The organism is Achromobacter sp. ISS7, assembly GCF_056523125.1.
Genome location: NZ_JAWRZD010000001.1, coordinates 2,032,981 through 2,254,747, shown reverse-complemented (window position 1 = coordinate 2,254,747; position 221,767 = coordinate 2,032,981). Strand labels below are relative to the sequence as shown.

Here is a 221,767-nt window from a genome sequence, read left to right as displayed (position 1 = left end):
CGCAACGACGCGGTGGCGCTGGCCGCCTCCATGCGCGAAACGCTGGGCCAGGACGTGCTGTTCCCCGAGGGCCGCAAGCCGCCGTCGCGTGGCACGCGTCCGCCGCCCAAGCCGCGCAATGAGGGCGCCGCCGCGCCGGGTACGCCCGCCGCCGGTACGCCCGCCGCCGGTACGCCCGCCGCCGGTACGCCCTCAGCCGGTACGCCCTCTGCCGGCATTCCCGCGCCGGGTGCGCCTGCCGCTGGCACGCCGGCCGCCGCCAACAGCGGCGCCGGCGCCGCGCCCGCGGCCCGGCCGGCGCAATCCGGCGGCGCCACGACGCCGGCGCAGCCCGCCCAATCCACCCCGCCCGCCGGGGGCCGCGCGCCAGATCCGTTCGGCAATCTGATCAACAAACCCTGATCGGCCCGCCGGACCCGGCAGGCCGGGTCCACGCGCCTTCGTCACTACGCATCCGCTGGGAGCCCTCAATGGCCAAGAAAGAAAGCGTTCAGAAAAGACTGCAGAAAGTACGCCCGCCGCGTGTCCAACTGACCTATGACGTCGAGAAGGGCGACGCGATCGAACAGAAGGAACTGCCCTTCGTCGTCGGGGTGGTGGGCGATTTCAGCGCGCAGTCGGAAGCCGAGCTGCCGCGCCTGAAGGACCGCAAGTTCGTCAATATCGACGTCGACAACTTCGACGACGTGATGCGCGGCCTCGAGCCGCGCGCCGCCTACCGCGTGAAGAACCGCCTGACCGACGAGGGCGGCACCTTCGGCGTCGACCTGAAGTTCCGCTCGGTCGAGGATTTCCGTCCCGAGGCGGTGGTGCAGCAGATCGAGCCGCTCAAGGAGCTGCTGGACATCCGCACCAAGCTGGCCGACCTGCGCAACAAACTGGCCGGCAATGACAAGCTGGAAGACCTGCTGGGCGAAGTGCTCAGCAGCACGGAAAAACTGCAGCAACTGACCAGCGAAGCCGGCAAGGACGGCAAGGGAGGCCGCAATGAGTAATTCCGCCGCCGCGCACAGCGCATCCGCCCCGGCCGCCGCCGACTCGGGCCTGCTCGACCAGATCGTCGAGCAGAGCCGGGTGGCCAAGTCCAGCGCCGAACACGATCGCGCCAAGGACCTGATCGGCGAACTGGCGCGCGAAGTCATGAAGGGCACCGTGGTGGTGTCGGACAACCTGTCCGCCATGCTCGACGCCCGCGTGGCCGAACTGGACCGCCTGATCTCGGCCCAGCTCAGCGAAGTCATGCACGGCGCCGAGTTCCAGAAGCTCGAGAGCACCTGGCGCGGCCTGCATTACCTGTGCCAGGAGAGCAATACCGGGCCGATGCTCAAGATCAAGGTGCTCAACGTCACCAAGCGCGACCTGGTGCGCGACTTCCAGACCGCCATCGACTTCGACCAGAGCCTGATGTTCAAGAAGGTCTACGAAGAGGAATTCGGCACCTTCGGCGGCTCGCCCTTCGGCGCGCTGCTGGGCAACTTCGAGGTCACGCGCCAGCCCGAGGACATGTACTTCATCGAGCAGATGTCGCACGTGGCCGCGGCCTCGCACGCGCCGTTCATCGCCTCGGCCTCGCCCGAGCTGCTGGGCCTGGACAGCTTCGCCGACCTGGGCCGCCCGCGCGACCTGGCCAAGGTGTTCGACACGGTCGAATACACCAAGTGGCGCAGCTTCCGCGATTCCGAGGACTCGCGCTACGTCGGCCTGACGATGCCGCGCTTCCTGGGCCGCCTGCCGTACGACCCGAAAGAGGGCACCTCGGTGGAAGGCTTCAACTTCGTCGAGGACGTCGACGGCACCGACCATTCCAAGTACCTGTGGTGCAACGCCGCCTGGGCCTTCGGCGCGCGCCTGACGGCCGCGTTTGCCGACTTCGGCTGGTGCGCGGCGATCCGCGGCGTCGAGGGCGGCGGCCTGGTCGAGAACCTGCCGACCCACACCTTCAAGACCGACGACGGCGAGATCGCGCTCAAGTGCCCGACCGAAATCGCCATCACCGACCGGCGCGAGAAGGAACTGAGCGACCTGGGCCTGATCCCGCTGGTGCACTGCAAGAACTCCGACTACGCCGCGTTCTTCGGCGCGCAGTCGGTGCAGAAGGCCAAGAAATACAACACCGACAGCGCCAACGCCAACGCGGTGCTGTCGGCGCAGTTGCAATACATCTTCTCCGTGTCGCTGGTGGCCCATTACCTGAAGGCCATGATGCGGGACAAGATCGGCAGTTTTGCGTCCGCGCAATCCGTCGAGAGCTTCCTGAACCGCTGGGTCTCGCAGTACGTGCTGCTGGACGACAACGCGAGCCAGGAGCAGAAAGCGCAATTTCCCCTGCGGGAAGCATCGGTGCAAGTCGCCGAAGTGCCGGGTCGTCCTGGCGTGTTCCGGGCCGTGGCGTTCTTGCGGCCGCATTTCCAACTCGACGAGCTGTCGATTTCCCTGCGCCTGGTTGCGGAACTGCCCGCCCAGGCCCAGAAATCGTGATGACCGTCTGATCCAAAGCTTTTAACTGGAGAGTAATTTAATGAAGGACATCTACGTCAAATTCGGCAATCCTGCGCTCAAGGGCGAGTCCCAGGACAAGGATCACCCGGACTGGATCGAAGTGGGCTCGTGGCGCCACGAGATCATCCAGCCGCGATCGGCCACCGCCTCGACCTCGGGCGGCCACACCGCCGAGCGCACCGAGCACGGCGAAATGGTCTTCACCAAGGACCTGGACGTGGTCAGCCCGCTGCTCTACCAGCACGCTTCCGGCGGCACCACCTTTGACGAAGTGACCATCGATTTCCTGCGCGCCGACGGCGAGGGCAACCGCGTCAAGTACCTGGAAATCAAGCTCAAGTACGTGATCATCTCGCGCGTGGCGCCGGAAGTGGTCAGCGAAGGCTTGCCGCATGAGTCCTTCTCGCTGAAGTACGCCGCCGTCCAGTGGAAGTACACCCAGCAGAAGGTCGGCGGCAACCAGGGCGGCAATGCCCAGGGCGCCTGGAGCCTGACCAAGAACGACAAGACCTACTCGGTCTGACCCCGACCGCGCGGCAAGGCGAAGGCCGCGGCTCGCTCCCGGGCCGCGGTTTTCCTGAATGAGGTCCGTGATGAAGGGATTCGAACCCAGCCTGTTCGACAAGCTGTTCGATGGCGATGGCCCGGCGCCGCACGCGCTGCGGCGGCTGTCCGTCGAGGAAATCAAGGAAACCGTCGCGCGCGACATCGAGGCCCTGCTCAATACCCGCATGGTCTTCACCGAGGCGTCGCTCAAGCGCTATCCGAACTGCCAGCGGTCGATCCTGACCTATGGCCTGTCGGATTTCTCCGGGCTCAGCCTGGCCAGCCACTACGACCGGGAGTTCATCTGCCGGTCGCTGGAGCAGGCCATCGCCCGCCACGAGCCGCGCTTGACGCACGTGCGGGTGGTGCTGCAGGTCGACAGCCGCGCCACGTCGGTGCTGTATTTCGCGATCACCGCGATGCTGGACGTGGGGCCGGCGCATGAGCCGGTGACGTTCGACGCGACTTTGCAGCCGTCGACGCTGCAGTATTCGGTCAGCAAGGGCTGGGCCAAGGCCGCGGCGGCCGCCTGACAACATCAACGCACGCGGGCGCCGGCGGCCAGCCGCCGGCGAGGAAGGGAAAGATGGAAGAACTGCTGCCGTATTACGAACGCGAGCTGGGGTTCCTGCGCGGCTCCTCGCGGGATTTCGCCCAGCGCTATCCGAAGATCGCGGCGCGCCTGGGACTGTCGGGGGAAACCTGCGAAGACCCGCACGTCGAGCGGATGATCGAATCGTTCGCCCTGCTGGGGGCGCGCATCAACAAGAAGCTGGACGACGACTATCCGGAATTCACGGAAGCGCTGTTCGAAGTGATGTATCCGCATTACCTGCGGCCGTTTCCGTCGTGTTCGATCGCCCAGTTCGACATGGGTGGCGTGGCGGCGCAGCTGACCGCGCCCGTGCGCCTGGCGCGCGGCACCGAATTGAAGTCGCATGCCGTGCGCGGGGTGGCCTGCCGCTTTCGCACCGCCTACGACGTGACGCTGGCGCCCGTGGCCATCCGCCAGGCCGCGTTCGCTTCGACCGCCAATGCGCCGTCGTCCACGCAGCTGCCGCCGGGCGTGACCGGCCGCCTGTCGCTGACGCTGGCGTGCCTGGCCGAGACGCAGAGCTTCGCCACGCTGGCCGTTGATCGCCTGCGGGTCTATCTGCACGGCGAACCGTCGTTCGTGGCGGCGCTGCGCGATTGCCTGTTCCTGCGCACCGCGGCGGCCTACATCGAGACCCAGCCCGGCCGCTGGAACCGGCTGCCCGACGTGCCGCTGGCGCAGGTGGGGCTGGCCGAGGACGACGCGCTGATCGACTTTCCGGCCAGTTCGCATCCGGCCTACCGGCTGCTGGCCGAGTACTTCGTCTTTTCCGAGAAATTCAATTTCGTCGACATCGACCTGGCGGCGCTGCGGCGCGCGGTGGGTCCGGTGCGCGAATTCACGCTGCACCTGCCGGTCAAGGGGCTGCGCGCCGACTCGAATACCGCGCGCCTGCTGGAATCGGCCTCGGCCGACAACTTCCGGCTGGGCTGCACGCCGGTGATCAACCTGTTCGAGCAACGCGCCGATCCCATCCGCGTCACGCATGCGGCCGCCTCCTACCCGGTGGTGGCCGACGCGCGCCGCGCCTACGGCTACGAGGTCTATTCGATCGACCGCGTGCGGCTGGTGCGGCAGAACGCGCAGGGCGATTCGGTGGTGGAGTTCCGGCCGTTCTATTCGCTGCATCACGGCGAGACGCCCGAGGGCGCCAGCCATTACTGGACCGCGCGGCGCGACCCGATGGTGGCCGAGCGCAGCCCGGGCTACGAGATGGAGATGTCCATCGTCGACATCGACTTCAATCCGGCGCTGCCGCAGACCGAAACGCTGAGCCTGGAGCTGACCTGCACCAACCGCGACCTGCCGTCGCACCTGGCGGTGGGCCAGCCGGGCGGCGACCTGTTCCTGGAAGGCGGCTCGGTCGCGCGCGAGATCCGCATGCTGCGCCGCCCGACCCACACGCACCGCTTCCAGCAGGGCCGCGCGGCGCACTGGCGCCTGATCTCGCACCTGGCACTGAACCACCTGTCGCTGGTGCACAGTGGCCTGCCGGCGCTGAAGGAAACGCTGCGCCTGTACGATCTGTCGCACGCGGCGGTGGCGGCGCGCCAGATCGAGGGGCTGGCGGGGCTGGACTACAAGCCCGCCACCCACTGGATGCCGGGCGAGCCGTTCGCGACCTTCGTGCGCGGCATCGAGATCCGGCTGACGATCAATGAAGACAATTTCGTGGGCACCAGCCTGCATGCCTTCGTGGCGGTGCTCAACCGCTTCTTCGGCCTCTACGTGCACGCCAACAGCTTCGTGCAGTTGGTGGTGCTGTCGCGCCGCGGCGCGGAAGAAATCCTACGGTGTCCTCCATGCAACGGCGACGCGATCCTAGCGTAATCGAATCGCTGCTGGCCGAGCCGCAGCGCTTCAAGTTCTTCCAGGCCGTGCGGGTGCTGGAGCTGTGGTTCGCGCGCCAGGAAGGCACGCGCGCCAAGAACGCCGTGCCGGCGCACCTGCGCTTCGTCAATTCGTCGTCGCTGGGCTTTCCCGCCAGCGAGATCGCGGGGCTGACGGCCTTCGACAAGAACGGCCAGGCCCTGCACGACGCCGACGCGCGCCTGGCGGCGCTGGCGGCCGGCACGCTGGGACGGGTGGAGATCGAACCGGCGTTCTTCGGCCTGCTGGGCGGGCAGGGCGCCTTGCCGCTGCATTACTCCGAGATCCTGAGCCACCGCGAAAGCGCCACGCGCGACCGCGGCGCCCGCGCCTTCTTCGACATTTTCTCGAACCGGGCCGCCGCGTTGTTCTACGCCGCCTGGAAGAAGTACCGCATGCCGCTGCGGCACGAGACCGAGCAGGATCACCACTACCTGCCGCTGCTGCTGGCGCTGGGCGGGGTGGGCCATCCGGCGCTGCGCGACCGCCTGCATGCCGGCGAAGGCCGCGTGTTCGACGAGTCGCTGGCGCACTACGCGGCGGCGGCGCGGCAGCGGCCGGTGTCGGCCGCCTACCTGCAACGGGTGCTGGCCGATTACTTCCAGGTGGCCCTGCGGGTCGAGCAGTTCGTCGGCCGCTGGTACCACGTGCCGCCCGAGAACCGCACCCAGCTGGGCCGGCCCGGCGCGGTGCTGGGCGTGTCCGCCATGGCCGGCGATCGCATCTGGCAGCGCGACCTGCGCATCCGGCTGTGGATCGGTCCGTTGTCCAAGACGGCGTTCGCCGATTTCCTGCCCGGCGGCGCGCGCGCCCAGGCGCTGGAAAAGCTGCTGACGATGTTCGGCGGGCTGAGCTTCGAATACGAGGTGCGCCTGGTGATGGCCAAAGAGGACGTCGCCGGCAGCGCGCTGGGCGGCGATGCCGACGGCGGCGGCGCGCGCCTGGGCTGGAATTCCTTTCTTTGCACCGAACCGTCGGCGTCGGACCGCGACGACGCCAGCTACGAACTGCACACCATCCACTAAGAACAAGACAACCCAGAACATGGCCACTCCCCTGAAAACCCTGATCGGGAAACTGAACCAGACCTGCCGCCAGGCCGCCGAGCGCGCCGCCAGCCTGTGCATGGCGCAAGGCCACTACGAGGTGGACCTGGAACACCTGTTCCTGGCGCTGCTGGAAAAGCCCGCCAGCGACTTCAGCATCGTGGCGCGCCGCAGCGGCATCGAGGCCTCGGTGCTGGAAGCCGACCTGAACGCCGAGATCCGCGGCTTCAAGAACGGCAATACCCGCACGCCGGTGTTCTCGCCGCACCTGCCGCGCCTGTTCGAACACGCCTGGCTGATCGCGTCGCTGGATACGCAGACCACCCGCATCCGCTCCGGCCACCTGCTGCTGGCGCTGCTGACCGAGCCCGACCTGGCCGCGCTGGCGCGGCGCGGCTCGCGCCTGTTCGAGTCGTTCCGGCTGGAAGAGCTGAAGCACGATTTCGTGGCGCTGACGGCCGGTTCGGAAGAAGCGGGCCAGTCGGTGGCGCTGGGTGATAGCGCGGCGCAGGACGAGGCCGCGTCGCCCGCGGCGGCGCTGTCCAAGACGCCGGCGCTGGACCAGTACACCACCAACCTGACCGAACGCGCCCGCGAGGGCAAGATCGATCCGGTGATCGGCCGCGACGCCGAGATCCGGCAGATGATCGACATCCTGACGCGGCGGCGCCAGAACAATCCCATCCTGACCGGCGAGGCCGGCGTCGGCAAGACGGCGGTGGTCGAGGGCCTGGCGCTGCGCATCGTGGCCGGCGACGTGCCGCCGGCGCTGGCCGGCGTGGCGCTGCGCACGCTCGACATGGGCCTGCTGCAGGCCGGCGCCAGCGTCAAGGGCGAATTCGAGAACCGCCTGAAAAGCGTGATCGACGAGGTCAAGCAAAGCCCCACGCCCATCATCCTGTTCATCGACGAAGCCCACACCATGATCGGCGCGGGCGGGCAGGCTGGCCAGAACGATGCCGCCAACCTGCTCAAGCCGGCGCTGGCGCGCGGCGAACTGCGTACCATCGCCGCCACCACCTGGAGCGAGTACAAGAAATACTTCGAGAAGGACGCCGCGCTGGCGCGGCGCTTCCAGGTGGTCAAGGTCGAGGAACCCAGCGAGACGCTGGCCGCCAGCATGCTGCGCGGCATGGCGCCGCTGATGGAACAGCATTTCGGCGTGCGCATCCTGGACGAGGCCATCGTCGCGGCGGCCCGCCTGTCGCACCGCTACATCAGCGGTCGCCAACTGCCCGACAAGGCCGTTGGCGTGCTGGATACCGCCTGCGCCCGGGTGGCGCTGGGCCGTAGCGCCACGCCCGCCCTGATCGATGACGCCCGCCACCGGCTGGCGCGCCAGGAAACCGAACGCGCGGCCCTGCGCCGCGAGGCCGCCACCGGCGCCACGCAATCGGCCCGCCTGCGCGAGCTGGACGAGGAAATGGACGCCACCCGCCAGCAACTGTCCGCTGCCGAAGCGCGGCTGGCCGGGGAAAGCGAATTGGTGCGGCAGATCCACGCGCTGCGCGAGGAACTGGAAGCCGCGGGCCAGGAACCCGAGGCCGAAACCAGCGGCAAGCGCCGCGCCGGCAAGGTCGCCGAGCCGACGCCCGCCCAGGCGCAACTGGCCGAATTGCAGCAACAGCTGCGCGCCCTGCAGGGCGAAGCGCCGCTGGTGCCGGCCTATGTGGACGCGCAGGTCATCGCCGAGATCGTCTCGGCCTGGACCGGCATCCCGCTGGGCCGCATGGTCAATGACGAGATCCGCACCGTGCTGGAACTGCAGCCGCTGCTGGCCGAACGCGTGATCGGCCAGGACCACGCGCTGCACGCCATCGCCCAGCGCGTGCGCACCGCGCGCGCCGGGCTGGAGGACCCCAACAAGCCCAAGGGCGTGTTCCTGTTCGTCGGCCCCTCGGGCGTGGGCAAGACCGAGACCGCGCTGGCGGTGGCCGACATCCTGTACGGCGGCGAGCGCAAGCTGGTCACGATCAACATGAGCGAATACCAGGAGGCCCACAGCGTGTCGGGCCTGAAGGGTTCGCCGCCGGGCTACGTCGGCTACGGCGAAGGCGGCGTGCTGACCGAGGCCGTGCGCCGCCAGCCCTACAGCGTGGTGCTGCTGGACGAGATCGAGAAGGCCCACCCCGATGTGCTGGAGCTGTTTTTCCAGGTGTTCGACAAGGGCGTGATGGACGACGCCGAAGGGCGCGAGATCGACTTCCGCAATACGCTCATCATCCTGACCTCCAACGTCGGCTCGTCGGCCATCATGCAGGCCTGCCTGAACAAGAGCGCCGACGAAAGGCCGGATCCGGACGCCATGCAGGAATTGCTGGCGCCGCAGTTGTACAAGGCATTCAAGCCCGCCTTCCTGGGCCGCATGAAGACCATCGCCTACTACCCGGTGGATGACGACGCCCTGGCGCGCATCATCGGCCTGAAGCTGGCCCGCATCGCCGAGCGCGTGCAGGCCAACCACCGCGCGCTGTTCGATTGGGACGAGGCGCTGGTCGAGGCCGTGCTGGCGCGCTGCACCGAGGTCGACACCGGGGCGCGCAACGTCGACCACATCCTGAACGGCACGCTGCTGCCGCAGATTGCCGAGCAGGTGCTGGGCCGCATGGCGCAGGGCGAAGCGATCGCGCGCATCCGCGTCACGGCCGGCAAGAACGGCGACTTCCGCTACCGCCTGACCTGAGCCCGGAGCCGTGACCATGCCCCAGGATTCTTCCGGACTGTCCCGCCTGTCGACCGCCGGCATCGCGCAGGCCAACCGCCTGCTGGACCTGCGCACGCCGCTGGGCGAGAACCGCCTGGTGGCCGAGACCTTGTCGGCCACCGAACAGCTCAGCGGCGGCGCTTGCCGGCTGGAGATCACCGCGCTGTCGGATGACGCGCACATCCCGCTGAAGGCCCTGATGGGCCAACCCGTGACCCTGCGCCTGCAGACCGCGCTGGACCGCGAGCAGCCGCGCCTGTGGCACGGCCACGCCACGGCGGTGCGTTTCCTGGGCGCCAATGGCGGCCTGGCGCGCTACGGTCTGACCGTCGAGCCGTGGCTGGCATTCCTGCGGGCGCGGCGCGACAGCTTCGCCTACCAGGACAAGACGGTGATCGACATCGTCGACAGCATCTTCGGCGACTACAAGGGCCAGGGCACGCTGGCGCCGCAATGGCGCTGGGAAGTGAAGGACCGCGCCGCCTACGCCAAGCGCAGCCTGACCATCCAGTACCGCGAAACCGATTACGACTTCATTGAACGCCTGCTGGCCGAAGAGGGCCTGTTCTACTGGGTCGAGCATGCCGACGACGGCCACACCCTGGTCATCGCCGACCACAACGACGCCTTCAAGGCCGGCCCGCAGGCCAGCGTGCGCTTCGCGCGCGCCGACGTGACCGAGACCGAAGACAGCATCCAGCAATGGAGCGCGCGCAAGCGCTGGCAGACCAACGGCGTGCGCATGGCGAGCTGGGACTACCGCAGCGCCCAGGCGCGGCCGGTGTCGGCGCAGGCCGACGGCGGCAAGCTGGCCAATGCGCTCGACCTGATCAGCGACGACTATCCGGGCCAGTATGCGTATGAAGACAGCGCCCAGGGCGAGCGGCTGGCGCACAACGCGTTGGCCGCCATCCGCGTGCGCCAGGACAGCGTCGAGGGCGCGGGCACGGTACGCACCCTGGCCCCGGCACAGCGCTTCGAACTGAGCGGCCATTTCCAGCAGGGCGGTCCGTCCGCCTACGTGGTGATCGCGATCCGCCACCAGGCGCGCAACAATTTCGACGCCGACCTCGGCCGCGCCATCAGCGAGGCGCTGGACTACGGCGCCGAGAGCCAGGCGGATGCCGACTTCTATCGCAACACGTTCACCTGCATCGGCAGCGATACCGAATTCCGCCCCGCGACGCAGGACGGCCATGGCGTGCGCCTGCACCCCCGTCCCACGGTGTTCGGCGCCCAGACCGCGCTGGTGGTGGGCGCCGAGGAGCCCGTGCATACCGACCGCGACCACCGCATCAAGGTGCAGTTCCACTGGCAGCGCGGCAAGGCCTCCAGCAGCCGGCTGGCGCATCCGTCCGGCGAGGAGAACGCGCCGGCCAAGGACGAGCTGGGCGCCTGGGTCCGCGTGGCCGAGCCGGTGGCCGGCGGCGACTGGGGCGGCCATTTCGTGCCGCGCGTCGGGCAGGAAGTGCTGGTGGAATTCCTGCACGGCGACATCGACCGCCCGGTGGTGGTCGGCGCGCTGTACAACGGCGAAGGCGCCGAGGACGCTTCCCACAACCAGGTGCAGGCCGGCGGCGCCAACGCCACCGGCAATGCCCCGGCCTGGTTCGCGGGCGGCAGCGAGGGCCATGCCCACAATGCGGTGATGTCCGGTTTCAAGACCCAGGCGCTGGCGACCAGCGGCGCCGGCACGGGCGGCTACAACCAGCTGGTGCAGGACGACACGCCGGGCCAGTCGCGCCTGACCGCCTCGACCACGCAGGCCGATTCCCGCCTGAACCTGGGCCACGTCAAGCAGCAGCGCGACAACGAACGCCTGGAAGACCTCGGCCACGGCGCCGAGCTGTCGACCAAGGAGGCCGTGGCGCTGCGCGGCGGGCAGGGCCTGCTGATCAGCGCGGACCTGCGCGAGAACGCCGAGGGCGCACTGCTGGACAGCGCCGAAGCGGCCAAGCAGATCGACGCCGCCCTGGAATCCGCCAAGGAGTTGGGCGACATCGCCGTCAAGCAGAAGGCCATCCTCGATGGCGACCCGCAGGCGCTGCCGGTGCACGAGGCGCTCGAGCACGTGCGCGACGTGGTCGAGGCCACCCAGGATGATCCGGCCGCGCAGGGCGGCGCGGCCAAGGTCGCGGCCTATCGCGAACCGCACATCCAAATCAGCGCGCCCAGCGGCATCGGCCAGTACACGCCGGGCAACGCCTTCCTGGTGGCCGGCGGCACGCTGGCGCAGGTCGCGCCGGACGTGAACTGGGTCAGCAGCGCCAACCTGGCGGTGGGGGTGGCGGCCGGCGTGGTGTTGTTCACGCTGGGCCAGGAGGCCGGCGGCGGCCGCCCTGTGCAGGACCGTGGCCTGCGGCTGCACGCGGCGGGCGGCAAGCTGCGCCTGCACAGCCGGGACGCCAAGATGACCCTGACCGCCGAGAAGGCGGTGACCTTCGCCTCGGCCAGCGCGGCCGTGACGGTGCAGGCCAAGCAACGCGTGCTGGCCACCGCCGGCGGCGCCTATGTGCGGCTGGAGGGCGGGGGCATCCAGCTGCACGCGCCGGGCAAGGTCGAACTGAAGGCGAGCGCGCATAACTGGGTCGGGCCGCAGCTGGCACCGTTGCCGGACATGATGCCTGCGGGTGATTTCAAGGGATGTCAGTTGAAGATGCAAAGCGCGGCGGCCTCGGGTGCGGCGGTAGTGGAGCTCTAGACCGTGGACAGAGACGCGTACATGGATACATTTGCATCCGGCATCGCACTGGCGGAGGCTTTGCAGCGGCTGGCCATGTCCGCGGGCGAAGGGCGCTGCCACCTGCTGATCGATCCTCTGCTGCGTGATCCCGCGGAAGACGATGATTGGCACGGCCTGGGTGATGCCTTGGCGACGCGCACCACTCCCGTCCGGCTGGCGCATCCTGATATTGATCCACGCGTCTGGCCGCGCCTGATCACGCTGGATCTGACGCGGCCACGCGACGCCGATATCAGTCGGACGGCGGCGGAGATGGCGATTCGCGACTGGCATCCTGCGTCGCTGGTCCAAGGCAGGGGGCGCCGTATCGGTGGTTGGATATTTGGTGTGACTGACGTCGCCGCGATGGCACGCCATCTGGGGCAAAGCCTGTTGCAGGAGAGCCCCGGAGGCAGCCGCCGTTTGTTCCGGTTGCACGATCCGGCGGTCATTGACCTGGTCTGGCGCATGGCCTCGCACAGACAGAAGGCCGATCTGCTCGGCCCTGCGAGCTTGTGGGTCAACGTCGACCGGTGGGCGCGCTTGGCCCGCTATACAAGCGAAGCGCCGCGCAGCGGTACGAGCCTTCAACTCGACGCTGAACAGTGGCGCCTGGTTGCGCTCCTGGGCGCGGTGAATCGTGCCTGGCGGGTCGTGGCGGAGCGGCCAGACACGGTGTCCGCGGAAGCGTTGGGCCTGGTAGTGGCTTGTGTGCGCCGCGGGGCCGAGGCCGGTCTGCGCGATGTGCGGGATTGGGAAGCGATTGCCGTGCGCGCGTTGACGGTGCATCCGGAGTTCGATCTTCATCCCGACGTAGCGGCGTTGCTGATGGAACGGCCGGACGATGTGGGTTTCGCCCGGCTCGTGATGGATTTCACCGAGGCGGACTGGGGACGAATCGCGCGCGAGACACGGTTGCGACGCGCCTCGCCTATTCAAGCTTAGGACAAGGGAATGAGCAAAGGTTGCGATGTATGCCGGGCGGGCGGTCTGCCCATCTTGCCCACGCGCTACGCGGTGGTTCCTGCCAGCTTCCAGCAGGCCGAGTTGGGGACGTTCAGCGGCGAGCGCGTGGTTGATGTGAAGCTGGACGCCGCGCGCTACAAGTATGCGGTACGCACGTTGCGGCACGGATTCCTCTATCTTTTCTACGAAAAGGGATCCCAGGGCGCGAATTATTGGGAGGTCTACTCGGTGACCGCCGACGGGATGCTGTGGCGCTGTGATGACACCGACAGCGCCCGTCTGGAACCGTCGATGAAATGCGCGAACCAGGGGCACAACCCGCTGCGCATGCACTACATCGTCATCGAAAAGCCCGAGCAATGCGGCAAGGTGTGGCTTGCATATAGCGAGCATAAATGGAGCCGGCAGACGCTGACGCGGTATGCCAATGCGGAACATCGAAAATCGCGCATGCAGGCGATCGAACCCGCTGTCTGGGCGCAAGGGCATTGCGAGGCCAAGAACCATCAGTCGATTCTGGCGGTCGAATCGAACTTCAAGCGCATTCTGGAGTACGGTGATCATCAGTTCAGTACGCTGACCGGAGAGCCGCCGGCGTTGCCCTATGCGGGTTTTGACCGCGTACGCAGCCTGAGCCAGATCGATGGTTCCTATGATGAAGCGACGCTCGTCGAACAGTTCACCAAGACGCCCTGGTACCCACGAAATAGACCGGTGGGCGATCGCAAGGATCTGGTGCTGCAACAGTTGTTGGCGCAGATGCTGGACAAATGCGGCGATCCCTCCATGGGCGTGAGTTATTGGCCGATGGCGCTGGCGCTATGGGACGCGATCGGCATTACCGATGAACTGAACGGTTACTGCAACGATGCGCTGGGCAAGATCGCCTTGTACGGGGACGAGCGCGCCTTGCAGGTGACCGCGGCTAGCAATATCGCCGGCGCCAAAGCGGCGCTGGAGAACAAGGCGGACGAAGCCGCGACCCGTACCGCCGAGGCGGTACAGATGGGGCAGCGTGGCGGTTACCGGCACTATGAGGTCATGCGGCGCAACCAGGTACTTAACGACAATGTGCCTAGCACGGAGGGCAAGCAGGCGCTGGCTGCGTTGGAGAATGACCATTCCAACCGGGTTGTGTCGGATGCGGAATATCGTAGCCAGCGTGGCGCGCTACTGGACAAGTATGTGCCTGCCGCCCGTCGGGCACAGGCCGAACGTGATTTCAATGCCTTCGACGCTGAGGTTGCTCAAGCAGATCAAACGCGAACTCAGAACCTGGAGAACTATCGCAAGGACCGGGTCAAGCAGGCATGGGAGCGCTACAACGATAACGTCGACTGGGACAAGCTCAGACTATTCAAGAAGAACTATGACAGTTTCCAGGATGCGGCGACCACGTTGGCCAACCTGCGTACTGGCGAATTGATCAAATGGCTCGAGTGGGATCTGCTGTTCGACACGCTCGAGGACTATAGTGAAGAGGTCGAGGACGATGGTCACGAATTCATCGAGGTGGTCGGGGATCTGACCGAAGGGGTCAGCGGCAGTCAGACAGGCCGCGATTATCTCAAGACGCTGGTGGAAACGCGACGCGATGCCGGCGACCGAAAATCTCTTTTCTGGCGGGCGATCGCCGCCAATCAGAAGGAACTCAAGCCCGCCGTGAGCAACGCGGTCGAGGAGGCAGCCAAGTCCAAGGATACGCCTCTGCCAACCGGCATGGCCGTCATCGAACGCGTCCTCAGCAATCTGAAGACCTTCTCGGGTTATTACAAGCGGGCTGTGTCGCTGGTCGGCGAAACCAAGGTGGAGAAGCTGGGGCCCTTGCCCAGGGCGATGAAGAATGCGGGCATCGACAAGCTCATGATGACGGCCGGCGAGACTGCGTTCCGCTGGTTGGGCATGAATCGCCTGGGCGACTTCGTGGGTGAGAAGATCATCCAGAATATTTTTCTCATGTCGACGGGCATCTCCGACGCCGATGCGCTGGCGCTGGTGCGTGAGCAAGCCCGCCTGGACGGTGTGGCGCGTGATGTCGCGCTGCGGCGTTTGCGCACGGCGCGCACGTTCCTCGAAGCCAACGAGGCTATCGCGAACGAGCCGAGTCACAAGGTTCTGCGCGACATGTGGGGCAAGATGCGGCCTGCGACCGGACGCAACGGTGCCGCGACCATGCGCATCACGGTGGTCGTGGGGCTGATCGAACTATGGAACTTCAGGAAGCTGATTTCCGCAACGGACAAGACAACCAAGACTTATGCCCAACTGGTCGCATCGGGCGCCACGCTCAGCGCTGCGATTATCGATATTGCCGTAGTGCCGTATCAACTGGCGGGCAAGAAGGCATTTGGTTTCCAGAAATGGAAATTGATGGGTGGAGCGCTCGGTTCGATCGCATCTTTCATTGGTGCTTCGCTTGATTTGAGTGAAGCGGCGGACCGGCGGGAGAAAAAACAGTATGCGCTGGTGGCGCTGCTGTTTGTGAAGGCGGGGCTGGGCTTCGTCGCCACAGGGGCGGCGGTGATCTCCGCCATCGCCACATCGGCCCCGCTGCTGAAGATCGTGGGACGGCGCCTGGGATTGCGGGTGATGGTGGTGGCGGTGGATGGCTTCGCGTCGCGCGTCGCCATCGCGTCGGTGGCGCGCGTGTTGGGGTTACTGGTTGGCTGGGAAATCGCCGTGGTGCTGATCGCGGTGCAATTGCTGGTATGGTATTTCACGCCGGACGCTCTTGAGGAATGGTGCGAGACCAGCGCCTTCGGCCGTCGGACCTTCGGCAAGCCCCAGGATGATCCCAAGAAGCAGGAAGAAGAATTCCTCGCCGCCTTGGCGGACGTGATGTAAGGATAGCGATGACGACTGAACGGAGTGACAAAGTCAGCAAGCTGGGCGGTGAGATCGCGGGGTTGAGCCGCGTCAGGCGCTCGCGCGATTTCGTGATGGAGCAGCTAGGCGGCGGCGTGGGGGCGTCGGCGGTGTCTGCGGGTCTGGCGGGGATGGGCGGCGCGGCCATAGCGATCGCCACCCTCGACAGCACGGAGAAGGCGGACTTTGTCGAATTCACACTCAATGGGGAACCGGTGCGAGGCTGGTTTTGGCGGTTTCCCTTTGACGAGGGCGATGATATCGAACTGGTGGCCGAGCGCGACGGACAGGGCTGGATCGCCTATGGCGCCCGGCGTCCGGCCGACGCGCTGGTGGCGGTGTATCCGCACTGCTTCGAGGGGCGTCGGGCACACTACGCTTCCACGTTTCGCTTCTGGGGCATCGTGGTAGGGGCGGTTTTTCTGTTCATGATGTGCCTGGATGCGATCTTCGCGATGTTCAAGGGCACGTTCAGCCTGGCAGGACAGTTGTCCGCGTATGCGGTCTACCTGGCCTACGGGCTGCCCGCGTTGTTGCTGGTTTTTGGGTTCCTGGCTTGGCGCGGCGGCCGCAAGACAGAAGGGTTTGCGCGGATGGCGGAGACCATTTTTGCCGGCTTTGGCTGGCAGGATGCCAGCGGCATCAATTTGCGCAAGGCCTCCAAGGCATTGCGTCGGGAAGGGGACGGGCGTGATTACGGCACGCTCTATTTTCGTTATAGGTGAGGTGGGTGCGTCGATGTTGTCGATGACGGGCTCGTATCGCAGGTTGCTGCAATTTCCGCCCGGTTGAACTCGATTGGACATGCCATTCTCAAGTTTGATGCCTCGGCACGTGAATACCAGAAATGGAGACGGGGTTCGAGTCGGGGGTCTATGTTGACAACTACTAGGAAAAAGAAAGAGAAAAGGGATCTGGAAGTACTGCCGGAGCGCACCGGCACTTGGGGCTGGCTGTTGTCAGGACGGTCCGGAGCACAGCCGGCCGCCGACGGCATGGTGACCGAGTTGACGCCCGCCTGCCTGCGTCTGACGGGGCCTTTCGAGGCGTCTCGCGGCTACGTGGCTTGCGTCTCGTTGGCGGCGGCGGTTGGGTTGACATTGCTGTTTCTCACCGCGCTGGTCGATCTCCATAGGGGGCGGACCACCCTGGATACGGGCCTTGCCGTCATGATGGCGGGCTATCTCGTTGGTGGGTTGATCGGCTGGGTCTGCGCTTATCGATCATTTTTTTCACCCATCCAGGAGACCACTCTCGTCAGTCGTACACTGCGGCGCTTGTATGCGTGGGAAAAGCGGACCGGCTGGACGTCGGTTGACTTCGATAGTGCGCAGGCCTACGTGGGCAACTATCACGTGGTCACTACGACCGGAGCGGGGGCGGCTTATCCCTTGCGCGTCGTCGAGATCGCGCCTGATACGCGTCGCATTCTGAAGAGCGTGGCGCTCACTGCTCCATTCGACCGTCCGGAAGCCGGGGCCCAACTCTGGGAGTTCATCCGGTCGTACATGGATGCGGAACCCGCGGCCTTGCCGCCGGTCGCGTTGGTGCCGGACCATCGTGTCAACGCCTACGCGTGGATGGACCGAGAGCTCTTCCCCTACGCGATCGATCGTCACCACAGATTGGTGCGGCCGTTCGCGTTCTGGTTCTTCAGCGGTGCCTATTACCTGCCGAATTGGATGGAACTCTGGATCCGCCGCTTCGGACGGCGTCCCGCGTTGCCCGCGGAGCTGGCGGCGGTGGCGAGCTGGCAAGGCGACCATCCGTATCGGATCGTCCCGCCGACGCAGGAAGAACTGCTGGCGCGCGCCGGAAATCTGCCGTCCGTGAAGAGGCGATGGCGACTGGCGAGTATTTTCGGCTTGGCGCTGTGGGTTGCCTTGCCGCTGTCTTTCCTGGGCGTTGTCGTGTCGAACTGGTAACGGATAGGTGCGGACTTGGAGGTAAGAGGAAACCGGCGGCATGCATCTGACGAGCAAAGCGGGATCGATGAGGTATTCGGGAAAAGCCGTCCCTGAAGAAAGCGGGGCATGGGGATGGTTGCTGCCCGTTGGCGGTGCACCCAGGAAGGAGACGCCGGCCGCACATGGCACGGTCGTGGAAATCTCGCCGGCCTGCCTGCGTCTGCAAACCCCGTCGGATGCCTTGCGTGGATTCGCGGCGGTGGGCGCCTACGCGCTGGGCGTATGGATGGCCTTTGGCGCGGTGTTCTTCATGGTCAAGTTCGACGCTTCCACGCGTGGATACGATTCGGTCGATTTCATTCTGGTTTCGGCGCTGAGCATTGCGCTTGCCCTGGTCGGCCTGATCTCGGGATTCAAACTGACTTTCTCCAAGGTATTTGACTCGGCCATCTTCAGCCGGCGCTTGCGCCGTATCTACTATTGGGAAAAAAAGGGGGGGGTGGAAATCGGTCGACTACGATCGCGCGACTCCGTTTGTGCCCAAGCTGAGGATGACGACCACGACCGGCTCCAATGTCCTCTATCCGTTGCAGGTGGTGGAGTTCCTGCCCCGCACGCGGCGCGTGAACACCGGCGTGTCGCCCACGGTTCCGTTCGCGCAGCCGCAGTCGGCCGCCCAGCTCTGGGAGTTCATCCGATGCTATATGGACGAGGATCCCGCGGCGCTGCCGCCAGTGGCGTTGCTGCCGGATCATCGGGCCAATGCCTATGCCTGGATGGATCGTGAGTTGTTCGCCCAGTCCGTGGACCGGCAACATCACCTGAAAGGTACATTCGGGGCTTTGTCATTCTGGTTCTTCGCGTGCGTCTACTACGCGCCGAACTGGCTGGAATATTGGATTCGGCGGCGTGGCAATCGGCCGGCGTTGCCGCTGGAGCTGGCCGATACCTTGGCGTGGGAAGGCGAGAATCCCTATCGCCTCATCCCTCCCACGCAGGTCGAGCAATTGGCGATCGAGGGCCGGCTGCCATACATGAGGAATCGTTGGCGTGTGGTGGGTGTGTTCGGCCTGCTGATCTGGGTGGTGATGCCCGTGTCGTGCATGGTGGCGCTCGCGCTGTTTACGTAGGCGATTGAACTGGGGATGAGTGGGATGGGGAGAAGTGGCGGCGGGGCGGGTATCACCATGGTCCCGGAAAAAAGCGGCGCATGGGGCTGGCTGTTGCCCGTGGGAAAAGAACGTGGAACGTTGACGCCTTCTGGCCATGATCATGTCGTCGAGATATCCCCCGCGTGCCTGCGGCTCGTATTGCCCAGGGATTCCATGCGTGGGTATGGGGCGGCGGTAGCCTATCTGTTCGGATTGCTGATGAGTTTCACCGCGATCAATTTCATCGTGAAATTCGATCCCGCGGGCCGAGGCTACGGTCAGGATTTCTTCATATTTGCAACGCTGTACCTTGTTCTTGCCTTGGTCAGCCTGATCACCGCATTGAAGCTGACGTTCGCGCTGGTGCCGGATACGGTGATCATCAGCCGCCGCCTGCGCCGCCTGTACGCCTGGGAAAAGAAGGCAGGCTGGATCTCGGTCGACTATGACCAGGCCGTTCCCTATGTTGCCAACCGCATGGTTGTCACCCCGACCGGCGCCGGCGCGCTGTATCCCTTGCGTGTGGCGCAGCTATGGCCGGGGAGCCGTCGTGTCAAGACCGGTGTGACGCCGACCAGTCCGTTCGCCAGCCCGCAGTTGGCGGGGGAAGTCTGGGAATTCATTCGGTGCTACATGGACGAGGAACCGGCACAGGTACCGCCGGTGGCGCTGATTCCTGATCATTGCGCCAATGCGTATGCGTGGATGGACCGTGAATTGTTCTCGGACTCGGTCGATCGGCGGCACCGCCTGAAGGGAGGATTGCAGTCGGTGGCGTTCTGGTTCTTCGGCAGCATGTATTACGTGCCCAATTGGCTGGAATACTGGATCCGTCGCCACGGCCGCCGTCCGGCGCTGCCGGCGGAACTGGCCGAGTCGATGAAGTGGGAGGGCGAGAATCCTTATCCCATTATCCCGCCCACGCCTGAAGAGCGCTTGGCGATTGAAGGCAAGCTGCCGCATATGCTGAGCCGGTGGCGCCTGGTAAGCGTTTTTGGGCTATTGACCTGGGTGGTGTTGCCGATCGGGTTTGTGTCGGTATTCGCGTTTTTCCTGTAGTGGGCGAGTTGACGCCCGCCCGCTTGCGTCCGACGCGAGCGCATTCCCGGTTCGGCGTCCTGGGTCGCCTTGCCGCTGTTTTTTCCTTGGCCCCCTGGGAGGGTCTTGATGGATTTCACCGGACTGACGTCCCGGTTTCCCAACGACCGTCCGCTGACGGAATTCGACCGCGAACACCGGCTGCTGCAAAAAAAGCGGCTGGATGTTCCGCTGCTGGCGCAGCTGTGCGTGGTGAAGATGAATTCCAACAGCCTGCTGTCGGTGGATCGCTGGTATGCCTGGCGCGGCTTCGTGGCGCTGCTGGGGGCGATCGGCGTGGCCTTCGGCATCGGCGGCATCCTGATGCAGGCCTGGATCCTGGTGGTGGGCGAGCTGCCCAACGAGAACGGCCTGTGGGAAGCCATCTTCATCGGCATGGCCATGTTCGCGGCGCTGGGCGCCGCCGGCGCCTGGGTCGCCTGCAAGGAGATGTTCCGCTGGACCTACTATCCCATCGCGCTGGATCGCAAGCGCCGCCTGGTGCATGTGTTCCGGCTGGACGGCACCGTGCTGACCGCACCGTGGGACAAGATCTATTTCACGCTGGGGCGGGGTAGGGGCAGCTTCGGCTGGCTCAACTGGGATATCCGCGGACTGATCCTCGATAGCGATGGGGTCACGGTCAAGGAGACCTTCGCGTTCTGCATCGCCACCAGCCGCATCGAAAACGCCTATTCGCATTGGGAATTCCTGCGCCGCTACATGGAAGAAGGTCCGCAGGCGGTGCTGGACGCGGTGCTGTATTGCATGCCGGTCGATGGCAAGCGCGAGAGCTTTGCCTTCAGCAAGGAACGCGTCTTCGCCAACGACGCGCAGAGCGGCGGCCTGGCCTATCTGATCATGGCGCCCTTCAACCTCCTGCACGCGCTGATGCGCTGGGCCGTCATGCGCACCAGCAAGATCCCGGCGTTTTCGCCCGAGATCGAGGCGACGCTGCGGCCCGAGCCGGGGGATCCGTATGTCCGCGACGCGTCGATGAATCCCGAAGACTTGCGATAATTAAACCCGGGTAATATTGACGAATATATTTAATCCGGGTAAAAATACGTCTTGCGAATGATCGCAACCAAGGACGCAAGCATGAGTACATTCGATCTGAACACCGGCGCCACGGCGCCGCTGGCCGATGAGGCCGACCTGGACGACCTGCCCGTGGACGGCGCGCTGCCGCCGGAGCTGGATGGGGTCCTGGTCCGCAACGGCCCCAACCCCCTTCGTGGCCGCTTCGAGGGCAACGACGTGCTGTCGTGGTGGCCGCAGCCGGCGATGCTGCACGCCATCGCCTTTCGCGACGGCCGGGCGACCGGCTACCGCAACCGCTGGGCGCGCACCCGGATCTGGGCGCGCGAATACGACCCGGGCGGGGAGGCTGGCCTGCCGGACAGCAACCCCAACGTCAACGTGCTGCGCCACGCGGGCGAAGTGCTGGCGCTGGCCGAGGGCGGGGCGCCGGTGGCGATGACGCCGGCGCTGGAATTCCTGGGCGCCAGCCGCCGCCATCCGGGGCTTGCAGGCGGCATGACGGCGCACCCCAAGGCGGACCCCGAGACCGGGGAACTGATGAGCTTTCGCGCCCATTGGGAACGGCCGTGGCTGCGCTATGGCGTGACGGGCGCCGACGGCCAGCCGCTGCTGGACCAACTGATCGACGTGCCGGGGCCGTCGATGATGCACGACATGGCGATCACGGCGCGCTACAGCATCCTGCTGGACCTGAACGTCGCGTACGACTTCTCGATGCTGTCGCGCGGCTACCGCATGCCGCTGCGCTGGCATGACGAGCGCCAGTCGCGGCTGGGCGTGATCCCGCGCCACGGCGGCGCGGTGCGCTGGTTCGAGGTGGCGCCGTGCTTCATCCAGCACGTGGTCAATGCGTACGACGCCGATGCATCGACGCTGGTGCTGGACGTGGTGCGCTACCCGGAATACCTGCGGCTGTCGCGCGATGGCGCGGGTTTCGAGGACAGCCCGCTGGGCACGCTGTGGCGCTACCAGATCGACCTGGACGCAGGCCGCGTCACCGAGCGCGCGCTGGACGATACCGGCATCGAGCTGCCGCGCATCAACGAGGCCAGGACCGGCCGCGCCTATCGCTACTGTTATGCGGTGGAGCAGCCCAACAACCGCGAGATGCGTGGCGTGGTGCGCTACGACCTGAAGACGGGCGCGCGCCAGCGTTACGCGGTGCCGCCGGGCGACCAGAACAGCGAGCCCGTGTTCGTGCCCCGGGCGGGGGCGCGCGACGAGGACGACGGCTGGGTGCTGGCGTGCGTGTATCGCCAGGCCAGCGATACCAGCGACGTGGTGGTGCTGGACGCGCGTGACTTGGCGGCCGGGCCGCTGGCGACGGTGCGCCTGCCGCTGCGGATTCCGGCGGGTTTTCACGGCGCCTGGCTGCCGCGCGAGGAGGGCGGCGGCTGAGCGGTGCCGGCCGTTTGCCGCGATACCGTCCGCGATACCGCCGGCGCGCCCGGCGGCGTTTGCCTCAGCGGCTCTTGGCGCGCGTGCTCTTCCTGGCGGGCGCGCGCGCCGCTTCCTTGGCCGGCGGCGTCGCCGCGGCCGTCAACTGCTCCATCCAAGCCAGCGTTTCGGTGTAGGTCACGAACTGCTGCAGATAGCCCGGCGACAGCTCGCGCATCAGCGACAGGGCGCGGTGCACCAGCTGGTTGGAGTTGAGCGGGCCGGCGTTCTTGTGCACCTGTTCCTGCGACTGGCGCACCTGCCGGTCGGCGCTCAGGCCGGACCAGATCTCGCGCAGCCCGTCCAGCGCCGGCAGGTCCGGGTAGGCGTCGCGGCGCGCCTGCGCGGCGATGGCGTCGGGGTCTTCGCCAGGGGCGCCCGGGTAGGCGAGGTAGGCGGCCAGCTCGGCCAGCGGCCCGCGCGTGGCGGCCGCGGGCGTCGCGGCCGGCGCGGGGCAATCGGCGGGCGTGGCCGCATCGTCGCGCCCTTCGGTGGGGGCGATGGCGTCCGTCGCGGCGGCCGCGGCGATACGCGCCGCATACGCCTCCAGCAGCTGCGCCAGGCGGTCGTCCAGCCGTGCGCGCGCCGTGCCGTCATGGGTGGCCGCGCGCCGGGCCAGCGCCTCGATGAAATGGAAACCGACCGGATCGAACCGGTCGTCGCCGCGCTCGCGCCAGGCGCGCAGCGTGGCGAGCGTGTCGTCCGCGGGCAGGTCGGTGTCGGCCGTGGCGTCCGCCTCGGCCGTCAGCGCGTGGCCAAGACCGCCATCACTGGCCACGCGGCGCCTCCGTGCCGTTGGACGGCTTGGGGATCGGCGTGATCTCGACCCGGCGGTTCCTGGCGCGGCCTTCCTCGTCGGCGTTCGAGGCCACCGGCTGTTCGGCGCCGAATGCGGCGGCGAATACCGAGGCCGACGGCACGCCCTCGTCGATCAGGGCGCGGGTCACGGTCAGCGCGCGCTGCGCCGACAGGTCCCAGTTGTCGGCAAAGCGCCGGTTGCCTTCGCGCACCTGCTGGTCGTCGGTGAAGCCGCTGACCATCAGGATCTCGTCATTGGCCTTCAGGTAGGTCGACAGCGGCTCGATCAGGCTCTTGAGCACCTCGCGGCCTTCCGGCTGCAACTGGTCGGAGTTGAGCGCGAACAGCACGCTGCCACTGATGCCGATGCGGCCGTTGATGAGCGTCACGCGGCCGGCCGCCAGCGGCGCGGCCAGCGCCTGTTCCAGGGTCTGGCGACGCTGGGTTTCCTCCTGGCGCTGCTTGACCTCGCGTTCGAGCTGGGTCGACAGCTCCAGCTGCACGGCCACCACGCTCACCAGGATCAGCACGAAGGCGCCCAGCAGCACCGACATCAGGTCGCCGAAGACGGCCCAGGTCGGCACCGCGGGTTCCACGCCGCCGTCGATGTCCTCGCCCGCGCTCATGCGGCTTGTGCTCCGGCGGTGGCGGCGCGCTGGCTGGCCAGGTCGCGCAGGTTCTCGACGATCTGCTTCTGCGACATGGTGCTCAGGTCGACCACTTCACGCGCTTGCGCCACGTAGTAGGCCAGTTGCTCGTCGCCGCGCGCGATCGACTTGTCGAGCGCGCTCTCGATGCGCTGCAGATGCGCCACCAGCTTGTCGTTGGACTCGCCGAACAGGCGCACCGCGGCGCCGAAGGCTTCGCCCAGGCTGGCCACTTCGGCGGCGCCGCTGGTCACCTGCGCGGCCACGTCGTCCAGGCGGGCGGTTTCGGATTCGACCTGCTCGGTGAATTGCGTGCCGACGCGGTCCAGCAGGTCCGCCGACGACGACACCAGCGCGTCGACCGCGCTGCGCTGCTCGGCGGAGGCGTGGTTGACGGCGTCCAGCAGCGTCGCCAGCGTGTCCAGCAGGCGATTGCGTTCTTCCAGCATGGCGTTGTCGTAGGCCAGGCTGTCCGACAGCTTCTGGCGCAGCTCGCCGATGACCTCGGCGGCCGCGCGCGGCGCCTCGGAGGCGGCCTGCACCAGCTGGCTGATCTCGGCGATGGTGCCGCTGGCGTGGGCCTCGGTCTGGGTGGCGATGTCCTGCGCGGTCTGGGCCAGGGTGGCGCAGATCTCCTGCTGCAGGCTGGCGCTGCGGGCGCCGGCCTGTTCCCATTCCTGGCGCAGGGCCTCGGCCATCGCGCCCAGCTCGCCGGTCCAGGCGGCCAGGCGTTCCTGGTCGCGCGCGGCCAGCGCGGCCTGCAGGTCGGCCTGCGATTGGCCCAGCGTCTGCAGCAGCGACGCCGAATGCTGCTCGAAGGCGGCCGCGGCGCTGGTCAGGGCCTGCTGGTTGTCGCCAGCCAGTTTCTCGTTGGCCAGTTCCTGGCGCACCTGCGCTTCGGTCCAGGCCTGCGTCACGCCGCCGGCCGCCGATTCCAGGCGGGTCGAGACGTTTTCCAGCAGAGCGGCCTGGGCCTGGGTCTGGGTGGTGATGTCGTGCGCGGTGCGGGCCAGCAGCTGGCCCAGTTCCTGGTGGCGGGCGGCGGTCTGCTCGCCGGCCGCGCGCCATTCCTGGCCCAGTTCGGTGGCCAGCGCGCCCAGCGAGGCATGCCAGGCGGCCAGGCGATGCTCGTCGCGCGCGGCCAGGGCGGCCTGCAGGTCGGCATGCGACTGGTCCAGCGTGCGCAGCAGCGCGGCCGAGTGCTGTTCGAAGGCGGCCGCGGCGGCGGTCAGGGCCTGCTGGTTGTCGGCGGCCAGCTTCTCGCTGGTCAGTTCCTGGCGCACTTGCGCCTCGGTCCAGGCCTGCGTCACGCCGCCGGCGGCCGATTCGATGCGGGCGGCGACGGTGTCGAGCAGGGCGGCTTGCGCTTCGCCACGGCTGGCCAGGTCTTGCGCGGTGCGCGCCAGCGTCTGGCTGATGTCCTGCTGGCGGGCGGCGGCCTGCGCGCCGGCCTGTTCCCATTCCTGGCCGAGCTTGTCGGCGACCGCGCCGAGCGTGCCGGCCCAGGCGGCCAGGCGCTGTTCGTCGCGCGCGGCCAGGGCGGCTTGCAGCTCGTTGTGCGACTGGTCCAGCGTGCGCAGCAGGGCGGCCGAGTGTTGTTCGAAGGTCGCGGCGGCGGCGGCCAGGGCCGCGCGGTTGTCGTCGGCCAGCTTGTCGCTGACCTGCGACTGGCGCGCCAGGGCGTCGTGCCATTGGGCCGAGACGTTGCCGGCCGCGGTTTCCAGGCGGGTCGAGACGTTCTCGAGCAGGCCGGCCTGGGTCTGCGCATGTTCGGTCAGGTCCTGCGCGCTGCGGGCCAGGGCCTGGTTGATTTCCAGCTGGCGTTCGGCCGCTTGCGCGCCGGCCTGTTGCCATTCCTGGCGCAGGGTCGCGGACAGGGCGCCCAGCGTTTCGGTCCAGGCGGCCAGGCGTTGCTGGTCGCGCGAGGCCAGGTCGGATTGCAGCGTCGCGTGCGAGGCGTTCAGCGTGCGCAGCAACGACGCCGAATGCTGCTCGAAGCTGGCGGCGGCGGCCGTCAGGGCCTGCAGGTTGTCGCCGGCCAGTTTTTCGCTGGCGCGTTCCTGGCGGCTCAGGGCCACGTTCCAGGCTTCGGACATGCTGCCCGAGGACGCTTCCAGGCGCTGGGACACGCTGTCCAGCAGGGTGGCCGAGCGCTGTTCGAAGGTCTGCGCGAAGCGGTCGAGCGAATCACGCAGGTCCTGCGCCAGGGTTTCGCTGGCGCGCTGCTGGCCGGCCAGGGCCTGGTTCCAGATGCCGGCGACATTGCTGGTGGCCGCCTGCAGGCCGGCGGTCATGCCGTCCAGCTGGCGTTGCACCGCCTGGGTGACGGTGTCGTGCAGCGTGGCGGTCTCGCGCGACAGGCCGGCCATGGTGGCTTCGACCGCGGGTTGCAGCGCGGCGCCGGCCGAGCGGGCGCTTTCCGCCACGCTTTCCTTCATCGACTGTTCCATCACGGAGGCCAGGCGCGCGTAGGCGGCCTCGGCCTTGCCCTGGAAGGCGTCCTGGCTGGCGAGCTGGCGCTCGTTCAGCGTGTGGTTCTGCTGCTCCAGGTTGCGCATCATCGCGTCCAGGCGGTCGACCAGCGCGGGCATGGCCTCGGCCTGCCGTTGCAGCACTTCGGCCTGGCGTTGCAGCAGTTTGAAGCTCTCTTCGCGCTGGTGGCCCTGGGTGTACAGGCGTAGCGTGGTGGCCGCCTTGGCGTCGAGCCATTGCGCGGCCTGGATCCGGTCGCGGCGGCACAGGGCCGCCAGCAGGCCCAGCATGGCCGAGGTGGCGACACCGGCGATCGAGGTGCCGAAGGCGAAGCCCAGGCCCTTGACGGGCGCGGCCAGCGAGGCGCGGATCGCGGCCAGGTCGGTGGCGCTCTCGAGCGCGGCGCCGGTGCCGCGCAGCGTCACCACCATGCCCAGGAAGGTGCCGAGCATGCCCAGCAGCACCAGCAGGCCGACCAGATAGGGCGCCAGCGCCGGGCCGGGCAGGCCGACGCGTTCGCCCTCGATGCGCAGCCGCACCGGGTTGCGCAGCGCGGCGGGCAGTTGTTCGAGCCAGCCGGCCAGGCTGGCGGGCGCTTCCGACAGGTTGCCGACCGCGCGTCTGAGGGACGCGGTGGCCTGCTGGTAGCGCAGCAATTCGAGCGCGCCCGCGACGTAGCAGGCGCCGATCAGCAGCGTGACGGCCAGCGCCAGGGAATTGGTGCCCGCGTAGCCCGCGCCGATCCAGCCGGCCACGGCCAGGCCGCTGAGGAAAACAACGATATTGATCAGATACTTGGACATAGTGTCCCGGTTAGCTGGTGCGAAGGGTGGCAAGCAGCCCTTCCACCGGTTGTAAACGAACATCCAGTTCGGCCAGCAGCACGCTGCGCATGTCTTTGCGGAACGTCTCCAGCCAGGCGCCTGGCGTGGGCGCGGGTAAAGCGGGTTGCGGCGCCGCGCCGGCCGGCACGGCGGCGTCGGCCTGCGGGGCGTCAGCCAGGGCTTGCGCCTCGGCCGCCGCTTCCAGCGCGGCCTGTTCGGCCCGCCGCAGCCGGTCGAAATGCACCTGCAGCAGCTTCGGAATGGCGCCCAGCAGCGTCCGCTCGCGCGGCAGCAGGGCGCGGTCCATGATGGCGTCCACCACCGCCAGGCGCGTCATTTCCGGCGTCCTGGCCGCGACCATGCCGCGCAGGCGGCTGCGCAGATTGCCGATGCTGGTCTCCATCGTGTGTTGCAACGACAGATAGCGCTGACGGAAATTCGAGTAGTCGGCGTCGTCGGCCTGCAGCGCCGCCACTTTGGCGGACACCTGCCCCGGCATCAGCCGCTTGGCGGCCGTGGCCGCGGTATCGCTGGCGATGGCATCGGCCAGCGTGGTCCGGACGCGCTCGCACTCGCGCTCCTCGGCGCTGCTGAACGCGCGCGCGCCGGGCGCGATCGCCGGCGGGCGGTTGTTCAGGGCGGCGGACAGGGCAATCGCGTCGGTCCAGCCGAGCCATTGGCTCAGATGATCCGACAACGGTTGCCGGGATTCCGGCACGTCGACATCCGTCAGGCGAGTCAGCAAGCGAATGAGCGTCGGGCCGCTTAAACCTGTGCGCTGTGGGGCTTGCAACATACCACCAGAGTCAAAAAGGGGGGAGTTTACACGCTGGCGGGGCCCCGCTGGGGCCGGAAATGGCAGGGCGCGGTTATGGCTGCAACAATTTGTCAGGACGCCGCGCCGGCGCGGCTTGCCGGGGAGCGGGGGGCGTCGTCGCCCGGGCGTCGGATCCGACCGATATTCGTCGGAAAAGCCCACGCCCGCCGGGGGTGTCCGGCGGGCGTGGCGGGCAGCGGAAAGATCAGGCGCTGGCGCGCGGCCGGCGCACCGCCCGCACGCGGCCGCTGGTGGCGCCGCCGCAATACAGCACGTCGCCGCCATCCGACTCCAGGCCGGACACGTAGACGCCGGGCGGCATGGCCAATCGCTCCAGCACTTCGCCGTTGGCCGGGTCCAGCCGCCGCAACTCGCTGGCGTCGTCTTCCCAGGTGCCATGCCACAGGCTGCCATCGACCCAGGTGACGCCGGTCACGTAGCGGTCCGACTCGATGGTGCGCAGGATGGCGCCGGTGGCGGGGTCGACCTGGTGGATCTTGCGGTCCTTGTAGCGGGCGATCCAGAGCATGCCTTCTGCCCAGGTCATGCCTGAATTGCCGCCGCCCTCGGGCGCCGGCACGGTGGCCAGCACGCGGCCCGAGGCCGGGTCGATCTTCTGGATGATGCCGTCGGCCAGCTGGTAGAGGTGCTTGCCGTCGAAGGCGGTGCCGGCGCGGGCGGTGACGTCGATGGAGCGCACCACGGCGCCGCTGGCCGGGTCCAGCGCATGCAGCTTGTCGCCGACGGCGATCCAGACGTGGCTGCCGTCGTAAGAGACGCCGTGCACGTCGGTGACGCCGGGGAAGGGGCCGTATTCACGGAGGATTTCTGCGGGCTTGGCTTTCATGTCGGTGTCCTTGTTCAGTGGGATGACGTCTCCATGCTAGGCATTCGGCAGCGGAACCGGGAGTAACAATGTCGTCGCGAAACCAGGCAGCGGCGGCGTGATCCAGCGCCGCGCCCGGCCCCGCCCCAGCGGCTGCGCGCGGCCCGCCGCCGCCAGCGCGTCCAGGGCGCGCTGCACCTGGCGCTGGCTGGCGCCGGTGGCCAGCGCCAGGGCCGAACTGGACCAGGCTTCGCCGTCGGCCAGCAGCGCCAGCACGGCGGCGTGGCGGCCCTGCATGGGGGGCGTCAGCACGGCGACGGCGCCCGCCGCCGGTGTCAGCGCGAAGCCCTGCCGCGTCGCCCGGATGCCGGCCAGGGTACCCAGCGCCGCCCGCAAGCGGCCGATTTCCACCCGCAGCCGCGCGCGATGCGACTCGTCGGGATGGCGGGTGCGGAAAGCCTGGGCGATCAACGCATCGCGCGGTACATCGTCCGGCCACGCCTGGCCCAGCGCCTGCGCCAGGGTGAACAGGATCGGGCGGCTCGCCAGCGCCAGAGTGCCGTCCGCGCCCTGCACGGCGTAGCGGCAGGCGTCGATCACCAGCGTGTCGGACGCCTGCAGCGCCTCCACGTCGTCCAGGCGCAGCGCGCGCGTCTGGCCGGCCTGGTGCAGGTGCGCCGCCGGCGCCTCGAGCGTTTGCCACGCCTGGCGCACTTCGGCCTGCAAAGCGGGGATGCCGGCCGCCTGCGCGGCCTGCGCGGCACGGGCCAGCGCGGCGCGCGCCGCCGTGGCCTGCACGCGCCGCAGCGCGATGCCGGCCAGGGCCAGCTCGTGCACCGCGCGCAAGGCCGGCGGGAAGGGGGTGGGGTCCAGTTCCGACAGCACCTGCTCGGCCTGCTCCAGGCGTCCCATCAGGACCAGGCGGCGGCCGGCCAGGTAACCGGCATAGGCCGCGTTGCGCCGATCGCCATGGTGTTCGAGCGTGGCGCGGGCGGCCTCGAGCGCCGCCGTCGGCCAGCCCAGGTCGCGCGAGGCCAGCGCGATCTCGGCTTCGGCCACCACGCAGCGGGCGCGCGCCACCGGATCCTTGGCGCCGAACGCGCGGGCGGCGCGGCGCACCAGCGGCCGGGCGCGTTCGAAGTCGCCCAGTTGCGCCAGCGCGATGCCGCGCAACGCCAGCGCCGGCGCGTCGTCGCGCAGCGCCACCCGGCCCAGCGCGGCCAGGGGATCGCCGCTGGCCAGCGCCCGGGCCGCGGCCTGGATCAGCGCGTCCACCAAGATCCCCTCATCGCTGCTCCCTTCCTATGCGGATGTCGCCAATCTACCACCGCCGGCGGCGCGTGGGACGCGTGGCGGGCAGACGCGTCTCACGCGGCAAGCCACAGGCGCCGGGACCGGGACCGCCTGGGTAAAATCCAGGGCGTTTCAACCGGGAGGGTGCCCACATGGGTGATGATTTTTCCGCCGACGAAATCCAGTCGCTGCGACAGCACGGCATCGCCTTGTTCGCCGATCGTGTCCTCATCGCGGTCCAGCCGCCGATGAGCGAGACGCGCATCGACGAGATCGAAGCGCTCTGCGCCGGTCCCTTGCCGCCGGCGTTGCGTGAATTGTGGCGCCTGACCGCTGGCGGTGAACTGGCCTACGACCTGCATGCGCAGATGGACGGCAACGAAGAGGCCCTCAGCTGGTCCGAGCTGTTCTACGACGGCAGCGACCAATACCGCGACCTGGCGGGCTGGATCGAACACGAGCAGGAGTGCGCCGAAGAGGCCGCCGAGGAAAGCGGCGAGGCCTGGGACGGCAAGCTGCGTTATCTGCCGATCGGCGGTTTCGAGTACTGCGACCGCATTTATGTGTACCTGGGGCCGGGCGGGCAGACGGGCGGCATCGTGGCCTGGAAGCAGGGGCTGCCGGGCTGGACGCACGCGTTGCAGCAGGATGGCATCGCCACCATCGCGGACGATCTGCGCGGCGCGTTTGCCGAGCTGTGCCTGGAGGAAGATCCCGAGGATCCCGATAGCACCGGCATCCGCGTGCTGGAGTATCTGGACGAGCGCGTGGCGGATCACGGCATGCCGCAGGCGTTGGCGGACAAGCTGGCGGCGTTCTACCGGCGCGCGTTGGTGGACTGGCGCGGGCCGTTGGCGGCCGGGACGCTGGCACAGTCGCCGCGGTTGGCCAATCTGGCCTTGCAGCATGCGCTGGCCAATGATGACGGCGCGCTGGTCGCGCAATTGGCGGCGCAGGGCATGGGTTTCGGCCAGCCGTTGCGGGGCAGCGCGACGGCGCTGGAGGTGGCGTTGATGCAGCACGCCTACGCGGCGGCGCAGGCGCTGTTGCGGGCCGGCGCGCCGGTCAGCGCGGACGCCTTGCATCGGTTCGATCGCCAGCCGCCCGCCGAATTGGTGGCGCAGCTGCTGGCGCGCGGCGCGCGCGCCGACGGCCTGGGCGTAGCGCGTTGCGTGGCATGTGGCGCGCCGGATGTCGCGCGCCAGGTCGTAGCCGCCGGTGGCGAGGGCGTTGCGGCCGCGTATGCCGAGGCGCGCGACGCCATGCTGGCGCGCTACGAGGAAGACCTGCGCCGCGTGCGCGCCGGCAAGCTGGGCCACTATCTGGGCGCGGACGGCTTGGCCGAGCGGGTCGCGAACCTGCGCGCGTTCGTGCTTTGAGTCGGTCGAGCGGCGGCGTGCGCTATCGCGCGGTGTCGCGCCACGTTGCTTCGGACGAGCCCAACGCGCTCGCCGGATAATCCCACGACTGCGGCGTGCCTTCGATCCACATCGGCGGCCTGACGCGCCGGGCAGGGCCCCACGAGGTCTCCTCGGTCGCCGCGGACCAATCCGCTTGCGTTTCCGGGGCCAGCGCCGGCCCGCCTTCCAGCATGCCGCGATGCGTGACCAGCAACTGCGCGCTGCGCGCCAATGACGCGCGCGTGGTGTTGCCCGCGCCCGTTGCCAACCGTTCGGTCAGGCCGCGGATGGCCGCCGCCGCCATCAGATAGCCGGTGGCGTGGTCGAGCGCCTGGCACGGCAGCGGCACCGGGCGGTCGGCGCCCTTGGCGCGCATGCCGGCCTCGGCGATGCCGGTGCTCATCTGCACCAGGCTGTCGAAGCCGCGCCGTCCCTGCCACGGGCCGCTCCAGCCATACGCATCGAGCGACACGTCCACCAGCGTCGGGTTGAGCTGGCGGCGGCGGTCGGCGTCCAGGCCCAGGCGCGCCAGGGCGTCGGCGCGATAGCCGTGGATCAGCACGTCGGCCTCGCCGAGCAGGCGTTCCAGGGTGGCCAGGCCCTTGGCGGACTTCAGGTCCAGCCGCGCGCAGCGCTTGCCCAGCACGACTTCGGGCACGGTACCGGGTTCTTCCCAGCCGGGCGGATCGATGCGCAGCACGTCGGTGCCGTAGCCGGCCAGGAAGCGGGTGGCGACAGGGCCGGCCAGGATGCGCGTCAGGTCCAGCACGCGCAGGCCCTGCAGCGGGCGCTGGCGTGAGACATGCCAGTCCGGCCGGGCGGCGCCGGGGCCGGCGGTCCGGTGCAGCAGCGGTTCCGTGGCGACGCCGCGGCCTTGCGGGTGCTGTTGCCAGGCGTCGATGCCGCGCATGGCCGCGGCGCAGCCGTTGTGCGCGACTACGGCGGCTTCCAGTTCGTCGGCGCGCCAGCGCGAGACCGCCAGCGCCACCGCGTCGCGGTCGGCGGCCACGCCCAGCACCGCCAGGGCGGCGTCGCGATGGTGGGGGGCGTTGGTGTGCAGCCGGATCCAGCCGTCCGCGGCGCGATAGTCGCCCGCCACGGCGTCCCAGAGCGGCGGGGCATTCCAGCCAACGGGACGCAGGGTGGTGCCGAACCAGAGCGAGGCCAGGCGGCGGTCGACCGTGACCTGGCCGATGGCGCCGGTGTCCATGGCGCCCGTGCCGGCCGCGACAAACTCCGCCATGGCCAGCCCCGCCGCGCCGATGGCGGCGGTGGCGAATTCGGTGACGGCGAAGGCCGAGGGCAGGGCGCCTTCGCCACTGATGGCGACGCGGGTCAAGTGGGCGGGGTCGCCGCCCGCCGCGAGCCAGAACTGGCGCAGGTAGTCGGCGATGGCGGGCGAGGGCGGGAGAGTGGTGGCGGACATGAGGGCTTCCTGGTCGTCTGGGGATGCCGCCAGGATTATTCTTCCCGAATTAATTGTCAATATTGATTAGAATAATCAACTTATTAACCTGAAAACGCCGCGTGCCATGCCCGACTACCTGACCTCCGCCGCCGCGGCCGCCCGCCTGGGCGTGTCGCGCCAGACCCTGTACGCCTATGTCAGCCGCGGCTTGTTGCACGCCGAGGCCGGCGCCACGCCGCGCGAAAGCCGCTATCTGGCCGAGGACGTCGAGCGCCTGGCCGCGCAGCGCACACGCGGACGCAAGCCGAAGGAGGTGGCCAAGGCCACGCTGAACTGGGGGCTGCCGGTGCTGGAGTCCGCCATCACGCTGATCGATGACGGGCAGTTGTTCTATCGAGGCGAAAGCGCGGTGGCGCTGGCCGCGTCGCGCTCGGTGGAGGCGGTGGCGGCGCACCTGTGGCAATGCGACGAGGCGATGGCGTTCGACGCGCCCGCGCCGGTCCTGCCGCGGGACCTGGCGGCGCTGTTCGCGCGGCATCGCGGCCAGCGGGCCGAGGCCGCGCTGCTGCCGCTGTTCACGGCGGCCAGCGACGACGACGCCACCGCGCTGTGGCAACGCTCGCCGCAGCGCCAGGCGCAGGGCTGCGGCGCGTTGGTGCGCACGCTGGCGGCCTGCCTGCTGCAGACCGCGCCGGACGCCGCGCCGATCCACGTGCAGTGCGCCCGCGCCTGGGGCGTGGACGCGGCGGGCGCCGACCTGATCCGGATGGCGCTGGTGCTGTGCGCCGACCACGAACTGAATGCCTCCAGCTTCACCGCGCGCTGCATCGCGTCCACCGGCGCCAGCCTGCGCGCCGGCATTGTCGGCGGCCTGGCCGCGCTGACGGGCGGACGGCACGGCGGCACCACGGCGCGGGGCGAAGCGATGTGGGACGAGCTGGAGCGCGGCGACGGCGGCGCGGACGGCGGCCAGCGGCTGGCGCGCGGCCTGCGCGAACGGCTGGCGCGGGGCGAGGACCTGCCAGGTTTCGGTCACCACCTCTACCCCGCCGGGGATCCGCGCGCCAGCGCCTTGCTGGCGCGGATACTGCCGCAGCGTCCCGACTGGCAGGCGCTGATCGAACAGGCCTTCGAGCTGATCGGGCAGCGGCCGTCGGTGGATTTCGCGCTGGTGGCGGTGCGGCGCCACCTGGGGCTGCCGTTGGGCGCGGCCTTCGGCCTGTTCGCGCTGGGCCGCTCCATCGGCTGGCTGGCGCACGGGCTGGAGCAGCGCGGCAGTCCGGATGTCATCCGGCCGCGCGCGGCCTATACCGGCGTGCATCCCGACGCGGCTTGACCGTGGCGTCAGGCCTGGGACAAGGTCACCTGGCCGAACGTCATCCAGACGTGGGCGGTGTCCGAGGCCTGCGCGCGGTACGAGCCGCTGGCCTCGCCCAGGCGCATGGCGATGGCGGTGAATTCCCAGGCCTGGGCATCGTCGCACGGCACCTTGCGGTGCGTATAGGCTTCCAGGCCGTGGGCCTTGCCGAAGGCCAGCGCCAGTTGCGCGTGCTCGGCCAGTTCGGCCGGCACCGAGGGGTGATCCCAGCCCCACAGGAAGCTGCCGTCCTCGCTGTTGGAGGTGCCGACGATCTGCACTGGCGCGTGCGCGGTGATGCCGCCGGGCAGCTGGAACACGATCAGGCCGCTGTCCATGTCGACGGACCATTGCTCGGCCTCGTCCAGGTGCCAGGTGGCGCAGTGGGCCGAGGTGGCGGCGCGCATGCCTTCCAGGCTCTGGGCGATGTAGGCGGAAACGTCGAAGGGCTGCGTGGTGTCGGACATGCGCGGCTTTGCGGGTGATGGAAAACCGATAGGGTACCCGCAAAAGGTCCGCCCGCCGCCGGTTGGCACTGATGGCGGGCGGGACAATCGGCGCTTGCCGGCGCTACCCGGCGCTGGGCGCGGCGAAGCGCTGCGCCAGCTGGTCGCAATGCCGCGCCAGCAGGGCGGCATCCACGCCCACCGCCGTGAACAGGCTGCCCGCCGCCATGTAGCGCCGCGCCAGGGTCTCGTCCACCGTCAGCACGCCGGGCGCCTTGCCCGCCTTGCGGATGCGGGCGATGGCGGCTTCGACGGCGGCGACGACGCGCGGGTGGCCCGGCTCGCCCGGATACCCGAGACTGGCGGCCAGGTCGGCCGGGCCGATGAAGATGCCGTCCACGCCGTCGACCGCGGCCATGGCGTCCAGCTGCTCCAGCGCTTCGCCGGTCTCGGCCTGGATCAGCAGGCACAGTTCGTTTTCGCAGTGCCGCATGTAGTCGGCGACGCGGCCGTAGCGGGTGGCGCGCACCGTGCCGCCGACGCCGCGCACGCCGCGCGGCGCGTAACGCGTGCCGGCCACGGCCTGGCGGGCCTCGTCGGCGTTCTGCACGTACGGCAGCAGCAGGGTCTGCGCGCCGATGTCGAGGTAGCGCTTGATCTGCAGGTTGTCGTTCCAGGTCGGGCGCACCACCGCGTGGGTGGGATAGGGCGCGACCGCCTGCAGCTGCGCCATGACGGTGGGCAGCAGCGCGGGCGTATGCTCGGTGTCCAGCAGCAGCCAGTCGAAGCCGGAGCCGGCCACCAGCTCGGCGCTGTTGGGATTGGCCAGCGTGACCCACAGGCCGGTCTGGTGGCGCTGTTCGCGCAGCGCGCGCTTGAAGGGATTGGCGGGAAGTTGCATCGTCGGCCTCTTCAGGAAAAGTGCACCGAGATGCTGCCCAGCGGGCCGTAGTCGGCATGGATGGTGTCGCCCTTGGCCACCGCCACGGTGCGGGTGAAGGAGCCGGCCAGCACGATGTGGCCGGCCTCCAGCCCGGTGTCGTGCGCCGCCAGCTTGTTGGCCAGCCAGACGATGCCCATGGCCGGATGGCCGAGCACCGCGGCCGACACGCCCGATTCCTCGATCACGCCGTTCTTGAGCAGCAGCGCCGCGACCCAGCGCAGGTCGACTTCCAGCGGCTTGACCGGGCGGCCGCCCAGGATGATGCCGGCGCAGGCGGCGTTGTCGGCGATGTTGTCGACGATGCGGCGCGGGTATTTGCTGCGGCCGTCGATCAGTTCCAGCGCCGGCACCACGTAGTCGGTGGCGTCGAGCACGTCGAACAGGGTCACGTCCGGACCGCGCAGCGGCTTGCCGAGCACGAAGGCCAGTTCGACCTCGACGCGCGGCACGATCAGTTTTTCGGTGGCGATGGTGTCGCCGTCCTGGAAGAACATGGTGTCGAGCAGGTGGCCGTAGTCGGGCTCGTTGATGCCGACGGTGCTCTGCATGGCCTTGGAGGTCAGGCCGATCTTGTGGCCGCGCAGGCGCGCGCCGGCGGCCAGCTTGCTGGCGATGATGTGCTGCTGGATGGCGTAGGCGTCGGCGATCTCGATGCCGGGAAAGGCCTGGTCCAGCTGCGTGGTGGGCACGCCGGTGCGTTCGGCCTCGATCAGCAGGGCGGCGGCCTGTTGGCGTTGTGCGTCGTTCAACATGGGGTGTCCTCAGGAGCGCGCGGCCGCTTCGTCGGCCACGGGGTTGGAGAGCGTGCCGATGCCGGAGACTTCCACCTCGACCACGTCGCCGGGCTTGAGAAAACGCGGCGGATCGAAGCGCACGCCGGCGCCGATGGGGGTGCCGGTCGAGATGACGTCGCCCGGCTTGAGCGTGGTCCAGATCGAGATGTAGCGGATCAGTTCGGCGAACGGGAACATCAGGTTGGCGGTGCTGTCGTGCTGGCGCACCTCGCCGTTGACGCGGGTGGTGACCGTCAGCGGCGCCCGCGGATCGAAGGCGTCGGCGCTGACCAGCCATGGCCCCATGGAACCGCTGGCGTCCCAGTTCTTGCCCTGGGTGACGTTGAACTTGCCGTGGCGCAGCCAGTCGCGCACGGTGCCTTCGTTCAGGCAGGTCAGGCCGGCGATGTGCGACCAGGCGTCCTCGGCGGCGATGCGGCGGCCGGCCTTGCCGATGACGATGGCGATCTCGCCTTCGTAGTCGAGCTGTTCGGACTCGGGCGGGCGCAGCAGCGGCTGGCCGTGGCCGACGAACGATTCGGGAAAGCGCGGGAACACGCTGGGGTATTGCGGCGGCGCGCTGCCGTCCTTGTATTCCTCGTTGCGGTGGCCGTAGTTGACGCCCACGCAGATGATCTTGCCGGGGTTGGCGATGGGCGGCAGCAGCGTCAGCGCCGCCAGCGGCAGCGTGGCGTCCAGGCGCTCGGCGGCCGCCGCCAGGCGCGGCAGGGCGCCCGCGGCCACCGCCGCCTGCAGGTCGGCGTGGCCTTGGCCGCCCAGGTCGACCACGGCGGCGCCGCGCAGCAGGCCGAAGCCGGCGCGACCCTGATGTTCAAAGGACAGGAATTTCATGCGTCGAATCCAAAGAGGCGGGCCGGGTTGTCGACCAGGATTTTCTTGAGCGTGGCGTCGTCGCCGGCGTAGCGGACCAGCTGGTCTACCAGGCGGCCTTCGTCGGGCGGCTGCTTGACCGACACCGGGTGCGGCCAGTCGCTGCCCCACACCACGCGATCGGGGTTGGCGGCGATCAGCGCCTGCGCCAGCGGCACCACGTCGTCCCAGGGCGGGCCGCTGCGCGACAGTTTTTCGGTCAGCGACAGCATCACCCAGAAGTTGCCGCGCGCCAGCAGTTCCAGCAGCGCGCGGCGGGTGGGATCGGCGCCGCCGGCGGTGGGATCGGCGCGGCCCATGTGGTCGATCAGCACCGGGATGTCCAGGCGCTCGAACTGCGCCACCTGGGCCATCATGCCGTCGGGCTCGGGCTGGAACTTGGCGTACCAGCCGAGCTCGCGGATGCGGGCGATGGCGCGTTCGAACACGGCCGGTTCCATGCTGATGCCCAGGCCCTGCCGCGTGAAGCGCGCGCCGCGCACGCCGGCGTCGTGCAGCCGGGCGATGTAGGCGTCGTCGCGCTCGGCCAGCACCAGCGCGTTGGCGCAGCCGCGATAGCCGGGGCCGGCCGCGGCCAGGCCATCCAGCACCACCTGGTGGTCGGCGCCGTAGGTGGTGGCCTGGACGATCACGCCGCGCGTGATGCCCAGCAGGCGGTGCAGGCCCAGCGCGGTCTCGATGGTGGCGCTGGGCATTTCGTAGGCGGCGCCGGGGCGCACCGGGTAGCGCTCGGCGGGGCCGAACACGTGGAACTGGCTGTCGCAGGCGCCCGGCGGCAGGCGCCGCGCCGGCGCGGTGGGATGCGGGTTGAAGGGCAGGTATTGCGGCATGTCGGTCCTTCAGTCCAGCACGGCGACGAAGTCGCATTCGATCAGCTTGTCGCCGTCCAGGTCGGCCTGCATGGTGTGGCGCGCGGGCCGGTCGGCGGGGTCGGGGAAGGCGCGCAGCCAGACGGCGTTGAGCGCGGCGCGTTGGCCGCGGTCGCGCATCCACACGGTCATCTTGACGACGTGCGCAAGCGAGCCGCCGCCGGCCTCGACGATGCGGCGCACGTGGTCGAACATCAGTTCGCACTGCCGTTCCAGCGTGTCGCCATAGGCGCCGCTGGCGGGGTCGGTGCCCTGGATGCTGCCCGAATACAGCATGTTGCCGACGCGGCAGGCGGCGGGGATGGGGTTCTTGTGGCTGAAGCCTTCGGCGTAGATGCTCTGTCGTGTGCTTTGTGGTGTCATGGCGGACCTTAGTTGGCGGTGATGCCCGCGCGCTCGATGATGGGCGTCCAGCGCGCATCCTCGGCGGCCAGGTAGCGGGTGAAATCGGCGGGCGAGCTGGCCTGGGCGTCGGCGCCCAGTTCCTGGAAACGCTGGATGATCTCGGGCTGGCTCAGGATCTTTTCCAGCGCCTGGCTCAGGCGCGCCAGTACCTCGGGCGGCGTGCCCTTGGGCGCCAGCAGGCCGGTGAAGGTGGCGGCCTCCATGCCCGGCACGCCGGCCTCGGCGAAGGTGGGGATGTCCGGCAGCGACGGCACGCGCTTGGCGGTGGTCACGGCCAGGCCGCGGGTGCGGCCTTCCTTGATGTAGGGCAGCGACACCGAGATCTGGTCGAAGTTGAAGTCCACCTGGCCGCCCAGCAGGTCGGTGGTGGCGGGCGCGTTGCCCTTGTATTGCGCGGTGGTCCAGCGCGCGCCGGTCAGCGATTGCAGCAGTTCGCTCACCAGGTGGTTGGTGGTGCCGGCGCCGGGCGAGGCCATGTTGAGCTTGCCGGGTTCCTTCCTGGCCAGCGCCAGCAGTTCGCCCAAATCCTTCACGGGCAGGCCGGGCCGCACCTGCAGTACCAGCGGCGTGTAGGACACCGAACTGATGGGCTCGAAATCCTGGTCCCATTTGTAGGCCTGGCGCTTGAAGATCAGCGGGCTGAACAGCAGCGGGCCGTTGGCGGCCATGAACAGCGTGTAGCCGTCGGGCGCCGAGCGCGCCACCTGCTCGCCGGCGATCATGCCGCCGGCGCCAGGCTTGTTCTCGACAATGAAGGGCTGGCCGAAGGCGGCCTGCAGGCCGGGGCTGATCAGGCGCGCGGCCACGTCGACATTGCCGCCGGGCGGGTAGGGCACCACGATCTTCACGGGTTTGTCGGGCCAGGCGTGGGCCAGCGTGGTCGCGGCCATCAGCGCCAGGGCGGCGCCAGCCTTTGCAAGCGGGGTCATGGTTGTCTCCAGTGTGTGAGTGTGTTGTTGTTTTGGGAGACTCTAGAAACTTGGCCGCGCGGCGACAACGCCAAAAATCCGAAAAAGTCCGGATGTTGGACTTATTGCGGCAATCGCGGTTTGCCCCGATTCACCGGCCAGCCGAAAACCCGGGAAAATGCCGTGAAAGCCCGGGTCGGCGCCCATGCCGCGCCGTCCCGCCAGGTTCAACATATGGACGTCTTGTGATGCGTATCGCCGCCCCGGAACTCAGCCCCGAACAAACCTACAAGCTCATGAGCGGCATCGTGGTGCCGCGCCCGATCGCCTGGATCACCACCCTGGGGCCGGGCGGCAAGGTCAACCTGGCGCCGTTCAGCTGCTTCACCTTCGTCTCGAACACGCCGCCGATGCTGGGCATCAACATCGGCCGCAAGGCCGGCCGGCGCAAGGACACCGCCAACAACATCCTGGAGCATGGCCATTTCGTGGTGAACATCGGCAACGCCGGCCTGCTCGACGCCATCCATGACAGCGCCGAAGAACATCCGCCGCAGGTCAGCGAGGCCGAGCTGCTGCACCTGGAGGTGCTGGCGGGCGAGCACATCGCCACGCCGCGGCTGGCGGCGGCGCCGGTCAGCCTGGAGTGCACGCTGCACAGCGTGATTCCATTCGGCGACACGGGCGCCGAGTTCTTCGTGGGCGAGGTCAAGCTGTTCCACATCCGCGACGGGCTGGCGCGCGATGGCAAGATCGATACCACCCAGCTCGATCCGGTGTGCCGCATCGGCGGGCCGAACTACGCGCTGTTGGGGCCCCTGGTGACCAAGCGGGCGCTGCGCCAGACGCCCAAGTCCGTCATGGGCAAGGATGCGGCATGACGCCGCCAGACGCCAACGCCGAGGAGGCGCTGCCGGGCGCGCAGACGGTGCGCCGGGCCATGGCCATCCTGCGGCTGGTGGCCTGTGGCCAGGAACGGGGCGTGCGCCTGATCGACCTGGAGCGCATGTCGGGGTTGAACCGGCCAACCGTGCATCGCCTGCTCAAGACGCTGATCCAGGAAGGCGCGGTGGAGCAGGACGCGGCCACGCGCCGCTACCTGATCGGCCCGGAAATCAGCCTGCTGGGCCTGGCGCGCACGCGCCGCTTTCCGTTGCTGACGATCGCCGATCCCTATCTGGCGGAACTGGCCGACCAGGTCGGCGATACGGTGTTCCTGAGCGTGCGGCATGGGCACGATTCGATCTGCATCGGCCGCAAGACCGGCCATCATCCGATCCAGGTGCTGTCGATCGAAGTCGGCGTGCGGCGGCCGCTGGGGCTGGGCGTGTCGGGCGTGGCGTTGCTGTCATGCCTGCCGGAGGCCGAGAGCGGCGCCATCGTGCAGGCCAACGCCGCGCGCCTGGCGGTGGCGGGAGAGCGCGCCGAAGACATCCTGGCGCGGGTCGATCAGGCGCGCGCCAGCGGCATCGCCCACGCGCCCGCCGGCTTGATGCCCGGCACCAGCGCGGTGGCCGTGCCGATCCGCGCCGAAAGCGGCGAGCCGCTGGGCGCGGTGACCGTCACCGCGATGGCCGAGCGCCTGGCCGGCGGCCGGCTGGCGCAGGTGGTCGAACGCATGCGCGACCGTGCCCAGGCGATCGCGCGGCGCCATGCCGAAGTGAGCGAGCGGCGGCGTTGAGCGACGCGGGGCCCGGGGTGTCCACGGCCTTCGGGCAAGCCGCGGCGGCGGTCAGCCCGGGGGACGCGCCAGCACGTAGACGCGGGTGTCGCGGCCGTAGTGCGTTTCGACGGCGCGGAAGGCGAAGCCCAGTTTCTCCAGCACGCGCTGCGAGCCCAGATTGTCGGGCCAGGTGACGGCCAGCAGCTCCGCGCGGCCGAGCGCGCGCCAGGCGTAGTCGCATAGTTGGCGTGCCGCCTGCGTGGCGTAGCCGCGGCCCCAGGCCGATCGTTGCAGGCGGTAGGCCAGCTGTAGCGCGCCGGTGTCCTCCAGCCGCGTCAGGCTGATCCAGCCGACCGCGACGCCGTCGGGGCCGGCCACCGCCCAATGGCCGATGTCATCGGGAGGCGTGCGCAACCAGTCCAGCAGTTCCTGGCGGCGCGCCTGCGTGGCGGGTTTGACGCCGGTGCTGTGGCGCATGACCTCGGGATCGGATTCCAGGGCCAGGATCATGGGTACGTCGTCCGCGCGCAGGCGGCGCAGGGTGACGCTCGGGGTGGCCGGCGGGGTGTGCATCGCGGCGGCGCTCAGTACGTCAGCGGGGCGCCGGTCACGACCTCGTACAGGAACCGGTCCAGCCGTTCGGTCTGGCCGTCGGGCCGGTCGAAGAAGGGCGCTTTTTCCAGGGTCGGCAGCGTCGTTTCCAGGTAGGCGTGGATCAACGGGAAGCGCGGGCCGTGCTCGGCCTCGCCGGCCTGCATCTTGATGGCCAGCAAGGCGTTGATCTCGTCGCGCAGCGCGGGGTCGGTGACCATGGCATCGGCCAGGTCGGCAAAGCGCATCGGCGGAATGCCGCGGCCGCTGTCGATCCATTGCGCGGCCAGCACGGGACGCAGCACGTACAGGTATTTCTTGAGCCGCACCGTGTCGCCCTGCAGCGACTCGCGGAAGTTGCGGCCGGCCATGGCGACGTAGTGCCAACGGCCCTTGATTTGCGAGAAATATTCGCTGCGGAAGTGCCGCAGCCAGGCGCTGGTGGCGTCGTCCTGGCGATACAGCACGGGCGAATCCAGCCATTCGAACAGGGTGGGGTTCGAGCCGCGCAGCAGTTGCAGCGCCTTGCGCAATTCCCAGCCGGACACGTCCAGCTCGTCGTCGATGGGCAGCTCGATCACGTCGCGCTGCGGCGCCACGCGCAGGTACCAGTCCAGCTTGTGCACATACAGGAAGCGCACGTCGTAGTCGCTGTCGGGCGAGGCGAAGCCCCAGCCGCGGCTGCCGGATTCGCAGGCGAGCAGGACGCGGACATCGTGACGCTGTTCGATGTGTTCCAGGGTCGCCATGACGCGTTCGCGGATGGCCGGATCGATGGGGTGGGCGTGCAGGATCGAGGTCATGCTTGGGATGCTAGCACTTCGCCAGGCGGCTGCGCGAGAGGAACGAAGGCGTGGCGCTCTGCCGTTGCCGGCTGGTTTGCCCGTTTTAATTAGGTACCTTATCATATGCCTCCATATCAATTGTCGGACACGCCATGCCACCCGCCATTCCCGCCATGCTGGAACCCAAGCACCATGCGCTGCTGGACGAGGCCGCCCGTCGCGGGCTGGCCTCGTCCGACGGCATTCAGCTGTGCTTCCAGGTGCTGGCCCTGGCCGGCGCCATCGACCGCGACTGCGCCGCGCGTCTGGCGCCGCGGCAGTTGTCCGAAGGCAAGTTCGTGCTGCTGTTCCTGCTGCACGGGCAGGCCGGCGGGCTGTCGCCACACGAACTGGCGGCGCGCGCGGGCGTGACCCGCGCCACGGTGACGGGCCTGCTCGACGGGCTGGAGCGCGACGGGTTCGCGCGGCGCCAGCCGGGCCAGGATGATCGGCGCCGCATCACGGTGACGCTCACGCCCAAGGGCAGGACGGCGGCGGCGCGGCTGTTCAAGGAACATGCGCAGTGGATCGGCTCGCTGTTCGACGCCCTGTCGCAGGCCGAGCGGCGCCAGCTCGGCGACCTGCTGGCGAAGGTGTGGCGCGGCACCGACAGCGGACGCGCCGCGCTGGCCGGAGACGCGCCATGACCGCCGCCCGCCGCGGCGTCAAGGACATCGGCGCGGACCGCCTGGCGCAACTGAACGCGGGCGCGCCGGCCACGCACCTGACCGAGTGCCTGGCGGTGGACTTTGCCTTGCTGATGCAGGCGCTGGCGCCCGAGGTCGGCGCCGATGGCATCGCCGCCATGCGGGCCGCGGCGGCGCTGGGCATCTCCAAACGCATGGCGCTGGCGGCGCGCATCCTGCATGACGGGCTGGGTCCGGCCGGCTTCACGCGGATGGCGGCGCAGGCGTCGGACACCGCGCGGGGCTGGGCCTGCTTCATGATCGGGGCGGCGCCGGACCTGTCGCTGGCGCAGCGCCTGGCGCGCATCCGGCCGCTGGCCGACGATGCGCATTTCGGGGTGCGCGAATGGGCCTGGCTGGCCGTGCGGCCGGCGCTGGCGGCCGACCTGGACGCGGCCATCACGCAGCTGCAAGCGTGGACGACGCTGCCGTCCGAGCGCCTGCGGCGCTTTGCCAGCGAGGCGTTGCGGCCGCGCGGCGTCTGGTGCGCGCACATCGCCGCGCTGAAGGCGGACCCGGGGCGGGCGTTGCCGCTGCTGGAGCCGCTGCGCGCCGATGCGGCGGTCTATGTGCAGGATTCGGTGGCGAACTGGCTGAACGACGCCAGCAAGGACCAGCCGGAATGGGTCAGGCGGGTGTGCGCGCGCTGGCTGACGCACAGCCCGGTCGCGGCGACGCAGCGCATCTGCCAGCGGGCGCTGCGCACCATCGGGGCGTAACGCGCCGCTACCGGTTGCGATCACGAGCCGGCCGCGCGCCGCTCATCCCCGCGCTTCGGCCGCCAGCGCGGCTTGCACGGCGGGGCGGGATTCGATGCGGCGCTGGAATGCCACCAGGGCAGGCCAGCGCGCCAGGTCCACGCCAAGTTGCGGCGCCCAAAGCAGCACCGCGTACAGGTAGATATCGGCCAAGCCATAGCGGTCCTGCACCAGGGCCTGCCGCTCGCGCAGCGCGGTGGCGACATAATCCAGGCGTTTTTCCAGCCGCGTCTGCCACCACGCGCGCGCCGCCTCGGGCAGGTCGCGGTTGAACAGCGGGCCGAAGCCGCTGTGGATTTCCGCCGAGATGAAGTTCAGCCATTCGTGCAATTGGCTGCGGGCCCAGCTGCCGGCCGGCGGGGCCAGCCCGGCTTCGGGCCGCAGGTCGGCCAGGTATTGGCTGATGGCGGGGCCTTCGGTCAGCACCTGGCCGCCGTCGATTTCCAGGGCGGCCACGTAGCCCTTGGGATTGATGGCGAGGAAGTCGCGGCCGTCCTCGGTGCGCTTGGCGCGGTTGTCGACGCGGATCAGGTCGAAGGGCAGGTCGAGTTCGCGCAGCACGATGTGGGGCGACAGCGAGCAGGTGCCGGGGGCGTAATAGAGTTTCATGCGGAACGTCCAGGGGGTGTCCTGATTGGGGATGGGACGCCCAGGATCGCCCGATCCTGAATATTCGTAAAATTACTTCTTCAGAAATTAGAAATAAGTATTTGTAATGGCTAATTCGCGCCCGTGGCGTCAGCCATCCGTCGCCGGCACGGCGATGGACCATTGGCGGGGTCCGAAGTGGGTGTCGAAACGGGACAGGAACGATTGGCCCAGCAAGCCGTCGACGCCAGGACCGAACGCGGATTCGGCCCCGGCCTGGACCACGACCGGAACCTGGTTGGCCGCGACCTGACGGATCTGGATGCGTTTGGCCATGCCGGTGTGCACGTCGGTGTGGCCGTTGGCCGTCTGGACCGCGATCTTGCGTCCCCCGAGATAGTCGATGCCCGCACGCTCGGCGAAGGCGCGGGTGATGGCAACCACGCTGGCGCCGGTGTCGACGATGAACGTTCCCTTCTTGCCATTGACTTCGACCGAGGCCAGGATGACCTGGTCGGGTTTGCGGGGGAACGTATCCTTGCCCGAGGCATAGGAGGCAGGGCAGTCCCGCTGGCGCTCGTACTCGGCGACGAGCCGCTTGCCTTGCGGGTTTTGGGTGCGCGAGGGATCCAGCGACATCCACATGCGCACCGTACTTGCCGCTTCGCAATGGCGTCCGAGTTTGGCCTGCGCCTGGGCGGTCTCGGTGAACACGCCGGAGGCCAGCCGCCGTGGATTGGGCGACAGGGCAATGACTTCCAGGTAATCTGCCAGCGCCTGCTCGTATTGCCGGGTCTGGCTGTATGCCTGTGCCCGCGTATAACGCATGCGCGTGTCGGCGGGATGGTCCGCGATCAGGCGGTTGGAAATGGCGATGGCCTGGGGATAGTCCCGGATCATGAGCAGATCGCCCACGGCGGACAGCAGGAAGCCGTCGGCATTGCCGCATTCGTCGGCGAACGTGATCAACGCCTGGGCTGCCTCCTTGCGGTACCCCATGGCCTTGAGCTGCGGCGCCAGGGCGCCCATGGCCTGGCTGTTGCAGGGCGTGGTGGCCAGCTGCTGCAGGGCCCGCTGGATCTCGGCCTTGGCCAGGTCGCCGCGCGCGATGCCTTGCATGCCCAGCCGTTCGAGCGGGGCGCGTAGCGGGTCCGGCGCATTCGTGGATGGCGCCGTCGGGGCGACGGGGGCGGAGGAATCACAACCCGTTGCGATCACGGCCGAGGCGATGAGGGCGAAGCGCACCGCTTGGCGCAAGGCAGACCGGTCGAGCGGCATTTCCAGTGTTCCATTGAGGGTCGGGCAAGAGCGGAAGTTTAGGGAAACGCCATCACGTTTTGATGACTTCGCGCGGATGCAGGCCAAAAGACAGACCCGTGGCGACGCTGCGGTCGGCGCGGCGGCCACCACGGCCGATCCAGGAGGCGGGCGAGTGTCGGTAGAATTTCCGGTTTCGAGACGATCCGTTATCTTTTCCCTGCCATGATGAACCTGATCCATTGGCGCTTGCTACTGGCGGTGGTGGACGCCGGCAACATCACCCATGCCGCGAAACAGGTGGGCATGACGCAATCGGGCGCCAGCCAGGCCATCGCGCAGCTGGAGCACCACCTGGGCGCGCCGCTGTTCACCCGCGAACGGCGCCAGAGCGTGCCCACCGCGCTGGGGCTGCGGGTGGCGCACGAGGCGCGCGCCATGCTGGCCGCGCACGGCCGCATCCAGGCGCTGGGGCGCGAGGCGTCCGGCGCGCCGGGCGGGGTGTTGCGGCTGGCCAGTTTCCCGATGGTGTTCTCGACCATCCTGCCGCCGGTGTTGCGGCGCTTTCGCCAATTGCATCCCGCCATCGAGGTGGTGCCGCTGGAAGCCAGCGACAGCGAGATCGAGGACCTGCTGGCGGCCGGCACCGTGGATGTAGGGGTGGTGCTCAATCCGCCCGCGCGGCGCGGCGCGTGTCCGCTGGGCGAGGACGACTGGGTCGCGGTGCTGCCGGCCTCGCATCCGCTGGCGCGCGGCGCGTCGGTGGCGCTGGCGCAACTGGCGGCGCAGCCGTTCGTGCTGGCCACGGGCGGTTGCAGCGTGCACGCGGTCAGCGTCGCGGCGGACGCCGGCCTGGCGCTGGCCGACGTGCGCGCCACGGTCATGGAATGGTCCAGCGCCTATGCGCTGGTGCGCGACAACGTCGGCGTGGCGCTGGTGCCCGAACTGACGCTGCCCGAGAACCGCCGTGGCCTGCGGGTGCTGCCCCTGGCGACGCCGGTGCGGCGGCGTTTCGCGCTGGCGGCGTCGCCGCAGGCCGCCGGCTCGCCGGCGGCGCGGGCCCTGTTCGAGATGTTGCGGCAGGATGACAGCCGGGCCTGAGCCCGGGCGCCGGCCTGCGCGCGCCGTCATCGCGGCGACATCGGGCCGGCCTACGATCGGCGTTTTTGGCAGAGGCGACATGATCATCCGCAACGCAGAAGTCGGCGATAGCGCCGATATCGTCGAATTGCTGGCCCAGCTGGGCTATCCGGGCACCCAGGGCTTCGTGCCCGAGAAGATCGAGCGCCTGCTGGGGCACCGCGACGCCGAGCTGCTGGTGGCCGAGGACGGCGGCCAGTTGCTGGGGTTCATCGGCCTGCATTTCATGGTGCAGTTGGCGCTGCCGGGCGATTTTTGCCGCATCACCTATTTCTGCGTCAGTGACGCGGCCCGCGGCAGCGGGGTGGGGCGGGCGCTGGAAGAGGCCGCGGCGGCCCTGGCGCTGGGCCGTGGCTGCGACCGCATCGAGGTGCATTGCCACGAGCGCCGCGCCGATGCGCACCGCTTCTACTACCGCCAGGGCTATGAAGAGTCGCCCAAGTACCTGATGAAATCCTGCCGGCTCTGAGCGTTCGCGGCCGGCCGTGGCGCCTGCGCCCCGCTGTCGTGTAGTCTTGCCCGTTCCAACGACAAGTCCAAAGGACGGGCATGGAAGAGACAACGCAAGAGACCCCCCGGGACTGGGCGGCGCTGGTCGATGAACTGAATCGGCTGCTGCGGCTCAAGACCACGGTCATCGGCATGAAGCTGTTCGAGGACGAGGCGGCGCTGGCCGGGGTGAAGGGACTGCGGCGTCCCAAGGCCACTCATACCACCGACCAGATCGTCGGCATGGCGGCGCGGCTGGGGTGGACGGTGGGCATCACCGGCGATGACCTGGTCGGATCGCAGTGCCGCGCCGTGATCGGGCTGGGGCCGCAGGACGAGGCCTGGCGCAGCGGCAAGGAATACGTCGGCGTGTGGCATGCCACCGAGGCCGACGCGCGCGCCCGGCAGGAAGCCCTGTCCTGTGTGCCGGCGGGCAAGTACCGCGCCCTGGCGGTGTCGCCGCTGGCCTCGGGCCGGCTCGACCCGCCCGACATCTGCCTGGTGTACGCCACGCCGGGGCAGATGATCATCCTCATCAACGGCTTGCAATGGAAGCACTACCGGCGCTTCGACTGGAGCGTGGTGGGCGAGACCGCCTGTGCCGACTCCTGGGGCCGGGCGCTGGCCACCGGCGAACCCAGCCTGTCCTTGCCCTGTTATGCCGAGCGCCGCTACGGCGGCGTGCCGGACGAGGAAATGCTGATGGCGTTGCCGCCGCGCTACCTGCCCATGGCGATCGAAGGGATGAAGGCGCTGTCGGCCAACGGCCTGCGCTATCCGATCCCGCCGTATGGCATCCAGAACGACGTGCGCGCCGGCATGGGCGTGAGCTACGCGCAGCCGCCGCGGACCTGAGCGGAGGCGGGCGGGGGCGCAGGATAGGCGCCGATGGCGGGGGCGCCAGCCGGACACGGCGCGCGCCAGGTCAGGCGCCGGCCAGCGCCGCCGCCAGCGTGCGCGCGGCCGGTCCCAGCGGCTGGTCGATGCGGTGCGCCAGGTAGATCTCGGTGGCGACCTGGCTGCCGCGTCCCAGGCTGCCGGTGGGCAGGCGCAGCAGGCGGCCCTCGGCCAGATCGCGCTCGACCAGCCAGAGCGGCAGCCGGCCCCAGCCGACGCCGGCCAGGATCAGCGCGTGCTTGGTGTCCTGTCCGCTGACGCGGCAGGTCTGCGGCGACAGCACCGCGAAGTCGCGGCCGGCGCTGAGCGTGGACGGGTCGATCTGCACCACCTGCAGGTGGTCGGCCAGGTCGGGCGCCGTCAGCGGCGCGCCGTCGGCCACGCGCGCGGCCAGCGGATGGGTGGCGCCGACCACCGCCACCATTTGCACCGACGACAGCGCCTGCACGGCGATGCGCGGATGGCGGAAATGCTCGCCGGCGATGATGCCCAGCTGGTGGCTGCCGTCCAGCAGCCCGGCGATCGGCCCGCCCAGTGGCAGCACCGCGACGCGGGTGGCCACCGACGGATAGGCCGCCCGCAGGCGGTTCAGCGCGGCGCCGACCTGGGCCAGCGGGTACAGCGTGTCCACCACCAGCGACAGCTCCAGTTCGACCCCTTCGCCCAGGCCCTGGGCGCGGGCCCGCATGGCGTCGACCCGCAGCAGGATGTCGCGGGCGTTGGCCAGCAGCGCCTGGCCTTCCGGGGTCATGACGGGGCGGTGGCCGCCGCGGTCGAACAACCGCAGGCCCAGCTGGGTTTCCATGTTGGCGATGGCGTGGCTGACGGCCGACTGCACCCGCGACAGCTGCTTGGCGGCGGCGCGGAAACTGCCGGTGTCGGCCACGGCGGCGAACACGCGTAGCTGGTCCAGTGTGAGGGCGTCTATCATCGTGCGTCCTGATCTATTTTCGAGATCGGTTCCATCAAAAGATTATCACTTATCAGAATCGGTTCCGGCCGGCATGCTGGCGGCATTGCAAGCGAGGAGAGGCAAGGATGGACAAGGTGGAGGGCACGGCTCGCGCCGGCCAGCCGGCGGCGACGCGCTGGGCGGCGGTGCTGGCGATCGTGGGCGCCGGGGTGGTGGCGTCGTTGCAGGTGGGCAAGGTGATCATCGCGGCGCCGCTGCTGCGGCGCGACCTGGGGCTGGACCTGGCGTCGATCGGCACGCTGACGGCGGTGTTCTCGATTCTGGGCGTGCTGGGCGGCATCGCGGCGGGCGGCGTGATCGCGCGTTTCGGCGCGCGCCGCATGCTGCTGTGCGGCCTGGCGACGGTGGCCGCGGGCACGGCGGCGGGCGCGCTGGCGCCGGGCTATGGCGTGCTGCTGGCCTCGCGCGTGGTCGAGGGCCTGGGGTTCCTGCTGATCACGGTGGCCGGGCCGGCGGCCTTGCAGCGCCTGGTGCTGCCGTCCAGCCGCGACCTGGCCTTCGCGCTATGGAGCTGCTACATGCCGGCGGGCATGGCGATCGCCATGCTGGCCTCGCAGGCCTTTGGCGACTGGCACGCCTACTGGTGGTGCGCCGGCGCGGCCGCCGTGATCGCGCTGGGCTGCATCGCCGCGCTGGCGCCGCCCACGCCCGCGGGCGCCGGCCTGTCCTGGCACGGTCTGCGGCAGGACACGACCGACACGCTGGGCGCGGCCGGGCCGATGCTGCTGGCGGCCTCGTTCACGCTCTACAGCCTGATGTTCTTCGCGCTGTTCACCTTCCTGCCGGTGCTGCTGATGGACAAGCTCGGGCTGCCGCTGGCCACCGCCGGGCTGTACAGCGCCGTGGCCAGCGCCGCCAACATCATCGGCAACCTGGGCGCGGGCGTGCTGCTGTCGCGCGGCTGGCGCCGCTCGACGCTGATCGCCTGCGCCAGCGCGGCGATGGGCGTGGTGGCGCTGCTGATCTTCCGCTCGGTGTTCCCGGCGATGCCGACCTTCCTGCTGTGCGTGCTGTTCTCGGCGGTGGGCGGGCTGATCCCGGCGACCCTGCTGGGCACCGCGCCGCTGGTGGCGCCGCGGCCGGCGCTGACGGCGGCCACGGTCGGGCTGGTGATGATGGGCAGCAACCTGGGGCAGGTGATCGGGCCGGTGACGGTGGGCGGGGTGATCGACCGCTACGGCTGGGCGCAGGCCTCGCTGATCGTGGCGGCCGCGGCGCTGGGCGGCGTGGCCATCGCCTGGCGCCTGCGGCGTCTGAACGGCGCTCGCCTGTAGGCGCTGCCGCCCCCGCATGGATTGTCATGCGGGCGGCCTATCATGGAGGCTCGCATCCCGTGGAGTCCCTATGCCTACGCCTGCCCCGCGCCTGGTCATTTTCGATTGTGACGGCGTCCTGATCGACAGCGAAATCATCGCCGCGCGCGCCCAGTCGCGCGCGCTGGCCGAACACGGCATCGCCATCACGCCGCAAGAAGCCGCCCGACGGTTCGCCGGCATCCCCGACGCCGACATGTGGCAGACCCTGCAGGAAGAGAACGCGCGGCCGCTGCCGCCGGATTTTCCGCGCCAGTACGCCGACCGCCTGCAGGATACCTTCCGCCAGGAATTGCGCGCGTTGCCCGGCGTGCACGAGACCCTGGCGGCGCTGCGCCAGCGCGGCATCGAATATTGCGTGGCCTCCAGCAGCACGCCGCCCAAGCTGGAGGCGGCGCTCAAGCTGGTGGGGCTGTGGGACGCGTTCGCGCCGCATGTGTTCAGCACGGCGCAGGTGGCGCACGGCAAGCCGGCGCCGGATGTGTTCCTGTTTGCCGCGCGGCAGATGCGCACGGCCATCCTGGAATGCGTGGTGGTCGAGGACAGCGTGCCGGGCGTGCGCGCCGCCCGCGCCGCGCGCATGCGCGCGGTGGGCTACATCGGCGCCTCGCACAACGGGCCGGACCAGCGCAAGCGCCTGCTGGACGAAGGCGCCTTCGAGGTCATCAGCGACCTGCAGCGCCTGTCGGAGATCATCTAGGACGCGTCATGCGCGGGGGCCGCCGCCGCGGCGATGCCCGCATCAACGGCTCTTGGCGATCACGCCGGTCATGTATTCGTTCAGGTCGCGGAAATCCTTGACCGTCCAGGCGTGCGGCGGCACTTTCACGCCGTTCTCGCGCAGCGTCTTGGGAATCAGGTCGCCGTTGGGACGGAGGATAACCGACGACACGATGACGCCCGGGTAATCGACCAGCCGCTTCCTGAACGCGGCGGTGGTGAGGTCCGGGGTGGGCGGATTGCTTTTCCTGGCCAGTGGCCCGGTGCCCTTGATGTCGGCGCCGTGGCACATGGCGCAGCGCTGCTGGAAGAGGTTCTTGCCGTTGATGTTCTCGGCACAGGCAAGCGGTGTTTGCAGCAGCGCGGAAAATCCCAGCGCGGCGATGAAGGCTGTTCTTGTTTTCATGTACTCGTGTTGTCTCGATCGGCGTCCAGGCCGGGAGCCCGGGCGGCGCCTGGGCATGCCCGTTTGCCGCCATGGCGGCCAAGCCGATGCGGATCCTGGGCGGCGCGAAAAAATTTCGCCTCGCATTCTAGAGCGTGTCAGCGTCAGCCCGCTGAACCCGGGTCGTCGAACCCGGGTCGCCGATCCCGCTTGACCGATCTTCGGCCGCCGCGCGTCGGCCGGTTGGCGGCCGAGATGCGCTTAAGCGGGCAGCGGCTCGGGCTTGACCCGCACCGCGCTCAGCACGCCGATCATCAGCAGGGCGATGCCGGCCAGCGTCAGCGGCTGCGGCATGCTGCCGCGCAGGATGAAGGCGTAGGCCAGCGCGGCCAGCGTTTCGAACACGATCAGTTGCCCGACCAGCGCCGTCGGCAGGCGCTGGCTGGCTTCGTTCCAGCACAGCGTGCCGAGCCACGAGGAGAACAGGCCGATGATGATCATCAGGCCCAGGAACACGTCGGGGCGCGGCCCCAGCGGCATGGCGAAGTCGCTGCCGGTGGCGGCCATGCCGGCCCACAGCAGGCCGTAGCCGGCCAGCGCCAGCGGCAGGGTCGCCACGCCTTGCGCGGTGGCCCAGGTGCGCGGGCTGCGGCCCGGATGGTTGCGCAGCCAGTCGGCGTTGCGCAGCGGATACCAGGTCCAGCAGGCGACCGCCGCCAGCGCCAGCACCGCGCCGATGGCGTAGCGCGACAGGTCGGCGTCGGCCTCCTGGCGCAGCGCCTGCAGTTCCACCTGGTTGACGCAGGCGATGCCCAGCGCGATCAGCACCAGCGAGGGCGCCAGCCGTTTCCACGGCAGGCGGCCGTCGCGGCGCGCGTTGCGCAGGTTGGCGCAGATGCCGATCACCACCGGCAGCGTGCCGATGATCATGGTCGGCACCGGGCCGCCGGCGCGCTGGATGGCGCTGGCCAGGCACAGGTAGTACAGCAGGTTGCCGATGGCCGCCAGCTTGAGCGCCTCGATCCAGTCGGCGCGACTGAGCTGGCGCAGCGCCTTGCGGTCGAACCAGGCCAGCGGCATGGCGATCAGGCCGAACGCCAGGTAGCGCGCCACCGATTGCAGGGCGGCGGGGTATTCGGGCAGCAGCAAGGGGCCGACGAATACCAGCCCCCACATCAAGCCGGCCGCCAGGGCGTAAGAGGTTCCTGCCCACATAGCTGTGTTCCCATCGCGAATTCAACAGACGGGCCAGTCTAGCGACGGCCGTGGCGGCCGGTCTTGTACCAGATTGCTGCGGGCCGGCGGTTCAGGCGCGCACTTGCTTCTGGTAGCGGGCGGGCGTGACGCCGTAGCGGCGGGTGAAGGCGCGGGTCAGGTGGGCCTGGTCGGTCAGGCCGGCGGCCAGCGCGGTCTGGGCCGGCGTTTCGCCCGCGGCCAGCAGGCGCTTGGCCTCGAACAGGCGCAGCGCCATCAGCGTCTGCTGCGGCGTGGCGTGGTACTGCGCCTGGAAGCTGCGCAGGAAGTGGAACGGGCTGAGTCCGGCCACCTCGGCCAGTTCCTCGAGCGTCAGGCGGCGCGCCAGGTTGGCGCGCAGGTAGTCGATGACGCGGCCGAAGCGCGGCGCGCCTTCGGGACGCGGCGGCCGCGGCACGCGGGCGTGGCGGCGGAATTCGGCCAGCAGCGCGTGCAGGGCGCTGTCGAACGCCAGCGGTTCGCGCGCCTGCCACAGCGCGTCCAGCAGGGCGGTGACGCGTTGCGCGCTGGCGGCGTCGTGGCTGACCGCGCTGTCGAACCACCAATCGGCCTCGCCGGCCACCTGCGCGACCACGGCGGGGTCGATGTAGGCCATGCGGTAGCGCCAGCCGCCTTCGGTCTCGGCGCGGCCGGTATGCAGTTCGTCGGGATTCATCCGCACCACCGAGCCGGGCGGCGCCAGGTGCTCGGCGCCGCGGTAGCGGAAGCGTTCGACGCCGGTCTCGATGGCGCCCAGGCCGAAGGCCTCGTGGGTGTGCGGCTCGAAGGCGTGGCGGATGATGTGGGCGCGGTACAGCTCGATGCCCGGCCGGTGCGCCGGGCGCCGGAATTCGGCGCGGTCATTGGGGTGGTCGAAGGCCTGCGGCACGCCCGCGATCAGCGGTTCGGGGCGCGCGTCGGGGGCGACAGGGACGCCGCCGGCGGAAGGCAGGAATGAGGCCATGGCGGAATTTAAGCACGTTCGGCGGCGCCGCGCCGGCCTATCCCGCCGCCCGCATGGCCGCGGCGCGCGCCAGCAGCATCTCGCGTTCGCGGTCGTTGCGGGTGATGCCGGCGGCGCGCTCGAATTCCGCCAGCGCCTCGGCGTGACGGCCGAGCTTGGCCAGCAGGTCGCCGCGTACGCTGGGCAGCCAGTGGTAGTTGGCCAGTGCCGGGTCGCGCGCCAGCTCGTCGGCCAGGTCCAGGCCGGCCTGGGGCCCGAACGCCATGCCCACGGCCACCGCGCGGTTCAGTTCCACCACCGGCGACGGCATGGCCTGCGCCAGCGCGTCGTACAGCGCCACGATGCGCGGCCAATCGGTGTCCTGCGCCTGCCGCGCCCGCGCATGGCAGGCGGCCAAGCCGGCCTGCAGCGCATACGGGCCGCTGGCCCCGCCCAGGCTTTCGGCGCGTTCCAGCGCCGCCAGGCCGCGCCGGATCAGCAGCGTATCCCAGCGGCCGCGATCCTGTTCCAGCAGCAGCACCGGGCGGCCCTCGGCGTCGCTGCGGGCATGCAGGCGCGAGGCCTGCAATTCCATCAGCGCCACCAGCCCGTGGACTTCGCTGTCGCCGGGCGTCAGCTGCGCCAGGATGCGGCCGAGCCGCAACGCCTCGTCGCACAGCGCCGGCCGCATCCAGTCCTGGCCGGAGGTGGCGGCGTAGCCTTCGTTGAAGATTAGGTAGATCACTTCCAGCACCGAGGCCAGCCGCGCCGCGCGCTCCAGCGGCCCGGGCACCTCGAACGGCACGCGCGCCGCGGCCAGGCTGCGCTTGGCCCGCACGATGCGCTGCGCGATGGTGGATTCCGAGGCCAGGAAGGCGCGCGCGATCTCGGCGGTGGACAGCCCGCCCAGCAGGCGCAGCGTCAACGCCACGCGCGCCTCGGTCGACAGCAGCGGGTGGCAGGCGGTGAACACCAGCCTCAGCAGATCGTCGCCGATATCGTCCTGGCGCGCGGCGTCCAGCGCCTCGACGAAGTCGGGCTCGACATCGGCCTGCAGCGCTTCGAGCTCATGCCCGATCTGCTCGTGCTTGCGGCGGTGGATCGCGTCCAGCCGCAGGCGGTCGCGCGCGCGGTTCTTCGCGGTGGTCATGAGCCACGCTCCCGGGTTGTCCGGCACGCCGGTGGCCGGCCAGCGCTCCAGCGCGGCCACCAGCGCGTCCTGGGCCAGTTCCTCGGCCAGGCCGACATCGCGCACCAGCCGCGCGACGCCGGCGATGACGCTGGCGGCCTCGATGCGCCAGACGGCTTCGATGGCGCGGTGGGTTGCCGCCGATCCGGCCGCCGCGGTCATGCTTGCGGCGTCGCGCCGGGTTCCATGTAGAACACTTCCCAGATGTGGCCGTCCAGGTCATCGAATCCGTGTCCGTACATGAAGCCATGGTCCTGCGGCGGGCGCGGCGCGCTGCCGCCCGCCGCCTTGGCGCGCGCGACCAGGTCGTCGACTTCGGCGCGGCTTTCGCAGGACAGCGCGATCAGGGATTCGGTGGCGCCCTTGGCATCGACGACGGGTTTGTTGGTGAAGCCCTGGAAGAAATCCTTCACCAGCAGCATGACGTAGATGTTGTCGCCGACGACCATGCAGGCGCCCTGGTCGTTGGTGAATTGCGGATTGAAGCTGAACCCCAGGCTCTTGAAGAAGGCCTGCGATTTCGCCATGTCGGCGATGGGGAGGTTGACGAAGATCTGCTTGTGCATGAGGGACCTCGTGGCGGGAGTCGTTGGGCGGATGGCGCGGTTCACTGGCCGTTGCCGAGCAGTTCGCGGAAGCGGTCGATTTCCTGGCCGGGGCCGAAATCGTCCAGTTCATACATCTGGCGCACCTCGATGGCGCAGGGCTGGCCCGGGAAGGGATCGGGAAATCGCAGCGTCCATTGCAGCGCTTCCTCGCGCGAGCGCACCTGGATCACGGTGTAGCCGGCCACCAGTTCCTTGGTGTCGGCGAACGGCCCGTCGATGACCTTGCGCTGGCCCTGGCCGTCGTAGTGCACCCGCCAGCCCTTGGAGGACGGCTGCAGGCCGCTGGCGTCGAGCAGCACGCCGGCCTTGGCCAGGCCTTCATGGTAGGTCGCCATGGCGTCGAGCAGGCTGGCTTCGGGCAGCTTGCCGGCTTCGCTGTCGGCGTTGGCGCGAACGATGATCATGAATCGCATCGGGAATCTCCTGGTATCGATTGGCCCGGCCGCAAGGCGCGGCAGGGTCGCTACTGGCACGACGCATGAGGCGCGCGCGAATCGACAGGGAACCGGGTGGATCAGGGTAAGTACCTAGTGCGCTGTCCCGGCACCGCCCGCGGCGATGACCCGGCGCTACATGAAACAGGGCCCCAGCTCGCGCACCTCGACCGTGGCCCACTGCGCCGCCGGGCATTCGGCGGCCAGCGCCAAGGCCTGCTCGCGGTCGTCGCAGGTGAGCAGGAAGAAGCCGCCGATCATTTCCTTGGCTTCGGCGAAGGGGCCGTCGACCAGCGTGCGCTGGCCGTCGCGCACGCGCAGGCGCACGCCGTCCTTGTCGGACTTGAGGGATTCGGCGCGCGCCAGCAGCCCGCGCGCCTGCAGGCCTTCGGCGTAGCGCTGCATCTGCGCGTAGGCGTCGCGGCCCTGTTCGGGGGTGCGCTCGGCGCGCTGGCCGGTGGGTTCGACGATGAGAAGCATGTACGGCATGGCGGATTCCTGGTGGAAGGGGCCCGGTGGACACGGCAAGCGGCCGCGCCAATGGATGCGCGGCCGGGCAGTCGCCAGATTACCGCTGTTTGCGCGGCGCGGGATCGCGCCGCTTCAGTCTTCCTGGAAGATCGTCTCGATCGGCAGGCCGAACACGCGGGCGATGGCGAAGGCCAGCGGCAGGCTCGGGTCGTAGCGGCCGGTCTCGATCGCATTGACCGTCTGGCGCGACACGTTCAGCTGTTCGGCCAGCGCGGCCTGGCTCCAGCCGCGTTCGGCGCGCAGGTCGCGGATCAGGTTCTTCATCGGTGGCGCAGGTAGTCGATGGCGCTGGTGGCGAGCCAGGCGGCGGCCATCAGCGGCCAGACGAAGAACATGCTGAGCCGCGGAAAGCCGGCCAGTTCCAGGAAGCCGTAGGTGAAGGTGATGCCCGCCGTCGCCGTGGCGGCAATGGCCAGGTGTTCGGCCGTGGTCTTGCGGATGAACTCGTCGGAACGCCGGATCTGGCGCACCACGGCGCGGATCACCAGCAGGATCGCCAGCACCGGGCTGGCCAGCAGGGCGGTGCGCAAGGCGCCCGGTTCGAGATGCAGGCCGGCGTAGACCGACATGGCCACCATCGCCACGTACAGCGCCATGGCGCCGCCGAATTCCTTGAGATACAGGCGTCGCGCCTGGATTTGATGCATGAGGTCGTTCTCCGGTTGTGTAAAGCGTGCTTGACATTGTGGCGATGCGGTTTTGATGTGTCAAGGTTCCTTTACATCGATCGCCAAAATAAAACCGGCCGCGGCCGGTTGGGGATCGGCGGGGCGATCAGGATTGGGTGGCGGCGGTGGCCTCGGTCGGCGTCAGGGTGGATGGCGCCTGCGCGGCATCCTGGCTGGCGGCCTCGGAGCGGGCCGCGGGCGCCGGGGCGGCAACCGCGGCGGCCGGTACGTCGGCCGGTTTGGCGTCGTGCGGCGCGGCGTCGGCGGTCCTGGCGTCGGCGGCCTTGCCGCTGGCCGTCCTGGCGGCCGGCGCACTGGCCGCGTTGGCCGGCGCGGCCTTGCCATTGGCGGCGGTGGTCGCCTTGCCGTCCGCGCCCTTGGCGTCGGCCTGGGCCGGCTTGGCCGGGGCGGTGATATCCATGATGAGTTCGACCCGGCGGTTGGCGGCGCGGCCGGCCGGCGTGTCGTTGGACTCGATCGGACGCGTCTCGGCGTAGCCCACGGCGCGCAGGCGGCTGCCGGCCACGCCGTCGCGCACCAGTTCGCGCAGCACGCTGGTGGCGCGGCTGCTGGACAGTTCCCAGTTGGAGGCGAACTGGCGGGTCTGGATCGGCACGGGGTCGCTGTGGCCCTCGACCGACACCTGGTACTCGTTCTTGTTGAGGATCGTGGCCAGGCGCTTGATCACGTCCAGGCCCGACGGGCTGAGGGTGGCCTGGCCCGATGGGAACAGCAGCTCGTTGCTGATGCGGAAGCTGACCGATTGCTCGTTGATGATGACGTCGACCGACTTGCCCAGGTCGCCCAGGCCAAGCGATTCCTTGGACGGCGCCTTCAGGGGCGGAGCGGCCTGCGCCAGCACTTCGCCTTCGGCGGCCGGCGCGCCGGGGGCCGCCGCAGGCGTGCTGGCGGCGGGCTGGCCGGCGTCGGCCCAGCTGGCGGGGATGGCGGGGGTGTCGAACTCGGCGTACTCGCCGTCGTAGGCGGGCAGGCCCTTGGCCGCGAGGCTGCCGACCAGGTCGACGGGCTGTTCGCCGGCGTCCTGGAAACCGCCATGCAGGCGCGAGACGGCCAGCATCACCACCAGCATGGCCAGCAGCAGCGTGATCAGGTCCAGGTAGCTCAGCAGCCAGTTCTCGGCGTCGCTCTCGACCGTTTCGTCGACGTGCCAGCGGGCGTAGCGGTCCTTGCGGTCGCTCTTGCTCGGGCGCCAGCCGCTATTGGCGGCCGCCTTCTGCGCGCGCAGCTGGGCCTGGCGGGCCTGCTCGATCCGCTGCGCCAGGGAGGGGGAAATCAGGCTCATTGACGCGCGGCGGCCGGGCGGGTGATGGACACGGGTTTGGCGGCCGTGGGCACCTGGCCCTCGGTCTTGCCGCGGGGCGCGGAGGCGCCGCCGTCGTAGATTTCGTCCTCGACGTGCATGACGAACGAGTTCAGGGTCTCGCGCACCACGGCCGGGCCGCGCTTCTCGCACATCATCGAGATGCCCTGCAGCACCATGTTCATGGACTCGACGCGGCGCGCGGTGCGGCGTTCGAGCTTGACGGCGATCGGCTTGCAGACCAGGTTGGCCAGCAGGATGCCGTAGAAGGTCGTCATCAGGCCGATGGCCAGCTGCTGGCCGATGGTGGTCATGCTGCCGTCGCCCAGCACGGCCATCAGGTTGATCAGGCCGACCAGCGTGCCCAGCATGCCGAAGGCCGGCGCGAACGTGGCCATGACGCGGAACATCTGCGCCTCGGCCATTTCACGCGCCTTGAGCCGCGCCACGCGCCATTGCAGCAGCTCGATGATCTGGTCTTCGGGGGTGTTGTCGATGATCAGCTGCACGCCGGTGCGCAGGAACGGGTTGGTGACCTTCTTGAGTTCCAGCTCGACTTTGTGGACGTCGGTGTTCATCCACAGCTGCGCCATGTTGACCAGTTCCTCGATGTCGCGCTGCTGGTCGTGCTGGTCGTGGCGGAACACGGTGCCGACCAGCTTGAAGACCCGCATCACTTCGGACAGCGGATAGGCGATGAACAGCGCGGCGCAGGTGCCGCCCAGCACGATGGCCAGGCCCGGCAGGTTGAAGTACATGCCGGGGTTGGTGGCGGCCAGCGCGATGACGATGACCAGGGTGAGCAGGCCGACAACGGCGCCGATGACGGTAGACGGATTCATGGATCTTGCCCGATAGCGAGGGCATCCGGTTTACGGAATGCGGGATGGTGGCAAATTCTAGCCACGCCGCGACCGGGGCAATCCGCCGGAAAACGGGGCGAAAGGGGCGGTAAGCGCCGGCTTAAACCGCCGTTCAGGTGGCTGGCCCCGTAGGCGGTATCGGACAGAAAAACGGGGCCGGCTTGCCTGCGGCCCGGGAGACGGCGCGTGCGCGCCGGCCAGGATCAGCGCTTGCGCGCCTGCCATTCCTCGCGCGTGATTTCCCAGATCTCGGCCATTTGGCGTCCCGAGACGAAGCCGCGTTCCTCGGTGGCGACGCGCCGCATGCCGGTGCGGTCGGACAGCCGGCGTGAGCCGTCGTTGGCCACGGCCTTGGGCGCGCGCAGCACTGGCTGGTCGAGCACCTCGAACCAGTAGGCGGTGACCGCCTCGCTGGCCTCGGTCATGTAGCCCTGGCCCTGGTACTGCGGGTCGAGCCAGAAGCCGCGGTGGTTGCCGGGGTCGTCGCGCATCAGGCTGATCAGGCCGATGAGGCGGTCCGGTTCGGTGCGCAGGCGCAGCGACCAATGCCACTGCACGCCGCGCCGCATGGCGGGCAGCGCCACCTGTTCCACGTAGGTGCGCGCGCCATCGTCGGGATAGGGCCATGGCACCTGTTCGGCCAGGTAGCGCACCACTTCCCATTGCGGAAAGATGCGCTGGATGGCGGGCGCGTCGTCCAGGCACAGGGGTTGCAGCAGCAGGCGTTCGGTGCTCAGCGGAGGGTGAGGGGCGTGGTCGGGCATCGCGGTCGGGGCAGGTGGGCCAGCGGAAATGTATATCATGGGCGGCAAAACGCGGCCAATCGCCCCCTGCCAGACGGCCGGGCCTATTGGCCGTGGCAACGGAGAAACACTTATGAATGCCAACGAAAACGTCAGCATGGCGCTTTTTTGCGACTTCGAGAACGTGGCGCTTGGCGTGCGCGACACCAAGTACCAGAAGTTCGACATCCGGCCGGTGCTGGAACGCCTGCTGCTCAAGGGCAGCATCGTGGTCAAGAAGGCCTATTGCGACTGGGAGCGCTACAAGGAATTCAAGGCGCCGATGCACGAGGCCAATTTCGAGCTGATCGAAATCCCGCACGTGCGCCAGTCGGGCAAGAATTCGGCCGACATCCGGCTGGTGGTCGACGCGCTGGACTTCTGCTACACCAAGTCGCACGTCAACACCTTCGTCATCATCAGCGGCGATTCCGATTTCTCGCCGCTGGTGTCCAAGCTGCGCGAGAACAACAAGAAGGTGATCGGGGTGGGGGTCAAGCAATCCACCTCGGACCTGCTGATCGCCAACTGCGACGAATTCATCTTCTATGACGACCTGGCCCGCGAAGGCCAGCGCGCCGCCGACGCCCGCCGCGACAACCGCGGCGGCGGCAATGCCGGCCAGCGCCGCTCGCCCGACGAGGAGCGCCGCCGCAAGGAAGAACTGGAAGCCCGCAAGACCCAGGCGGTGGACATGGTGGTCGAGACCTTCGAGGCGCTAATGGCCGAACGCGGCGACAGCGGCAAGGTCTGGGCCTCGGCCCTGAAGGACGCCCTCAAGCGCCGCCGGCCCGACTTCAACGAGTCGTACTACGGCTTCCGCGCCTTCGGCAACCTGCTGGACGAGGCGCAGTCGCGCGGTTTCCTGGATGTGGGCCGCGAGGAAAAATCGGGCACCTACGTGTACCGCGACAGCGCGGGCGGCACGCCGGCCAAGGTTGGCGGCAAGCCGGCGCTGCGCGCCATGGCGGCGGCGGTCGAGGCGCCCGAGAGCGCGGCGGATGCCACCCCGGGTGCCCCGGCCGACGAGGCCGATGCCAAGCCCGCCCGTGGCGCGCGCGGCGGCCGCAAGAATGCGTCGGGTGGCCGCGGTGGCCGCCAGGGCGCGGGCCAGGCGCCAGGCCGCCAGGCCGGGGACCGCGACAGCGGCGAACCGGCGGCGCGCGAAGAGCGCGAGGCGTGGCCGCGGCAGGGCCAGGCGGCTGCCGCCGTCGAGGCCTTCCCGGCGGTGACGCAGGCGGCTCCCGTCTCGCCTCCCGCGTCGATTTCCGAGCCCGCGGCCGTGCCCGCTTCGGATGACGTCCAATCCGCCGCCGAGGCCCCGGCGGAACCGAAGAGCCGGCGTGGCGCGCGCAGCGGCCGTGGCGCGGCCAAGACCGCCCGGACCGCCAAGGCGCCGGCCAGCACCGCCGACGGCGCCGATGCCGGCGAGGCGACGCCATCCGCCGGACGCGCCAAAGCCACGGCGCCCGCCGTGGCGGACGGCCCGGCGCCGGAAAGCACGGCGCCGGACAATGCCGCGCCCGATGCAGCCCCGGCCAAGCCGGCGCGCAAGACCGCCACGCGCGCGCGCCGTCCGCGCAAGGCCGCCGACGCCGAGTAAACCGGCGCGTGGGCCCGGGCCGGCGCCGCGCCGCCGGCCGTTCAATCCGTCACGGGGCCCCGGCCGTCATAGCGGCCGGGCGTGACGCCGTATTCACGCTTGAACATGGCGATGAAGGCGCTGACGTTGTCGTAGCCCGACTCCAGGGCGGCGGCGGTCACGCCCTGGCCGGCCGCCAGCATTTCCTGCGCCCGCATCAGCCGGGCGCGCTGGCGCCACACCCCCAGCGACAGGCCGGTCTCGGCCAGGAAGCGGCGCGCCAGCGTGCGCGGCGCCATGCCGATGGTGTCGGCCCAGGCGGCCAGCGGCCGGGTGTCGGCGGGCGCGTCCGACAGCGCCAGCGCCAGGCGTTGCAGCCGCGGGTCGCGCGGCAGCGTCAGGCCGTCGCCGGCGCGCGGCAGGGTCCGGATTTCGTCGCGCACCACCTCGGCGATGCGGACCTGGGCGGCGTTCCAGGCCGCATCCGGCCAACTGGCGGCGCGCTCGACCGCCGCCAGCAGCAGCGCCGACGCCTGCAAGGCGCAGGGCGCCGCCGGCAGCTCGGCGCAGGCCGCGGGGCTGAGGTAGACGCTGTAGCCCGCGTACGGGCCGTGCGAGCGCAGCCCGTGCGTGCAGTCAGGCGGAATCCAGATCGCGTGGGCGGGCGGCGCGACCCATTGGCGGTCGCCGGCCAGCACCGTGAGCAGGCCGCGATAGGCGCCGAACAACTGGCCGCGCGCATGCTGGTGCATGGCGGTGTGCCGCAGCGCCGCGTCCTGGCGCCGCACCGCCAGCAGGGGCGGACCATCGGGCGCCGCGGCCAGATCGGGGGCGATCAGGGGCGAGGCGGCGGGGCGCGGGGGCGAAGCGGGAAGACGCGCGGGCATGGCGGATCCAGGTTGGCACAAACACGGTATTGATTGTCAAAATTACCGCAGATTTGCCGCGCTGGGGCGACTATCGTGAGCCTGTGCCCATCGACAGGAGAACATCATGCAAGCACAGGATCTATTGCCGGACGACCGGAACGTTGCCCAATTCGAGGGCGTGACCGTGCGCAAGGGCACGGTCGGCGCCTTCCTGGTGAACGCGCGGGTGTGGTGCGACGCCCAGGCGGCGCCGGCCGCGCGCGACGTCGCCGCCCGCGACATGCGGGATGCCTTGCCGGCGCTGCGCGCGCTGGGGCTGTTCGAGGTGCTGGAAGTGCGCGACCCGGCGCTGCGGCGCTGGCTGGACACGGCCCAGGCCGTGTCCGCCGGCGACGGGGTCAAGGGGTGATGGAGTAGGGCAGCGGCGCGGCGGCGATGCGCGGGCCGTCGGCCGCGCCCAGCCGCAGGTCGCCCTCGGGCAGCGCGGCCAGCGTGGTTTCGAACAGCACCGACACGCCGTCCTGGCCGCGGGCGGCGTCGACGATGCGGCCGGTCGGCTCGCCCGGCTGGGTGGCGTCGAACACGTCCTGGCCGGCCAGCCCGGCATCGGCCACGCCGGCGTCGGCGATGGTGCCGAATGCCATGCGGCGCTTGACCGTGCCGCGGTAGTGGCTGCGCGCCACCACTTCCTGGCCCGGATAACAGCCCTTGGTGAAGCTGACGCCCTGGATCAGGTCCAGGTTGACGGTCTGCGGAATGAAGACGTCCTGGGTCGCCGTGGTGATCCAGGGAATGCCGGCGGCCAGGTCGGCCGCGTGCCATTGCGCGGCCGGTGCCAGGCCCAGCACGGCGGCCAGCGGCGCGGCCGCGGCCAGTTGTTCGTCGGACGCGATCCACCACCAGCGCGACGCGGCGCTGGCCGAGGGGGCGGCGATCCAGGTGCCCGAGGGCAGCTCGACGCGCTGCCAGGGCGTGCGCGGCAGGGCGCCGGCGGCCGCTTCCAGGGCGGCCAGCTGCGCCGGATCGGCCTGCACGCCGGCCACGTGCAGCGCGGCGGGGGCCAGCTTGACCTTGGCGCGCAGCACGAACATCGACAGGCGCTTGATCAGGGCCGCGGCCAGGTCCTGGCGCACCAGGGCGTACAGTTGCGGCGCGTCTTCGGCCGGGGCGGCGCCGCGCCACATCACCAGGGTCGCCAGCAGGCGGCCCTTGGCGGTGCAGTAGCCGGCCAGGCGGGCGGCGTCGGCGGTCAGGCCGGTGACGTCCTGGGTCAGCTGGCCGTGCAGGAAGGTCAGCGCGTCGGCGCCGGCGGCGCTGAAAACGGTGAAATCATCCAGCGGCGCGCATTGCGCGCAACCTTCGGCGCGCGCCGGGATCGAAGAATGGAAAGCATGCATGGCTGCGTGGGCCCGTGACTCGTCATCAAAGGGTTGATGATAGCTGTGTTCTCATCCCGGCAGGCCCATGCCCGCGCAGGGCAAAGGGGCGCGCGACGCGCTCCGGCCCTCGTTTTGCTCCGACAGGTCCGCGCGATCCATTAAACTTCCCAGACTTATGAAGAAGCGACTCCGTTTTTACGTCCTGTGGTCATTCCTGCTCATCGTGCTGGCCGTCGCCGCGACCGTCGGCGCCGCCTGGCACTGGATGCATCGACCCATTCCCCTGTCGGCCGACAGGATCGATTTCGTGGTGGACCCGGGCAGCAGCCCGCGCACCGTCGCGCGCGCGCTCAACGCGGCGGGCGTGCCGGTCTGGGAGCCGGGTTTCGTCTGGATGGCGCGCCTGACCGAACAGGACAAGCTGATCAAGGCGGGCGGCTACCAGGCCATCAACGGCGACACGCCCTGGCTGCTGCTGGAACGCATGGCGCGCGGCGACATGACCCAGCGCCAGATCACCTTCCTGGAAGGCTGGACCTTCCGCCAGATCCGCCAGGCGCTGCGCGAGAATCCCGACGTCAAGCAGACCCTGGGCGACATCAGCGATGAGGCCCTGATGGAGCGCCTGGGTTCGGACATCAAGCATCCGGAAGGCCTGTTCTTCCCGGACACCTACATCTTCACGCCGGGCAGCTCCGACTACGACCTGCTGCGCCGCGCCTACCAGGAAGGCCAGCGCATCCTGGACGACACCTGGTCCAAGCGCCAGGCCGACCTGCCGCTGTCCACCCCCTACGAGGCGCTGGTGCTGGCCTCCATCATCGAGAAGGAAACCGGCCATGGGCCGGAGCGCCGCCGCGTCTCGGGCGTGTTCACCAACCGCCTGAAGATCGGCATGCTGCTGCAGACGGACCCCACCGTCATCTACGGCATGGGCGACGCCTACCAGGGCCGCATCCGCAAGCGCGACCTGCAGACCGACACGCCCTGGAACACCTATACCCGTCCGGGCCTGCCGCCCACGCCGATCGCCGCCGCCGGCCGCGCGGCGCTGCTGGCCGCGGTGCAGCCCGAGCAGCACAAATTCCTGTTTTTCGTCTCGCGCGGCAACGGCACCAGCGAGTTCTCGGTGAACCTGTCCGAGCACAACCGCAACGTCTCCCGCTATATCCTGGGCCAGACGCCGGCGGCCCGCCCGGCGCCGGCGGGCAAGCCCGCCGCGCCCGCGCCTGCCGCCGCGCCGGCGCCCGAGACGGCACCCACTTCCACGCCGGACGACGATCCGGCGCCAGCACAAGGACAAGAACAATGACCTCACGCGGACGCTTCATCACGCTGGAGGGGGTCGACGGGGCCGGCAAGAGCACGCATACCGAGTGGATCGCCGAGTTCCTGCGCGGCCAGGGCCTGGAGGTGGTCTCCACCCGCGAGCCCGGCGGCACGCCGCTGGGCGAAAAGCTGCGCGCCCTGGTGCTGACCGATCCGATGGGCCTGGATACCGAGACCCTGCTGATGTTCGCCGCCCGCTGCGAGCACCTGCACCAGGTGATCGAGCCGGCGCTGGCGCGCGGCGCCTGGGTGGTCTGCGATCGCTACACCGATGCCACCTACGCCTACCAGGGCGGCGGCCGCGGCCTGGGCGCCGCCCGCGTGGCGGCGCTGGAAACCTGGATGCAGGCCGGCCGTCCCGACCGCACCTGGCTGTTCGACGTGCCGCTGGCGGTGGCGCGGGCGCGCCTGGCCGATGCCCGCGAGCCCGACCGCTTCGAGCGCGAGGGCGCGGCCTTCTTCGAACGCACGCGCGCGGCCTACCAGGCCCGCGCCGCCGCCGAGCCCGACCGCATCCAGGTGATCGATTCGACCCGCGCCATTCCCGAGATCCGCGCCGAGCTGGAAGCCGGCCTGCGCCAACTGGTGGCGGCCCGTTCATGAGCGCGCCCCAGTTCCTGCCCTGGCAGATGGAGACGGCGCGGGCCTGGCTGGGCAACCGCGAGCGCTTCGCCCACGCCTGGCTGGTGCACGGCCTGGCCGGCATCGGCAAGCTCGACTTCGCCAATGCCGCCGCCGCCAGCCTGCTGTGCGAGACGCCGCAGGACGGCCTGGCCTGCGGCCATTGCGCCGCCTGTGCCTGGTTCGCCAGCGGCAACCATCCCGACCTGCGCCGCATCCGGCCCGAGGCCGTGGCGGTCGAGGAGGGCGCCGACGCCGCCGAAGGCGCGGAAGAGGCCGAGCCGGCCACGGGCAGCGCCAAGAAGGCGCCGTCCAAGGAAATCCGCATCGACCAGATCCGCTCGCTGGAATCCTGGTTCAACACCGCCACCCACCGCGGCGGCTGGCGGGTGGCGCTGCTGTATCCGGCGCACGCGCTGAACGTGGTATCGTCCAACGCCTTGCTCAAGGTGCTGGAAGAGCCGCCGCCGCATACCGTGTTCCTGCTGGTGGCCGACGCGCCCGACCGGCTGCTGCCGACGCTGGTGTCGCGCTGCCGCCGCCTGCCGCTGCCGGCGCCCGATGCCGACACCGCGCTGCAATGGCTGCGCGACCAGAACGTGGAGCCGGCGCGCGAATGGCTGGCTGCGGCCGGCGGCGCGCCGCTGGCCGCATTGCGCCTGGCGCAGAACGCCGAAACCGCCTGCCCGCCGTGGCTGACCCAGCTGGTCGGCCCGCTGGCCAAGGGCCAGACGCCCGACGTGGGTACCCTGGCGGAAGCGCTGGAAAAGGCCGCGCCGGCCGAATGGATCGACGCGCTGCAACGCCTCTATACCGACCTGATGCTGGCCGCCGCCGGCGCGCCGGTGCGTTACTTCCCGGCGCTGGCCGCCGCCGTGGTCGAGGTGGCCAAGCGCATGAACACGGCGCGCGCGGCCGAAGCCGCGCGTTGGCTGACACGCCAGCGCGCCCTGGCCACGCACCCTCTGAACGGCAAGCTTTTCGCCCACGCGACCCTGCAGCGCGTGGTGCTATCCTGCCAGCCATAACCCGTCGTGACGCCGTCGCCCGCCCGCTTGTCCGGGCGGCCGCTGGGGGCGTCGCGCCATCCCTGATACAAGCCACATGTACGTCGATTCCCACTGCCATTTGAATTTCCCCGAGCTGGCGGCCGACCTGCCCGCCATCCTCGAACGGATGGCCGCCAACCAGGTGACCCACGCGCTGGTGGTCAGCGTCAACATGCCCGAATGGCCGGGCCTGATGTCGCTGGTCGAGCCGCAGCCGAACCTGTGGGCCTCGGTCGGCGTGCACCCCGACTACGAAGACACGCCCGACCCCGAGCCCGAGGAGCTGGCGCGCCTGGCGGCCCACCCCAAGGTGGTGGCCATCGGCGAGACCGGCCTGGACTATTACCGCCTGTCCGAGCCGCTGGACTGGCAGCGCGAGCGCTTTCGCCGCCACATCCGCGCCGCGCGCGATACCGGCCTGCCGCTGATCGTGCACACGCGCTCGTCGGCCGAGGACACGGTGCGGATGCTGCGCGAGGAGGGAGCCGCCGAGGTCGGCGGGGTGATGCACTGTTTCACCGAGACCTGGGAAGTGGCCCAGGCCGCGCTCGACCAGAATTTCCATATCTCGCTGTCCGGCATCGTGACGTTCAAGAACGCGCACGTGGTGCACGAGGTGGCCGCCAAGGTGCCGCTGGACCGCCTGCTGATCGAGACCGACTCGCCGTACCTGGCGCCGGTGCCGTACCGAGGCAAGCTCAATGACCCGTCCAAGGTGATCCACGTGGCCGAGAAGATCGCCGATCTCAAGGGCATCAGCGTGGCCGAAGTGGCACGTGCGTCGACGGAGAATTTCTTTAATCTTTTCAACAAGATAAAGAAATAATTTAATGTTAAATATTTAAAGTAAATTATCAGGAATGCCCATGGCTGCCAGCGCTGCGTTCTCCCGTCACCGCCTCGTCTCGCACTGCCGCAGCGCGCTGCTGGCGCTGTGTGTCGCCGTCTCGACGCCGGCGTTGGCCCAGGCCGCCAATCCGTCGGACTGGTGGGTCTACGTCGCCAACGACTACACCGACGAGATCAAGGACCTGCTGGCGCAGGGGGCCGATCCGAATGTGCGCTACCGCAATGGCCAGCCGGCCCTGATGCGGGCGGTGGCGGACGGCGCGTGGAAGGTCTTCGACGTGCTGGCGGCGCATCCGCGCACGGACGTGAACATCGAGAATCCGGCTGGCGAAACACCCTTGATGTACCTGGCCATCGCCGGTCAGGTGGATCGCGCCCGCGCGCTGATGGCGCGCGGCGCCCAGGTCAACCGCCTGGGCTGGACGCCGCTGCACTATGCGGCATCCAAGGGCCAGTTGGCCATGGCGCAACTGCTGCTGGAGCATAAGGCGATGGTGAACGCGCCAGCGCCCAACGGCGAAACGCCGCTGATGATGGCGGCGCTGTCGGGCAACAAGGCGATGGTGGAGCTGCTGCTGAAGGCCGGCGCCGACGTCACCACGCGCGATACCAAGGACCAGAACGCCGCGGACTGGGCGCGCACTGGCAAGTCGACCAGCCTGGCCGCCGAGCTGCAGACGCTGATCGCCCAGCAGGAGGCGGCCAAGCGCGCCCGCCGCGCCAGCGGGCCGGCGGAGCCGGAACCCGACCCGGTGGAGGCCGCCGAGGCGGCGCCCGGCGTGGCCCCGGCCGACACCACCGCGGCGCCTGCCGCCGTGCAGCCCGCGCCGCTGGACGCGCCGCCGCCGCTGGCCCAGCCGGCCGCGCCCGCCAAGCCGGCGAATACGCCCAATGTGGGCGGCGTGTCCGGGGTGCGCCTGAACAACTACGACAAGCCCGCGACGCCCTGATCGCGGCCGCGTCCCGCTGGTTCCGAAACCCGCCTTCCGGCGGGTTTTTTATTGCCGGTCGCGGGCGGGGAGGGGCGCGCGCGCTGGTGTCGGGACCACGGCCTGGCCAGGCGCCAGCAAGCTTCGGGGGATGGCTTTGTGATCGTGCGTTTCGGGGTTTTCCCTGTAGTTTCTCAGAGAATGGGAAAAATTTCGGTTGTAACCACCATAAATTGATAATCTCGCCGCCATCACCACCAGGAGTGCTTGTTGATGGATCAGTCGGTTGGACCGGGCGCGGACCGGGTGCTTTACGTGTTGGCCACGCTGGCCCGGCACGATGGCCCCCTGAGCATCGCCGCGCTGGCGGAGAAGACCGGCCTGGCGCAGAGCACGCTCTACCGCCAGGTGGCGCTGCTCAAGCGCTGGGGCTTCGTCGCCGAGCACGAGGGCGAGTACGGCCCCGGTCCGCTCTGCGTGCAACTGGCCTGGGGTTTCGACCAGTCGTCGTTCCTGATCCATGAAGCGCAGCCGGACATGGCGGCATTGGCCGCCGCGTCGGGCGAGACCATCGGCCTGCTGGTGGCGGTCAAGGACCAGGCCGTGTGCCTGGACATGGTCGAGAGCCAGCATCCGCTGCGCTGTTCCTTCACCAAGGGCCGCGGCCTGCCGCTGGCGCGCGGCGCCTCGGCCAAGTCGCTGCTGGCCTTCATGCCGGTTCCGCGCCAACAGGCCGCGCTGGCCATCCTGGCGCGGGAGTCGGGCGTGGACCCGGCCCGCCTGGCCGACGAACTCGAGGCCATCCGCGCCCAGGGGTATGCCGTGACCGACAGCGAAGTCGACGCCGGCGTCTGGGGCGTGAGCGTGCCGATCTTCCAGCGCGCCAACCAGGCGGTGGCCTCCATCACGCTGATGGCCCCGTCCACCCGCGCCGCCCAGCGGCCGCAGGCCTTCATCGACCTGACCGTCGCGGCCGCCCGCCGCATCTCGGGCAGGCTGCAGGCGCACTGACGCCGCCCGTTTCCGCATTTCACGCATCCCACGCATTCCACGTTGTCCCCGACATTCCCGCCGCCTCTCTAGACGCCATACCCCACGCCGTACCGATCGCCGTATCCGTATCCACTTTCTCCTATCAGGATTCGCCATGACTACTCGCCGCACCCTGCTGACCGCCGCCCTGACCCTGGGCCTGGCCTGGAGCATGGGCACCGCCCACGCCCAGGAAACCATCCGCGCCGTGACCGACGCCACCTTCCCGCCCATGGAATTCGTCAAGGACGGCAAGCGCACCGGCTTCGACATTGAACTGGTCGAGGCCCTGGCCGCCGCCATGGGCAAGAAGGTCGAATGGATCGACATCGACTTCAAGGGCCTGATTCCCGCCCTGCAGGCCGGCCGCGCCGACATCGCCGTGTCCGCCATCTACATCACGCCCGAGCGCAGCAAGGTGGTGGACTTCACCGACCCGTACTACGCCGGCGGCCTGGTCGTGATGACCAAGAAGGACGGCCCGATCAAGACGCTGAAGGACCTGGACGGCCGCAAGGTGTCGGTGCAGGTCGGCACCAAGTCGGTCAACTACCTGAAGGACCATTACCCGTCGGTGCAGCGCGTCGAGGTCGAGAAGAACCAGGAGATGTTCAACCTGGTGCAGATCGGCCGCGCCGATGCCGCCGTGACCGGCAAGCCGGCCGCCAAGCTGTTCGCCCAGAGCACCACCGACCTGACCGTGCTGGGAGACCAGATCACCACCGAGGACTACGGCATCGCCGTGCCCAAGAACAAGCCGGAACTGACCCGCGGCCTGAATGAAGCGCTGCAGAAGATCAAGGCCGATGGCAGCTACCAGGCCATCGTCAACAAGTGGTTCGAGGCGCCCGCGAAATGAACCTGGATTTTGCCCCCGTCTTCGCCGACTTCGACGCGCTGGTGCGCGGCGCGGTGGTCACCGTCGAGGTGACCGCCGGCGCCTTGCTGCTGGGCTGCGTCATCGGCCTGCTGGTCGGCGTCGGCCGGCTCAACCCGCAACGCAGCATCATCTACAACCTGTGCAGCGTCTACCTGCTGTTCTTTCGCGGCACGCCGTTGCTGGTGCAGCTGTTCATCTGGTTCTTTGGCCTGCCGCAGTTCGGCGTGACGCTGCCGGCGTTCGCCTGCGGCGTACTGGGGCTGGGCATGTATTCCGGCGCCTATGTGTCGGAAATCGTGCGCGGCGCGATCCAGTCGGTCGACCGCGGCCAGACCGAGGCGGCCCGCTCGCTGGGCATGTCGTCGGGCCAGGCCATGCGCATCATCATCCTGCCGCAGGCGGTGGTGCGCATGATCCCGCCGCTGGGCAACGAGTTCATCGCGCTGATCAAGAATTCGGCGCTGGTGTCGCTGTTGACCATCCATGACCTGATGCACGAAGGGCAGAAGATCATCAGCGTGTCGTACCGCTCGCTGGAAACCTATCTGGTGGTGGCGCTGATCTACCTGGTCCTGACCACGGCTGCCATGTTGATACTGCGCAGGATCGAGCAACGCCTGCGCGCGGGGGGGATGGTGCAATGAACGCCGCGAATCCGAAAGAAATGATCCGCATCCGCGGCCTGCAGAAATCCTACGGCGACCACGCCGTGCTGCGCGGCATCGACTTCGATGTGCTGCCGTCGCAGGTGGTGGTGGTGATCGGCCCCAGCGGTTCGGGCAAGAGCACCTTGCTGCGTTGCTGCAACGGGCTGGAAGTGGCCCAGGGCGGCACCGTGGAGATCTGCGGCCAGATGCTGCAGAACGAGGGCGAGCAGTTGCCCGAGGCCGCGTTGAACCGCCTGCGCATGCAGGTCGGCATGGTGTTCCAGGGCTTCAACCTGTTCCCGCACCTGTCGGTGCTGGACAACGTCACCGTCGGCCCGCGCACGCTGCGCGGCATGGGCCGCGACGAGGCCAATGCGCTGGCCGAGGACCTGCTGCGCAAGGTCGGCCTGGCGCAGAAGATGTCGGCCATGCCGGCCAGCCTGTCGGGCGGCCAGAAGCAGCGCGTGGCGATCGCCCGCGCGCTGGCGATGCAGCCCAAGGTCATGCTGTTCGACGAGCCGACCTCGGCGCTGGACCCGGAGCTGGTGGGCGAAGTGCTGCAGGTCATGAAGCTGCTGGCGCGCGAAGGCATGACCATGATGGTCGTGACCCACGAAATGGGCTTTGCCCGCGACGTGGCCGACGTGGTGGCGGTGATGGATGGCGGCGTGATCCTGGAATCCGGGGCGCCCGAGGTCATCTTCAGCCAGCCGCGCGAAGCCCGCACCCGTGAATTCCTGCAGGCCGTGCTGAGCACCGGGCAGGGGGCGGCATGACGGCGGCGCAACTCGACAGGAGCCTGTGGACCGCGCGCGACGACAGCGCCGAGCGCGGCGATACGCGCCGGCTGGCGCACATCGTCGAGGCTGCCGCGGGGCAGGCCCCGGCGGCGGGCGAACCGGTGCTGCTGGGCTTTGCCTGCGATGCCGGCGTGGCCCGCAACCAGGGCCGCACCGGCGCGGCCGCCGGCCCGGCCGGCATCCGCAAATACATGGCCGGCCTGCCGGCGCACGGCCTGACCCGGCTGCTGGATGCGGGCGACGTGGCCTGCGAAGGCGACCAATTGGAAGACGCGCAGGAGCGCCTGGGGCTGGCGGTGGCCGACCTGCTGCGCCAGGGCGCCCGCCCGCTGGTGCTGGGCGGCGGCCACGAGATCGCCTGGGGCAGCTTCCAGGGCCTGGCGCGCTGGCTGGCCGAGCGCGGCGACGACGGTCCGGTGCTGGTGCTGAACCTGGACGCGCATTTCGACCTGCGCACCGGCCGGCCGGGCAGTTCCGGCACGCCGTTCGACCAGATCGCGCATTACTGCGAGGCGCAGGGGCTGGCGCTGCAATACGCCTGCCTGGGCGTGTCGCGGCTGGCCAATACGCCGGCGCTGTATGCGCGCGCGGCTGAAGTGGGCGCGGTGTGGGTCGAGGATCGCGACATGCAGGAGCGCCACCTGGCGGCGCGCCTGGCGAACGTCGACGCCTTGCTGGCGCGGGCGCGCCACGTGTACCTCACGATCGACCTGGACGTGCTGCCGGCGGCGGTGATGCCGGGCGTGTCGGCGCCGGCGCCCTATGGCGTGCCGATGGCGGTGATCGAGGAGATCGTGCTGCGCGTCAAGGCCAGCGGCAAGCTGCGCCTGGCCGACATGGCCGAGTACAGCCCGCGCTTCGACATCGACGGCCATGGCGCCCGCGCGGCGGCGCGCCTGGCCTGGCAACTGCTGTCCGCCTGAAGCGGTTCGCGGCGGACACCCGCCGCGAACCCCCGGCCCGCCGTCACGCCCGCCATGGCGCGCGTGACGGCGGGCTTTTTCACGCCTGCGGCGCGGCCAGCGGGATCGACATCTCGTGGTGGAAGAGATTGTCGGGATCGACGCTGCGTTTGGTGGCGATCAGCGCGGCGGTCTTGTTGCCGTAGTACAGGTCGAGCCACTGCGGATCGACGTGGCTGTGGCTGGCGTCGGTGTACTTCATGTCGGTGTCGGGGTAGTTGATGTAGCACCCCTCGAACGGCGAGCCCGGCTGGTTGCTGGGCTTGCCACCGTACTGCGCGAAGTACTCGTCGTACAGGTCGGCGATCCACTTGATGTGGAAAGCGTCCTCGGCCGGGTTGGTCCAGTACACCTGGAACTGCGACTTCAGCAGCGACGAGCGCTGGCACACGCTGGTCGGGTTGGCGCTCTCGTCGTTGCGGTTGATGCGGCCGCCGTACGAGTCGATCTGCACCAGCGCCTGGTTCAGCCGCGGGTCGTCCGAGCCGTTCAGGTATTCCCACATGGCCATGATCTCGACGTCGCTGAAATTGGCCTTGTGATACGCGGACTTGTACTTGCCGCGCTGGTTGCTGCCCGAGCCGTTGATGCTCTGCGTCAGCCACAGCCAGTCCATCTTCTGCGCATCGTTGACCGCATGGGCCAGCATGCGCGGCGCCGGATGGACCACGCGGTGCGACGGGCCGTACCAATGCGTGGACAGGTTGACGGCGGGCGCGGCGCTGGCCGCCGCGTTCATGGTGGCGACGAAGTCCAGGAACGGCTGGTCGCGCGCGCCGCCGACCTTGCCGTCCTTGCCGGTGTACTGGATGCTGAGCACCACGTCGCCGGTGGAGCGGTGCTGCACCTTCAGCAGCGTGAACAGGCCGCCGTTGGCCTTGGCAGGGTCGGGGCTGTTCCAGTCGGCGTCATGGTCGGCGAACCACTGCCAGTAGGCGCGCATGAAGCGGGCGAAGTTGGCGCGGCCGGCCGTGCCGGTGCCGAAGCTGGCCCAGGGGTAGGACAGCGACAGCCAGTAGGCTTCCTGCGGCGCCGCGGGCAGGTCGGCGTAGTAGTAGGTCAGGATGATGCCGTAGTTGCCGCCGCCGCCGCCGCGGCAGGCGATGAACAGGTCGCGGTCGGCGCCGGTGCTGTGCAGGTTGACGTGCTTGGGCACCAGCTTGCGCGCGCCGGGGCCTTGCGGCACCAGGATGTCCACGCCCGACAGCCAGTCCACCGTCAGCCCGTGCAGGCGCGACAGCAGGCCGTAGCCGCCGCCGACGATGTGGCCGCCCGAACCGACCGAATAGCACGAGCCGCCGGGCAGGGTGCGGTTGGCGGTCTTGTACAGGTCCAGATAGCCGTCCCAGTTCTGGTTGCCCGATGCGGCCGCGAAACGGTAGCGGGCGGCGGGGTTCCAGGGCGAGGCGATGTCGCCGGCCTCGCGGTAGCGCAGGCCGGTCATCAGGCTCAGGTCGATGATGGCCAGGGGCTGGCCGTGGTCCTGCGGCAGTTTGTTGGCCACGAAGCCTTCGTAGCAGTGGCCGCCGCTGCGCACCGTGATGCGGCAGCCCTGGGCCAGCGCGGCGTTGGCCGCGTCCAGCACGTCCTGCGGGGTCTTGCAGACGTAGATGGCGTTGGCGCCCTGGCCCGTGGTGGGGAAGCGCAGGTTGAAACCCTTTTGCAGGGTCGCGTAACGCGGGTCATTGCTGTCAATCAGGGAAAAATCCGACATGCGCACCTCTATGGTTGATTTTCATAAGTGCAGGATGCAAGCGGGGGTCGCCCGCCGGCAACGCGGGATGACAAGCTTTGGAAAGCCGCCGGTGCCGGGTACCGCTAAAACCGGGGCCGGTTGATTCTGGGTCAAGTGGATGACGGTTTCAAGCGGAATGCGACAGGCGTCCGGGGCGGGCTGACACGCGGGTGTGATGTGGCGGCGGGCGGGGCGCGAGCGAGGCGCCCGGCGGTCGAGCCGGCAGGCCCGGCGTGTCGCGGGCGGGCGTGCGGGGCTGGGCCGCGCGGCCGGCGCCGAATGGGCGAAGCGGGCGCCGCGCAGGCTGGACGCTGCCGGCGCGCAGGGCTAGGATAGGCGCAGCGTTTCGGCAGGCTCGGTGACGCTCACGGTCTTCATTTCCTTATTGTGTCCCCAATTAATATTTTTTCTGAAAATATGGGGACGCATAAAGGATATGGATAAAATGGCGCAACTTTGTCAGGAGAGCATGTTCATGTCTCAAACTCCCACCCATGCCTTGCCGTCTTATCTGAATGCCGAAGAACTCGGCCCCTGGGGTAATTACCTGCAACAAGTCGATCGGGTCACCCCGTATCTCGGATCGCTGGCGCGCTGGGTCGAGACCCTGAAGCGCCCGAAGCGCTCGCTGATCGTCGACGTGCCGATCGAGCTGGACAACGGCAGCGTGGCCCACTTCGAAGGCTATCGCGTGCAGCACAACACCTCGCGCGGCCCGGGCAAGGGCGGCGTGCGTTTCCACCAGGACGTGACCCTGTCGGAAGTGATGGCGCTGGCCGCGTGGATGTCGGTCAAGAACGCCGCGGTCAACCTGCCGTACGGCGGCGCCAAGGGCGGCATCCGCGTCGACCCGCGCAAGCTGTCGCAATCCGAACTCGAGCGCATGACGCGCCGCTACACCTCGGAAATCGGCGTCATCATCGGCCCGTCCAAGGACATTCCCGCCCCTGACGTGAACACCAACGCCCAGACCATGGCCTGGATGATGGACACGTACTCCATGAACGAAGGCTCGACCGCCACCGGCGTCGTGACCGGCAAGCCGATCGCGCTGGGCGGCAGCCTGGGCCGCGTCGAGGCCACCGGCCGCGGCGTGTTCGTGGTCGGCTGCGAAGCCGCGCGCGACCTGAACATCGACGTGTCCAAGGCGCGCGTGGTGGTGCAGGGCTTCGGCAACGTGGGTGGCACCGCCGCCCGCCTGTTCCATGAAGCCGGCGCCAAGGTCATCGCGGCGCAGGACCACACCGGCACGGTGCACAACGCCGCCGGCCTCGACGTCCACAAGCTGCTGTCGCACGTGTCGCAGCATGGCGGCGTGGGCGGCTTCTCCGGCGGCCAGGCCCTGGACAAGGACGAGTTCTGGACGCTGGAAACCGAATTCCTGATCCCGGCGGCCCTCGAAAGCCAGATCACCTCGGCCAATGCCGCCAAGGTGCGCGCCAAGATCGTGGTGGAAGGCGCCAACGGCCCGACCACCCCGGAAGCGGACGACATCCTGGCCGAGAATGGCGTGTACGTGGTGCCGGACGTGCTGGCCAACGCCGGCGGCGTGACGGTGTCGTACTTCGAATGGGTGCAGGACTTCTCCAGCTTCTTCTGGAGCGAGGACGAAATCAACCAGCGCCTGGAACGCATCATGCGCGAGGCCTACGCCTCGATCGCGCTGGTGGCCAGGGAGCACAAGGTGACGCTGCGCACCGCCGCGTTCATCGTGGCTTGCACGCGCATCCTGCAGGCCCGCCAGGTGCGCGGCCTGTACCCGTAAGTCCTTCTGGCGCCGGGCTTCGGCCCGGCGCGGGAGGAGCGCGAGGAAGACAGGAAAACCGCCCCGACAGGGGCGGTTTCCATTTGGGGCGCGGCGTTGGACGGGACGCGCCGGCCGTGGCGCGATGGCGGCCGCCACCGCGCAGCGGTCTTCATGACTTCGGCAGCAGTTCCGGCTTGAGGATGCCGCGCAGGTCGGCGTAGGGGATGCTCAGCTCGGGCTCGCCGTACGAGTACGGCGCGATCGAGTAGGCGTCGTACTTGACCACGATGCCGTCGCGCGTGAGCGCGAAGTTGTCGCTTTCCTGGAACGGCCACATCTTGTTGTAGGCCGCCGGATCGCGCTTGGCGTCGCTGTTGCCGGCCAGCCACTTGGCGTGGGCGCGCTGCAGCGCGGCGACGTATTCGGCGCGGCGACCCGGGATCAGGGCCTCGTCCAGCGCCATGACGCGGCCGCGGCTGCGTTCCCAGTTCAGGTACTGGGTGGCCGGGATGCCGTGCGCGGCGCCGGTCAGGAACTGCTCGGTGTGCAGCTCGATCGAGACGATGTCGCCGACGGTGTCCTTGACGCTGGCCTTGAAGTAGGTGGCGTCGCGCGGGCGCGCGGTGGACCAGAAATACTGGGTGTATTCCGACAGCGTCTCGTAGGGGCCGCGGCGGTTGGCGTCGGTGCCGGTCATGTAGGCCAGCACGTGGTCGACCAGCGCGCTCAGCTTCGGGATGCCGGGGAAGGCCACGCTGTCGATCTCGATGCGCGGGCAGTCGCCCTTGCAGTCGGGCTTGTTGGACGCCCACTTGATGCGCTCGGTGGCGAGGTCGCCGATCTTCTCGGGCGTGGCCGTGCTGGCGGCCGCCGTCGGCGACTCCAGCGTGATGTTGGCGGGGGGCGAACTGCCGCAGCCGGCCAACGCCAGCAGGGCGGCTCCCAGGACCGCGGCGGACAGGCCGCGCGGCATACGGGGACGACGCATTGAACTACCTCCAGAAAACCCGGCCGCGCGCGGGCGCGGCCGTCCAACGGTTGCCCGCGGCGGATCAGGGAACGACCGCGGTCCATTCGGGCGTGGAGAACTTCTCGGCGGCCTGGGCCTCGGCCTGGGCCAGCGTGGCGGCGCCCAGCTGGCCCGGCGTCAGCCGGTGCAGGCTGGCGAAGGTATCCACCATGCGCTGGATGATGACCTCGCGCGCCAGCCCGGTCTGGGTGCGCAGCGGGTCGACGCGCTTCTTGGCGCTGGTGGTGCCCTTGTCCGACAGTTTCTCGCGCCCGATGCGCAAGACTTCCACCATTTTATCGGCGTCGATGTCGTAGGACATGGTGACGTGGTGCAGCACCGCGCCGGCGCGGCGCGCCTGGGCGGCGCCGCCGATCTTGCCGATGTCCGAGGCGATGTCGTTGAGCGGCTGGTACCAGGCCTTGATGCCCAGCCCCTGCAGCGCCTGCAGCACCCAGGCGTCCAGGAACGCATAGCTTTCCTGGAAGCTCATGCCGTGCACCAGCGCCTGCGGCGCGCTCAGCGAATAGGTGATGCTGTTGCCCGGTTCGATGAACATGGCGCCGCCGCCGCTGACGCGGCGCACGACCTCGATGCCGTGGCGCCGGGCGCCCTCGGGGTCGACTTCGTTCTTGAGCGATTGGAAGCGGCCGATCACGACCGCGGGCGCCGACCATTCCCAGATGCGCAGGGTGGGCGGGCGCGTGCCGGCGCCGACTTCGTCGGTGATGACGGCGTCCAGCGCCATGTGCAGCGCGGGGCGCTGCGGGGCTTCGTGGATCAGTTGCCAGTCGTAGTCGTTCCAGTCGGTGCGCGTCATGCCAGCGCCCTCCGCAGCACCACCGCCACGGCCTCGGCCGAGAAGCCGAACATTTCGGTATTGGCGGGCAGCGCCGACTGCACCGCCAGCACCAGTTCCAGCTCGCCGGCGTCGGCGGGCAGGCCGTTCAGGCCGGCGTTGATGGCTTCCAGCGCCTCCGGCGGCTCCAGGAAGAAATCACCGCTGATGCGGACATCGGCCAGGCGGCCGTCGCGGACTTCCAGGTCCGCGACCACCAGCTTGCCGCCGGGGACTTTGTATTCGCCGTGCATGGGGCGCTCCTTTGATAATCAGGGCCTGCGCCGGGCGGCGGCTACAGGCTCAGTTTCATGCCGTCGTGGCTGGCCTTGAACCCGAGGCTTTCATAGAAGCGACGGGCGTCGGGCCGGGCGCGGTCGGTGGTCAGCTGCACCATCTCGCATCCCTGCGAGCGGCACTGCTCGATGGCCCACTCGAACATGGCGCGCCCCAGGCCCTGGCCGCGCGATGACGAGGCGATGCGCACGCTCTCGATCTGTCCGCGCCATTGGCCCAGCCGCGACAGGCCGGGTATGAACGATAACTGCAAACAGCCGACCAGGCGCGCGTCGCGCTCGACCACCGCGAAGAACTGGTTCGAGTCCTGCTCGATGGCGGCAAAAGCCGCAGTGTAGCGGGGGTTGAGCGGAATCGAGGGATCTTCGCGCTTGGCGCCCAGTTCGTCGTCGGCCAGCATGGCCACGATGTCGGGCAGGTCGTCGGCGCGCGCGCGGCGGAAAAGCAGGGGGGAATCGGTCATCGCGGCCTCGCTCAGCGCACGTTCTGGGCGGTCTGGCCGAACAGGATGCGACGCGATTCGTCATCGCTGACGGACGGCGCGGTGTTGACCTTGTCGGCCAGTGCGTAGGCGCGCTGCACGGCCGGGCGGGCGGCGATGGCGTCGAACCAGCGCTTCAGGTGCGGGAAGTCGTTCAGGTCCTGGCCCTGCTTGGCGTGCGGCACGATCCAGGGGTAGGCGGCCATGTCGGCGATGGAGTAGTCGCCGGCGACGAATTCGCGGTCGGCCAGGCGCTTGTTCAGCACGCCGTAGAGGCGGTTGGTTTCCTTGACGTAGCGTTCGATGGCGTAGGGGATGCGCTCGAGGGCGTAGCCCGAGAAGTGGTGGTTCTGGCCGGCCATGGGGCCCAGGCCGCCCATCTGCCAGAACAGCCACTGCGAGACCTCGGCGCGGCCGCGCAGGTCGGCGGGCAGGAAGCGGCCGGTCTTCTCGGCCAGGTACTGCAGGATGGCGCCGGACTCGAACAGCGACAGCGGCGCGCCGCCGTCGGCCGGCTGCCGGTCGACGATGGCGGGAATGCGGTTGTTGGGCGCGATGGCCAGGAACTCGGGCTTGAACTGGTCGCCCTTGCCGATGTTGACCGGGTGGATCTCGTACGGCAACCCGGTTTCTTCCAGGAAAATCGTGATCTTGTGGCCGTTCGGGGTGGTCCAGTAATAGAGATCGATCATGGGGATTCCTTAGCGTCTTGGCGCCGCCGGCCAATGCCGGCGGATCGGAAGGCCCATGATAGCGGCGCGAGGGGCGGGCGGCCGAATACCCGGGGGCGCGGTGCGGGTTTGGCCCGCCGCCCGGGTCAGGCCGCGCCGGGCCGGGCGCCGCCGCACAGGCGCCACTGCCAGTTCAGGCTGACGCCGGCGGCCGCCACGAAGATCATGGCCACGCCCAGCACCTGGGTGGCGTCCATGCGGTGGCCGTACACCACCAGGTCCAGCAGGATCGCCACGGCCGGGTAGATGAAGCTGAGGGCGGCGGTCGAGGTGGTGGGCAGCTTCTGGATCGCCGAGTACATCAGGATGTACATCAGACAGGTGTGGACCAGGCCCAGCGCCACCAGGTAGCCCCATTGCAGCGGCGCCGCGGGCAGCGCCTGGAAGTCGGCCATGGGCAGCAGCATCACCGCGCCCAGCGTCACCTGCACCAGCGCCAGCACCTGCGGCGGGATGCCCTTCAGGCGCTTGACGATGACGGCGGTGATGCCATAGAGGGCCGCCGCGCCCAGCCCCAGCAGCAGGCCCGACAGATAGGCGTCGCCGCCGCCGTGGTCGGTGAGCTTGAGCACCAGCATCAGGCCGGCGAAGGCGATCACCGACCACGCCAGCTTGCCGCGCGTGGGGCGTTCGCCCAGGAACAGCGCGCCCAGGCCGATCAGGAAGAAGGGCTGCACGTTGTAGACGGCGGTGGCCAGCGAGATCGACGCCAGGCGGTAGGCCGAGAACAGCAGCACCCAGTTCAGCACCAGCGCGGCGCCGGCGGCCAGGGCCAGCGCCAGCGTGCGGGCCGTGAACAGGCCGGGCTTGAGCAGGCCGCGGGCCCAGCAGTACAGGAACAGCGACAGGGCGCCGAAGACGCAGCGGAAGAACACCACGTTCCAGGCGCTCTGGCCGGATTCGAGGACGAACACGCCCAGGGTGCCGGACAGGGTCATGGCGGCGGCCATCTGGGCCAGGCCGAGGCGATCGGATGAGGGGGACATGGAAGGCTCCAGGGGACCGTGCGGTCCGCGATTCGATGGAGAAATTATCCCAGGCCGATCGGGCCGGTTATATGATGTTGCTGCGGCGGATTCGTCGTTGAACCTTCGTTCGGGTGGAATTTATGCAGAATGACCTAAAGAATGAAAGCCCGGTCCTGGATGGTATCGATCGCCGCCTGGTGGAGATGCTGACGGCCAACGCGCGCACCACCACCGCCGACCTGGCGCGCCAGGTCGGCATGTCCGCGCCGAGCGTGGCCGACCGCCTGCGGCGGCTGGAGGAATCGGGGGTGATACGCGCCTACACGCTGGACGTGGATCCGGTGGCGCTGGGCTATACGCTGGAGGCGATCGTGCGCATCCGGCCATTGCCGGGGCAGTTGCGGCGGGTCGAGGGGCTGATCCAGCAGATCCCGGAATTCGTCGAATGCGACAAGGTCACGGGCGACGACTGCTTCATCGCGCGGGTGGTGCTGCGCTCGATCACGCACCTGGACGGCATCCTGGAGCGCGTGACCGAGTTCGCCGAGACCAACACCGCCATCATCAAGGCGCACACCGTGCGCCGCCGCCTGCCGCCGTTGCGTTAAACGGCGGGCGCCGCCAGGGCGCGGACGATGTCGTCCTTCAGGCCGGCCGGGGTGTCGGTGGGGGCGTAGCGCTTGATCACCTGGCCATCGCGGCCCACCAGGAACTTGGTGAAGTTCCACTTGATGCCCTCGGTGCCGAAGACGCCGGGCTTTTCGCCCTTGAGCCAGCGGTACAGCGGGTCGGCGTCGGCGCCATTGACGTCGATCTTGGCGAACAGCGGGAAGGTGATGTCGTACTGCGTGGTGCAGAAGTCGAGGATCTCGGCCTCGTTGCCCGGCTCCTGGCGGCCGAACTGGTCGCAGGGAAAGCCCAGCACCGTCAGGCCGTCTTCGCGCAGGGCGCGGTACAGCTCTTCCAGGCCCGAATACTGCGGCGTGAAGCCGCATTTCGAGGCCACGTTCACCACCAGCAGCACCCGGCCGCGGTAGGCGGCCAGCGGCTGGTCGGCGCCGTGGATGTCGCGGGCCGAGAAATCGTAGATCGTGCTCATGCGGGCTCCTTGGAGTCAGGCGTCGGAACGGGACGAGGCCAGCGCGCCGGGTTGCGGCGGCTGCGCCATCCCGGCGTGGCGCCCATAGTAGCGCGTGCCCCACAGGGTCAGCAGCAACACCGCCGCGGTGATGGCGGCCGACATCCACGGCAGGTCGGTCAGCGGCAGGCCATGGCCCAGCGCCAGGCTGCCGAGCCAGGCGCCGCCGGCGTTGCCCAGGTTGAAGGCGCCCTGGTTCAGGGTCGAGGCCAGGTTGGGGGCTTCGGCCGCCTGGTCCACGATCAGCGTCTGCAGCAGCGGCACCACGGCAAAGCCGAGCGTGCCCCAGATGAAGGTCATCACCAGCATCGGCGCCAGCGCGTGGATGGCCTGGCTGAGCGCCAGGAACACCAGCAGCAGGCCCAGGAAGATGCGGCGCAGCGACACTTCCAGGTTGCGGTCGCCCAGCTTGCCGCCGAGCGTGCTGCCCACCGTGAGCGCGACGCCGAACAGCAGCAGCACGCCGGTCACGCCGCGTTCGGACACGCCGGTGATGTCGCGCAGGATCGGCGCGATGTAGGTCAGCACGCAGAACAGCGCGGCCGAGGCCAGCACGCTGGCCAGCAGCGGCCACAGCACGCGCACGTCGCGCAGCACGCGGAACTCGCGCAGGATGTTGCCGGGTTGCATGGGAATGCGGCCGGGCAGCCAGGCCGCCAGCGCCGCCACCGCGGCCAGGCCGATGCCGCTGACCACCCAGAAGGTCGAGCGCCAGCCCGCCACCTGGCCCAGCGCGGTGCCCAGGGGCACGCCCAGCACATTCGCCAGCGTCAGCCCCGTGAACATCAGCGCGATGGCGCTGGAGCGCTGGTGGCGCGGCACCAGGTCGGCGGCCACCACCGCGCCGATGCCGAAGAAGGCGCCATGGCAGAAGGCGGTGAAGACGCGCGCGGCCATCAGCGTGGCGTAGCCCGGCGCCATCGCACAGAGCAGGTTGCCCAGCACGAAGGTGCTGGCCAGGCCGATCAGCGTGGCCTTGCGCGGCAGGCGCGCGGTGATGATGGCCATGATGGGGGCGCCGATCACCACGCCCATGGCGTAGCCCGTGATCAGCAGGCCGGCGATGTCGATACTGACGTCCAGGTCGGCGGCAACGTTGGGCAGCAGGCCCATGATGACGAATTCGCTGGTGCCGATGCCGAAAGCGGCGGCGGCCAGCGCGATGAGATGCAGGGGCATGTAAAACCGGGGAGAGGGCCGGGCGCACGGGGCCGCGGCGACAGGGAAGGGAGCGCGAATTTTAGAGCAGCCGCGCGCGCGCGCCGCCGCAAATCCCTGTTGCCGATGCGGGTATACCCTTGGTCTGCGTTCAGACCAGTTTCAGGTCGAGCGGCGTGGTGCCCGGGAACACCTGCGCCAGCCGGGCCGGCGGCAGGCCATACAGGCGCGAGAACAGGCCGGCGAACAGCGCGCGGTATTCATTGAGCACCGGGTAGTCGCGGTCCTGGAACAGGGTGTCGCGTTTGACCGGGACCTGGCGGCCGGCGATGCGGCCGCCCCGCACATTGCCGCCCAGCACCCAGTAGACCGTGCCGTGGCCGTGGTCGGTGCCCTTGTTGCCGTTTTCGCGGAAGGTGCGGCCGAATTCGCTGATGACGACGACCGTGGCCTGTTTCCAGGCCGGGCCCATGGCATCTGCGTAGCCGGCCAGCGCCCGGCCCAGCTGGCCGAGCCGGTTGGCCAGCATGCCGCTGGCGCCGCCCTGGCCGACGTGGGTGTCCCAGCCGCCGACGTCGACGAAGCCCAGGTTGTAGCTGTCGCGCATGAAGCGGCCGATGCGGCGCGCTTCCTGCTCCAGCCTGTCGGCCGACACGGCGTTGCCGCTGGCGGCCTCCATTTCGGCGTCGATTTCGGCGCGCGTGGCGCCCATGATGCGCTGGCCCTCGGCGACCGAGGCGCCCAGGTCGGTGTACTGGTACATGGCGGCGATGGCGCGGTTGTCGGCCTCGGACAGGCGCGACTTGCGGGCCGCGCCGCCCAGGTCGATGTTGGGCACGCGCTCGGCACCGCGGAAGATCTGCGGCACCTCGGAGGTGAAAGCGGCCGCCTGCATGTCCTTGCCGTCGAGTGCGGCGGCCAGGCGGTTCAGGAAGCCCGTGCGGAAGTCGCCGCTCCTGTCGCGGGCCGCGCCCTGGCCGAGTTCGATGCGGTTCTGGGTCTCGAAGTGGCTGCGGCTGGTGTCGTCGGTGCCGGCGAACGGCACGAAGGCCAGCTGGCGCTTCTGGTAGAAGGGCATCAGGCTCTCGGCCAGCGCCGGGTGCAGGGCCCAGCCGTCGGCCAGGGGCAGGGCGGCGCCGGCGCCGCTGCCGGGCCTGGCGATGGCGATGCCCGGGCGCGACTCGTAATAGAAGTCGCTGTTGGCGGGCACCAGCAGGCTGGCGGCGTCGTAGGCGCCGCGCATGAAGACGACCAGCAGCTTGTTGTTGGCGGCGGCCGGCGCGGCGTACAGGCGGCTGGCGCCGAAGACGAGCGGCGCCGAGGCCATGAGTTGCAGTATGCGGCGGCGATCCATGGGGTTTCTCCTGCGGCAGCGGCTCAGCGCCGCATGAATTCGGGCGAGGCCAGCAGATAGGTGTTGGCGTCCTTGGGGTTCTTCGCTTGCGCGATGGTGTCGCGGGTGGCGGGCGACAGGCGCGCGAACAGGCCGTCGCCGGCGTTCTCGCGCAGCAGGTCGGGCATGCGCGGTAATTCCACCGGTCCCTTGTCGTCGCCCTCGCGGTAGAAGGCCTGGGGCGCGGCGGCGATGGCGCGCGCCACTTCGAAGCGCGCGGTCATCTGGCCCGAGCCGGCCCAGTCCGACTGCGCCTGCGGATAACCGTCGGGCGTCAGGCGCTGGTTCAGCGGCTGGCCCAGTTGCCGCAGCATGGCCAGGCCCGGGCGCGGGTTGACGATGGGCGGCAGGTCGGCGTAGGTCAGCCGCAAGGCCGAGTACACGTAGTGCACGGGGTCCTTGAACACGCCGGCCTTGAGCGACTGCGTGAATTCCGGCGAGCCGTACAGCGTCTGCAAGGTGGCGGCGATGTCGCCGTCGCTGGCCAGGAAGGTCCGCGCCATCTTGTCGATGACCGAGGCCGGCGGCGCGTCGCCCATGAAGTAGGCGGCCAGCTTGGCGCTGATGAAGCGCGCGGTGGCGGGATGGCGCGCCAGCAGGTCCACGGCCTCGTCCACCTCGGCCAGGCCGGCGCCGCGGATGGAGTGGCCCAGGAACTGTTTGTCGCCGTAGTCGTGGCGCGCCGGGTTGAACAGGAACAGGCCGTCCAGCACCACCTGGCCGCGCAGCGCGGGCCGGACCTTGGGCGGGCCCGCCTGGTTGTGGATGCCCAGGCCGGTGAGGATGCGCGCCAGTTCCTGCACGTCGGCCTGCGTGTAGCCGCCCTTGACGCCCAGCGTGTGCAGCTCCATCAGTTCGCGCGCGTAGTTCTCGTTGATGTGGCCGGCGGCGTTCTGGGTGTTGTCCAGGTACGCCAGCATCGCCGGCGAACGCAGCGTGGCCGCCAGCAGGTCGCGGAACTTGCCGAGCGCGTGCGGGCGGATGGCGCGTTCCTCGTATTGGTCGATATAGGTGCCGACGTCGTTCTTGGCCGCGTAGACGTTGAAGTGGTTCATCCAGAACCAGGTCATCTGCTCCTGTAGCTGGTTGGGCGAGTACAGCGCGCGGTAGAGCGCGCGGCTGGCGGTGTCGTCGGCGCGCTGGCGCGAAATGGCGCGGGCGTCGCGCTGGGCCTCCTGCTTGCGGCCGGGGTCGGCGTCCTTGGCATCCTGGCGCAGGCCGCGCTGCTCGGCGTGCGCGTCCTCGGCGCTCTGGCGCGAGATCGACAGGGCGTCGATGCGCTGCTGCACGGCGGCGGGCAGGCGCGCCCTCGGATCGGGATGCAGTTGCGCCTGCAGATAGCGCTGCGGACCGAGTTCGCGCATGCGCGCCAGCTCGGCCGGGGTGGCGCCCCAGGTGATGCGGTTGACCAGCGCGGCGTCGAGCGCCTGGGCCTCGGCGTCGTGGCCGTTGGCGGCGGCGTTGGGCGCGGCGGGCGGCGCGGCCAGCAGCGGGGCGGCAAGCGCCAGGGCCGCCAGCGGCGGCAGCCGGGGCGCCAGGCGGCGCAGGAGGAGGCGCATGTTCGGCATGAAGCGGCACCTTGCGGGTTGACGGTTGCGGCCTGCCGTCAGCAGGCGGTCAGGGTCGGCCGCGCGAGACGCGGCGGGCCCTGAGCGTGTGACAGGATAGTCGCACCGCCATTCCCGTCGCGACGCCGCTTGAAACGCAAGGAAACCGATGCTTGTGCGATGCGCCGCCGCTTTCCCTGCGCGGCGCGGGGCCATTGCCGCCGATGCGCGGCCAGCGGCCTATCATGTGCCATCGCAGTCAGCGCAATCGGCGCAAAGGAGGCCGGCCATGCGGGAAATGATCGATCGTCTGGAAACCATGTTGGCCAAGGGCACCGACAACATGTTGTTGCGATTTTCGCTGGGCAAGGCCTACGCCGAGCAGGAGTGCTACGGCGACGCCGAGACGCACCTGCGCGCCTCGCTGGTCTTCGATCCGGCGTACTCGGTGGCCTGGAAATGGCTGGGCAAGGCCTGCCTCGGCCGCGGCGACAAGGCCGGCGCCCGCGCCGCCTGGGAATCGGGCCTGAAGGCGGCGCAGGCGCGCGGCGACAAACAGGTCGAAAAGGAATTGCTGGTGTTCATCAAGCGGCTCGACAAGGACGCCGCGGTGCCGCAATAACGGCGCCCGGATCCGTCCTTCGCGTCAGGCCTCGGCCACCGCCTCGGCCAGCCACCGCTTCAGCGCCGCCAGCGCCGGCGCCGCGCCCGCCGGGGCGCCGCGCGACTCGATCAAGCCATAGTGCGAGCCGTCCGGGGCGAATCCGGCCGGCGCGACCAGCCGCCCGCTGCGCAGGTCGTCCTGCGCCAGCAGGCGCGGACTGAGCGCCACGCCCAGGCCGGCGGCGGCCGCTTCCACCATCAGGAAATGATGATCCAGGTGACGGCTGGCGCGCGGCGCGGGATGCCCCGCCTGGCGCAGCCAGTCGTCCCAGGCGCGCGGCCGGGTGCGCGAAGACAGCGCCACGTAGTCGCCGGCCTCGAACGCGGGCAACAGCGACGGCGCCATCACCGGCCCCATGCTCTCTGCCATCAGCGGGGTGACGATCCAGTCGGGATGCACCGGGAAGTCCAGGCGCCGCAGCGCCAGCGTGACCTGGTCGCGGGCGAAGTCCAGCGGTCCGCCGCCCACCGACAGATGCAGCTCGATATCCGGATGCCGGTCCTGGAACAGCGACAGGCGCGGAATCAGCCAGCGCATGGCGACCGAACGTTCACACGACAGCACCACGGGGCGCTGCGCGTCGCGCGCCTGCAGGGTGTCGATGGCGTCGTGGATCAGCGCCAGCGCGCGGCCCATGGACGAGGCCAGCAATTGGCCGCCGTCGGTGATGCGCAGGCCGCGTCCGGCCGGTTCGACCAGCGTCAGGCCCAGGTCATCGGCCAGCTTCGTCACGCGGCGGCTGACCGCGCCGTGGGTCAGCGACAGTTCGTCGGCGGCGGCGCGCACGGACCCCAGGCGCGCCACCGCCTCGAAGGCGCGCAGGTCGTTCAGCGAGGGACGGCGGGTGGCTGGCATTGGTGATGATATATCACGAATAAACGTCAGAAATGATGGATTTTACTGCGGGGTGATCTGCATTTTAATCACCGGTATGGACACTCCGGAACTGCTTTCTCCCCGCGTCGGCATCATCGCCGACGATCTGACCAGCGCCGCCGATGGCGCCGGCCCGTTCCTGCCCTGGGCCGGTTCGGCGCGGGTGCGCCGGGGCGTTGCCGGGCCGGCCGGGGAATGCGTGCTGTCGGTCGACACCGGCAGCCGCGGGCAGCCCGAAGCCGACGCCGTGGACGCGGTGGCGCGGGCCGCCGCCGCGCTGGCCGGGCGCGGCATTCTCTACAAGACCGTGGATTCCACCCTGCGCGGCCACGTCCGGGCGGAGCTGGCCGCGGCGCTACACGCCAGCGGGCGGCGCCTGCTGGTGGTGGCGCCGGCCTTTCCCGAGGCCGGGCGCGTGACGCGCGGCGGTATCCAGTACGTGCATGGCGAGCGGGTCGACGCCAGCGTCTATGCCGCCGATCCGGTGCATCCGGCGCGCGCCGCGCGCCTGCTCGACCTGATCGATCCGGCCAGCGGGCCGGCCCGGGTGGTGGCCGAGGACGCGGACCCGGCGCAATTGCGCGACGCCGCGCGCAACGCCAGGGTGCTGGTGCTGGACGCGACCACGCAGGCGGCGCTGGACGAGCGGGTCGCGCAATTGTGGACGCACGGCTCCTGCCTGTGGGCCGGGTCTCCCGGCCTGGCCCGGGCGCTGGCGGCGCGCTGCGGCGACGCGGCTCCCGGCCTGGCGCGGCCGCCGCGCGCGCGCCGGGTGCTGGTGGTGATCGGCAGCGCCAATCCGGCCAGCCGGGCGCAAGGCGAGGCCCTGCGGGCCGCCGGCGCGCAGGTGGCGGACCGCGCGGACGAGATCGCCCCGGACGCCGGGCTGGCGTGCCTGATGGCGCCCGCCACGGCGCGGGCCGATCCGGCGGCGGTGCTGGCGGCGCTGGTGCGGCAGGCCATGCTCGCGCTGGCGTCGCACCGGTTCGACGGCCTGATCGCAACCGGCGGCGACACCCTGGCCGCGCTGCTCGACGCGCTGGCCATCGACGCATTTACCTTGACCTGCGAACTGGCGCCCGGCTTTCCCGCCGGAACGGCCGATTGCGCGGGTCGGCAACTGGCGATCGCCATGAAGGCGGGCGGCTTCGGCGGCCCCGAGGCCTTGCGCGACGCCGCCTGGAGACTGCTGTGCCGATGAATCCTTCCCCCGTGCGCGCCGAACGGCCCGTGCCTGCCTGGCCCATGGCCATCACCCTGGGCGACCCCGCCGGCATCGGGCCGGAGATCGTCGCCAAGACGTTGCTGTCGCCGCATTACGCCGAGCGTTGCGTGGCGGTGGGCGATCCGGCCGTGATGGCGCGCGCGTTGGCGCCGCTGGGCGCGGCCGCGCGGTTGCGGGTGGTGGCCGACGTGGACGACATCGATCCGCGGCCGGACCGCATCTGCCTGGTGCCGTCGTCCGCGCTGCCGTCGCCGCCGCCATTCGGCCGGGTCGGCGCGGACTGTGGCCGGGCGGCGTACCAGGCCATCTGCCTGGCCATCGACCTGGCGCGCCAGGGGCGGGTGGCCGGCATCGTCACCGCGCCGATCCACAAGGAAGCGCTGGCCGCGGCCGGGGTGCCGTATCCCGGCCATACCGAGATACTGGCCGAGCGCGGCGGCGCGGGCCGCGTGGCGATGATGCTGGCCAACGACGCCATCGCCACGGTGCTGGTCACCATTCATTGTTCGCTGCGCCAGGCCATCGAGCGCGCCGACTTCGAGGCGCAGTTGTCGGCGATCCGGCTGGCCCACCAGGGTGGCCGCGCGCTTGGCGCGCCGGCGCCGCGCGTGGCGGTGGCCGGCCTGAATCCGCATGCCGGCGAGGGCGGCCTGTTCGGCGACGAGGAGCAGCGCATCATCCGGCCGGCGATCGAGGCCGCGCGCCGCGAAGGCATCGATGCCTGCGGCCCGTGGCCGGGCGACACGGTATTCATGCAGGCGCGGCAGGGACGCTTCGACGTGGTGGTGGCGCAGTACCACGACCAGGGCCTGATCCCGGTGAAGTACCTGGGCCTGGAGCAGGGCGTGAACATCACCCTGGGGCTGCCGTTCGTGCGCACCAGTCCCGACCACGGCACCGCGTTCGACATCGCCGGGCAGGGCATCGCCGACCCATCCAGCCTGCGGACCGCCATCGACCAGGCCTTCCGGCTCGCCGCCCACGCGGCGGCCGCGTGAACCCCGCGCCGTTCCAGCCAATGGCTTGAACGCTACATTCGAACCCTTCATCATCCAGGACATCATGCCCGCCGACTTCATCTTCATGCTGACCCGCAACGACCGCACCGTGGCGGACGCCGCCGCCCACCTGGACACGGCGCTCGCGTGCGGGGTGCGCCACATCGGCTTCAAGGACATCGGCCAGCCGCTGCCGGTATTGCGGCGGCTGAACCGCGCCATCCGCGAGGCGGGCGCGCGCAGTTACCTGGAAGTGGTGTCGCAGGACCGGGACAGCGAGCTGGCGTCGGTGCGCGCCGCGCTGGAACTGGACGTCGACTGTCTGCTGGGCGGCACGCACGCGGCCGACGCGCTGCCGCTGCTGGCGGACTCGCGCATCCGCTATTACCCGTTTCCCGGCCAGGTCCACGGGCATCCCAGCATCCTGGGCGGCTCGCGCGAGGACATCGCGCGCAGCGCCGCGCAACTGGCCGGCCTGCCCGGCGTGCATGGGCTGGACCTGCTGGCCTATCGCGCCAGCGTCGACGTGCCGGCGCTGATGGCGCAGGTATGCGCGGCGGGCGCGCCGGTGATCGTGGCCGGCTCGCTCGACACGCCCGAGCGCATCCGGGCGGCGTGCCGCGCCGGGGCGGCGGGATTCACGGTGGGCACGGCGGCGCTGGATGGCCGCTTTGCCGCCGCGCGCGCCGGGCTGGCGGGCCAGCTGGCGGCGATCCAGGCGGCCGCGGCCGGCGCCTGAGCGCCGGCGACAGGCAGGCCTTACGAGGCGCGCTGTTCCAGCAACGGCTGGCCCTGACGCGGCGAGGCGATCAGCGCCGCCGGCGCCGGCGCGGGAGCACGCTTGGGCAGCACGGTCTGGGCGCCGGCGATGCGGAACACCTCGATGGCGTGGCGCAGCTGCGCGCCGCGCGTGCGCAGGTTGTCCACCGCCAGGCTGGCCTGTTCGACCCGCGCCGCGTTGCTCTGCGCGGCGCTGTCGGTTTCCGAGATGGTGCGGCTGACGTTGTCGATGCCGGTGTGCTGCTCGTTCGAGGTGGCCGCGATCTCATTGACGATCTGGGTCACCTGCCGCACCGACTCGACGATGTCCAGCATCGCTTCGCCGGCGCGCTCGACGTGGCGCACGCCGTCCTCGACCTTGTGGTTCGAGGTCTCGACCAGTTCCTTGATCTCGCGCGCGGCGGTGGCGCTCTTCTGCGCCAGGCTGCGCACTTCGGACGCCACCACCGCGAAGCCCTTGCCGGCCTCGCCGGCGCGAGCCGCCTCGACCGCGGCGTTCAGCGCCAGGATGTTGGTCTGGAAGGCGATGCCGTCGATGATGCCGACGATCTCGCTGATGCGCGAGGTGCTTTGCACGATGCCCTGCATCGCCTGCACCGCCTCATCCACCACCTGGCCGCCGCGCCGGGCCACGTCGGATGCCTGGCTGGCCATCTGGTCGGCGCCGTGCGCGTTGGTGGCGGTCTGCTTCACGGTGGACGCCAGCTGTTCCATGCTGGCCGCGGCTTCCTCCAGCGAGGCGGCCTGGCGCTGCGTGTGGGCCGACAGGTCGGCGTTGCCGTCGGCGATCTCGGCGGCCGAGGTCAGCGCGCTTTCGATGCCGTTGTGGACGTCGCGGGTGATGCTGACCAGGCTCTTGCGCATCACTTCCAGCGAGAATTTCAGGGCGCCGATCTCGTCGCGGATGCTGGCGGGCGGCAGCGGCGTGCTGAGGTTGCCGGCGGCGATCTGGCGGGTGAAGTCGGTGGCGGTGACCAGCAGGCCGGTGATCGAGCGGGCAAAGCCCCAGCCCGAGGCGAAGATCAGGATCACGCCGCTGGCCAGCATGGCCGCCGCCAGCGCGATCTCCTCGGTGCTCATGCGGTCGAGCATGCCGTACAACGCCACGCCGGCCGCGCCCAGGAACAGCGCCGAGGCCAGCATGGCCCAGGCCAGCATGCGCGAACGCACGCCCGTCAGGCGCCAGATCTTGAGACGCGCCAACACGCCGCGCAGGCCGGTCGGCTTGACCTGGCCGCGGCTGAGCCTGAAGCCGCGCGCGGCGCCGGCGCGCAACTGCCGGTAGGCGGCGTCCGCGCCCTCGATCTGGGCGCGGGTCGGCTTGACCCGCACCGAGGCATAACAGACCGTCTCGCCGCGCTCGATGATGGGGGTGACGTTGGCCAGCACCCAGTAGAAGCCGCCGTCCTTGCGGCGGTTCTTGACCACCCCGGTCCAGGATTCGCCGCGCTGAATGGTGCGCCACAGGTCCTCGAACGCCTCTTCCGGCATGTCGGGGTGGCGCACGATATTGTGGGCGGCGCCCACCAGTTCCTCGCGGGTGAAGCCGCTGACCTCCACGAACGCGGGATTGGCGTAGATGATGCGGCCGCGGGCGTCGGTGCGCGAGATCAGGTACTGCTCGTCGTGAAGCGTGTATTCCTTGTCGTAGACCGGCTGGTTGTTGCGCATGCGTCTTTCGTCCTGTGATGGGCGGGGGGCGTGTTGCTGCCGGATTATCGGGGACGGGCGATATCGCCGGGTTGATCTACATCAAAATATTTTGAAACGATGCGAAACGTAAACGGCCGCGAAAGGTCGCGGCCGTGATGTGATGGACGATTTTGCCCGTTGTTCAGGCCTTGGGCAGGTTGCCGAAGGCTTCCAGCGCCCGCAGGCGGCTCTGCGGCAGGTCGACGATGGGCATGGGATAGCCGGCCGCCGCGCGCTCCATCGGGCTGGGATCGTGGATGGCGCTGTCGTCCAGGTGGGCCAGCTCGGGCAGCCATTCGCGCAGGAACGCGCCGCGCGGATCGAACTTGCGCGACTGCGACAGTGGGTTGAAGACGCGGAAGTAGGGCACCGAATCGGCGCCGGTGGACGCGCTCCATTGCCAGCCGCCGTTGTTGGCCGCCAGGTCGCCGTCGACCAAGTGCGCCATGAACCAGGCCTCGCCCTCGCGCCAGTCGATCAGCAGGTTCTTGGACAGGAACATGGCCGTGACCATGCGCAGCCGGTTGTGCATCCAGCCCAGCGCCAGCAGCTGGCGCATGGCGGCGTCGACGATCGGCAGGCCGGTGCGGCCTTCCTGCCAGGCGCGCAGGTCGTCGGGCGCGTCGCGCCAGGGCACCGCGGCGGTTTCCGGTTTCATCGGCTGGTGCATCGACAGCGTCGGGCAGGCCGCCAGCAAGTGCTGGTAGAACTCGCGCCACAGCAGTTCGTTGATCCAGGTGGCGGCGCCGGCGTTGCCGCTTTCCAGTTCGCCGTGGTTGGCGGCCTGCGCCGCGCGCAGCGCCTGGCCCGGCGACAGCACGCCGGCCGCCAGGTAGGGCGACAGGCAGCTGGTGGCCGGCAGGCTGGGAAAGTCGCGTTCATCGCGATAGGCGTCGATGACGCCGTCGGCGAAGGCGTCCAGCCGGTCGCCGGCCGCGCTCTCGCCGGCGGGCCACAGCGCGCGGATGGCGTCGCTGGCGGGCGCGTAGCCGTCGAAGGCGTCCGGCAGCGGGTCGGCCGCCCAGGCCGGCGCGGCCTGCGGCTTGGGCGCCGGCACCGCGCGCAGCGGGGCGCTGCGCAGGCGTTCGCGGCAGGCGCGCGCATAGGGCGTGTAGACGCGGTAGCAATCGCCCTTGCCGGTCACCACGGTGCCGGGACGCAGCAGCGACGCGCCGTGATGCAGCTTCCAGTCGATGTCGGCCTCGGCCAGCCGCTGCGCCACGGCGTCGTCGCGGCGGCGCTCGTTGACGGCCCATTCGGTGTTGGCGTGGACCTGCGCGATGTCGTGCTCGCGGCAGAAACCCGCCAGCGCCTCGGGCACCTGGTCCCAGGTGTCCAGCGTCAGCAGCTTCAGCGGAATGCCCAAGCGGCCCAGGTCCTCCGACAGTTCGCGCAGGTTGCGCAGCCAGAAATCGACCTTGGCCGGGGCGTCGCCGTGGAGTCGCCATTGGGCCGGCGCGGCGATGAACAGGGCGGTGACCGTGCCCGCCTGCGCCGCGGCCGCCAGGGCGGGGTTGTCGTGCAGGCGCAGGTCGGTGCGCAGCCAGATCAGGGTATGCATGGGGGCGGTCGGTCCGGAAAAGAGGGCGGCGGGGAGGGCGCGGCAAGGCTGGCATTCTATCGCGCCGGCGGGCGCGTCCGCGCTGGTCCGGCAGGCTGCCCACACCATGTAAAAACTACGAGTAGATGTGACGGCGCCGGCGGCCGGCGGTTCGCCGGCGGGCACAGGGGGGGCACGCGCCAGCCCCGGGAAATCGGCAAAAACGCCGGTCAAACCATGAAACACGCTGGCGCTTCCAGCATATTGACGCGGCCTCGCCCAGCGCCATGTAATTCATTCAACGCCAAAGTAAAAAGACAAACGCCATGGGACATCTGATGGATTTTCGCGCGTCCTTCCTGAGGGGACGCTCACCCGCCACCAAGACGCCGCGCGACGTCTTGCAACAGCTCTGGCGCTCGCTCGACCTGCCGGACGAGTCGCTCGAGCACGCGGTGCTGATTGGCGCCGAACCGGTGCTGCCATCGTCCTTCGCGGTGGGCACCGCGGCGCAGGTCAGCATGGCGGCGGCGGCCCTGGCCGCGGCCGAGCTCTGGCACCTGCGGGGCGGCGAGCGGCAGCAGGTCGGCGTCGATATGCTGCACGCCGCCCAGGAATGCCGCAGCCATTTCGTGATCAATGGCGCCGCGCCCGATCCGCGCGATCCGATCACCGGGGTCTACCGCTGTGGCGACGGCGGCTGGGTCCGCATCCACGCCAATTTTCCGCACCATCGCGACGGCGCCCTGGCCTTGCTGGGCTGTCCGACCGGCGACGGCGCCACCCGCGAAGCGGTCGAGCAGGCGCTGGGCCGTTGGCGCGCGCAGGACTTCGAGCAGGTGGCGGCGGACGCCGGCATGGTGGTCACCGCCATGCGCAGCTTCGACGAATGGGATCGCCATCCCCAGGGCCAGGCGATCGCGGCGCAGCCGCTGCTGACGATCGAGCGCATCGGCGAGGCCGACCCGCGGCCCCTGCCCAAGTACGGGCATGATGCGCGCCCGCTGCAGGACATCCGCGTCCTGGACCTGACTCGCATCATCGCCGGTCCGGTCTGTGGCCGGGCCCTGGCGGCCTATGGCGCGGACGTGATGCTGGTGAATTCGCCGCACCTGCCCAACATCGCCAACCTGATCGATACCAGCCGCGGCAAGCTGTCGGTGCACGCCGACCTGGACACCGCCGATGGCCGCATCGCGCTGGCCAACCTGTTGCGCAGCGCGCACGTCCTGGTGCAGGGCTACCGCCCCGGCGGCATGGCCGCGCTGGGGTTCGGCCCGCAGGACGCGGCGCGCCTGCGCCCGGGCATTGTCTACGTGTCCCTGACCGCCTATGGCGCCACCGGCCCGTGGGCCAACCGGCGCGGCTTCGATTCGCTGGTGCAGACCGCCGCGGGCTTCAATCACGCGGAAGCCGAGGCGGCCGGCCAGGACGCGCCCCGGGCGCTGCCGATGCAGATCCTGGATCACGCCTCGGGTTACCTGATGGCGTTCGGCGCGCAGGTAGCGCTGGCGCGCCAGGCCACCGAGGGCGGCAGTTGGCACGTGCGGGTGTCGCTGGCGCAGACCGCGCACTGGCTGCGCACGCTGGGCCGCGTCGAGGGCGGGCTGAACCGCGCCATGCCGGGTTTCGAGGGCTTGATGGAAACGGAGCCGTCGGGCTTCGGCGAATTGATCGCGATGCGCCACGCGGCGCAGTTCTCGGTCACGCCGGCCCGCTGGAGCCGGCCGTCGAACCCGCCCGGCACGCATCCGACGGTGTGGCCGTTCAATTGAAGGCATCGCGGCCGCCGGTCCTGCCTGGGCGAGAGCCGGCGCCGGCATGAAAAAAGGGAGGGCCTCGGCCCTCCCTTTTTTGTTGGCGGCGGCGTTATTTCTTGCCGGCCTTCCAGTCGCGCAGGGCGCGCATGGTGTTGGTGACGTGGGCCTCGGGGTTCATGTTGGTGTATTCGTACAGGATCTTGCCTTCGGGCGAGATCACGTAGGACACGCGTTGGGCGCGATCGGGACGCGCGTCCAGCACCGCGTCGTAGGCCTTCATGATCTTGCCGTCGCCGTCGGCCGCCACCGCGAACTTGCTGCGGCATTCGCTGACCGAGAATTTGTTCAGGGTGTCGATGTCGTCGGCCGAGACGCCGATGACGGTGGCGCCCAGCGACTTGTATTCGTCGGTGGCCTCGGCGAAATCATGGGCCTCGATGGTGCAGCCCTTGCTGAAGGCGGCCGGATAGAAATACAGCACCACCGGGCCTTGCTTGAGGGCTTCGGCCAGCTTGAAGGTGAACACGTTGCCGCCGAGCGAGGCCTGGGTGCTGAAGTCGGGGGCGGGCGCGCCGACGTTGAGCGCGGCGTGGGCGGCGGTGCCGGCCAGCAGGCCGCAAGCGAGGAACAGGGGGGCAAGGCGCTTCATGGGGGTCTCCGGTAAACGCCGCGCGGCAACGCGGCGTCAAGGCTTCCACTGTAGCCGCGGCGTGCGCCGGAAGCCAGCGCGGCGACTGTCAGCGCGGCGTCAGTCGACGTAGTTTCAGACGGCCTCTTGGGTCGCTCCGGCCGGCGTTGCCGGTGCGGGATCGGGGCTGATCCCGCGGGCACTGCCGGCTTGGCCGAGCGGCCCGGCCATCATTCGCGGCCGCGTTCGTGCGGCGCGCCCCGATCGCCGCCGCGCGGAGCCTCGTGGCCGCCCTGCGGACGGCCGCCACCCCCGCCACCCCCGCCCGCGCGTTGCGGGCTGGCTTGCGGCGGTCGGCTTTCGGGCCGGTGCTGCGGCGCGGCGCGGTGTTCGCGCGCGGCGGCCTGGGCCAGGTTGTCAGGCGGCGGACCGGTGCGTGCGGCCGGCTGCGGACGCGCTTGCGGCTGCGCCTGCGGCGGCGTCTGCGCCGGACCGCGCGCAGGCGGCTGGGCGGACGGCGCGGCCTGCGCCGTGCCATGGAACTGGCCCTGGGGCTGCGCCTGCGGCCCGCGCGGCTGGCCCGACGCCTGGACTTGCGGCGCGCGTCCCGGACCCGGTTGTTGCTGTCCCTGGGGCGGCGTGCGTGACTGTCCGGGGGCCGCTGCCGCAGGCATGGCGGCCGGATTGCCGCGGTTCATGTCCGGCCGCGCGCCGGGCGCGGCGCCGTTGGGGCCGTTGCCCGGGCCGCCGCCGGGGCGTTGCCCCTGCGGCGCCGCATGGTCGACGAAGGCCTGCGGCGGGCGGCCCTGGTTGCGGTCGAAGAACTGGGCGCGGTTGCCGCCGGCATCGCGGACGAAGCCGCGTTGCACGTCGGTGGGCGGATGGTGCGGCTCGTTGCGCGCGGCGATCTCGCGCGGATCGGCCTGGCGCTGGACGCCCGACGGGCCGCCGTTGTAGCTGACGCGGTGGTTGTCGATATTGTTGTTGACCACCACCGTGTGGTTGTAGACGTTGGTGACGCGGGTGACGTTGATGTTGGTCACGGCGCGGTTGTAGAAGAACCGGTCGTGGTTCCAATAACCGCCGACGTAGCCGATGCCGATATAACCAAAACCATAGTTGATGCCGCCATAGAAGCCGATATGCGGCCCCCAGTAGCCGGCGTGCCACAGGTAGATGCCGTCGACGAAGCCCCAGTAGCCCGGCGTCCACAGCGCGCCGGTGTAGGGCGCCAGCACCCAGGCGCCAGGCACCCAGAAATAGCCGTAGCGGTTCAGGCTCCAGTAACCCGGCACCCACATGTAGCCGTCGCCGGGGGCGGGCGGCTGCGTGTAGACCGGCAGGGGCGGCGGCGGTTGCGGGCTGCGTTCGATCGGCGCGAGGTTGGCATTGGACGGGTCGCCGTTGTCATAGGCCGGCGCGGCTGGAGCGGGTGGCGCGGGCGGTGGCGCGTAGGTCTGCGCCATCGCGCCCGCGCAGACCGTCATCAGGATGGCGGCGGCCAGCGGACGCAAATGGGGAATCCTGGCGGTGGCATTCATGGCATTTCCTTTGCGCGATGGGGCGCGCGGATCAATAGCCGTGGTAGTAGTAATGCGGCGCAGGGTAATAGTAATAGGCGGGCGCCGGCCGGTAGTACGCCGGACGCGCCGGCACCACCACGCAACCGGAAAGGGCGCTGGCCATCGCCAGCATCAACAGAATCGTCTTCTTCATTCGGGATCTCCTGCCGAGCGCCTGGCGTGCGTCACGCCTTCCTTGGGCTCGTAGGGATTAGGCCACGGCCGCGGGGGTGAGTTCTGGCGCTGTAATGGATCCGAAACAGCTTTCGCGTGACGGATGTTTGCGCCGGCGTGACCGTTGATGTCGTTCGTAGCAATTGTTCCGGCGGGCGCGGGCCTGCGCCGGACGCCCATGAAAAAAGGCCGCCTCGCGGCGGCCTTCCAGGTTGGCGCGGTTTGCGCCGCGGCGGTCAGTTCCAGCGGCCGCCGTTGCCGGCCAGGCTGAAGCGGCCGGCGCCCATGAAGGCGATGGCCAGGGCCGTGAACAGGAACATGCCCTGAAGTTCCAGCGCCCAGCCGCCGTTGTTGGTCAGGCTGCCGATCTGGCCGGTGTGCGCCAGCAGGATCGCGACCACCATGTTGATGGCGATGATCAGGCCGCCCAGGCGGGTGTAGATGCCAACGATCAGCAGCACCGGCGCGAGGATCTCGCCGATGTAGACGCCATAGGCCAGGAAGCCGGGCAGTCCGTGCGAGGACAGCATGCCGCCAATGCCGCCGACGCCGCCGCCGGTGATCTTGAACAGGCCATGGAGCAGAATCAGAATGCCGAGGGTCAGGCGCAGGATCAGCTTGCCGGTATCGTCGGACTTGATCATGGTGGATTTCTCTTTATGGTGGTTAAGGGGATGCGATGCGCCGGTTTGAGCGCACGCCGAGCCTTTGGTTCCCGTTCCCGCGCCCGAGGGCGCGAGGTGGGCCATTATTACAAATCCGGAATATGACCAGCAAGCGTTTGCCCCGCGGCGGCGGGGCGGCGCTGACGAATGCTTACAGTTCCTCGAGGTAGCGCATGCGGAAGCGCCGGCCCTTGATGTTGCTGTTGGACAGGCGCGAGAAGGCCTGCTTGGCGATCTTGCGGTCCAGCGCCACGTAGGCGTTGAATTCGGTGATGTTGATCTTGCCGACCTGCTCGAAGGCCAGGCCGCCGTCGCCGGTCAGGGCGCCCAGCAGGTCGCCGGGGCGCAGCTTGTCCTTCTTGCCGCCCTGGATGCACAGGGTCACCATCGGCGCGCGCAGCGGCCGGTCGGCCTTGGGCCGCAGCGACTTCAGGTCGCCCCAGGTCAGGGGCGAGCCCTGGTATTGCTCGATCAGGTTGGCCCAGCGCATCTCGTCGGGCGAGCACAGGCTCAGGGCCAGGCCCTTCTGGTCGCCGCGGCCGCTGCGGCCGATGCGGTGCACGTGGACCTCGGTGTCCTTGGTCACGTCGACGTTGATGACCGCGCCCAGGTTCTGGATGTCCAGGCCGCGCGCGGCCACGTCGGTGGCCACCAGCACGGCGCAGCTCTGGTTGGAGAACTGGATCAGGATCTCGTCGCGCTCGCGCTGTTCCAGGTCGCCGTTCAGCGCCAGGGCGCTGATGCCCTCGGCCTGCAGCCGCTCGACCAGGTCGTGGCTGCGGATCTTGGTGTTGCAGAAGGCCAGCGTCGAGACCGGGCGGAAATGCGCCAGCAATTTGGCCACGGCGTCCAGGCGCTCGCCGGGGTCGATCTCGTAGAAGATCTGCTCGATGCGGCTGGCGTCGTGCTGGGCCTCGACCTTGACCTCGGCCGGGTTGCGCAGGAAGCGCGCGCTCAGCTTGCGGATGTTGTCGGGGTAGGTGGCCGAGAACAGCAGGGTCTGGCGCTTGGCGGGGCAATGCGACGCGATCGCCACGATATCGTCATGGAAGCCCATGTCGACCATGCGGTCGGCCTCATCCAGCACCAGCGTGGTCAGGCCCGACAGGTCGAGGCTGCCGCGTGCCAGGTGGTCCTGGATGCGGCCGGGGGTGCCGACCACGATGTGGGTGCCGCGCGCCAGCGATTCGGCCTGCGGGCGCGCCGCGGCGCCGCCGCACAGCGTCAGGATCTAGACGTTGGCGATCTGGCGGGCCAGCCGGCGCAGTTCCTGCGCCACCTGGTCGGCCAGTTCACGGGTCGGACAGAGCAGCAGCGCCTGCGGCGCCAGGCGCGCGGGATCGAGCTTCTGCAGCACGCCCAGGCCGAAGGCCGCGGTCTTGCCGCTGCCGGTCTTGGCCTGCGCGATCAGGTCGCGGCCTTCCAGGATCAGCGGCAGGCTTTGCGCCTGGATCGGCGTCATGTGCTCGAAACCCAGGCTTTGCAGGTTGTCGAGCAGGGCGGGCAGGAGGGGCAGGGTGGTAAAGGGCGTCTGGGTCACGGTCGGGCTCTCGCAGGAACTGCGATAAATACGGATACGGCCGACAGTGTAAGGCCTGGGGCCCCCGGCGCGGCCCGGCGCGGGGGGCACGGCGCAGGCGGGCGCCGGCCGTCGGCGGGGTCAGGCCGACGGTTCGTAGGTGCCGGCCAGCGCCCGCGCGGCCTCCTGCATGCGCGGCAGCCAGGCGCGCGCGCCATCGATCGACAGCCGCGCCACCGGCGCGTGCAGCGCCACCGCGGCGATGGCGCGGCGTCCGCGCATGATGGGCACGGCCATGCAGACGATGCCCAGCAGGAATTCCTCGCGGTCGAAGCTGGCGCCTTCCTTGCGGATCGCCAGCAGCTCGCGCTCCAGCGCGGCCGCGTCGCACAGGGTGTTGGGCGTGTAGCGCGGCAGCGGCGCGGCCGCCAGCAGGCGCGCGCGGGCCTCGCGCCGCATGTGCGCCAGGAACAGCTTGCCGCTGGCGCTGCAGTGCAGCGGCACGCGCGAGCCGGGCTGCAGGTTGACGCGCAGCGGCCAGGCGGTCTCGACCCGGTCCAGGTAGATGACCTCGTCGCCGTCGAGCATGGTGCAGTTGCAGGTCTCGCCGATCTCGTCGACCAGGCTGTCGAGGATGCGGTGGCGCTCGGCCCGCAGCGGCGAATTGAGCAGGGTGGCGCGCGCCAGCGCCGACAGGCGCGGGCCGGTGATGTAGCTCTTGCCGGCGGGTTCGCGCAGCAGCATGCCGGCGTCCACCAGCCGCGACAGGATGCGCAGCACCGATGGCTTGGGCAGGCCGGTGGCGTCGGTCAGCGCCGCCAGCGACACGGGCGCCTCGGATCCGGCGACCTGTTCCAGCAGGGTCAGCGCGCGCAGCGCCGCGGAGGATTCGTCTTTCATCTTTCAATATTTGAAGATTTGGCGAAAGGCCGCCAGGTTGGTGCGGATTCTGCAGAAAATGGAACGCTGCAGGGTGGGAAACGCCGGGCTTCTGCTGCAGTATCGGTTTACCCCGGCCAATATGCAATCCAAGCCGCGCCGGTCCGCCAGGAGAGAGACCATGAGCAGCAAGCAACACATGACCCCCAGCGAAGCGTTCGTCGAGACGCTGGTGGCGCAGGGCGTCAAGGACGTTTTCGGCATCGTCGGCTCGGCCTTCATGGACGCGCTGGACCTGTTCCCCGCCGCCGGCATCCGCTTCGTGCCGACGGTGCACGAGCAGGGCGCGGCCCACATGGCCGACGGCTATTCGCGCGTCACCGGCCGCCACGGCGTCTGCATCGCGCAGAACGGCCCCGGCATCACCAACTTCGTCACCGGCGTGGCCGCGGCCTACTGGGCCCACAGCCCGGTGGTGGCGATCACGCCCGAGACCGGCACCTCCGGCATGGGCCTGGGCGGCTTCCAGGAAACCGAGCAGCTGCCGATCTTCTCGCGCATCACCAAGTACCAGGCGCACGTCAACCGGCCCGACCGCATGGCCGAATTCACCGCCAAGGCCTTCGACAACGCGCTGGCCGAGCGCGGCCCGACCCAGCTGAACATCCCGCGCGACTATTTCTACGGCGAGATCGACGTGGCGATCCCGGAACCGCGCCGCATCCGCCGCGGCCCCGGCTCGGAAGAAGACCTGGAAGCGGCCGCGCGCCTGTTGGCCGGCGCCAAATTTCCGGTGATCGTGGCCGGCGGCGGCGTGCTGTTCTCGGCCGGCCAGGCCGAATGCGTGGCCTTGGCCGAACTGCTGGGCGCGCCGGTGGTCACCAGCTACCTGCACAACGACGCCTTCCCGGCCAGCCATCCGCTGTGGTGCGGGCCGCTGGGCTACCAGGGCTCCAAGGCCGGCATGAAGCTGCTGTCGCAGGCCGACGTGGTGCTGGCATTGGGTACCCGCCTGGGGCCCTTCGGCACCTTGCCGCAGCACGGGCTGGATTACTGGCCGCAGGGCGCGCGCATCATCCAGGTCGACGCCGACCATCGCATGCTGGGCCTGGTGCGGCCGGTGTCGGTCGGCATCTGCGGCGACGCCAAGCCCGCGGCGGCGGCATTGGCGGCGAAACTGCGTGATCGCGAGGTAGCCTGCGTGGCCACCAAGACGGCCCGCGGCGAAGAGATCGCGGCGCAGAAAAACGCCTGGGAAAAGGAACTGGACGGCTGGTCGCACGAACGCGACGACTGGAGCCTGGACATCATCGAGCATGGCGGCGGCCGCATGCATCCGCGCCGCATGCTGCGCGAGCTGGAGCGCGCCATGCCCAGGCACGTGATGGTGTCCACCGACATCGGCAACATCTGCTCGGTGTCCAACAGCTACCTGCGCTTCGACGAGCCGGATTCGATGCTGGCCGCCATGAGCTTCGGCAATTGCGGCTACGCCCTGCCGGCCCTGATCGGCGCCAAGCTGGGCCGGCCCGACCGGCCGGCGGTGGCCTACGTCGGCGACGGCGCCTGGTGCATGAGCTTCCAGGAACTGCTGACCTGCGTGCGTGAGCGCATCCCGGTCACGGCGGTGGTGTTCCACAACGGCCAGTGGGGCGCCGAGAAGAAGAACCAGGTGGACTTCTACGGCCGCCGCTTCGTCGGCAGCAACCTGTTGAACCCCAACTTCGCGGAACTTGCCCGGGCCATGGGCGCCGAGGGCATCCGGGTCGAGCATGCCGACCAGGTCGGCGCGGCCTTGCAGGCGGCGTGCAAGGCGCAGTCCGAGGGCAAGACCACGGTGCTGGAGATGATGGTGAGCCAGGAACTGGGCGACCCGTTCCGGCGCGACGCGCTCAAGCAGCCGCTGCGCCTGCTGGACAAGTACAAGCGCTACGTCAACCAGCCGTTCCAGCCCGGCGAGGTGCCGCTGCCGATCGATCCGGTGCGCGGCTGACGCCATGGCCAGCGACCGCTTGTTCGAGCCGCTGCGCGCCGCGGCGCTGTCGGCCGGGCGGGTGCGCACGGCGGTGGCCTACCCGCTGTGCGCGTCCAGCCTGGGCGCCGCCGTGCAGGCCCGCGAGACCGGCTATATCGAGCCGCTGCTGGTCGGGCCGGCGGCCCGGCTGGCGGCCTTGATGGCCGAACTGGGCCTGCGCCCGGGCTCGCTGGAGATCGTCGACACGCCCGACGACGAGGCGCTGGCCGCGCGCGCCGCGGCCGGCCTGGCGCGCGACGGCGCGGTCGGCATGCTGATGAAGGGCAGCCTGCACACCGACCACTTCATGTCGGCGGTAGTGGCGCGCGAATCCGGGCTGCGCACCGGCCGGCGCATCAGCCACGCCTTCGTGATGGCGGCGGCGGCCTATCCCAAGCTGTTCATCCTGACCGACGCCGCCGTCAACATCGCGCCGACCCTGCAGGAGAAAGCCGACATCGCGCAGAACGCCATCGACCTGGCGCGCGCGCTGGGCGTGGCGCGGCCCAAGGTGGCGGTGCTGTGCGCCACCGAATCGGTCAACCCGGCCATGCCGGCCACGCTGGACGCGGCGGCGTTGTCGAAGATGGCCGACCGCCAGCAGATCCGCGGCGGCCAGATCGACGGCCCGCTGGCGTTCGACAATGCCATCTCGCGCCAGGCGGCCGAGCAGAAGGGCATCGTCTCGCCCGTGGCGGGCGATGCCGACATCCTGCTGGTGCCCGACATCGAGGCCGGCAACATGCTCTACAAGGAACTGACCTGGCTGGCCGGCGCGGCCACCGCCGGGCTGGTGCTGGGCACGCGCGTGCCGGTGCTGCTGACCAGCCGCTCGGATGCGGTGCAGGCGCGCGTCGACAGCTGCGCCGTGGCGGCGCTGTACGCCAGGGCGCTGGCGCCGGGCCCTTGAGCGGTCTGGTGCAAGCGATTTGCCGCGTCTGGTTCTAGACCCTGCCCACCCCCCCGCGTACCTTGGGTTTACAGCCTGGGCGCATGCCGCGCCCGGCGATCGAGGAGGGTAGGCAATGCAAAAGACCGTCACCGTGGACATGCTGGCCGAGTTCGCGGCCGCCTGGAACCGCCACGATATCGACGCCCTGATGTCCTTCATGAGCGACGACTGCGTCTTCGAAACGGTTGGCGGTGCCGAGCGCTGGGGCGCGCGGCACCGCGGCCGCGAGGCCGTGCGCGCGGCCTTCGAGGCGGCCTGGAAGAATTTCCCCGATGCGCAATGGAACAACGGCCGTCACTGGGTGGCGGGCGACCGCGGCGTGTCCGAATGCACCTTCACCGGCACGGCGGCGGACGGCTCGCGGGTCGAGGCCGACATGGTCGACGTCTTCACGTTCCAGGACGGCAAGATCCTCGTCAAGAACGCCTTCCGCAAGCAACGCCCGGCGCTGCCGGCCCGCGCCTGAGCCGACGCGCCACCGGACACCGCCCCATGGATGCCGCTATGTCTTCCGATCTGTCGAATACCGCCGGTACTTTCGTCGATCTCGCCGGCGCGCCGGCCGCCAGCCCGGCCGCCAGCGCCTACAACCCGACCTACGACCCGCTGGTGTCGCCGCCGGGGCGCGGACAGGAATACGCGCCCACCTATTGGGTTGCCACCGCCGGCCCGCCGCCGGCGGACGACGGGCCGATCCAGGGCGACATCGAGGCCGACGTGGTCATCGTCGGCTCGGGGTTCACCGGCCTGTCGGCGGCGCTGGCGCTGGCGCGCGACTATGGCGTGCGGGCGGTGGTGCTGGAGGCCAACCGGGCGGTCTGGGGCTGCACCAGCCGCAATGGCGGGCAGGGGCAGAACGCATCCGGGCGCCTGTACCGCTCGCAATGGATCGAACGCTGGGGGCTGGACACCGCGCGGCGCCTGGATGCCGAGATCCACGAGGGCTTCGACTACTGGAAGAGCCTGGTGGCGCAGATCGATTGCGACGCCCAGCCCGGCGGCCATCTCTACACCGCGCACCGCGAAAAGAAGATGGCCTTCCTGCGCAATGAGGCGCGGGTGATGCGCGAGCAGTTCGGCTACGACACCCGCATGCTGACCCGCGACGAGCTGCGCGAACGCTACGTCGACGACCACGAGGCGATGGGCGCCTTGCTCGAACCCGACGGCATCGGCGTGCACCCGTTGAAGCTGGCCTACGGCTACATGCGGCAGGCCCGCGCGCTGGGCGTGCGCCTGCATCCATCCAGCCCGGTGCTGGGCTGGACCGAGGAGGGCGGCGGCTACCGCCTGCGGACCCCGGGCGGCACGGTGCGCGCCCGGCGCGTGGCGTTCGCCACCGGCGGCTATACGGCGCAGGGGGTGAACCGGTTGCTGGACAACCGCATCATGCCGATCCTGTCCAACTCGATGGTGACGCGGACGCTGACTCCCGACGAACGAGCGCAGGCCGGCCTGAAAAGCACGGTGTTCATCACCGATACCCGCACCCTGCGTTTCTACTACCGGCTGTTGCCCGATGGCCGCATGCAGATCGGCAGCCGCAGCGCGCTGCGCGGCGCCGACGCGCAACACCCGCGCCACCTGGCGCTGCTGCGCCATGGCCTGGCGCGCAAGTTCCCGGCGCTGCGCGGCATCGACGTGGACTACGCGTGGACGGGCTGGGTCGACGTCAGCCACGACATGATGCCGCGCATCACGCAGCCCGATCCGGCGCGCCAGGTGTTCTATGCCTTTGGCTATGGCGGCAACGGCGTGGCGTTCTCGGCGCATGCCGGCCGGCGCCTGGCGCAGCGCATGATGGGGCAGGACGGGCTCAGCTGGAATTTGCCGATTTACAACACGCCGTTGCCCGGTCATCTGTTCGCGCCGTTCCGCCGGATCGGCCAGGCGCTGCTGTACCGGTGGTACTACCTGCGCGACGAGGTGCTCTGATCGGCCGGACCTGGCCTGGTCATCGCGCCTGACACTTTTGCCCTCGCGGCGGGCGCGGATTCTGTTCGCCGGGCTCGCCGGGAATGCTGGTACTGTGCTGCATCCGTGGACACCACACCCCCGTTGCAGAGATGCGCAGCCCGCCGCCTGTCATGCCGCCGTCGCGGCCCGGTCCGTCATTCATCGCGCCGCAGGACGCCGCGTCCCTGCTGGCCGACAAGCTGCCGGCGCGGCTGTTGATCCCCTATCTGCTGTCGGCCCTGGCGCTCGCGATTGCCTATGGCGCCAGCTTCCTGCTGGCCGATGCCTTGCACGCGGCCGGTTTCGAGGCCGCCGAGGCGGGAACGGTGATCAGCATCGGCACCCTTGCCACGCTGATCGGTTCCACTTTCGCCGGCCGGATCGCGCAGCGCACCGGCATCCTGCCCGTGATCGCCGCCGCCGCGCTGATCATGGCGCTGGCGATGGCCTGTTTCGCGCTGGCGGCAAGCGCCGGCATCGCGGTGGCCTACGCCGGTGGCGTGCTGCTCGGCCTGGGCTGGGCGCTGTTCTACATGCTGGCGCCGATCCAGCTGATCCACTGCCTCAAGCCGGCGGCCCGGCTCGAGGCCCTGACCCTGCTGTCGGGTTCGCAGATGCTGGGGTTGGGGCTGGCCGCGCCGCTCGGCCATTTCCTGGCGGCCCGGTGGTTCGGCGGCGCCTCGTCCGCCTTCGCCGCCTACGCGGCGATCTGCGTGGCCGCGGCCGCGCTGGCCTGGGGGCTGCGCCGTCCGCTGGCGCGCCAGCCGCAGCTGCCGATGAACGCCGTGGCGCTGTCGCTGCCGGCGATGGCGCGGGTGCTTCGGTCGCGGGCCTGGATGCCGGTGCTGATGATGGGCTTCTCGGCCTGCGCCTTCGCTGGCCTGTCCACCTTTCAAAGCCTTTATGCGCGGCCGCTGCGCCTGACGCCGGACACGTTCTTCCTGACGTTCACCGTCACTACGGTGGCGCTGCGCTTTTCTGTGGCCTCGCTGATCGGCAGGCTGCCGCTGCGGCCGCTGGCGCTGTGCCTGTTCCTGGTGACGCTGGCGGGCATCGCGCTGCTGGCGGTGAACCCGGGCAGCGCCTGGCTCTACGTTGGCGCCACCGTGCTGTTCGCCACGGGCTATGGCCTGACGTATTCGACCCTGAACGCGATGGTCGTCAACTTCGCCGGCGAGTCGAACCTGTCCATCCCGGTGGCCTCGCAGGTGTTCACCCTGGGTTACTTTGCCGGCGCCTTTGGCTTCCCGTACGTGGCGGGCAAGCTGATCGCCGCGCATGGCGTCAGCGTGGCCTTGGGCGCGATGATGGCGCTGGTCGCGGTCAACATCGTCATTGCCGGCGCGATGCTGCCGCGAAGCCGCAACGGCTAGACGCCGCCCGGCCCAGGCGGCGAGCACATGGCTTCAGGCGGGGCGTGGCTTCAGGCGGCGGCACGCAGTCGGAAACGGCGCACCACCTGCGCCAGCCGTTCGATGCCCGGTCCGATATGCTCGGCGCGGATCGAGGTGAAGCCGACCCGCAGGAAGTTGCGCGGCGCGCCGGTCGCGTCCATGAAGAACACCTGGCCCGGCTCGACCACCACGCCTTCGGCCAGCGCGGCCTGCGCCAGTTCGGTGGCGTCCAGCCATTCGGGGCCTTTCAGCCAGCACGACGACGAGCCGGTGATGGGCACGGCGGTGAAGTCGGGCAGCCAGCGCGCCAGCGCCTCGGCCAGCTCCGCGCCGCGCTTCTGGTAGGCCTGCGACTGCCGCCGCAGCAGCGAATGATGATGCCCCAGCGAGATGAACAGCGAGAACGCCCGCTGGATGTAGGCGGACGGATGGCGCAGCATCAGGCGGCGCAGCGCGCGCAGTTCGGCGGTGAGTTCGCGCGGCGCGACGATGTAGCCGATGCGCAGCCCCGGCGCGAACGACTTGGCCAGGCTGCCGACGTAGATCACGCGGCCGTCGCGGTCCAGGCTCTTGAGCGCCGGGATGGCGCCGTCGCCCCAGCGGCTCTCGCTTTCGAAATCGTCCTCGATGATGAGGCTGTCGGCCTGGCGCGCCAGCGTCAGCAGCGCCTCGCGGCGCGCCGGCGACAGGGTCACGGTGGTGGGGCACTGGTGGCCGGGGGTGACGAAGACATAGTCGCAGCCCAGCAGATGCGTGCCGGTGCACAGGCCCTGTTCGTCCACCGGCAGCGGCAGCAGGTGGCGGGTATGGCTGGCGAAGATGTTGCGGGCGTCGGGATATCCCGGGTCCTCCATGCCGACCACGGTGTCCTCGTTGACCAGCAGGTCGGCCAGCAGGTAGAGCGCGTGCTGCGCGCCGACGGTGACCACGATCTCCTCGGCGTCGGCCCAGACGCCGCGGCGCGGCAGCACCTGGGTGCGGATCTGTTCGATCAACGCGCTGTCGTCGTGGGTGATGAGGTCCGGCGCCCAGCTGCGGATGTCCAGCACCGACAGGGCCTTGATGCAGCACTCGCGCCAGTCGGCGGTGGGAAACAGGTCCTGGTCGAACTGGCCGTAGACGAAGGGGTAGGGCTGCGTCTGCCAGTCGCGCGGCTTGACGATGTTGCGTTGCCGGCTGGGCCGGAAGCGCAGCCGTTCATCCCAGCGGACCTGGTCGGCCGACGGCGTGGCGTCGGCTTCGGCGGCGAGCGGCACGGCGCGGCCCTCCAGCACCCCGTCATGGACGAAATGGCCGCTGCGCTCGCGCGATTCCAGATAGCCTTCGCTGACCAGTTGCTGGTAGGCGAACACCACCGTGTTGCGGGCGATGCCCAGCTGGTCGGCCAGGTAGCGGCTGGACGGCACCGGCGCGCCCGGCGGCAGGTGGCCGCTGAGGATGGCCGAGACCAGCATCTGCCGCACGCGGCCCTGCAGGCTCAGGTTGGGCGCGCTTTCCCGTTCGAACAGGCGTTCCCACAACACAGGCTTGAGCATCGAGGCCTGGCTGGACATGGCGGCTCCTTGTAGTGGCGACGCGTCCGGGCGACGCCGGCGCGAGAGGCCGGGCGAGACCAGGGACGGAACCCCAGGATAGAGGAGCGGCATGGGCGAAAGGAATGCGGGATTGCCCTGCCGACGGGGTGGGTTTGGGCGCGCCGGCAGGAAAATGGAACGAGATAGGTCCTGGAATGCAATACATGTGCATCTGCCCCACGTCGGCATGGCTCAGACTACCCAGCTTCAGGTCGATGATGACCAGGCAGCGCAACTTGCGGTGGTAGAGCAGCAGATCCACCCGGTGCCAGGTCTGGTCGATGCGCAGCCGTCGTTGCCGCCCTACAAAAGTGAATCCTTCGCCCAGTTCAAGCAGAAAGTCCTCCAGCCGTTGGGTGAGCGCGGCCTCAAGATCGGACTCTGAGTATTCGTCCTTGAGATCGAGAAACTCCAGGACGTACGGATCCTTGATTGCCTCGCCAGGGGTCATGGCATCCGTGGCCTGTGGCATGGCCCCATTGACCAGCATCGCCGCCTTGTCGCCGGACAGCGCCGTGCGTTGGTAGAACTGGCTTTCGATCTGCCGGTCGAGCTGGCGTACGCTCCAACCTCCCCGTAGCGCCTCGGCGTGGTAGAACCGTCGGGCGTTGTCGTCCTTGACTGATAACAGCCGGACGTAGGCCGACCACGGCAGCGTGAACGCTTGTGTCAGGGCCGACAGCCGTAATTTCCCAGACACTGTCTGGGATATCGCGGGCTGGGGGTAGGTCAGGAAGAAGCGCCGCATGTTTTCCAGGTTGTTGACGCCGAATCCTCTGCCGAACCGGACGGTCAGGTCGGCAGACAGTCGTTCGATCAATTGGTCTCCGTAGCCCGCGCGTTGTCGGCCTTTCTGCTCTGCCTCGACAATCCTGCGGCCAATATCCCAGTAGCTGGCCGTCATCAGGGCATTGACGTTGCGTGCGGCCGCCTGCCGCGTGGCATCGAGCAATTCGACGATGCCGTCGTGAATACCCGCGTAGCCGGCAGGTGGGGAAAGTCGCTTTCCGGTTTCTGAAGGGGGCATCCTGGTCATGCTGTCATCTCCGTAGGATGCGGCGCATCGGCGATCCATCGGGGCCGACACGTGACCCATTTGGGGCGTGACGCACCGCATCATCTTCGGCATCAACATAACGCAGGAAAACGTGGCCGCGTGACGCACCGTGAGCTTTCAGTCCACCCCGGATTGGCCCGCAGTCTGACGTTCAAATCCGTCCCTTCCAAGGAATCGCGAACTTCTCCAGATACCGCACCAGCAGGTCGAAGGCGAAGGCAAACACCCCGATCACGATGATGCCCATGATGACCGTGTCGCTGGCCAGGAACTGCGCCGCGTTCAGCACCATGAAGCCCAGCCCGCGGTCGGCCGCCACCATCTCGGCGGCGACCAGCGTGGTCCAGCCGACGCCGATGCCGATGCGCATGCCGGTGAAGATCTCGGGCATGGCGGCCTTCAGGATCACGTGCCAGACGATCTGCATGCGGGTCCCGCCCATGGCGTAGGCGGCGTGGATCTGTTCGATCGAGACCGAGCGCACGCCGGCGCGCGCGGCGATCGCCATGGGCGCGAAGATGGCCAGGTAGATCAGCAGGATCTTGGGGAATTCGCCGATGCCGAACCAGATGATGATCAGCGGCAGGTAGGCCAGCGGCGGCAGCGGGCGGTAGAACTCGATCGGCGGATCGAAGATGCCGCGCGCGTAGCGGTTCACGCCCATCAGGATGCCGACCGGGATGGCGGTGGCGCAGGCCAGGAAGAAGGCCGAGAACACCCGGGTCAGGCTGGCCATCGCGTGCTCGGCCAGGGTCGAGTTGGCCACGCCCTCGGTCATGGCCGACACGAACTTGCCGTACACCGCCTGCGGCGACGGCAGGAACAGCGGCTTGACCCAGCCGGCGTTGGTGGCCAGGAACCACAGCGCCAGCAGCGCGATGCTGGTCAGCAGGCTGATGTGGCCGCTGTAGCCGGCCCCCGGCGCGCCGTAGACCTTGCCCGGCGCGGCGGGCCGGCGGCCGCCCAGGCCGCTAGGCATGAGCGACCTGCGTGTCGGATGCGGCGAGTTCGTCGCCATAGATGATGCCGAGGACTTGCTCGCGCATGGCGATGAAGTCGGGACTTGATTTGATGCCGCGTCCATCGCGCGTCTCCAGGTAGCGCCGGTTGAAGTCCGGCTGGAAGGTGTGGGTGATGCGTCCGGGGCGCGGCGACATGACGATCAGCCGCGAGCCCAGGAACAGCGCCTCTTCCACGCTATGGGTGATGAAGAAGAACATCTTGCCGGTCTGGCGCCAGATATCCAGCAGCAGCTCCTGGATGGTCTCGCGCGTCAGCGCGTCGAGCGCGGCCATCGGCTCGTCCATCAGCAGCATGGCTGGATCGCAGGTCAGGGCGCGGGCGATGCCCACGCGCTGCTGCATGCCGCCGGACAGCTGGTAGATCATGTGGCGGTGGAAGTCCTTCAGGCCGACCAGTTCTAGGTTGCGGCGGGCGCGGGCGCGGCGCGTTGCCTTGTCCACGCCCTGCAACTTGAGGCCGAACTCGGTGTTCTCCAGCACGTTCAGCCAGGGCAGCAACGCGTGTTTCTGGAACACCACGCCGCGATCGGCGCCGGGGCCGATGATGGGCCGTCCGCCCAAGGTGATCTCGCCGTCGGTGGGCGACAGGAAGCCGGCCAGCAGGCTCAGCAGCGTGGTCTTGCCGCAGCCCGAGGCGCCCAGCGCGACGACGAATTCGCCGGGCTCGATGGTCAGGTTGACGTCCTGTAGCGCGATCACCGGCCCGCTGTCGTGCAGCCCGGGGTAGGTGACGCTGACGTGGTCCGCGCGCAGGGCCTGCGCGGGCGTGGCGGGTGTGGTCATGCGAGGTCCCCTTGCATGGTGCGGCGCCCGCGGCCAGGCGGGCGCCGGGGCCGGACGCGGTTGGTGGCGCGCCCGGGGCATTGCCGCGGCTATTTGGCGGCCGCTTTGGCGTACTGGTCGGTGACGTGGGCGCTGTAGTCGCCCAGCGCCTTGTCGATCTGTTTCTGGTCCTTCAGGAACTTGGCGCTGGCGGTGAAGGCGCGCGCCGCGCCCGAATCCTTGCCGCCGCCCAGCCATTCGGGCGAAGCCTGTTCCTGGGCGGTCGGGAAGGTCAGCAGCTTGAGCGCGGTGGCGACGTCATCCGGCTTGCCGCCGATCAGCTTGACGATACTCTTTACCTGGGCCGAATCGGCGGTCCAGGCGGCGGGGTTGGCGCGGTAGGCGGCGTACGACTTGGCCAGCACGGCGGTGAAGGCGGCCATGAACTTGGGATTCTTGGCGGCCCAGGCGCGGTCGACCACCAGGCCGTCGAAGGTCGGCACGCTGGCGTGGCCGATGGCTTCCGAATCGGCGATGACCTTGCCGCTCTTTTCGATCTCGGTCAGGGCGGGCGGCCAGACGTAGGCGGCGTCGATGTCGCCGCGCTGCCAGGCGGCGACGATCTGCGGCGGTTGCATGTTCAGGATGCGCACGTCGCGCGGGCTGATCTTCCAGACCTGTTCCAGGCCCACCAGCAGGTGGAAGTGGGAGGTCGACACGAACGGGGTGGCGACGCGCTTGCCCTTGAGGTCGGCGGTGCTGTTGATGCCCGAGCCATTGCGCGCCACCAGCGCTTCCGATTTGCCGATGTTGTCCAGGATCCAGAACAGTTCCAGGTCGACGCCGCGGGTGGCGGCCGAGGTGATGCCGGTGGAACCGAGCACGCCGACCGGCACGTTGCCCGAGGCCAGCGCGGTGGAAATGTCGCCGCCCGAGGTGAATTGGCGCCAGTCGACCTGGTAGCCGGCGTCCTTGAGGGCGGCGTCGAAGCTGCCATCGGCGATGGCGGTCAGAAAGGGGCCGACGATGAGCTGGTAGCCCACGGTCAGGCGGGTCTGGGCGTAGGCGGGGGCGGCCAGCAGGGCGGCGGCCAGGCCGGCCAGGATGCTGCGGCGGATGAGGCGGTATAACGCGTTCATGGTGAGCTCCGGTAGGGAATGGGCCGCGCCCCGACGCGACCGGCTTGTGCCGGTGCGGCCTGTGGTGCCAGTTTGCCCGGATGGGGCCACAGCGCTAGGGCCAGATGCCGTATTCGATAGGAGCCAATAAGCGCCCCCACGCCGCGCGCTACGCGCTTGCTGCCCCCCAAGGGGGCTGTCCCACCTTGGGGCGGCCCGGCGGTGGGACGGACGGGCATTCCTGTGCGGGTTGTCGTTCAGGCTCGCTCTAGGCCTTTTGGCGGAGAGCGCGCAAAAAAACGGCCGACCCCGAAGGGACGGCCGTTTCTGGCGATGCGCGGGGGCGTTCAGCGGATCAGGCTGAGGAACTCGGCGCGGGTCGACGGGTTGTCGTGGAACTCGCCCAGCATCACCGACGTGACCATGGACGAATTCTGCTTTTCGACGCCGCGCATCATCATGCACATGTGCTGGGCCTCGATGACCACGGCCACGCCGGCGGCGCCGGTGACCGACTGCACCGCCTCGGCCACCTGGCGGCTGAGGTTTTCCTGGATCTGCAGGCGGCGGGCGTACATCTCGACGATGCGGGCCACCTTGGACAGGCCCAGCACCTTGCCGTTGGGCAGGTAGGCCACATGCGCCTTGCCGATGAAGGGCAGCATGTGGTGCTCACAGAGCGAATACAGCTCGATGTTCTTGACCAGCACGATCTCGCGCGTGTCGGACGTGAACAGCGCGCCGTTGACGATCTCGTCCAGGTCCTGGGTGTAGCCGCGGCACAGATGGCGCATGGCCTTGGCCGCGCGCGCCGGCGTGTCCGCCAGGCCTTCGCGGGACGGATCTTCCCCCAGTGCTTCAAGAATGGCGGTGTAATGATTTTCCAATGACATGGGAACTCCAGGGGGGCTGCGCGCCTGCGGTGGCGATGAACACGCAAGTCTACTCCAGCGCGGGCCCGCTTCGCAGGCGGGAGACCCGACGGCCAGAGGGGTTATACGCCGCGGTTCTCGACCGCGTACTTGATCAGTTCGGCCTGGCCGTCGATGCCCAGCTTGCGCTTGATGTTCAGGCGGTGGGTCTCGACCGTGCGCACCGACAGGCCGAGCGCCTGGGCGATCTGCTTGTTGGCGTGGCCGCTGGCGATGTGGCGCAGCACATCGCGCTCGCGTTGCGTCAGCAGGGTGGCTGGGGCGCTGGCCTGCGACAGGCGCAGCGACACGGCGGCGCTGAAGTAGGTGCGGCCGGTCATGACCGCGTCGATGGCGGCCAGGATCTCCTGGGCCGGCTCGTCTTTCAGCAGGTAGCCGCGGGCGCCGGCGCGCACCGCCTGCACCATGTATTCGGCGTTGTCGTGCATCGACAGCACCAGCACCGCGATCTGCGGATAGCGCTCGTGCAGCTGCGCGGTCAGTTCCAGGCCGCCCACGCCGGGCATGTTCAGGTCCATCAGCGCCAGCTGCGGCAGGGTGCCGCCCTGCGGGTCCTCGGCCAGGCAGGCCTGCAGGAAGGCCAGCGCGGCGGCGGCGTTGCCGGCCTCGCCCACCACCTGCAGGTGGGGCACGGTCTCCAGGCGCAGGCGCAGGCCATCGCGCACCAGCGGGTGGTCGTCGATCAGCAGCAGTCGGATGGGGGAGCTAGAGTCGGTCATGCGGGGCGGGATGCGTCGGAAGGGGGCGGCGGCAAGGGCAGCCAGGCTTGCAGGGTGGTGCCCTGGTCGGAGGTATGGAAACTGAGGCTGCCGGACAGCGCCGTCATGCGTTCGCGCATGTTGCGCAGGCCGATGCCGCGGCGCGGGTCCTGCTGCACCTCGGCGTAGTCGAAGCCGCGGCCGTCGTCATGGATGGTCAGGCGCAGGTCGCGGTCGGTGTAGGCCAGCGTCAGGTCGGCGCGGCGGGCGCCGGCGTGGCGCACCACGTTGGTGAGCGCCTCCTGGGTGACGCGGAACAGCGCGGTGGCGTAGGCGTCGGGCAGCTTCACCGGACGGCCCTGGGTCGACAGGCGCACCGCCAGCGGCGCGGCGCCATGCTGGCTGGCGCCGGCGAACTCGCGGCCCAGGTGTTCCAGCGCGGCCGGCAGGCCCAGGTCGTCCAGCAGGGTCGGGCGCAGGTTGTGCGAGATGCGGCGCACCTCGCCGACGGCGGTATTGAGCCGGTCGAGCGCGCCGCCCAGCGGCGTGTCGATGTGCGCCAGGGCCCGCGGTTCGGCGCCCAGGGCCTGGCGCAATCGTTCGCGGGCGGCTTCCAGCGCCAGCTTGATCGACACCAGCACCTGGCTGATGCCGTCGTGCAGCTCGCGCGACAGCCGGGCCCGCTCGTCTTCCTGCGAGCGCACCAGCTGCTGCGCCATCAGCCGCAGCTTGGCGTCGGACTGGCGGTGGTCGCTGATATTGAGCGCCAGGCCGCAGGCCGCCACCCCCAGGATCGAGACCGCGGCGATGCCGGCGACCCAGGCGAACATATCGCGGATGTTGGACTGGGCGGCCGCGTCGATGTGCGCCAGGGTCTGCTCGACGTCGTCCAGGTAGATGCCGGTGCCCAGCATCCAGCCCCAGCGTTCCAGCACCACCACGTAGCCGAGCTTTTCCACGGTCTGGTGGGTCGAGGGCTTTTCCCACAGGTAGTGCACCGCCTGGCCCTGGCTGCCGCCGCGGCGGGCCGCGGCCAGCAGGTTCTGGATCACGGGCTGGCCGCGGGTGTCGTGCAGGCTCCAGAGGTCCTGGCCGACCAGTTCGGGCTGGCGCGGGTGCATCAGGTTCTTGCCTTGCAGGTCGTAGACGAAGAAATAGCCGTCGTGGCCGAATTCCATCTGCGCCAGCAACGCCAGCGCGCGCTCGCGGGCGGCGTCGCCGTCGCTGGCGTCCTGCAGCGGGGCGATGGCGCTATAGGCCAGGCTGACGTAGTGGCGCAGCTCGCTTTCCTTGCTGCCGAGCCAGGCGCTTTCCACCACCTCTTTTTCGCGCTGGGCCAATTGCAGGCCTTGCACGTAGACGGCCACGGCAATGGCCGCCAGCGCCACCAGCAGGGGGACGGCGGCCAGCAGCAGGATTTTCAGGCGCAGCTTCATCAGGGGATTTGTATCAGCGCGACAAGCGCGTGTTGCGGTGCATCAAGAGGATCGGGCCACGCCGAACGGGCGGGTTCGCCGCCGATTTTACGATTGCGGCGCGAATATGCTGCGGCGCTTTCCGTAGTACCACGTAGCGCGATTGCGTAGTTCCGCGCTTGTTGCGTCCAGGTCAAACCGAAATACTAACGCCCGCGTCGACCGGACGCCGTGTGGACGTTCGCGTCCGCCACCCTACAACAATGAGTCTGCCCACCCGCGAGACGAAAAAAGCGTTGCACGCCAAAAGCATGGCGGGAGGCAAGAGGAGCACTTATGCATACCAGCAGTAAGGGACTGGGTCAGCACCTGGTCTGGCTGGCGGTTGCGGTATTGGGCGCGTTCGCGCTCGGCACCGTGGCGCTGGCCAGAGGGGAGACCATCAATGCGCTATGGGTGGTGATCGCCGCCGTCTGCGTGTACTTGATCGCATACCGCTATTACAGCCGCTTCATCGCCAACAAGGTGTTCCGCCTTGACCCGACGCGCATGACGCCGGCCTGGAAGCACAACGACGGCCTGGACTACGTCCCGACCAACAAGCACGTGCTGTTCGGCCACCACTTCGCCGCCATCGCCGGCGCCGGCCCGCTGGTCGGCCCCGTGCTGGCCGCGCAGATGGGCTATCTGCCCGGCATGCTGTGGATCCTGGCCGGCGTGGTGTTCGCCGGCGCCGTGCAGGACTTCACCATCCTCTTCATCTCGACGCGCCGCGACGGCCGTTCGCTGGGCGACCTGGTCAAGTCCGAGCTGGGCAAGATCCCGGGCGTGATCGCGCTGTTCGGCGCCTTCATGATCATGGTCATCATCCTGGCGGTGCTGGCGCTGATCGTGGTGAAAGCCCTGACGCACTCGCCGTGGGGCACCTTCACGGTGGCCGCCACCATCCCCATCGCGCTCTTCATGGGCGTGTACCTGCGCTACATCCGCCCGGGCAAGATCGGCGAAGTGTCCATCATCGGCTTCGTCGGCCTGATGGCCGCCATCACCTTCGGGCAGGACGTGGCCGCGCATCCGGTCATCGGCCCGATGTTCGACTTCGACGGCAAGGGCCTGACCTGGATCCTGATCGTCTACGGCTTCATCGCCTCGGTGCTGCCGGTGTGGCTGCTGCTGGCCCCGCGCGACTACCTGTCGACCTTCCTGAAGATCGGCACCATCGTCGGCCTGGCCATCGGCATCGTGGTGGTCGCGCCCGAGCTGAAAATGCCGGCGCTGACGCAGTTCGTGGACGGCTCCGGCCCGGTGTGGTCGGGCAACCTGTTCCCGTTCCTGTTCATCACCATCGCCTGCGGCGCGGTGTCGGGCTTCCACGCCCTGATCTCGTCGGGCACCACGCCCAAGCTGATCGAGAACGAAACCCAGGCCCGCTACATCGGTTACGGCGGCATGCTGATGGAATCGTTCGTCGCCATCATGGCGCTGGTGGCCGCTTGCGTGATCGAGCCGGGCATCTACTACGCCATGAACAGCCCGGCGGCCGTCATCGGCACCACCCCCGACCAGGTCGCCCAGGTGGTGTCCAGCTGGGGCTTCGTGATCACCCCGGCCGACCTGGTGCAGACCGCCAAGGACGTCGGCGAGAGCACCATCATCTCGCGCGCCGGCGGCGCGCCGACGCTGGCCGTGGGCATGGCGCACATCCTGCACCAGGCCATCGGCGGCCCCAGCATGATGGCGTTCTGGTACCACTTCGCCATCCTGTTCGAAGCGCTGTTCATCCTGACGGCCGTGGACGCCGGCACCCGCGCGGGCCGCTTCATGCTGCAGGACCTGCTGGGTACCTTCGCCCCGTCGCTCAAGCGCACCGAGTCGTTGCCCGCCAACCTGATCGCCACCGGCCTGTGCGTGGCGGCCTGGGGCTACTTCCTGTACCAGGGCGTGGTCGATCCGCTGGGCGGCATCAACACGCTGTGGCCGCTGTTCGGCATCGCCAACCAGATGCTGGCCGCGATCGCGCTGACGCTGGGCACCGTGGTGCTGTTCAAGATGAAGCGTGACCGCTACGCCTGGGTCACCGTGCTGCCCACGCTGTGGCTGCTGGCGTGCACCCTGACGGCCGGCTGGCAGAAACTGTTCCACGCCGACCCCAAAGTCAGCTTCCTGTCGCACGCGGCCAAGTACAACGCCGCGATCGCCGAAGGCAAGGTGCTGGCCCCGGCCAAGTCGCTGGCGGAAATGTCGCGCGTGGTGCTGAACGACTACATCAACGCCGGCCTGTGCGCGATCTTCATGTTCGTGGTGGTCAGCATCGTGGTGTTCGGCATCCGTTCGGTGCAGCGCGCCCGCGCCGAGAACAAGCCGACCGCGCGCGAAACGCCCTACGAAACCCTGCCGGCCACCGCTGCCGCCGGCGCGGACTGACCCAAGGAGGCGCCGCCATGCTGTTTTCCAACATGACTTCGGCGGCCGGCGCCGCCGGCCGCTACCTGGGCCAGACGCTCAGGCTGATGGTCGGCGTGCCCGACTACGAGACCTACGTCGAGCACATGCGGCGCACCCATCCCGACCAGGAGCCGATGAGCTACGAAGACTTCTTCCGCGAGCGGCAGGACGCCCGCTACGGCGGCAAGAAACGCATCGGCTGCTGCTGACGGGACCCGAGGGTCCGTTGACCGCAACGCAAAAGGCGCCGGCTTTGTCCGGCGCCTTTTTTCTGGCTGGCCTCAGCGCGCGTGCTTCTTGGCCCCGGCCACGCAGATCACGGCGGCCAGCGTCACCAGCAGCATGCCCCAGCTGACCTGCTCGTGCAGCAGCAGCGCCGCCAGGCCCAGGCCCATGAAGGGCTGGAACAGCTGCAACTGGCCCACCGCCGCGATGCCGCCCTGGGCCAGGCCGCGGTACCAGAACACGAAACCGATCAGCATGCTGAACAGCGACACGTAGGCCAGGCCGATCCACCCGGCCGTGGTGACCTGCGCGAACGAGGAGGGCCAGGTCAGCAGCGTCAGCGGCAGCATCGCCGGCAGCGACAGCACCAGCGCCCAGCTGATGACCTGCCAGCCGCCCAGGGTGCGCGACAGCTTGGCGCCTTCGGCGTAGCCCATGCCGCAGACCACGATGGCCGCCAGCATCAGCAGGTCGCCCTTGAGCGACACCGCCAGCCCGCCCGTCAGCGCGTAGCCCACCACGAAGGCCGCGCCCGCCACCGAGAACAGCCAGAAGGCCGGCCGGGGGCGTTCACCGCCGCGCAGCACCGCGAAGACGGCGGTGGACAGCGGCAGCAGGCCGAGGAACACGATCGAATGGGCCGAGGTGACGTGCTGCAGCGCCAGCGCCGTCAGCAGCGGGAAACCAAGCACCACGCCGATGGCGGTCAGCGCCAGCGCGGGCAGGTCCGCGCGCCGCGGCCGCGGCTGGCGCAGCAGCCGCAGCAGGGCCCAGCCGAGCAGGGCGGCGATGGTGGCGCGGGCGCCGGTCAGGAAGATGGGGTCGAGTTGCGCCACCGCCACCCGGGTCGCCGGCAGGGAGCCGGCGAAGATCGCCACGCCGATGAAACCATTGATCCAGCCGCTTGTTGCCTTGTCCATCCACTGCTCCGCGCAAAGCGTCCAGTGAAGCATCCGGGCGCCGGATTCCCCAGAGACAGTCCAGTACAATTTAAAATAACTGTTATGCAAAACAGTCCAGTACAGACGGAGGCGGAATGACATCAGGCGGCACCCGGATCGAGGCGGTCATGGCGCAGGTGCGGTCGCGCATCGCATCGCGCGCGTATTCGCCGGGCGCGCGCCTGCCGTCGGTGCGGGCGCAGGCCGGCGCCATGGGCCTGTCGGTGTCGACGGTGGTGGAGGCGTATGAGCGGCTGGCGGCGGAAGGCAGCATCACGTCGCGGCCTGGTTCGGGCTTCTACGTCGCCGGTCCGGTGGCGCCGCTCGCGCTGACCGAGATCGGCCCCAAGCTGGACCGCGAGATCGATCCGCTGTGGGTCTCGCGCCAGTCGCTGGAGGCCCGGCCCGACGCGCTGCGGCCCGGTTGCGGCTGGTTGCCGGCCGACTGGATGTACGAGTCCGGCATCCGCCGCGCCTTGCGCGCGCTGGCCAAGGCCGATTCCATGGCGCTGACCGAATACGCCACGCCGCTCGGCCACCCCGGGCTGCGCCAGGTGCTGTCGCGGCGCCTGGCCGCCGCCGGGATCGAGACGACGCCCGACCAGCTCATGCTGACCGAGTCCGGCACCCAGGCCATCGACCTGATCTGCCGCTTCCTGCTGGAGCCGGGCGACACGGTGCTGGTCGACGATCCCTGCTATTTCAATTTCCACGCCTTGCTCAAGGCGCACCGCGCCCGCGTGGTCAGCGTGCCGTACACGCCGAACGGGCCCGACGTGGCACGCTTCGAGGCGGCGCTGCGCGAGCACGCGCCGCGCCTGTACATCACCAATTCGGGCATCCACAACCCCACCGGCGCCACGCTGTCGCCGCTGGTGGCGCACCGGCTGCTCAAGGCCGCCGACGGCGCCGGGCTGGTGATCGTGGAAGACGATATCTTCGCCGACTTTGAGCACACGCCAGCGCCCCGGCTGGCCGCCTTCGACGGCCTGTCGCGGGTCATCAAGATCGGCAGCTTCTCCAAGACCGTGTCGGCCTCGCTGCGCTGCGGCTTCATCGCGGCGCGGGGCGACTGGATCGACAGCCTGGCCGACCTGAAGATCGCCACCACCTTCGGCGGCGGGCGGCTGGCGGCCGACGTGGTGTTCCGGACCTTGACCGACAGCGGCTACCGCAAGCACATGGAGTGGGTGCGGCAGCGGCTGGCCGAGGAACGCGACAGCGCCACCGCGCGGCTGCGGGCGCTCGGCATCGTGCCGTGGCTCCAGCCGAAGGCGGGCATGTTCCTGTGGTGCCGGCTGCCGGCCGGCATCGACGCCGCGACGGTGGCGCGCGCCTGCCTGCGCGATGGCGTGGTGCTGGCGCCGGGCAATGCCTTCAGCGTGTCGCTGAGCGCGGGCGACTGCCTGCGCTTCAACGTGGCCCAGTCCACCGATCCGCGCGTGTTCGACACGCTGGCGCGGGCGCTGGCCACGGCGCGCAACGCGTGAGCCGTCTTGCGGACAGGCCCGCGCGCTAGGGGTTCCTGGCGGGCGCGTCCTGGCGCGCCCGTTTCTCGGCGGCCAGCACCAGCGGAATGGCGCAGGCCGCGCACAGCGCCATCACCAGGAAGCCGCCCGGCGCGTAGTTGCGATACAGCGCGCCGCCCAGCTGGATGCTGCCGAACATGAACACGCCGCCCGACAGCAGCGCGTACAGCGCGATGGCCGAGGTCTTGCAGGCCGCCGGCACGCGGCGGGCGATGTACCACATGATGGCGGCGTTGTTGCCGGCCAGCGTGAAGCATTGCAGCACCTGCAGCGCCGCGATCCAGGCCGGGTCGGTGGTGGCCGACAGGCCGGCCCAGCGCAGCGCCGTCATGGCGGCCGAGACCACGATCAGCCATTGGGCGCCGACCCGCGCCAGCACCTTGGGCGCCAGGAAGAAGAACAGCACCTCGCTGGTCACGCCCACCGCCCACAGCATCGAGATCAGCGCCGTCGACAGGCCGCGATCGGTCCAGTAGAGCGTGGAATAGGAATACAGGAAGCCGTTGCTGGCCTGCACCAGCGAGGCGGCGGCGATGCACAGCAGCAGCGGCCGGTCGCGCAGGATCTCGCGCATCGGCAGCCGCACGCGCTCGGCCGGCGCCTCCTCGGCGCTCGGGCGGGCGGCTTGCGGCAGCAGGCGCACGCAGGCCAGGCAGGCTACGATCAGCAGGATCGACAGCCACATCACCCAATTGGCGTCGAAGGTCTTGATGAGGTAGCCGCCGGCCACCGTGACCACCGCGAAGCCAAGCGAGCCGCAGGCGCGGATGATGGTGTACGAGTTGCCCTGGCCGCGGCCGCTGGCGATGGCCATGCGGTCCAGCAGCGGCAGCACCGCCGGGAACACGGCGTTCAGCAGCAGGGTGACGGCGAACAGCCAGGCGGGCGCCGCGCTGAACGGGTAGCAGATGAACAACACCAGCGACGCCGCCAGCGCGGCGAAGATCAGGCCGTGCGCGCGGCCGCTCTGGTCGGCGACGTGCGCGACCACCGGCGTCGACAGGATCTTGGGCAGGAACGAGGTCGCCACGATCAGGCCGATCAGCGCCGGATCGAGGCCGCGGCTGGCGAACCACAGGGGAAGAAACGGGATGCTGACGCCCTGCAAGCCGTAGTACAGGAAGTAGAACCCATGCAGGGCGATAGCGCCTTGCCGGGCGTCGGGGTTGCCGCGCATAGCGATGTGACAGGAGTGTGGCCGGTGTGAAGCGCCGTAGCATACTCCTTCCGCGGGCCCGGCTCGGCGGCGCCGGCGGCCCCGTCGCCCGGGGCGCGCTGGCGCTACCAGGGCAGGGGCGCCGCTTCGCCGTTGGCGTGCTCGCCGTAATAGAGCGACGGCAGGAAGCGCGACAGGAAAGTGAACTCCGTATAGCAGTGGCGCAGCAGGTTCAGCCCCAGCGCGTCCGGCACGTCCTGTTCCGGCCGCTCGCTCGACAGTCCCAGGTAGAAGCGGCTGCGCAGCACGCAGCCAAACGGCGTGTCGCGCGTCAGGTGGATCATCTGGCCGTCCATCGGATCGCCGTCCGCGTCGAGCTGGACGTGGTCGCCAAAGCCGATGCGCGCATAGACGGCCGCCGACATGTCCTGCTTGTCCTGCGCCGCGCGTAGGCGGTCGGCGTCGAAGGCCTCGGCGGGCGCATGGAACTTCAGCTTGGCCGCCACCGGCGGCAGGTCCGCCAGCGACTCGACCGCGTGGATCGAGGCGCCGATGTAGTTTTCGCCCCGGCGCCAGGCGCTGTCCCAGCCGCGATGCTCGACGTGGTCCTGCGGATGCCACCACTTGATGTGCTGGGTGGTCTGGAAGAACTTGAACCACCAGTCGAACATGCGGCCCTTGCAACCGTGCAGGTCGGTGCGCGCGGCCACCACCAGGCCGCCGCCGGGCAGCCGGGCGATGCCGGTCTCCAGGCGCAGCGGAGCGGGGTCGAGCAGGCTGTCCATGTCGGCGGCGATGTGCGCCATGTCGGGGTGAGGGGAGGTCATCGTGGGGCTTTCCGGCAACGGGGAAAGCGGATTCTACAATAAAGAAACGTTTTTCGTTTCCAAAATAATCGCGGCGTGTAAGATCGCACCTCAACCACAGGAGCATCGCCCGACCATGGCATCGTCCCCCCCGCCACGTCCGCGCGGCCGTCCCGCCCGGCCCGACGCCGAATTGCGCGCGGCCGCGCTGGAGGCCGCCACCTGGCTGCTGCTGAACGAAGGCTACGCCGCGGCCACGCTGGAGGCGGTGGCCAGGCGGGCCGGCATGGCCAAGAAGACCGTCTACCGCTTCGCCGCCAATCGCGAGGACCTGGTGGCGCAGGTGGTGCGGGGCTGGACCGACACCTTCGTGCCGGTGATGGCGCAGGAGGTCGGCGGCGCCGCCGACGTGCTGCCCGCGCTGGCGCGGGTCCTGCAGGCGATCGCCGACCGCGCCTTGTCGGTCGAGGCGGTGGGCATGTTCCGGCTGTTGACCGCCGACTTTCCGGCGCGCGCGGCGCTGCTGGCCGTCTACCAGGAAAACGGCATCGAGCGCGGCACGGGCCTGCTGGCGGGATGGTTCGAGAAGCTCGCCGGGCGCGGCTTGATCCGTATCAAGGAACCGCGCGTCACCGCCGGCCTGCTGCTGGCCATGACCATCGCCGAACCGCTGCGGCAGATGGCGCTGGGGTTGGCGCAGCCGCTGCCGCAAGGCTCGGTCGCGGATCGCATCCAGGCTTGCGTGGCGCTGTTTTCCGGTCAGGGCCGGGTGTTCGAGATCCTGCCGGACTAGTGCCCGCGCCACGCCCGCGCGGGCGTGTCCATTCAGCTTGGCGCCAGCCGCGCGCGGCCATTGGCAAAGCGCGCGCACGGCATTACCCTGGCATGTCGCGGTGTGAACGATCGCGCCGCGCGTGTTTTCCGAATCATTTCCAGGAGCTGCGATTCATGGCCAAGAAACTGAATGAGAAGACCACCAAGACGGCGAAGACGCTGCGCAAGCGCCCGCTGGCGACCCCCACCGATCTGGCCGCCGCCGCCACCCGCGATATCTCCGCGGTGCTGAACCAGGTGTTGGCCGATGTGTTCGCGCTGTACCTGAAGACCAAGAATTTCCACTGGCACGTCAGCGGGCCGCACTTTCGCGACTACCACCTGCTGCTGGACGAACAGGGCGACCAGTTGTTCGCCATGACCGATCCCATCGCCGAACGCATCCGCAAGATCGGCGGCACCACGCTGCGGTCGATCGGGCATATCTCGCGCTCGCAGCGCATCGCCGACAACGACGCCGACTACGTCCAGCCGCTGGACATGCTGGCCGAGCTGCGCGAAGACAACAAGACCCTGGCGGCCTCGCTGCGCGAAGCCCACAACGTCACCGACGAGCACCGCGACATCGCCAGCTCCAGCCTCATCGAGAACTGGATCGACGAGACCGAGCGGCGCACCTGGTTCCTGTTCGAGGCCAGCCGCCAGGGCGACAGCACGGGTCATTGAGCGGCGTTGACGGCCGTTTCCCGGCCCCTTTATCGGGGTGCGGGAGAGGGCGGGCCGAAGGGCAGGCCGCCGCCTGGCGCGTCAGCCCTCGCGCCCGAATCCGCCGCGGGCCCACTCCGAGGCCCGTTGCACGCTCAGTTTGTAGTTGGGCGCCACGTGGATTTCGGCCAGCTGTTCGCCGGATTCGTCATAGGCGCTGAGCACGGCATAAGGCTCGTCCTCGTCGGGAACGATATCCAGCTTGACGGTCAGGCGGCCCGCGGCCGCATCGATCTTCACGCTCTTGTGCAGCGTCGCGTGCAATTGCTGCTCGTGGCGGCGCAGGACTTCGTTGGCGGTCTTGACCAGGGTGTGGAAGGCGGGGGTGTCGAGCGGCTTGGGGTTCTTCTTGTCGCGCCCCATGGTCCAGGGGCCGACCAGGGCCGGTTCGGCCTGTCCGTCCAGGGTCATCTCGACGGCCCAGCCGTCGTCGTCTTCGTTCTTGATGATGCGGGCGGTCCAGCCATCATCGCGCCACAGGGTGGCTTCGTGTTCCTTGCGATATTCGGAGGCGCCGTCGTCCGGCATGCGGGTGTCAGTCACTGCTGTGCTTTTCCTGGATTCATGGATTCGCGGCCTGGCGGCCGCTGGCCTCGCGGGAGGCCGACGAGATCTTGGGGCGGGCAGGGCGGATTTCCGGAGGTCCGGATTCCGCCTGCCCCCCGCACTGTAGCGCAATGCGCGTGAGCTTTCCCGGCGCGGCGGGCGCCGCGATGGCGACACCCGCCGTCTTGCGACGTGGGCCTAGAAGCGCACGGCCAACTTCAGCAGGCCCGACTGCTGGCGGTTGCCGCCGCCGAACTGTGCGTCGTAGGCGACGCCGGCCGTGGTGTTGCGGGCCAGGGCGATTTCCGCGCCCAGGCCGACCACCGCGGCGTTCTTGGCGATCGGCACGCCGCGCACCGAGAACGTGCTGCCGCCGTCGAAGGCCAGTTCCTGGCTGGGCTTGACGTCGCCCATGGCATGGCGCCAGCCGAGCGAGGCGGTCAGGCGGCCCGGCGCGCCGCTGGACTCGAACTGCCACGCGCCGCGCATGCCCAGTGTGCTGCTGGTGACGTCGTCGGTGCGGCCCTTGCCGCGCAGCGCGGCCGATCCGCCCGATTCCTCGAAATCACGCGTGCGCAGCTGGTTCCAAGCCAGGCCGGCATAGGGTTCGATGCTGTAGGCATCGTTCAGCGGCAGGTGGTAGCCGAGTTCGCTGAACACCTGCGTCGACGACGCGCGGTAGGACGATTCCAGGCGCTGGTTCAGGCTGCCGGCGGCCACGTCGCGCTTGGTGTCGATGTCGTGCCAGGTGTAGGCGGCGCCGGCCATGAAGCGGATGTGGCCGGGACCGGCCTGGAAATTGCGTCCGCCGAAGATCGTGGCGGTATAGCTGTCGACATCGGTGCGCGACGCGGAATCGGCAAGCGAGCTGTGGCTGCCGACGTAGCCGACCGCGCCGCCCAGGCGCCAGCCGCCGCCGACCGCGCCGTCGCCGCCGACGAACAGGCCGCCGGCCGATTGGCTGACGCTCGAGGCGTTGCCGTCGCTGGCGAAGGTGCTCCAGTTGCCGAACGCCTGCGCCCAGACCGGCGAGGCGCCGCTTTGCGGCAGGGCGTCGGCCGACGGCGAACCCAGCTGGGCCGTCGGCTGCCCGGCGCGCACCGGCGCGTCCAGATTGCCGCGTAGGTGATCCAGCGGCATCGTGCGCACGGTGTCCGCCTGGCCCTGCAGCACCGTGGCGGTGCTGGCGTAGGCCTCGCCGGACAGCTGCTTGAGGGCCGAGCGCGCTTCATTGGGCGTCATCGACAGCACCGCCGTCGTCACCTGGCGCGCGCCGGTGCCGGCGGCCGCGGTGCTGCCGCTACCGACCACGGACGAGCCGCTGCCGCTGGTCGCCGAGCCATTGCCGGCGGCGGTCGAACCGCTGCCGCTGGTGGGCGGGTCCTCCTGGTCCAGCGCGCCGCCGACGCTGGTCTCGTTGCCGGTGTTGCCGACGCTGCCGATCGGCACGTCGTTGCGCGTCAGCGTCATGAAGGCGTTCTTGGCGTCGTAGCTGAGCGTCGGGGTGAGGAAGGCGTAGGCGCTGGAGGCACCGGTGAAGCGGCCCTGGATGCCGCCGTCGGCCGTCAGGATGTTGTAGGTGGTGCGCGGCGCGTAGTTGCCGGCGGGGCCGACATGCGCCACGGTGCCGTCCAGCATGGCCACGCCGGTGACGTGGATGCGGTCGCTGGCGCTGCTGGCCGGATCGGCGTGCACGCGATAGATGGTGTCCGCGCCGAAGGTCAGGTTGCCGTTGATCGTCAGGGTGCCGATGGGCGAGCCGTCGTTGCCCGGGGAAATGACGGCGGTGGGATAGAGCGTGGTGGCGCCCAGCTGGCCCACGCCCGCCAGCACGACTTCGCGGCCGATATCGACGGGGCCGTTCAACTTGCCGTCGATTTCCAGGGCGCCGTCGGCGATCAGGATGGGACCGCTCAGCCCGCTGCTGTCGCCGGTCAGGATCAGCGAGCCCGGGCCGGTCTTGACGAAGCCCTGCGTGCCTTGCAGCGGGTTGTGGATGGTGTCGACGAACTGGCCCGAGGCATAGGTGCCGTCGCCCACGACCAGGGCGGGCGGGTTGCCGCCGTTGCCGACCAGGGTGATGGGCGCGCCTTGCACGGTATAGCGGTCGGTGGCGAACTGGATGCCCGACACGCGCACCGGGCCGGCGCCGCCGTCGACGGTGACCGTGCCGGCCGCGCCGGTGAAGATGGCGTAGCCGCCGTCGGGCAGGGCGCCGGTGGCGTTGGTGGGGCTGTTCCAGTTGGCGCTGGTGGCGCTCCAGGTGCCGTTGCCGCCGCCGGCGCGCGTCGCCGACGCCGCGCCGTTGCCGTTCCACAAGTTGGTGGTGCTGGGGCCCAGGATCAGGTTGATCTGCTTGTCGCCGGTCAGCGACTGGATGGTCGCGGCCGGCTGCGAGTCGCCGGTCACGGTGCCCAGCGTCAGGCCGTTGCCGCTCAGGGTGCCGCCGTACGACAGGATGCGGTAGTAGCCGGCATTGACGCCCAGCGTGTTGACCGACACGTTCAGCGTGGTGTTGTTCAGGGTGGCGTTGCCGGCGACCGTGATGTTGTCGCCGGTGCCGGGTTGCGTGATCGGCAGGCCCGCGTAGCCGGTCTCGAAGTCGAACACGGCGTTGTTCATCGACAGGTCGCCCCTGACGACGAGGTTGCCGTTGGACACCCCGGTCGGCGTGCCGACCGGGTAGCCGGGCGCGACGCGCGCGCCATTCACGTTGAGGTTGCCGTTGATCGCGCCGAAGCCCGAGACGGTGCCGTTTGCGGCCGCGTTGACATTGCCGGTGAGGGTGACGCCGGCGCCGCCGCCATTGCCGCCGATCACCAGCGTGCCGCCGTTGACGTCAACGCCGCCGGGGAAGGCGGCCGAGCCGTCGAACACCTGCGTGTTGCCGGGCGCCACCGTCAGGTCGGCGGCCATGGCGGCGCCGCAGCAGGTGGTACTCAATGCGACCGTGGCGGTCAGCCACTTGTTCGTGCCGTATATCAAGACAGGGATCCTTTTTGTCGCGGCCCGAGGTCCGGATGCCATACGCGATTGCCGGCGGAAATCGTGTTTCCGTCTGCTGAAATACTTTGTATGGAATGGACTGGCCGGTGGAAAAAGGACGCAATTTATACCTGCTTTTTTGCAAATTAAAAAACTGCCTGAGAGATACCATCCAACGGGGGAAATATCCGCTATATGGATACCAACCAATTGTTTTTATTGGGGTTTTGGATACCGTCCATATTATCAATATGGTGTGAATTGATACATTCGATATTATCTGTCAGGCACGATAAGTGCTGATTTTATGTTTTAAAAATCGGCACGGTTTTTATTATTTATCTTGCTTGTCGACGCGCTGGGGAAAAGCGCCATGAGGCGCGCTTTTAAGGCCAGGGGCGGGCGGGAACGGCGACCGCAAGCCGTGCAGCCGCCGGCGCGGCAAGCCCCGCCGGCGGCCACCATGACAACCGCGGACTTCGCCGCGGGCCGCCAGCCGCCTACGGATTCACCAGCACCGGCTTGTCGCGATAGGCCGCCGGGAAGGTCTTGGCCAGGTTTTCCACCTTGGGCACGTCGTTCACCATGATGTACATGCTGTACGGATGGCGCACCAGGTAGTCCTGGTGATAGCCCTCGGCGGGGTAGAAGCCCTTGAGCGGCTCCACCGTGGTCGCCAGCGCCTTGGCGTAGACGCCCGACTTGTTCAGCTGCGCGATGTAGGCCTCGGCCACCTTGCGCTGGTCGTCATTGGCGGGGAATACCGTGGAACGGTATTGCGTGCCGCTGTCCGGGCCCTGGCGGTTGAGCTGGGTCGGATCGTGCGCCACCGAGAAGTAGATCTGCAGCAGCTGGCCGTAGCTGACCAGCTTGGGGTCGTAGGTGATTTCCACCGATTCGGCGTGGCCGCTGCGGCCGCCGCTGACGGTGTCGTAGTCGGCGGTGGACGACTGGCCGCCGGCGTAGCCGGAGACCGCCGAGGTGACGCCCTTGACGTGCTGGAACACCGCCTGCACGCCCCAGAAGCAGCCGCCGGCGATCACGGCCTTTTCCTGGGCCGCGCCGGCCGCCGCGTCGAGCGTGGGCGGCGGAATGATGAAGGCGGTTTCGGCGGCGCTGGCCGAGCCTAGGGCCAGCAGGGCGCCGGCGACGGCCAGCGCGGCCTGGCGGGCGCGGGAGAGGGGACGAAGGGGCATGATGCGCAATCCTCGGAAAAATACGCGGGCCGGGGTCAGGCCTGCGGGGTGAAACTCATGGCCACGCCGTTCATGCAGTAGCGCAGTCCGGTCGGGCGCGGGCCGTCATCGAAGACGTGGCCCAGGTGGCCGCCGCAATTGCTGCAATTGACGGCGGTGCGGGTCATGCCGAAGCTGCGGTCCTCGAGCGTGTCGACGGCGTGCTCCAGCGGCTGCCAGAAGCTGGGCCAGCCGGTGCCGCTATCGAATTTGGTGGTCGATGCAAACAGCTTCTGGGCGCAGCCGGCGCAGGCGAAGGTGCCGGCGCGGTGCTCGTCGTTCAGCGGGCTGGTGTAGGGCCGTTCGGTGCCCTCGCGGCGCAGCACGTCGTATTGCGCGGTGGTGAGCTTGGCGCGCCACTGCGCGTCGGTCAGCGTGTAGGGATAGGCCTGCCGCGGCTGGGCGGCGCGCGCGCCGCGACCGGCCAGCAGCGGCGCCAGGCCGGCGGCGGCCGCGAAAGCGCCGCCCGCGCCAAGGAAATGCCTGCGTGTCAGTCTCATCGAAAACTCCTGGTGGAAGGGTCCGCCCGGAAGGGGCCGCCCGCGGCGCGGCCCAAGCGGCGCCAGCCGGGCGGGGTGGGCGGCTGGCTTATTTGCCCATGCTGTCCTTGCTCATGGAGCCGCCCTTGGACATGCCGTCTTTCGACATCCCGTCCTTCGACATGCCATCCTTGGCCATGCCATCCTTCTTCATGCCGTCGTGCGACATGCCGTCCTTGGACATGGAGTTCTTCGACATGCCGTCCTTGGCCATGCCGTCTTTCGCCATGCCATCCTTGGACATGCCATCTTTCGACATGCCGCTCTTGGCCATGCCGTCCTTCGACATGTTGTCCTTGGACATGCTGTCGGCCGCGTGCGCGGCGACCGCGCCAAAGGCCAGGCACAGCGAAAATGCGGCGGTGGTGAGTGTCTTCATGATGCGTTCCTCTGGTGTGTCGTGGTGAGAAGGAAAAAAAAGCCACCTAGCTGCCGCCGAACCAGTTGTAGCCCTGGTCCTCCCAGTAACCGCCCGGGTAGGTGTTGGTGACGAAAATCGCCTGGATATGCTTGGGGTTCTTGTAGCCAAGCTTGGTGGGCATCCGCAGCTTCATCGGGAAGCCGTACTCCGGCGGCAGGGTCCTGCCGTCGTAGGTCAGCGCCAGGATCGTCTGCGGGTGCAACGCGGTGGGCATGTCGATGCTGGTGTAGTAGTCGTCGGCGCACTTGAAGCCCACGTATTTCGCGGTCAGGTCGGCGCCCACGCGCTTCAGGAAGGTCGAGAACGGCACGCCGCCCCATTTGCCGATGGCGCTCCAGCCCTCGACGCAGATGTGGCGCGTGACCTGGTCGATCTGCGCCATGGCGCGCAGCTCGTCCAGCCGCCAGCGGCGCTTGTCGGCCACCATGCCGGTGACCTCCAGCCGGAAGCTCTCTTCCTCGATCTGGCGCACCTCGTCGATGCCGTAGTAGGCATTGAAGGGAAACGGGCGGGTGATCATGGATTCCGGATAGGTCGGCGCCAGCTTGTTGGGATCGAAGATCCAGCCCTGCACGCGGTCGTTGAAGCGCGACACGGCGGTCAGCGCCTTTTCGACGTTTTCGTCGTCGGACAGCGTGCAGCCGGACAACATCGCCAGCCCGCCCAGCGTCAGGCTGCTGCGCAGGAAGGCGCGGCGCGACGGCGCCTCGACCCGCTTGTCCAGGATCTTCACGGCTTCCTTGAGAATGGCGGGGCCGTCCAGGCCCAGCAGCGACAGGCGTCGTTTTGCGCTCACGTCAGGCTCCTTATTTGCCGCGGATCATGGCGATCAGGCTGCGCGGCACCAGCGCCACCATGACCAGGTGGACCGCCACGAACGCCACCAGCAGCGCCATGGCGAAGAAATGGATGCGGCGCGCGAATTCATAGCCGCCCAGCAGCGTGCGCAGCGTGTCGAACTGCACCGACTTCCACAGCACCAGGCCCGACAGGACCAGCACCGTGATATCGGCGATGACGAACAGGTAGGCCAGCCGCTGCACCTGGTTGTAGTGGCGCGGGTCGGCGTGCGACAGCTTGCCGCGCAGGGCCGCGGCCAGGTCGCGGGCAACGCCCCTCGGGCCGACCGGGAAGAACTTGCGCCACAGGCGGCCGGTCGTCAGGTTCAGCCCCAGGTAGAGCAGGCCGTTGGCCAACAGCAGCCACATGCCGGCAAAGTGCCATTGCAGCGCGCCGCCCAGCCAGCCGCCCAGGGTGATCCCGTTGGGAAAGGTGAAATCGAAGAACGGCGCGGCGTTGTAGACGCGCCAGCCGCTGGTCACCATAATGACCACGGCCAATGCGTTCAGCCAGTGCACGATGCGCAACCAGCCGGGATGCACCGGGCCGCGGGTGTCGGGCGCCGGGGCGGCGGGGGCGTCTGGGGTGGCGGGCGTGGCCATCATGGCGGGGCTCCTCGGGGAGGCGGTTGTTGTCGTTGGAGCCATTCTTCCCCGGGGCCGATATCGAAGTCCTCACGCAAACTTAAAATAAATGTGATAACTCGCCGGCCCTGGATTGGCGACAATATGAGCCTTGCTTCCTGACCGGACCCCTATGGATACGCCCCGCCGCGTCCTGATCGTCGAAGACGACGCCCACATCGCCGAATTGCTGCGCCTGCACCTGCGTGACGAGGGTTACGCGGTCGAGCACGCGGCCGACGGCAACGAAGGCATGCGCCGGCTGGAAGAGGGCGGCTGGGACGCCCTGGTGCTGGACCTGATGCTGCCCGGCATCGACGGCCTGGAAATCTGCAAGCGCGCCCGTGCCATGACGCGCTATACCCCCATCATCATCACCAGCGCCCGCTCTAGCGAGGTGCACCGCATTCTCGGCCTGGAACTGGGCGCCGATGACTACCTGGCCAAGCCGTTCTCGATGCTGGAACTGGTGGCGCGGGTGCGCGCGCTGCTGCGCCGCACCGAGGCGCTCGAGCGCAATGCCCGCATCGATGCCGGCAGCCTGCGCCAGCACGGCGTGGCCATCGACCCGATCGCCCGCACCGCCTCGGTCGACGACCGCCGGCTGGAACTGACGCCGCGCGAGTTCGACCTGCTGCATTTCTTCGCCCGCAATCCGGACAAGGTGTTCTCGCGGCTCGACCTGCTGAACCAGGTCTGGGGCTACCAGCATGAAGGCTACGAGCACACGGTCAATACCCACATCAACCGGCTGCGCACCAAGATCGAGGCCGACCCGTCCAATCCGCAGCGCATCCTGACGGTCTGGGGCCGCGGCTACAAGTTCGCGGCCGAGCCGGGCGCGCCGGCGGAGTCCGCATCATGAAACGCCTGACCCTGACCCAGCGCCTGTCGGCCGTGTTCGCCATGCTGCTGCTGGCGTGCTGCGGCGCGTCGGCCTGGCTGCAGATCTCGGCCAACCTGCGCTACGAGCAGGAAGTGGTGCAGCGGCTGTCCAGCGGCCTGGCGCAGCACATCGCCGGCACTAACGAGCTGATGGACGCCAACGGCTGGAAGCCGGACGCGGTGCGCTCGCTGTTCTCGATGCTGATGATGGTGAATCCAGCGGTCGAGGTCTACCTGCTGGACAACGACGGCCGCATCGTCGGCGATGCCGCCTCGCCCGGGCAGATCAAGCGCGACCGGGTCGACCTGGCGCCGGTGCGCCGTTTCCTGGCGGGCGGGGCGCTGCCGATCGAGGGCGACGACCCGCGCCACCTGGATACGGCCAAGGTGTTCTCGGCCGCGCCGGTGCGGGTGGCCGGGCGCGACGAAGGCTACGTCTACGTGGTGCTGCAGGGCGAGGCGCACGACGCGCTGGCCATGGCGGCCTCGCGCAGCGCGGTGCTGCGTACCACCCTGTGGTCGATCGCGCTGGTGGCGCTGCTGGGGCTGGTGGCCGGCCTGGCCGCGTTCGGCCTGATCACGCGGCCGCTGCGCGGGCTGACGCGCGCGGTGCGCGCCTTCGGCGATGACGACGGCCGCGCGCTGGCGGCGCTGGAAAAGCCGGCCGACGCCGCCGACGCCAGCGGCGACGAGATTTCGCTGCTGCGCCGCAGTTTTGTGCAGATGGGCCGGCGTATTTCCGAGCAATGGCGCGAGCTGACGCGCCAGGACCAGCAGCGGCGCGACCTGGTGGCGAACATCTCGCACGACCTGCGCACGCCGCTGACCTCGCTGCATGGCTACCTGGAAACGCTGCGTCTCAAGGACGAGACGCTGGACGCCGCCGAGCGCCGCCGCTACCTGGACATCGCGCTGGCGCAGAGCCGCAAGGTCGGCCGGCTGGCGCAGGAGCTGTTCGAGCTGGCGCGGCTGGAGTCCGGGCTGGTGCGGCTGGAACCGGAGACCTTTTCGCTGCCCGAACTGGCGCAGGACGTGATCCAGAAATTCGAGCTGGCCGCCGAGGCGCGCCAGCAGCGCCTGACCACCGCCATGGACCAGGAACTGCCGCCGGTGCGCGCCGACCTGGGCATGATCGAGCGGGTGCTGACCAACCTGCTCGATAACGCCATCCGCCACACGGCGCCGGGCGGGCGCATCGAACTGAGCCTGGAACAGGCGCGCGGCGGCGTGCAGGTGCGGGTCAGCGATAACGGCGCCGGCATTCCCGACGCGTTGCGGGCGGGCCTGTTCACGCGCGCCTCGGTGCTGGCCAATGGCCCGCGCGATGGCGGCGGGCTGGGGCTGGTGATCGTGCACCGCATCCTGCAGCTGCACCACAGCGACATCCGCCTGGTGGAACGGCCGGAACCGGGCGCGGTGTTCGAATTCGACCTGCCGGCGGCGCCATAGGCGACGGCCCGCCATCCGGCCTGGCGGTGGCGCGGCGCGGTCGCGCCGGCCACGCCTGATCGGATCAGGCCGTCGTCGGCATTCTTCCGTTCAGCAGATAATCCATCAGCTCGCGCACGCTGCGCATGGCGTCGCCGAACGGCAGCTTGGACGCGCCGCGGAAGAACAGGCCGCGGCTGACTTCGCCGCGCATGGCGGCGGCCAGCTTCAGGTCGATGCAGAACTGGCCGAAACGCGCGATGCCGTCGCGCAGCCCGCATTGCGTCAGGCAGTCCATGCGCTGGCTGCAACGGCGCGCGTCGCAGCGGGTGTTGTCCTGCAGCGTCTTTTCCTGGCGCAGGTAGCGCGTCAGCCACGGCGTCGGCACGGCGCGGGCGGGCAGGCCGGCCACGCTGGTGAATTCGGCCAGCTTGTCGGGATCGGCCTCCATCAGCACGCGCTTGAAGTTCTCGTGCGCGTCGCCTTCGTGGGTCACGGCGAAGGCCGTGCCCACCTGCACGCCGTCGGCGCCGTTGCCGAGCCAGTGGCGCACCTGCTCGTGGCTGCCGACGCCGCCGGCCACGATCAGGCGCGGCGCGTCGCGGCCCAGTTGCAGGTCCTGGAACAGTTGGCGGCATTCGGCCAGCACGCGCTTGAAGTCGAAGCGTTCGTCGTGGATGTCGTCCAGGCGCGCCGCGCCCAGGTGGCCGCCGGCGTAGCCGGGGTGCTCGATGACCACGGCGTCGGCCATGCGGCCCTTCTTCATCCACTTCTTCAGCACGGCGGCCACGCCGCGCGCTTCCGACAGGATCGGTATCAGGGCCATTTTGGGATAGTCGGCGGTCATGTCGGGCAGATCCAGCGGCAGGCCGGCGCCCATGACGATGGCCTGGGCGCCGCTCTCGCAGGCCTGGCGCACCAGGGCGGGGTGGTCGCGCACCGCCTTCATGACGTTCACGGCGACCACGCCGCGGCCCTGCGCGGTGTCGAGCGCGGCGCGCACTTCACGGTCCAGGGCGATCCGGTTGGCGCTGTCGATCTGCTCGCGGTCGCGGCAGTCCTCGGTCTGCTCGATCAGGTCGGGATGGTGATGGCGCAAGTCCACACTGGCGATGGTGCCGACCGCGTTCTGGCTGGCGACCGCGCCGGCCAGGCGGTGGGCGGAAACGCCAACGCCCATGCCGCCCTGGACGATGGGCAGCAATTCGCGTCCGGCGAGAGTGAGGGATTTGAACCACGTCATGAAATGGGAGCCTTTATTGGGAACAGTGGCTCCGAGGCTAGAGCAAGGCATGACGCGCCGCCTTGCGCGGAATCAAGCGGGCGGGGGAAAGCGGAGGGAATGACGGGTCGGGATGGGCGGCCGCGCCCGGCAGATAAAAAAAGGGGCGGAGCAAGCCAGCTCCGCCCCTTGTCGAGGACGTTTTACGCGACCAGCTTGACCAGCGCCGGCACGGTCAGCACGGCGGTGTAGTAGCCCATGAACTGCACCCCGGTGTTGAAGCCGAACAGGCGCGACAGCAGGCCGCCGAACAGGCCCATGGTCAGGATCACCAGCAGGCCCAGGAACTGGCCTTCCCACACGCTGATCACGATGATCAGGCCGACGAAGGTGGCGATGATGGCCTCGTGGCTGACCTTGCGCGAGACGAACAGCGCGGCGCGGCGCGCGAAGTTCATCGCGAACGGATACGACACCACCGCCGCCAGCAGCACCGCCAACATGCCGTAGCCCAGGAATTCCCAGTGGTTCAGCAGGTTGTGCAGGTTGTGGGTCTGGCCGCTGGCCGCGTCCACCGTGAAGCGCGGCGGCGCGTTGAACAGCGGCGCGGCCGGGCCGGCGGCCACCGGGCTGAGCGGCAGGCCGAAGGCGATCAGCGGGATCAGGGCCTCGGCGATGTAGGTGGCCTCGGTGACGCCGTTGCGCGCGCTCAGCACCGTGGTCAGGCGGTGATACGCATGCTTGACGCGCGAGCCCACCAGTTCGCCCAGCACCACCGTCATCGCCACCGGGCTGAACACGAAGGTGGCGCTGGAGATGGTGGCGGTGGCGAGCGTCCAGCGGGTCTGGATGCGGTCCATCACCTTGAGCGGGTTGGGGAAATAGCCCGACCAGCCCTTGACGTCCGGCGCCAGCGAGAACGTGCGCACCTTGTCGCGCATCATTTTCGCGCGGCCCTGCGGTGCGATCACGGTGAACAGGTCGGCGATCAGCGGGCCGATGGCGATGCCCAGGAAGTAGCTGATGCTGAGCTTGACGCCGTACTTGGCGGTCAGGCTCTGCAGCGCCACGATCACCACCACGAACGGCACCAGCAGCGCCACCGCGGCCCAGCGGCCGGCCGAGAAGTAGGCGATCAGCACCGCCGCGGCCAGGAAGATCCACGGCGCCGACTTGGTGATGGCGGCGCCGAACGGCGCCAGCAGCACGGCGAACAGCACCGCCAGCGGCACCGCCACGAAGGCGGCGACGATGGCGCCCGACACCATCTTGCGCAGCGCGATGTGCGGCACGCCCAGCTTGCGCAGCATGTTGGCGTCCTGCAGCAGCGGCGTGGCCAGCGTGTCGCCGGGGATACCCAGCAGCGCCGTCGGCACCGCGTGGGTCATGTGCTTGGCCACCGCGCCGGCCAGGAAGAAGGTGAAGACGCCGGCGGGCGGCACGCCCAGCAGCACCACCAACAGCGTCAGCGGCGCCAGCGTGGTGGTCTCGTCGGTGCCGGACACCAGGCCGATGGCGGCGAACACCACCGCGCCCAGGAGGCCCATGCCGGCCGCCACCATGATCTGTTCAAGCAACACGGGATCGCTCATGCCGGCACCTCTTCGCGCACGTTTTGCGGACGGCCCTGCGGCGCTGGCGCGGCAGCGGGCGCGGCGAACAGTTCGTACAGGTCCAGTTCCTTCAGTTCCTTGACCACCGCGGGCGGCAGGTCCGCCAGCGTGCCCAGGCCGCCGGGTTGCGCGGCCAGTTCGGCCAGCACCTCGGCGCGCCACGCCGGATCGTGCGAGGCGCTGTGCTCGACCACCTCGCGCTTGGGCGGGAACAGGCGGGCGCAGATCACGCCCGCCAGCACGCAGCCGGCCAGTCCGGCCAGCATGGCGTAGGCATGCGCCAGTTCGGGCGAGGCGACCTTGTCGCGCAGCCAGCCGCTGGCGGCGTAGAAGCCGGCCACGCTGACGGCGATGCCGATGGCGATGGCCCACGCCAGGTGGCGCAGGTCGACCGTGTCGTTCCATACTTCCGCCAGGCGTCCGGCGGACGCCTTGCTGTCTCTTTCCATGTCTGTCTCCTTGATGGACGGGCGGCGCGGGAAGATTCCCGGCGCCGCCTCTGTTCTTGTGCGGCCGGCGTGCGTGCGCCGGCCGTGCCGTGCCGTCAGGCCGGTTTCCGCAGTTCCTCCAGCAGCGCCAGCGCGCGGTCGGCGCGCACGTCCTTTTCCTCGGCCATGCGTTTGGCCAATTGATCGATCTCGGCGCCCACCGCGCCCACCGTCAGCGCGATGTTGCGCGCGTGCAGCGCCATGTGGCCGCGCTGGATGCCCTCGGTGGCCAGGGCGCGCAGCGCGCCCAGGTTCTGCGCCAGGCCCACGGCCACGGCGATCTCGCCCAGCTCCTGGGCCGAGCGCACCGCCATGATCTTGAGCGCCAGCCGCGCCAGCGGATGGGTCTTGGTGGCGCCGCCGACCAGGCCCACCGGCATCGGCATTTCCAGCGTGCCGACCAGGGCGCCGCTGGCGTCCTTTTCCCAATGCGTCAGCGAGGTGTAGCGGCCGTCGCGGCAGGCGTAGGCATGGGCGCCGGCTTCGACCGCGCGCCAGTCGTTGCCGGTGGCGACGATGACCGGGTCGATGCCGTTCATGATGCCCTTGTTGTGGGTGGCGGCGCGGTACGGGTCGGTGGCGGCGAACACGTAGGCGTCCAGCACGCCCTCGATGATCTCGGCGCCGCTGCGGTCCTTGGTGTCGAGCGTTTGCGGCGTCAGGCGCACGCGGGCCCGCGACAGGCGCAGGTCGGCCAGGTTCGACAGGATGCGCAGCCGCACCGTGCCGCCGGTGATTTCCTCGACCAGCGGCGCCACCGCCTCGGCCATGGTGTTGACGGTGTTGGCGCCCATGGCGTCGCGCACGTCGACGATCAGGTGCAGCACCAGCATCGGGCCGCGCGGCGTGTCGGCGAACACGTGCGCCTCGATGTCCTGGCAGCCGCCGCCCAGGCCGATCAGCACCTGGTCGCGGCTGTTGGCCAGCTTGACGATGCGCTCGCGTTCGCGCAGCAGGGCCACGCGCGCGCCGTGCGGATCGGTCAGGCCCAGCACCTGCACCTGGGCGCGCATCAGCGGCCGGGTGCTGGAGGTCTCGAAGCCGCCATTCTCGCGCGCCAGTTTGGCCATGAACGAGGCGGCGGCCACCACCGACGGTTCTTCCACCGCCATCGGCACCAGCACGTCGCGGCCGTTGACCTGGAAGTTGCCGGCCACGCCCAGCGGCAGCTCGAAGGCGCCGATGACGTTCTCGATCATGCCGTCGGCGCGCTCCAGGCCGAGCGCGCCCGGCTCGGCCAGTTGCTGGCGTTCCTCGGGCGTCAGGCCGGCAGCGTCGGCGATGGCGGCGAGGCGTTGGGCGGGGGTGAGGGCGCGGAAATTGGGCAGGCGTGAATCGGCCACCATGGCATCTGTCTCCATCGAAAAATCTAAGAATTGGGTGGCCAGATTCTAGGTAAACTGTACCGGCATTCAGAGGTACAGTTTGGACGAACAGTACCATCGCACTGCACCAATTTCCGACCTTTCCCCTGCTGGAAACCACCCCGTGGACGCCGACAAATCCCTGGGCCGCGCCCCGCGCGCCGCGCCCATCGCCGAAAGCCTGGCGCGCCTGATCGGCCGCCAGATCGCCGAGGGCGTCTACCGCCCGGGCGACAAATTGCCGTCGCTGCGCGAACTGGCGCAATTGCACCGCTACGCCAAGAACACCGTGGTGGTGGCGTTCGAGATGCTGGTGGCGCGCGGCCTGGTGGAACCGCGCCGCGGCTCGGGCTTCTACGTGCTCGATACCGGTCCGGCGCAGCGCGCCGCCGACGAGGAACCGGGCCAGTTGAGCCGCGCCATGGACATCGTCTGGCTGATGCGCGAGCAGCTCAAGACCCAGCCCGACGCCATCGCCGCTGGCGACGGTTTCCCGCCGGTGGAGTGGCTGGCCGACATGCGCATGGACCGCTATCACCAGAAGGTGGTGCGCACCGGCCTGGGCACGCTGTTCCGTTATGGCAGCCGCTTCGGCTACGCGCCGCTGCGCGAGAGCCTGGTGCGCAAGCTGGGCGACGTCGGCATCAGCGCGGCGCCATCGCAATTGGTGCTGACGCATGGCGCCAACGAGGCCATGGACCTGGTGATCCGCTACTTCCTGCCACCCGGCGCGGCGGCGCTGGTGGACGATCCGGGCTATTACCCGCTGTTCGGCAAGCTCAAGCTGGCCGGGGTGCGCATGCTGGGCGTGCCGCGCCTGTCGGACGGTCCCGACCTGGTGGCGCTGGAAGCGTTGTTGCAGCGCGAGAAACCGCGCCTCTTTTTCACCCAGTCGCTGGCGCACAATCCCACCGGTTCGGATATCTCGCCGGCCAAGGCCTACAAGCTGCTGCAGCTGTCCGAGCGCTACAACCTGATCGTGGTGGAGAACGATCCGCTGGCCGACTTCAAGCCGACCTCGGCGGTGCGGCTGTCGGCGCTGGACCAGCTGGAACGCACGGTCTACATCGGCAGTTTCTCGAAATCGTTCTCGGCGGCATTGCGGGTGGGCTTCATCGCCTGCGGCGCGGGCCTGGCCAGCGACCTGGCGGACCTGAAGGCGCTGGTGCATTGCAGCAGTTCGGAATACTGCGAACGGATGGTCGATGTGATGCTGCGTGACGGCCACTACGAGCGCCACCTGGTGCGCCTGCGCCAGCGGCTGGAGGCGGCCACCGGCGATGCGTTGCGGGTGCTGGATTCGCTGGGCGCCGCGGTCTACACGCGGCCCACCAGTTCGCTCTATCTGTGGGCGGCGTTTCCCGGCATCGACAATTCGCTGGCGCTGGCCGAGGACCTGATGCCGGAGAAGGTCATCATGGCGCCGGGCCGCGTGTTCAGCGTCGACCCGACGGCGGCCTCGCCCTGGTCGCGCTGCAATGTGGGCGCGGTGGCGTCGCCGCGCTTTCATGCCGCGCTGGCGGCGCGCCTGGGCCGCGCTGGCGCTCAGCGGTAGGCGAATTCCTCGAACCAGCCGCGCAGCATGGCCTGCGCCTGCGGGCCCAGCAGCCGCGCGGGCGGGGTGCTGGGGCAGCTGCGCGCGCCTTGCACCGCGAAGCGCTTGACGCCGCGCCGCGCCAGTTCGCGCGCCAGGCCCAGCAGCCGGGTTTCGTCGAGCCAGTCGGGATGCCAGGTGATGCGGCATTCGAAGTCCACGCCGGCCGTCAGCAGCTGCGTCAGGCAGGCCTGCGCCGGGCGGTGCGAATCGCGCCGGCCGGTGATGTCGTCATAGCCTTGCGCGTCGGCCTTGATGTCCAGGCCGACCCAGTCCAGGTAGCGCAGCACGTCGGCCAGGCGCAGCGGATAGATGCCGGCCGTGTGCAGGCCGATGCGGTAGCCCATGCGCCGCGCCTCGCGGATCATCGACGGCAGGCGCGGTTCGCTCAGCGGCTCGCCGCCCGAGAACACCACGCCGTCCAGCAGGCCCTGGCGGTTTTCCAGGAAGGCGCGCACGTCGCGCCAGTCATAGCGCGCGTTGCGCGTCTGCAATTCGGGGTTGTGGCAGTAGTGGCAGCGCCACGGGCAGCCGGCAATGAAGATGACGGCGGCCAGCGTGCCGGGCCAGTCCACGGTGGAGAAGGGCGTCAGCCCCCCCACCGCCGGGGAGTGGCGCGGCAGCGGCTGGGCCGCCGGCCGCGGCGGCGCGGCATGGGCCATGCGCGGCGGATGGCGGGCGGGGGCGGCCTTGCGGCCGCCGCCCGCTTCAGGCACGTTGTTCGACGAAGAAGCGGCGTTCATTGAATTCGCCTTGTTTGCCGGTATTGAAGGAAGACACGGGGCGGTGGTAGCCCATGACGCGGGTCCAGACTTCGCAACGCACGCGCTGGCTGTCGTCCAGGCGCAGCGCCTGCGGGGCGGCGGCTTCGGGGGAGATCACGGTTTGCATAATGGCTCCTGGGGGAAAGGCCGGGCGGGGATCGCCCGGGGAAAAAAACGCGGTGGGCGGCGATATCAGGCCGGCGCGCAGCACGAGGCCTGCTTGGCCAGCAATTCGGCGTCGCACTTCGGGCAGAACTCGTGGTGCCCGGCCAGATAGCCGTGGTTCGGGCAGATCGAGAACGTCGGCGTGACGGTGATGTAAGGCAGCCGGAAATTCGACAGCGCGCGCCGCACCAGCTCTTTGCAGGCGCTGGCCGAGGACACGGCCTCGTTCATGTACAGGTGCAGCACGGTGCCGCCGGTGTACTTGCCCTGCAGCGCTTCCTGCAAGGCAAGCGCCTCGAACGGATCGTCGGTGTGGCCCACCGGCAGCTGGCTGGAGTTGGTGTAGTAGGGCTGGGCCTCGGTGCCGGCCTGCAGGATGCCGGGATAGCGCTTGCGGTCCTCGCGGGCGAAGCGGTAGGTGGTGCCCTCGGCGGGCGTGGCCTCCAGGTTGTACAGGTGCCCGGTCTCTTCCTGGAACTCGGTCATGCGTGCCCGCACCCGGTCCAGCAGCCGCACCGCCAGCGCGTGGCCGGCCGGCGTGGTGACGTCCTCGGCGTCGTCGCTGAAGTTGCGGATCATCTCGTTGATGCCGTTCACGCCCAGCGTGCTGAAGTGGTTGCGCAGGGTGCCGAGGTAGCGCCGGGTGTACGGGTACAGGCCCTGGTCGATGTAGCGCTGCACCACCTTGCGCTTGGTTTCCAGCACGTCGCGGCCCATGCCCAGCAGCAGGTCCAGGCGCGCCATCAGCGCGGCCTCGTCGCCGCGGCAGGTATGGCCCAGCCGCGCGCAGTTGACGGTCACCACGCCCACCGAACCGGTCTGCTCGGCCGAGCCGAACAGGCCGTTGCCGCGCTTGAGCAGCTCGCGCAGGTCCAGCTGCAGGCGGCAGCACATGGAGCGCACCATGTGCGGCTCCAGGTCGGAATTCAGGAAGTTCTGGAAATACGGCAGGCCGTAGCGCGCGGTCATTTCGAACAGGCGCTCGGTGTTGGGGTGGTCCCAGTCGAAGTCGGGCGTGATGTTGTAGGTGGGGATCGGGAAGGTGAACACGCGCCCCTTGGCGTCGCCGGCCATCATCACCTCGATGTAGGCGCGGTTGATCATGTCCATCTCGGTCTGCAGGTCGCCATAGGCGAACGGCATTTCCTCGCCGCCGACGTAGGGGATCTGCTCCTTCAGGTCGGCCGGGCAGGTCCAGTCGAAGGTCAGGTTGGTGAACGGCGTCTGCGTGCCCCAGCGGCTCGGCACGTTGAGGTTGTAGATCAGCTCCTGCATGCACTGCTTGACCTCGGTGTAGGTCATCGCGTCGCGGCGGATGAAGGGCGCCATGTAGGTGTCGAACGAACTGAAGGCCTGGGCGCCGGCCCATTCGTTCTGCAGCGTGCCCAGGAAGTTGACGATCTGGCCGATGGCCGCCGACATGTGGCGCGGCGGGGTGGCCTCGATCTTGCCGGGGATGCCGTTGAAGCCCTCGGTCAGCAGCTGGCGCAGCGACCAGCCGGCGCAATAGCCGCTGAGCATGTCCAGGTCGTGGATGTGGATGTCGCCGTCGCGGTGGGCCTGGCCGGCCTCGGGCGTGAAGACGTTGGAGAGCCAGTAGTTGGCGGTGACCTTGCCGGCCACGTTCAGGATCAGGCCGCCCAGGCTGTAGCCCTGGTTGGCGTTGGCGTTGACGCGCCAGTCGCGCTGTTCGAGGTATTCCTCCATGGCGCTTTCCACGTCCACCAATGTGTGGCGCAGCGCGCGCAGGCGGGCGTGCTGTTCGCGGTAGACGATGTAGGCCCGGGCGGTGCGCCAGTAGCCGGCCTTGACCAGCGTTTCCTCGACCTGGTTCTGGATGGTCTCCACGCCGGGGCAGACGTTGCCCTCGGCGGCCAGCGCCGCGATCACCGCGCTGGCCAGTCCCTGCGCGACGTCGGCGTGCAGTTCTCCGGTGCTGCGGCCGGCGGCGGCCAGCGCCGCCGCGATCTTGTCGCGGTCGAATGCGACGACCCGGCCGTCGCGCTTGAGGATGTGTTGGAGTTGCATCGCTGACACCATATGTTGTGGGGTAGAAAAACTCTACCACCACCTATGGTGTCGAAAGTCCGTCCGCCGAGGCGTTTGTCAGCCTGGCTTGATGCCGGTCAAACCGCGCCGGCCGGGCCGGCGCGGGCGCAATGCGGCCCTAGAAACCGAAGCCGACCCCAGCGATCGAGATCACCACCGCCAGCGCGGCGGTGCACATCGCCGGGCGCGGCGACCAAGACAGCATGCCGACCCACAGCAGGGCGCCGGCCGACAGCCAACCCAGCCAGGCCACCACGCCGACGGTGTTGCCCCACAGGCCGACGCAGGGCAGCAGCGCCAGCAGCAACAGCAGGATGCCGGCGGCGCGCAGCACGCGGGTATGGCTGGCGGAGGGATCGCGGCCCCACACCTGGTCGTAGTGGCGCGGCATCGCCAGGCTCAGGCAGGCCATGCCCGAATAGGTCAGCAGCAGCGCCATGGCGATGCCGAATGCGTCGTTGAGATTCATGCCGTGGCTTCCTGGGGCGGTCGGGCGTTGCGCGGCGGCGGCGCCGACAGCGGTTTCCGGTGCAATCGTAGCGCAGCCCAGCCGGCCGCCAGGCCCGTGGCCACGGCGGTGAGCTCGACGCCGGCGCTTTCCCAGTCGCCGCGCGCGATCTGCGCCAGCGGATGGTCGCCCAGCGTCAGCAGCGACAGCAGCGGCAGCAGCAGGCACAACGCCGACAGCAGGCCCAATTGCCAGATCCACGCGCGCCGCGGCGCGCACAGCCAGGCGTGGGCCAGCGTCAGCGCCCAGACGATGAAGAAGGCGCGCAGTTCCCAGCCGGCGCGCTGCGGCAGCGACACCGGCAGCAGGCGGTTGGCCCACAGGTAGGCGACGCAGGCGATCGCCAGGCCGGCCAGCGCGGCCACGTTCAGGCCTTCGATCAGGCGGTAGACGCGCGCGGTGGCGGCGCCGAATTCGTTGCCCATCTTGTTGCGGCGCTTGACCATGAACAGCACCGCGCCGGTGCCCATCATGGCGGTGCCCGCCAGGCCGCACAGGAAATACAGCCATTGCATCGCCAGCCCGCCGAACTTCACCATGTGCAAATCCGACATCACCTGGCGCGTCAGCGGCGCGGCGCCGCCGTGCACGCCGCCCGGCATGCGCATGCGCAGCAGCTCGCCGGTGGCGGCGGAGAACTCGGCCATGCCGGTGGTGCTGCTGATGTGGGCGCGCATGTCCGCGTCCTCGTTCCAGCCATAGACCGCGATGCGCATGGCGCCGTCTTCGGGGTTGTTGATGACGATGGCGCGGGCGCTCTGGCCGATCATCTGCTCGGCGCGCGCCACGATCGGTTCCAGCGGCGGCACCGCCAGCGGCGTGCCGGCGCGGGCCGGGCGGTCTTCGCCCATCAGTTCCGCCAGGTATTGGCGCGAGGCCTCGGCGCCCGAACCGTAGGCGGCGGTGACCGGCGCGGGCATCAGCGTCACGCTGGAAATCACGATGCCGGTGTAGGCGATCATGAACTGGAAGGGCAGGGTCAGCACCGCCGTGGCATTGTGCGCGTCGAGCCACGAACGCTGGCCCTTGCGGGCGCGGAAAGTGAAGAAATCCTTGAAGATGCGCTTGTGCGTCACCACGCCCGAGACCATCGCCACCAGCATCGCCATGGCCGCGAAGGCCACGATCCAGACCCCAAGCGGCTGGGCGTGCAGGTTGTAGTGGAAGTCGACGAAGTGGGCGCCGCCAAGCGTGGCGCGCGCCGCCGCGTGGTCCGCCTCGTCCAGTTCCTGGCCGGTCTCGGGGTCGAGCTCGGCGTCGGCGTATTCGCCGTTCTGGTCGAACCAATAGGCCACCAGGCCGTTGTCGTGATGGCGGTTGACCGGCCAGATCTCCCACATGCCGGCGCCCGGATGCTGGCGCGTCATGTATTGCACCGCCAGGTCGAGGCGGCGGGCGCGGTCCACCTGGACCGGCTCGCGCGCCGCGGCCGCGGCTTCGGCGGCGTGGTGCTCCGGCGTCATCCAATGGGTGATGGCCTCGGAAAACACGGCCAGCGTGCCGGTCAGGAAGACGGCGAACAGCAGCCAGGAAAACCACAGGCCGACCCACGTGTGGAGCCAGGCCATGGACAAGCGGAAACTGGGTTTCAGAACGAGCCTCTTTCTTTTTTCGATCCGGCTGCGCAGGAGCACAGGGATCTTTTATTGAGAATGGTTCTGATTTTAGTCGAAATGGGGTCGGAGTAGGACCATTCCGAAATGCATACGCCGGCGAACCCTGTTGAAGGGCCGCCGGCGCCGGCCAGCGCCTCAATCCAGCTTGATGTTCGCGCGCCGGCCCACTTCGCCGAAGGTCCGCAGTTCCTGCTCCATGCGCGCCGTGAAGGCCGGGCCATCCAGGTAGACCGGTTCGAGCGCCAGGTCGTTGACGGCGCGTTGCACCTGCGGATCGCGCATGATGTCCGCGACCGCGTGGTTCAGCGTCTGCAGCACCGGCGCCGGCGTGCGGGCCGGCGCCACCAACCCGTACCAGCCCACCATCGAGACGCCGGGCAGGCCGCTTTCGATGAAGGTTGGCACGTCCGGCAGCTGTGGCACGCGGTGTTCGCCGGTGACGGCCAGCGCGCGCACCTTGCCCGCCTTGACCTGCGGCGCGGCCGAGGACACGGTGTCGATGCCGAGCGCGACTTCGCCGCCGATCAGCGCGGTGATGAATTGCGCGCTGCCCTTGTACGGCACCGGCGTCATCCGGGCGCCAGCGGCCTCGGCGAACATTTCGCCCACCAGGTGCGGCGCCGATCCCGGGCCGAAGGTGCCGTACATCAGGCCGCCGCTGGCGGTCTGGCGCCGCGCCAGCTCGGCGGCCTGCTGCGCGGTCTCGGCGGGCAGGCTGTTCTGCACCAGCAGCACCACCGGCGCCAGGGCCACGATGGCGATGTGCTCGAAGCTGCGGCGCGGATCGTAGGGCAGGTTGGGCTTGAGCGCCGGCAGCACGGTGTAGGTGGTGCTGCCCGACAGCATCAGCGTGTAGCCGTCGGGCTGGGCCTGCGCCACGGCATTGGCGCCGATGACGGTCGACGCGCCGGGCCGGTTTTCGACGATCACGGCCTGGCCCAGCTTGCCCGACAGCCGGTTGGCCAGCAGGCGGGCCACGGCGTCGGTGGCGCCGCCGGGCGTGAACGGCACCACCAGCTTGATGGGCTGTTCGGGATAGGCGGCATGCGCGGCGGGGGCGGCTTGCAAGGCCAGGGCCGGCAGGCAGGCCAGCGCGGCGGCGCGGAGTCGGGAGATCATTGAGGATCCGGTCAGAGGGTGGGGGAAGCGGTTTCGGCGGCGGCCTGGCGCAGCGCGAGGCCCTGGTCGCCCAGGTCCCAGAACAGGCCGGCCATGATCGCCAGGCCCTCGCGCGCCACGCTGCCGAGCAGGTGCTCGTTGGGCGCGTGCTGGGCGCAGGCGGGATACGAATGCGGCACCCACAGGGTGGGCAGGCCGAGCAGGTCGGCGAAGATGTCGTTGGGCAGCGAGCCGCCCAGGTTGGGCAGCAGCGCCGGACGCAGGCCGGTGCTGCGTTCGATCGAGGCGGCGGCCCAGCGCACCCACGGGTTGTCGGGCGACAGGCGGGTGGCGCCGGCCTGCATGCCGACGCGGATCCGCACGTCGGCGAAGCCGGCCGCGTCCAGGTGGGCGCGCACGTGCCGTTCCAGCTCCCGCCAGTCGGTGCCGACCACGAAGCGCAACTGGCACCAGGCCGTGGCGACCGGCGGAATGGCGTTGACCGGCTTGGCCGGATCGCCGGCGCCGAAGGTCAGCACGTCCAGGCTGTTCCAGCCGAATACCTGCTCGGACGGCGACAGGCCGGGCTCGCCCCAGTCGTGGTCGATGGCGGGGTCGTCGGGGCCGCCGCCGACCTCCAGGTCCGCCAGCGCGGCGGCCACCGCGGCGGGGATGGGCGGCGGACGCAGGCCCGGCACCAGGATGCGGCCGCGCGCATCCACCAGGGTGGCGATGGCGTGTGAGAGGATGATGGCGGGATTGGCCAGCAGGCCGCCCCAGTTGCCGGAATGGTAGCCGCGCTCGCGGGCGCGCAGGCTCAGTTCGAAATTCACCGCGCCGCGCGAGCCCATGAACAGGGTGGGGCGGGCGGCGGCCAGGCGCGGGCCGTCGCTGGCGATGAAGACATCGGCGGCCAGCGTCTCGCGCTGTGCTTCGCAGAACGCGGCCAGGCCGGGCGAGCCGGCTTCCTCGCCGGTCTCGATCAGCCAGGTGGCGTTAAAGCCCAGCTTGCCGCCGCGCGCGTGCAGGGTCTGGCGCAGCGCCGCCAGGTTGATGGTGTGCTGGCCCTTGTTGTCGGCGGTGCCGCGGCCATACCAGCGGTTGCCTTCGACCCGCAGGCGCCACGGATCGCGGCCCGCGTCCCACTTGGCGGCGTTGCCGCGCACCACGTCGCCGTGGCCGTACAGCAGCACGCCCGGCAGCGACGGCGATTCGATGCGTTGCGCGACCAGGATCGGCAGGTCGACGCCCGCCGGATTGGGATGCACCCGACAGGTGAAGCCGAGCCGTTCCAGCTGCGGCACCAGCTCGTCATTCAGATAGGCGTGCTGGCAGGACGCCTGGCCAGGCTCCTCGCTCTCGGTCTGAAAGGCGACGCGGCGGGCCAGTTCGGCCTGCAGGCTGCCGTCGTCATAGGCTTGGGTGGCGTGGAGGATGGCTTGTTCGCGGATCACTGCGGTCTCGAGTAGCGGCACAGCCACAAAGTTATTACGCTTATGCGCATGCCACAATTAGATAATTCGCATTTGATCGTTGCTATTTAGGCAATGGTTTGGGGACGCTTGCCATGATTTCGCTGGGCCTGAGATATTTCCTGGAAGTGGCGCGCTGCGGCTCGATCGCCGCCGCGGCCACCGCCCAGCACGTGGCGGCCTCGGCCGTGAGCCGCCAGATCGCCAAGCTGGAAGACGAACTGGGCATCGCGCTGTTCGAGCGCCAGGCGCGCGGCATGGCGCTGAGCGAGGCCGGCCGCCAGCTGGCCGCCTACGCCAACGCCGCGGCGCTGGAGGCCGAGCGCGTCACCACCGGCATCCGCCAGCGCAGCGCGCTGGGCGACGTGACCATCCGGCTGGCCTGCACCGAAGGGTTTGCCCACCGTTTCCTGCCGCAGTGCATGGCCGACTTCAAGCGCACCCGCCCCGAGGCGCGCTTCCACCTGCTGGTGGAGCGGCCCGAGGAGGTCAACCGGCTGGTCCTGGAAGGGTTGTCGCAATTGGCCGTGCGCTACACGGTGGCGCCGGACGAGCGGCTCAAGACCGAGCTGCAATGCCGCGCGCCGGTCTACGCCATCATGTGCCGGCGGCATCCGCTGGCCGCGCGCCGCAGCGTCGGCGTGCGCGACCTGGCGCAGGTGCCGCTGTCGCTGGGCGATCCGGGCACCACGGTGCGCGACCTGTTCGACGCGGCCTGCGCCAATGCCGGCGTGCACATCGAGCCGGCCTATGTGTCGAACCATTCGGCGGCCTTCCTGCCGATGCTGCCGGGCAGCCAGATCGTGGCCTTGACGGGCTTCCTGACCCTGATGGGGCAGCCGGACAGCGCGCGCCTGGTGGCGGTGCCGTTCAGCAATCCAGAAATGCGCCAGCGCAGCATCCAGGTGGTGACGCTGCGGGGCTGCACCTTGCCGCCGCTGGCGCGTGAATTCCTGGCGCTATTGGCCGAGCGCCTGAGCGCGGCGCCGCGCGCCCCGGAAGCGGAACGCGAGACCGGCTGAGTGAAGCCGGACCCGGCCGGCCAAGCGATGCGCGGTACGTGGCGGGCGTGGCGGATGCGGGCAAGGCGCCGTCGTCCGCGTGAACCCGCGCAGGCCCCGGCGTATTGAACGGCGCGTGGGGGGTCAGGCGCGGCGCGCGCGCCACCCCGCCACCTTCAAGCGCAGCCGCTCCAGCGCCAGGTACACGATCGGCGTGGTGTACAGCGTCAGGAACTGGCTGATCATCAGCCCGCCGACGATGGTCACGCCCAGCGGCCGGCGCAGTTCCGAGCCTTCGCCCATGCCCAGCACCAGCGGCAGCGCGCCCAGCAGGCCGGCCAGGTTCGTCATGACGATGGGGCGCAGGCGCAGCATGGCGGCGCGGTGGATCGCCTGTTCCGGCGTCAGGCCCTCGCGCCGTTCCAGCCCGAGCGCGAAGTCGATCATCAGGATGGCGTTCTTCATCACCACCCCCACCAGCAGGAACAGGCCCAGCAGCGCGATCAGGCTGAATTCGATATTGGCCAGCCGCAGCGCCAGCAGCGCGCCGACGCCGGCCGAGGGCAGGGTCGACAGGATGGTCAGCGGATGCAGCGGGCTTTCGTACAGGATGCCCAGCACCAGGTAGATCGCCACCAGCACGCCCAGGATCAGCCAGGGCTGGTCCTGCAGGCTCTGCTGGAAGCTGCGGGCGTCGCCGCCCAGGCGCGTCTGGATGTGGGCCGGCACCATCAGCCGCGCCATGGCGGCGTCGATGGCGGCCAGGCCCTGCTGCAGCGAGACGCCCTCGGCCAGCGAGAAGCCGACGCCGACGGCGGCGAACAGGCCGTCGTGGAAGACGCGGTCGTTGACCAGGCCGTGCTCGTAGGTGGCGAACGCCGACAGCGGCACGCGGCTGCCGTCGGCCGCCACCACCTGCACGCGCTCCAGCACTTCGGGGTCCTCGGTGTAGCGCGGGTCCAGCTCCAGCACCACGCGATACTGGTTCATGGGGTCGTACAGCGTCGCCACCTGGCGCTGGCTGAAGGAATTGCTGAGCACGCTGGCGATGGTGCGCATGTCCACGCCCAGGCGCTGGGCGGCGGCGCGGTCGATGTTGATGACGACCTGCTGGGTGGCGGCGTCGCCGACGGCATCGACGTCGCGCAGCTCGGGAATGTCGCGCATCGCGCGCGAGATCTTGCGCGACCATTGCCGCAGCGCGGGCACGTCGCTGGCCATGATGGCCAGCTCGTGGTCGCCGGAATTGCCGAAGCCGCCCGGCATGCGCAAGTCCTGGTCGACGTTCAGGAAGAACATGCCGCCTGGCACCGGCGGCGCGTTGGCGCGCAGCCAGTCGATCACCTGGGCCGAGGATTCGCGCCGCTCGGCAACCGGCTTCAGGCGGATCAGGAACAGCGAATTGCTGATGCCCAGGCTGCCGCCGTTGTAGCCGATCACGTCCTGCACCGCGGGATGCTTGAGCACCAGCTGGCGGTAGACGTCGATCTTGGGCTGCATCACCTGGAACGAGAAGCCGTCGTCGCCGCGCACGAACCCCATCAGCTGGCCGGTGTCCTGCTGCGGCAGGAAGCCCTTGGGCGCCTGCGCGTACAGGTAGGCGTTCAGCGCCACCACGGCGGCCAGCAGCAACAGGGTCAGGCGGGCGTGGCCCAGCACCCGCGCCAGCGACGCGCCGTACCACTGGTGGACGCGGGCGAACACGGCGCGCAGGCGCGAGGCGCGCGGCGGGGTCTCGGCCGGCGGCCGCAGCCAGCGCGCGCACAGGCTGGGAATGATGGCGACCGAGACCACCAGCGAAATCAGGATGGCGGCCACCAGCGTGATCGAGAATTCGCGGAACAGCCGTTCGACCAGCCCGCCCATGAACAGGATCGACACGAACACCACCGACAGCGCCAGCGTCATCGCCACCAGCGTGAAGCCGACCTCGCGCACGCCGCGCAGGGCCGCCTGGCGCGGGCCCAGGCCGCGTTCCAGGTGGCGCGAGATGTTCTCCAGCACCACGATGGCGTCGTCAACCACCAGCCCCGCGGCCACGATCAGCGCCATCAGCGACAGGTTGTTGAGCGAGAAGCCCCACAGGTACATGACGGCGAAGGTGGCCACCAGGCACACCGGGATCGCCACGCTGGGAATGGCGGCGGCGCGGGCGCTGCCCAGGAACAGCCACACCACCAGGATCACCAGGCCGACCGCCAGCCCGAGCGTGACGTGGGCCTCGCGCAGGGTGGCGTGGATGCCGGGGGAGCGGTCCAGCACCACCGTCAGGTCGACGTCGGCCGGCATCAGCGCGCGCAGCCCGGGCAGGGCCTGGTTGATGGCGGCGATGGTCTCGATGATGTTGGCGCCCGGCTGGCGGCTGATGGTCAGCACCACCGCCGGGTCGTGGTTGTGGAAGCCGCTGCTGTAGCGGTTCTCGACCGAGTCGCTGACGCGCGCGATCTGCGCCAGCCGGATGGTGGCGCCGTCCTGGTGGCGCACGATCAGGCCGTTGTAGTCGTCGGCCGTGCGCGGCTGGCCGGGGGTGCCGACCTCCCAGCGCTGGCCGGCCGAGTCCAGCTGGCCCTGCGGACCCATGGGGGCGGCGTCGGCGATGGACTGGCGCAGGTCGTCCAGCGCCACGCCATAGTGCGCCAGCGCGTTCGGGTTGACCTGCACCCGCACCGCCGGCAGCGAGCTGCCGCCCAGCGTCACTTCGCCGACGCCGACGATCTGCGAGAGCTTCTGCGCCAGCACCGTGGCGCCCAGGTCGTACAGGCGCCCGGCGGGCCGCGTCGGGGAACTGAGCGCCAGCGCCATGATGGGCGCCTGCGACGGGTTGACCTTGCGGTAGCTGGGGTTGCCTGGCATGCCGGACGGCAGTTCGGCGCGCGCGGCGTTGATGGCGGCCTGCACGTCGCGCGCGGCCGCGTTGATGTCGCGGTCCAGCGCGAATTGCAGCAGTACGCGGGTGGCGCCCTGGTTGCTGGACGAACTCATGGCGCTGACGCCGGCGATGCTGCCCAGCGCGCGCTCCAGCGGCGCGGCCACGGTGCTGGCCATGCTCTCGGGACTGGCGCCGGGCAGGTTGGCCCGCACCTCGATGGTGGGAAAGTCCACCTGCGGCAGGGGCGCCACTGGCAGCAGGCGCCAGGCCACCGCGCCCAGCAGCGTCAGGGCCAGCGCCAGGAAGATGCAGGCGATGGGCCGGTGCAGCAACGCGCGGATCATGGCGCCGGCCGGTCCGCGGGCGTGGGCGCGGCCTTGCGGCGGCCCGCGCCCAGCTGGTGGAAGAACAGGTAGACGGCGGGCGTGGTGAACAGCGTCAGCACCTGGCTGACCAGCAGGCCGCCCACCATCACCCAGCCCAGCGGCTGGCGCAGCTCGGCGCCCGAGCCGGTGGCCAGCATCAGCGGCAGGGCGCCGAACAGCGCCGCCAGCGTGGTCATCAGGATCGGCCGCAGCCGCAGCAGCGCCGCCTCGCGGATCGCCTCGCGCGGCGCCAGGCCGCGGCTGCGTTCGGCTTCCAGCGCGAAGTCGACCATCATGATGCCGTTCTTCTTGACCAGCCCGATCAGCAGGATGATGCCGATGACGGCGATCAGGTCCAGCGGCCGGCCGGTCAGCAGCAGCGCCAGCAGCGCGCCGACGGTGGCCGATGGCAGGGTCGACAGGATGGTGATCGGGTGGATCGCGCTTTCATAGAGCATGCCCAGCACCAGGTACATGGTGACCACGGCGGCCAGCATCAGCCACAGCGTGTTCGATAGCGAGGCCTGGAAGGCCGACGCCGCGCCTTGCAGGCGCAGCTCGACGCTGGCGGGCATGGCGATGTCCTGGCGCGCCGCCTCGATGGCGGCGATGGCCGCGCCCAGCGAACCGCCCGGCGGCAGGTTGAACGAGAAATTCACGGCCGGGAACTGCGACAGGTGGTTGACCGCCAGCGGCACGGCGCGCTCGCTGACCGTGGCCAGCGCCGACAGCGGAATCGGCTGGCCGTCCGCCGTCCGCAGGTGGATGCGTTCCAGCGCCTCGGGGCTGGCGGCCAGGCGCCGGTCCACCTCCAGCACCACGCGGTACTGGTTCGACTGCGTGAACAGGGTGGCGACCTGGCGCTGGCCGAAGGCGCTGTAGAGCGCCTGGGTGACGTCGTCCATGGTCAGGCCCAGGCGCGCGGCGGCGTCGCGCGACACCTCCAGGTAGGCCTGGCGGCCGCCGACCTGCAGGTCGGACGAGACGTCGGCCAGCTGCGGCGCGGCGTCCAGGCGCTGGGTCAGGGCGTGGCTCCAGCGCGCCAGCAGGGCGGCGTCGGGCGAGGTCAGGGTGAACTGGTACTGGCCGCGGCTGACGCGGTCCTCGATGTTCAGCTCCTGCACCGGTTGCAGGAACAGCGAGATGCCCTGCACCTGGCGGGCGCGGGCGTCCAGCCGCGCCATGATGTCGGCCAGCGGCGCGCCGCGCTCGCTCCAGGGCTTGAGGTTGACCAGCAGGCGGCCGGTGTTGAGGGTGGCATTCATGCCGTCGATGCCGATGAAGGACGACAGGCTGGCGACGTCGGGGTCTTGCAGCAGGCTTTGCGCCAGCGCCTGCTGGCGCCGCGACATGGCCTCGAACGAGGTGTTCTGCGCCGACTGGGTCACGCCCTGCAACGCGCCGCCGTCCTGCACCGGGAAGAAGCCCTTGGGCACCGCCAGGTACAGCAGGCCGGTCAGCGCCACGGTGGCCAGCATCGCCAGCAGCGTCAGGCGCTGGTGGCGCAGGGTGATGTCGAGCCAGCCGGCGTAGCGCGCCTGCAGGCGGTCCAGCAGGCCGGGCGGGCGCTCGGCGTGCGGCGGCAGCAGGCGCGCGCACATCATGGGGGTCAGCGTCAGCGACACCGCCAGCGAGATCAGGATGGCCACCGCCAGCGTGATGGCGAATTCGCGGAACAGCCGGCCGACCACGTCTTCCATGAACAGCAGCGGGATCAGCACGGCGATCAGCGACAGCGTCAGCGACACCAGGGTGAAGCCGATCTGCCCGGCGCCCTTGAGCGCGGCGGCCATCGGGCTGTGGCCCTGTTCGCGGTAGCGGGCGATGTTCTCCAGCATGACGATCGCGTCGTCGACCACGAAGCCGGCGCCGATGGTCAGGGCCATCAATGTCAGGTTGTTGGTCGAAAAGCCCGCCAGGTGCATCACGCCGAAGGTGCCGATCAAGGACAGCGGCACCGCCAGGCTGGGAATCAGCGTGGCCGGCAGGTTGCGCAGGAACAGGAAGGTCACCAGCACCACCAGCCCGACGGCGAAAGCCAGCTCCCACTGCACGCCGCGCACCGAGGCGCGGATGCTCTCGGTGCGGTCGGTCAGCACGCGCACCTGCACCGCGGCCGGCAGGCTGGCGGTCAGCTGCGGCAGCAGCGCCTTGACCTGGTCGGCCACCGCGATGACGTTGGCGCCCGGCTGGCGCTGGATGTTCACCAGCACCGCCGGCTGGCGGTCGACCCAGGCGGCCAGGTAGCGGTCCTCGGCGCCGTCCTCGACCGTGGCGACGTCGCCCAGCCGTACCGGCGCGCCGTTGCGCCAGGCCACGATCAGGTCGCGGTATTCCTGCGCGCTTTGCAGCTGGTCGTTGGCGTCCATGATGACCGAGCGCACCGGGCCGTCGAAGCTGCCCTTGGGCTGGTTGGAGTTGGCCTTGGCGATGGCCTCGCGCAGGTCGGTCAGTTGCAGCCCGCGCGCGGCCAGCGCCATGGGGTTGGCCTGCACCCGCACGGCGGGCCGCTGGCCGCCGGCCAGGCTGACCATGCCGACGCCCGACAGTTGCGCCAGGCGCTGCGTCATGCGCGTGTCGACCAGATCGTAGACCTGCGGCAGCGGCAGGGAATCCGAGGTCACGGCCAGCGTCAGGATCGGCACGTCGGCGGGGTTGACCTTGCGGTACACCGGCGGCGTCGGCAGGTCGGACGGCAGCAGCGAGCCGCTGGCGCTGATGGCGGCCTGCACCTCCTGTTCGGCCACGCCCAGCGAGACGTCGAGCGAGAACTGCAGCGTGATCACCGAGATGCCGCTGCCGCTGGAAGACGACATCTGCTTGAGCCCCGGGATCTGGCCGAAGCGGCGCTCCAGCGGCGCGGTCACGGCGCGCGCGGTGACGTCGGGGCTGGCGCCGGGGTAGGGCGTGGTGACCTGGATGATGGGGTAGTCGACCTGCGGCAGCGCCGCCACCGGCAGCATGCGCCAGGCCAGGATGCCCGACAGCAGCAGCGCCAGCATCAGGAACGAGGTGGCGACCGGGCGCAGGATGAAGGGGCGGGACAGGCTCATGTTATGGCTGGGTATCGACGATCTGCACGTCGCGGCCGTCGTGCAGGCGGTCCACGCCTTCGACCACCACGCGTTCGGCCACGGCCAGGCCCGAACGGACTTCGACGCGGCCGGCGTTGGCGCGGCCCAGCGCCAGCTCGCGGCGGACGGCGCGCTGGTCGTCGCCGATGACGAAGACGAACGCGCCTTCGGCGCCGTACTGCACCGCCGCCGTGGGAATCGACAGCACGTCTTCCTGCCTCGCGAGCGCCAGGCGGATGTTGACGAACTGGTTCGGGAACAGGGCTTCGTCGGCGTTCTCGAACAGGGCGCGCAGCTTGACGGTGCCGCTGGCCGCGTGGATCTGGTTGTCCAGCGCCTGCAGGGTGCCGAGCGCGATCAGGCGGCGCTCGTCGGCGTCCCAGGCCTGCACCTGCAGCGCGGCGTCGCCGGCCTGGGCCTGGGCTTGGCGCAGCAGGTCCAGATGGGTCTCCGAGATCGAGAACAGCGCCGAGATCGGGCGCGTCTGCACCAGGGTGGCGAGGCCGTTGGTGTCGGCGGCGCGCACGTGGTTGCCGGCGTCCACCCGGCGAAAGCCGACGCGGCCGTCGTGCGGCGCCAGGATGCGGGTCTGCGCCAGCAGGCGGCGGGCATCGGCGACGCCGGCCGCCAGGCGCTGGCGCTGCGCGGCGTAGCTGCGCGCCTGGGCCTCGGCGGTGTCCAGTTGCTGTCCCGCCACGGCTTCCTGCCGCGCCAGCTGCCGGTAGCGGCGCAGGTCGATCTCGGCATTGCCGAGCAGCGCTTCGACCCGCGCCAGTTCGCCTTCGGCCGCCGCCAGCGCCGCCTGGTAGGGGCGCGGATCGATCTCGGCCAGCAGCTGGCCGCGTTGCACCGCCTGGCCTTCCGTGTAGTGCAGGCGCTGCAACTGGCCATCGACCTGGCTGCGCAGCACCACCTGCGCCAGCGGCGTGATGGTGCCCAGCGCGTGCAGGTCACGCGGCAAGGGGCCGCTACGCGCGGCGGCGACGCTGACGGGGACCGGTTGCTGGGCGTAGTTGGGAATGGCGGCGGGCGCGGGGCCTTGCAGGGCGTAGCGCCATAGCGCCCAAGCGGCCACCAGGGCCACGGCCAGGAGGGCGGCCAGTGTCAGGCGTCGGCGCATGGGGGCGAGGCCCGCGAAAGGGGGCAGGGACATCTCGGTACTGCCGGGGGAGAAAAGTTGGGGACAGGACGGATTCTATCTGAATAATAATTATTAGCGTTTTAGTATCAGCAATTCGTCAGGTTATGTGCCGTCCGGGCGCGTCGAGGGCGGGACGGAGGCGCCCAGGCCGGCCTCGGCCAGGCGTTGCTGGATCAGCGCCAGCAGCGCCCGGGCCCGCGCGCTGACCGACTGGCGGTGGCTGTAGACGCCCAGCAGCTGCAGGGGCGCGGGTTGCAGGTCCAGCGGCACTTCGCGCAGGCGCCCGGCGGCCAGGTCCTGCTGGCACGAGACGGCGGCCAGGATCGCGAAGCCGATGCCCTGGCGCGCGCCCATCAGCGCCAGTTCGCCGCTGTTGACGCGGTAGCGGCTGCGCACCGGCACCTTGACGATGTCGCCCGCGGCGTCCACGAATTGCCACGGCATGCCCTTGAGCGCGCTCAGGGTGGTGATGCAGGGCAGCGCCTTGAGCTGGCTCACCTGGCGCGGTTCGCCGACGCGCGCCAGCAGCGCCGGCGCGGCGACGACGATGCTGGGCAGGATGGCCAGTTCACGCGTGATGAGGCTGCTGTCGTCCTGGCGGCCGCGATGGAACACGATCGACAGGTCGACGTCCTCGCGCAAGGCGTCGAGGCCATCGAGGCGGGTGTCGCAGGCCAGTTCGATGCCCGGGTGGCGGTCGCAGAATTCCGCCAGGATCGGCGCCAGCAGCCGCGGAGCTTCGCCCGGCATGCACAGGTGCAGGGGCCCGCGCAGTTCCTGCCGCACCGCGCCCAGTTCCTCTTCCGTGGCGGCCAGGGTGTCCAGCAGCGGCTTGGCCCGCTGGTACAGCAACTGGCCGGCTTCGGTCATGCGCAGGTGGCGGGTGCTGCGTTCCAGCAGCCGCACGCCCAGCCGCCGTTCCAGTCCGGCGACATGGCGGCTGACGTTCGACGACGGCATCGCCAACCGCCGCGCCGCGCCCGCGAAGCTCTGTTCGTCCACGACCGCCGCGTAGACGCGCACGCTATTCAGATCCAGGGCCTGGCCCATGATTATCCCGTTTGAGATATGAAAGGAACCCATTTTTCCATACTAGTTCTCGTATCCGGCGGAATCTACGATGCCATTCCCGTGTCCGGTGTGGGATCGGCGCGCGGGACGTGAAGCAAGGATTCAATATGGATATCGGAATACTGGGCGGCGGGATCGCCGGCCTGAGCGTGGCGCTCGCCCTGCATCGTTCGGGGCACCGGCCGCGCGTCTACGAACGCGGGGCCGCGCCGGCCAGCATGGGCGCGGGCGTGACGCTATGGCCCAATGCGGGCGCCGTGCTGGACCGGCTCGGCCTGCTGCCGGACATCGCCGCGCTGGGGGGCAAGCCGGTGGCGATGCGCCGCTACGACCCCGCGGGCAACGCCCTGGGCGAACTCGACATCACGGCGCTCGATCGCCTGATGGGCTACCCGACCCATGCCATCCTGCGCCGCGACCTGCTGGCCGTGCTGCTGGCGCACGTGGCGCGCGCCGGCATCCCGATCGAATACAGCCACCGCGCCGTGGCGATCGAGTCCGGCGACGATGGCCGCGCCACGGCGCGGTTCGGCAACGGCGCCACCATCCGCCCGGAGCTGCTGATCGGCGCGGATGGCCGCATGGACTCGGTGGCGCGCTGCTTCGTCACCGGCGACAACACGCCGGTCTACCAGGGCTTCGTGAACTGGATCGGCGTGGCGTCCGGGCCCGGCCTGGCCGATGACCTCGCCATCCGGGACTATTGGGGCGTCGGCGAGCGCTTCGGCTGCGTCGCGGTGCGGCCGGACCTGGTCTATTGGGCGGGGGCCGAGGCCCGGCCGCTGCCCGCCGCCGTCCAGGCGACGGATCCGCGCGCGGAAGCCGCCGGCATTTTCGCCGGCTGGGCCGAACCGATCGCGCGCATCATCCAGGCCACGCCCGCCGACGCGGTGCGCCTGATCGCCGTGCATGACCTGGATACGCCGGCGGTCTGGCATCGCGACAACGTGTTGCTGGTGGGCGATGCCGCGCACGCGCCGTTGCCCACCTCGGGTCAGGGCGCCTGCCAGGCGCTGGAGGATGCGTGGCATCTTGGGCAGTGCCTGGCGGGCATGCCGCGCAGCCTGGACGCGGCGCTGGGCGCCTTCACCGCGATCCGCCAGCCCAAGACCGCCGGCTTGACCGAGCTGGCGCGCGTCCACGCGCGCGGCCTGTTCGAGCGGGATGCGGAGGTCTGCCGGCTGCGCGACCAGCAGGTCAGGGCGGCCGATCCGGCGGCGGCGCTGCGGACCTTGGCGAGCGCGTGGGGCGAGGGGCTGTGAACGGGGATAATACGGGTTTCCGAACAGTCTCCGTCCCGGCGCGCGCCGGGGCGCTCACAGGGTTTCATCCATGCAAGAGAATACGTCCGCCGCCGCGCTGATCGATGCGCTGCGCACCGACCGCGCCGCGTTGCAGTTGTGGCAGTCCGTGGCGCGCGAGTACCAGGCCAGGCACGCCGAGGTACTGGCGCCGCTGGAGGTCACCGAGATCGAGCTCAAGGCCAAGCTGGTGTTCTGCTTCGACCATGCCTGCAAGCAGAAGGAATTGACCAAGGCCGAACGCCAACTGGTGTCCGAGATCGCCGCGCAACTGGGGCAGGAAACGCTGTTCTCGATCCTGCTGGATGGCACGCCGGCCGAATGCGACATCGAGCGCCTGAAGGCGGTCTACCGCAAGCACAGCGATTCCGACATCGACGCGGAAGTGGCCGAGGAACGCGAGGCCGAGGCGGCCGACAGGGCTGCCTCCGCCCAGCCGCAGGCCGACGAGCCGGCCGCCGCCGTGACGTTCGCGCCGGACGCGCTGGCGCAGGCCGAGGCGTTGCTGGCGCTGGGGCCGGACGGATTGGACGGCGTCGCCGAAGACAAGCTGGCGCTGGCCGTTCCGGTGCTGCGGGAGCAACTGGCCGCCCTGAACCGCGAGCTGGCCGCGTTCGAACGCGATTTCAAGTCTGAATACCGCTTCGATCCGGAACAGCCGATCGACCCGGCCGACCTGATGGAAGACCTGGACGCCGAGATCGCCGACGTCCAGGACTACATCGGCGAGCTGGAGTTCGAACTGTCGCAGTTCGTCGACATGCAGCAGCTCAAGGGCTGGCTCAAGGCCATGAAGAAGCAGCTGGAAGCGACCCGCCGCCGCGAAGCGCGCGGCTGAGAACGGGGCCGCCCGCGCGTCAGGGCGCCCGGCGCGGCGCGGCCGGCACGATCTTCATCATCGGCGCGGCGGGCTTGGCCGCGGCGTCCGCGCGCGGCCGGATCATCCACGGCAAGAAGCGCCACAGGTACAGGCCGAACCCCAGCGCCCAGGCGCAGGCCGAGGCGTGCAGCAGGCCGAGCGTGGCGCCGGTCGGCAGCAGGGCGGCCAGGCGCAGCAGCGCCGCCAGGATCACCAGGGCGTAGCTCAGCACCATGCTGCGGTCGGCGCGTAGCGGCCGGCCCAGGTGGCCCATGGCGGTGCGCGTGGCCATGCCGATGATCAGCACCGAGAAACCGGCCACGCCGATGACGTGCGCCGGCCAGGCGGGCCGCGCCACGTAGCCGGCCAGTTGCGCCGCGCCCACCAGCAGGCCGAGGCCCAGGCCCAGGTAACCCACGTACAGGATCCACAGCAGCGGCACGCGGCGCGCGGCCCACGGCTTCCAGGCCAGCCATTGCACCAGCGCCAGGACGCCGGTGGCGGCGAGCAGCAGCGCGGCGGCGCGGGGCGCGCCGGCCAGCAGGCAGGCGATGGCCAGCACACCGGCGCCCAGCTGCCAATGGCCGCTGCGGGTGTGGGGCGGAATCTCCAGGCCCGCAACGGCGCGCTTGGCGAAGAACGGCAGCACGCGGCGCGCGATCAGCAGCGTCAGCACCGCCATGGCGAGCAGGCCGGTGTTGAAGTAGCGCATCAGCGCCAGGTAGTCGCCGGCCAGGGCGGCGCGCAGGTACAGCGCATGGGCCACGGCCAGCGCCAGCAGCAGCAGCGGCACGCCGTAGTTGCGGCGGTTGCGCGTGATCCAGACGGCGCGCGCCAGCGCGGCGGCGGCCCACAGGAAGAACAGCAGGTCGGCCGCCGCGGCGATCGCGAACGCGGTCATGCCGGGCGCCAGGTAGGCGCCACGCGCCACCAGCCAGACCGCGCACAGCGCCGCCAGGGGGCCGCCGCGCAACGGATTGCGGCCGGTCCAGTTGGCGCCCGCCGTCATCAGGAAACCGACCGCGATGGTGGCCACGAAGCCCCACAGCATCTCGTGCGCGTGCCACGGCATGGCGGTCAGCACGCCCGTCAGCCGGGCCGGCGCGAACACCCACAGCAGCACCGAGGCCAGCGCCCAGAAACAGCCGGCCAGGTACAGCGGGCGAAAGCCCATTTCGGTGAAGGCGCGCCAGTTCGGCCGCGCGGCGTCGCCGGCGGTGGGTTCTTCGAGGGTGAGCAGGGGGGACATGGGAGCCTTTGCACGGGGCTGCCTGGGCAGCGGTCTTTAATGTGTATTTGAAATACATATTAACGCCGCCAGCCGCGCCGCGCACAGCGCGCGTGTTTGATCCCGCGCAAACGCGGCGGTCTTTGCGGGGTGACTAGTCACATCGACAGGGGGGATTTGGTCGGCCGGCGAATGGTGGGGCGGGGCGCGGATGCCTAGGCTTGGGGCTGTCGTATTCCGTGTGCAAAAAAGCGAGAACCACCATGGCATCAACCCACCCCTCGGCCAGCGCGCCCATGCGGGTCCTGGTATCCAGCACCTTCGCCTTCACCATCTGTTTCGCGGTATGGATGATCTTCGCGGTGCTGGGCATTCCCATCAAGACACAGCTCGGCCTGTCCGAGACCGAATTCGGCCTGCTGGCCGCCATGCCGGTGCTGACCGGCTCCCTGGTGCGGGTGCCGCTGGGCATCTGGACCGACCGCTACGGCGGCCGTCCGGTGTTCTTCGTGCTGATGCTGCTGGCGGTGGTGCCGATCTGGCTGCTGTCCTACGCCACCCAGTACTGGCAGTTCCTGGTGCTGGCGTTGTTCGTCGGCCTGACCGGCGGCTCGTTCTCGGTCGGCACGCCCTATGTGGCGCGCTGGTTTCCGCGCAACAAGCAGGGCCTGGCCATGGGCGTGTTCGGCGCCGGCAATTCGGGCTCGGCCATCACCAAGTTCGTGGCGCCAGCGCTGATCGCCGCCGCCGGCGGCGCCTGGGTGATCGTGCCGCAGGTGTACGCGGTGGCCCTGTTGGTGACGGCGATCCTGTTCTGGCTGTTCTCGGCCTCGGATCCGTCGCACCGGGTGGCCGGCGGCGCCAGTCTGAAAGCCCAGTTCGCGATGCTGAAGGACCCGCGCGTGTGGCGCTACTGCCAGTACTACTCGGTGGTGTTCGGCGGCTACGTGGCGCTGGCGCTCTGGATGACCAAGTACTACATCGGCGAATACGGCTTCGACATGAAGCTGGCGGCGCTGCTGGCCGCGTGCTTCTCGCTGCCGGGCGGCGTGTTGCGCGCCATGGGCGGCTGGATCTCGGACCGCTATGGCGCCTACAAGACCACCTGGTGGGTGATGTGGGTGTGCTGGGTGGCGTTCTTCCTGCTGAGCTATCCGCAGACCCATTTCACTATCCTGACCACCGGCGGCCCGCGCCAGTTCGACATCGCCCTGGGCCCGACCAGCTTCACCATCCTGCTGTTCATCGTCGGCATCGCGATGGCCATCGGCAAGGCCTCGGTCTTCAAGTTCATCTCGGATGAGTTCGGCGAGAACATCGGCGCGGTCTCGGGCATCGTCGGCCTGGCCGGCGGCATGGGCGGCTTCATCCTGCCGATCCTGTTCGGCGTGCTGCTGGACCTGACCGGCGTGCGTTCCAGCGCCTTCATGCTGCTGTACGGCACGGTCTGCGTCTCGCTCATCTTCATGCATTTCAGTTTCCGGCCCGAAAGCGCCGCCACCGCGCGGCGGCAAGCCGCCTGACCCCGACCTCACCGGAGAAAACCTATGTCTTCCCATGTCCTGGCGCGCTGGGAGCCGGAAAACCCCGGCTTCTGGAAACAGACCGGCGCCCGCATCGCCAACCGCAACCTGTGGATTTCCATTCCCGCGCTGATGCTGGCGTTCAGCATCTGGATGCTGTGGAGCGTGGTGGTGGTCAACCTCGACCGCGCCGGCTTCATGCTGTCCAAGAACCAGCTGTTCTGGCTGACGGCGCTGCCGGCGCTGTCGGGCGCCACGCTGCGCATCTTCTATTCGTTCCTGGTGCCGGTGTTCGGCGGCCGCAAATGGACCGCGATCTCGACCGCCTCGCTGCTGATCCCGGCGCTGGGCATGGGCTTCGCGCTGCGCGACCCGACCACCTCGTTCCCGACGCTGCTGATCCTGGCGCTGCTGTGCGGCCTTGGCGGCGGCAACTTCAGCTCCAGCATGGCCAACATCAGCTTCTTCTTTCCCAAGGACAAGAAGGGCCTGGCCACCGGCCTGAACGCCGGCATCGGCAACCTGGGCGTGTCGCTGGTGCAGTTCGTGGTGCCGGTGGTGATCTCGATGGGCGTGTTCGGCGCGCTCGGCGGCGAGCCGCAGACGGTGACGTCCGGCGACGTCCAGCGCAGCCTGTGGCTGCAGAACGCCGGCTTCATCTGGGTCATTCCCATCGCGCTGGCCTCGCTGGCGGCGTGGTTCGGCATGAACGACATCGCCGACGCGCGCGCCTCGTTCGCCGACCAGGCGGTGATCTTCAAGCGCAAGCACAACTGGCTGATGTGCTGGCTGTATGTCGGCACGTTCGGCTCGTTCATCGGTTTCTCGGCCGGCTTCGCCATGCTGACCAAGACGCTGTTCCCGCAGGTCGACCCGACCACCTACGCCTTCCTGGGGCCGCTGGTGGGCTCGCTGACCCGCCCGGTGGGTGGCTGGGTGTCCGACAAGGTGGGCGGGGCGCGCGTCACGCTGTTCACCTTCGTCGGCATGATCGCCGCGGTGCTGGGCGTGGTGATGTTCCTGCCGCTGAACGGGCAGGGCGGCGACTTCAACGGCTTTTTGGCCATGTTCATCGTGCTGTTCGCGCTGACCGGCGTGGGCAACGGCTCGACCTTCCGCATGATCCCGGTGATCTTCCTGCGCGAACGCACCCAGGCCGCGCAAGGCAAGGGCGAGGCCGCGCAGAAGCAGGCGCTGACCGACGCCGCGCGCGAATCGGCCGCGGTGCTGGGCTTTTCCGGCGCGATCGGCGCCTACGGCGGCTTTTTCATCCCGCGCAGCTTCGGCACCTCGCTGGAGCTGACGGGCAGCGCCCAGGCGGCCCTGTATTGCTTCATCGGTTTTTACGCCACCTGCGTGCTGATCACCTGGTGGTACTACGCGCGCCGCAATGCGCCCGTGCCCTGCTGAGGCTGGGGCGGCCGGGGTGACTAGTCACTCTGCCGCGCCCGCCCTGTGCCACCGGCGAATGGTCGGCCGGGCGGGCGACGCCTAAAGTGGTTCTGACAGCACAGATTGCAGTACGCGCCGGCCGGGCCGGCGCTCTTGGAGAAACGCAATGAGTCATTTTCTGGACCGGTTGAAGTTCATGTCGCGGGTGAAATCCACCTACGCGGACGGTCACGGCGAAGTGGTCAATGAAGACCGCAAGTGGGAAAACGCCTATCGCGCCCGCTGGCAGCACGACAAGGTGGTGCGCTCGACCCACGGGGTCAACTGCACCGGCTCGTGTTCGTGGAAGGTGTACGTCAAGAACGGCCTGATCACCTGGGAAACCCAGCAGACCGACTATCCGCGCACCCGTCCCGACTTGCCCAACCACGAGCCGCGCGGCTGTCCCCGTGGCGCGTCCTACAGCTGGTACGTCTATTCGGCGCAGCGCGTGAAGTACCCGATGATGCGCGGCCGCCTGATGGAAATGTGGCGCGAGGCGCGCAAGACCATGGACCCGATCGCGGCCTGGGAATGGATCAGCCAGGACCCGGCGCGCGCCAAGCGCTACAAGTCGGTGCGCGGCCTGGGCGGCTTCGTGCGCACGGACTGGGACACGGCGATGGAAATGATCGCCGCCGCCAACGCCCTGACGATCAAGAAATTCGGCCCCGACCGTGTCATCGGCTTTTCGCCGATTCCCGCCATGTCGATGGTCAGCTACGCCGCCGGCGCCCGCTACCTGAGCCTGCTGGGCGGCGCCTGCCTGAGCTTCTATGACTGGTATTGCGACCTGCCGCCGGCCAGCCCGCAGATCTGGGGCGAGCAGACCGACGTGCCGGAATCGGCCGACTGGTACAACTCGACCTACCTGATGGTGTGGGGCTCGAACGTGCCGCAGACCCGCACCCCCGACGCCCACTTCTACACGGAGGTCCGCTACAAGGGCACCAAGACGGTGGCCGTGTCCAGCGACTTCGGCGAAATGGTCAAGTTCGGCGACATCTGGCTGGCGCCCAAGCAGGGCACCGACGCCGCGCTGGCGATGGCCATGGGCCACGTGATCCTCAAGGAATTCCACCTGTCGGGCGCCTCGGCCTATTTCCGCGACTACGTGCGCCGCTACACCGACATGCCGATGCTGGTGCTGCTCAAGGAGCGCGATGGCTTCTATGCGCCCGACCATTTCCTGCGCGCCTCGCAACTGGACGGCGCGCTGGGCGAACAGAACAACCCCGACTGGAAGACGCTGGTGTTCGACGAAACCAGCGGCGACCTGGTGGCCCCCAATGGCAGCATCGGCTTTCGCTGGGGCGAGGGCGCGGTCAATGGCGGCGAGAAGGTCGGCCGCTGGAACCTGGAAGCGCGCGACGGCGGCAGCGGCCGCGCGATCGAGCCGCGCCTGAGCCTGGTGGACGGCGCCGACGCCGTGGTCGGCGTGGGTTTCCCGTACTTCGGCGCCGAGCACGACGAGCTGCTGGTGCGCAACGTGCCGGTGCGCCGCATCCGCCTGGCCGATGGCTGCGAGGCCCTGGCGGCCACGGTGTACGACCTGCAGATGGCCAACTACGGCCTGGATCGCGGCCTGGGCGGCGGCAACGTGGCCACGTCCTATGACGACGACGTGCCCTACACCCCGGCCTGGCAGGAAAAGCACACCGGCGTGCCGCGCGCGCAGGTGATCCAGGTGGCGCGCGAGTTCGCGCAGAACGCCCACGATACCGAAGGCAAGTCGATGGTGATCGTCGGCGCCGGCCTGAACCACTGGTATCACATGGACATGATCTACCGCGGCATCATCAACATGCTGATGATGTGCGGCTGCGTCGGCAAGAGCGGCGGCGGCTGGGCCCACTACGTGGGCCAGGAAAAGCTGCGTCCGCAGTTCGGCTGGGCGCCGCTGGCGTTCGCCTCCGACTGGGTCCGTCCGCCGCGCCAGATGAACGGCACCTCGTTCTTCTACGCCCACACCAGCCAGTGGCGCCATGAAAAGCTGAACGTGCAGGAAGTGCTGGGCCCGACCGCCGACCGCGGCCGCTACGGCGACCTCAGCATGATCGACCTGAACGCCCGCGCCGAGCGCATGGGCTGGCTGCCGTCGGCGCCGCAGCTGCGCACCAACCCGCTGGACCTGACCGCGCAGGCCGAGGCCGCCGGCAAGGACCCGGTGGCCCACGCCGTCGAGCAGCTCAAGTCCGGCGAACTGCGCATGTCCTGCGAAGACCCGGACGATCCCGCCAACTTCCCGCGCAACATGTTCGTGTGGCGTTCCAACATCCTGGGCTCCAGCGGCAAGGGCCACGAGTACTTCCTGAAGTACCTGCTGGGCACGCAGAACGCCGTGTTCGGCGACGAGGCCGATGCCATCAAGCCGGTCGAGGTCACCTACCAGGAAGACGCGGCCGAGGGCAAGCTCGACCTGCTGACGGTGCTGGACTTCCGCATGAGCACCACCTGCCTGTACGGCGATATCGTGCTGCCGACGGCCACCTGGTACGAGAAGGACGACCTCAACACGTCCGACATGCACCCCTTCATCCATCCGCTCAGCGAAGCCGTGCAGCCGCTCTGGGAAAGCAAGACCGACTGGGAGATCTACAAGCTGCTGGCCAAGAAGTTCAGCGAGATCGGCGGCCCGTACCTGGGCAAGCGCCGCGACCTGGTGCTGACGCCGCTGATGCACGACACCCCCGGGGAACTGGGCCAGGCCTTCGAGCCCAAGGACTGGAAGCTGGGCGAGTGCGACCTGGTGCCGGGCAAGACCGCGCCCAACATGACCGTGGTCGAGCGCGACTACAACGACATCTATCGCAAGTTCACCTCGGTGGGTCCGCTGCTGGACAAGATGGGCAACGGCGGCAAGGGCATCAACTGGAACACCGAGCATGAAGTGGGCGAGCTGGCCGGCATCAACGAGCGCGTGGACGAACCCGGCGTGAGCCAGGGCCGGCCGCGGCTGGACACCGCCATCGACGCCGCCGAAATGATCCTGACCTTCGCGCCCGAGACCAACGGCCACGTGTCGGTCAAGGCCTGGGAAGCGCTGGGCAAGATCACCGGCCGCGACCACACCCACCTGGCAGTCGGCCGCGAGCACGACAAGATCCGCTTCCGCGACATCCAGGCGCAGCCGCGCAAGATCATCTCGGCGCCGACCTGGTCGGGCCTGGAAAGCGAAGAGGTCAGCTACAACGCCGGCTACACCAACGTGCACGAGCTGATCCCATGGCGCACCCTGACCGGCCGCCAGCAGTTCTACCAGGACCACCGCTGGATGCTGGACTTCGGCGAGGGCTCGTGCGTCTACAAGCCGGCGATCGACACCAAGACCGTCGCGCCGATGCTGGGCCGCTATCCGAATGGTGAAAAGGAGCTGGTGCTGAACTGGCTGACGCCGCACCAGAAGTGGGGCATCCACAGCACCTATTCCGACAACCTGCGCATGCTGACCCTGAGCCGCGGCGGTCCCCACGTGTGGATCTCCGAGGCCGAGGCCAAGCAGGCCGGGCTGGTCGACAACGACTGGGTCGAGGTCTTCAACGTCAACGGCACGCTGACCGCGCGGGTGGTGGTGAGCCAGCGCGTGCCGGTCGGCATGTGCCTGATGTACCACGCCCAGGAAAAGATCGTGAACGTGCCGGGCGCGGAGACCAGCGGCAAGCGCGGCGGCATCCACAACTCGGTGACGCGCACCGTGCTCAAGCCGACCCACATGATCGGCGGCTACGCGCAGCAGGCCTACGGCTTCAACTACTACGGCACCGTGGGCGCCAACCGCGACGAATTCGTGGTGCTGCGCAAGATGAAGAAAGTGGACTGGCTGGAAGGCCCGCTGGTCGAAGACCCCGCCGTCCAAACGCAACAGGAAGAGAAGCAATCATGAGGATATGCGCCCAAATCGGCATGGTGCTGAATCTGGACAAGTGCATCGGCTGCCACACTTGCTCGGTCACCTGCAAGAACGTCTGGACCAGCCGCGACGGCGTCGAGTACGCCTGGTTCAACAACGTCGAGACCAAGCCCGGCATCGGCTATCCCAAGGAATGGGAGAACCAGGAAAAGTGGAAGGGCGGCTGGCGCCGCACGGCGGCGGGCAAGCTGGAACCGCGCCAGGGCGGCAAGCTGCGCATCCTGGCCAACCTGTTCGCCAACCCCAACCTGCCGCAGATCGACGACTACTACGAGCCGTTCACCTTCGACTACGAGCACCTGAAGAACGCGCCGCTGTCGCAGACGCCGCCCACCGCGCGCCCGGTGTCGGTGCTGACCGGCAAGAAGATGGACAAGATCGTCTGGGGCCCGAACTGGGAAGACGACCTGGGCGGCGAATTCGCCGCGCGCAGCCGCGACGCCCTGTTCGAAGGCGTGCAGAAGGAGATGTACTCGACTTTCGAGAACACCTTCATGATGTACCTGCCGCGCCTGTGCGAACACTGCCTGAACCCGGCCTGTGTCGCCAGCTGCCCGTCCGGCTCGATCTACAAGCGCGAGGATGACGGCATCGTGCTGGTCGACCAGGACAAGTGCCGCGGCTGGCGCATGTGCATCTCGGGCTGCCCGTACAAGAAGATCTACTACAACTGGCACAGCGGCAAGGCCGAGAAGTGCACCTTCTGCTACCCGCGCATCGAGGCCGGCCAGCCGACCGTGTGCTCGGAAACCTGCGTGGGCCGCATCCGCTACCTGGGCGTCATGCTGTACGACGCCGACCAGATCGAACGCGCCGCCGCCGTGGGCAACGAGCAGGACCTGTACGAGTCGCAGCTCGACCTGTTCCTGGATCCGCATTCGCCCGAGGTGATCGCCGCCGCGCGCGAGCAGGGCATCCCGGAATCGTGGCTGGAAGCCGCGCGCCAGTCGCCGGTCTACAAGATGGCGGTGGAGTGGCGCGTCGCCTTCCCGCTGCATCCGGAGTACCGCACGCTGCCGATGGTCTGGTACATCCCGCCGCTGTCGCCGATCCAGACCGCGGCCGAGGCCGGCAAGATGCCGCAGCGCACGCTGGGCAAGAGCGCCATGATCCCGGACGTGGCCAGCCTGCGCATCCCGGTGCGCTACCTGGCCAACCTGCTGACCGCGGGCAAGGAAGCCCCGGTGCTGCAGGCGCTGGAACGGATGCTGGCGATGCGCGCCTACAAGCGTTCCGAGACCGTGCACGGCGAGCACGACACGGCCCTGCTGGAGCAGGTCGGCCTGTCGGAGGAAACCGTGCAGGACATGTACCGCATCATGGCCATCGCCAACTACGAGGACCGCTTCGTGGTGCCCAGCAGCCACAAGGAAATCGTCGAGGACAGCTTCAACGAGAAGGGCAGCTGCGGCTTCACCTTCGGCAACGGCTGCTCGGGCGGCGTCTCGGAAGGCACGCTGTTCGGCCGCAAGCCGCAGGGCAGCGAGATCTTCATCGAGATGCCGAAGTCGCGCAAAAAGGCCGCGGCCCGAGACGGGAGAACATCATGAGCCTTTATCGCCTGCTTTCCGCGCTGCTCTGCTACCCCGAACAGGAGCTGCTGGACGCCCTGACCGAGGTCGAGGGCGCGCTGGCCGCCCACCCCGAGGCCGAGGAGACCCTGCAACCGCTGATCGGCTACCTGGCCAGCCAGGACCTGATTCCGCTGCAGGAGAACTACGTCGCCACCTTCGACCGCAACCGCGCCCATTCGCTGCACCTGTTCGAACACGTGCATGGCGAAAGCCGCGACCGTGGCCAGGCCATGGTCGACCTGCTGGAAACCTACCGCCAGCACGGCTTCGAGCCGGTGGTGTCGGAACTGCCGGACCACGTGCCGCTGTTCCTGGAATTCCTGGGCGTGATCGACCCGGCCGTGGCGCAGGACCTGCTGGACGACGCCATCCACGTGCTGGCCGCCATCGGCTCGCGCCTGGCGCGCAACGAAAGCCCGTACGCCAGCGTCTTCGTCGTGCTGCGCGGCCTGTCGCGGGTCACGCCGCGCGAACAGACCGCGCCGCCGGTGCGCGACATGGACGAAGCCATGGAGACCTTCGGCACCGGCGCGGACGGCGTCGAACCGCTGCTGCGCCCGTTCTCGGGCGACGGCGCGCAAGCCGTGCGCTTCTATCCCCGCGCGCCGGCGACCCGCTAATTTCCAGGACACGCATCATGAATTCCCTGAACCAGTTCTTCTTCGGCATCTACCCCTACATCGCCCTGACGGTGTTCCTGCTGGGCAGCCTGGCGCGCTTCGAGCGCGAGCAGTACACCTGGAAGACCGACAGCTCGCAGCTGCTGCATCGCGGCCAGCTGCGCTTGGGCAACATCCTGTTCCACATCGGCATCCTGGGGCTGTTCTTCGGCCACCTGGTCGGCCTCTTGACCCCGGTGGTGGTGTGGGACACGCTGGGCGTGTCGCACACGCTCAAGCAGACGGTGGCCATGGTGGCCGGCGGCGTCATGGGCGGGCTGTGCCTGATCGGCCTCCTGATCCTGATCCACCGTCGCCTGAGCGACCCGCGCATCCGCAAGACCACCCGGCCCGGCGACAAGCTGCTGCTGTTGTGGATCCTGGTGACGCTGCTGCTGGGTCTGTCGACCATCGCGCTGTCGGCCGGCCACATGGACGGCGAGATGATGGTGCGCCTGATGCACTGGGCGCAGCACATCGTCACCTTCCGCAGTGGCGCCGCCGACTTCGTGGCCGAGGTGCCGCCGCTGTTCAAGGCGCACCTGTTCATGGGCCTCACCCTGTTCGTGATCTTCCCGTTCACGCGCCTGGTGCACGTCTGGAGCGGCTTCGCCTCGGTCGGCTACCTGGGCCGCGCCTGGCAACTGGTGCGTCCGCGCTGAGCGACAAGGAGGCCGACATGCCTGTCACCGTCAACGGCGTCGAACTGACCGACGCGGATATGGAACAAGAACTGCCGCTGCACGCGGACGCGCCCAATCCGATGCGCGCCGCCACCACGGCGCTGGTGCTGCGCCGCGTGCTGCTGGACGAGGCGGCAAGGCAGGGGTTGGACCCTGCCTCGGAAGACGACGCCATCGGCGCCTTGCTGGCGCGCCACGCGCCGGCGCCCGAGGCCGACGAGGCCGCCTGCCGGCGTTACTACCAGGCCAATCCGCAGCGTTTCATCGTGGGCGAACTGATCGAGGCCGACCACATCCTGTTCCAGGTCACCCCCGGGGTGAACCTGGACATGCTGCGGGCCCACGCCAGCGCCGTGCTGGCCGACCTGCTGGCCGATCCTTCCACCTTCGCCGAGGTGGCGCGGCGGCAGTCGAACTGTCCGTCCGCGGCGGTCGGCGGCAACCTGGGGCAACTGGGGCGCGGCGACACGGTGCCTGAATTCGAAAAGGCCGTGTTCGCCTTGCCGGCCGGCGGCCTGCTGCCGCAGGTGCTGGAGACCCGCCACGGGCTGCACGTCGTGCGGGTGACGCGGCGCATCGAGGGACGGCTGCTGCCGTTCGAGCAGGTGCATGAATCGATCGCCTCGGCCCTGACCGCCGCCAGCCGCGACACCGCCTGGCGCCAGTACGCCAGGCTGCTGGTGGAACGCGCCGACGTGCAAGGCATCGACCTGGGCGGCGCCGAGGACGACCGGGTGTTCGGGAGCCCGTCATGACACCCGCTCCCGCCCTGGCGGTGGCGCCGGCGGCCCGGGTTGCCACCGTTGCGCGCGCCGAGCCCGCCTCGCCGCGGGGGCTGGTCGACGGTTTCGGCCGCCGCATCGACTACCTGCGGGTCTCGGTCACCGACCGCTGCGACCTGCGCTGCGGCTACTGCATGCCCAAGGGCTTCAAGGGTTTCGAGGAGCCCGCCAACTGGTTGCGCCACGACGAAATGGCGCGCCTGGTGGGCCTGTTCGCGGGCCTGGGCGTGCGCCGCGTGCGCCTGACCGGCGGCGAACCGCTGCTGCGGCGGGGCGTGACGGACCTGGCGGCCACCATCGCCGCGCTGCCGGGGGTGGACGACCTGTCGCTGTCGACCAACGGCACCCAGCTGGCGCGCCATGCGGCCGCCTTGCGCGCGGCGGGCGTGGATCGCCTGAATATCAGCCTGGACACGCTGGACGCGGCCGAGTTCGGTCGCATCACCGGCCGCGACTGTCTCGACGCGGTGCTGGCCGGGCTGCGCGCCGCGCGCGACGCGGGCTTCGCGCCGATCAAGCTCAACAGCGTGGTGCATGCCGCCACGCCCGAAGCCGACGTGCGCCGGTTGCTGGACTACGCCGTGGCGCAGGGCTTCATCCTGCGCCTGATCGAGCCGATGCCGGTGGGCGATTGCGGCCGCCGCTATGCCCATGCCGACCTGGGCGCGCTGGGCGCGCGGCTGGCGGCCGACGCCGGCCTGGTGCCGGCGCTGGCGGGGCAGGGCGCGGGCCCGGCGCGCTACTGGAGCGCCGGCAGCGGCGCCCCGGTGCTGGGCGTCATCACCCCCATGTCGCGTCATTTCTGTGCCGCCTGCAACCGCGTGCGGCTGGGGGTGGACGGCACGCTCTACCTGTGCCTGGGCCAGGAAGACCAGGTGCCGTTGGGCCGGCTGCTGCGCGACGGCGCCAGCGACGGCGAGCTGGAACAGGCGATCCGGGCCGGCATCGCCGCCAAGCCGGAACGCCACGAATTCACCACCCGGCCCGAGCGCATCGTGCGCTTCATGTCGCAGACCGGAGGCTGAACCATGCGCGACCTGGAACGGCTGGTGGACGGCTTTCAACGCTTCCAGCACCAATACTACGAAGAGGCGCCGTCCCTCTACCGCAACCTGCGCGACGGCCAGCACCCCAGCACGCTGCTGGTGGGCTGCTGCGATTCGCGCGTCGATCCGGCCATGCTGCTGGGCTGCGATCCGGGCGACATCTTCACCGTGCGCAACGTCGCCAACCTGGTGCCGCCGCCGGACCGTGACCAGGGCCATCACGGCGTGCTGGCGGCGATCCAGTTCGCGGTCGAGCAGCTCAAGGTCAGCCGCATCATCGTGCTGGGCCATGCCCAGTGCGGCGGCATCCGCGCGCTGATGGAACGGCCGGCGCGCGCCGACGGCGAGCCGGATTACCTGAACCGCTGGATGGACATCGCCGAACCGGCGCGCCAGCGGGTGCTGAACCAGATGCCGGCGGCCTCGGCGGCCGAGCGCCGGCGGGCCTGCGAGCAGGCCTCGATCCTGATCTCGCTGCGCAACCTGGAGGCGTTGCCGTGCGTGCAGCGGCGCCTGCAGGCCGGCGACCTGACCCTGCACGGCTGGTATTTCGACCTGGTGGCGGGCGCTTTGCTGGCATACTCGGCGCGGGCGGACGCATTCCTGCCCATTGTCTGTCCCTTGTTCACGGAGCCCGCATGACCCCCGTTTTCGGCATCGCCGGCCGCTCAGGCAGCGGCAAGACCACCCTGATCGAGGCCATGCTGCCCCTGCTGGGCGCGCGCGGCCTGAAGGTCAGCGTCATCAAGCGCAGCCACCACGACTTCGAGATGGAGCCGCCCGGCAAGGACAGCGCGCGCTTTCGCCAGGCCGGGGCGCAGGAGGTGATGGTGGCGTCGCCGTTCCGCTACGCCATCGTGCACGAGCTGCGCGGGGCGCCCGAACCGTCGCTGCAGGAACAGGTGGCCCGCCTGGAGCCGGCCGACCTGGTGCTGGTGGAAGGCTTCAAGCAGGCCGCCATCCCCCGCATCGAGGTCTACCGTCCGGCGCTGGGCAAGGCGCCGCTGCATGCCGAGGACGCCAGCTTCCTGGCCATCGTGACCGACGCGGCGCTGGACACCGGCTTGCCCTGCCTGCCGTTGAACGACCCGGCGGCGGTGGCCGATTTCATCGTCCGCGCGTTGGGGCGGGGCTGAACGAAAGGACTACACTTGATTAGGTAGGCCGCGCCGCGCGCGGCAGTGCCCGGCCCCGCTGTCTCGCCCGTCCACCCGCAAGCCTTTCCTGATGACCATGCCCGATTCCTCAGCCGACGCCCAGGCGTTGCCGTCGCCGCGCCACCGGCTGTCGACGCGCATCGTCGCCAGTTCGCTGGTGGCGCTGATCGTGGTGCTGGGCATGATCGGCCTGACGCTGTGGCTGTCGTGGCAGCTGGATGGGGCGGGCGCGGCCATCAACGACACCGGCAGCCTGCGCATGCGCGCCAACCGCGTCGCGGTCGAGCTGATGCGGCCGCAGGCCGGGCGCCAGGTGCGCACCGAGGAACAGGTGCGGCTGATGGACGACACCATTGCCCGGCTGGAGCGCGGCAACCCAGCGCGGCCGCTGTTCATTCCCAACGACCCGACCATCCGCCAGCATTGGCATGGCGTGGCCGACTACTGGCGCGACATCATGCGGCCGGCGGCGATGCGCGCCATCGCCCGCGAGGACGCGGCGGAATACCTGCAGACGCTGCCCGATTTCGTCGCCCGCGCCGACGAGCTGGTGCGCATGATCGAACAGGACAACGCCGGCAAGACCACCTCGCTGCGGCTGTCGCAGGGCGTGCTGGCGGCCATCGCCAGCGCCGGCACCCTGGCCATGATCTACCTGCTGTACCTGTGGATCATCGCGCCGGTCCTGCGCCTGCGCGACGGCCTGCAGCGCATGGCGGCGCGCGAGTTCAGCACCCGCCTGCCGGTCGAGAGCGAGGACGAATTCGGCGTGCTGTCGCGCGGCTTCAACCGCATGGCCGACGAGCTGCAGAGTCTGTACGCCGGCCTGGAGCAGCGCGTGGGCGAGAAGACCGCGCAGCTGGCGGCGCAGAACCGCGACATCGGCGCGCTGTACGACATGGCGGCGTTCCTGAACCAGCCCAACGACATCGAGGCGATGTGCCAGGGCTTCCTGCGCCGCGTGATGCTGCAGTTCGACGCCGAGGGCGGCAGCATCCGCGCGCTCGATCCCGACAACGAAAAGCTCAATCTGGTGGTGTCGGTGGGGCTGTCCGAGGAACTAGTCGAGTCCGAGCACTGCATGCGGGTCGACGACTGCTATTGCGGCGTGGCCACTCGCCAGGCCGGCGTCATCGTGATCCAGGACCTGCGCCAGGTGCCGTCGCAGACGGACCTGAACTGCCAGCGCGACGGCTTCGCCAGCGTGGCCGTGTTCCGCATCGTCACGCGCGACGAGGTGCTGGGCTCGTATTCGCTGCATTTCCGCGAGCCGCGCAAGCTGGCCGCATCCGAATCGCAACTGCTGGAGACCCTGGGGCAGCACCTGGGGGTGGCGCTGGACAACCGCCGCCTGGGCGCCCAGGCGCGCCAGCTGGCGGTGGTGCAGGAGCGCGGCCTGGTGGCGCAGGGGTTGCACGACAGCCTGGCGCAGGGGCTGAATTTCCTGAACCTGCAATTGCAGCTGCTGGACGCCGCGGTCAAGCGCGGCGACCAGGCCGAGGTCGAGGAGATCCTGCCGCTGCTGCGCACCGGCGTGGACGAAAGCTACAAGGACGTGCGCGAACTGCTGACCAATTTCCGCGACAAGCTCGGCCAGGGCGACCTGAAGACCGCCATCCAGGACACGGTCGAGCGTTTCCGCCGCCAGACTGGCATGCGCACGGACCTGGCCTTCAGTCAGGGCGTGGGCGCGCCGCTGGCGCCCGAGCAGCAGTTGCAGGTGCTGTTCATCCTGCAGGAAGCGCTGTCCAACGTGCGCAAGCATTCCGAGGCGGACCGGGTCGACATCGTGGTGCGCAACGACCGCGATTTCAACCTGCTGATCGCCGACAATGGCCAGGGCTACGACCCGGACGAGGTCTCCGAGCGCGGCGAGGCCCACATCGGCCTGCACATCATGCGCGAACGCGCCGCCCGCATGCATGCCACGATTACAATGAAGTCCCGGCCCGGCGGCGGCACGCGCATCGCGCTGACCCTGCCCGGGGCTGAACGCCAGGCCGCCTGAGCCATCAAGACCATGCCCATCCGTATCCTGCTCGTCGACGACCACACCCTGTTCCGCTCGGGGATGCGCCTGCTGCTGCAGCGCCAGCCCGATTTCGAGATCGTGGCCGAGGCAGGCGACGGCGTCGAGGGCCTCAAGCGCGCCAAGGAACTCAAGCCCGACGTGGTGCTGCTGGACCTGAACATGCCGGGCCTGTCGGGGCTGGAAACGCTGCAGCTGCTGACTCAGGACCTGCCGTCCTGTGCGGTCATCATCCTGACGGTCTCCGAAGAGGCCGACGAGCTTGGCCAGGCGCTGCGCGACGGCGCCCGCGGCTACCTGCTCAAGAACATCGACGCCGAGGCGCTGACCACCGCCATCCGCCGCGCCGCCGGCGGCGAGCCGGTGATCGCCGAAAGCATGACGGCCAAGCTGGTCGAGCAGTTCCGCGGCCAGGCCAGCCTGGCGGCGCAGGCGCCGGCGGGGCAGGCCGAGCGCCATCGCCTTACGGCGCGCGAACGCCAGATCGTGCAATGCCTGGCGCGCGGCGCCAGCAACAAGGTCATCGCGCGCGAGCTCGACGTCAGCGAAAGCACGGTCAAGATCCACGTGCAGAACGTGCTGAAGAAACTCAACCTGACCAGCCGCGTGCAGGTGGCCGTCTACGCCGTCGAACACGGCCTGCACGGCGACGATCCGGTCTGACAGCGCGCGCCGGCGCCGCCGCCGCCGCGGGGTTTGATCTGCGACAAGGCCCCGCGCCGCGCCGGCCCCTAGACTGGCCGGCATGCAAACCCGAACCTCCCCCCTAGAGCTCGTGGCGCCGGCAGGCAGCCTGGCCGCGCTGAAGGCGGCGATCGAGGCAGGCGCCGACACCGTCTACCTGGGCCTGAAGAACGCCACCAACGCCCGCAACTTCGCCGGGCTCAATTTCACCGAAAGCGACATCCGCGCTGGCGTCGAGCTGGCGCACAGCAGGAACCGCCAGGTGCTGTTCGCCATCAACACCTTCGTGCAGGCGGGCCGCGGCCACGAATGGCGCGAGGCGGTCGATGCCGCGCATGCGCTGGGCGCCGATGCGGTCATCATGGCCGATGCCGGCCTGCTGGGCTATGCGCGCGACCGCTATCCCGACCTGCGCCTGCACCTGTCGGTGCAGGGCTCGGCCACCCACACCGACGCCATCGAACTGATGAAGGAGCAATTCGGCATCCGCCGCGTGGTGTTGCCGCGCGTGCTGACGCTGGCCGAGATCGCCCGCATCTGCGCCAACGTCAGCGTCGAGGTCGAGGTGTTCGGCTTCGGCAGCCTGTGCGTCATGGCCGAGGGCCGCTGCCTGCTGTCGTCGTACGCCACCGGCGACTCGCCCAACAACAAGGGCGTCTGTTCGCCGGCCAGCGCGGTGCGCTGGGTCGAGGAAGACGGCCGCCTGGACGCGCGCCTGAACGGCATCCTGATCGACCGCTATGCGCCGGGCGAGGCCGCCGCCTATCCGACGCTGTGCAAGGGCCGCTTCGAGGTCGAGGGCGTCGCCGACCACGCGCTGGAGGAACCCACCAGCCTGAACGCCATCGGCCTGCTGCCCAAGCTGGCCGAGATGGGTGTGTCGGCGATCAAGATAGAAGGGCGCCAGCGCAGCCCGGCCTACGTGACGCAGGTGGTGTCCACGCTGCGCGCCGCGCTGGACAGCGCCCACCTCGACCCCAACCGCTATTCCCCCCGTCCCGAATGGAACGCCACGCTGGCGCGCCATGCCGAGGGCTCCCAAGTCACGCAAGGCGCATTTGAACGTCCATGGAAATGAAACCCAAGGCTTTCCGCATCTCGGTCGGACCGCTGCTGTATTACTGGCCGCGCCAGCACACGCTGGCGTTCTACGCGGAACTGGCCGACAGCCCGGCCGACATCCTCTACCTCGGCGAAACCGTCTGTAGCCGGCGCCACGAACTGCGCGCCGACGACTGGCTCGACCTGGCGCGCGACCTCGCGGCCACGGGCAAGGAAGTGGTGCTGTCCGGCCGCACGCTGATCGAGACCGGCGCCGAGGCCTCGGCGCTGCGGCGCCTGTGCGAGCAGCCGGACTTCCTGGTCGAGGCCGGCGAGGCCGGCGCGCTGCGGCACCTGGGCGGCCGGCCGTTCGTGGCCGGGCCGCACATGAACGCCTACCATGGCGGCACGCTGGAATGGCTGGCTTCGCGCGGCGCGACGCGCTTCGTGGCGCCGCTGGAAATGCACGTCAACACGCTGGCGCGGTTGCTGGCCGAGCGGCCGGCGGGGCTGGAGGCCGAGATCATGGTGTGGGGCCGCATGGCCCTGGCGTTCTCGGCGCGCTGCTTCACGGCGCGCCATTTCCGTTTGAAGAAGGACGACTGCGGCTTTCGCTGCATCGAGCATCCGGACGGCCTGGACATGCGCACCCGCGAATCGCGTGAATTCCTCGCGATCAACGGCATCCAGGTGCAGTCGGCGGCCTGTCTCGACCTGCTGGACCAGGCCGGCTACCTGGCGCAGATGGGCGCCGACGTGTTGCGCGTCAGCCCGCAATCGTCCGGCACGCTGGAAGCCATCGCCGCGCTCGATGCCGCGCGCGGCGGCCGCGCCCAGGAGCCCGTGGCGCCGCCCGCCGGCATCGGCCGCTGCAACGGCTACTTCCATGGGCAATCGGGCATCGCCTGGCAGGAGGCGCCATGAGCGGCGCCGGATTCACCGTGCCGGGGCTGGTCGCGCGCCTGGGCCGACGCCTGCCGGCGCCGCTGGTGTCGCTGCACTTCGTGGCCGGGCTGGAACTGGCCCGGCGCCTGAACTGGCTCAGCCCGCCCGCGGAACTGGATGGCCGCAGCTTCGCCATCACCATCGAGGACCTGGGCGTGCGCAGCAGCTTCATGGTGCGCGGCGGCGTCTTCCGCCCGCTCTGGAATGGCCAGGCCTGCGAGCTGGAACTGGGCGCCAAGGTCGCCGACCTGCTGGCGCTGATGCGCGCCGAGACCGACGCCGACACGCTGTTCTTCCAGCGCCGGCTGCGCATCTCGGGCGATACCGAACTGGGCCTGATCGTGAAGAACTGGCTGGACGCCGCGCCGCGTCCGGCCTGGCTGGAGCGCCTGGGCGCCCGCGGCCACTAGGCGGCTAGCCCGGCGCGCGCCTCAGGCCGCCGCCGGTCCTTCCATGCGCCGCGCGACCCGCGACAGCGCCAGGCTGGCCGTGAAGTACAGCAGCGCCACCGCCAGGTAGACCTCGACGTGGTACGGCCGCCAGTCGGTGCCCGCCACCACCGCCTTGGCCGCGCCCAGCACGTCGAACACGCCGATGATGCTGACCAGCGAGGTGTCCTTGACCGCGCCGACGAACACGCCCAGCGCGGCCGGCGCGGCGATGCGGCGCGCCTGCGGCCAGATCACCGTCCAGTAGGCCACGGCCGGCCGCATGCCGAGCGCGCGCGCCGCCATCATCTGGCCGGGCGGAATCGCCTGCAATGCCCCGCGCAGCACCTCCGCCAGCAGGCAGGCGGTATGCAGCGTCAACGCCGCCAGCGCCATGCCGAACTTGGACACGCCGCCGCCCAGCAGCAGCGGCAGCACGAACGAGGCGAACAGCAATTGTGTCACCAGCGGCACGCCGCGCACCGCCTCGATCAATGCCGCGGCCGCGAGGGATCCGCCGGGGCTGCCGGAACGGCGCAGCAACGCCAGTCCAAAGGCCAGCGGCAACGCGGCCAGCAGCGCCGAGATCGCCAGGATCAGCGTGACCAGCAGGCCGCCCCAGCGCAACGGGCCGATGGCGCCGCCGCCCCAGGGCCAACCGCCCAACGCGGCCGCCGTGACGGCCGCCATCAGCGCGATCCATGCCAGGCGCGGCCGCGCGGCGAGCCGGCCCAGGCCCAGCGCCACCGCCACGCCGGCGAGCAGGACGCCGCAGGCGACCAGGGCCTGGGCGCGGTCGGCCTGCGCCATGGCGCCGAACAGCAGCAGCGGCAGGTTCTCGCCCACCGCGGCCCAGCAGGCGCCCGCCGCGGCGGCGCAGGTGGCGGGGCTGCCGCTCCAGACGGCGCGCAGCAGCGCCCAATCGAGCAATGCCCAGCCCGCGGCGGCCAGCAGCAAGACCATCAGCGCCGAGCCCAGCCGGCCGCCGATGCCGCGCGTGTCGCGGTCCAGCAGGCGCAGCGCGGGCCGCTCGCCCAGGCGCGCGCCGTGGCTGTCGCCGGGGCCGTGGCGGGCGTGGCGCGCGTTCCAGGCCGACAGCGCGCCGCCCAGCGCCAGGGCCAGCCCCAGGTAGACGGCCACGGCCAGCGTGATGCCTTCCAGCGCCAGCCCGGTCTGGGTGATGGCGGTATTGATGACGGCCATCAGTTCCTGGTAGCCGATGGCGATGGCCAGGGTGCTGTTCTTGACCAGCGCCAGGCACTGGTTGGCATAGGGCGGCAGGGCGACGCGCGCGGCATACGGCGCGACGACGTGGCGCAGCACGCCCCAGGGCGTCAGCGCCATGGCCTGGCCGGCTTCCACCAGCCCCACCGGCACCGCCCGCACCGCGGCGCGCACGATGTCGGCGATGTAGGCGGCGTGGAACACCACCAGGCCGATCACCAGCGCCGCGAATTCGATGCTGGGCTGCCAGCCGCCTTGCAGGCCGAGCCCGCGCCTGACGGGCAGGTCCACGCTCATGCCGGGCAGCAGCGTCCATGCCAGCGCGGCCACCGCCAGCGCCACCCAGGGCGTCGCGCGCCCAAGGCGGTGGCGCAGGCGCCAGCCGAGCAGCAGGGCGCCCAACGCGACCAGCGCGTAAGGCAGCCAGCCGTGCAAGGCCGGCAGCGCCAGGCCGCGGTTGGACAGCAGCACCGAAGGCAGCGGCGACCACGCCTGGCGCGCATCCGGCAAGCGCAACAACAGGCCGTACCAGACGAACAACTGCAGCAGCACCGGGGTGTTGCGCAAGGGCGCGATGACGAGGGCGGCGGTGCGCGCGGCCAGCGGGCGTGACGACAGCCGCAGCAGGCCCAGGCCGATGCCCAGCAGCGTCGCCACGGGAATCGCCACCAGGGCCACCGTGAGGGTGTTGACCAGGCCGGCGGCGATCGACATCCAGTAGGGATCGTCGGGCGTGACCGGCAGCAGGCTTTCCGAAATGCGGAAGCCCGCCGGCTGTAGCAGGAAGCCGAAGCCGCCGCGGATGCCGCGGGCCGCCTGCGTGGCCTCGATGTGCAACAGCAGCACCGCCGCCAGGGCGCCCAGCCCCAGCGTCCAGGCGGCGGCGGGCCACCAGCGCCGCAGGGCGGTGCTCCAGGGCAAAGGGGAGATGGCGATCATGTCTGTCCTCGCGGACGCCGGGCGCGCCGGCGGCTTCCGAAAAAGGCGCAGGCGGGCCCTCGGCCCGCCTGGCGGTGTGTCACGCGCGTGCCGGTTTACTGGAACGGCGGCGCGTACAGCAGGCCGCCCTGGTTCCATTGCCGGTTCAGGCCGCGGTCGAGCTTGAGCGGCGTGGCCGCGCCCAGGTTGCGGTCCCAGACCTCGCCGTAGTTGCCGACGGCCTTGATCACGTTGCGGGCCCAGCCTTCATCCAGCCCGAAACCCTTGCCGATGCCGGGGTCCAGGCCCAGCAGGCGGCGCACCTGCGCATCGGTGCTCTGCGCCTGGCCGTCGACGTTCTTCGAGGTGATGCCCAGTTCCTCGGCGGCGACCAGCGCATTCACGGTCCAGCGCACGATCGCGGTCCAGTTCGGATCGTCCTGGCGCACGAAGGGGCCGAGCGGCGACTTGTTGATGCGTTCGGGCAGGATGACGAAGTCGTCCGGATTGGCGGCGCGCGCGGCGCGGCTGGCGGCCAGCGTCGAGGCATCCGACAGATAGACGTCGCAACGGCCGGCGTAGAACGCCTGTTCCAGTTCGACCAGGTTCTCGATCACCACCGGGCGGTAGGTGAGCTTGTGCTTCTTGAAGTAGTCGACCAGGTTCTGTTCGTTGACGGTGCCCGGCTGCACGCAGACCTGCGCGCCGTCCAGTTCGGTGGCGCTTTTCACGCCCAGCTTCTTCGGCACCAGGAAGCCCTGGCCGTCGTAGAACACGATGCCGGCCGACACGATGCCCAGGCCCGCGTCGCGGCTGGAGGTGATGGTGGTGTTGCGGTTGAGCACATCGATCTCGCCGCCTTGCAGGGCGGGGAAGCGCTGTTGCGAACTGAGCGGCACGAAGCGGGTCTTCTCCGGATCGCCCAGCACCGCCGCCGCCAGCGCGCGGCACAGGTCGGCGTCCAGTCCGGTCCAGCGGCCCTGCTTGTCGGCGATCGACAGGCCGGCCGAGCCCTGGCTCACGCCGCACACCAGTTCGCCGCGCTTCTTGATGGCGTCGACCGTGACGCCCGCCGTGGATGCGCCAGCGTAAGCGAGCGCCGCCGCCACGCCGGCGGCCTTGAGTAGAGAGATCAACCGCATGCCGTTCCCGTATTCGATGTATGCAAGAAAGGCATGAATTCTATGGCTGCGCATCGCAATCGTGAGCGACTGTATCGTCATATGGTTATGAGAACTTAGCCTTATCCAAATTCGCGTCATATACCTAGAATCCGTCCATACCAAGTTGCACCATCGAGAAGGTTTGCGCATGAGCTGGCAGGACGAATTCAGGCAGTGGTTTCCCATCACCCGCGACAAGGCCTACGCCAATATCGCCTACACCAGCCCGTTGTCGCCCAAGGTGGCCGACGCCGTGGCCGCCTTCTTCGATGGGATCACGCATGCCCGCAGCGACAAGCCGCAATGGCTGCGCGACGCGGGCGCCTTGCGCACGCGGCTGGCCCGGCTGATCGGCGGCGACGCGCGCCGGCTGGCCTTCACCAAGAACACCACCGAAGGCCTGAACACCGTGGCGCAGGGCCTGGCCTGGCAGGACGGCGACAACCTCGTGGTCGACGACCAGGAACATCCCACCAACGCCTTGCCCTGGCTCAATCTGCGCCGCCGCGGCGTGCAGGTGCGGGTGGCGCCGGCGCGCGCGCACCGCTACACGGTCGACGACCTGTGGCAGCACGTCGATGCGCGCACGCGGCTGGTGGCGGTGTCGTGGGTGCAGTACGGCACCGGCCTGCGCACCGATATCGCCGAACTGGGCCGACGCTGCGCCGAGCGCGGCATCTGGCTGGTGGTCGACGGCATCCAGGGCGCGGGGCTGTTGCGCGCGCAGGTGGACGCGTGGGGCGTGGACGCCTTCGCCAGCGGCGCGCACAAAGGCTTCCTGGGGCCGCTCGGCGTAGGCCTGCTGCACGTGTCGCCGCGCCTGCTGCAGGCGCTGGAGCCGCCGCACATCGGCCCGTCGGAAGTGACCACGCTGGACAAGTCCGGCCTGCAATGGCAGGTGGGCGTGGCCGATGCCGACGATGCCCGCCGCCTGGAAACGGGCAACCTGAACTATCCCGGCATCGCCGGCTGGGCCGGGGCGCTGGACCTGATCGAATGGGCGCAGCCGGACCGCATCGAACCGTGGGTGCTGGAACTCTCCACGGCGCTGAGCGACGGTTTACGCGCCCAGGGCCTGCAGGTAGTATCGCCAGCCGACGAGGCGTTGCGCAGCACCACCACCGCATTGCGCGTGCCGGATCCGGCCGCGGCGCTGGCGCACCTGACCCGCGAGGGGGTGGTGGCCAGCATCGTGGAGTATGGTTACCTGCGCCTGTCCGTCGGCGCCTATAACAATCACGGGGACATCGACCGCATCCTGCGCGCCACGCGCGGGCTGGCCGCCTGACCCCATCATCGATAACGCATTTCGAGGAGCACTACATCATGACCGAAGCGAAGAAGCCCGAGTGGCGGCTGGAAACCATCGCCGTGCACGGCGGCTACAAGCCGGACCCGACCACGCGCGCGGTGGCCGTGCCGATCTACCAGACCGTGGCCTACGCCTTTGACGACACCCAGCACGGCGCCGACCTGTTCGACCTGAAGGTGGCGGGCAACATCTACACCCGCATCATGAACCCGACCACCGACGTGCTGGAACAGCGCGTGGCGGCGCTGGAAGGCGGCATCGCCGCGCTGGCGCTGGCCTCGGGACAGGCCGCGGTGACCTACGCCATCCTGACCATCGCCGAGGCGGGCGACAACATCGTCTCGTCCAGCACGCTGTACGGCGGCACCTACAACCTGTTCGCCCACACGCTGCCGCAGTACGGCATCACCACGCGCTTCGCCAACCCCAGCGACCTGGCCGCCTTCGAGGCGCAGATCGACGAGCGCACCAAGGCCATCTTCGCCGAATCGGTCGGCAACCCGCTGGGCAACATCACCGACATCGCCGCGCTGGCCGAGCTGGCCCACCGCCACGGCCTGCCGCTGATCGTCGACAACACCGTGCCGTCGCCGTACCTGCTGCGTCCGATCGAGCACGGCGCCGACATCGTGGTGCAATCGCTGACCAAGTACCTGGGCGGCCACGGCACCAGCCTGGGCGGCGCCATCATCGATTCGGGCAAGTTCCCGTGGGCCGAGCACAAGGCCCGCTTCAAGCGCCTGAACGAGCCCGACGTCAGCTACCACGGCGTGGTCTACACCGAAGCCTTCGGCCCGGCCGCCTACATCGGCCGCGCCCGCGTGGTGCCGCTGCGCAACACCGGCGCGGCGATCTCGCCGTTCAATTCGTTCCAGATCCTGCAGGGCATCGAGACGCTGGCGCTGCGGGTCGACCGCATCGTCGAGAACGCGGTCAAGGTGGCCAGCTACCTGCGCGAGCATCCCAAGGTCGAGTGGGTCAACTACGCCGGCCTGCCGGATCACCCCGACCACGCGCTGGTGCGCAAGTACCTGGGCGGCAAGGCGCCCGGCCTGTTCACGTTCGGCGTGAAGGGCGGCCGCGAAGCCGGCGCGCGCTTCCAGGACGCGCTGCAGCTGTTCACGCGCCTGGTCAACATCGGCGACGCCAAGTCGCTGGCCACGCACCCGGCGTCCACCACCCACCGCCAGCTCAATCCCGAAGAGCTGCAGAAGGCCGGCGTGCGCGAGGAAACCGTGCGTCTGTCGATCGGCATCGAGCACATCGACGATCTGCTGGCCGATCTGGACCAGGCCCTGGCGCAGGTGTGAGTGGCATGAGCATGATTTCCCGCAGGACTTTGCTGCAACTGGCCGCCGGGCTGCCCGCCCTGGCGGCGGCGCCCGCCATCGCGGCCAAGCCGGCCGCGGGCCGCGCCAAGACCTACGTGCTGGCGCACGGCTCGTGGCACGGCGGCTGGTGCTGGCGGCCGGTGGCCGACCGGCTGCAGGCCGCCGGCCACCGCGTGTTCGCGCCCAGCTTCACCGGCATGGGCGACCGCGCGCACCTGCTGCACCCCGGCATCACTATCGACACCTTCGTCGAGGACCTGGTCCAGGTCATCCAGAGCGAAGAACTGAACGAGGTGATCCTGGTGGGGCACAGCTTCGGCGGCATCCCGATCTCGGGCGTGGCCGACCGCATCCCGGAGCGGCTGGCGCACCTGGTGTATTTCGATTCGATCGTGCTGCAAAGCGGCCAGGATGCGTTCTCGGTGTACCCCAAGGCCGATGCCGAGGCCCGCATCGCGGCCGCGTCCAAGGCCACCAATGGCCTGGCCGTGCCGATCCCGGACCCGCTGCCCGCGGCCTGGGGCTTCAAGCCCGGCAGCGCCGACGAGGCCTGGGTCAAGCGTCGCCTGACGCCGCACCCGCTGGCCAGCTACACCACGCCGCTGACGCTCAAGCACCCGATCGGCAACGGCCGGCCGCGCACTTACATCCATTGCACCCAGCCCGAGCTGCCGGTGCTGGAAGCGTCGCGCCAGTTGGTGAAGTCGCAGCCGGGCTGGAACTGGGTCGACATCGCCGCCCCGCACGAAGCCCACATCACCCATCCGCAACTGCTGGCCGAGCTGTTGCTGGGTTTGTCCTGAGGCGCGGTCGACTCAGGCGCCGCCGCGTCGCCAGGCCGAGGGCGCCACGCCCTCGGTGCGCTGGAACACCCGGCTGAAGGCCGCCTGCGAGCGATAACCGACCCGTTCGGCGGCATCGGCGATGGCGGCGCCCCGCGCCAGCAGGCGCCGCGCCACGCGCATGCGCAGCAGTTGCAGCAATTGCGCCGGCGTGGTGCCGCTTTGCAGCGTGAAGCGGCGGTGGAAGGTGGCCTTGGACATGTGCACGTGGCGCGCCATGTCGTCCATGCTCCAGGGATCCGCCGGCCGCGCCAGGATCGCCTGCAGCAATCCCGCCATCGCCGGATCACGCGCCAGCACGAACAGGCCATGGGCCTGGCGGTCGTGGATCGCCAGGTGGCGCAGCATGAAGAAGATCAGCATGTCGGTGAGCCGTTCCAGCACCACCTCGGAGGCGCCGCCGTCGCGCGCGGTCTCGCCCAGGATCAGGTCGAACACGCCGCGCGCGCTGGCGTAGCGGGCGTCGTCGGCGCGCAGCACCAGCACGTCGGGCAGGGTCTCGGCCACCAGGTCGGCCAGGCCCGGGCGGAACTGGAAGAAGCCGCAGGCCAGTCCGGTGCCGTCGGCCTGGCGCGGCAGCAGCGGGCGCATTTCCTGGCACACCGGCGCGGCCGGCGCGGGCGCGTCCAGCGGCGTCAGCGTGTGCGGCAGGTCGCGCAGGAAGAACACGCCGTCGCCGGCCGCCAGGGTCAGCGGCGCCTGGCCCGGCCCCAGGTCGACGTGGCAGCGGCCGTGCAGGATCAGGTGGAAACTGGCGCGGGCGCGGCCGCTGGTGCTGGCCGACCAATTGCCGCAATACTGTCCCAGGTGATACAAGCTGGATTGCACCTCCAGGCTCGACAGCAGCAGGGCGTCGACGGCGGCTTGATCGGCGTTCGGGGCGGGCGAGGGCGGCATGGCAAAGGCGGTTCGGCAGGGGGCGGGCCGCGCTGGTATGGCGGCACGACCGGATCAGTTTGGCGCGATGATACGCGGGGCGCCTTGGTTATAAGCGCATAGCTGAAAGTCGATAAGATCGAGCATCAGCTTGCGATCCCCGTGCATTGTCGCGCGGGGCCGGGCGCCCGCACAATCGAGTTTTCGTTGATCGTCTTCTGGAGACCTTCATGGCCCGTTTGCCCGTCCACACCGCGCAGAGCGCTCCCGAACCCACCCGCGCCGCCCTGGCGGCCGCCGAACAAAGCGCCGGCTACCTGTCCAACCTGCTGGGCGTGCTGGCCAATGCGCCGGTCGCGCTCGAGGCCTACCAGACGCTGTCGCAGATCAATGCCCGCGCCGGGCTGACGCTGCAGGAACGCGAGGTGGTGCAACTGGTGGCCGGCACCCGCCACGGCTGCACCTTCTGCGTGGCCGGCCATACCGCGCTGGCGCGCAACAAGGCCAAGCTGTCGCCCGAGGTGGTGGATGCGCTGCGCGCCCAGGGCACGCTGCCCGACGCGCGCCTGCAGGCGCTGGCCGCCTTCACCGAAGCCGTGATCCGCAGCCGTGGCCGCGTCAGCGACGCCGAACTGCAGGCGCTGCGCGAGGCCGGCTACAGCGACGGCAACGCGCTGGAGGTGATCGTCGGCGTCGGGCTGGCGACCATCTGCAATTTCGGCAACAACCTGGCGCAGACGCCGCTGAACGAGCAACTGGGCGCCTACGCCTGGAGCGGCGCGCAATGACGGCGGGGCAACCGGACCCGCGCCTGACGCCCGGATTGATCACCTGGCTCGACGCCCATGCCGGCGCGCTGGACGACGGCAGCCACGACGCCGCCGAGGTCCTGCCGCGATTGGCCGCGGCGGGCGTCTTCCGCCTGGGTGTGCCGGCCGCGCAGGGCGGCACGCCGGGCACCGACATCGGCGACGCCATCGAGGCCGTGTCGCGGGTGGCCGAGCATTCCGTGGCCGCGGCCTTCGTGGCCTGGGGCCAGCGCGTCTTCATCGAATACCTGCTGCGCAGCCCCAACACGGCCTTGTCGCAGGTCTGGCTGGCGCCCTTGCTGGCGGGCGAGGTGGCTGGCGCCACCGCGCTGTCGAACGCCATGAAATTCCTCAGCGGCATCGAGTCGCTGCAAATCGGCGCGCGCCAGGATGGCGCCGATTGGCTGCTGGACGGCCGCATGCCGTGGGTGACGAACCTGCGCAAGCAGGGCTTCCTGGTGGCCGCGGCCGTCTCGGCCCCGGACGGCACCCCGGCGGTGGTGGCCCTGCCGCATGATATCGACGGCCTGACGCGCAGCGCCGACCTGGACCTGCTGGCGCTGCAGTCCAGCAACACCGCGGCGCTGGACGTGCGCGGCGTGCGTATCGACCCGCAATGGCTGATCCACCCGGATGCGCGCCAATATCTGCCGCAGGCGCGGCCGGCCTTCGCCGGGCTGCAATGCGGCCTGTCCATCGGCCTGGCGCGACGGGCGTTGCGCGCCGCGGGCGAAGCCGGGCAGGGGCAGGCCTCGCGCGGCATCCTGGCCGAGCCCTTGCAGGCGCTGGCGCGGCAACTCGACGATGCCACCGCCGGCCTGGTCGGCGGCGTGCGCAGCGCGCGTTTCGTCGCCGAACCCTGGCTGCTGTTCGAGCACCGGATCGCGCTGGCCGAGATCGCCAGCCAGGCGGTGCAACTGGAATTGCAGGCCAGCGGCGGCGCGGCCTACCTGCGACCTGCCGGCGACGGCTTCGCGCGGCGTTGGCGCGAGTCGGCGTTTCTGCCGATCGTCACCCCCAGCCTGGTGCAGCTCAAGACCGAGCTGGCCAAGCGCCAGGCGCGGCTGGCGGCGGAGGCCGCCGCATGAGCGCGCCGCCTCGGCCGGTCTTGCAGGCGCATGGCCTGGCGCTGCGCTACGCGCAGGCGCCGGCCGATGTGTTCCAGGACGTGGACCTGGTGCTGGACCGTGGCGAGGTGGTGGCGGTGCTGGGCGCCAGCGGCGCTGGCAAGTCGAGCCTGCTGCGGGTGCTGGCCGGGTTGCAGCCGGCCAGCGCCGGCACGCTGCTGATGGAAGGCGCGCCGCTGACCGGCGTGCATCCGCGCGTGGCGGTGGCGTTCCAGGATCCCGGCCTGCTGCCGTGGCTGTCGCTGGAACGCAACGTGGCCTTCGGCCTGGATTTCACCCACCAGCCCAGGCTGACTGCCGCCGAGCGCCGGTTGCGCATCGACCAGGCCATCGACGAGGTCGGCCTGTCGCACGCGCGCCAGCTGCGGCCGGCGCAACTGTCCGGCGGCATGGCGCAGCGCACCGCATTGGCGCGTTGCCTGGCGCGCCAGCCGGCGGTGCTGCTGCTGGACGAGCCGTTCGGCGCGCTCGACGAAGTCACGCGCGGCGAAATGCAGGCGCTGCTGCGCAAGGTGGTGGCCGACTTCCATACCGCCGCCGTCCTCATCACCCACGATATCGACGAAGCGCTGCTGCTGGCGGACCGCATCGTGCTGCTGGGCGGCGCACCGGGACGCATCCTGGGCGTGTGGCCGGTGGACCTGCCGCAGCCGCGCGCCGACCTGTTGCCGGAAATGGGCGCGTTGCGCCTGGAAATCCTGACCCGCCTGCGCGCCGCGCTGCGGGTCGCACGCGGCGAAGCCGCCAAGGAGTCTATCGATGTGCCTTGAACACATGTCGCGTCGCGACTGGTTGAAACTCTCGGCCCTTTTGACGGCGGGCGGCGCCGCGCCGCTGCTGGCGGCCTTCAATGCGCGGGCGCAGAGCGAGCCCGACGCCCCGGTGCGCATCGGCTACCTGCCGATCACCGACGCGGCGCCGCTGCTGGTGGCGCACAACAACGGCCTGTTCGACAAAGCCGGCGTCAAGGCCGAAAAGCCGACGCTGCTGCGCAGCTGGGCTCAGGTGATCGAGGCTTTCATTTCCGGCCAGGTCAACGTGGTGCACCTGCTGTCGCCGATGACGGTGTGGGCGCGCTTCGGCAGCCAGGTGCCGGCCAAGGTGGTGGCCTGGAACCACGTCGGCGGCTCCGGCCTGACGGTGGCGCCGGCCGTCAATAGCGTCAAGGAACTGGGCGGCAAGACCGTGGCGATCCCGTTCTGGTATTCGATCCACAACGTGATGCTGCAGTACCTGCTGCGCGAGAACGGCCTGACGCCGGTGTCGCGCAAGGACGGCGCGCCGGCCGCCAACGAGGTCAACCTGGTGGTGATGGCGCCGGCCGACATGCCGCCGGCGCTGGCGCAGAACCGCATCGCCGGCTACATCGTGGCCGAGCCCTTCAACGCCGTGGCCGAGACGCTGGGCGTGGGCAAGGTGCTGCGCTTTACCGGCGACATCTGGCGCAACCACGCCTGCTGCGTGGTGTTCATGCACGAGCGCGACCTGCAGCAGCGGCCCGAGTGGTCGCAGAAGGTGGTCGACGCAATCGTCCAGGCGCAGCTGTGGATCCGCGACAACCGCGAGGAGACCGCCAAGCTGCTGTCCAAGGAAGGCATCAACCGCTACACCCCGCATGGCCTGCCGGCCTTGAGCAAGGTGCTGGCGCCGCCGGCATCGGACCGCGAGCAGTACCTGGCCAGCGGCGCGATCCGCCACGCCGACTGGGACGAACGCCGCATCGACTTCCAGCCGTATCCGTTCCCCAGCTACACCGAGGAACTGGTGCGACGCCTGCGCGACACGCTGATCGAGGCCGATCGCGGCTTCCTGGCCGGGCTGGATCCCGCCCGCGCCGCGGCCGAGCTGGTCGATGACCGCTACGTCAAGCGCGCCATCGAGGCCGCGGGCGGCCTGCAGCGCTTCGGCTTTCCCGACGCCTACACCCGGACCGAGACGGTGCAGGCGTGACGGCGCGCGAGTCTGTCGCCGCGGCGGGCGCGCGCGCCGTGGCGCCCGCCGCCGGTCCGGCCCGCGCCCGGCCGCCGCGCCACGGGCTGGCGGCGCGATGCGCGCTGGGCCTGGCCGGCCTGGCGGCGCTGCTGGCGCTGTGGTGGCTCGGCACCGATGTGCTGGCGCCCGTCGGCGGCATGGCAAGGCGCTTCGCGCCGGGGGCCACCTTTGCCAGCCTGTGGCAACTGCTGACGGACTCCGATTTGCCGCTGCACGTGCTGGTGAGCCTGCGCCGGGTGGCGGTGGGCCTGGGGCTGGCGCTGGCGATCGGCGTGCCGCTGGGCCTGGCCATCGGCAGCTACCGGCGGCTGGAGGCGGCGCTGTCGCCCGCGATGCAGTTCCTGCGCATGATCTCGCCGTTGTCGTGGATGCCGATCGCGGTGATGGTGTTCGGCGTCGGTGACGACCCGGTGTATTTCCTGCTGGCCTTCGCCGCGGTCTGGCCGATCGTGCTGAACACCGCCGCCGGCGTGCAGCAGCTGGACGCGCGCTGGCTGCTGCTGGCGCAAAGCGTGGCCGCGACCCGCTGGGAGACCCTGCGCCACGTGATTCTGCCGGGCGTGCTCGGCCATATCCTGACGGGCGTGCGGCTGGCCATCGGCATCCTCTGGATCGTGCTGGTGCCGTGCGAGATGCTGGGCGTGTCGGCCGGCATGGGCTACTTCATCCTCGATACCCGCGACCGCCTGGCCTATTCGGAGCTGATGGCCATGGTGCTGCTGATCGGCGCGCTGGGCTTCCTGCTGGACGCCGCGGCGCGTGGGCTGTACCGCTACTGGCGCGGGTAGGCCGGCGCCGCGCCGCCGCTATTTGCGCGAGGACTTGCCGGCCGGGCAGATCACGCTGCGCAGTTGCCGTTGCACCGGGTCGCGCGCCACCGGCGCGTTGGAAATCCCGGCCACCGGCAGCGACTCCACCAGCTCGCCGGTGGCGTCCGGGCCGGCATAGTGCTGGGTTTCGGTGATCGTGTAGGTGTTGTTGCTGCAGTTGATGGTCACCGGTTGCGTCACCGAGCCATAGGGCTGGCCGTTGGCCTCGGAGACCCGCGGTTGCGCGTAGAACCACGCCACCGTCGCCAGCATCACCAGCGGCCGCTCGGTCAGCTGCACGATCGAATCGCGGTCGTAGAACACGCCGGGCATGGATTGCGGCGCCAGCGGCTGCCAGGCCGGCCCGCCGCCGAAGACGATGCCGCGGGTATCCGGCGTGGCCGGCACGATGCTGACGGCGCAGGCGTCGGGCGGCACCGGATCGCCCTCGCGCACCGTCACCACCGCGCAGGTATCGGCCGGCGTGGCCGGCTCCGCGCTGCCCGCCTGCGCCCAGGCAGGCCCCGCCAGCACAGCCAGGACGAGGGTGAGTTGCGCTTGCCTTGCTGTCATGGGGCCTTCCCTGTGGGACATCGGTATGGAGTCACCCCAGTATAGAGAAAGATTTCGTGACGGCCGGAACCCGGCGGCGAGCGCGGCGCGGGGGTATAGTCTCGTCCGTTCGACAAGCGATGCGGACGCCGCGCCACGGGGCGCCGGCCGGGGTCGGAGGAGAGGCGACGACGATGAATATCAGGGTGCTCGCCGGTGCGGCGGCCATCGCCGTGACCGGGGTGCTGGCTTACGGGTTCTACCAGCTCATGCCGGAAGGCGAGCCGCTGGCCCGCAGCGAAGTCATCGGCGAGCTCGATGGCCCGCCGCTGGCCGGCTATTCGCGCACGCGGCTGTACCGCTACGGCGACCATCAGTTCCTGGTCGGGCAACTGATCGCCGGCGACAAGGATATCGCCGGCCTGATCAAGGCGCCGGTGCTGGACGCATTGCGGCCCGTCGCCTCGGACTGCTGCCAGCCGGACGGCGCCGCGCGCGCCGAGGCCGCCTCGGCCGATCCGGCGCAGGGCATGCTGCAGGCCGCCGCGACGGCCCGCGACGTGCGCAACCTGGTCTACGGCGGCCGCGACAATGGCCGCTATGCGCTGCTCGGCTCGATTGGCGGCGACACCGGCGTCACGCTCCTCGGCGGGCCGCAGGGGCAGGCCATCTACTTGGTGGGCGGCAGCCAGCGCCGCGGCCGAGATGGCGGCTCGTCCACCGGCTGGGACGTCTGGCGTTCCGACGACCAGGGCGCCAATTGGCGCTACGCGCCTGACTTGCAGCTGGGCGCGCCACGTCGGTTCACCGTGTTCCTGACCGATGATCGGGCCATGGCGCTGACCGACGGCAGCAATGGCGCCGGCGACGAACGCCTGCTGGTCAGCGAGGACGGCGCGCGCCACTGGTCGGCGCTGTCCTTGCGCGAGCAGGTCTGGCCCGACGCCGATAGCTACGGCAAGGCGTTCCAGGAGCATCTGGGCCAGGTCCGCGCCACGGCGGACCAGCTGGTGTACGGCTGGTCGCTTTACCCGCTGGCCGCCGACCGCGCGGTCGGCTGGAGCTGGCGCGACCGCGTCACGGCCGGCACGGTGCGCCGCATCGAGACCCGGCGTTTCGAGGTGCGGTTCCAGGACGGCGCTTCGCCCGCCTTCCGCATCACCCACGACGTGGCGGCGGTGCCGCCGCAGGACCCCCGCTCGCAGCCGCGGGTGGGGCAGCCCGAGTACGCCACGGCCGACAACCGCATCTACCGGCTCGATCCGGCCGACAGCAACTGGCACGAGCTGGCGGCCATGCCCGCGGTGCGCGGCCAGCGCACCTGGATCGGCCAGGCCTGGTTCGGCCGCAACGGCTGGGTGGTGCAGACCTATGCCGACCACCTGTTCTCGTTCAACGACTACACCCGCACCTATTTCCACACGCGCGACCAGGGCCGCACCTGGCGGCCGTTCCAGCTGTCGCCCGACCAGGAGCGCGGCCTGCTCGGCCTGGACGCGGCGGGCGAGGGCGTGCTGGTGCACGTCGACCGGGGCGGCAAGACCATCATCGTGCGCTATGCGCTGGAGTGAGGCGTGGCGCTGACGATACGCGCGGCGGACGCCGCCGACCTGCCGGGATTGCGCGCGCTGTTCCTGGCGACGCGCCGCGAGGCCTATCCCTGGCTGGCGCCGGACAGCCTGCGCGAAGCCGACCTGGATGCGCAGACCGAGGGCGAACGGCTGTGGGTCGCGCTGGGCGCGGGCGATGAGCTGGCCGGTTTCGTGTCGCTGTGGCAGCCCGACGGCTTCATCCATCACCTGTATGTGGGCCGCGACTGGCGGCGCCAGGGCGTGGCGCGGGCGCTGCTGCGCGCCTTGCCCGGCTGGCCGGCGACGCGCTACCGGCTCAAGTGCCTGCGGCGCAACGTCGCCGCGCTGGCGTTCTACCAGGCCTGCGGTTTCGTCGAGATGGGCGCCGGCACGGGCGAGGACGGCGACTACCTGCTGCTGGAATCGCGCGGCGACCTGCCGCTAGGGGCCGAGGCCTGAAGGCCCGCGGCGGCGGCCGGGCTCAGTCGGCCTGCACGTAGTCCGGATAGCGCTTGCAGATCTCGGCCACCTGGCTGAGCGTGCCCGAAAGGTGTTCGCGCAGCGCCTGTTGCGCGCGCGGCGCATCGCCCGCGGCGATGGCGTCCAGCACCCGCTGGTGGTCGTCCATGATGCGTTCGGCCTTGCCGGCCTCGGGCAGATGCAGGCGGCGCAGGCGGTCGACGTGGCCGCTGTAGCGCTGCTCCATGTCCCACAGCGCGGTGACGCCGGCGGCCCCGTGCATGTCACGGTGGAAGGCCTGGTCGGCTTCCATGAACTGCTGGTACTCGCCGGCGGCATGGCAGACGCGCTGGCGGTCGATGCTGGCCTGCAGCCGCTGGACCAGCAGGGGATCGGGCGCCTGCGCCAATACGTGCACGATTTCCAGCTCGATCGACCGCCGCAGGAAGTGCGCCTGGCGCGCCGCGGCGATGTCGATGCGGCTGACCACGGTGGTGTGCTGCGGATAGATCTCGACCAGCGCTTCCTCGGCCAGCTTCATGAGCGCGTCGCGGATCGGCGTCTGGCTCAGGCCGTAGGCTTCGGCCAGCGTCACGCGCGACAGCGGCGCCCCGGGCGCCAGTTCGAGGGACATGATCTGTTCGCGCAGATGTTCGAAGACCTGCGGCGCGGCGTGTCGCGAGCGGTCCAGTCGGAGCTTGTGGCTGGGCATCGGAGCGAAGTTAGGTAAAGGGTCGGAACGGTCGGGGGTGGAAGCGGAGTGTAGCGGGTTTTCACCTAGCTGACGCACTAATGTATTAGTGTTTAAATGGTCCGGTCAATGATTTCTTCTCTTTCATTTCACCGCATCCCAGGATCCGCTTCCCCCATGAAACGCACTTACGAAAGCCTGCGCAGCGCCGCCTGGATGGCCAAGGACGACCTGCGTTCGTTCGGTCATCGTTCCCGCATGATGCAGATGGGCTACGGCCCCGACGATTGGGTCGGCCGCCCGATCATCGCCATCATCAACACCTGGTCCGACCTGAACCCCTGTCACAGTCACTTCAAGCAGCGCGTCGAGGACGTCAAGCGCGGCGTGTTCCAGGCCGGCGGCTTTCCGGTGGAACTGCCGGCGATCTCGGTGTCCGAATCCTTCGTCAAGCCCACCACCATGCTGTACCGGAACATGCTGGCGATGGAAGCCGAGGAACTGCTGCGCAGCCACCCGGTGGATGGCGCCGTGCTGCTGGGCGGCTGCGACAAGACCACGCCGGGCCTGCTGATGGGCGCCATCAGCGCCGGGCTGCCCTGTGTCTACGTGCCCGCCGGCCCGATGCTGCGCGGCAACTGGAAGGGCAAGATCCTGGGCTCCGGCTCGGATGCCTGGAAGCTGTGGGACGAGCGCCGCGCCGGCAAGATCACGCAGGAACAATGGACCGAGGTCGAAGGCGGCATTGCCCGCAGCTACGGCACCTGCATGACCATGGGCACGGCCAGCACCATGACCGCTATCGCCGAGGCCATCGGCATGACGCTGCCGGGCGCCTCGTCGATCCCGGCGGCCGACGTCAACCACATGCGCATGTCGGCCGAATGCGGCCGCCGCGTGGTCGAGATGGTGTGGGACGACCTGACGCCGCAGCGCATCCTGAGCCCGGCCTCGTTCCACAACGCCATCAACGTGGCCATGGCCATGGGCTGCTCCACCAACGCCATCATCCACCTGGTGGCCATGTCGCGCCGCGCCGGCCACCCGGTGGGCCTGGACGACTTCGACGCCGCCAGCCGCAAGGTGCCGGTCATCGCCAACATCCGGCCCAGCGGCGACAAGTATCTGATGGAAGACTTCTTCTACGCCGGCGGCCTGCCGGCGCTGATGTCGCGCCTGGAAGGCCACCTGGACCTGTCGGCCATGACCGTCACCGGCAAGACGCTGGGCGAGAACATCGCCGGCGCCGAGGTCTACAACGACGACGTCATCCGCAAGCTCGACACCGCCATCTACGACGAGGGCGCGCTGGCGGTCCTGCGCGGCAACATCGCGCCGGACGGCTGCGTCATCAAGCCCAGCGCCTGCGCGCCGCAATACCTGCAGCACACCGGCCCGGCGCTGGTGTTCGACGACTATCCCAGCATGAAGGCCGCGGTCGACGACGAGAACCTGGACGTCACCGCCGACCACATCATGATCCTGCGCAACGCCGGCCCGCAGGGCGGCCCCGGCATGCCGGAATGGGGCATGCTGCCGATCCCCACAAAGCTGGTCAAGCAGGGCGTGCGCGACATGCTGCGCCTGTCCGACGCCCGCATGAGCGGCACCAGCTACGGCGCCTGCATCCTGCACGCCGCGCCCGAGGCCTACATCGGCGGCCCGCTGGCGCTGGTCAAGACCGGCGACCTGATCACCGTCGACGTGCCGGCCCGCAGCATCCACCTTAACGTCAGCGACGAGGAACTGGCCGCGCGCCGCGCCGCCTGGACGCCGCCGCCCAAGCGCTACGAGCGCGGCTACGGCTGGATGTACTCGCAACACATCCTGCAGGCCGACGAGGGCTGCGACTTCGACTTCCTCGAAACCAGCTTCGGCGCGCCCGTGCCGGAACCGGAAATCTTCTGAGCCCGGCAACCTTTTCATTTTCACGTACAGAGATCCTGGAGTTTTCCGTGTCCGACATGAATCCCGCCACCCGCGCCAAGCTGGCCGGCATCAGCACCGCCACGCTGTGCACCGCCTTGTTCAAGCGCGGCCTGCGCAACCAGTTCATCCAGGACGTGCGTCCGCTGAACGCCACGCTGCCCAACATGGTCGGCCCGGCCTTCACGCTGCGCTACATCCCGGCGCGCGAGGACCTGAACACCATCAAGGTGTTCGAGGACCGCGCCCACCCGCAACGCGCCGCGGTCGAGACCTGCCCGCCGGGCGCGGTGCTGGTGATGGACAGCCGCAAGGATCCGCGCGCGGCCTCGGCCGGCTCGATCCTGGTGACCCGCCTGATGAAGCGCGGCGTGGCCGGCGTGGTCACCGACGGCGGTTTCCGCGACTCGCCCGAGATCGCCGAGCTCGGCTATCCCGCGTACCACAACCGTCCGTCCGCGCCGACCAACCTGACGCTGCACCAGGCGCTGGACATCAACGCGCCCATCGGCTGCGGCGACGTGGCCGTGTTCCCGGGCGACATCGTGGTGGGCGACCGCGAGGGCGTGGTGGTGATCCCCGCGCACCTGGCCGACGAGATCGCGGCCGAAGCCGTGGAGATGACCGCGTTCGAGGACTTCGTCACCAGCCAGGTGCAGGCCGGCGCGTCGATCCTGGGCCTGTATCCGCCCACCGACCCGGGCACCAAGGACAAATTCGCCGCCTGGCGCAAAGAACAGGGCCGTTGAGCCTTGGCGCCGGCCGTCCGGCCGGCGACCCATGCCTATAAAACACAGAGGGCAGGAGACAAGCATGAACAAGCAACGTCGCAGCGCGCTGGCCGCGCTGCTGGCAGGACCGCTGCTGGGCGCGTGGGCGCTGCCGGCCGCGGCCGCCGAGTGGCCGGCGCAGAAGCCGATTTCGTACGTGGTGCCGTTCACCGTGGGCGGCTCCACCGACGTGGTCGGCCGCGTGCTGGCGCAGAAGCTGGGCGACCGGCTGCACCAGAACGTCATCGTCGAGAACAAGCCCGGCGCCGCCGGCGGCATCGGCGCCACTTACGTGGCCAAGGCCGCGCCCGACGGCTACACGCTGTTCGGCGGCACCATCAGCACCCACGCCATCAACGCCAGCCTCTACAAGAACCTGAAGTACGACCCGGTCAAGGACTTCGAGCCGGTCTCGCTGATCGCCTACCTGCCCAACGTGCTGCTGGTCGATCCGAACCTGGGCGTGAACTCGGTGGCCGACCTGATCGCGCTGCTCAAGAAGGACCCGTCCAAGCGCACCTTCGCCTCGTCCGGCGCCGGCACCTCCACCCACCTGGCCGGCGAACTGTTCTCCAGCATGATCGGCGTGCCGCTGACGCACGTGCCGTACAAGGGCACGCCGCCCGCGATGGTCGACGTGTCCTCGGGCGCGGTGACGTTCATGTTCGACCAGATGACCGCCGCCTTGCCGCTGCTGCAGACCGGCAAGCTCAAGCTGCTGGCCGTCACCACCAAGGACCGCATCTCGCTGGCCCCGGACGTGCCCACCATGCAGGAGGCCGGCGTGCCCGGCTTCCAGATGGCGTCGTGGCAGGCGGTGTACGCGCCCAAGGGCACGCCCAAGCCCATCCTCGACAAGCTCGCCGCCGAAATCGCCGTGATCGTGAAAGAGCCCGATGTGCAGGAAAAGCTCGGCAAGACCATGGGCATGGAACTGGTCGGCAGCACGCCCGACGAACTGCGCGCCCTGATGGCCACGGAGATTCCGCGCTGGGCGGAGGTGGTGAAGAAGTCGGGGGCGACGGTGGAGTGATGGCTCGCCGCGGCGGCGGCATTCAGCTCTGGATGCGTTCGTTGCTATAAAACCTGATTCCCACCCCGGCCTGGAGCCGGGGTTTTTGTTTTTCGCTTCTCGGGTTCCCGCGTCAGGGTTTCAGGTTCAGCTTCGGCACCAGCGCGTTGAAGGCTTGCTCCTGGCGGGCCACGTCGGCCGCGAATTGCGGCTGGTCGGCGTAGGAGGGCGTCAGGTTCTGCTTGCGCATCAGCGCCTGGAAATCCTGCGATTGCGCCACCTGGCGCGCGGCGGCGCGCCATTTCTCGATGGCGTCGGCCGGCGCCGACTTCGGCAGGCCGATGCCGCGCCAGACGCTGAACTGCAGGTCGGCGCCGCGTTCCTTCATGGTGGGCACGTCCGGCAGGGTGTCGAGCCGTTTCGGCGCCATCACGGCCAGGGTGCGCAGCTTGCCGGTGTCCACGTGCTGCTGCAGTTCGGCATAGGCGACCGTGGTGGCCTGCACGTCGCCGGACAGCAGGCCCATGATGGCCGGGGCCGAGCCCTGGTAGGGCACGTGCACGAACTTGGCGCCGGTCTGTTCGCCCAGCGCCGCGGCGGCCATGTGCGGCACGGTGCCGATGCCGGCGTTCGACACCGCCACCCGCTCCGGATTCTTCCTGGCGTAGTCGAGGAATTCCTCCACCGTCTTCCATGGCGAGTCGGCGCGCACCGTGACCGACGAAGGATCGTCGGTGAAGCGGGCGATCGGCTGGAAATCCTTGACCGTGGTCTTGCCGATGCCCATCAGCGGCACCACCAGCATTTCGGGCGTCATCAGCACCAGCTTGTAGCCGTCGGGCTGGGCGTTGGCCACATACGACCAGCCGATCGAGCCGCTGGCGCCGGGCTTGTTGATGACCACGGTGGGTTGCGCCAGCAACGGCGGGCGCACCGCCTCGGCGATGGCGCGGGCGGTGTTGTCGCTGCCGCCGCCGGGCTGGTAGGCGACCACCAGCTCCATCGAGCGGCTGGGGTAGTCGGCCGCCATCGCGGCGGGGGCGGCCGCGACGCAGGCCAGGAAGGAGAGGGCGCTGAAGGCCAGCGCGGGCAGGCGGGTGCGGGTCATGGTGGCTCCGGTATCAGTAGCCCAGGGCTGAGAGGTCCGCCAATGTCTGGCGGGTGATGGCAAGGGTGCGTTCGCGTTCGGCGCCGGCCAGGTCCAGGCGCGGCGGCTTGACGGTTTCGGCGCTGCCGGTGATCAGGTGCTCGGCCAGCTTGATGTGCTGCACCAGCTTGACCACGGTGTCCAGGTGGAACAGGGGCGTCAGCGCCGCGTACAGCTTGCGGGCCCGCGCGAAATCGCCCTCGGCCGCCAGCCGCAGCAGGTCCACCGAGGCCTTGGGCACGGCGTTGGCCATGCCCGAGACCCAGGCGGTGACACCCAGCGCGGCGCTTTCCAGCACCAGGTCATCGACGCCGCAGACCACCGCCATGCGGTCGCCGAAGCGCGTGATCAGGTCGGTGACGCGGGTGGTGTCGTAGGATTCCTCCTTGATGGCGACGATGGTCGGTTCTTCCAGCAACTGCGCCACCAGGTCCGGCGTCAGGTCCACGCCGTAGCCGCGCGGGTTGTTGTACAGCAGGATCGGCAGCGGGCTGGCCTGCGCCACGCTGCGGTAGAACGCCACTGTTTCGCGTTCGTCCGATTTGTACGTCAGGCCGGGGAACACCATCAGGCCGTTGACGCCGATCTCCGCCGCCTTTCGGGCGAAGGCCGCGGCACGTGCGGTGGAGGTCTCGGCCACGCCCGAGACCACCGGCACGCGGCCGCGCACCGTGTCGACCGCCGTGCGCAGCACCTCGATCTTCTCCTCGGGCGAGAGCTGGGCGTTCTCGCCCACCATGCCCATCATCACCACGCCGCCCACGCCGTTGGCGATCAGGCGCTCCAGGCCCTGGCGGATGGCGTCCAGGTCGAGGGAGAAATCGGGCTTCAGTTTGGTGGTGACCGCGGGAAATACGCCTTGCCATTGAATGCTCATGCTGCCGCTCCTGTTGCGTGATCCGTCCGGTCCATACCGTCGGAGTATTTATTGGATATTGGATCCAAAATAAAAACACCAGAAAAACGAGGCACTAGGCCTCGGCCCGCCGCCCGGATAACGGCGGCGATATCTGCTGGATCATGGATCCAATATACTCACATTAAACGGGCTGCGGATACCGGCTGTCTCTCGGGGTTTTCCTGGGCGTGGCGTGAAGTGACCGCGAGCCCGCCGCCGTCCGGCGTCCGCCGGGCGGGGTTCTCCACCGGATGTGACGTGTCCCAGAATTCCTCTTCCGCCAGCGCTACCCAACTCCGTCCCGCCGCCGGCGCCACCGGCCGCCTGGTGCGCAAGACCGCCGTCGACCTGGTGGTCGACGCACTGCGCGACCGCATCCTGTCCGGCGCGATCGCGCCGGGTTCCGCCCTGCGCCAGGAACTGCTAGCCGAGGAGCTGGGCGTGAGCCGCTTGCCGGTGCGCGAGGCGATCCGGCAGCTCAGCGCCGAGGGGCTGGTGGACATGATCGCGCACCGCGGCGCCTACGTCTCGATGCTGTCGCGCGCCGAAGTGCAGGAGTTCTTCGATATCCGCCTGCGGCTCGAACCCTGGCTGCTGCGCCTGGCGGTCTCGCAGCATGCGCCCGAGGACCTGGACGAGGCCGCGCGCATCGTGGCGCAGATGGACAGCGCCGAGCCGCAGCAGTGGGGCCGGCTCAACTGGCAGCTGCACGAACTGCTGTACCGCGCCGCGCAGCGGCCGGCGGCGCTGGCCATGGTGCGCGCGCTGCATGAAAAATCCGAACGCTACTTCCGCTTCCAGATCGTCAACGCGCCGATCCGCCAGCAGGCCCACGACGAGCACAGCGCCCTGATCGCGCTCTGTCGCCAGGGCCGCGCCGGCGAGGCGGAGGCGGCGCTGGAACACCACATCGCCGAAGCCGCCGAGCAGATCCTGGCCATCGTCGATCACCTGCTGGATACGACGGCCGCGCCGGCCTGAATGCCGGTCGCCTGCCCCCCGGGACTCAGTTGATCTTGATGTTGCGTTCCTTGACCAGCACCTTCCACTGCGCGGTTTCCTTGGCCAGGTAGTCGCGCAGTTCGTCGGGTGTGCCGCCGATGGATTCGGCGCCGATCGAGTCCAGCGTCGCCTTGACCTTGGGTTCGTTCAAGGCCTGGCGCATGGCCGCGTTGAGCTTGGCCACGACCTCGGGCGGCGTGCCGGCCGGCGCGAAGGCGGCGAACCAGGGCATCAGCTCGTAGCCGGGCAGGCCGCTTTCGGCCACGGTGGGCACGTTGGGCAGCGCGGCGGAACGCTTGGCGGTGGTCACGGCCAGTGCGCGCAGCTTGCCGGCTTCGATGTGCGGCTTGGCCGAGGTGACGCTGTCGAACATGTAGTCCACCTGGCCGCCCAGCAAGTCGGCGATGGCCGGGCCGCTGCCCTTGTAGGGCACGTGCAGCATGTCGATCTTGGCCATCGACACGAACAGCTCGCCCGCCAGGTGGATCGAGGTGCCGACGCCGGCCGAGGCATAGGTGTAGTGGTTGGGCTGCGCCTTGGCCTTGGCGATGACTTCGTCCACGCTCTTGACGTCATTGCGCGCGGGGTTGGTGACCAGCACGTTCGGCACCACCGCCAGCAGCGAGATCGGCGCGAAGTCCTTGATCGGGTCGTAGTTCAGGTCGGCGTACAGCGCGGGGTTCACCGCCATGCCGTTGGCCACGATCAGGATGGTGTAGCCGTCCGGCTTGGAACGCGCCACGCTGGCCGCGCCGATGTTGCCGCCGGCGCCGGCGCGGTTCTCGACGATGAACGAGGTGTTGAGCTGCTTGCCCATCGACTCGCCCAGCGTGCGGGCGATGCTGTCCATGGCGCCGCCCGGCGGGAACGGCACGATCCACTTGACCGGCCGGTCGGGATAGCCGTCGGCCATGGCGCCGCTGGCGGCGCCGAGCAGGGCCAGGCCCATGCAGGCCCGGGCGAGGTGTTTGAAAGCGTGGCGCAAAGGCATGGTGTGTCTCCGTGTGCTTGAATTATTTTTCCGCGCGCCGATGCGTGGCCGGCGCGCGGGAACAGCCGTGGGGCAGGGCGCGTCAGCGGTCCCTGCGGTAGAAAGCCAGTTTGTCTTCGTCCAGTGCCAGGCCCAGGCCCGGACCGGTGGGAATCTGCATCTCGAAATCGCGGTAGCTGGGCGGGTTGGCGACGATGTCGTCCTTGAGCAGCAGCGGGCCGAACAGCTCGGTGCCCCACGACAGCCGCGGCAGGCAGGCGAAGCCGTGGGCCGAGGCGATCGAGCCGACCGAGCCTTCCAGCATGGTGCCGCCGTACAGCGACATGCCGGCGGCGTCGCCGACGGCGGCGGTGCGCAGCATTTCGTGGATGCCGCCCGACTTGGCGATCTTCAGCGCCAGCACGTCGGCCGCGCCCAGCCGCGCGATGGCCAGCGCGTCCTCGGGGCCGTTGACGGCCTCGTCGGCCATGATGGGCACCACGAAGCGCGCCGCCAGCCGCGCCATGCCGGCCAGGTTGGCGCGCGGAATGGGTTGTTCGATCAGGTCGACGCCGGCCGCTTCCAGGCGCGCGATGGCGCCGGCCGCGTCGGCCTCGTTCCAGGCCTGGTTCACGTCCACCGTGACGCGGGCGCGGTCGCCCAGCGCCTGCTTGATGCGTGACACGTGGGCCACGTCGTCGGCCACCGCGCGGCGGCCGACCTTGAGCTTGAAGGTGTTGTGGCGGCGGCTGGCGAGCAGCGACTCGGCTTCCTCGATGTCGCGCGCGGTGTCGCCGCTGGCCAGGGTCCAGAGCACCGGCAGGCTGGCGCGCACGGCGCCGCCCAGCAGGGTCGAGACCGACACGCCCAGGCGCTTGCCCTGGGCATCGAGCAGCGCGCTTTCCAGCGCCGACTTGGCGAAACGGTTGCCGCGCGCCACGCTTTCCAGGCGCCGCATCGCGGCGTGGATGTTGGCGGCGTCCAGGCCGGCCAGCGCTGGCGCCAGGTAGGTGTCGATGGCCAGCTTGATGCCTTCCGGGCTTTCCTCGCCATACGACAGGCCGCCGATGGTGGTGGCCTCGCCGATGCCCTCGATGCCGTCGCTGCAGCGCAGGCGCACGATCACCAGGGTCTGGCGCTGCATCACGGCCATGGCTAGCTGGTGGGCGCGGATGGTCGGCAGGTCCACCAGGATCGCCTCGACCGAGTTTATCGTTACCGGATTCATACTTTCCAAAGCAGGTTCTTCAGGTGAAGCGCAGTATCGCTTGCGTTACGCCGCCAAGTCCAAGACTATATGGGTCTCTATTGATACCTTTAAGGTTTGAATCAGCCATGGAACTCAGGCACCTGCGGTACTTCCAGGCGGTGGCGCGCGAGGGCAGCTTCACCCGCGCCGCCGAAGCGCTGCACATGGCCCAGCCGCCGCTCAGCCGCCAGATCCGCCAGATGGAAGAGGAACTGGGCGTGGCGCTGTTCGAGCGCACCACCCGCGCGCTGCGGCTGACCGAGGCCGGGCGCTTCCTGCTGGAGCAGTCGCGCCTGCTGACCGCGCGGCTGGACGAGGTGCTGGAAGGCACGCGCCGGTTGGGCCAGGCGCGGCGCCGCTGGTTCGGCATCGGCTTCGTGCCGTCGACGCTGTACGGCTTCGTGCCGGAACTGATCCGGCAACTGCGCGGGGCCGATGCGCAGGTGGAGGTCGGCCTGGCCGAGATGACCACGCTGCCGCAGCTGGAGGCGCTCAAGGCCGGCCGCATCGACCTGGGCATCGGCCGCATCCTGCTGGACGATCCGGCGATCGAGCGCCGCGTGCTCATGACCGAGCCGCTGATGGCGGCGGTGCCGCTGCATCATCCGCTGGCGGCCTGCCCCAGCGTCTCGGTCGACCGGCTGGCGCAGGAGCCGTTCCTGCTGTATCCGGCCCGGCCGCGGCCCAACTTCGCCGACCACGTGCTGGACCTGTTCCGCGCCGCCGGCCATGCGCCGCAGGTGGCGCAGGAAGCCAACGAACTGCAGACCGCGATCGGCCTGGTGGCCGCCGGCCTGGGGGTGACGGTGGTGCCGGCGTCGGTGCAGCGCCTGCAGCGGCGCGACGTGGCCCACGTGCGCATCGACGCCGAGGCCTTCGTGTCGCCGGTGATCGCCAGCTATCGCAAGGACGACGCCTCGCCGTTCCTGGCGCAGGCGCTGGCCCTGGCGGCGCAGCTGGCGAAGGGGTAACAAAGCGTAGACATGGCGGTTGCGGCGGGCCGGCTTGCGGCACACTACGCGCGTGCCAATCCCGTGCTTCCAATAACAATCGTCATAGGGACCCCAGCAATGCTGATCGTCAACATCCAGAACAAGGCCAAGTGGCTGTTTTCCCAACTGGGACAGCTGGTCATCGCCGTGGGCCTGCTGTCGCTGGTCTTCAACTACGCCTACCGCTACACGGTCGATCGCCATATCGATACGCCGGTCTTCTACGTGGCGACGGTGGCCCTCGGCCTGATCACGTTCCTGCTGATTCGCAAGGACTACGTGTTCGTGAACCGCTATGCCTTCAGCGACAGTGAAATCCAGGTCAGCACGTTGCTGGGCGTGAAGAAGAACTACCCCACGTCGCGCTATGAATTCGTGCCGTCGCTGCACAAGGCGATCAACCTGCCCGAGCAGAAGGCGTCGCTGTCGTTCTACGTGCGCGATGCGCAGAGCAAGAAGAACGTCCGCAATTATTCGTGGGCCGGTTTCTCGCCCGAGGATTTCCAGGCCGTCTCGCGCCTGTACGGTTATCGCGGCGAGACCGATTTCAAGCAGAAGGACTTCGGCAAGCGCTAGGGGCCGTTCACACGCGAAGGCGCCTGGCAGAGGTCGCCAGGCCGCGGGCGCCTTACGCTTTGCGGCAGACCCAGCCCTTGAACGTCAGCGCCGCGTAGAACAATTCGACGTCGGTGAAACCGGCCTCGCGCAACAGGGCTTCATCCGCTTCGGGCGCCAGCACGGGCAGTTTTTCCTTCATCGCCTGCATGCCGCTTCGGGCCTGTTCGGCCGGCACGCCGGCCGCCACCACGAAGGCGGCATTGCGGGCCAGCCAGGCGTCGCGCCGTTCGAGCGGAAAACTGTGATGCGCGACGATGAACGGGGCGCCCGGCCTGAGCCGGCGCGCGACCTCGCGGACGGTCCTGAGCCGTTCGGCGGCCGGCAGGAAATGTAGCGTCAGCAGGCAGGTGGCGCCGTCGAAAGGGCCTTCGGGCGCGTCGTCGATATAGCCCTGGTGCAACGTCGCGCGCGGGGCCAGCTCGCCCAGTGTGGCGCTGGCCTGGCGCAGCATGTCGGCGGAGGGGTCGACGCCGTCCAGCCGCCAGCCCGGCCGCGTCTCGGCCAGGGCCTTCAGTTCCAGTCCGCCGCCGGCGCCCAGCACCAGCAGGCGGCCATCGTCCGGCGCCTGCTCGGCCATCAGCACGCCGATCATGCGGTGCAGATCGCGCAGTCCGGGGACATGGCGCGCGACGCGTTCGGCGTAGTCTTCCGAGGCGCCGGGCGTATTGGTGAAGGACATGGGATCTCCGGAGCGGGGGCGCCAGGGGGCGCGCCATTATCAAGAAACATATGATGTTGCATGACGGCCCGGCCGTCAAGCGGCGCGCCGTGCCGGCCGCCCGCAAGGGAAGATCAGGGGGACTCAGGCCGCGATGGACAGCGCCCGCGCCGCGCCGGGAAAGTCCGGCAGCACGATGTCGCAATGGCCGGGACGGACCCAGCGCACCCGTTCGCGGGTGGCGTCGATGCAGCCGCCCGCGGCGTACACGCCCTGCGGGTCGCGGATCCGCATCATGCGTTCGAGGATGACGGCCGTGGCCTCGGGATCGGCCAGGGTGGCGTGCACGTGTTCCTTGACGATCTGCTCGTCGATGTAGCGCTTGCCGGCGGCATCGGTGCGCAGGCCGTGCCGCCAGTGGTAGATCTCGACGCACTTGGACGTCAGCGTGTACGGCACGCCGCGTTCCCAGAAATTGTTGAACAGGCCGCCGCCCAGGTAGAACACCCAGGACCCCTCGTAGCCTTCGACGTCCGACGATTCGGCGTCGGGGTTGCGGAACCAGAGCCGGTCGCCGGGCACGTAGAAGCGCTGCGGCAAGGGCGCGTCGAGCGCGCCGTACTCGTGCAGGAAGGTGTCGTGGAAGCTGCCGGACATGACGGCGCGCGTTTCCCACTGGCGTTGCAGCCGGCGGCCCAGCTCTGGGTTGGCCGCCTGCAGTTCCTGCGCGATGCCGAGCACGGTGACGTATTCGGTGGCGCGATAGCACGAGAACGAGTACAGCTGGCCCGAGGCCTCGGGCTGGGTGGCCTTGCGCAGCCCGTCGATCAGCGAGCGGCCCGGCAGTACGGTGAAGCCGCGCGCTTCGTCGTAGGTCCAGTAATCCTCGGGCCTTTCGGCGTGTTCGGTGTCGAAGGCCAGGGCCGTCTTGCCCGCGGCCTGCACGATGTAGCGGCGGATGCGCACCGCCGAGGCCAGTTCGGCCACGCTGGGAAAGTCGAAGGTGACCGGGCTGGCCAGCATCGCCAGGACGATTTCGCGGTCCAGGTCGGCTTCGTTGGCGTCGGGGCGCAGGCTCAGCGCCCGCGCCACGCGGGTCGTGTCGTGATCGGGCAGGTAGCTGGCGGCGAAGCCGCGATTGAGCGTGGCGCGCACGCCGGGCGCGGCGTCCTTGAGCTGGTCGCAGCGGGCGGCGGCGCGCAGGCCGAGATCGGACAGGAATTGTTGCGTGGGCTCGAGCGCGGCGGCGGCCTGGCCGGCGTCGGCGGCGAGGATGCGGACCCCGCCCTGATCGGGATGATTCGGTGACTGCTGGGAAGACGGCATGGGAAGCGAATCGGTAGCGGCGGACAGGGTATGGATAGGCGCGAGGCGGGGTGAGTTCCCGTCAAGCTGCAAGAGGGGGTGAAGAACTATTTCAGCCCCTCTGGCGCCTTGCGGCCGGCCCCTGGCGAACCCTTGTGGGGCCCGCCGGATTGTAGGGGCGCTTGCTTAATAATAGCTGTACGAAACGGGCCGCAACGGTCACCGTTCTGTCATCCCGCTGTCATGCCGGCCGGGCTTATTCGGCCAGATAGGCGGGCGCGCCGATCTCGATGATCTGCTCTTCGCTCAGCGTGCGGTGCCAGTACGAATACAGCACCTGCCGGTCGGCGGGCAGGCCCAGATCGTGGCGCAGATAGCGGTGGATGGCGCGGAACGCCTTGTGCTCGCATCCGCCCCAGAAGAAGGCGTCGTCGAGCGCCTTTGGCCATGACACCGCGCGCACCGCGTCCGGCAGCAGCGTGGTGGCGCCAGCGGGCGCGCCATCGCGGTGCAGCCAGCGCAATGCGATGCCGGCGGGCGCGGCCAGCGGCAGTTCCTCGCTGGCGTCGCGCACTTCGATGAAGGCGTGGCCGCGCGCGTCGGCCGGCAGCGATTCAAGGATGCGGGCGATGCCGGGCAGGCCGGTTTCGTCGCCCGCCAGCACATGGAACGAGGCCGGCTTGGGGCCGCCGGCCGCGGGGCCGACGACGCCGACGCGGTCGCCCGGCACGGCCGCCTGCGCCCACCGCGTGGCGGGCCCGGCGTCGGCGTGCAGCGCGAAATCGATCGTCAGCGCGCCCGCGGCCGGATCGATGGCGCGGACGGTGTAGACGCGGGTCGGCATCTTGCCGCCGGGCCAGGTGACGCGGCCGTGGCCGTCCAGCATCGGCCAGGCGACCTCGGCGTCGCCCTTGGGCGCGAAGATCAGGCGGCAATGCAGCTGGTCGGCACGATCCAGATGGGCCAGGTCGACGCCTTGCAGCACGATGCGGCGCAAGTGCGGCGTCAGGTCGCGCACCGAGGCCACGCGCAGGATGCGCAGATCGTCCAGCGGCGTCAGGCCGCCGGCGTCGCCGCGCCACTGGATGTCGAGCCGCTCCTGCGCGGCGATGAAGCCGATCGGACCGGCCAGCGCGTGCTTCATGCGGTTCAGGGCGGCGGGGTTTTCGGCCTCGACCTGGATGTGCAGCGCGCCCGGGCGGGCTTGCAGGGTGGCGTGCCCGAAGGGCGCGGTGACGATGTGCTGGTCGTGGTCGGCCTGCACGGTCATGTCGTGCGTGGCGATGGCCGCCAGGATCGGTTCGAGATAGTCGGCCAGCTTGGGAAAGGCGATGATGGCCGACGCCGTACAGGACGGCGTGGAGGGCTTGGACAAGGTTTACTCCTGGAGGGAGACCCACAGCGGGCCGTCGATCGGCTCCTGCAAAAAGCGGCGATTGATCGTCGCCAGGGTCTCGGCGGGGTCGAAGTCGGCAAAGCGGTCGGGATGCAGCCACTTGGCGGCGGCCTCGACGAAAAGCGGATTGAACGGCGCGACCGTGATGAGGCCGGTCCAGATGCCATGCACGCGCCCCTGGCGCACGCTGGGCAGCGCGGAAAAGCCGGTGCGGGCCACCAGGCGCCGCAGGCCGGCGCGGCCCTGGGCCGGGTCGATGCCGGGGCCGATGGCCGGGCGTCCGCCCGAGACCCAGCCGCCGCCCGAGGCGATGTAGACATCGTGCGGCGTGGCCAGCAGGTATTCGAGTTGCAGCTTCTGGTACCAGGGCGCGGTCACGCCAGGCAGGCTCTGGCCGCCGGCCAACGCCAGCAGCTCGCCCCAGACCTGCTTGCCGGCGGCCCAGCAGCAGTCGTCGGGCGTGGATTGCACTTCCAGGTAGGTGGTCACCGGTTTGGCGCCCGCCAGCCGCCGCGCCACCTCGGCCAGGCGTTCGTCGGCGAAGGCCGAATAGGCCGCGGCCCGGTCGCCGGCATCGAGGATGTCGCCCCACATGCGCAGGTTGCGGTGCAGCGTGTCGATCGGGCCGGCCCCGGCGGGCGCGGCGGCGTTGCTGGCGACATCGCTGAAGGCCACCGGGATGCCCAGCGCGGCCAGGCGCTGGAGCAGGCCGCTGGCGCCGTCCTGGGGCGCCATGAACGCGCTGGCCACCACCAGGTCGGGCGCCAGGTTGACGATGCCTTCCAGCGAGATCGTGGTGGGCGCCTGCTTGCCGATCACGGCGATCGGCCGCTTGCGCTCGAAGCGCGCCTGCAGCGCGTCGCTGTCGATGCGGTCAGCGGCGGCCCAGCCCACCACCAGCGACGCCGGATCGGGGTGCAGCAGCGCCATGGTGAGGATGTCGCGCGCCTCCAGCAGCACGATGCGGCGCGGCGCGGCGGGCAGCCGCAAGGTGCGTCCGGCCATGTCGGTCAGCGTGCGCGGTTGGCTGGCAAGGGCGGGCAGGGCGCCGCCCAGTCCGGCCAATGCGAGTCCCGCGCAGAAGCGGCGTCGATCCATGGTCAGGTCCTTACCAGCGGTAGCTCAGGCCGGCGATGATCTGGCGGCCGTTGCCGTATTGGCAGAAATAGTCGGAGCTGCAGCTGGAATAGTAGGTCTTGTCGAACAGGTTGTTGATGTTCAAGCGGCCTTCCAGCCCCTTCAGGCTGGGGATGGTGGCGCCGAAGTCGTAGCGCAGCGCGGCGTCGATCAGGGTGTAGCCATCGGCCTTCACCTTGTTGGCGTTGTCGGCGTAGCTCGAGCCCACCGTGCGCACGCCGGCGCCGACCTTCAGGCCTTCCAGCGCGCCGGAACCGAAGCGGTAGTTGGCCCACACCGAACCGTAATAGGTGGGCACCGCCTGCGGCCGCTTGTCGTTGTTGGCCTCGACCGCGGCCTGCGTGACCTTGGTGTCCAGCAGCGTCAGGGCGGCGATCAGCTCCAGGTTGGAGGTGACCTGTCCGCGCGCCTCGAATTCCAGGCCGCGCGAGCGGATGCGGCCGTCCTGGGTATTGAAGCCGAAGGTGTCCGGCACCAGCGCGTCGCGCTGGCGGATGTCGAACGCCGACACCGTGAACAGCGCATCCACGCCGGTCGGCTGGTACTTCAGGCCGACCTCGTATTGGCTCGCCTTGCTCGGCACGAACGGCGCGCCGCTCGCATTGACGCCGACATTGGGCTCGAACGAGGTGGCGTAGCTGACGTAGGGCGCGAGGCCGTTGTCGAACAGGTACAGCAGGCCGGCGCGGTAGCTGGTCGCTTCGCTGGACTGGTTGGTGCTGGACTTGGCCAGGCGGTTGTCGGAATCCTGTTCGGTCCAGTCGTGGCGCACGCCCAGCAGCGCCCGGAAGCCGCCGAAGCGGAACTGATCCTGCACGTAGGCGCCGGTCTGGCGCAGCGTCTGGCCGCTGTCGATGATGGTCATCAGCGGGCCGATCGGCTGGCCGTACTGCGGATTGGTGACATTGATGGACGGCGCCGGCCCCCAGTTGTATTGCCAGTTGCTGCGGGTGTGCTGGTAGTCGATGCCGGTCAGCACGGTGTGCTGCACCGTGCCGGTGGCGAAGTCGATCTGGGCCTGGTTGTCGAGCGCGACGCCCTTGACGTCCTCGATCGAGCGCAGCGCCTGGCGCGCGATGGTGCCGTCGGCGGCCAGCGGCGCGGCCATCTGCAGCGAACGGAAATCGACGTCGACGTCCGAGTAGCGCAGGCGCGAGCGCAGCGTCAGCGCCGGGCTGACGCGGTGCTCCAGCTGGTAGCCGATGCCGTGCTGTTCGCGCTCGAAGGCGTCGAACTTGGGGTCGCCCACGTTGAAGCGGCGGCCGAGGTCGTCCTTGTACTGGGACGGCGCCAGGAACTTGGGATAGACCGAGTTGAAGTAATCGCCGTCCGGGTCCTTCTGGTAGTACGCGGACAGCGTGAAGGTGGTGTCGGCGTTGGGCCGCCAGGTCAGCGACGGGGCCACCGCGTAGCGGCTTTCGCGCACGCCGTCGTAGCGGCTGTCGGCGTAGCGGCCGACCCCGGTCAGGCTGTATTGCAGCGTGCCGGCCTCGTTGACGGCGCCCTGGCTGCTGAAGCCGGCGCGGGCGCGGCCATCGTTGCCGCCTTCGAGCAGGATCTCGTGCGTGGCCTGGTCGGACGGCCGGCGGCTCACCTGGTTCACCAGGCCGCCGGGGCTGACCTGCCCGTACAGCAGCGCCGACGGTCCCTTGAGCACGTCGATGCGGTCGAGCAGGTAGGGGTCGATGGCCGCTTGCGCGAAGGCCTGGCCGCGCGGCAGCTTGAGGCCGTCGAGGAAGTTGACGTAGTTGGTGGCGGTGCCGAAGGCGCCGAAGCCGCGCAGGAAGACCGAGTCGTAGCGCGAGTTGGTGTCGCGGTCGGACAGCACGCCGGCGGTGTAGCGCAGGGCTTCGCTGACGGTCTGCGGCGCCTGGTCGTCAAGCTGCTTGCGGGTGATGGTGGAGATCGACTGGGCCGTCTCGAGCACCGGGGTGCCGGTCTTGGTGGCCGACGTGGTGGTCGGGAGCAGGATGCGATCACTGCTGTCGGCCGGGTCGGCGGACTCGCCCTTGACCACCACCGGACTGAGTTGCACTGCTTCCTGCTGCGCCTGGGCCGCGCCGGCCGCCAGCAAACCAGAAACCGCCCCGAGGATCACGGCTTCCCGGACATCAATCGCCATTTCAACACCTGTTGCAAATGAAAAGAAATCTCAATTGCAATCATCATCACATAAACGGGACGGTAACGTCCAGTTAATTTGGAAAAAATAAAACCCTTGACGCCCGTCTCTGCGGGGTGATAACGGGACTTTTGCGTTTGGTTATTTGCCGTGAGGCGCCCGCTGGGGGACAATGGCGGCCATCAAGACTGCCACCCACGGACCGATTGGATGACCACCACCCAGCCCAGCAAGACCGCCACCCCCGCCCGCCGCGTGGCCGCGCCGTCGCCCGCCGGCGAGACGGCGCGCAAGGCGCCGGGCGGGCGGCCGACCCGGGAAGCGGCGGCGCAGCTGGAGCGCCGCATCCTCGAGGTCGCGGCCGAGCTGTTCGCCGCGCAGGGCTACGCCGCGACGTCAATGGAGCAGGTGGCCGAGATCTGCAAGGCGGGCAAGGACACGCTGTATCGCCGCTACGCCTCCAAGGCCGCGCTGTTCGGCGCGTTGATGGACACGTTCCGCGGCGCGATCGTCGAGGAACTGAACGCCTGTATGGCCGAAGCGGGCGAGCCCGAGCAGCGCCTGCGCCGCTACGCGCGCGCCTTGCTGGACATCAACCTGCGTCCGCAACTGGTGGCGCTGAACCGCGTGGCGCTGGGCGAGGCCTTGCCGGCCAAGGGCGTGCAGCCCACCCCCGGCGCCGACGATCCCTTCCTGCGGCGCCTGGCCGATATGGTGACCGAGGCGCAGGCGGCCGGGACCCTGGGCGGCGGCGACGCCGCGTTCATCGCCGAGCAGCTGCTGTACGCCACCTCGATCAAGCCGCTGGTCGCCACCATGCTGGGCGAGACGCGCTTTGCCGATCCGGCGGCGCAGCAGGATTACTTCGACCGCGCATGGGACCTGTTCATGCGTGGCGCCGCGCCGAGTTGAGGCCGTGTCCAATCCCTTGTCCCGCAACGTGATGGCGCTGTACCAGGCGCATGCGGCGGCGTTCGAGCGCGACCGCGGCGCCGCGTTGATCGAGCGCGCCTGGCTGGCCGATTTCCGGGCGGCGTTGCCGACGGCCGCGCCGCGGGTGCTGGACATCGGCTGCGGTACAGGCGTGCCGATCGCCGGCCACCTGATCGAACACGGCTGCCGGATTACCGGCGTCGATAGTTCGACCGCGTTGCTGGCGCGCGCCGCGGCGCGCTTTCCCGAGCAGGCGTGGATCGCCGCCGACATGCGCCAGCTGCCTTGCGCCGGGCCGTTCGACGGCCTGATCGCGTGGCACAGCTTCTTCCATCTGTCGCCCGAGGACCAGCGGCCCATGTTCGCGCAGTTCCGGCGCCTGGCCGCGCCGGGCGCGGCGCTGATGTTCACCAGCGGCACGACGCTGGGCGAGGCCATCGGCCAGCTCGACGGCCAGCCGCTTTATCACGGCAGCCTGGACAGTGCCGAATACCGCGAGCTGCTCGCGGCCAACGGCTTCGAGGTATTGCGCCACGTCGAATGGGACGCTGCTTGCGGCAACGCGACGGTGTGGCTGGCCAGGCGGACCTGAGCCAGGCGGGGCGACGGGCCGTCAGGTCATAGATGCGGATCGCGCAGGATCGCCCGGATCCCGAGGAAGGCGTAGGCGGCGCAGCCCAGTGCGATCAGCACCATGAGCCAGGCATACGCATTCTTGCGCTGCTTGTTGGACCAGGCGCTATCGTAGGTGGCCACCGGATCCCACAACACCTTGCCGTCCATCTGGCGCAGCCCATAAACCCTGATGGGCACGTGCACGCTGAACATCTGGCCCTCGTAGACGTTCTTCAGGTCGTTCGGCTCGCGGTCGGTCAGCAGTTCCAGGGTCCGTGGCAGGACGAGGCCGGTCACAACGGCGCCCGCCTCGAACGCCGCGTCGGGATAGTCGTTCGAGAAATAGCAAAGAGGCCTGTAGCCGCTGTTCTGCCGGGAGCCGGCGGTCCGCGTGTAGGGGCATCCGGCCAACTTGTCCACGCGCACGACGATGGCATGCAGCGTGGCGGGATCGGGTGGCAGGTACGCCCTGTTCGCGGCGTCGAAGAGATCGCGGGACCAAAGCAGTAGCATCAGACAGAGGAACAGCGCAGTTAGCGGGCGCTTGAAGCGCGCCTTGATCTCGCTCCATTCGCTCATCGGTGTGGCCTCGTAGCGCGGGGGGTTGCGGTAGTCATGCACATCCTTGGTTCAGGCTCAAGGCCTCTTCGATTGCCGTATTGTAGGTGGCGGGTGTATGCGAGCGAATTCGGGCGGCGCATGCAGCGCCATCAGTTCGGCCACCCAGTCGATGAACACCCGCAGCTTGGCGCTGACGTGGCGGTTGGGCGGAAAGGCGATGTACAGCGGCATCGAATCCAGCCGCCAATCCTCGAACAACGGCGTGAGCTCGCCGCGCGCGGCATGCTCGCGCGCCATGTAGTCGGGCAGCCACAACACGCCCATGCCCGCCAGGCCTGCCGCCAGATAGGCGTTGCCGTCATCCACCGCGACCACGTAGCGGCCGTGCACATGGACGCGCTCGTCGCCGCGCCGCATGGCGTAGGGCAGGGGCTTGCCGCTGCGCGACCAGAGGAAGCCGACGATGCGGTGGTGGCTGTCCTCGAGATCGCGCGGATGGCCGGGCGCGCCGGCCCGTTGCAGGTAGGCGGGCGCGGCATAGACGCGCAATTGCAGGTCGCCGACGCGCCGCGCCATCAGTGATTGGTCGGTCAGCTCGCCGCCGCGCACCACGCAGTCGACGTTCTCGCCGATCACGTCGACGATGCGGTCGCTCACGCCCATGTCGAGCTGGATGTCCGGGTAGCGCGCATGGAAGGCGGGCAGGGCGGGCACCAGGATCATGCGCGCCAGCGGGCTGGGCACGTCGACCCGCAGGCGACCGCGCGGCACGGACGCGGCCCCGGACAGGCTGGTCTCGGCGTCGTCCATGTCGGCCAGCAGCCGCAGCACGCGTTCGTAGTACACGGCGCCGTCGGCGGTGACGTTGACCTTGCGGGTGGTGCGGTTGAGCAGCCGCACGCGCAGCCGCGCCTCGAGCTGCTGCACCAGCTGGGTGACGCTGGTCTTGCTCATGTGCAGCGTGTCGGCCGCCTTAGTGAAGCTGCCGGTTTCCACCACCCGGGCGAAGGCCTGCATTGCGTCGAAACGGTCCATCGCCACTCCAGGGATCAGGGGATTGTTTGCATTTTACAAACAGTGATGGACAGGCTTGCCCGTTTATCGGCGGCAGCGCCGTCCGTACAGTGACTGCATCATCAATACGGGCCGAGGCCCGAGACAGGAGTACTTGAATGGCAACGCGTGATGTGGTTTTTCCGGCCGGGCGCCAGGCGCTGTACGAGCGCAACCGCTATTCGCCGGCGGTGCGGTCGAACGGCTTTCTGTTCGTGTCGGGCCAGGTGGGCAGCCGCGAGGACGGGTCGCCCGAACCCGAGCTGGAAGCGCAGGTGCGGCAGGCGTTCGACAACCTGAACGCGATCCTGAAGGCGGCGGGCGGCAGCTTCGAGGACGTGGTCGACGTGACCGTGTTCATGGTGGATCCCGCGGCCAAGTTCGAAACCATCTGGAAGGTGGTGCCGGAATACTGGGGCCAGGCGCCGCACCCGACCCTGACGGCGGTCGGCGTGACCTGGCTGTATGGCTTCGATTTCGAGATCAAGGTGATCGCGAAGCTGCCGCAGGACGGCTAGCCGCGCCTGGAGACGGCCCAAAAAGCGACGGGGCAGGCCGGCATAAGCGCCGGACCTGCCCCGTTGTGCGTGCAGAGGCGGGATCAGCCGCGCAGGCGGGCCACGGCCTGGGCCAGGTCTTCCTGCTTGCGGATCAGGGTGGCCTCGACCTGGTCGCGCGGGGTGCGCGCGTCTTCGCGTGCCGAGTTCAGGTCGGCGGCGCGCAGCAGGCTCATCAGGTCCTCGGAGCGAGTCTGGGTCGTGGGCGTGATGCGGCTCTGGTCGACCTGTTTGCCCTTGATGAACTTGGTCACCAGGGTGGACATCGTGCTGGACTCGGTGAACAGGGCCTTGGCCAGTTCGCCGTTTTCGTAGGCGATGTCGGTGCGGCTGCTGTGGTCGTCGCGGATCTGGTAGAACGCGTAGTTCTGCGATTCCGGATCCGTGGTCAGGTTCAGTTTCTGGTCGGGCGTGAGCGCGCGGTGGAAGCTGGCGTTCAGCGACGATTGCTGCTGTTGCGAGATCGCCAGGTCGAGTTGCGGCCGGCCGCTGGACGTGGTGTTCTGCGACGTCTCGTACGAGAAGGTGTCGAGCTCGCGCGCCTGCAGCGGATTGGACGCGACCGGCGCCTGGTTGATCGAGGCGGAAAAGTCGGCCAGGCCGGACAGCATGGTGCGATGCACCTCGGCCGGCATGCCCAGGCGCGTCGTGGTTTTGCCTTCCGGCGCCCACTCGCCGTAGCTCTTGTGCAGGTCCGAGAAGCCCGACTTGAACAGCGTCATGAGCGCGGCATCGCCCTGGCCGCGGTTCTGGGCGCTGTCGAACTTGGTCAGGTAGTTGTTGATGGCGGCCGTCTGCTGCTGGGCGCTGCCGAACTGGCTGGGCTTGCTGGCGTCGACGTTGATCTGGGCCGAGCCGGCCACGGTCTTGATCGTCAGCGAGCGCTGGCCCGCGTCGGCCTGGAAGTTGAAGCTGACGCGGTCGGGGCCTTCGGCGCCGACCGTGGCTTCGAGCGAGACCGACGACAGCACGCTGCTGTTGAACTTGGCCAGTGCGCCCAGCGCCAGCTTGGGCGGCACGGCGGTCAGGCCGTCGACGGCTTCCTGGAACGATTTGGACAAGCCGGCGATGGCGGTGCGTTCTTCCTCGGTGAGCTTGGCGTCGCCCACGTCGATCTGCACGCCCAGGCCCTTTTCATTGCTTTCCAGCGTGACCGTGACCTTGGCGCCGCTGGCGGTGGTGATGCGCAGCGCGACCGAATTGTCGGCCACGGCCGCGCCCTGGGGCGCGGCGACGCCGTCCACCGGCGCGGCGGCGCGGGCCAGGGGCATCGACAGCGAGTAATTGCCGCCATCGTTCTGCATGCGGCCCAGCAGAGCCGCGGCCAGGCCCTTGAACTGGCCGGTCAGCGACGAGGCGCGGACGTTGTCGGACATCAGCGACGACAGTGCGTCAGGTTCCCGCACCTGGCCGGCGGCGACGGATTCGGGCGAATAGGTCAGCACGTTGGCCGGCTGGCCCAGCGTCACCGAGGTGGATGCGGGGATGTCGGGGCTGCGATTGACGGTGGTGACGCGGGACACCCCGGTCGCCGGCGCCTGCGGGGCGATGACGAGCGGCGGGGTGTAAGAGGAGATCGTGGTCATGTCAGTGGTATTCCTGGCGGGCAACAGCTGCCCATGAGGCTTGCCGGGGAGTATCACCACCACTAACGGCGCAGGCGCCGGGAAATTAATCGACCAACGATATTTATTTTTTCTTTTTCGTAATTAAGGCTTTTTCATTCAGCTTGGTGACAGCCTTGGAGCCGGATTGATAATAATGTCGACAAAATAAGTATCCCCGCCGCCATTATCTGCCTGCATGGGCGGCGTGTTTCACACGGCCGCCCAGGGGCCTTATTTCACGACATAATTCTTGGCTTCGTTTTCACCGGCCCATTTGCGCAGGGCGGCGATGAATTCCGGGCAGACATTGCCGTCGACGGTGGAATCGACGATCACGCTGTCCTTCATGCGCATCAGCACCTTGCATTCGTAAATGCGGGTGCGGCCCTGGTAATAACCGCTGCTGCTTTGCTGGAATACCGGCGTCGCCGCGGTCGTGTTGGTGGCCGGGATCATGCCGACCACCTGCTGGCTGGTGCCGGTCGTGACCCATTCCTGGTACGGCGCCGACTGGTAATCGGACCACTCCAGTTCCATGGTGTTGCCGATCGCGCGCTTCTTGGAAGGCTCGCCCAGCGCCGCGATGGCGTCGTTGATCGAGCGGCCCTGCATGTTGCGGGCGACGTTGACGCTGGGAGAGAACGACAGGCCTTCCGAGAAAACCCGGCTCAGCGACGGCAGCGACGAACTGCCGCCGGAGGGCATCGGCGCGCACCCGGCCAGGCTGGCGGCGGCGATCAGGCTGGCGGCCAGGCGCAGCGGCGGGCGGCGGACGGAAAGGGGCAGGGGGAACGTCATGGCGTGCGGTCGGTGCTCCGTGTCGGCCAGGCGCGGCGGCTGCGATCGCAGGCCGGGCGCGCTGGGCCTTTTGTGTCTCTTCGTGACAGGCCGGATCGGCACGGCATGTGACGGGAGAGTGATTGCAGACTGACAGCCTGCTTACGAAAGGTCCGCCATTTTTACCGGAAAACGGGGCCAGCTTCCCCCTGTCAGCTGTGAAATTTGTTACTCAATATGCCTATGCGGGGTCGGCAAAGGGGACGGACCGGGGAAACCGCTTGCTAAGATCGTGGCCGCTGAATCCATCCGATCCGGAATCCGAACGATGATATTTGCCCGATTTTCTCCGATTATCCGCGCCGCGCTCGGCGCGTTGGCGTTAATGGCGGGCCTGTTCGCGCCGCAGGCGCATGCCGACAAACTCTACGGCGGCATCGCGACGGATGGAAAACACGCCAAGGTCTATTGGGCGCTGCCGGAGGATTCCGAAAAGACGGCCGAATCGGCGGCGCTGGCGGCGTGCCGCAAGGGCGGCGGCAAGGACTGCAAATCGCTGAGCTGGTTTTCGGACAGCTGCATGACCTACGCCCGCAACACCTCGAACGATCTGTTCCCGGGCAACAGCGTGTCGCCGGAAATGGCAGCCAAGAAGGCGATCCGACGCTGCACCGCCGGCAGTCCCAACGGCAAATGCTGGCTGACCACGATGCCGCTGTGCGTCGGGCCCGGCTACAGCGCGCAGGACGTGGCCGCGGCCAGGCAGGCCACGCCGGCCGAGCTGGAGGCGCTGTCCGCCAAGCTGAACGACCGCGAGTACTGGGGCGCCGTCGCCGAAATGGAGTCGGGCGACCTGACCTACGCGGATGGCTATCCCAACGAGAAGGACGCCATCAGCAAGCTGCTGGATTGGGAAGAGTGCGTCGGCTGCACCAAGGTGCTGACCTACCGCGACAGCTGCGTCGGCCTGGCCTGGATCAAGGGCGTGAAGGGCCGCGGCACCAGCTACACCGCGCTCGATCCCGATCCGAAGGCGGCGCGCGACGCGGCGCGCAACACTTGCAGCGCCAAGAGCGGCCTGCCCAATTGCGTGGCGATGGTGCGCTGCTCGGGCCGTCCCTACATCAGCGGCTATGCCGGCGAGGACGAAAAAGCCAATTGATTTCGCTACGAGGCGGCATGGCGCCGCGTGGCACGGCGAGCCGGCACCCGGGAACGGGGCCGGCTTTTTTCATGCCGGCCAGGTTCATTCCCTCAAGGGCGCGGCGGCGTCCCGGACCACCTGCTGCAGCCAGGCCAGCGCCGCGTCGCCGGGCGCGCGCCGGCTGCACACCATGTCGATATCGAAGGGGCCCGGGTCGACTTCGGGCGGCAGCGGCCGCAGGGTCAGGCCATCGCCCGCCAGCCGCAGCGCGGCGCGCCGCGCCAGCGTGGCGACCAGGTCGGTGCCTTGCACCGCGTGCGGCAGCGCGACGATGTGGGCGAAGGTGCAGGCCACCCGGCGCCGCTGCCCCAGCCGTGCCAGGCTGGCATCCACCACCCCGCGGGCCGAGCCGTCGTCGCTGGGCGTGAACAGCGCGTGCGGCAACGCCACGTAGCGCGCCAGGTCCAGCTTGCGGCCGCGCAGCGCGGGGTGATGCTTGTCCGCGATGCAGACGAACTGCTCCTGGTACAGGCGTTCGCGCAGCATGCGCTTGGGCGGCGCCAGGTGGCCGCCGATGGCCAGGTCGACGCTGCCGTTGTCCAGCTGTTCGTACAGGGCGGCGCGGTCGAGCCGCGCGATGCGCAGGTCGATGCCGGAGGCGTCGCGCCGCAGCGCCGCGACGATGCGGGGCACGATCACGACGTCGGCATAGTCGCTGGCCGCCACGGTGAAACGGCGGCCGGCCGCGGCCCGGGGATCGAAACCGGCGCCTTGCGCCAGCGCCTGGCGGATCTGGTCCAGCGCCGCGCTCACGGCCGGCATCAGCGCGACGGCCTTGGGCGTGGGCTGCATGCCGTCGGCGGTGCGCAGGAACAGTTCGTCCTGGAACAGCAGGCGCAGGCGCCCCAGCGCGCTGCTGACCGACGGCTGGGCGCGATTGATGCGCTGGCCGGCCAGGGTCACATTGCGGGTGTCGTAGAGCGCCTCGAAGGCGACCAGCAGGTTCAGGTCGACGGCGGAAAGATTCATGCTGTCAATAATACGAATAACGATTATGGATTTCAACAATTCATGGGCGCGGTCCTACCATGGCGGGCAGCACCGTATCGAAGGACTGCGCAATGACGACTGTATTGATTACCGGCATCGAACCGTTCGATGGCGAAACCCTGAACCCGTCGTGGGAAGCCGTGCGGCGGCTGGATGGCACGCAGGTGGCCGGCGCCACCCTGGTGGCGCGCCAGTTGCCATGCGTGATCGGCAAGGTGGTGGGCGTGCTGCGCCAGGCCATCGAGGACACCCGGCCGGACCTGGTGATCTGCCTGGGCCAGGCCGGCGGGCGCAGCGACGTCTCGATCGAGCGCGTCGCGATCAACGTGGTGGACGCGCGCATCCCCGACAACGAAGGCCGCCAGCCGATCGACGAACCGGTGGTCGCGGGCGGCCCGGCCGCCTATTTCTCGACCTTGCCGATCAAGGCCATCGTGCGCGACCTGCGCCGCGCGGGCGTGCCGGCGTCGGTGTCGTCGACGGCGGGCACCTACAACTGCAACACCATCTTCTATGGCCTGGCGCACTACATCGCCACCGAGCGCCCGGCGTTGCGCGGTGGCTTCGTGCACGTGCCGTACCTGCCCGAGATGGCGACGCGCCATCCCGGCCAGCCCAGCCTGGCGCTGGCCACGCTGATCGAAGGCATCAAGGTGATGGTGGCGACCTCGCTGGCGGTGAGGGCGGACATCAAGGCCAGCGGCGGCGCGCTGCATTGAACGGAGGCGGCCCATGGATACTTTCAAGGATGCCGACGCCTTTGCGCTTGACGGCGTGCCGTTTCGCCACCGGCAGGTGCGGGTCGATGGCCTGGGCTATCACGTGGTGGAGGGCGGCGCCGGGCCCGCGCTGATCCTGCTGGCGGGGTTCCCGCAGAGCTGGTACGCGTGGCGCCGGGTCATGCCCCTGCTGGCGCCACATTTCCGGCTGTATGCGGTGGACCTGCCCGGGCAGGGCGATTCGGACAAGCCGCTGGACGGCTACGACACGCGGACGGCGGGCGAGCGCCTGCGGGCGCTGTTCCATACGCTGGGGTTGACGCGTTATGCGCTGGCCGGCCACGACATCGGCGCCTGGATCGCCTATCCCTACGCGGCGCGCCACGCCGACGAGGTCGAGCGCCTGGTGCTGCTGGACGCGAACATCCCTGGCGTCACGCTGCCGGCCAGCTTCGAGCTGGGCCCGGACAACTGGAAGCGCTGGCATTTCCTGTTCAACACTGTGCCGGACCTGCCCGAAGCGTTGTTGCAGGGGCGCGAGCGGGTGTTGATCGAGTGGTTCTTCAACCGCAAGACCGCCAACCGGCCAGGCGTTTTCAGCCGCGCTGACATCGACGAGTATGAACGCGTCTACCAGACGCTGGGCGGCCTGCGCGGCATGTTGGGCTATTACCGCGCCGCGCATCAGTCGGGCCTGCAGAACGCGGCGCTGCGCGACACACCCTTGACGCAGCCGGTGCTGGCGCTGGGCGGCGAACTCGGCAGCGCGCCCGACCTGTACCAGGCGCT

203 protein-coding genes and 5 pseudogenes (2 of these 208 running past the window's edge) are annotated in these 221,767 nt (G+C 69.5%); 101 read left to right on the top strand and 107 right to left on the bottom strand.

Features of this window, described 5'->3' with window-relative positions:
• The 17 genes from AC1HFW_RS10160 to AC1HFW_RS10080 all read left to right on the top strand — a co-directional run.
• A protein-coding gene (locus tag AC1HFW_RS10160) for a tetratricopeptide repeat protein (RefSeq protein WP_479283086.1) crosses the window boundary here: on the top strand, window positions 1-402 show its 3' portion. The gene continues 357 nt to the left of window position 1, outside the view; only the last 402 of its 759 coding nucleotides appear in the window; its start codon lies beyond the left edge, outside the window; the stop codon is at window positions 400-402.
• A 68-nt stretch (window positions 403-470) separates the two neighbouring features.
• Complete coding sequence (gene tssB, locus AC1HFW_RS10155; RefSeq protein WP_006395406.1) at window positions 471-995, top strand: type VI secretion system contractile sheath small subunit; 525 nt, start codon at window positions 471-473, stop codon at window positions 993-995.
• Entirely contained in the window at window positions 988-2,478 is a 1,491-nt protein-coding gene (gene tssC, locus AC1HFW_RS10150; RefSeq protein WP_479283084.1) for a type VI secretion system contractile sheath large subunit, read from the top strand. The genes tssB and tssC overlap by 8 nt, the downstream gene beginning before the upstream one ends.
• A 40-nt stretch (window positions 2,479-2,518) precedes the next feature.
• Entirely contained in the window at window positions 2,519-3,022 is a 504-nt protein-coding gene (locus tag AC1HFW_RS10145) for an Hcp family type VI secretion system effector (RefSeq protein ID WP_006395404.1), read from the top strand.
• Between the two features lie 70 nt (window positions 3,023-3,092).
• Window positions 3,093-3,578, top strand: a complete 486-nt coding sequence (tssE, locus tag AC1HFW_RS10140; RefSeq protein ID WP_006395403.1) for a type VI secretion system baseplate subunit TssE — start codon at window positions 3,093-3,095, stop codon at window positions 3,576-3,578.
• 53 nt (window positions 3,579-3,631) lie between these two features.
• Window positions 3,632-5,470, top strand: coding sequence for a type VI secretion system baseplate subunit TssF (tssF, locus tag AC1HFW_RS10135; RefSeq protein WP_198483684.1), 1,839 nt, complete (start codon window positions 3,632-3,634; stop codon window positions 5,468-5,470).
• Entirely contained in the window at window positions 5,434-6,534 is a 1,101-nt protein-coding gene (tssG, locus tag AC1HFW_RS10130; protein ID WP_035360461.1) for a type VI secretion system baseplate subunit TssG, read from the top strand. Before tssF ends, tssG begins: the two co-directional genes overlap by 37 nt.
• 19 nt (window positions 6,535-6,553) lie before the next feature.
• Window positions 6,554-9,238, top strand: coding sequence for a type VI secretion system ATPase TssH (gene tssH / locus AC1HFW_RS10125; RefSeq protein ID WP_479283082.1), 2,685 nt, complete (start codon window positions 6,554-6,556; stop codon window positions 9,236-9,238).
• A 16-nt stretch (window positions 9,239-9,254) separates the two neighbouring features.
• Window positions 9,255-11,960 carry a type VI secretion system Vgr family protein gene (locus AC1HFW_RS10120; RefSeq protein WP_479283080.1) on the top strand — a complete coding sequence of 902 codons (2,706 nt, stop codon included), beginning with the start codon at window positions 9,255-9,257 and terminating at the stop codon, window positions 11,958-11,960.
• A 21-nt stretch (window positions 11,961-11,981) separates the two neighbouring features.
• Window positions 11,982-12,926 carry a DUF4123 domain-containing protein gene (locus AC1HFW_RS10115; RefSeq protein ID WP_479283079.1) on the top strand — a complete coding sequence of 315 codons (945 nt, stop codon included), beginning with the start codon at window positions 11,982-11,984 and terminating at the stop codon, window positions 12,924-12,926.
• A gap of 9 nt (window positions 12,927-12,935) precedes the next feature.
• Window positions 12,936-15,791 (top strand): T6SS effector BTH_I2691 family protein, encoded by a 2,856-nt coding sequence (locus tag AC1HFW_RS10110; protein WP_479283078.1) that lies wholly within the window; start codon window positions 12,936-12,938, stop codon window positions 15,789-15,791.
• 8 nt (window positions 15,792-15,799) lie between these two features.
• Entirely contained in the window at window positions 15,800-16,537 is a 738-nt protein-coding gene (locus AC1HFW_RS10105) for a putative type VI secretion system effector (RefSeq protein WP_479283076.1), read from the top strand.
• A 150-nt stretch (window positions 16,538-16,687) separates the two neighbouring features.
• Complete coding sequence (locus tag AC1HFW_RS10100; RefSeq protein ID WP_479283075.1) at window positions 16,688-17,737, top strand: hypothetical protein; 1,050 nt, start codon at window positions 16,688-16,690, stop codon at window positions 17,735-17,737.
• 533 nt (window positions 17,738-18,270) lie between these two features.
• Window positions 18,271-18,849, top strand: a complete 579-nt coding sequence (locus AC1HFW_RS10095; RefSeq protein WP_479283073.1) for a hypothetical protein — start codon at window positions 18,271-18,273, stop codon at window positions 18,847-18,849.
• A gap of 57 nt (window positions 18,850-18,906) precedes the next feature.
• On the top strand, window positions 18,907-19,929 hold the full coding sequence (locus AC1HFW_RS10090) for a hypothetical protein (RefSeq protein WP_479283071.1): 1,023 nt from the start codon (window positions 18,907-18,909) through the stop codon (window positions 19,927-19,929).
• 108 nt (window positions 19,930-20,037) lie between these two features.
• A complete protein-coding gene (locus tag AC1HFW_RS10085) occupies window positions 20,038-20,967 on the top strand; it encodes a DUF6708 domain-containing protein (RefSeq protein WP_479283069.1) in 930 nt (309 codons plus the stop codon).
• An 81-nt stretch (window positions 20,968-21,048) separates the two neighbouring features.
• Complete coding sequence (locus AC1HFW_RS10080; RefSeq protein WP_479283067.1) at window positions 21,049-22,389, top strand: carotenoid oxygenase family protein; 1,341 nt, start codon at window positions 21,049-21,051, stop codon at window positions 22,387-22,389.
• A 64-nt stretch (window positions 22,390-22,453) separates the two neighbouring features.
• Here the strand turns inward: AC1HFW_RS10080 and AC1HFW_RS10075 are convergent, their stop codons facing one another.
• The 6 genes from AC1HFW_RS10075 to AC1HFW_RS10050 all read right to left on the bottom strand — a co-directional run bounded on the left by AC1HFW_RS10075 (window position 22,454) and on the right by AC1HFW_RS10050 (window position 30,087).
• Window positions 22,454-23,206 (bottom strand): DUF2894 domain-containing protein, encoded by a 753-nt coding sequence (locus AC1HFW_RS10075; RefSeq protein ID WP_479283065.1) that lies wholly within the window; start codon window positions 23,204-23,206, stop codon window positions 22,454-22,456.
• Window positions 23,196-23,852, bottom strand: a complete 657-nt coding sequence (locus tag AC1HFW_RS10070) for an OmpA family protein (protein ID WP_479283063.1) — start codon at window positions 23,850-23,852, stop codon at window positions 23,196-23,198. The genes AC1HFW_RS10075 and AC1HFW_RS10070 overlap by 11 nt, the downstream gene beginning before the upstream one ends.
• Entirely contained in the window at window positions 23,849-27,148 is a 3,300-nt protein-coding gene (locus tag AC1HFW_RS10065; protein ID WP_479283061.1) for a DUF802 domain-containing protein, read from the bottom strand. Before AC1HFW_RS10065 ends, AC1HFW_RS10070 begins: the two co-directional genes overlap by 4 nt.
• Window positions 27,149-27,158: 10 nt before the next feature.
• Window positions 27,159-27,965, bottom strand: coding sequence for a DUF3348 domain-containing protein (locus tag AC1HFW_RS10060; protein WP_479283059.1), 807 nt, complete (start codon window positions 27,963-27,965; stop codon window positions 27,159-27,161).
• A 226-nt stretch (window positions 27,966-28,191) separates the two neighbouring features.
• Window positions 28,192-28,833 (bottom strand): outer membrane protein assembly factor BamB family protein, encoded by a 642-nt coding sequence (locus tag AC1HFW_RS10055; RefSeq protein ID WP_479283057.1) that lies wholly within the window; start codon window positions 28,831-28,833, stop codon window positions 28,192-28,194.
• A 36-nt stretch (window positions 28,834-28,869) separates the two neighbouring features.
• The gene (locus AC1HFW_RS10050; protein WP_479283055.1) at window positions 28,870-30,087 is read right to left on the bottom strand and encodes a helix-turn-helix domain-containing protein; all 1,218 of its coding nucleotides are present in this window, start codon (window positions 30,085-30,087) and stop codon (window positions 28,870-28,872) included.
• Between the two features lie 170 nt (window positions 30,088-30,257).
• Here AC1HFW_RS10050 and AC1HFW_RS10045 point away from each other — a divergent pair, with 170 nt between their 5' ends.
• A complete protein-coding gene (locus tag AC1HFW_RS10045; RefSeq protein ID WP_479283053.1) occupies window positions 30,258-31,484 on the top strand; it encodes an SMI1/KNR4 family protein in 1,227 nt (408 codons plus the stop codon).
• Window positions 31,485-31,506: 22 nt separating this feature from the next.
• On the opposite strand, the gene AC1HFW_RS10040 is transcribed toward AC1HFW_RS10045, so the two are convergent.
• Window positions 31,507-32,931: a CoA transferase gene (locus AC1HFW_RS10040; protein WP_479283051.1), complete on the bottom strand. Its 1,425-nt coding sequence runs from the start codon at window positions 32,929-32,931 to the stop codon at window positions 31,507-31,509.
• A gap of 106 nt (window positions 32,932-33,037) precedes the next feature.
• On the opposite strand from AC1HFW_RS10040, the gene AC1HFW_RS10035 reads away from it, so the two are divergent.
• A complete protein-coding gene (locus tag AC1HFW_RS10035) occupies window positions 33,038-34,249 on the top strand; it encodes a citrate/2-methylcitrate synthase (RefSeq protein WP_479283049.1) in 1,212 nt (403 codons plus the stop codon).
• An 8-nt stretch (window positions 34,250-34,257) separates the two neighbouring features.
• On the opposite strand, the gene AC1HFW_RS10030 is transcribed toward AC1HFW_RS10035, so the two are convergent.
• The 7 genes from AC1HFW_RS10030 to AC1HFW_RS10000 all read right to left on the bottom strand — a co-directional run bounded on the left by AC1HFW_RS10030 (window position 34,258) and on the right by AC1HFW_RS10000 (window position 39,526).
• Window positions 34,258-34,737, bottom strand: coding sequence for a DUF6882 domain-containing protein (locus AC1HFW_RS10030; protein WP_006395377.1), 480 nt, complete (start codon window positions 34,735-34,737; stop codon window positions 34,258-34,260).
• 103 nt (window positions 34,738-34,840) lie between these two features.
• On the bottom strand, window positions 34,841-35,617 hold the full coding sequence (locus AC1HFW_RS10025; protein WP_479283047.1) for an aldolase/citrate lyase family protein: 777 nt from the start codon (window positions 35,615-35,617) through the stop codon (window positions 34,841-34,843).
• A gap of 11 nt (window positions 35,618-35,628) precedes the next feature.
• Window positions 35,629-36,411, bottom strand: a complete 783-nt coding sequence (gene hpaH, locus AC1HFW_RS10020; protein ID WP_241070012.1) for a 2-oxo-hept-4-ene-1,7-dioate hydratase — start codon at window positions 36,409-36,411, stop codon at window positions 35,629-35,631.
• 9 nt (window positions 36,412-36,420) lie between these two features.
• Window positions 36,421-37,284: a fumarylacetoacetate hydrolase family protein gene (locus tag AC1HFW_RS10015; protein WP_479283045.1), complete on the bottom strand. Its 864-nt coding sequence runs from the start codon at window positions 37,282-37,284 to the stop codon at window positions 36,421-36,423.
• Complete coding sequence (locus tag AC1HFW_RS10010; protein ID WP_061071005.1) at window positions 37,281-38,153, bottom strand: amidohydrolase family protein; 873 nt, start codon at window positions 38,151-38,153, stop codon at window positions 37,281-37,283. Before AC1HFW_RS10010 ends, AC1HFW_RS10015 begins: the two co-directional genes overlap by 4 nt.
• 9 nt (window positions 38,154-38,162) lie before the next feature.
• On the bottom strand, window positions 38,163-38,555 hold the full coding sequence (locus tag AC1HFW_RS10005) for a RidA family protein (protein ID WP_479283042.1): 393 nt from the start codon (window positions 38,553-38,555) through the stop codon (window positions 38,163-38,165).
• Window positions 38,556-38,563: 8 nt separating this feature from the next.
• Window positions 38,564-39,526, bottom strand: coding sequence for a Bug family tripartite tricarboxylate transporter substrate binding protein (locus AC1HFW_RS10000; protein ID WP_061071007.1), 963 nt, complete (start codon window positions 39,524-39,526; stop codon window positions 38,564-38,566).
• 227 nt (window positions 39,527-39,753) lie between these two features.
• Here AC1HFW_RS10000 and AC1HFW_RS09995 point away from each other — a divergent pair, with 227 nt between their 5' ends.
• Complete coding sequence (locus AC1HFW_RS09995; protein WP_006395370.1) at window positions 39,754-40,386, top strand: flavin reductase family protein; 633 nt, start codon at window positions 39,754-39,756, stop codon at window positions 40,384-40,386.
• Complete coding sequence (locus AC1HFW_RS09990) at window positions 40,383-41,186, top strand: IclR family transcriptional regulator (RefSeq protein WP_006395369.1); 804 nt, start codon at window positions 40,383-40,385, stop codon at window positions 41,184-41,186. The genes AC1HFW_RS09995 and AC1HFW_RS09990 overlap by 4 nt, the downstream gene beginning before the upstream one ends.
• Before the next feature lie 51 nt (window positions 41,187-41,237).
• Here AC1HFW_RS09990 and AC1HFW_RS09985 read toward each other — a convergent pair whose 3' ends face one another.
• Both AC1HFW_RS09985 and AC1HFW_RS09980 read right to left on the bottom strand, forming a co-directional pair.
• The gene (locus AC1HFW_RS09985; RefSeq protein ID WP_479283040.1) at window positions 41,238-41,741 is read right to left on the bottom strand and encodes a GNAT family N-acetyltransferase; all 504 of its coding nucleotides are present in this window, start codon (window positions 41,739-41,741) and stop codon (window positions 41,238-41,240) included.
• Between the two features lie 11 nt (window positions 41,742-41,752).
• Window positions 41,753-42,562 carry a nucleotidyltransferase domain-containing protein gene (locus tag AC1HFW_RS09980; protein WP_479283038.1) on the bottom strand — a complete coding sequence of 270 codons (810 nt, stop codon included), beginning with the start codon at window positions 42,560-42,562 and terminating at the stop codon, window positions 41,753-41,755.
• 134 nt (window positions 42,563-42,696) lie between these two features.
• Between AC1HFW_RS09980 and AC1HFW_RS09975 the strand changes: the two genes are divergently transcribed.
• Together AC1HFW_RS09975 and AC1HFW_RS09970 are read left to right on the top strand one after the other, a co-directional pair.
• The gene (locus AC1HFW_RS09975; RefSeq protein ID WP_061071010.1) at window positions 42,697-43,230 is read left to right on the top strand and encodes a MarR family winged helix-turn-helix transcriptional regulator; all 534 of its coding nucleotides are present in this window, start codon (window positions 42,697-42,699) and stop codon (window positions 43,228-43,230) included.
• On the top strand, window positions 43,227-43,988 hold the full coding sequence (locus AC1HFW_RS09970; RefSeq protein WP_241073374.1) for a DNA alkylation repair protein: 762 nt from the start codon (window positions 43,227-43,229) through the stop codon (window positions 43,986-43,988). The genes AC1HFW_RS09975 and AC1HFW_RS09970 overlap by 4 nt, the downstream gene beginning before the upstream one ends.
• 42 nt (window positions 43,989-44,030) lie before the next feature.
• Here the strand turns inward: AC1HFW_RS09970 and gstA are convergent, their stop codons facing one another.
• Together gstA and AC1HFW_RS09960 are read right to left on the bottom strand one after the other, a co-directional pair.
• Complete coding sequence (gene gstA, locus AC1HFW_RS09965) at window positions 44,031-44,636, bottom strand: glutathione transferase GstA (RefSeq protein WP_479283036.1); 606 nt, start codon at window positions 44,634-44,636, stop codon at window positions 44,031-44,033.
• 129 nt (window positions 44,637-44,765) lie between these two features.
• Window positions 44,766-45,893, bottom strand: coding sequence for a retroviral-like aspartic protease family protein (locus tag AC1HFW_RS09960; RefSeq protein ID WP_479283034.1), 1,128 nt, complete (start codon window positions 45,891-45,893; stop codon window positions 44,766-44,768).
• A 204-nt stretch (window positions 45,894-46,097) separates the two neighbouring features.
• Here AC1HFW_RS09960 and AC1HFW_RS09955 point away from each other — a divergent pair, with 204 nt between their 5' ends.
• The 3 genes from AC1HFW_RS09955 (at window position 46,098) to AC1HFW_RS09945 (ending at window position 48,356) form a co-directional block, all read left to right on the top strand.
• A complete protein-coding gene (locus AC1HFW_RS09955) occupies window positions 46,098-46,973 on the top strand; it encodes a LysR family transcriptional regulator (protein ID WP_479283032.1) in 876 nt (291 codons plus the stop codon).
• Between the two features lie 79 nt (window positions 46,974-47,052).
• Complete coding sequence (locus AC1HFW_RS09950) at window positions 47,053-47,481, top strand: GNAT family N-acetyltransferase (RefSeq protein WP_061071016.1); 429 nt, start codon at window positions 47,053-47,055, stop codon at window positions 47,479-47,481.
• 80 nt (window positions 47,482-47,561) lie between these two features.
• Window positions 47,562-48,356: a DUF169 domain-containing protein gene (locus AC1HFW_RS09945; RefSeq protein ID WP_116522775.1), complete on the top strand. Its 795-nt coding sequence runs from the start codon at window positions 47,562-47,564 to the stop codon at window positions 48,354-48,356.
• Between the two features lie 70 nt (window positions 48,357-48,426).
• Here AC1HFW_RS09945 and AC1HFW_RS09940 read toward each other — a convergent pair whose 3' ends face one another.
• Window positions 48,427-49,329, bottom strand: coding sequence for a LysR family transcriptional regulator (locus AC1HFW_RS09940; protein WP_479283030.1), 903 nt, complete (start codon window positions 49,327-49,329; stop codon window positions 48,427-48,429).
• Between the two features lie 107 nt (window positions 49,330-49,436).
• On the opposite strand from AC1HFW_RS09940, the gene AC1HFW_RS09935 reads away from it, so the two are divergent.
• Window positions 49,437-50,645: an MFS transporter gene (locus AC1HFW_RS09935; RefSeq protein WP_479283029.1), complete on the top strand. Its 1,209-nt coding sequence runs from the start codon at window positions 49,437-49,439 to the stop codon at window positions 50,643-50,645.
• 70 nt (window positions 50,646-50,715) lie between these two features.
• On the top strand, window positions 50,716-51,384 hold the full coding sequence (locus tag AC1HFW_RS09930) for an HAD family hydrolase (RefSeq protein WP_006395356.1): 669 nt from the start codon (window positions 50,716-50,718) through the stop codon (window positions 51,382-51,384).
• A gap of 42 nt (window positions 51,385-51,426) precedes the next feature.
• Here AC1HFW_RS09930 and AC1HFW_RS09925 read toward each other — a convergent pair whose 3' ends face one another.
• The 12 genes from AC1HFW_RS09925 to AC1HFW_RS09870 all read right to left on the bottom strand — a co-directional run bounded on the left by AC1HFW_RS09925 (window position 51,427) and on the right by AC1HFW_RS09870 (window position 60,343).
• On the bottom strand, window positions 51,427-51,810 hold the full coding sequence (locus AC1HFW_RS09925; RefSeq protein ID WP_006395355.1) for a c-type cytochrome: 384 nt from the start codon (window positions 51,808-51,810) through the stop codon (window positions 51,427-51,429).
• Window positions 51,811-52,050: 240 nt separating this feature from the next.
• Window positions 52,051-53,004 (bottom strand): DMT family transporter, encoded by a 954-nt coding sequence (locus tag AC1HFW_RS09920; RefSeq protein ID WP_479283027.1) that lies wholly within the window; start codon window positions 53,002-53,004, stop codon window positions 52,051-52,053.
• 91 nt (window positions 53,005-53,095) lie between these two features.
• Window positions 53,096-53,986 carry an AraC family transcriptional regulator gene (locus AC1HFW_RS09915; RefSeq protein WP_241073368.1) on the bottom strand — a complete coding sequence of 297 codons (891 nt, stop codon included), beginning with the start codon at window positions 53,984-53,986 and terminating at the stop codon, window positions 53,096-53,098.
• A 37-nt stretch (window positions 53,987-54,023) separates the two neighbouring features.
• On the bottom strand, window positions 54,024-55,316 hold the full coding sequence (locus tag AC1HFW_RS09910; RefSeq protein ID WP_479283025.1) for an RNA polymerase sigma factor: 1,293 nt from the start codon (window positions 55,314-55,316) through the stop codon (window positions 54,024-54,026).
• Window positions 55,313-55,720: a VOC family protein gene (locus AC1HFW_RS09905; protein ID WP_006395350.1), complete on the bottom strand. Its 408-nt coding sequence runs from the start codon at window positions 55,718-55,720 to the stop codon at window positions 55,313-55,315. The genes AC1HFW_RS09910 and AC1HFW_RS09905 overlap by 4 nt, the downstream gene beginning before the upstream one ends.
• A gap of 41 nt (window positions 55,721-55,761) precedes the next feature.
• Window positions 55,762-56,175, bottom strand: coding sequence for a YciI family protein (locus AC1HFW_RS09900; RefSeq protein ID WP_479283022.1), 414 nt, complete (start codon window positions 56,173-56,175; stop codon window positions 55,762-55,764).
• A 156-nt stretch (window positions 56,176-56,331) separates the two neighbouring features.
• Window positions 56,332-56,685 (bottom strand): YciI family protein, encoded by a 354-nt coding sequence (locus tag AC1HFW_RS09895; protein ID WP_006395348.1) that lies wholly within the window; start codon window positions 56,683-56,685, stop codon window positions 56,332-56,334.
• 114 nt (window positions 56,686-56,799) lie between these two features.
• Entirely contained in the window at window positions 56,800-56,991 is a 192-nt protein-coding gene (locus tag AC1HFW_RS09890) for a helix-turn-helix transcriptional regulator (protein WP_054434154.1), read from the bottom strand.
• Window positions 56,988-57,374, bottom strand: a complete 387-nt coding sequence (locus AC1HFW_RS09885; protein WP_006395346.1) for a hypothetical protein — start codon at window positions 57,372-57,374, stop codon at window positions 56,988-56,990. Before AC1HFW_RS09885 ends, AC1HFW_RS09890 begins: the two co-directional genes overlap by 4 nt.
• Before the next feature lie 127 nt (window positions 57,375-57,501).
• Entirely contained in the window at window positions 57,502-58,698 is a 1,197-nt protein-coding gene (locus AC1HFW_RS09880; protein WP_479283021.1) for an OmpA family protein, read from the bottom strand.
• Complete coding sequence (locus AC1HFW_RS09875) at window positions 58,695-59,558, bottom strand: motility protein A (RefSeq protein WP_006395343.1); 864 nt, start codon at window positions 59,556-59,558, stop codon at window positions 58,695-58,697. Before AC1HFW_RS09875 ends, AC1HFW_RS09880 begins: the two co-directional genes overlap by 4 nt.
• A 224-nt stretch (window positions 59,559-59,782) precedes the next feature.
• Window positions 59,783-60,343, bottom strand: coding sequence for a GNAT family N-acetyltransferase (locus tag AC1HFW_RS09870; RefSeq protein WP_479283018.1), 561 nt, complete (start codon window positions 60,341-60,343; stop codon window positions 59,783-59,785).
• 112 nt (window positions 60,344-60,455) lie between these two features.
• On the opposite strand from AC1HFW_RS09870, the gene AC1HFW_RS09865 reads away from it, so the two are divergent.
• Entirely contained in the window at window positions 60,456-61,964 is a 1,509-nt protein-coding gene (locus tag AC1HFW_RS09865; protein WP_479283016.1) for an NYN domain-containing protein, read from the top strand.
• Window positions 61,965-62,005: 41 nt separating this feature from the next.
• Here the strand turns inward: AC1HFW_RS09865 and AC1HFW_RS09860 are convergent, their stop codons facing one another.
• On the bottom strand, window positions 62,006-62,830 hold the full coding sequence (locus AC1HFW_RS09860) for an AraC family transcriptional regulator (protein WP_479283014.1): 825 nt from the start codon (window positions 62,828-62,830) through the stop codon (window positions 62,006-62,008).
• A 106-nt stretch (window positions 62,831-62,936) separates the two neighbouring features.
• On the opposite strand from AC1HFW_RS09860, the gene AC1HFW_RS09855 reads away from it, so the two are divergent.
• Window positions 62,937-63,221, top strand: coding sequence for a hypothetical protein (locus tag AC1HFW_RS09855; protein ID WP_061071024.1), 285 nt, complete (start codon window positions 62,937-62,939; stop codon window positions 63,219-63,221).
• Here AC1HFW_RS09855 and ygfZ read toward each other — a convergent pair.
• On the bottom strand, window positions 63,211-64,209 hold the full coding sequence (gene ygfZ / locus AC1HFW_RS09850) for a CAF17-like 4Fe-4S cluster assembly/insertion protein YgfZ (RefSeq protein ID WP_061071025.1): 999 nt from the start codon (window positions 64,207-64,209) through the stop codon (window positions 63,211-63,213). The genes AC1HFW_RS09855 and ygfZ overlap by 11 nt on opposite strands.
• A gap of 157 nt (window positions 64,210-64,366) precedes the next feature.
• On the opposite strand from ygfZ, the gene mltG reads away from it, so the two are divergent.
• From mltG to hutG, 10 genes are all read left to right on the top strand, one after another.
• Window positions 64,367-65,503 carry an endolytic transglycosylase MltG gene (gene mltG / locus AC1HFW_RS09845; protein ID WP_061071026.1) on the top strand — a complete coding sequence of 379 codons (1,137 nt, stop codon included), beginning with the start codon at window positions 64,367-64,369 and terminating at the stop codon, window positions 65,501-65,503.
• Window positions 65,500-66,123: a dTMP kinase gene (gene tmk, locus AC1HFW_RS09840; RefSeq protein ID WP_479283011.1), complete on the top strand. Its 624-nt coding sequence runs from the start codon at window positions 65,500-65,502 to the stop codon at window positions 66,121-66,123. Before mltG ends, tmk begins: the two co-directional genes overlap by 4 nt.
• A complete protein-coding gene (gene holB / locus AC1HFW_RS09835) occupies window positions 66,120-67,169 on the top strand; it encodes a DNA polymerase III subunit delta' (RefSeq protein ID WP_479283009.1) in 1,050 nt (349 codons plus the stop codon). The genes tmk and holB overlap by 4 nt, the downstream gene beginning before the upstream one ends.
• A gap of 76 nt (window positions 67,170-67,245) precedes the next feature.
• Window positions 67,246-68,016, top strand: coding sequence for a TatD family hydrolase (locus AC1HFW_RS09830; protein WP_116522850.1), 771 nt, complete (start codon window positions 67,246-67,248; stop codon window positions 68,014-68,016).
• Window positions 68,017-68,056: 40 nt separating this feature from the next.
• The gene (locus AC1HFW_RS09825) at window positions 68,057-68,989 is read left to right on the top strand and encodes an ankyrin repeat domain-containing protein (RefSeq protein ID WP_479283007.1); all 933 of its coding nucleotides are present in this window, start codon (window positions 68,057-68,059) and stop codon (window positions 68,987-68,989) included.
• 249 nt (window positions 68,990-69,238) lie between these two features.
• Entirely contained in the window at window positions 69,239-69,979 is a 741-nt protein-coding gene (locus AC1HFW_RS09820) for an IclR family transcriptional regulator (RefSeq protein ID WP_205413656.1), read from the top strand.
• 136 nt (window positions 69,980-70,115) lie between these two features.
• Window positions 70,116-70,859: a transporter substrate-binding domain-containing protein gene (locus tag AC1HFW_RS09815; protein WP_006395331.1), complete on the top strand. Its 744-nt coding sequence runs from the start codon at window positions 70,116-70,118 to the stop codon at window positions 70,857-70,859.
• Window positions 70,856-71,524 (top strand): amino acid ABC transporter permease, encoded by a 669-nt coding sequence (locus AC1HFW_RS09810; protein WP_006395330.1) that lies wholly within the window; start codon window positions 70,856-70,858, stop codon window positions 71,522-71,524. Before AC1HFW_RS09815 ends, AC1HFW_RS09810 begins: the two co-directional genes overlap by 4 nt.
• A complete protein-coding gene (locus AC1HFW_RS09805; RefSeq protein WP_047992730.1) occupies window positions 71,521-72,303 on the top strand; it encodes an amino acid ABC transporter ATP-binding protein in 783 nt (260 codons plus the stop codon). Before AC1HFW_RS09810 ends, AC1HFW_RS09805 begins: the two co-directional genes overlap by 4 nt.
• Window positions 72,300-73,250, top strand: coding sequence for a formimidoylglutamase (gene hutG, locus AC1HFW_RS09800; RefSeq protein WP_479283004.1), 951 nt, complete (start codon window positions 72,300-72,302; stop codon window positions 73,248-73,250). Before AC1HFW_RS09805 ends, hutG begins: the two co-directional genes overlap by 4 nt.
• A gap of 79 nt (window positions 73,251-73,329) precedes the next feature.
• Here hutG and AC1HFW_RS09795 read toward each other — a convergent pair whose 3' ends face one another.
• On the bottom strand, window positions 73,330-75,003 hold the full coding sequence (locus AC1HFW_RS09795; protein WP_241073357.1) for an FAD-binding oxidoreductase: 1,674 nt from the start codon (window positions 75,001-75,003) through the stop codon (window positions 73,330-73,332).
• Between the two features lie 496 nt (window positions 75,004-75,499).
• Here AC1HFW_RS09795 and AC1HFW_RS09790 point away from each other — a divergent pair, with 496 nt between their 5' ends.
• A complete protein-coding gene (locus AC1HFW_RS09790; RefSeq protein WP_006395326.1) occupies window positions 75,500-76,789 on the top strand; it encodes a Glu/Leu/Phe/Val family dehydrogenase in 1,290 nt (429 codons plus the stop codon).
• A gap of 151 nt (window positions 76,790-76,940) precedes the next feature.
• On the opposite strand, the gene AC1HFW_RS09785 is transcribed toward AC1HFW_RS09790, so the two are convergent.
• The 6 genes from AC1HFW_RS09785 to AC1HFW_RS09760 form a co-directional block, all read right to left on the bottom strand.
• Window positions 76,941-77,759, bottom strand: a complete 819-nt coding sequence (locus tag AC1HFW_RS09785) for an RsiV family protein (protein WP_035360450.1) — start codon at window positions 77,757-77,759, stop codon at window positions 76,941-76,943.
• Window positions 77,760-77,823: 64 nt separating this feature from the next.
• Window positions 77,824-78,600 (bottom strand): lipoate--protein ligase family protein, encoded by a 777-nt coding sequence (locus tag AC1HFW_RS09780; RefSeq protein ID WP_006385314.1) that lies wholly within the window; start codon window positions 78,598-78,600, stop codon window positions 77,824-77,826.
• Entirely contained in the window at window positions 78,597-78,872 is a 276-nt protein-coding gene (locus AC1HFW_RS09775; protein WP_479283002.1) for a lipoate protein ligase C-terminal domain-containing protein, read from the bottom strand. Before AC1HFW_RS09775 ends, AC1HFW_RS09780 begins: the two co-directional genes overlap by 4 nt.
• Before the next feature lie 41 nt (window positions 78,873-78,913).
• The gene (locus tag AC1HFW_RS09770; RefSeq protein ID WP_479283001.1) at window positions 78,914-79,378 is read right to left on the bottom strand and encodes an N-acetyltransferase family protein; all 465 of its coding nucleotides are present in this window, start codon (window positions 79,376-79,378) and stop codon (window positions 78,914-78,916) included.
• Window positions 79,379-79,389: 11 nt separating this feature from the next.
• On the bottom strand, window positions 79,390-80,088 hold the full coding sequence (locus AC1HFW_RS09765; protein ID WP_061071034.1) for a glutathione S-transferase N-terminal domain-containing protein: 699 nt from the start codon (window positions 80,086-80,088) through the stop codon (window positions 79,390-79,392).
• 125 nt (window positions 80,089-80,213) lie between these two features.
• Window positions 80,214-81,113 (bottom strand): DMT family transporter, encoded by a 900-nt coding sequence (locus AC1HFW_RS09760; protein WP_479283000.1) that lies wholly within the window; start codon window positions 81,111-81,113, stop codon window positions 80,214-80,216.
• Between the two features lie 122 nt (window positions 81,114-81,235).
• Here AC1HFW_RS09760 and AC1HFW_RS09755 point away from each other — a divergent pair, with 122 nt between their 5' ends.
• A complete protein-coding gene (locus tag AC1HFW_RS09755) occupies window positions 81,236-81,703 on the top strand; it encodes an Lrp/AsnC family transcriptional regulator (protein ID WP_061071036.1) in 468 nt (155 codons plus the stop codon).
• Here AC1HFW_RS09755 and AC1HFW_RS09750 read toward each other — a convergent pair.
• The 4 genes from AC1HFW_RS09750 to AC1HFW_RS09735 all read right to left on the bottom strand — a co-directional run bounded on the left by AC1HFW_RS09750 (window position 81,700) and on the right by AC1HFW_RS09735 (window position 86,352).
• Entirely contained in the window at window positions 81,700-82,194 is a 495-nt protein-coding gene (locus AC1HFW_RS09750; RefSeq protein ID WP_006395316.1) for a glutathione peroxidase, read from the bottom strand. The genes AC1HFW_RS09755 and AC1HFW_RS09750 overlap by 4 nt on opposite strands.
• Before the next feature lie 15 nt (window positions 82,195-82,209).
• Window positions 82,210-83,412 (bottom strand): MFS transporter, encoded by a 1,203-nt coding sequence (locus tag AC1HFW_RS09745; protein WP_238889436.1) that lies wholly within the window; start codon window positions 83,410-83,412, stop codon window positions 82,210-82,212.
• A gap of 130 nt (window positions 83,413-83,542) precedes the next feature.
• Entirely contained in the window at window positions 83,543-84,745 is a 1,203-nt protein-coding gene (locus tag AC1HFW_RS09740; RefSeq protein ID WP_479282998.1) for a DUF1501 domain-containing protein, read from the bottom strand.
• Between the two features lie 23 nt (window positions 84,746-84,768).
• On the bottom strand, window positions 84,769-86,352 hold the full coding sequence (locus tag AC1HFW_RS09735) for a DUF1800 domain-containing protein (RefSeq protein ID WP_479282996.1): 1,584 nt from the start codon (window positions 86,350-86,352) through the stop codon (window positions 84,769-84,771).
• 268 nt (window positions 86,353-86,620) lie between these two features.
• Here AC1HFW_RS09735 and AC1HFW_RS09730 point away from each other — a divergent pair, with 268 nt between their 5' ends.
• Window positions 86,621-86,953 carry a hypothetical protein gene (locus tag AC1HFW_RS09730; protein WP_080977441.1) on the top strand — a complete coding sequence of 111 codons (333 nt, stop codon included), beginning with the start codon at window positions 86,621-86,623 and terminating at the stop codon, window positions 86,951-86,953.
• Window positions 86,954-86,977: 24 nt separating this feature from the next.
• On the opposite strand, the gene AC1HFW_RS09725 is transcribed toward AC1HFW_RS09730, so the two are convergent.
• The gene (locus AC1HFW_RS09725) at window positions 86,978-87,850 is read right to left on the bottom strand and encodes a LysR substrate-binding domain-containing protein (RefSeq protein WP_479282995.1); all 873 of its coding nucleotides are present in this window, start codon (window positions 87,848-87,850) and stop codon (window positions 86,978-86,980) included.
• A gap of 76 nt (window positions 87,851-87,926) precedes the next feature.
• On the opposite strand from AC1HFW_RS09725, the gene AC1HFW_RS09720 reads away from it, so the two are divergent.
• From AC1HFW_RS09720 to AC1HFW_RS09710, 3 genes are read left to right on the top strand one after another with little or no spacing between them, the layout of a single operon-like run.
• Window positions 87,927-89,072: a four-carbon acid sugar kinase family protein gene (locus tag AC1HFW_RS09720; RefSeq protein ID WP_479282993.1), complete on the top strand. Its 1,146-nt coding sequence runs from the start codon at window positions 87,927-87,929 to the stop codon at window positions 89,070-89,072.
• Window positions 89,069-90,094: a 4-hydroxythreonine-4-phosphate dehydrogenase PdxA gene (gene pdxA / locus AC1HFW_RS09715; RefSeq protein WP_479282991.1), complete on the top strand. Its 1,026-nt coding sequence runs from the start codon at window positions 89,069-89,071 to the stop codon at window positions 90,092-90,094. The genes AC1HFW_RS09720 and pdxA overlap by 4 nt, the downstream gene beginning before the upstream one ends.
• A gap of 25 nt (window positions 90,095-90,119) precedes the next feature.
• Complete coding sequence (locus AC1HFW_RS09710) at window positions 90,120-90,833, top strand: 4-hydroxythreonine-4-phosphate dehydrogenase (RefSeq protein ID WP_116521843.1); 714 nt, start codon at window positions 90,120-90,122, stop codon at window positions 90,831-90,833.
• Between the two features lie 20 nt (window positions 90,834-90,853).
• Here AC1HFW_RS09710 and AC1HFW_RS09705 read toward each other — a convergent pair whose 3' ends face one another.
• Both AC1HFW_RS09705 and phrB read right to left on the bottom strand, forming a co-directional pair.
• Window positions 90,854-92,545, bottom strand: a complete 1,692-nt coding sequence (locus AC1HFW_RS09705) for a methyl-accepting chemotaxis protein (protein ID WP_006395306.1) — start codon at window positions 92,543-92,545, stop codon at window positions 90,854-90,856.
• Window positions 92,546-92,708: 163 nt separating this feature from the next.
• On the bottom strand, window positions 92,709-94,127 hold the full coding sequence (phrB, locus tag AC1HFW_RS09700; RefSeq protein WP_479282988.1) for a deoxyribodipyrimidine photo-lyase: 1,419 nt from the start codon (window positions 94,125-94,127) through the stop codon (window positions 92,709-92,711).
• A gap of 305 nt (window positions 94,128-94,432) precedes the next feature.
• On the opposite strand from phrB, the gene AC1HFW_RS09695 reads away from it, so the two are divergent.
• Window positions 94,433-95,881, top strand: a complete 1,449-nt coding sequence (locus AC1HFW_RS09695; protein WP_479282986.1) for a CoA transferase — start codon at window positions 94,433-94,435, stop codon at window positions 95,879-95,881.
• A gap of 94 nt (window positions 95,882-95,975) precedes the next feature.
• Here AC1HFW_RS09695 and AC1HFW_RS09690 read toward each other — a convergent pair whose 3' ends face one another.
• The 6 genes and pseudogenes from AC1HFW_RS09690 to AC1HFW_RS09665 all read right to left on the bottom strand — a co-directional run bounded on the left by AC1HFW_RS09690 (window position 95,976) and on the right by AC1HFW_RS09665 (window position 101,314).
• Window positions 95,976-96,515: a peroxiredoxin gene (locus AC1HFW_RS09690; protein ID WP_061071045.1), complete on the bottom strand. Its 540-nt coding sequence runs from the start codon at window positions 96,513-96,515 to the stop codon at window positions 95,976-95,978.
• 209 nt (window positions 96,516-96,724) lie between these two features.
• Entirely contained in the window at window positions 96,725-98,035 is a 1,311-nt protein-coding gene (locus AC1HFW_RS09685; protein WP_479282984.1) for a YXWGXW repeat-containing protein, read from the bottom strand.
• A gap of 31 nt (window positions 98,036-98,066) precedes the next feature.
• On the bottom strand, window positions 98,067-98,210 hold the full coding sequence (locus AC1HFW_RS09680) for a hypothetical protein (protein WP_006390060.1): 144 nt from the start codon (window positions 98,208-98,210) through the stop codon (window positions 98,067-98,069).
• 256 nt (window positions 98,211-98,466) lie between these two features.
• Complete coding sequence (locus AC1HFW_RS09675) at window positions 98,467-98,874, bottom strand: DoxX family protein (RefSeq protein WP_006390061.1); 408 nt, start codon at window positions 98,872-98,874, stop codon at window positions 98,467-98,469.
• A 172-nt stretch (window positions 98,875-99,046) separates the two neighbouring features.
• Window positions 99,047-100,435, bottom strand: a pseudogene (gene dbpA, locus AC1HFW_RS09670) (ATP-dependent RNA helicase DbpA).
• Window positions 100,436-100,555: 120 nt separating this feature from the next.
• The gene (locus AC1HFW_RS09665) at window positions 100,556-101,314 is read right to left on the bottom strand and encodes an IclR family transcriptional regulator (RefSeq protein WP_116521837.1); all 759 of its coding nucleotides are present in this window, start codon (window positions 101,312-101,314) and stop codon (window positions 100,556-100,558) included.
• Window positions 101,315-101,474: 160 nt separating this feature from the next.
• Here AC1HFW_RS09665 and xsc point away from each other — a divergent pair, with 160 nt between their 5' ends.
• The 5 genes from xsc (at window position 101,475) to AC1HFW_RS09640 (ending at window position 107,588) form a co-directional block, all read left to right on the top strand.
• Window positions 101,475-103,286 (top strand): sulfoacetaldehyde acetyltransferase, encoded by a 1,812-nt coding sequence (gene xsc, locus AC1HFW_RS09660; RefSeq protein WP_479282981.1) that lies wholly within the window; start codon window positions 101,475-101,477, stop codon window positions 103,284-103,286.
• 4 nt (window positions 103,287-103,290) lie between these two features.
• Window positions 103,291-104,217, top strand: a complete 927-nt coding sequence (locus AC1HFW_RS09655) for a bifunctional enoyl-CoA hydratase/phosphate acetyltransferase (protein ID WP_479282979.1) — start codon at window positions 103,291-103,293, stop codon at window positions 104,215-104,217.
• Window positions 104,218-104,332: 115 nt separating this feature from the next.
• Window positions 104,333-104,725, top strand: a complete 393-nt coding sequence (locus AC1HFW_RS09650) for a nuclear transport factor 2 family protein (protein WP_479282977.1) — start codon at window positions 104,333-104,335, stop codon at window positions 104,723-104,725.
• 38 nt (window positions 104,726-104,763) lie between these two features.
• Complete coding sequence (locus AC1HFW_RS09645; RefSeq protein ID WP_479282975.1) at window positions 104,764-106,194, top strand: NAD(P)/FAD-dependent oxidoreductase; 1,431 nt, start codon at window positions 104,764-104,766, stop codon at window positions 106,192-106,194.
• A 152-nt stretch (window positions 106,195-106,346) separates the two neighbouring features.
• Window positions 106,347-107,588 (top strand): MFS transporter, encoded by a 1,242-nt coding sequence (locus AC1HFW_RS09640; RefSeq protein WP_479282973.1) that lies wholly within the window; start codon window positions 106,347-106,349, stop codon window positions 107,586-107,588.
• Window positions 107,589-107,638: 50 nt separating this feature from the next.
• Here AC1HFW_RS09640 and pdxR read toward each other — a convergent pair whose 3' ends face one another.
• From pdxR to AC1HFW_RS09600, 8 genes and pseudogenes are all read right to left on the bottom strand, one after another.
• Window positions 107,639-109,162 carry a MocR-like pyridoxine biosynthesis transcription factor PdxR gene (pdxR, locus tag AC1HFW_RS09635; RefSeq protein WP_054419986.1) on the bottom strand — a complete coding sequence of 508 codons (1,524 nt, stop codon included), beginning with the start codon at window positions 109,160-109,162 and terminating at the stop codon, window positions 107,639-107,641.
• A gap of 178 nt (window positions 109,163-109,340) precedes the next feature.
• Window positions 109,341-110,219, bottom strand: a pseudogene (locus tag AC1HFW_RS09630) (PDDEXK nuclease domain-containing protein); the annotation flags it as partial.
• A gap of 172 nt (window positions 110,220-110,391) precedes the next feature.
• The gene (locus AC1HFW_RS09625; protein ID WP_479282971.1) at window positions 110,392-111,219 is read right to left on the bottom strand and encodes an ABC transporter permease subunit; all 828 of its coding nucleotides are present in this window, start codon (window positions 111,217-111,219) and stop codon (window positions 110,392-110,394) included.
• Entirely contained in the window at window positions 111,212-112,045 is an 834-nt protein-coding gene (locus tag AC1HFW_RS09620; RefSeq protein ID WP_479282969.1) for a taurine ABC transporter ATP-binding protein, read from the bottom strand. The genes AC1HFW_RS09625 and AC1HFW_RS09620 overlap by 8 nt, the downstream gene beginning before the upstream one ends.
• 89 nt (window positions 112,046-112,134) lie before the next feature.
• Entirely contained in the window at window positions 112,135-113,163 is a 1,029-nt protein-coding gene (gene tauA, locus AC1HFW_RS09615; protein WP_479282967.1) for a taurine ABC transporter substrate-binding protein, read from the bottom strand.
• Between the two features lie 326 nt (window positions 113,164-113,489).
• Window positions 113,490-114,035 (bottom strand): GTP cyclohydrolase I FolE, encoded by a 546-nt coding sequence (gene folE, locus AC1HFW_RS09610; RefSeq protein WP_006395285.1) that lies wholly within the window; start codon window positions 114,033-114,035, stop codon window positions 113,490-113,492.
• A 101-nt stretch (window positions 114,036-114,136) separates the two neighbouring features.
• Window positions 114,137-114,793, bottom strand: a complete 657-nt coding sequence (locus tag AC1HFW_RS09605) for a response regulator (RefSeq protein ID WP_006395284.1) — start codon at window positions 114,791-114,793, stop codon at window positions 114,137-114,139.
• Window positions 114,790-116,208 carry a cache domain-containing protein gene (locus tag AC1HFW_RS09600; RefSeq protein WP_479282964.1) on the bottom strand — a complete coding sequence of 473 codons (1,419 nt, stop codon included), beginning with the start codon at window positions 116,206-116,208 and terminating at the stop codon, window positions 114,790-114,792. Before AC1HFW_RS09600 ends, AC1HFW_RS09605 begins: the two co-directional genes overlap by 4 nt.
• A 315-nt stretch (window positions 116,209-116,523) precedes the next feature.
• Between AC1HFW_RS09600 and AC1HFW_RS09595 the strand changes: the two genes are divergently transcribed.
• On the top strand, window positions 116,524-118,611 hold the full coding sequence (locus AC1HFW_RS09595) for a carbon starvation CstA family protein (protein WP_006395282.1): 2,088 nt from the start codon (window positions 116,524-116,526) through the stop codon (window positions 118,609-118,611).
• Between the two features lie 17 nt (window positions 118,612-118,628).
• The gene (locus tag AC1HFW_RS09590) at window positions 118,629-118,841 is read left to right on the top strand and encodes a YbdD/YjiX family protein (protein WP_085943770.1); all 213 of its coding nucleotides are present in this window, start codon (window positions 118,629-118,631) and stop codon (window positions 118,839-118,841) included.
• A 72-nt stretch (window positions 118,842-118,913) separates the two neighbouring features.
• On the opposite strand, the gene AC1HFW_RS09585 is transcribed toward AC1HFW_RS09590, so the two are convergent.
• Window positions 118,914-119,777 carry a DMT family transporter gene (locus AC1HFW_RS09585; RefSeq protein WP_479282961.1) on the bottom strand — a complete coding sequence of 288 codons (864 nt, stop codon included), beginning with the start codon at window positions 119,775-119,777 and terminating at the stop codon, window positions 118,914-118,916.
• A 116-nt stretch (window positions 119,778-119,893) separates the two neighbouring features.
• Here AC1HFW_RS09585 and AC1HFW_RS09580 point away from each other — a divergent pair, with 116 nt between their 5' ends.
• Window positions 119,894-121,288: an aminotransferase-like domain-containing protein gene (locus tag AC1HFW_RS09580; RefSeq protein WP_479282959.1), complete on the top strand. Its 1,395-nt coding sequence runs from the start codon at window positions 119,894-119,896 to the stop codon at window positions 121,286-121,288.
• 25 nt (window positions 121,289-121,313) lie between these two features.
• On the opposite strand, the gene AC1HFW_RS09575 is transcribed toward AC1HFW_RS09580, so the two are convergent.
• Both AC1HFW_RS09575 and AC1HFW_RS09570 read right to left on the bottom strand, forming a co-directional pair.
• On the bottom strand, window positions 121,314-122,504 hold the full coding sequence (locus tag AC1HFW_RS09575; RefSeq protein WP_238889472.1) for an MFS transporter: 1,191 nt from the start codon (window positions 122,502-122,504) through the stop codon (window positions 121,314-121,316).
• Between the two features lie 104 nt (window positions 122,505-122,608).
• The gene (locus AC1HFW_RS09570) at window positions 122,609-123,310 is read right to left on the bottom strand and encodes a DAPG hydrolase family protein (RefSeq protein ID WP_431194548.1); all 702 of its coding nucleotides are present in this window, start codon (window positions 123,308-123,310) and stop codon (window positions 122,609-122,611) included.
• 115 nt (window positions 123,311-123,425) lie between these two features.
• On the opposite strand from AC1HFW_RS09570, the gene AC1HFW_RS09565 reads away from it, so the two are divergent.
• Window positions 123,426-124,082, top strand: a complete 657-nt coding sequence (locus AC1HFW_RS09565; RefSeq protein ID WP_479282957.1) for a TetR/AcrR family transcriptional regulator — start codon at window positions 123,426-123,428, stop codon at window positions 124,080-124,082.
• Window positions 124,083-124,237: 155 nt separating this feature from the next.
• A complete protein-coding gene (locus AC1HFW_RS09560; RefSeq protein WP_479282956.1) occupies window positions 124,238-124,789 on the top strand; it encodes a Dps family protein in 552 nt (183 codons plus the stop codon).
• 81 nt (window positions 124,790-124,870) lie between these two features.
• Here AC1HFW_RS09560 and AC1HFW_RS09555 read toward each other — a convergent pair whose 3' ends face one another.
• From AC1HFW_RS09555 to AC1HFW_RS09535, 5 genes and pseudogenes are all read right to left on the bottom strand, one after another.
• Window positions 124,871-125,371 (bottom strand): hypothetical protein, encoded by a 501-nt coding sequence (locus AC1HFW_RS09555; protein WP_006395274.1) that lies wholly within the window; start codon window positions 125,369-125,371, stop codon window positions 124,871-124,873.
• A gap of 201 nt (window positions 125,372-125,572) precedes the next feature.
• Window positions 125,573-128,359, bottom strand: coding sequence for an autotransporter family protein (locus AC1HFW_RS09550; protein ID WP_479282954.1), 2,787 nt, complete (start codon window positions 128,357-128,359; stop codon window positions 125,573-125,575).
• Window positions 128,360-128,859: 500 nt separating this feature from the next.
• Entirely contained in the window at window positions 128,860-129,555 is a 696-nt protein-coding gene (msrA, locus tag AC1HFW_RS09545) for a peptide-methionine (S)-S-oxide reductase MsrA (protein WP_006395271.1), read from the bottom strand.
• Window positions 129,556-129,590: 35 nt separating this feature from the next.
• Window positions 129,591-130,094 carry a peptide-methionine (R)-S-oxide reductase MsrB gene (gene msrB / locus AC1HFW_RS09540; protein ID WP_061071067.1) on the bottom strand — a complete coding sequence of 168 codons (504 nt, stop codon included), beginning with the start codon at window positions 130,092-130,094 and terminating at the stop codon, window positions 129,591-129,593.
• A gap of 88 nt (window positions 130,095-130,182) precedes the next feature.
• Window positions 130,183-130,332: pseudogene (locus AC1HFW_RS09535) on the bottom strand (pentapeptide MXKDX repeat protein); the annotation flags it as partial.
• Here AC1HFW_RS09535 and AC1HFW_RS09530 point away from each other — a divergent pair.
• A pseudogene (locus tag AC1HFW_RS09530) lies at window positions 130,294-130,374 on the top strand (hypothetical protein); the annotation flags it as partial. The pseudogenes AC1HFW_RS09535 and AC1HFW_RS09530 sit on opposite strands and share 39 nt — an antisense overlap.
• 81 nt (window positions 130,375-130,455) lie before the next feature.
• Here the strand turns inward: AC1HFW_RS09530 and AC1HFW_RS09525 are convergent.
• The 3 genes and pseudogenes from AC1HFW_RS09525 to AC1HFW_RS09515 form a co-directional block, all read right to left on the bottom strand.
• Window positions 130,456-130,512: pseudogene (locus tag AC1HFW_RS09525) on the bottom strand (pentapeptide MXKDX repeat protein); the annotation flags it as partial.
• A gap of 46 nt (window positions 130,513-130,558) precedes the next feature.
• Complete coding sequence (locus AC1HFW_RS09520; RefSeq protein WP_479282952.1) at window positions 130,559-131,350, bottom strand: molybdopterin-dependent oxidoreductase; 792 nt, start codon at window positions 131,348-131,350, stop codon at window positions 130,559-130,561.
• Window positions 131,351-131,360: 10 nt separating this feature from the next.
• Window positions 131,361-131,999 (bottom strand): cytochrome b/b6 domain-containing protein, encoded by a 639-nt coding sequence (locus AC1HFW_RS09515; protein WP_479282950.1) that lies wholly within the window; start codon window positions 131,997-131,999, stop codon window positions 131,361-131,363.
• A gap of 151 nt (window positions 132,000-132,150) precedes the next feature.
• On the opposite strand from AC1HFW_RS09515, the gene AC1HFW_RS09510 reads away from it, so the two are divergent.
• On the top strand, window positions 132,151-132,882 hold the full coding sequence (locus AC1HFW_RS09510) for a response regulator transcription factor (protein ID WP_054430622.1): 732 nt from the start codon (window positions 132,151-132,153) through the stop codon (window positions 132,880-132,882).
• On the top strand, window positions 132,879-134,351 hold the full coding sequence (locus tag AC1HFW_RS09505; RefSeq protein WP_116522841.1) for a sensor histidine kinase: 1,473 nt from the start codon (window positions 132,879-132,881) through the stop codon (window positions 134,349-134,351). The genes AC1HFW_RS09510 and AC1HFW_RS09505 overlap by 4 nt, the downstream gene beginning before the upstream one ends.
• Window positions 134,352-134,415: 64 nt before the next feature.
• On the opposite strand, the gene AC1HFW_RS09500 is transcribed toward AC1HFW_RS09505, so the two are convergent.
• The 4 genes from AC1HFW_RS09500 to AC1HFW_RS09485 form a co-directional block, all read right to left on the bottom strand.
• Complete coding sequence (locus AC1HFW_RS09500; RefSeq protein WP_035360443.1) at window positions 134,416-135,573, bottom strand: NAD(P)H-dependent flavin oxidoreductase; 1,158 nt, start codon at window positions 135,571-135,573, stop codon at window positions 134,416-134,418.
• 182 nt (window positions 135,574-135,755) lie between these two features.
• The gene (locus AC1HFW_RS09495; protein ID WP_006395264.1) at window positions 135,756-137,144 is read right to left on the bottom strand and encodes a tripartite tricarboxylate transporter permease; all 1,389 of its coding nucleotides are present in this window, start codon (window positions 137,142-137,144) and stop codon (window positions 135,756-135,758) included.
• Window positions 137,141-137,614, bottom strand: a complete 474-nt coding sequence (locus AC1HFW_RS09490; RefSeq protein ID WP_020927868.1) for a hypothetical protein — start codon at window positions 137,612-137,614, stop codon at window positions 137,141-137,143. Before AC1HFW_RS09490 ends, AC1HFW_RS09495 begins: the two co-directional genes overlap by 4 nt.
• A gap of 95 nt (window positions 137,615-137,709) precedes the next feature.
• Window positions 137,710-138,999, bottom strand: a complete 1,290-nt coding sequence (locus tag AC1HFW_RS09485) for a hydroxymethylglutaryl-CoA reductase, degradative (protein ID WP_006395262.1) — start codon at window positions 138,997-138,999, stop codon at window positions 137,710-137,712.
• A 142-nt stretch (window positions 139,000-139,141) separates the two neighbouring features.
• Here AC1HFW_RS09485 and AC1HFW_RS09480 point away from each other — a divergent pair, with 142 nt between their 5' ends.
• Window positions 139,142-140,572, top strand: a complete 1,431-nt coding sequence (locus AC1HFW_RS09480; RefSeq protein ID WP_479282946.1) for an aminotransferase-like domain-containing protein — start codon at window positions 139,142-139,144, stop codon at window positions 140,570-140,572.
• Here AC1HFW_RS09480 and AC1HFW_RS09475 read toward each other — a convergent pair.
• From AC1HFW_RS09475 to AC1HFW_RS09445, 7 genes are all read right to left on the bottom strand, one after another.
• Window positions 140,563-141,354 (bottom strand): anaerobic ribonucleoside-triphosphate reductase activating protein, encoded by a 792-nt coding sequence (locus AC1HFW_RS09475; RefSeq protein ID WP_479282944.1) that lies wholly within the window; start codon window positions 141,352-141,354, stop codon window positions 140,563-140,565. The genes AC1HFW_RS09480 and AC1HFW_RS09475 overlap by 10 nt on opposite strands.
• Complete coding sequence (nrdD, locus tag AC1HFW_RS09470; protein ID WP_006395259.1) at window positions 141,320-141,502, bottom strand: anaerobic ribonucleoside-triphosphate reductase; 183 nt, start codon at window positions 141,500-141,502, stop codon at window positions 141,320-141,322. Before nrdD ends, AC1HFW_RS09475 begins: the two co-directional genes overlap by 35 nt.
• Window positions 141,503-141,567: 65 nt before the next feature.
• Complete coding sequence (locus AC1HFW_RS09465; protein ID WP_479282942.1) at window positions 141,568-143,568, bottom strand: ribonucleoside triphosphate reductase; 2,001 nt, start codon at window positions 143,566-143,568, stop codon at window positions 141,568-141,570.
• Window positions 143,569-143,707: 139 nt separating this feature from the next.
• Complete coding sequence (locus AC1HFW_RS09460; protein ID WP_479282941.1) at window positions 143,708-144,058, bottom strand: DUF3325 domain-containing protein; 351 nt, start codon at window positions 144,056-144,058, stop codon at window positions 143,708-143,710.
• Window positions 144,055-145,665 carry a PepSY-associated TM helix domain-containing protein gene (locus AC1HFW_RS09455; protein ID WP_479282940.1) on the bottom strand — a complete coding sequence of 537 codons (1,611 nt, stop codon included), beginning with the start codon at window positions 145,663-145,665 and terminating at the stop codon, window positions 144,055-144,057. Before AC1HFW_RS09455 ends, AC1HFW_RS09460 begins: the two co-directional genes overlap by 4 nt.
• A 183-nt stretch (window positions 145,666-145,848) precedes the next feature.
• On the bottom strand, window positions 145,849-146,832 hold the full coding sequence (locus AC1HFW_RS09450) for a Bug family tripartite tricarboxylate transporter substrate binding protein (RefSeq protein ID WP_479282938.1): 984 nt from the start codon (window positions 146,830-146,832) through the stop codon (window positions 145,849-145,851).
• A gap of 11 nt (window positions 146,833-146,843) precedes the next feature.
• Window positions 146,844-148,265 (bottom strand): M20 family metallopeptidase, encoded by a 1,422-nt coding sequence (locus AC1HFW_RS09445; protein ID WP_479282936.1) that lies wholly within the window; start codon window positions 148,263-148,265, stop codon window positions 146,844-146,846.
• 113 nt (window positions 148,266-148,378) lie between these two features.
• On the opposite strand from AC1HFW_RS09445, the gene AC1HFW_RS09440 reads away from it, so the two are divergent.
• Window positions 148,379-149,305, top strand: a complete 927-nt coding sequence (locus AC1HFW_RS09440) for a LysR family transcriptional regulator (RefSeq protein ID WP_116522834.1) — start codon at window positions 148,379-148,381, stop codon at window positions 149,303-149,305.
• 123 nt (window positions 149,306-149,428) lie between these two features.
• Here the strand turns inward: AC1HFW_RS09440 and AC1HFW_RS09435 are convergent, their stop codons facing one another.
• From AC1HFW_RS09435 to AC1HFW_RS09420, 4 genes are all read right to left on the bottom strand, one after another.
• Entirely contained in the window at window positions 149,429-152,497 is a 3,069-nt protein-coding gene (locus AC1HFW_RS09435) for an efflux RND transporter permease subunit (RefSeq protein ID WP_479282933.1), read from the bottom strand.
• On the bottom strand, window positions 152,494-155,571 hold the full coding sequence (locus tag AC1HFW_RS09430) for a multidrug efflux RND transporter permease subunit (RefSeq protein WP_479282931.1): 3,078 nt from the start codon (window positions 155,569-155,571) through the stop codon (window positions 152,494-152,496). Before AC1HFW_RS09430 ends, AC1HFW_RS09435 begins: the two co-directional genes overlap by 4 nt.
• Window position 155,572: 1 nt before the next feature.
• A complete protein-coding gene (locus AC1HFW_RS09425; protein WP_479282929.1) occupies window positions 155,573-156,712 on the bottom strand; it encodes an efflux RND transporter periplasmic adaptor subunit in 1,140 nt (379 codons plus the stop codon).
• A 123-nt stretch (window positions 156,713-156,835) separates the two neighbouring features.
• A complete protein-coding gene (locus AC1HFW_RS09420) occupies window positions 156,836-157,783 on the bottom strand; it encodes a LysR family transcriptional regulator (RefSeq protein WP_479282927.1) in 948 nt (315 codons plus the stop codon).
• 128 nt (window positions 157,784-157,911) lie between these two features.
• Between AC1HFW_RS09420 and AC1HFW_RS09415 the strand changes: the two genes are divergently transcribed.
• Both AC1HFW_RS09415 and AC1HFW_RS09410 read left to right on the top strand, forming a co-directional pair.
• Window positions 157,912-159,066: an FAD-dependent oxidoreductase gene (locus AC1HFW_RS09415; RefSeq protein ID WP_479282925.1), complete on the top strand. Its 1,155-nt coding sequence runs from the start codon at window positions 157,912-157,914 to the stop codon at window positions 159,064-159,066.
• Window positions 159,067-159,136: 70 nt separating this feature from the next.
• Window positions 159,137-159,943, top strand: coding sequence for a hypothetical protein (locus AC1HFW_RS09410; RefSeq protein ID WP_479282923.1), 807 nt, complete (start codon window positions 159,137-159,139; stop codon window positions 159,941-159,943).
• 19 nt (window positions 159,944-159,962) lie between these two features.
• On the opposite strand, the gene AC1HFW_RS09405 is transcribed toward AC1HFW_RS09410, so the two are convergent.
• A complete protein-coding gene (locus AC1HFW_RS09405) occupies window positions 159,963-161,213 on the bottom strand; it encodes an NnrS family protein (protein ID WP_479282921.1) in 1,251 nt (416 codons plus the stop codon).
• Between the two features lie 242 nt (window positions 161,214-161,455).
• Between AC1HFW_RS09405 and AC1HFW_RS09400 the strand changes: the two genes are divergently transcribed.
• The 15 genes from AC1HFW_RS09400 (at window position 161,456) to ubiT (ending at window position 179,066) form a co-directional block, all read left to right on the top strand.
• On the top strand, window positions 161,456-162,715 hold the full coding sequence (locus AC1HFW_RS09400; protein ID WP_241075357.1) for an MFS transporter: 1,260 nt from the start codon (window positions 161,456-161,458) through the stop codon (window positions 162,713-162,715).
• Between the two features lie 24 nt (window positions 162,716-162,739).
• Window positions 162,740-164,125: a NarK family nitrate/nitrite MFS transporter gene (locus AC1HFW_RS09395; RefSeq protein ID WP_006395243.1), complete on the top strand. Its 1,386-nt coding sequence runs from the start codon at window positions 162,740-162,742 to the stop codon at window positions 164,123-164,125.
• Window positions 164,126-164,273: 148 nt separating this feature from the next.
• On the top strand, window positions 164,274-168,029 hold the full coding sequence (locus AC1HFW_RS09390; RefSeq protein WP_479282918.1) for a nitrate reductase subunit alpha: 3,756 nt from the start codon (window positions 164,274-164,276) through the stop codon (window positions 168,027-168,029).
• Window positions 168,026-169,606: a nitrate reductase subunit beta gene (gene narH / locus AC1HFW_RS09385; RefSeq protein WP_479282916.1), complete on the top strand. Its 1,581-nt coding sequence runs from the start codon at window positions 168,026-168,028 to the stop codon at window positions 169,604-169,606. Before AC1HFW_RS09390 ends, narH begins: the two co-directional genes overlap by 4 nt.
• The gene (narJ, locus tag AC1HFW_RS09380) at window positions 169,603-170,250 is read left to right on the top strand and encodes a nitrate reductase molybdenum cofactor assembly chaperone (RefSeq protein WP_061071088.1); all 648 of its coding nucleotides are present in this window, start codon (window positions 169,603-169,605) and stop codon (window positions 170,248-170,250) included. The genes narH and narJ overlap by 4 nt, the downstream gene beginning before the upstream one ends.
• Window positions 170,251-170,267: 17 nt before the next feature.
• Window positions 170,268-170,951 (top strand): respiratory nitrate reductase subunit gamma, encoded by a 684-nt coding sequence (narI, locus tag AC1HFW_RS09375; RefSeq protein ID WP_006395239.1) that lies wholly within the window; start codon window positions 170,268-170,270, stop codon window positions 170,949-170,951.
• Between the two features lie 17 nt (window positions 170,952-170,968).
• Entirely contained in the window at window positions 170,969-171,727 is a 759-nt protein-coding gene (locus AC1HFW_RS09370) for a peptidylprolyl isomerase (protein ID WP_479282913.1), read from the top strand.
• Window positions 171,724-172,779: a GTP 3',8-cyclase MoaA gene (moaA, locus tag AC1HFW_RS09365; RefSeq protein WP_479282911.1), complete on the top strand. Its 1,056-nt coding sequence runs from the start codon at window positions 171,724-171,726 to the stop codon at window positions 172,777-172,779. The genes AC1HFW_RS09370 and moaA overlap by 4 nt, the downstream gene beginning before the upstream one ends.
• A gap of 3 nt (window positions 172,780-172,782) precedes the next feature.
• A complete protein-coding gene (locus AC1HFW_RS09360; RefSeq protein WP_006395235.1) occupies window positions 172,783-173,442 on the top strand; it encodes a carbonic anhydrase in 660 nt (219 codons plus the stop codon).
• Window positions 173,439-173,936, top strand: a complete 498-nt coding sequence (gene mobB, locus AC1HFW_RS09355) for a molybdopterin-guanine dinucleotide biosynthesis protein B (protein WP_479282909.1) — start codon at window positions 173,439-173,441, stop codon at window positions 173,934-173,936. The genes AC1HFW_RS09360 and mobB overlap by 4 nt, the downstream gene beginning before the upstream one ends.
• Window positions 173,937-174,027: 91 nt before the next feature.
• Window positions 174,028-175,965 (top strand): type IV pili methyl-accepting chemotaxis transducer N-terminal domain-containing protein, encoded by a 1,938-nt coding sequence (locus tag AC1HFW_RS09350; protein ID WP_479282907.1) that lies wholly within the window; start codon window positions 174,028-174,030, stop codon window positions 175,963-175,965.
• Between the two features lie 12 nt (window positions 175,966-175,977).
• Window positions 175,978-176,649, top strand: a complete 672-nt coding sequence (locus tag AC1HFW_RS09345) for a response regulator (protein WP_061071092.1) — start codon at window positions 175,978-175,980, stop codon at window positions 176,647-176,649.
• 82 nt (window positions 176,650-176,731) lie between these two features.
• On the top strand, window positions 176,732-177,748 hold the full coding sequence (gene ubiU, locus AC1HFW_RS09340) for a ubiquinone anaerobic biosynthesis protein UbiU (RefSeq protein ID WP_104021480.1): 1,017 nt from the start codon (window positions 176,732-176,734) through the stop codon (window positions 177,746-177,748).
• Window positions 177,745-178,635 carry a U32 family peptidase gene (locus AC1HFW_RS09335; RefSeq protein WP_479286485.1) on the top strand — a complete coding sequence of 297 codons (891 nt, stop codon included), beginning with the start codon at window positions 177,745-177,747 and terminating at the stop codon, window positions 178,633-178,635. The genes ubiU and AC1HFW_RS09335 overlap by 4 nt, the downstream gene beginning before the upstream one ends.
• Window positions 178,632-179,066, top strand: coding sequence for a ubiquinone anaerobic biosynthesis accessory factor UbiT (gene ubiT, locus AC1HFW_RS09330; protein WP_241075361.1), 435 nt, complete (start codon window positions 178,632-178,634; stop codon window positions 179,064-179,066). Before AC1HFW_RS09335 ends, ubiT begins: the two co-directional genes overlap by 4 nt.
• Window positions 179,067-179,087: 21 nt before the next feature.
• Here the strand turns inward: ubiT and AC1HFW_RS09325 are convergent, their stop codons facing one another.
• Both AC1HFW_RS09325 and AC1HFW_RS09320 read right to left on the bottom strand, forming a co-directional pair.
• Window positions 179,088-181,247, bottom strand: coding sequence for an ABC transporter permease subunit (locus AC1HFW_RS09325; protein WP_479282903.1), 2,160 nt, complete (start codon window positions 181,245-181,247; stop codon window positions 179,088-179,090).
• Window positions 181,248-181,342: 95 nt separating this feature from the next.
• Entirely contained in the window at window positions 181,343-182,368 is a 1,026-nt protein-coding gene (locus tag AC1HFW_RS09320; RefSeq protein WP_479282901.1) for an amino acid ABC transporter substrate-binding protein, read from the bottom strand.
• 169 nt (window positions 182,369-182,537) lie between these two features.
• Between AC1HFW_RS09320 and AC1HFW_RS09315 the strand changes: the two genes are divergently transcribed.
• From AC1HFW_RS09315 to AC1HFW_RS09305, 3 genes are read left to right on the top strand one after another with little or no spacing between them, the layout of a single operon-like run.
• Entirely contained in the window at window positions 182,538-183,677 is a 1,140-nt protein-coding gene (locus tag AC1HFW_RS09315) for an aminotransferase class V-fold PLP-dependent enzyme (protein ID WP_479282900.1), read from the top strand.
• Between the two features lie 38 nt (window positions 183,678-183,715).
• Complete coding sequence (locus AC1HFW_RS09310; RefSeq protein WP_006395225.1) at window positions 183,716-185,011, top strand: O-acetylhomoserine aminocarboxypropyltransferase/cysteine synthase family protein; 1,296 nt, start codon at window positions 183,716-183,718, stop codon at window positions 185,009-185,011.
• A 5-nt stretch (window positions 185,012-185,016) separates the two neighbouring features.
• Window positions 185,017-185,835: an alpha/beta fold hydrolase gene (locus AC1HFW_RS09305; protein WP_225856638.1), complete on the top strand. Its 819-nt coding sequence runs from the start codon at window positions 185,017-185,019 to the stop codon at window positions 185,833-185,835.
• A gap of 12 nt (window positions 185,836-185,847) precedes the next feature.
• On the opposite strand, the gene AC1HFW_RS09300 is transcribed toward AC1HFW_RS09305, so the two are convergent.
• Window positions 185,848-186,771, bottom strand: coding sequence for an AraC family transcriptional regulator (locus AC1HFW_RS09300; RefSeq protein WP_479282897.1), 924 nt, complete (start codon window positions 186,769-186,771; stop codon window positions 185,848-185,850).
• Window positions 186,772-186,980: 209 nt separating this feature from the next.
• On the opposite strand from AC1HFW_RS09300, the gene AC1HFW_RS09295 reads away from it, so the two are divergent.
• From AC1HFW_RS09295 to AC1HFW_RS09275, 5 genes are read left to right on the top strand one after another with little or no spacing between them, the layout of a single operon-like run.
• Window positions 186,981-187,538 carry a carboxymuconolactone decarboxylase family protein gene (locus AC1HFW_RS09295; RefSeq protein ID WP_479282895.1) on the top strand — a complete coding sequence of 186 codons (558 nt, stop codon included), beginning with the start codon at window positions 186,981-186,983 and terminating at the stop codon, window positions 187,536-187,538.
• Window positions 187,535-188,647: an acyl-CoA dehydrogenase gene (locus AC1HFW_RS09290; RefSeq protein ID WP_479282893.1), complete on the top strand. Its 1,113-nt coding sequence runs from the start codon at window positions 187,535-187,537 to the stop codon at window positions 188,645-188,647. The genes AC1HFW_RS09295 and AC1HFW_RS09290 overlap by 4 nt, the downstream gene beginning before the upstream one ends.
• The gene (locus AC1HFW_RS09285; RefSeq protein WP_479282891.1) at window positions 188,644-189,456 is read left to right on the top strand and encodes an ABC transporter ATP-binding protein; all 813 of its coding nucleotides are present in this window, start codon (window positions 188,644-188,646) and stop codon (window positions 189,454-189,456) included. The genes AC1HFW_RS09290 and AC1HFW_RS09285 overlap by 4 nt, the downstream gene beginning before the upstream one ends.
• Window positions 189,446-190,636 (top strand): ABC transporter substrate-binding protein, encoded by a 1,191-nt coding sequence (locus tag AC1HFW_RS09280; RefSeq protein ID WP_479282890.1) that lies wholly within the window; start codon window positions 189,446-189,448, stop codon window positions 190,634-190,636. The genes AC1HFW_RS09285 and AC1HFW_RS09280 overlap by 11 nt, the downstream gene beginning before the upstream one ends.
• Complete coding sequence (locus AC1HFW_RS09275) at window positions 190,633-191,466, top strand: ABC transporter permease (RefSeq protein WP_479282889.1); 834 nt, start codon at window positions 190,633-190,635, stop codon at window positions 191,464-191,466. Before AC1HFW_RS09280 ends, AC1HFW_RS09275 begins: the two co-directional genes overlap by 4 nt.
• Window positions 191,467-191,484: 18 nt before the next feature.
• On the opposite strand, the gene AC1HFW_RS09270 is transcribed toward AC1HFW_RS09275, so the two are convergent.
• Window positions 191,485-192,060: a surface-adhesin E family protein gene (locus tag AC1HFW_RS09270; RefSeq protein WP_241075371.1), complete on the bottom strand. Its 576-nt coding sequence runs from the start codon at window positions 192,058-192,060 to the stop codon at window positions 191,485-191,487.
• A gap of 173 nt (window positions 192,061-192,233) precedes the next feature.
• On the opposite strand from AC1HFW_RS09270, the gene AC1HFW_RS09265 reads away from it, so the two are divergent.
• Together AC1HFW_RS09265 and AC1HFW_RS09260 are read left to right on the top strand one after the other, a co-directional pair.
• Window positions 192,234-193,610 carry a hypothetical protein gene (locus AC1HFW_RS09265; RefSeq protein WP_241068617.1) on the top strand — a complete coding sequence of 459 codons (1,377 nt, stop codon included), beginning with the start codon at window positions 192,234-192,236 and terminating at the stop codon, window positions 193,608-193,610.
• Between the two features lie 3 nt (window positions 193,611-193,613).
• Window positions 193,614-194,069 carry a GNAT family N-acetyltransferase gene (locus AC1HFW_RS09260; protein ID WP_479282886.1) on the top strand — a complete coding sequence of 152 codons (456 nt, stop codon included), beginning with the start codon at window positions 193,614-193,616 and terminating at the stop codon, window positions 194,067-194,069.
• Between the two features lie 22 nt (window positions 194,070-194,091).
• On the opposite strand, the gene AC1HFW_RS09255 is transcribed toward AC1HFW_RS09260, so the two are convergent.
• Window positions 194,092-194,781 carry a GntR family transcriptional regulator gene (locus tag AC1HFW_RS09255; protein WP_116521946.1) on the bottom strand — a complete coding sequence of 230 codons (690 nt, stop codon included), beginning with the start codon at window positions 194,779-194,781 and terminating at the stop codon, window positions 194,092-194,094.
• A 156-nt stretch (window positions 194,782-194,937) separates the two neighbouring features.
• Between AC1HFW_RS09255 and araD the strand changes: the two genes are divergently transcribed.
• From araD to AC1HFW_RS09240, 3 genes are all read left to right on the top strand, one after another.
• Window positions 194,938-196,668, top strand: coding sequence for an L-arabinonate dehydratase (gene araD, locus AC1HFW_RS09250; protein WP_116521947.1), 1,731 nt, complete (start codon window positions 194,938-194,940; stop codon window positions 196,666-196,668).
• A gap of 56 nt (window positions 196,669-196,724) precedes the next feature.
• A complete protein-coding gene (locus AC1HFW_RS09245; protein WP_006395212.1) occupies window positions 196,725-197,435 on the top strand; it encodes a ribonuclease activity regulator RraA in 711 nt (236 codons plus the stop codon).
• Between the two features lie 64 nt (window positions 197,436-197,499).
• Complete coding sequence (locus AC1HFW_RS09240) at window positions 197,500-198,489, top strand: Bug family tripartite tricarboxylate transporter substrate binding protein (protein ID WP_006395211.1); 990 nt, start codon at window positions 197,500-197,502, stop codon at window positions 198,487-198,489.
• Window positions 198,490-198,601: 112 nt separating this feature from the next.
• Here the strand turns inward: AC1HFW_RS09240 and AC1HFW_RS09235 are convergent, their stop codons facing one another.
• Both AC1HFW_RS09235 and AC1HFW_RS09230 read right to left on the bottom strand, forming a co-directional pair.
• Complete coding sequence (locus AC1HFW_RS09235; protein ID WP_006395209.1) at window positions 198,602-199,576, bottom strand: tripartite tricarboxylate transporter substrate binding protein; 975 nt, start codon at window positions 199,574-199,576, stop codon at window positions 198,602-198,604.
• Between the two features lie 13 nt (window positions 199,577-199,589).
• Entirely contained in the window at window positions 199,590-200,492 is a 903-nt protein-coding gene (locus AC1HFW_RS09230) for a dihydrodipicolinate synthase family protein (RefSeq protein ID WP_479282883.1), read from the bottom strand.
• A 279-nt stretch (window positions 200,493-200,771) separates the two neighbouring features.
• On the opposite strand from AC1HFW_RS09230, the gene AC1HFW_RS09225 reads away from it, so the two are divergent.
• On the top strand, window positions 200,772-201,494 hold the full coding sequence (locus AC1HFW_RS09225; RefSeq protein ID WP_479282882.1) for a GntR family transcriptional regulator: 723 nt from the start codon (window positions 200,772-200,774) through the stop codon (window positions 201,492-201,494).
• Window positions 201,495-201,519: 25 nt separating this feature from the next.
• Here the strand turns inward: AC1HFW_RS09225 and AC1HFW_RS09220 are convergent, their stop codons facing one another.
• Window positions 201,520-202,506: a Bug family tripartite tricarboxylate transporter substrate binding protein gene (locus tag AC1HFW_RS09220; protein WP_061071107.1), complete on the bottom strand. Its 987-nt coding sequence runs from the start codon at window positions 202,504-202,506 to the stop codon at window positions 201,520-201,522.
• 82 nt (window positions 202,507-202,588) lie between these two features.
• Window positions 202,589-203,713: a muconate/chloromuconate family cycloisomerase gene (locus AC1HFW_RS09215; RefSeq protein WP_061071108.1), complete on the bottom strand. Its 1,125-nt coding sequence runs from the start codon at window positions 203,711-203,713 to the stop codon at window positions 202,589-202,591.
• A gap of 107 nt (window positions 203,714-203,820) precedes the next feature.
• On the opposite strand from AC1HFW_RS09215, the gene AC1HFW_RS09210 reads away from it, so the two are divergent.
• Entirely contained in the window at window positions 203,821-204,705 is an 885-nt protein-coding gene (locus AC1HFW_RS09210) for a LysR family transcriptional regulator (RefSeq protein WP_479282880.1), read from the top strand.
• 99 nt (window positions 204,706-204,804) lie between these two features.
• Entirely contained in the window at window positions 204,805-205,302 is a 498-nt protein-coding gene (locus tag AC1HFW_RS09205) for a hypothetical protein (RefSeq protein ID WP_061071109.1), read from the top strand.
• A gap of 52 nt (window positions 205,303-205,354) precedes the next feature.
• Here the strand turns inward: AC1HFW_RS09205 and AC1HFW_RS09200 are convergent, their stop codons facing one another.
• From AC1HFW_RS09200 to AC1HFW_RS09180, 5 genes are all read right to left on the bottom strand, one after another.
• Window positions 205,355-206,023: a class I SAM-dependent methyltransferase gene (locus tag AC1HFW_RS09200; RefSeq protein ID WP_006395202.1), complete on the bottom strand. Its 669-nt coding sequence runs from the start codon at window positions 206,021-206,023 to the stop codon at window positions 205,355-205,357.
• A 123-nt stretch (window positions 206,024-206,146) separates the two neighbouring features.
• Window positions 206,147-207,328, bottom strand: coding sequence for a hypothetical protein (locus tag AC1HFW_RS09195; protein ID WP_479282879.1), 1,182 nt, complete (start codon window positions 207,326-207,328; stop codon window positions 206,147-206,149).
• 235 nt (window positions 207,329-207,563) lie between these two features.
• Complete coding sequence (locus AC1HFW_RS09190; RefSeq protein WP_479282877.1) at window positions 207,564-208,682, bottom strand: DUF2218 domain-containing protein; 1,119 nt, start codon at window positions 208,680-208,682, stop codon at window positions 207,564-207,566.
• A gap of 3 nt (window positions 208,683-208,685) precedes the next feature.
• Window positions 208,686-209,801 (bottom strand): ABC transporter substrate-binding protein, encoded by a 1,116-nt coding sequence (locus AC1HFW_RS09185; RefSeq protein ID WP_479282875.1) that lies wholly within the window; start codon window positions 209,799-209,801, stop codon window positions 208,686-208,688.
• 10 nt (window positions 209,802-209,811) lie between these two features.
• The gene (locus AC1HFW_RS09180; RefSeq protein WP_479282874.1) at window positions 209,812-211,962 is read right to left on the bottom strand and encodes a TonB-dependent siderophore receptor; all 2,151 of its coding nucleotides are present in this window, start codon (window positions 211,960-211,962) and stop codon (window positions 209,812-209,814) included.
• Window positions 211,963-212,172: 210 nt separating this feature from the next.
• Between AC1HFW_RS09180 and AC1HFW_RS09175 the strand changes: the two genes are divergently transcribed.
• Both AC1HFW_RS09175 and AC1HFW_RS09170 read left to right on the top strand, forming a co-directional pair.
• Window positions 212,173-212,874, top strand: coding sequence for a TetR/AcrR family transcriptional regulator (locus tag AC1HFW_RS09175; protein WP_479282872.1), 702 nt, complete (start codon window positions 212,173-212,175; stop codon window positions 212,872-212,874).
• Between the two features lie 4 nt (window positions 212,875-212,878).
• On the top strand, window positions 212,879-213,487 hold the full coding sequence (locus tag AC1HFW_RS09170) for a class I SAM-dependent DNA methyltransferase (protein ID WP_238889562.1): 609 nt from the start codon (window positions 212,879-212,881) through the stop codon (window positions 213,485-213,487).
• Between the two features lie 26 nt (window positions 213,488-213,513).
• Here AC1HFW_RS09170 and AC1HFW_RS09165 read toward each other — a convergent pair whose 3' ends face one another.
• Window positions 213,514-214,089 carry a hypothetical protein gene (locus AC1HFW_RS09165; RefSeq protein WP_479282869.1) on the bottom strand — a complete coding sequence of 192 codons (576 nt, stop codon included), beginning with the start codon at window positions 214,087-214,089 and terminating at the stop codon, window positions 213,514-213,516.
• A 57-nt stretch (window positions 214,090-214,146) separates the two neighbouring features.
• A complete protein-coding gene (locus AC1HFW_RS09160) occupies window positions 214,147-215,106 on the bottom strand; it encodes a LysR family transcriptional regulator (protein ID WP_198483840.1) in 960 nt (319 codons plus the stop codon).
• 137 nt (window positions 215,107-215,243) lie between these two features.
• Here AC1HFW_RS09160 and AC1HFW_RS09155 point away from each other — a divergent pair, with 137 nt between their 5' ends.
• On the top strand, window positions 215,244-215,642 hold the full coding sequence (locus tag AC1HFW_RS09155) for a RidA family protein (protein WP_061071118.1): 399 nt from the start codon (window positions 215,244-215,246) through the stop codon (window positions 215,640-215,642).
• 83 nt (window positions 215,643-215,725) lie between these two features.
• On the opposite strand, the gene AC1HFW_RS09150 is transcribed toward AC1HFW_RS09155, so the two are convergent.
• Both AC1HFW_RS09150 and AC1HFW_RS09145 read right to left on the bottom strand, forming a co-directional pair.
• Window positions 215,726-217,267: a hypothetical protein gene (locus tag AC1HFW_RS09150; RefSeq protein ID WP_479282867.1), complete on the bottom strand. Its 1,542-nt coding sequence runs from the start codon at window positions 217,265-217,267 to the stop codon at window positions 215,726-215,728.
• Between the two features lie 252 nt (window positions 217,268-217,519).
• Window positions 217,520-218,086 (bottom strand): hypothetical protein, encoded by a 567-nt coding sequence (locus tag AC1HFW_RS09145; RefSeq protein ID WP_006395191.1) that lies wholly within the window; start codon window positions 218,084-218,086, stop codon window positions 217,520-217,522.
• 307 nt (window positions 218,087-218,393) lie between these two features.
• Here AC1HFW_RS09145 and AC1HFW_RS09140 point away from each other — a divergent pair, with 307 nt between their 5' ends.
• Entirely contained in the window at window positions 218,394-219,227 is an 834-nt protein-coding gene (locus AC1HFW_RS09140) for a DUF4189 domain-containing protein (protein ID WP_035360425.1), read from the top strand.
• 84 nt (window positions 219,228-219,311) lie between these two features.
• Here the strand turns inward: AC1HFW_RS09140 and AC1HFW_RS09135 are convergent, their stop codons facing one another.
• Window positions 219,312-220,238, bottom strand: coding sequence for a LysR family transcriptional regulator (locus AC1HFW_RS09135; protein WP_479282864.1), 927 nt, complete (start codon window positions 220,236-220,238; stop codon window positions 219,312-219,314).
• Window positions 220,239-220,330: 92 nt separating this feature from the next.
• Here AC1HFW_RS09135 and pcp point away from each other — a divergent pair, with 92 nt between their 5' ends.
• Window positions 220,331-220,978, top strand: coding sequence for a pyroglutamyl-peptidase I (pcp, locus tag AC1HFW_RS09130; RefSeq protein WP_479282862.1), 648 nt, complete (start codon window positions 220,331-220,333; stop codon window positions 220,976-220,978).
• A gap of 13 nt (window positions 220,979-220,991) precedes the next feature.
• A protein-coding gene (locus AC1HFW_RS09125) for an alpha/beta fold hydrolase (RefSeq protein WP_116521965.1) crosses the window boundary here: on the top strand, window positions 220,992-221,767 show its 5' portion. 112 nt of this gene lie beyond the right edge of the window; only the first 776 of its 888 coding nucleotides appear in the window; its start codon is at window positions 220,992-220,994; its stop codon lies beyond the right edge, outside the window.

Excerpts from the sequence above, each read along its gene's own strand:
- AC1HFW_RS09440 (WP_116522834.1), top strand. The coding sequence starts at position 148,379 with ATGATTTCGCTGGGCCTGAGATATTTCCTGGAAGTGGCGCGCTGCGGC.
- AC1HFW_RS09285 (WP_479282891.1), top strand. The coding sequence starts at position 188,644 with ATGAGCGCGCCGCCTCGGCCGGTCTTGCAGGCGCATGGCCTGGCGCTG.
- AC1HFW_RS09465 (WP_479282942.1), bottom strand. The coding sequence starts at position 143,568 with ATGCAACTCCAACACATCCTCAAGCGCGACGGCCGGGTCGTCGCATTC.
- nrdD (WP_006395259.1), bottom strand. The coding sequence starts at position 141,502 with ATGCAAACCGTGATCTCCCCCGAAGCCGCCGCCCCGCAGGCGCTGCGC.
- AC1HFW_RS10035 (WP_479283049.1), top strand. The coding sequence starts at position 33,038 with ATGCCCGACTACCTGACCTCCGCCGCCGCGGCCGCCCGCCTGGGCGTG.
- AC1HFW_RS09150 (WP_479282867.1), bottom strand. The coding sequence starts at position 217,267 with ATGACCACGATCTCCTCTTACACCCCGCCGCTCGTCATCGCCCCGCAG.
- AC1HFW_RS09570 (WP_431194548.1), bottom strand. The coding sequence starts at position 123,310 with ATGACCTCCCCTCACCCCGACATGGCGCACATCGCCGCCGACATGGAC.
- AC1HFW_RS09295 (WP_479282895.1), top strand. The coding sequence starts at position 186,981 with ATGGCCCGTTTGCCCGTCCACACCGCGCAGAGCGCTCCCGAACCCACC.
- AC1HFW_RS09490 (WP_020927868.1), bottom strand. The coding sequence starts at position 137,614 with ATGGAAAGAGACAGCAAGGCGTCCGCCGGACGCCTGGCGGAAGTATGG.
- pcp (WP_479282862.1), top strand. The coding sequence starts at position 220,331 with ATGACGACTGTATTGATTACCGGCATCGAACCGTTCGATGGCGAAACC.
- AC1HFW_RS09430 (WP_479282931.1), bottom strand. The coding sequence starts at position 155,571 with ATGAGCCTGTCCCGCCCCTTCATCCTGCGCCCGGTCGCCACCTCGTTC.
- AC1HFW_RS09495 (WP_006395264.1), bottom strand. The coding sequence starts at position 137,144 with ATGAGCGATCCCGTGTTGCTTGAACAGATCATGGTGGCGGCCGGCATG.
- ubiU (WP_104021480.1), top strand. The coding sequence starts at position 176,732 with ATGCAAACCCGAACCTCCCCCCTAGAGCTCGTGGCGCCGGCAGGCAGC.
- tssC (WP_479283084.1), top strand. The coding sequence starts at position 988 with ATGAGTAATTCCGCCGCCGCGCACAGCGCATCCGCCCCGGCCGCCGCC.
- AC1HFW_RS10025 (WP_479283047.1), bottom strand. The coding sequence starts at position 35,617 with ATGCAACTTCCCGCCAATCCCTTCAAGCGCGCGCTGCGCGAACAGCGC.
- AC1HFW_RS10010 (WP_061071005.1), bottom strand. The coding sequence starts at position 38,153 with ATGCCGCAATACCTGCCCTTCAACCCGCATCCCACCGCGCCGGCGCGG.
- AC1HFW_RS10085 (WP_479283069.1), top strand. The coding sequence starts at position 20,038 with ATGGATTTCACCGGACTGACGTCCCGGTTTCCCAACGACCGTCCGCTG.
- AC1HFW_RS09410 (WP_479282923.1), top strand. The coding sequence starts at position 159,137 with ATGCAAGAGAATACGTCCGCCGCCGCGCTGATCGATGCGCTGCGCACC.
- AC1HFW_RS09935 (WP_479283029.1), top strand. The coding sequence starts at position 49,437 with ATGGACAAGGTGGAGGGCACGGCTCGCGCCGGCCAGCCGGCGGCGACG.
- AC1HFW_RS09740 (WP_479282998.1), bottom strand. The coding sequence starts at position 84,745 with ATGGATCGCCGCCGCATACTGCAACTCATGGCCTCGGCGCCGCTCGTC.
- tauA (WP_479282967.1), bottom strand. The coding sequence starts at position 113,163 with ATGAACGCGTTATACCGCCTCATCCGCCGCAGCATCCTGGCCGGCCTG.
- AC1HFW_RS09370 (WP_479282913.1), top strand. The coding sequence starts at position 170,969 with ATGCCTGTCACCGTCAACGGCGTCGAACTGACCGACGCGGATATGGAA.
- AC1HFW_RS09450 (WP_479282938.1), bottom strand. The coding sequence starts at position 146,832 with ATGATCTCCCGACTCCGCGCCGCCGCGCTGGCCTGCCTGCCGGCCCTG.
- AC1HFW_RS09460 (WP_479282941.1), bottom strand. The coding sequence starts at position 144,058 with ATGAATCTCAACGACGCATTCGGCATCGCCATGGCGCTGCTGCTGACC.
- AC1HFW_RS09735 (WP_479282996.1), bottom strand. The coding sequence starts at position 86,352 with ATGCCGAACATGCGCCTCCTCCTGCGCCGCCTGGCGCCCCGGCTGCCG.
- AC1HFW_RS10045 (WP_479283053.1), top strand. The coding sequence starts at position 30,258 with ATGGGTGATGATTTTTCCGCCGACGAAATCCAGTCGCTGCGACAGCAC.
- AC1HFW_RS09720 (WP_479282993.1), top strand. The coding sequence starts at position 87,927 with ATGGACACTCCGGAACTGCTTTCTCCCCGCGTCGGCATCATCGCCGAC.
- AC1HFW_RS09855 (WP_061071024.1), top strand. The coding sequence starts at position 62,937 with ATGCAAGCACAGGATCTATTGCCGGACGACCGGAACGTTGCCCAATTC.
- AC1HFW_RS09875 (WP_006395343.1), bottom strand. The coding sequence starts at position 59,558 with ATGAATCCGTCTACCGTCATCGGCGCCGTTGTCGGCCTGCTCACCCTG.
- AC1HFW_RS10100 (WP_479283075.1), top strand. The coding sequence starts at position 16,688 with ATGTTGACAACTACTAGGAAAAAGAAAGAGAAAAGGGATCTGGAAGTA.
- holB (WP_479283009.1), top strand. The coding sequence starts at position 66,120 with ATGAGCGCGCCCCAGTTCCTGCCCTGGCAGATGGAGACGGCGCGGGCC.
- AC1HFW_RS09910 (WP_479283025.1), bottom strand. The coding sequence starts at position 55,316 with ATGACCGCGGCGGCCGGATCGGCGGCAACCCACCGCGCCATCGAAGCC.
- AC1HFW_RS10005 (WP_479283042.1), bottom strand. The coding sequence starts at position 38,555 with ATGACACCACAAAGCACACGACAGAGCATCTACGCCGAAGGCTTCAGC.
- AC1HFW_RS09455 (WP_479282940.1), bottom strand. The coding sequence starts at position 145,665 with ATGGCCTGGCTCCACACGTGGGTCGGCCTGTGGTTTTCCTGGCTGCTG.
- AC1HFW_RS09810 (WP_006395330.1), top strand. The coding sequence starts at position 70,856 with ATGAACCTGGATTTTGCCCCCGTCTTCGCCGACTTCGACGCGCTGGTG.
- AC1HFW_RS09160 (WP_198483840.1), bottom strand. The coding sequence starts at position 215,106 with ATGGACCGTTTCGACGCAATGCAGGCCTTCGCCCGGGTGGTGGAAACC.
- hutG (WP_479283004.1), top strand. The coding sequence starts at position 72,300 with ATGACGGCGGCGCAACTCGACAGGAGCCTGTGGACCGCGCGCGACGAC.
- AC1HFW_RS09640 (WP_479282973.1), top strand. The coding sequence starts at position 106,347 with ATGCCGCCGTCGCGGCCCGGTCCGTCATTCATCGCGCCGCAGGACGCC.
- AC1HFW_RS09900 (WP_479283022.1), bottom strand. The coding sequence starts at position 56,175 with ATGCGATTCATGATCATCGTTCGCGCCAACGCCGACAGCGAAGCCGGC.
- phrB (WP_479282988.1), bottom strand. The coding sequence starts at position 94,127 with ATGCATACCCTGATCTGGCTGCGCACCGACCTGCGCCTGCACGACAAC.
- AC1HFW_RS09600 (WP_479282964.1), bottom strand. The coding sequence starts at position 116,208 with ATGAAGCTGCGCCTGAAAATCCTGCTGCTGGCCGCCGTCCCCCTGCTG.
- tmk (WP_479283011.1), top strand. The coding sequence starts at position 65,500 with ATGACCTCACGCGGACGCTTCATCACGCTGGAGGGGGTCGACGGGGCC.
- AC1HFW_RS09695 (WP_479282986.1), top strand. The coding sequence starts at position 94,433 with ATGGGACATCTGATGGATTTTCGCGCGTCCTTCCTGAGGGGACGCTCA.
- AC1HFW_RS09890 (WP_054434154.1), bottom strand. The coding sequence starts at position 56,991 with ATGAAGAACCTGATCCGCGACCTGCGCGCCGAACGCGGCTGGAGCCAG.
- AC1HFW_RS09730 (WP_080977441.1), top strand. The coding sequence starts at position 86,621 with ATGCGGGAAATGATCGATCGTCTGGAAACCATGTTGGCCAAGGGCACC.
- AC1HFW_RS09240 (WP_006395211.1), top strand. The coding sequence starts at position 197,500 with ATGAACAAGCAACGTCGCAGCGCGCTGGCCGCGCTGCTGGCAGGACCG.
- AC1HFW_RS09685 (WP_479282984.1), bottom strand. The coding sequence starts at position 98,035 with ATGAATGCCACCGCCAGGATTCCCCATTTGCGTCCGCTGGCCGCCGCC.
- AC1HFW_RS09925 (WP_006395355.1), bottom strand. The coding sequence starts at position 51,810 with ATGAAAACAAGAACAGCCTTCATCGCCGCGCTGGGATTTTCCGCGCTG.
- AC1HFW_RS09625 (WP_479282971.1), bottom strand. The coding sequence starts at position 111,219 with ATGCCTAGCGGCCTGGGCGGCCGCCGGCCCGCCGCGCCGGGCAAGGTC.
- ubiT (WP_241075361.1), top strand. The coding sequence starts at position 178,632 with ATGAGCGGCGCCGGATTCACCGTGCCGGGGCTGGTCGCGCGCCTGGGC.
- folE (WP_006395285.1), bottom strand. The coding sequence starts at position 114,035 with ATGTCATTGGAAAATCATTACACCGCCATTCTTGAAGCACTGGGGGAA.
- AC1HFW_RS10145 (WP_006395404.1), top strand. The coding sequence starts at position 2,519 with ATGAAGGACATCTACGTCAAATTCGGCAATCCTGCGCTCAAGGGCGAG.
- tssF (WP_198483684.1), top strand. The coding sequence starts at position 3,632 with ATGGAAGAACTGCTGCCGTATTACGAACGCGAGCTGGGGTTCCTGCGC.
- AC1HFW_RS10030 (WP_006395377.1), bottom strand. The coding sequence starts at position 34,737 with ATGTCCGACACCACGCAGCCCTTCGACGTTTCCGCCTACATCGCCCAG.
- AC1HFW_RS09200 (WP_006395202.1), bottom strand. The coding sequence starts at position 206,023 with ATGTCCTTCACCAATACGCCCGGCGCCTCGGAAGACTACGCCGAACGC.
- msrB (WP_061071067.1), bottom strand. The coding sequence starts at position 130,094 with ATGAGACTGACACGCAGGCATTTCCTTGGCGCGGGCGGCGCTTTCGCG.
- ygfZ (WP_061071025.1), bottom strand. The coding sequence starts at position 64,209 with ATGCATGCTTTCCATTCTTCGATCCCGGCGCGCGCCGAAGGTTGCGCG.
- AC1HFW_RS09815 (WP_006395331.1), top strand. The coding sequence starts at position 70,116 with ATGACTACTCGCCGCACCCTGCTGACCGCCGCCCTGACCCTGGGCCTG.
- AC1HFW_RS09665 (WP_116521837.1), bottom strand. The coding sequence starts at position 101,314 with ATGAAAGACGAATCCTCCGCGGCGCTGCGCGCGCTGACCCTGCTGGAA.
- AC1HFW_RS09690 (WP_061071045.1), bottom strand. The coding sequence starts at position 96,515 with ATGAAGCGCCTTGCCCCCCTGTTCCTCGCTTGCGGCCTGCTGGCCGGC.
- AC1HFW_RS09755 (WP_061071036.1), top strand. The coding sequence starts at position 81,236 with ATGCAGAATGACCTAAAGAATGAAAGCCCGGTCCTGGATGGTATCGAT.
- tssB (WP_006395406.1), top strand. The coding sequence starts at position 471 with ATGGCCAAGAAAGAAAGCGTTCAGAAAAGACTGCAGAAAGTACGCCCG.
- AC1HFW_RS10000 (WP_061071007.1), bottom strand. The coding sequence starts at position 39,526 with ATGACCCCGCTTGCAAAGGCTGGCGCCGCCCTGGCGCTGATGGCCGCG.
- AC1HFW_RS09945 (WP_116522775.1), top strand. The coding sequence starts at position 47,562 with ATGGAAGAGACAACGCAAGAGACCCCCCGGGACTGGGCGGCGCTGGTC.
- AC1HFW_RS09320 (WP_479282901.1), bottom strand. The coding sequence starts at position 182,368 with ATGCGGTTGATCTCTCTACTCAAGGCCGCCGGCGTGGCGGCGGCGCTC.
- AC1HFW_RS09705 (WP_006395306.1), bottom strand. The coding sequence starts at position 92,545 with ATGCGCAACAACCAGCCGGTCTACGACAAGGAATACACGCTTCACGAC.
- AC1HFW_RS09760 (WP_479283000.1), bottom strand. The coding sequence starts at position 81,113 with ATGTCCCCCTCATCCGATCGCCTCGGCCTGGCCCAGATGGCCGCCGCC.
- AC1HFW_RS09475 (WP_479282944.1), bottom strand. The coding sequence starts at position 141,354 with ATGAACGCCGCTTCTTCGTCGAACAACGTGCCTGAAGCGGGCGGCGGC.
- AC1HFW_RS09805 (WP_047992730.1), top strand. The coding sequence starts at position 71,521 with ATGAACGCCGCGAATCCGAAAGAAATGATCCGCATCCGCGGCCTGCAG.
- AC1HFW_RS09780 (WP_006385314.1), bottom strand. The coding sequence starts at position 78,600 with ATGACGCGCACCGACTGGAACGACTACGACTGGCAACTGATCCACGAA.
- AC1HFW_RS09345 (WP_061071092.1), top strand. The coding sequence starts at position 175,978 with ATGCCCATCCGTATCCTGCTCGTCGACGACCACACCCTGTTCCGCTCG.
- AC1HFW_RS09135 (WP_479282864.1), bottom strand. The coding sequence starts at position 220,238 with ATGAATCTTTCCGCCGTCGACCTGAACCTGCTGGTCGCCTTCGAGGCG.
- AC1HFW_RS10040 (WP_479283051.1), bottom strand. The coding sequence starts at position 32,931 with ATGTCCGCCACCACTCTCCCGCCCTCGCCCGCCATCGCCGACTACCTG.
- AC1HFW_RS09515 (WP_479282950.1), bottom strand. The coding sequence starts at position 131,999 with ATGATGGCCACGCCCGCCACCCCAGACGCCCCCGCCGCCCCGGCGCCC.
- AC1HFW_RS09785 (WP_035360450.1), bottom strand. The coding sequence starts at position 77,759 with ATGCGTCGTCCCCGTATGCCGCGCGGCCTGTCCGCCGCGGTCCTGGGA.
- araD (WP_116521947.1), top strand. The coding sequence starts at position 194,938 with ATGAAACGCACTTACGAAAGCCTGCGCAGCGCCGCCTGGATGGCCAAG.
- AC1HFW_RS09395 (WP_006395243.1), top strand. The coding sequence starts at position 162,740 with ATGTCTTCCCATGTCCTGGCGCGCTGGGAGCCGGAAAACCCCGGCTTC.
- AC1HFW_RS09920 (WP_479283027.1), bottom strand. The coding sequence starts at position 53,004 with ATGTGGGCAGGAACCTCTTACGCCCTGGCGGCCGGCTTGATGTGGGGG.
- AC1HFW_RS09885 (WP_006395346.1), bottom strand. The coding sequence starts at position 57,374 with ATGCATCAAATCCAGGCGCGACGCCTGTATCTCAAGGAATTCGGCGGC.
- AC1HFW_RS09595 (WP_006395282.1), top strand. The coding sequence starts at position 116,524 with ATGCATACCAGCAGTAAGGGACTGGGTCAGCACCTGGTCTGGCTGGCG.
- AC1HFW_RS09415 (WP_479282925.1), top strand. The coding sequence starts at position 157,912 with ATGGATATCGGAATACTGGGCGGCGGGATCGCCGGCCTGAGCGTGGCG.
- AC1HFW_RS10090 (WP_479283071.1), top strand. The coding sequence starts at position 18,907 with ATGGTCCCGGAAAAAAGCGGCGCATGGGGCTGGCTGTTGCCCGTGGGA.
- AC1HFW_RS09315 (WP_479282900.1), top strand. The coding sequence starts at position 182,538 with ATGAGCTGGCAGGACGAATTCAGGCAGTGGTTTCCCATCACCCGCGAC.
- AC1HFW_RS09220 (WP_061071107.1), bottom strand. The coding sequence starts at position 202,506 with ATGCCTTTGCGCCACGCTTTCAAACACCTCGCCCGGGCCTGCATGGGC.
- AC1HFW_RS09905 (WP_006395350.1), bottom strand. The coding sequence starts at position 55,720 with ATGCACAAGCAGATCTTCGTCAACCTCCCCATCGCCGACATGGCGAAA.
- AC1HFW_RS09425 (WP_479282929.1), bottom strand. The coding sequence starts at position 156,712 with ATGCGCCGACGCCTGACACTGGCCGCCCTCCTGGCCGTGGCCCTGGTG.
- AC1HFW_RS09310 (WP_006395225.1), top strand. The coding sequence starts at position 183,716 with ATGACCGAAGCGAAGAAGCCCGAGTGGCGGCTGGAAACCATCGCCGTG.
- AC1HFW_RS09590 (WP_085943770.1), top strand. The coding sequence starts at position 118,629 with ATGCTGTTTTCCAACATGACTTCGGCGGCCGGCGCCGCCGGCCGCTAC.
- AC1HFW_RS09750 (WP_006395316.1), bottom strand. The coding sequence starts at position 82,194 with ATGAGCACGATCTACGATTTCTCGGCCCGCGACATCCACGGCGCCGAC.
- AC1HFW_RS09585 (WP_479282961.1), bottom strand. The coding sequence starts at position 119,777 with ATGGACAAGGCAACAAGCGGCTGGATCAATGGTTTCATCGGCGTGGCG.
- AC1HFW_RS09560 (WP_479282956.1), top strand. The coding sequence starts at position 124,238 with ATGGCCAAGAAACTGAATGAGAAGACCACCAAGACGGCGAAGACGCTG.
- AC1HFW_RS09960 (WP_479283034.1), bottom strand. The coding sequence starts at position 45,893 with ATGCCGCTCGACCGGTCTGCCTTGCGCCAAGCGGTGCGCTTCGCCCTC.
- narJ (WP_061071088.1), top strand. The coding sequence starts at position 169,603 with ATGAGCCTTTATCGCCTGCTTTCCGCGCTGCTCTGCTACCCCGAACAG.
- gstA (WP_479283036.1), bottom strand. The coding sequence starts at position 44,636 with ATGAAACTCTATTACGCCCCCGGCACCTGCTCGCTGTCGCCCCACATC.
- AC1HFW_RS09245 (WP_006395212.1), top strand. The coding sequence starts at position 196,725 with ATGAATCCCGCCACCCGCGCCAAGCTGGCCGGCATCAGCACCGCCACG.
- AC1HFW_RS09290 (WP_479282893.1), top strand. The coding sequence starts at position 187,535 with ATGACGGCGGGGCAACCGGACCCGCGCCTGACGCCCGGATTGATCACC.
- AC1HFW_RS09360 (WP_006395235.1), top strand. The coding sequence starts at position 172,783 with ATGCGCGACCTGGAACGGCTGGTGGACGGCTTTCAACGCTTCCAGCAC.
- mobB (WP_479282909.1), top strand. The coding sequence starts at position 173,439 with ATGACCCCCGTTTTCGGCATCGCCGGCCGCTCAGGCAGCGGCAAGACC.
- AC1HFW_RS09165 (WP_479282869.1), bottom strand. The coding sequence starts at position 214,089 with ATGAGCGAATGGAGCGAGATCAAGGCGCGCTTCAAGCGCCCGCTAACT.
- AC1HFW_RS09675 (WP_006390061.1), bottom strand. The coding sequence starts at position 98,874 with ATGATCAAGTCCGACGATACCGGCAAGCTGATCCTGCGCCTGACCCTC.
- AC1HFW_RS10120 (WP_479283080.1), top strand. The coding sequence starts at position 9,255 with ATGCCCCAGGATTCTTCCGGACTGTCCCGCCTGTCGACCGCCGGCATC.
- pdxA (WP_479282991.1), top strand. The coding sequence starts at position 89,069 with ATGAATCCTTCCCCCGTGCGCGCCGAACGGCCCGTGCCTGCCTGGCCC.
- AC1HFW_RS10070 (WP_479283063.1), bottom strand. The coding sequence starts at position 23,852 with ATGAGCGCGGGCGAGGACATCGACGGCGGCGTGGAACCCGCGGTGCCG.
- AC1HFW_RS10060 (WP_479283059.1), bottom strand. The coding sequence starts at position 27,965 with ATGTTGCAAGCCCCACAGCGCACAGGTTTAAGCGGCCCGACGCTCATT.
- AC1HFW_RS09265 (WP_241068617.1), top strand. The coding sequence starts at position 192,234 with ATGAATATCAGGGTGCTCGCCGGTGCGGCGGCCATCGCCGTGACCGGG.
- AC1HFW_RS09270 (WP_241075371.1), bottom strand. The coding sequence starts at position 192,060 with ATGACAGCAAGGCAAGCGCAACTCACCCTCGTCCTGGCTGTGCTGGCG.
- xsc (WP_479282981.1), top strand. The coding sequence starts at position 101,475 with ATGAGCAGCAAGCAACACATGACCCCCAGCGAAGCGTTCGTCGAGACG.
- AC1HFW_RS09770 (WP_479283001.1), bottom strand. The coding sequence starts at position 79,378 with ATGACCGATTCCCCCCTGCTTTTCCGCCGCGCGCGCGCCGACGACCTG.
- AC1HFW_RS09975 (WP_061071010.1), top strand. The coding sequence starts at position 42,697 with ATGCCACCCGCCATTCCCGCCATGCTGGAACCCAAGCACCATGCGCTG.
- AC1HFW_RS10110 (WP_479283078.1), top strand. The coding sequence starts at position 12,936 with ATGAGCAAAGGTTGCGATGTATGCCGGGCGGGCGGTCTGCCCATCTTG.
- AC1HFW_RS09970 (WP_241073374.1), top strand. The coding sequence starts at position 43,227 with ATGACCGCCGCCCGCCGCGGCGTCAAGGACATCGGCGCGGACCGCCTG.
- AC1HFW_RS10015 (WP_479283045.1), bottom strand. The coding sequence starts at position 37,284 with ATGAAATTCCTGTCCTTTGAACATCAGGGTCGCGCCGGCTTCGGCCTG.
- AC1HFW_RS09680 (WP_006390060.1), bottom strand. The coding sequence starts at position 98,210 with ATGAAGAAGACGATTCTGTTGATGCTGGCGATGGCCAGCGCCCTTTCC.
- AC1HFW_RS09580 (WP_479282959.1), top strand. The coding sequence starts at position 119,894 with ATGACATCAGGCGGCACCCGGATCGAGGCGGTCATGGCGCAGGTGCGG.
- AC1HFW_RS09765 (WP_061071034.1), bottom strand. The coding sequence starts at position 80,088 with ATGATCGATCTCTATTACTGGACCACCCCGAACGGCCACAAGATCACG.
- AC1HFW_RS09930 (WP_006395356.1), top strand. The coding sequence starts at position 50,716 with ATGCCTACGCCTGCCCCGCGCCTGGTCATTTTCGATTGTGACGGCGTC.
- AC1HFW_RS09350 (WP_479282907.1), top strand. The coding sequence starts at position 174,028 with ATGACCATGCCCGATTCCTCAGCCGACGCCCAGGCGTTGCCGTCGCCG.
- AC1HFW_RS09825 (WP_479283007.1), top strand. The coding sequence starts at position 68,057 with ATGGCTGCCAGCGCTGCGTTCTCCCGTCACCGCCTCGTCTCGCACTGC.
- msrA (WP_006395271.1), bottom strand. The coding sequence starts at position 129,555 with ATGCCCCTTCGTCCCCTCTCCCGCGCCCGCCAGGCCGCGCTGGCCGTC.
- hpaH (WP_241070012.1), bottom strand. The coding sequence starts at position 36,411 with ATGTTGAACGACGCACAACGCCAACAGGCCGCCGCCCTGCTGATCGAG.
- AC1HFW_RS09620 (WP_479282969.1), bottom strand. The coding sequence starts at position 112,045 with ATGACCACACCCGCCACGCCCGCGCAGGCCCTGCGCGCGGACCACGTC.
- narH (WP_479282916.1), top strand. The coding sequence starts at position 168,026 with ATGAGGATATGCGCCCAAATCGGCATGGTGCTGAATCTGGACAAGTGC.
- AC1HFW_RS09325 (WP_479282903.1), bottom strand. The coding sequence starts at position 181,247 with ATGATCGCCATCTCCCCTTTGCCCTGGAGCACCGCCCTGCGGCGCTGG.
- AC1HFW_RS09985 (WP_479283040.1), bottom strand. The coding sequence starts at position 41,741 with ATGCACACCCCGCCGGCCACCCCGAGCGTCACCCTGCGCCGCCTGCGC.
- AC1HFW_RS10055 (WP_479283057.1), bottom strand. The coding sequence starts at position 28,833 with ATGAAAGCCAAGCCCGCAGAAATCCTCCGTGAATACGGCCCCTTCCCC.
- AC1HFW_RS09990 (WP_006395369.1), top strand. The coding sequence starts at position 40,383 with ATGACGCCGCCAGACGCCAACGCCGAGGAGGCGCTGCCGGGCGCGCAG.
- AC1HFW_RS09180 (WP_479282874.1), bottom strand. The coding sequence starts at position 211,962 with ATGGCGATTGATGTCCGGGAAGCCGTGATCCTCGGGGCGGTTTCTGGT.
- AC1HFW_RS09185 (WP_479282875.1), bottom strand. The coding sequence starts at position 209,801 with ATGGATCGACGCCGCTTCTGCGCGGGACTCGCATTGGCCGGACTGGGC.
- AC1HFW_RS09605 (WP_006395284.1), bottom strand. The coding sequence starts at position 114,793 with ATGACCGACTCTAGCTCCCCCATCCGACTGCTGCTGATCGACGACCAC.
- AC1HFW_RS09860 (WP_479283014.1), bottom strand. The coding sequence starts at position 62,830 with ATGCCCGCGCGTCTTCCCGCTTCGCCCCCGCGCCCCGCCGCCTCGCCC.
- AC1HFW_RS09230 (WP_479282883.1), bottom strand. The coding sequence starts at position 200,492 with ATGAGCATTCAATGGCAAGGCGTATTTCCCGCGGTCACCACCAAACTG.
- AC1HFW_RS09400 (WP_241075357.1), top strand. The coding sequence starts at position 161,456 with ATGGCATCAACCCACCCCTCGGCCAGCGCGCCCATGCGGGTCCTGGTA.
- mltG (WP_061071026.1), top strand. The coding sequence starts at position 64,367 with ATGAAGAAGCGACTCCGTTTTTACGTCCTGTGGTCATTCCTGCTCATC.
- AC1HFW_RS09255 (WP_116521946.1), bottom strand. The coding sequence starts at position 194,781 with ATGCCCAGCCACAAGCTCCGACTGGACCGCTCGCGACACGCCGCGCCG.
- AC1HFW_RS09505 (WP_116522841.1), top strand. The coding sequence starts at position 132,879 with ATGAAACGCCTGACCCTGACCCAGCGCCTGTCGGCCGTGTTCGCCATG.
- AC1HFW_RS09300 (WP_479282897.1), bottom strand. The coding sequence starts at position 186,771 with ATGCCGCCCTCGCCCGCCCCGAACGCCGATCAAGCCGCCGTCGACGCC.
- AC1HFW_RS09830 (WP_116522850.1), top strand. The coding sequence starts at position 67,246 with ATGTACGTCGATTCCCACTGCCATTTGAATTTCCCCGAGCTGGCGGCC.
- AC1HFW_RS09995 (WP_006395370.1), top strand. The coding sequence starts at position 39,754 with ATGCGTATCGCCGCCCCGGAACTCAGCCCCGAACAAACCTACAAGCTC.
- AC1HFW_RS09420 (WP_479282927.1), bottom strand. The coding sequence starts at position 157,783 with ATGGGCCAGGCCCTGGATCTGAATAGCGTGCGCGTCTACGCGGCGGTC.
- AC1HFW_RS09980 (WP_479283038.1), bottom strand. The coding sequence starts at position 42,562 with ATGACCTCGATCCTGCACGCCCACCCCATCGATCCGGCCATCCGCGAA.
- AC1HFW_RS09775 (WP_479283002.1), bottom strand. The coding sequence starts at position 78,872 with ATGCACGGCGAATACAAAGTCCCCGGCGGCAAGCTGGTGGTCGCGGAC.
- AC1HFW_RS09655 (WP_479282979.1), top strand. The coding sequence starts at position 103,291 with ATGGCCAGCGACCGCTTGTTCGAGCCGCTGCGCGCCGCGGCGCTGTCG.
- AC1HFW_RS10080 (WP_479283067.1), top strand. The coding sequence starts at position 21,049 with ATGAGTACATTCGATCTGAACACCGGCGCCACGGCGCCGCTGGCCGAT.
- AC1HFW_RS09145 (WP_006395191.1), bottom strand. The coding sequence starts at position 218,086 with ATGACGTTCCCCCTGCCCCTTTCCGTCCGCCGCCCGCCGCTGCGCCTG.
- AC1HFW_RS09210 (WP_479282880.1), top strand. The coding sequence starts at position 203,821 with ATGGAACTCAGGCACCTGCGGTACTTCCAGGCGGTGGCGCGCGAGGGC.
- AC1HFW_RS09280 (WP_479282890.1), top strand. The coding sequence starts at position 189,446 with ATGTGCCTTGAACACATGTCGCGTCGCGACTGGTTGAAACTCTCGGCC.
- AC1HFW_RS09725 (WP_479282995.1), bottom strand. The coding sequence starts at position 87,850 with ATGCCAGCCACCCGCCGTCCCTCGCTGAACGACCTGCGCGCCTTCGAG.
- AC1HFW_RS09565 (WP_479282957.1), top strand. The coding sequence starts at position 123,426 with ATGGCATCGTCCCCCCCGCCACGTCCGCGCGGCCGTCCCGCCCGGCCC.
- tssE (WP_006395403.1), top strand. The coding sequence starts at position 3,093 with ATGAAGGGATTCGAACCCAGCCTGTTCGACAAGCTGTTCGATGGCGAT.
- AC1HFW_RS09235 (WP_006395209.1), bottom strand. The coding sequence starts at position 199,576 with ATGACCCGCACCCGCCTGCCCGCGCTGGCCTTCAGCGCCCTCTCCTTC.
- AC1HFW_RS09650 (WP_479282977.1), top strand. The coding sequence starts at position 104,333 with ATGCAAAAGACCGTCACCGTGGACATGCTGGCCGAGTTCGCGGCCGCC.
- AC1HFW_RS09335 (WP_479286485.1), top strand. The coding sequence starts at position 177,745 with ATGAAACCCAAGGCTTTCCGCATCTCGGTCGGACCGCTGCTGTATTAC.
- AC1HFW_RS09865 (WP_479283016.1), top strand. The coding sequence starts at position 60,456 with ATGAATGCCAACGAAAACGTCAGCATGGCGCTTTTTTGCGACTTCGAG.
- AC1HFW_RS09940 (WP_479283030.1), bottom strand. The coding sequence starts at position 49,329 with ATGATAGACGCCCTCACACTGGACCAGCTACGCGTGTTCGCCGCCGTG.
- AC1HFW_RS09575 (WP_238889472.1), bottom strand. The coding sequence starts at position 122,504 with ATGCGCGGCAACCCCGACGCCCGGCAAGGCGCTATCGCCCTGCATGGG.
- AC1HFW_RS09175 (WP_479282872.1), top strand. The coding sequence starts at position 212,173 with ATGACCACCACCCAGCCCAGCAAGACCGCCACCCCCGCCCGCCGCGTG.
- AC1HFW_RS09915 (WP_241073368.1), bottom strand. The coding sequence starts at position 53,986 with ATGGCCTCATTCCTGCCTTCCGCCGGCGGCGTCCCTGTCGCCCCCGAC.
- AC1HFW_RS10115 (WP_479283079.1), top strand. The coding sequence starts at position 11,982 with ATGGATACATTTGCATCCGGCATCGCACTGGCGGAGGCTTTGCAGCGG.
- AC1HFW_RS09485 (WP_006395262.1), bottom strand. The coding sequence starts at position 138,999 with ATGGTGGCCGATTCACGCCTGCCCAATTTCCGCGCCCTCACCCCCGCC.
- narI (WP_006395239.1), top strand. The coding sequence starts at position 170,268 with ATGAATTCCCTGAACCAGTTCTTCTTCGGCATCTACCCCTACATCGCC.
- AC1HFW_RS09950 (WP_061071016.1), top strand. The coding sequence starts at position 47,053 with ATGATCATCCGCAACGCAGAAGTCGGCGATAGCGCCGATATCGTCGAA.
- AC1HFW_RS09155 (WP_061071118.1), top strand. The coding sequence starts at position 215,244 with ATGGCAACGCGTGATGTGGTTTTTCCGGCCGGGCGCCAGGCGCTGTAC.
- AC1HFW_RS09390 (WP_479282918.1), top strand. The coding sequence starts at position 164,274 with ATGAGTCATTTTCTGGACCGGTTGAAGTTCATGTCGCGGGTGAAATCC.
- AC1HFW_RS10105 (WP_479283076.1), top strand. The coding sequence starts at position 15,800 with ATGACGACTGAACGGAGTGACAAAGTCAGCAAGCTGGGCGGTGAGATC.
- AC1HFW_RS10095 (WP_479283073.1), top strand. The coding sequence starts at position 18,271 with ATGACGACCACGACCGGCTCCAATGTCCTCTATCCGTTGCAGGTGGTG.
- AC1HFW_RS09895 (WP_006395348.1), bottom strand. The coding sequence starts at position 56,685 with ATGCCGTACATGCTTCTCATCGTCGAACCCACCGGCCAGCGCGCCGAG.
- AC1HFW_RS09790 (WP_006395326.1), top strand. The coding sequence starts at position 75,500 with ATGTCTCAAACTCCCACCCATGCCTTGCCGTCTTATCTGAATGCCGAA.
- AC1HFW_RS09500 (WP_035360443.1), bottom strand. The coding sequence starts at position 135,573 with ATGACGTGGTTCAAATCCCTCACTCTCGCCGGACGCGAATTGCTGCCC.
- AC1HFW_RS09510 (WP_054430622.1), top strand. The coding sequence starts at position 132,151 with ATGGATACGCCCCGCCGCGTCCTGATCGTCGAAGACGACGCCCACATC.
- AC1HFW_RS09880 (WP_479283021.1), bottom strand. The coding sequence starts at position 58,698 with ATGAGCCTGATTTCCCCCTCCCTGGCGCAGCGGATCGAGCAGGCCCGC.
- AC1HFW_RS09405 (WP_479282921.1), bottom strand. The coding sequence starts at position 161,213 with ATGTCCCCCCTGCTCACCCTCGAAGAACCCACCGCCGGCGACGCCGCG.
- moaA (WP_479282911.1), top strand. The coding sequence starts at position 171,724 with ATGACACCCGCTCCCGCCCTGGCGGTGGCGCCGGCGGCCCGGGTTGCC.
- AC1HFW_RS10065 (WP_479283061.1), bottom strand. The coding sequence starts at position 27,148 with ATGTCCAAGTATCTGATCAATATCGTTGTTTTCCTCAGCGGCCTGGCC.
- AC1HFW_RS09435 (WP_479282933.1), bottom strand. The coding sequence starts at position 152,497 with ATGATCCGCGCGTTGCTGCACCGGCCCATCGCCTGCATCTTCCTGGCG.
- AC1HFW_RS09795 (WP_241073357.1), bottom strand. The coding sequence starts at position 75,003 with ATGTCGGATTTTTCCCTGATTGACAGCAATGACCCGCGTTACGCGACC.
- AC1HFW_RS09215 (WP_061071108.1), bottom strand. The coding sequence starts at position 203,713 with ATGAATCCGGTAACGATAAACTCGGTCGAGGCGATCCTGGTGGACCTG.
- pdxR (WP_054419986.1), bottom strand. The coding sequence starts at position 109,162 with ATGTCCAGCCAGGCCTCGATGCTCAAGCCTGTGTTGTGGGAACGCCTG.
- AC1HFW_RS09140 (WP_035360425.1), top strand. The coding sequence starts at position 218,394 with ATGATATTTGCCCGATTTTCTCCGATTATCCGCGCCGCGCTCGGCGCG.
- AC1HFW_RS09955 (WP_479283032.1), top strand. The coding sequence starts at position 46,098 with ATGATGAACCTGATCCATTGGCGCTTGCTACTGGCGGTGGTGGACGCC.
- tssH (WP_479283082.1), top strand. The coding sequence starts at position 6,554 with ATGGCCACTCCCCTGAAAACCCTGATCGGGAAACTGAACCAGACCTGC.
- AC1HFW_RS09645 (WP_479282975.1), top strand. The coding sequence starts at position 104,764 with ATGTCTTCCGATCTGTCGAATACCGCCGGTACTTTCGTCGATCTCGCC.
- AC1HFW_RS09195 (WP_479282879.1), bottom strand. The coding sequence starts at position 207,328 with ATGCCGTCTTCCCAGCAGTCACCGAATCATCCCGATCAGGGCGGGGTC.
- AC1HFW_RS09745 (WP_238889436.1), bottom strand. The coding sequence starts at position 83,412 with ATGCCCCTGCATCTCATCGCGCTGGCCGCCGCCGCTTTCGGCATCGGC.
- AC1HFW_RS09305 (WP_225856638.1), top strand. The coding sequence starts at position 185,017 with ATGAGCATGATTTCCCGCAGGACTTTGCTGCAACTGGCCGCCGGGCTG.
- AC1HFW_RS09870 (WP_479283018.1), bottom strand. The coding sequence starts at position 60,343 with ATGCCCGACCACGCCCCTCACCCTCCGCTGAGCACCGAACGCCTGCTG.
- AC1HFW_RS09205 (WP_061071109.1), top strand. The coding sequence starts at position 204,805 with ATGCTGATCGTCAACATCCAGAACAAGGCCAAGTGGCTGTTTTCCCAA.